This window comes from Streptomyces sp. NPDC013455, assembly GCF_040632975.1.
GTDB lineage: Bacteria > Actinomycetota > Actinomycetes > Streptomycetales > Streptomycetaceae > Streptomyces.
Genome location: NZ_JBEYCX010000001.1, coordinates 1 through 230,686, shown reverse-complemented (window position 1 = coordinate 230,686; position 230,686 = coordinate 1). Strand labels below are relative to the sequence as shown.

198 protein-coding genes, 1 tRNA gene, 2 pseudogenes and 1 riboswitch (1 of these 202 cut by a window edge) are annotated in these 230,686 nt (G+C 72.5%); of the genes and pseudogenes, 120 read left to right on the top strand and 81 right to left on the bottom strand.

The window, feature by feature from the left end:
- On the bottom strand, positions 1-779 hold the start of the coding sequence (locus ABZ576_RS01005) for an AMP-dependent synthetase/ligase (protein WP_360734244.1). The gene continues 1,018 nt to the left of window position 1, outside the view; the window shows 779 of its 1,797 coding nt (coding positions 1-779); its start codon is at positions 777-779; its stop codon lies off the left edge, out of view.
- A 337-nt stretch (positions 780-1,116) separates the two neighbouring features.
- Here ABZ576_RS01005 and ABZ576_RS01000 point away from each other — a divergent pair, with 337 nt between their 5' ends.
- From ABZ576_RS01000 to ABZ576_RS00975, 6 genes are all read left to right on the top strand, one after another.
- A complete protein-coding gene (locus ABZ576_RS01000; RefSeq protein ID WP_360735487.1) occupies positions 1,117-1,872 on the top strand; it encodes a metallophosphoesterase in 756 nt (251 codons plus the stop codon).
- 120 nt (positions 1,873-1,992) lie between these two features.
- Positions 1,993-2,436, top strand: coding sequence for an SRPBCC family protein (locus ABZ576_RS00995; RefSeq protein WP_360734241.1), 444 nt, complete (start codon positions 1,993-1,995; stop codon positions 2,434-2,436).
- A gap of 44 nt (positions 2,437-2,480) precedes the next feature.
- The gene (locus tag ABZ576_RS00990; protein WP_360734239.1) at positions 2,481-3,653 is read left to right on the top strand and encodes an ArsA-related P-loop ATPase; all 1,173 of its coding nucleotides are present in this window, start codon (positions 2,481-2,483) and stop codon (positions 3,651-3,653) included.
- Positions 3,654-3,708: 55 nt separating this feature from the next.
- Entirely contained in the window at positions 3,709-4,200 is a 492-nt protein-coding gene (locus tag ABZ576_RS00985) for a DUF5304 family protein (RefSeq protein WP_360734236.1), read from the top strand.
- A 67-nt stretch (positions 4,201-4,267) separates the two neighbouring features.
- Positions 4,268-5,221 (top strand): ROK family glucokinase, encoded by a 954-nt coding sequence (locus ABZ576_RS00980; RefSeq protein WP_360734234.1) that lies wholly within the window; start codon positions 4,268-4,270, stop codon positions 5,219-5,221.
- 202 nt (positions 5,222-5,423) lie between these two features.
- Positions 5,424-6,182, top strand: a complete 759-nt coding sequence (locus ABZ576_RS00975) for an endonuclease/exonuclease/phosphatase family protein (RefSeq protein ID WP_360734232.1) — start codon at positions 5,424-5,426, stop codon at positions 6,180-6,182.
- Positions 6,183-6,225: 43 nt separating this feature from the next.
- On the opposite strand, the gene ABZ576_RS00970 is transcribed toward ABZ576_RS00975, so the two are convergent.
- Together ABZ576_RS00970 and ABZ576_RS00965 are read right to left on the bottom strand one after the other, a co-directional pair.
- Positions 6,226-6,843, bottom strand: a complete 618-nt coding sequence (locus ABZ576_RS00970; RefSeq protein WP_360734230.1) for a hypothetical protein — start codon at positions 6,841-6,843, stop codon at positions 6,226-6,228.
- The gene (locus ABZ576_RS00965) at positions 6,836-7,618 is read right to left on the bottom strand and encodes an alpha/beta fold hydrolase (RefSeq protein WP_360734228.1); all 783 of its coding nucleotides are present in this window, start codon (positions 7,616-7,618) and stop codon (positions 6,836-6,838) included. Before ABZ576_RS00965 ends, ABZ576_RS00970 begins: the two co-directional genes overlap by 8 nt.
- Before the next feature lie 105 nt (positions 7,619-7,723).
- On the opposite strand from ABZ576_RS00965, the gene ABZ576_RS00960 reads away from it, so the two are divergent.
- From ABZ576_RS00960 to ABZ576_RS00945, 4 genes are all read left to right on the top strand, one after another.
- The gene (locus ABZ576_RS00960) at positions 7,724-8,458 is read left to right on the top strand and encodes a lysophospholipid acyltransferase family protein (protein ID WP_360734226.1); all 735 of its coding nucleotides are present in this window, start codon (positions 7,724-7,726) and stop codon (positions 8,456-8,458) included.
- A gap of 27 nt (positions 8,459-8,485) precedes the next feature.
- Positions 8,486-9,721 carry a DUF5931 domain-containing protein gene (locus ABZ576_RS00955; RefSeq protein WP_360734223.1) on the top strand — a complete coding sequence of 412 codons (1,236 nt, stop codon included), beginning with the start codon at positions 8,486-8,488 and terminating at the stop codon, positions 9,719-9,721.
- Positions 9,718-10,395, top strand: a complete 678-nt coding sequence (locus ABZ576_RS00950) for a response regulator transcription factor (protein WP_360734220.1) — start codon at positions 9,718-9,720, stop codon at positions 10,393-10,395. The genes ABZ576_RS00955 and ABZ576_RS00950 overlap by 4 nt, the downstream gene beginning before the upstream one ends.
- A 119-nt stretch (positions 10,396-10,514) precedes the next feature.
- Complete coding sequence (locus tag ABZ576_RS00945; protein ID WP_360734217.1) at positions 10,515-11,543, top strand: 6-phosphofructokinase; 1,029 nt, start codon at positions 10,515-10,517, stop codon at positions 11,541-11,543.
- 18 nt (positions 11,544-11,561) lie between these two features.
- Here ABZ576_RS00945 and ABZ576_RS00940 read toward each other — a convergent pair whose 3' ends face one another.
- Positions 11,562-13,433 carry an anthranilate synthase family protein gene (locus tag ABZ576_RS00940; RefSeq protein WP_360734215.1) on the bottom strand — a complete coding sequence of 624 codons (1,872 nt, stop codon included), beginning with the start codon at positions 13,431-13,433 and terminating at the stop codon, positions 11,562-11,564.
- Positions 13,434-13,536: 103 nt separating this feature from the next.
- Positions 13,537-13,593, bottom strand: coding sequence for a trp operon leader peptide (locus ABZ576_RS00935; protein ID WP_121791294.1), 57 nt, complete (start codon positions 13,591-13,593; stop codon positions 13,537-13,539).
- Between the two features lie 104 nt (positions 13,594-13,697).
- Here ABZ576_RS00935 and ABZ576_RS00930 point away from each other — a divergent pair, with 104 nt between their 5' ends.
- Positions 13,698-15,050: a class II 3-deoxy-7-phosphoheptulonate synthase gene (locus ABZ576_RS00930; protein ID WP_360734212.1), complete on the top strand. Its 1,353-nt coding sequence runs from the start codon at positions 13,698-13,700 to the stop codon at positions 15,048-15,050.
- A gap of 166 nt (positions 15,051-15,216) precedes the next feature.
- Positions 15,217-15,441, top strand: a complete 225-nt coding sequence (locus ABZ576_RS00925; protein ID WP_360734209.1) for a (2Fe-2S)-binding protein — start codon at positions 15,217-15,219, stop codon at positions 15,439-15,441.
- Here ABZ576_RS00925 and bfr read toward each other — a convergent pair.
- Positions 15,438-15,917, bottom strand: a complete 480-nt coding sequence (gene bfr / locus ABZ576_RS00920) for a bacterioferritin (protein ID WP_360734206.1) — start codon at positions 15,915-15,917, stop codon at positions 15,438-15,440. The two genes, ABZ576_RS00925 and bfr, sit on opposite strands and share 4 nt — an antisense overlap.
- 175 nt (positions 15,918-16,092) lie before the next feature.
- Here bfr and ABZ576_RS00915 point away from each other — a divergent pair, with 175 nt between their 5' ends.
- The gene (locus tag ABZ576_RS00915) at positions 16,093-16,725 is read left to right on the top strand and encodes a sulfite oxidase-like oxidoreductase (RefSeq protein WP_360734203.1); all 633 of its coding nucleotides are present in this window, start codon (positions 16,093-16,095) and stop codon (positions 16,723-16,725) included.
- 31 nt (positions 16,726-16,756) lie between these two features.
- Here ABZ576_RS00915 and ABZ576_RS00910 read toward each other — a convergent pair whose 3' ends face one another.
- The 5 genes from ABZ576_RS00910 to thiO form a co-directional block, all read right to left on the bottom strand.
- Positions 16,757-17,635: a deoxyribonuclease IV gene (locus ABZ576_RS00910; protein ID WP_360734200.1), complete on the bottom strand. Its 879-nt coding sequence runs from the start codon at positions 17,633-17,635 to the stop codon at positions 16,757-16,759.
- A 57-nt stretch (positions 17,636-17,692) separates the two neighbouring features.
- On the bottom strand, positions 17,693-19,666 hold the full coding sequence (gene pknB / locus ABZ576_RS00905; RefSeq protein WP_360734197.1) for a Stk1 family PASTA domain-containing Ser/Thr kinase: 1,974 nt from the start codon (positions 19,664-19,666) through the stop codon (positions 17,693-17,695).
- A 152-nt stretch (positions 19,667-19,818) separates the two neighbouring features.
- Positions 19,819-20,613: a thiazole synthase gene (locus tag ABZ576_RS00900; RefSeq protein ID WP_360734194.1), complete on the bottom strand. Its 795-nt coding sequence runs from the start codon at positions 20,611-20,613 to the stop codon at positions 19,819-19,821.
- 3 nt (positions 20,614-20,616) lie between these two features.
- A complete protein-coding gene (thiS, locus tag ABZ576_RS00895; RefSeq protein ID WP_360734191.1) occupies positions 20,617-20,829 on the bottom strand; it encodes a sulfur carrier protein ThiS in 213 nt (70 codons plus the stop codon).
- Positions 20,826-21,995, bottom strand: coding sequence for a glycine oxidase ThiO (gene thiO / locus ABZ576_RS00890; protein WP_360734189.1), 1,170 nt, complete (start codon positions 21,993-21,995; stop codon positions 20,826-20,828). The genes thiS and thiO overlap by 4 nt, the downstream gene beginning before the upstream one ends.
- Positions 21,993-22,104, bottom strand: a riboswitch (TPP riboswitch). (Overlaps the previous gene by 3 nt.)
- A gap of 53 nt (positions 22,105-22,157) precedes the next feature.
- Between thiO and ABZ576_RS00885 the strand changes: the two genes are divergently transcribed.
- The 6 genes from ABZ576_RS00885 (at position 22,158) to ABZ576_RS00860 (ending at position 26,985) form a co-directional block, all read left to right on the top strand.
- Complete coding sequence (locus ABZ576_RS00885; RefSeq protein ID WP_360734186.1) at positions 22,158-22,508, top strand: hypothetical protein; 351 nt, start codon at positions 22,158-22,160, stop codon at positions 22,506-22,508.
- A 32-nt stretch (positions 22,509-22,540) separates the two neighbouring features.
- The gene (locus ABZ576_RS00880) at positions 22,541-23,773 is read left to right on the top strand and encodes an FAD-dependent oxidoreductase (RefSeq protein WP_360734183.1); all 1,233 of its coding nucleotides are present in this window, start codon (positions 22,541-22,543) and stop codon (positions 23,771-23,773) included.
- Between the two features lie 99 nt (positions 23,774-23,872).
- Entirely contained in the window at positions 23,873-24,238 is a 366-nt protein-coding gene (locus tag ABZ576_RS00875; protein ID WP_360734180.1) for an Rv2175c family DNA-binding protein, read from the top strand.
- A 90-nt stretch (positions 24,239-24,328) separates the two neighbouring features.
- Positions 24,329-24,976, top strand: a complete 648-nt coding sequence (thiE, locus tag ABZ576_RS00870; RefSeq protein ID WP_360734178.1) for a thiamine phosphate synthase — start codon at positions 24,329-24,331, stop codon at positions 24,974-24,976.
- 90 nt (positions 24,977-25,066) lie between these two features.
- Positions 25,067-25,990 carry a methylenetetrahydrofolate reductase [NAD(P)H] gene (gene metF / locus ABZ576_RS00865; protein ID WP_360734176.1) on the top strand — a complete coding sequence of 308 codons (924 nt, stop codon included), beginning with the start codon at positions 25,067-25,069 and terminating at the stop codon, positions 25,988-25,990.
- A 56-nt stretch (positions 25,991-26,046) separates the two neighbouring features.
- Positions 26,047-26,985 (top strand): hypothetical protein, encoded by a 939-nt coding sequence (locus ABZ576_RS00860; protein WP_360734173.1) that lies wholly within the window; start codon positions 26,047-26,049, stop codon positions 26,983-26,985.
- 39 nt (positions 26,986-27,024) lie between these two features.
- Here ABZ576_RS00860 and ABZ576_RS00855 read toward each other — a convergent pair whose 3' ends face one another.
- The 4 genes from ABZ576_RS00855 to ABZ576_RS00840 all read right to left on the bottom strand — a co-directional run bounded on the left by ABZ576_RS00855 (position 27,025) and on the right by ABZ576_RS00840 (position 32,502).
- A complete protein-coding gene (locus tag ABZ576_RS00855; RefSeq protein ID WP_360734171.1) occupies positions 27,025-28,533 on the bottom strand; it encodes an NAD(P)/FAD-dependent oxidoreductase in 1,509 nt (502 codons plus the stop codon).
- A gap of 426 nt (positions 28,534-28,959) precedes the next feature.
- The gene (locus ABZ576_RS00850; RefSeq protein ID WP_360734168.1) at positions 28,960-29,589 is read right to left on the bottom strand and encodes a TetR/AcrR family transcriptional regulator; all 630 of its coding nucleotides are present in this window, start codon (positions 29,587-29,589) and stop codon (positions 28,960-28,962) included.
- 47 nt (positions 29,590-29,636) lie between these two features.
- Positions 29,637-31,721: a YhgE/Pip domain-containing protein gene (locus tag ABZ576_RS00845; RefSeq protein ID WP_360734165.1), complete on the bottom strand. Its 2,085-nt coding sequence runs from the start codon at positions 31,719-31,721 to the stop codon at positions 29,637-29,639.
- Entirely contained in the window at positions 31,693-32,502 is an 810-nt protein-coding gene (locus ABZ576_RS00840) for an ATP-binding cassette domain-containing protein (RefSeq protein WP_360734163.1), read from the bottom strand. Before ABZ576_RS00840 ends, ABZ576_RS00845 begins: the two co-directional genes overlap by 29 nt.
- 162 nt (positions 32,503-32,664) lie before the next feature.
- Between ABZ576_RS00840 and ABZ576_RS00835 the strand changes: the two genes are divergently transcribed.
- From ABZ576_RS00835 to ABZ576_RS00825, 3 genes are all read left to right on the top strand, one after another.
- The gene (locus tag ABZ576_RS00835) at positions 32,665-33,231 is read left to right on the top strand and encodes an SAV_6107 family HEPN domain-containing protein (RefSeq protein WP_360734160.1); all 567 of its coding nucleotides are present in this window, start codon (positions 32,665-32,667) and stop codon (positions 33,229-33,231) included.
- A gap of 141 nt (positions 33,232-33,372) precedes the next feature.
- The gene (locus ABZ576_RS00830; RefSeq protein ID WP_360734157.1) at positions 33,373-34,143 is read left to right on the top strand and encodes a methyltransferase; all 771 of its coding nucleotides are present in this window, start codon (positions 33,373-33,375) and stop codon (positions 34,141-34,143) included.
- A 367-nt stretch (positions 34,144-34,510) separates the two neighbouring features.
- Positions 34,511-34,894 (top strand): DUF3040 domain-containing protein, encoded by a 384-nt coding sequence (locus ABZ576_RS00825; RefSeq protein ID WP_360734155.1) that lies wholly within the window; start codon positions 34,511-34,513, stop codon positions 34,892-34,894.
- 81 nt (positions 34,895-34,975) lie between these two features.
- Here ABZ576_RS00825 and ABZ576_RS00820 read toward each other — a convergent pair whose 3' ends face one another.
- From ABZ576_RS00820 to ABZ576_RS00805, 4 genes are all read right to left on the bottom strand, one after another.
- Complete coding sequence (locus tag ABZ576_RS00820) at positions 34,976-37,360, bottom strand: DUF3488 and transglutaminase-like domain-containing protein (RefSeq protein WP_360734152.1); 2,385 nt, start codon at positions 37,358-37,360, stop codon at positions 34,976-34,978.
- The gene (locus tag ABZ576_RS00815) at positions 37,357-38,721 is read right to left on the bottom strand and encodes a DUF58 domain-containing protein (RefSeq protein WP_360734150.1); all 1,365 of its coding nucleotides are present in this window, start codon (positions 38,719-38,721) and stop codon (positions 37,357-37,359) included. The genes ABZ576_RS00820 and ABZ576_RS00815 overlap by 4 nt, the downstream gene beginning before the upstream one ends.
- Entirely contained in the window at positions 38,721-39,737 is a 1,017-nt protein-coding gene (locus ABZ576_RS00810; protein WP_360735485.1) for a MoxR family ATPase, read from the bottom strand. The genes ABZ576_RS00815 and ABZ576_RS00810 overlap by 1 nt, the downstream gene beginning before the upstream one ends.
- A 306-nt stretch (positions 39,738-40,043) precedes the next feature.
- Positions 40,044-40,289 (bottom strand): hypothetical protein, encoded by a 246-nt coding sequence (locus tag ABZ576_RS00805; protein ID WP_360734147.1) that lies wholly within the window; start codon positions 40,287-40,289, stop codon positions 40,044-40,046.
- A gap of 353 nt (positions 40,290-40,642) precedes the next feature.
- On the opposite strand from ABZ576_RS00805, the gene rsmH reads away from it, so the two are divergent.
- The 16 genes from rsmH to ABZ576_RS00725 all read left to right on the top strand — a co-directional run bounded on the left by rsmH (position 40,643) and on the right by ABZ576_RS00725 (position 58,525).
- Positions 40,643-41,599, top strand: coding sequence for a 16S rRNA (cytosine(1402)-N(4))-methyltransferase RsmH (gene rsmH, locus ABZ576_RS00800; protein WP_360734144.1), 957 nt, complete (start codon positions 40,643-40,645; stop codon positions 41,597-41,599).
- 67 nt (positions 41,600-41,666) lie between these two features.
- Positions 41,667-42,314, top strand: a complete 648-nt coding sequence (locus tag ABZ576_RS00795) for a septum formation initiator family protein (RefSeq protein ID WP_360734142.1) — start codon at positions 41,667-41,669, stop codon at positions 42,312-42,314.
- 5 nt (positions 42,315-42,319) lie between these two features.
- A complete protein-coding gene (locus ABZ576_RS00790) occupies positions 42,320-44,284 on the top strand; it encodes a penicillin-binding protein 2 (protein ID WP_360734139.1) in 1,965 nt (654 codons plus the stop codon).
- Between the two features lie 166 nt (positions 44,285-44,450).
- Positions 44,451-45,971 carry a UDP-N-acetylmuramoyl-L-alanyl-D-glutamate--2,6-diaminopimelate ligase gene (locus ABZ576_RS00785; protein ID WP_360734136.1) on the top strand — a complete coding sequence of 507 codons (1,521 nt, stop codon included), beginning with the start codon at positions 44,451-44,453 and terminating at the stop codon, positions 45,969-45,971.
- Between the two features lie 4 nt (positions 45,972-45,975).
- A complete protein-coding gene (gene murF / locus ABZ576_RS00780) occupies positions 45,976-47,391 on the top strand; it encodes a UDP-N-acetylmuramoyl-tripeptide--D-alanyl-D-alanine ligase (protein WP_360734133.1) in 1,416 nt (471 codons plus the stop codon).
- Positions 47,388-48,461, top strand: a complete 1,074-nt coding sequence (gene mraY / locus ABZ576_RS00775; RefSeq protein ID WP_201818126.1) for a phospho-N-acetylmuramoyl-pentapeptide-transferase — start codon at positions 47,388-47,390, stop codon at positions 48,459-48,461. Before murF ends, mraY begins: the two co-directional genes overlap by 4 nt.
- A complete protein-coding gene (gene murD, locus ABZ576_RS00770) occupies positions 48,443-49,879 on the top strand; it encodes a UDP-N-acetylmuramoyl-L-alanine--D-glutamate ligase (protein WP_360734131.1) in 1,437 nt (478 codons plus the stop codon). The genes mraY and murD overlap by 19 nt, the downstream gene beginning before the upstream one ends.
- A gap of 68 nt (positions 49,880-49,947) precedes the next feature.
- On the top strand, positions 49,948-51,309 hold the full coding sequence (gene ftsW, locus ABZ576_RS00765) for a putative lipid II flippase FtsW (protein ID WP_360734129.1): 1,362 nt from the start codon (positions 49,948-49,950) through the stop codon (positions 51,307-51,309).
- Between the two features lie 6 nt (positions 51,310-51,315).
- Positions 51,316-52,404, top strand: coding sequence for an undecaprenyldiphospho-muramoylpentapeptide beta-N-acetylglucosaminyltransferase (gene murG, locus ABZ576_RS00760; protein ID WP_360734127.1), 1,089 nt, complete (start codon positions 51,316-51,318; stop codon positions 52,402-52,404).
- 26 nt (positions 52,405-52,430) lie between these two features.
- The gene (locus tag ABZ576_RS00755; RefSeq protein WP_360735483.1) at positions 52,431-53,225 is read left to right on the top strand and encodes an FtsQ-type POTRA domain-containing protein; all 795 of its coding nucleotides are present in this window, start codon (positions 52,431-52,433) and stop codon (positions 53,223-53,225) included.
- A 279-nt stretch (positions 53,226-53,504) separates the two neighbouring features.
- Positions 53,505-54,713 carry a cell division protein FtsZ gene (gene ftsZ / locus ABZ576_RS00750; RefSeq protein ID WP_360734124.1) on the top strand — a complete coding sequence of 403 codons (1,209 nt, stop codon included), beginning with the start codon at positions 53,505-53,507 and terminating at the stop codon, positions 54,711-54,713.
- Positions 54,710-55,474, top strand: coding sequence for a peptidoglycan editing factor PgeF (gene pgeF, locus ABZ576_RS00745; RefSeq protein WP_360734122.1), 765 nt, complete (start codon positions 54,710-54,712; stop codon positions 55,472-55,474). The genes ftsZ and pgeF overlap by 4 nt, the downstream gene beginning before the upstream one ends.
- A 6-nt stretch (positions 55,475-55,480) precedes the next feature.
- Entirely contained in the window at positions 55,481-56,200 is a 720-nt protein-coding gene (locus ABZ576_RS00740) for a YggS family pyridoxal phosphate-dependent enzyme (protein WP_360734119.1), read from the top strand.
- A 128-nt stretch (positions 56,201-56,328) separates the two neighbouring features.
- The gene (gene sepF / locus ABZ576_RS00735) at positions 56,329-56,970 is read left to right on the top strand and encodes a cell division protein SepF (RefSeq protein WP_360734116.1); all 642 of its coding nucleotides are present in this window, start codon (positions 56,329-56,331) and stop codon (positions 56,968-56,970) included.
- A 61-nt stretch (positions 56,971-57,031) separates the two neighbouring features.
- A complete protein-coding gene (locus ABZ576_RS00730; protein ID WP_161298001.1) occupies positions 57,032-57,322 on the top strand; it encodes a YggT family protein in 291 nt (96 codons plus the stop codon).
- 54 nt (positions 57,323-57,376) lie between these two features.
- A complete protein-coding gene (locus ABZ576_RS00725) occupies positions 57,377-58,525 on the top strand; it encodes a DivIVA domain-containing protein (RefSeq protein WP_360734113.1) in 1,149 nt (382 codons plus the stop codon).
- A gap of 231 nt (positions 58,526-58,756) precedes the next feature.
- Here the strand turns inward: ABZ576_RS00725 and ileS are convergent, their stop codons facing one another.
- On the bottom strand, positions 58,757-61,900 hold the full coding sequence (ileS, locus tag ABZ576_RS00720) for an isoleucine--tRNA ligase (protein ID WP_360734110.1): 3,144 nt from the start codon (positions 61,898-61,900) through the stop codon (positions 58,757-58,759).
- Positions 61,901-62,519: 619 nt separating this feature from the next.
- On the opposite strand from ileS, the gene ABZ576_RS00715 reads away from it, so the two are divergent.
- From ABZ576_RS00715 to ABZ576_RS00695, 5 genes are all read left to right on the top strand, one after another.
- The gene (locus ABZ576_RS00715) at positions 62,520-63,617 is read left to right on the top strand and encodes a TraR/DksA family transcriptional regulator (protein ID WP_360734108.1); all 1,098 of its coding nucleotides are present in this window, start codon (positions 62,520-62,522) and stop codon (positions 63,615-63,617) included.
- A 67-nt stretch (positions 63,618-63,684) separates the two neighbouring features.
- Positions 63,685-64,284 (top strand): signal peptidase II, encoded by a 600-nt coding sequence (lspA, locus tag ABZ576_RS00710; RefSeq protein ID WP_360734105.1) that lies wholly within the window; start codon positions 63,685-63,687, stop codon positions 64,282-64,284.
- A gap of 74 nt (positions 64,285-64,358) precedes the next feature.
- Positions 64,359-65,303, top strand: a complete 945-nt coding sequence (locus ABZ576_RS00705) for an RluA family pseudouridine synthase (RefSeq protein WP_360734102.1) — start codon at positions 64,359-64,361, stop codon at positions 65,301-65,303.
- Complete coding sequence (locus ABZ576_RS00700) at positions 65,300-65,767, top strand: GNAT family N-acetyltransferase (protein ID WP_360734098.1); 468 nt, start codon at positions 65,300-65,302, stop codon at positions 65,765-65,767. Before ABZ576_RS00705 ends, ABZ576_RS00700 begins: the two co-directional genes overlap by 4 nt.
- 195 nt (positions 65,768-65,962) lie before the next feature.
- Complete coding sequence (locus ABZ576_RS00695; RefSeq protein WP_360734095.1) at positions 65,963-67,549, top strand: Na+/H+ antiporter; 1,587 nt, start codon at positions 65,963-65,965, stop codon at positions 67,547-67,549.
- 181 nt (positions 67,550-67,730) lie between these two features.
- On the opposite strand, the gene ABZ576_RS00690 is transcribed toward ABZ576_RS00695, so the two are convergent.
- On the bottom strand, positions 67,731-68,837 hold the full coding sequence (locus tag ABZ576_RS00690; protein ID WP_360734092.1) for a mechanosensitive ion channel domain-containing protein: 1,107 nt from the start codon (positions 68,835-68,837) through the stop codon (positions 67,731-67,733).
- Positions 68,838-68,944: 107 nt separating this feature from the next.
- Between ABZ576_RS00690 and ABZ576_RS00685 the strand changes: the two genes are divergently transcribed.
- The gene (locus ABZ576_RS00685) at positions 68,945-69,517 is read left to right on the top strand and encodes a dienelactone hydrolase family protein (RefSeq protein WP_360734089.1); all 573 of its coding nucleotides are present in this window, start codon (positions 68,945-68,947) and stop codon (positions 69,515-69,517) included.
- A gap of 4 nt (positions 69,518-69,521) precedes the next feature.
- Here the strand turns inward: ABZ576_RS00685 and ABZ576_RS00680 are convergent, their stop codons facing one another.
- From ABZ576_RS00680 to ABZ576_RS00665, 4 genes are all read right to left on the bottom strand, one after another.
- Complete coding sequence (locus ABZ576_RS00680) at positions 69,522-71,192, bottom strand: alkaline phosphatase D family protein (protein WP_360734086.1); 1,671 nt, start codon at positions 71,190-71,192, stop codon at positions 69,522-69,524.
- 224 nt (positions 71,193-71,416) lie between these two features.
- Positions 71,417-72,229 carry a thioredoxin domain-containing protein gene (locus ABZ576_RS00675; RefSeq protein WP_360734083.1) on the bottom strand — a complete coding sequence of 271 codons (813 nt, stop codon included), beginning with the start codon at positions 72,227-72,229 and terminating at the stop codon, positions 71,417-71,419.
- A gap of 100 nt (positions 72,230-72,329) precedes the next feature.
- Positions 72,330-73,016: a hypothetical protein gene (locus tag ABZ576_RS00670; protein WP_360734080.1), complete on the bottom strand. Its 687-nt coding sequence runs from the start codon at positions 73,014-73,016 to the stop codon at positions 72,330-72,332.
- A 68-nt stretch (positions 73,017-73,084) separates the two neighbouring features.
- Complete coding sequence (locus ABZ576_RS00665; RefSeq protein ID WP_360734077.1) at positions 73,085-74,410, bottom strand: DUF2252 domain-containing protein; 1,326 nt, start codon at positions 74,408-74,410, stop codon at positions 73,085-73,087.
- A gap of 210 nt (positions 74,411-74,620) precedes the next feature.
- Here ABZ576_RS00665 and dnaE point away from each other — a divergent pair, with 210 nt between their 5' ends.
- Positions 74,621-78,160 carry a DNA polymerase III subunit alpha gene (dnaE, locus tag ABZ576_RS00660; protein ID WP_360734074.1) on the top strand — a complete coding sequence of 1,180 codons (3,540 nt, stop codon included), beginning with the start codon at positions 74,621-74,623 and terminating at the stop codon, positions 78,158-78,160.
- 106 nt (positions 78,161-78,266) lie between these two features.
- On the opposite strand, the gene ABZ576_RS00655 is transcribed toward dnaE, so the two are convergent.
- Positions 78,267-78,434: a hypothetical protein gene (locus tag ABZ576_RS00655; RefSeq protein ID WP_360734071.1), complete on the bottom strand. Its 168-nt coding sequence runs from the start codon at positions 78,432-78,434 to the stop codon at positions 78,267-78,269.
- A gap of 225 nt (positions 78,435-78,659) precedes the next feature.
- Between ABZ576_RS00655 and ABZ576_RS00650 the strand changes: the two genes are divergently transcribed.
- The 4 genes from ABZ576_RS00650 (at position 78,660) to ABZ576_RS00635 (ending at position 82,512) form a co-directional block, all read left to right on the top strand.
- Entirely contained in the window at positions 78,660-79,883 is a 1,224-nt protein-coding gene (locus ABZ576_RS00650) for an NYN domain-containing protein (protein WP_360734068.1), read from the top strand.
- Between the two features lie 59 nt (positions 79,884-79,942).
- Positions 79,943-80,956, top strand: a complete 1,014-nt coding sequence (locus tag ABZ576_RS00645; RefSeq protein ID WP_360734065.1) for an ABC transporter ATP-binding protein — start codon at positions 79,943-79,945, stop codon at positions 80,954-80,956.
- 64 nt (positions 80,957-81,020) lie between these two features.
- Positions 81,021-81,842, top strand: coding sequence for an ABC transporter permease (locus ABZ576_RS00640; RefSeq protein ID WP_360735481.1), 822 nt, complete (start codon positions 81,021-81,023; stop codon positions 81,840-81,842).
- 34 nt (positions 81,843-81,876) lie between these two features.
- Positions 81,877-82,512, top strand: coding sequence for an AAA family ATPase (locus tag ABZ576_RS00635; RefSeq protein ID WP_360734063.1), 636 nt, complete (start codon positions 81,877-81,879; stop codon positions 82,510-82,512).
- A 405-nt stretch (positions 82,513-82,917) separates the two neighbouring features.
- Here ABZ576_RS00635 and ybaK read toward each other — a convergent pair whose 3' ends face one another.
- From ybaK to ABZ576_RS00615, 4 genes are all read right to left on the bottom strand, one after another.
- The gene (gene ybaK, locus ABZ576_RS00630; protein WP_360734060.1) at positions 82,918-83,421 is read right to left on the bottom strand and encodes a Cys-tRNA(Pro) deacylase; all 504 of its coding nucleotides are present in this window, start codon (positions 83,419-83,421) and stop codon (positions 82,918-82,920) included.
- Positions 83,422-83,439: 18 nt separating this feature from the next.
- Positions 83,440-84,180 carry an LON peptidase substrate-binding domain-containing protein gene (locus ABZ576_RS00625; RefSeq protein ID WP_360734058.1) on the bottom strand — a complete coding sequence of 247 codons (741 nt, stop codon included), beginning with the start codon at positions 84,178-84,180 and terminating at the stop codon, positions 83,440-83,442.
- Between the two features lie 11 nt (positions 84,181-84,191).
- Positions 84,192-85,244 carry a hypothetical protein gene (locus ABZ576_RS00620; RefSeq protein ID WP_360734055.1) on the bottom strand — a complete coding sequence of 351 codons (1,053 nt, stop codon included), beginning with the start codon at positions 85,242-85,244 and terminating at the stop codon, positions 84,192-84,194.
- A gap of 382 nt (positions 85,245-85,626) precedes the next feature.
- Positions 85,627-87,204 carry an oxidoreductase gene (locus ABZ576_RS00615; protein ID WP_360734052.1) on the bottom strand — a complete coding sequence of 526 codons (1,578 nt, stop codon included), beginning with the start codon at positions 87,202-87,204 and terminating at the stop codon, positions 85,627-85,629.
- Between the two features lie 199 nt (positions 87,205-87,403).
- Between ABZ576_RS00615 and hisD the strand changes: the two genes are divergently transcribed.
- Genes hisD through hisF form a run of 8 tightly spaced genes read left to right on the top strand, consistent with a single transcriptional unit; the run spans position 87,404 to position 93,135 of the window.
- Positions 87,404-88,729 (top strand): histidinol dehydrogenase, encoded by a 1,326-nt coding sequence (hisD, locus tag ABZ576_RS00610; RefSeq protein ID WP_360734050.1) that lies wholly within the window; start codon positions 87,404-87,406, stop codon positions 88,727-88,729.
- The gene (locus tag ABZ576_RS00605; protein ID WP_360734047.1) at positions 88,726-89,850 is read left to right on the top strand and encodes a histidinol-phosphate transaminase; all 1,125 of its coding nucleotides are present in this window, start codon (positions 88,726-88,728) and stop codon (positions 89,848-89,850) included. Before hisD ends, ABZ576_RS00605 begins: the two co-directional genes overlap by 4 nt.
- Positions 89,847-90,440: an imidazoleglycerol-phosphate dehydratase HisB gene (gene hisB, locus ABZ576_RS00600; RefSeq protein WP_360734044.1), complete on the top strand. Its 594-nt coding sequence runs from the start codon at positions 89,847-89,849 to the stop codon at positions 90,438-90,440. The genes ABZ576_RS00605 and hisB overlap by 4 nt, the downstream gene beginning before the upstream one ends.
- 3 nt (positions 90,441-90,443) lie before the next feature.
- Complete coding sequence (locus ABZ576_RS00595) at positions 90,444-90,608, top strand: hypothetical protein (protein WP_360734041.1); 165 nt, start codon at positions 90,444-90,446, stop codon at positions 90,606-90,608.
- Positions 90,599-91,255: an imidazole glycerol phosphate synthase subunit HisH gene (gene hisH, locus ABZ576_RS00590; protein ID WP_360734039.1), complete on the top strand. Its 657-nt coding sequence runs from the start codon at positions 90,599-90,601 to the stop codon at positions 91,253-91,255. Before ABZ576_RS00595 ends, hisH begins: the two co-directional genes overlap by 10 nt.
- A 3-nt stretch (positions 91,256-91,258) precedes the next feature.
- The gene (priA, locus tag ABZ576_RS00585) at positions 91,259-91,984 is read left to right on the top strand and encodes a bifunctional 1-(5-phosphoribosyl)-5-((5-phosphoribosylamino)methylideneamino)imidazole-4-carboxamide isomerase/phosphoribosylanthranilate isomerase PriA (protein ID WP_145875170.1); all 726 of its coding nucleotides are present in this window, start codon (positions 91,259-91,261) and stop codon (positions 91,982-91,984) included.
- Complete coding sequence (locus ABZ576_RS00580) at positions 91,981-92,373, top strand: RidA family protein (protein WP_360734036.1); 393 nt, start codon at positions 91,981-91,983, stop codon at positions 92,371-92,373. Before priA ends, ABZ576_RS00580 begins: the two co-directional genes overlap by 4 nt.
- A gap of 6 nt (positions 92,374-92,379) precedes the next feature.
- Complete coding sequence (gene hisF, locus ABZ576_RS00575; RefSeq protein WP_360734033.1) at positions 92,380-93,135, top strand: imidazole glycerol phosphate synthase subunit HisF; 756 nt, start codon at positions 92,380-92,382, stop codon at positions 93,133-93,135.
- 68 nt (positions 93,136-93,203) lie between these two features.
- Here the strand turns inward: hisF and ABZ576_RS00570 are convergent, their stop codons facing one another.
- Entirely contained in the window at positions 93,204-93,602 is a 399-nt protein-coding gene (locus ABZ576_RS00570) for a VOC family protein (RefSeq protein WP_360734030.1), read from the bottom strand.
- A 13-nt stretch (positions 93,603-93,615) separates the two neighbouring features.
- Entirely contained in the window at positions 93,616-94,251 is a 636-nt protein-coding gene (locus ABZ576_RS00565) for a TIGR03085 family metal-binding protein (protein ID WP_360734027.1), read from the bottom strand.
- A gap of 118 nt (positions 94,252-94,369) precedes the next feature.
- Between ABZ576_RS00565 and hisI the strand changes: the two genes are divergently transcribed.
- The 11 genes from hisI to lgt all read left to right on the top strand — a co-directional run bounded on the left by hisI (position 94,370) and on the right by lgt (position 103,187).
- Positions 94,370-94,771 carry a phosphoribosyl-AMP cyclohydrolase gene (gene hisI / locus ABZ576_RS00560; protein WP_360734025.1) on the top strand — a complete coding sequence of 134 codons (402 nt, stop codon included), beginning with the start codon at positions 94,370-94,372 and terminating at the stop codon, positions 94,769-94,771.
- 11 nt (positions 94,772-94,782) lie between these two features.
- On the top strand, positions 94,783-96,261 hold the full coding sequence (locus ABZ576_RS00555; RefSeq protein ID WP_360734022.1) for an anthranilate synthase component I: 1,479 nt from the start codon (positions 94,783-94,785) through the stop codon (positions 96,259-96,261).
- Between the two features lie 51 nt (positions 96,262-96,312).
- Entirely contained in the window at positions 96,313-96,951 is a 639-nt protein-coding gene (locus tag ABZ576_RS00550) for a TIGR02234 family membrane protein (protein ID WP_360734020.1), read from the top strand.
- 119 nt (positions 96,952-97,070) lie between these two features.
- On the top strand, positions 97,071-97,328 hold the full coding sequence (locus ABZ576_RS00545) for an HGxxPAAW family protein (RefSeq protein WP_360734018.1): 258 nt from the start codon (positions 97,071-97,073) through the stop codon (positions 97,326-97,328).
- A 167-nt stretch (positions 97,329-97,495) separates the two neighbouring features.
- Positions 97,496-97,927 carry a DUF2752 domain-containing protein gene (locus tag ABZ576_RS00540; protein ID WP_360734015.1) on the top strand — a complete coding sequence of 144 codons (432 nt, stop codon included), beginning with the start codon at positions 97,496-97,498 and terminating at the stop codon, positions 97,925-97,927.
- Between the two features lie 134 nt (positions 97,928-98,061).
- Positions 98,062-98,871, top strand: a complete 810-nt coding sequence (trpC, locus tag ABZ576_RS00535) for an indole-3-glycerol phosphate synthase TrpC (RefSeq protein ID WP_360734012.1) — start codon at positions 98,062-98,064, stop codon at positions 98,869-98,871.
- Between the two features lie 21 nt (positions 98,872-98,892).
- Positions 98,893-99,102 (top strand): hypothetical protein, encoded by a 210-nt coding sequence (locus ABZ576_RS00530; protein ID WP_360734009.1) that lies wholly within the window; start codon positions 98,893-98,895, stop codon positions 99,100-99,102.
- A 68-nt stretch (positions 99,103-99,170) separates the two neighbouring features.
- Entirely contained in the window at positions 99,171-100,454 is a 1,284-nt protein-coding gene (gene trpB, locus ABZ576_RS00525; RefSeq protein ID WP_360734007.1) for a tryptophan synthase subunit beta, read from the top strand.
- Positions 100,451-101,269 (top strand): tryptophan synthase subunit alpha, encoded by an 819-nt coding sequence (gene trpA, locus ABZ576_RS00520; protein ID WP_360734004.1) that lies wholly within the window; start codon positions 100,451-100,453, stop codon positions 101,267-101,269. The genes trpB and trpA overlap by 4 nt, the downstream gene beginning before the upstream one ends.
- Positions 101,270-101,366: 97 nt before the next feature.
- Positions 101,367-102,140, top strand: a complete 774-nt coding sequence (locus ABZ576_RS00515; RefSeq protein WP_360734002.1) for a thioredoxin domain-containing protein — start codon at positions 101,367-101,369, stop codon at positions 102,138-102,140.
- 81 nt (positions 102,141-102,221) lie between these two features.
- The gene (lgt, locus tag ABZ576_RS00510; protein ID WP_360734000.1) at positions 102,222-103,187 is read left to right on the top strand and encodes a prolipoprotein diacylglyceryl transferase; all 966 of its coding nucleotides are present in this window, start codon (positions 102,222-102,224) and stop codon (positions 103,185-103,187) included.
- Between the two features lie 89 nt (positions 103,188-103,276).
- On the opposite strand, the gene ABZ576_RS00505 is transcribed toward lgt, so the two are convergent.
- Genes ABZ576_RS00505 through ABZ576_RS00475 form a run of 7 tightly spaced genes read right to left on the bottom strand, consistent with a single transcriptional unit; the run spans position 103,277 to position 111,400 of the window.
- Positions 103,277-104,089 carry a CoA ester lyase gene (locus tag ABZ576_RS00505; protein ID WP_360733998.1) on the bottom strand — a complete coding sequence of 271 codons (813 nt, stop codon included), beginning with the start codon at positions 104,087-104,089 and terminating at the stop codon, positions 103,277-103,279.
- Complete coding sequence (locus tag ABZ576_RS00500; protein ID WP_360733995.1) at positions 104,086-105,291, bottom strand: CoA transferase; 1,206 nt, start codon at positions 105,289-105,291, stop codon at positions 104,086-104,088. The genes ABZ576_RS00505 and ABZ576_RS00500 overlap by 4 nt, the downstream gene beginning before the upstream one ends.
- Entirely contained in the window at positions 105,288-106,181 is an 894-nt protein-coding gene (rbsK, locus tag ABZ576_RS00495; protein WP_360733992.1) for a ribokinase, read from the bottom strand. Before rbsK ends, ABZ576_RS00500 begins: the two co-directional genes overlap by 4 nt.
- On the bottom strand, positions 106,178-107,539 hold the full coding sequence (locus tag ABZ576_RS00490; protein ID WP_360733989.1) for an ADP-ribosylglycohydrolase family protein: 1,362 nt from the start codon (positions 107,537-107,539) through the stop codon (positions 106,178-106,180). Before ABZ576_RS00490 ends, rbsK begins: the two co-directional genes overlap by 4 nt.
- A complete protein-coding gene (locus tag ABZ576_RS00485; RefSeq protein WP_360733986.1) occupies positions 107,527-108,729 on the bottom strand; it encodes an ADP-ribosylglycohydrolase family protein in 1,203 nt (400 codons plus the stop codon). The genes ABZ576_RS00490 and ABZ576_RS00485 overlap by 13 nt, the downstream gene beginning before the upstream one ends.
- 8 nt (positions 108,730-108,737) lie before the next feature.
- Positions 108,738-109,868, bottom strand: a complete 1,131-nt coding sequence (locus tag ABZ576_RS00480; RefSeq protein ID WP_360733984.1) for an ADP-ribosylglycohydrolase family protein — start codon at positions 109,866-109,868, stop codon at positions 108,738-108,740.
- Positions 109,865-111,400, bottom strand: coding sequence for an ADP-ribosylglycohydrolase family protein (locus ABZ576_RS00475; protein ID WP_360733981.1), 1,536 nt, complete (start codon positions 111,398-111,400; stop codon positions 109,865-109,867). Before ABZ576_RS00475 ends, ABZ576_RS00480 begins: the two co-directional genes overlap by 4 nt.
- Positions 111,401-111,662: 262 nt before the next feature.
- Here ABZ576_RS00475 and ABZ576_RS00470 point away from each other — a divergent pair, with 262 nt between their 5' ends.
- From ABZ576_RS00470 to ABZ576_RS00460, 3 genes are all read left to right on the top strand, one after another.
- Positions 111,663-112,394, top strand: a complete 732-nt coding sequence (locus ABZ576_RS00470; RefSeq protein ID WP_360733978.1) for a VIT1/CCC1 transporter family protein — start codon at positions 111,663-111,665, stop codon at positions 112,392-112,394.
- A 512-nt stretch (positions 112,395-112,906) separates the two neighbouring features.
- Complete coding sequence (gene gltB, locus ABZ576_RS00465; RefSeq protein ID WP_360733975.1) at positions 112,907-117,421, top strand: glutamate synthase large subunit; 4,515 nt, start codon at positions 112,907-112,909, stop codon at positions 117,419-117,421.
- Positions 117,414-118,877, top strand: coding sequence for a glutamate synthase subunit beta (locus ABZ576_RS00460; protein WP_360733973.1), 1,464 nt, complete (start codon positions 117,414-117,416; stop codon positions 118,875-118,877). The genes gltB and ABZ576_RS00460 overlap by 8 nt, the downstream gene beginning before the upstream one ends.
- 163 nt (positions 118,878-119,040) lie before the next feature.
- Here the strand turns inward: ABZ576_RS00460 and ABZ576_RS00455 are convergent, their stop codons facing one another.
- The 3 genes from ABZ576_RS00455 to ABZ576_RS00445 are packed head-to-tail and all read right to left on the bottom strand — an operon-like array spanning position 119,041 to position 124,942.
- Complete coding sequence (locus ABZ576_RS00455) at positions 119,041-119,493, bottom strand: hypothetical protein (protein WP_360733970.1); 453 nt, start codon at positions 119,491-119,493, stop codon at positions 119,041-119,043.
- Positions 119,490-119,819, bottom strand: a complete 330-nt coding sequence (locus ABZ576_RS00450) for a hypothetical protein (RefSeq protein ID WP_360733968.1) — start codon at positions 119,817-119,819, stop codon at positions 119,490-119,492. Before ABZ576_RS00450 ends, ABZ576_RS00455 begins: the two co-directional genes overlap by 4 nt.
- Positions 119,816-124,942, bottom strand: coding sequence for a caspase family protein (locus tag ABZ576_RS00445; RefSeq protein ID WP_360733965.1), 5,127 nt, complete (start codon positions 124,940-124,942; stop codon positions 119,816-119,818). The genes ABZ576_RS00450 and ABZ576_RS00445 overlap by 4 nt, the downstream gene beginning before the upstream one ends.
- Positions 124,943-125,170: 228 nt before the next feature.
- Here ABZ576_RS00445 and ABZ576_RS00440 point away from each other — a divergent pair, with 228 nt between their 5' ends.
- Positions 125,171-125,920, top strand: coding sequence for a VWA domain-containing protein (locus ABZ576_RS00440; protein WP_360733962.1), 750 nt, complete (start codon positions 125,171-125,173; stop codon positions 125,918-125,920).
- A gap of 138 nt (positions 125,921-126,058) precedes the next feature.
- On the opposite strand, the gene ABZ576_RS00435 is transcribed toward ABZ576_RS00440, so the two are convergent.
- Together ABZ576_RS00435 and ABZ576_RS00430 are read right to left on the bottom strand one after the other, a co-directional pair.
- Positions 126,059-126,940 (bottom strand): hypothetical protein, encoded by an 882-nt coding sequence (locus ABZ576_RS00435; RefSeq protein WP_360733959.1) that lies wholly within the window; start codon positions 126,938-126,940, stop codon positions 126,059-126,061.
- 74 nt (positions 126,941-127,014) lie between these two features.
- On the bottom strand, positions 127,015-128,769 hold the full coding sequence (locus ABZ576_RS00430) for a beta-galactosidase family protein (protein WP_360733957.1): 1,755 nt from the start codon (positions 128,767-128,769) through the stop codon (positions 127,015-127,017).
- Positions 128,770-128,897: 128 nt separating this feature from the next.
- Here ABZ576_RS00430 and ABZ576_RS00425 point away from each other — a divergent pair, with 128 nt between their 5' ends.
- The 6 genes from ABZ576_RS00425 (at position 128,898) to ABZ576_RS00400 (ending at position 136,959) form a co-directional block, all read left to right on the top strand.
- Positions 128,898-129,788, top strand: coding sequence for an AraC family transcriptional regulator (locus ABZ576_RS00425; protein ID WP_360733955.1), 891 nt, complete (start codon positions 128,898-128,900; stop codon positions 129,786-129,788).
- A gap of 33 nt (positions 129,789-129,821) precedes the next feature.
- A complete protein-coding gene (locus ABZ576_RS00420; RefSeq protein WP_360733952.1) occupies positions 129,822-130,172 on the top strand; it encodes a chorismate mutase in 351 nt (116 codons plus the stop codon).
- Between the two features lie 261 nt (positions 130,173-130,433).
- Complete coding sequence (pepN, locus tag ABZ576_RS00415; RefSeq protein WP_360733949.1) at positions 130,434-132,926, top strand: aminopeptidase N; 2,493 nt, start codon at positions 130,434-130,436, stop codon at positions 132,924-132,926.
- Positions 132,927-133,031: 105 nt separating this feature from the next.
- A complete protein-coding gene (locus ABZ576_RS00410; RefSeq protein ID WP_360733946.1) occupies positions 133,032-133,859 on the top strand; it encodes an NAD(P)H-binding protein in 828 nt (275 codons plus the stop codon).
- Positions 133,860-134,026: 167 nt separating this feature from the next.
- Complete coding sequence (locus ABZ576_RS00405; protein WP_360733944.1) at positions 134,027-135,496, top strand: aminotransferase class V-fold PLP-dependent enzyme; 1,470 nt, start codon at positions 134,027-134,029, stop codon at positions 135,494-135,496.
- 50 nt (positions 135,497-135,546) lie between these two features.
- Positions 135,547-136,959, top strand: coding sequence for a SidA/IucD/PvdA family monooxygenase (locus tag ABZ576_RS00400; protein ID WP_360733942.1), 1,413 nt, complete (start codon positions 135,547-135,549; stop codon positions 136,957-136,959).
- Between the two features lie 35 nt (positions 136,960-136,994).
- On the opposite strand, the gene ABZ576_RS00395 is transcribed toward ABZ576_RS00400, so the two are convergent.
- On the bottom strand, positions 136,995-138,800 hold the full coding sequence (locus ABZ576_RS00395) for a 5'-nucleotidase C-terminal domain-containing protein (protein WP_360733940.1): 1,806 nt from the start codon (positions 138,798-138,800) through the stop codon (positions 136,995-136,997).
- A gap of 218 nt (positions 138,801-139,018) precedes the next feature.
- Between ABZ576_RS00395 and pyk the strand changes: the two genes are divergently transcribed.
- Positions 139,019-140,455: a pyruvate kinase gene (gene pyk, locus ABZ576_RS00390; RefSeq protein ID WP_360733938.1), complete on the top strand. Its 1,437-nt coding sequence runs from the start codon at positions 139,019-139,021 to the stop codon at positions 140,453-140,455.
- 157 nt (positions 140,456-140,612) lie between these two features.
- Here the strand turns inward: pyk and ABZ576_RS00385 are convergent.
- Positions 140,613-140,696, bottom strand: a tRNA-Leu gene (locus ABZ576_RS00385).
- A gap of 93 nt (positions 140,697-140,789) precedes the next feature.
- On the opposite strand from ABZ576_RS00385, the gene ABZ576_RS00380 reads away from it, so the two are divergent.
- Entirely contained in the window at positions 140,790-141,449 is a 660-nt protein-coding gene (locus ABZ576_RS00380; protein ID WP_360733936.1) for a response regulator, read from the top strand.
- A 74-nt stretch (positions 141,450-141,523) separates the two neighbouring features.
- Here ABZ576_RS00380 and ABZ576_RS00375 read toward each other — a convergent pair whose 3' ends face one another.
- From ABZ576_RS00375 to ABZ576_RS00335, 9 genes are all read right to left on the bottom strand, one after another.
- Positions 141,524-142,240: an ABC transporter ATP-binding protein gene (locus ABZ576_RS00375; RefSeq protein WP_360733933.1), complete on the bottom strand. Its 717-nt coding sequence runs from the start codon at positions 142,238-142,240 to the stop codon at positions 141,524-141,526.
- Positions 142,237-143,148 (bottom strand): ABC transporter ATP-binding protein, encoded by a 912-nt coding sequence (locus ABZ576_RS00370; RefSeq protein ID WP_360733930.1) that lies wholly within the window; start codon positions 143,146-143,148, stop codon positions 142,237-142,239. Before ABZ576_RS00370 ends, ABZ576_RS00375 begins: the two co-directional genes overlap by 4 nt.
- A 5-nt stretch (positions 143,149-143,153) precedes the next feature.
- On the bottom strand, positions 143,154-144,980 hold the full coding sequence (locus ABZ576_RS00365) for a branched-chain amino acid ABC transporter permease (protein ID WP_360733927.1): 1,827 nt from the start codon (positions 144,978-144,980) through the stop codon (positions 143,154-143,156).
- A 5-nt stretch (positions 144,981-144,985) separates the two neighbouring features.
- Positions 144,986-145,915, bottom strand: coding sequence for a branched-chain amino acid ABC transporter permease (locus ABZ576_RS00360; protein ID WP_360733925.1), 930 nt, complete (start codon positions 145,913-145,915; stop codon positions 144,986-144,988).
- Positions 145,916-146,027: 112 nt separating this feature from the next.
- A complete protein-coding gene (locus ABZ576_RS00355) occupies positions 146,028-147,260 on the bottom strand; it encodes a branched-chain amino acid ABC transporter substrate-binding protein (protein ID WP_360733922.1) in 1,233 nt (410 codons plus the stop codon).
- A 274-nt stretch (positions 147,261-147,534) separates the two neighbouring features.
- Positions 147,535-148,185, bottom strand: coding sequence for a Tat pathway signal sequence domain protein (locus ABZ576_RS00350; protein ID WP_360733920.1), 651 nt, complete (start codon positions 148,183-148,185; stop codon positions 147,535-147,537).
- A complete protein-coding gene (locus ABZ576_RS00345; protein WP_360733917.1) occupies positions 148,182-148,730 on the bottom strand; it encodes a hypothetical protein in 549 nt (182 codons plus the stop codon). Before ABZ576_RS00345 ends, ABZ576_RS00350 begins: the two co-directional genes overlap by 4 nt.
- 409 nt (positions 148,731-149,139) lie before the next feature.
- Positions 149,140-149,631: a hotdog fold thioesterase gene (locus ABZ576_RS00340; protein WP_360733915.1), complete on the bottom strand. Its 492-nt coding sequence runs from the start codon at positions 149,629-149,631 to the stop codon at positions 149,140-149,142.
- A gap of 48 nt (positions 149,632-149,679) precedes the next feature.
- A complete protein-coding gene (locus ABZ576_RS00335) occupies positions 149,680-151,986 on the bottom strand; it encodes an FdhF/YdeP family oxidoreductase (RefSeq protein WP_360733912.1) in 2,307 nt (768 codons plus the stop codon).
- A gap of 260 nt (positions 151,987-152,246) precedes the next feature.
- Here ABZ576_RS00335 and polA point away from each other — a divergent pair, with 260 nt between their 5' ends.
- Entirely contained in the window at positions 152,247-154,973 is a 2,727-nt protein-coding gene (gene polA, locus ABZ576_RS00330; RefSeq protein WP_360733909.1) for a DNA polymerase I, read from the top strand.
- 751 nt (positions 154,974-155,724) lie between these two features.
- On the opposite strand, the gene ABZ576_RS00325 is transcribed toward polA, so the two are convergent.
- Positions 155,725-156,594 (bottom strand): DUF4184 family protein, encoded by an 870-nt coding sequence (locus tag ABZ576_RS00325; protein WP_360733907.1) that lies wholly within the window; start codon positions 156,592-156,594, stop codon positions 155,725-155,727.
- 318 nt (positions 156,595-156,912) lie between these two features.
- Here ABZ576_RS00325 and ABZ576_RS00320 point away from each other — a divergent pair, with 318 nt between their 5' ends.
- A complete protein-coding gene (locus ABZ576_RS00320) occupies positions 156,913-158,679 on the top strand; it encodes a lytic transglycosylase domain-containing protein (protein WP_360733904.1) in 1,767 nt (588 codons plus the stop codon).
- 165 nt (positions 158,680-158,844) lie between these two features.
- Here ABZ576_RS00320 and hrpB read toward each other — a convergent pair whose 3' ends face one another.
- Entirely contained in the window at positions 158,845-161,370 is a 2,526-nt protein-coding gene (gene hrpB / locus ABZ576_RS00315; protein ID WP_360733902.1) for an ATP-dependent helicase HrpB, read from the bottom strand.
- Positions 161,371-161,622: 252 nt separating this feature from the next.
- Positions 161,623-162,474 (bottom strand): class I SAM-dependent methyltransferase, encoded by an 852-nt coding sequence (locus tag ABZ576_RS00310; RefSeq protein ID WP_360735479.1) that lies wholly within the window; start codon positions 162,472-162,474, stop codon positions 161,623-161,625.
- A 371-nt stretch (positions 162,475-162,845) separates the two neighbouring features.
- On the opposite strand from ABZ576_RS00310, the gene rpsA reads away from it, so the two are divergent.
- The 4 genes from rpsA (at position 162,846) to ABZ576_RS00290 (ending at position 167,003) form a co-directional block, all read left to right on the top strand.
- The gene (gene rpsA / locus ABZ576_RS00305) at positions 162,846-164,339 is read left to right on the top strand and encodes a 30S ribosomal protein S1 (RefSeq protein ID WP_009322963.1); all 1,494 of its coding nucleotides are present in this window, start codon (positions 162,846-162,848) and stop codon (positions 164,337-164,339) included.
- Between the two features lie 415 nt (positions 164,340-164,754).
- Positions 164,755-165,693 (top strand): PAC2 family protein, encoded by a 939-nt coding sequence (locus tag ABZ576_RS00300; protein WP_360733899.1) that lies wholly within the window; start codon positions 164,755-164,757, stop codon positions 165,691-165,693.
- A 193-nt stretch (positions 165,694-165,886) separates the two neighbouring features.
- Entirely contained in the window at positions 165,887-166,573 is a 687-nt protein-coding gene (gene coaE / locus ABZ576_RS00295; protein WP_360733896.1) for a dephospho-CoA kinase, read from the top strand.
- Between the two features lie 49 nt (positions 166,574-166,622).
- A complete protein-coding gene (locus ABZ576_RS00290) occupies positions 166,623-167,003 on the top strand; it encodes a tetratricopeptide repeat protein (RefSeq protein ID WP_360733893.1) in 381 nt (126 codons plus the stop codon).
- A gap of 176 nt (positions 167,004-167,179) precedes the next feature.
- Here the strand turns inward: ABZ576_RS00290 and ABZ576_RS00285 are convergent, their stop codons facing one another.
- Entirely contained in the window at positions 167,180-167,485 is a 306-nt protein-coding gene (locus tag ABZ576_RS00285) for a DUF6343 family protein (protein ID WP_360733891.1), read from the bottom strand.
- Between the two features lie 217 nt (positions 167,486-167,702).
- On the opposite strand from ABZ576_RS00285, the gene ABZ576_RS00280 reads away from it, so the two are divergent.
- The 3 genes from ABZ576_RS00280 to ABZ576_RS00270 all read left to right on the top strand — a co-directional run bounded on the left by ABZ576_RS00280 (position 167,703) and on the right by ABZ576_RS00270 (position 169,175).
- Positions 167,703-168,395, top strand: coding sequence for a class I SAM-dependent methyltransferase (locus tag ABZ576_RS00280; RefSeq protein ID WP_360733890.1), 693 nt, complete (start codon positions 167,703-167,705; stop codon positions 168,393-168,395).
- An 89-nt stretch (positions 168,396-168,484) separates the two neighbouring features.
- Positions 168,485-168,940, top strand: coding sequence for a DoxX family protein (locus ABZ576_RS00275; RefSeq protein ID WP_360733889.1), 456 nt, complete (start codon positions 168,485-168,487; stop codon positions 168,938-168,940).
- A gap of 100 nt (positions 168,941-169,040) precedes the next feature.
- The gene (locus ABZ576_RS00270) at positions 169,041-169,175 is read left to right on the top strand and encodes a hypothetical protein (protein WP_360733886.1); all 135 of its coding nucleotides are present in this window, start codon (positions 169,041-169,043) and stop codon (positions 169,173-169,175) included.
- 105 nt (positions 169,176-169,280) lie between these two features.
- Here the strand turns inward: ABZ576_RS00270 and ABZ576_RS00265 are convergent, their stop codons facing one another.
- Positions 169,281-170,000, bottom strand: a complete 720-nt coding sequence (locus ABZ576_RS00265) for an RNA-binding S4 domain-containing protein (RefSeq protein ID WP_360733883.1) — start codon at positions 169,998-170,000, stop codon at positions 169,281-169,283.
- Positions 170,001-170,142: 142 nt separating this feature from the next.
- Here ABZ576_RS00265 and ABZ576_RS00260 point away from each other — a divergent pair, with 142 nt between their 5' ends.
- Positions 170,143-170,841, top strand: a complete 699-nt coding sequence (locus ABZ576_RS00260; RefSeq protein ID WP_360733881.1) for a uracil-DNA glycosylase — start codon at positions 170,143-170,145, stop codon at positions 170,839-170,841.
- A gap of 179 nt (positions 170,842-171,020) precedes the next feature.
- Here ABZ576_RS00260 and ABZ576_RS00255 read toward each other — a convergent pair whose 3' ends face one another.
- Positions 171,021-171,440: a RidA family protein gene (locus tag ABZ576_RS00255; protein ID WP_360733878.1), complete on the bottom strand. Its 420-nt coding sequence runs from the start codon at positions 171,438-171,440 to the stop codon at positions 171,021-171,023.
- A 252-nt stretch (positions 171,441-171,692) separates the two neighbouring features.
- On the opposite strand from ABZ576_RS00255, the gene ABZ576_RS00250 reads away from it, so the two are divergent.
- From ABZ576_RS00250 to ABZ576_RS00230, 5 genes are all read left to right on the top strand, one after another.
- Positions 171,693-172,460, top strand: a complete 768-nt coding sequence (locus ABZ576_RS00250) for a nucleotidyltransferase domain-containing protein (RefSeq protein ID WP_360733875.1) — start codon at positions 171,693-171,695, stop codon at positions 172,458-172,460.
- A gap of 159 nt (positions 172,461-172,619) precedes the next feature.
- Complete coding sequence (locus ABZ576_RS00245) at positions 172,620-174,509, top strand: FUSC family protein (protein ID WP_360733873.1); 1,890 nt, start codon at positions 172,620-172,622, stop codon at positions 174,507-174,509.
- A gap of 135 nt (positions 174,510-174,644) precedes the next feature.
- Positions 174,645-176,018, top strand: coding sequence for an amidohydrolase (locus tag ABZ576_RS00240; RefSeq protein WP_360733870.1), 1,374 nt, complete (start codon positions 174,645-174,647; stop codon positions 176,016-176,018).
- A 161-nt stretch (positions 176,019-176,179) separates the two neighbouring features.
- Positions 176,180-176,824: a DUF899 domain-containing protein gene (locus ABZ576_RS00235; RefSeq protein ID WP_360733867.1), complete on the top strand. Its 645-nt coding sequence runs from the start codon at positions 176,180-176,182 to the stop codon at positions 176,822-176,824.
- A 153-nt stretch (positions 176,825-176,977) separates the two neighbouring features.
- Entirely contained in the window at positions 176,978-177,154 is a 177-nt protein-coding gene (locus ABZ576_RS00230) for a hypothetical protein (RefSeq protein ID WP_360733865.1), read from the top strand.
- Positions 177,155-177,215: 61 nt separating this feature from the next.
- Here the strand turns inward: ABZ576_RS00230 and ABZ576_RS00225 are convergent, their stop codons facing one another.
- From ABZ576_RS00225 to ABZ576_RS00215, 3 genes and pseudogenes are all read right to left on the bottom strand, one after another.
- Positions 177,216-179,357, bottom strand: a complete 2,142-nt coding sequence (locus ABZ576_RS00225; protein ID WP_360733862.1) for an ABC transporter ATP-binding protein — start codon at positions 179,355-179,357, stop codon at positions 177,216-177,218.
- 448 nt (positions 179,358-179,805) lie between these two features.
- Entirely contained in the window at positions 179,806-180,204 is a 399-nt protein-coding gene (locus ABZ576_RS00220; protein ID WP_360735477.1) for a hypothetical protein, read from the bottom strand.
- A gap of 386 nt (positions 180,205-180,590) precedes the next feature.
- Positions 180,591-181,202: pseudogene (locus tag ABZ576_RS00215) on the bottom strand (ATP-binding protein); the annotation flags it as partial.
- 215 nt (positions 181,203-181,417) lie between these two features.
- On the opposite strand from ABZ576_RS00215, the gene ABZ576_RS00210 reads away from it, so the two are divergent.
- The gene (locus ABZ576_RS00210; protein WP_360733859.1) at positions 181,418-182,278 is read left to right on the top strand and encodes a helix-turn-helix transcriptional regulator; all 861 of its coding nucleotides are present in this window, start codon (positions 181,418-181,420) and stop codon (positions 182,276-182,278) included.
- The gene (locus tag ABZ576_RS00205; protein WP_030348027.1) at positions 182,279-182,533 is read left to right on the top strand and encodes a DUF397 domain-containing protein; all 255 of its coding nucleotides are present in this window, start codon (positions 182,279-182,281) and stop codon (positions 182,531-182,533) included.
- A 255-nt stretch (positions 182,534-182,788) separates the two neighbouring features.
- On the opposite strand, the gene ABZ576_RS00200 is transcribed toward ABZ576_RS00205, so the two are convergent.
- Positions 182,789-184,228: a PLP-dependent aminotransferase family protein gene (locus tag ABZ576_RS00200; protein ID WP_360733856.1), complete on the bottom strand. Its 1,440-nt coding sequence runs from the start codon at positions 184,226-184,228 to the stop codon at positions 182,789-182,791.
- A gap of 56 nt (positions 184,229-184,284) precedes the next feature.
- Between ABZ576_RS00200 and ABZ576_RS00195 the strand changes: the two genes are divergently transcribed.
- Entirely contained in the window at positions 184,285-184,806 is a 522-nt protein-coding gene (locus tag ABZ576_RS00195; RefSeq protein ID WP_360735476.1) for a carboxymuconolactone decarboxylase family protein, read from the top strand.
- Positions 184,807-184,991: 185 nt separating this feature from the next.
- On the opposite strand, the gene ABZ576_RS00190 is transcribed toward ABZ576_RS00195, so the two are convergent.
- On the bottom strand, positions 184,992-186,479 hold the full coding sequence (locus tag ABZ576_RS00190; RefSeq protein ID WP_360733853.1) for a glutamate synthase subunit beta: 1,488 nt from the start codon (positions 186,477-186,479) through the stop codon (positions 184,992-184,994).
- A 219-nt stretch (positions 186,480-186,698) separates the two neighbouring features.
- Positions 186,699-187,394, bottom strand: a complete 696-nt coding sequence (locus ABZ576_RS00185; protein ID WP_360733851.1) for a DUF2293 domain-containing protein — start codon at positions 187,392-187,394, stop codon at positions 186,699-186,701.
- 259 nt (positions 187,395-187,653) lie between these two features.
- On the opposite strand from ABZ576_RS00185, the gene ABZ576_RS00180 reads away from it, so the two are divergent.
- A complete protein-coding gene (locus tag ABZ576_RS00180) occupies positions 187,654-188,286 on the top strand; it encodes a uridine kinase (RefSeq protein WP_360733848.1) in 633 nt (210 codons plus the stop codon).
- Positions 188,287-188,393: 107 nt separating this feature from the next.
- Here ABZ576_RS00180 and ABZ576_RS00175 read toward each other — a convergent pair whose 3' ends face one another.
- The 3 genes from ABZ576_RS00175 to ABZ576_RS00165 form a co-directional block, all read right to left on the bottom strand.
- Positions 188,394-189,521 carry a magnesium and cobalt transport protein CorA gene (locus tag ABZ576_RS00175; protein WP_360733846.1) on the bottom strand — a complete coding sequence of 376 codons (1,128 nt, stop codon included), beginning with the start codon at positions 189,519-189,521 and terminating at the stop codon, positions 188,394-188,396.
- Between the two features lie 198 nt (positions 189,522-189,719).
- Positions 189,720-190,643 (bottom strand): PfkB family carbohydrate kinase, encoded by a 924-nt coding sequence (locus ABZ576_RS00170; RefSeq protein WP_360733843.1) that lies wholly within the window; start codon positions 190,641-190,643, stop codon positions 189,720-189,722.
- A complete protein-coding gene (locus ABZ576_RS00165) occupies positions 190,640-191,548 on the bottom strand; it encodes a pseudouridine-5'-phosphate glycosidase (RefSeq protein ID WP_360733840.1) in 909 nt (302 codons plus the stop codon). The genes ABZ576_RS00170 and ABZ576_RS00165 overlap by 4 nt, the downstream gene beginning before the upstream one ends.
- 99 nt (positions 191,549-191,647) lie before the next feature.
- Here ABZ576_RS00165 and ABZ576_RS00160 point away from each other — a divergent pair, with 99 nt between their 5' ends.
- Complete coding sequence (locus ABZ576_RS00160) at positions 191,648-192,076, top strand: VOC family protein (RefSeq protein ID WP_360733838.1); 429 nt, start codon at positions 191,648-191,650, stop codon at positions 192,074-192,076.
- Between the two features lie 16 nt (positions 192,077-192,092).
- On the opposite strand, the gene ABZ576_RS00155 is transcribed toward ABZ576_RS00160, so the two are convergent.
- Together ABZ576_RS00155 and ABZ576_RS00150 are read right to left on the bottom strand one after the other, a co-directional pair.
- The gene (locus tag ABZ576_RS00155) at positions 192,093-192,647 is read right to left on the bottom strand and encodes a methylated-DNA--[protein]-cysteine S-methyltransferase (protein WP_360733835.1); all 555 of its coding nucleotides are present in this window, start codon (positions 192,645-192,647) and stop codon (positions 192,093-192,095) included.
- Positions 192,578-193,561: a glycerophosphodiester phosphodiesterase family protein gene (locus ABZ576_RS00150; RefSeq protein WP_360733833.1), complete on the bottom strand. Its 984-nt coding sequence runs from the start codon at positions 193,559-193,561 to the stop codon at positions 192,578-192,580. Before ABZ576_RS00150 ends, ABZ576_RS00155 begins: the two co-directional genes overlap by 70 nt.
- Positions 193,562-193,840: 279 nt before the next feature.
- On the opposite strand from ABZ576_RS00150, the gene ABZ576_RS00145 reads away from it, so the two are divergent.
- From ABZ576_RS00145 to ABZ576_RS00120, 6 genes are all read left to right on the top strand, one after another.
- A complete protein-coding gene (locus ABZ576_RS00145) occupies positions 193,841-194,743 on the top strand; it encodes an MHYT domain-containing protein (protein WP_360733830.1) in 903 nt (300 codons plus the stop codon).
- Positions 194,744-194,841: 98 nt separating this feature from the next.
- Positions 194,842-196,989 carry an excinuclease ABC subunit UvrB gene (uvrB, locus tag ABZ576_RS00140; RefSeq protein WP_360733827.1) on the top strand — a complete coding sequence of 716 codons (2,148 nt, stop codon included), beginning with the start codon at positions 194,842-194,844 and terminating at the stop codon, positions 196,987-196,989.
- Between the two features lie 168 nt (positions 196,990-197,157).
- Positions 197,158-197,736: a TerD family protein gene (locus ABZ576_RS00135; RefSeq protein ID WP_360733824.1), complete on the top strand. Its 579-nt coding sequence runs from the start codon at positions 197,158-197,160 to the stop codon at positions 197,734-197,736.
- Between the two features lie 63 nt (positions 197,737-197,799).
- On the top strand, positions 197,800-199,746 hold the full coding sequence (locus ABZ576_RS00130) for a TerD family protein (protein WP_360733821.1): 1,947 nt from the start codon (positions 197,800-197,802) through the stop codon (positions 199,744-199,746).
- A gap of 235 nt (positions 199,747-199,981) precedes the next feature.
- The gene (locus ABZ576_RS00125; protein ID WP_360733818.1) at positions 199,982-200,971 is read left to right on the top strand and encodes a TerC/Alx family metal homeostasis membrane protein; all 990 of its coding nucleotides are present in this window, start codon (positions 199,982-199,984) and stop codon (positions 200,969-200,971) included.
- A 151-nt stretch (positions 200,972-201,122) separates the two neighbouring features.
- On the top strand, positions 201,123-202,223 hold the full coding sequence (locus ABZ576_RS00120) for an ionic transporter y4hA (RefSeq protein ID WP_360733815.1): 1,101 nt from the start codon (positions 201,123-201,125) through the stop codon (positions 202,221-202,223).
- A gap of 21 nt (positions 202,224-202,244) precedes the next feature.
- Here the strand turns inward: ABZ576_RS00120 and ABZ576_RS00115 are convergent, their stop codons facing one another.
- Entirely contained in the window at positions 202,245-203,543 is a 1,299-nt protein-coding gene (locus ABZ576_RS00115; RefSeq protein WP_360733812.1) for an MFS transporter, read from the bottom strand.
- A 178-nt stretch (positions 203,544-203,721) separates the two neighbouring features.
- Here ABZ576_RS00115 and aroQ point away from each other — a divergent pair, with 178 nt between their 5' ends.
- Complete coding sequence (gene aroQ, locus ABZ576_RS00110) at positions 203,722-204,195, top strand: type II 3-dehydroquinate dehydratase (protein ID WP_360733810.1); 474 nt, start codon at positions 203,722-203,724, stop codon at positions 204,193-204,195.
- A 79-nt stretch (positions 204,196-204,274) separates the two neighbouring features.
- On the opposite strand, the gene ABZ576_RS00105 is transcribed toward aroQ, so the two are convergent.
- The 5 genes from ABZ576_RS00105 to ABZ576_RS00085 form a co-directional block, all read right to left on the bottom strand.
- Complete coding sequence (locus tag ABZ576_RS00105) at positions 204,275-205,003, bottom strand: amino acid ABC transporter ATP-binding protein (protein WP_360735474.1); 729 nt, start codon at positions 205,001-205,003, stop codon at positions 204,275-204,277.
- Between the two features lie 53 nt (positions 205,004-205,056).
- Positions 205,057-206,004: an amino acid ABC transporter permease gene (locus ABZ576_RS00100; RefSeq protein ID WP_360733807.1), complete on the bottom strand. Its 948-nt coding sequence runs from the start codon at positions 206,002-206,004 to the stop codon at positions 205,057-205,059.
- Entirely contained in the window at positions 206,001-206,891 is an 891-nt protein-coding gene (locus ABZ576_RS00095; protein WP_360733804.1) for an ABC transporter substrate-binding protein, read from the bottom strand. Before ABZ576_RS00095 ends, ABZ576_RS00100 begins: the two co-directional genes overlap by 4 nt.
- 435 nt (positions 206,892-207,326) lie before the next feature.
- Positions 207,327-207,983 carry an MBL fold metallo-hydrolase gene (locus tag ABZ576_RS00090; RefSeq protein WP_360733802.1) on the bottom strand — a complete coding sequence of 219 codons (657 nt, stop codon included), beginning with the start codon at positions 207,981-207,983 and terminating at the stop codon, positions 207,327-207,329.
- 95 nt (positions 207,984-208,078) lie between these two features.
- Positions 208,079-208,765, bottom strand: coding sequence for a maleylpyruvate isomerase family mycothiol-dependent enzyme (locus ABZ576_RS00085; RefSeq protein WP_360733800.1), 687 nt, complete (start codon positions 208,763-208,765; stop codon positions 208,079-208,081).
- 224 nt (positions 208,766-208,989) lie between these two features.
- Here ABZ576_RS00085 and uvrA point away from each other — a divergent pair, with 224 nt between their 5' ends.
- Positions 208,990-212,046: an excinuclease ABC subunit UvrA gene (gene uvrA / locus ABZ576_RS00080; RefSeq protein WP_360733798.1), complete on the top strand. Its 3,057-nt coding sequence runs from the start codon at positions 208,990-208,992 to the stop codon at positions 212,044-212,046.
- A 196-nt stretch (positions 212,047-212,242) separates the two neighbouring features.
- Here the strand turns inward: uvrA and ABZ576_RS00075 are convergent, their stop codons facing one another.
- Both ABZ576_RS00075 and ABZ576_RS00070 read right to left on the bottom strand, forming a co-directional pair.
- Positions 212,243-213,163: a carbohydrate kinase gene (locus ABZ576_RS00075; RefSeq protein WP_360733795.1), complete on the bottom strand. Its 921-nt coding sequence runs from the start codon at positions 213,161-213,163 to the stop codon at positions 212,243-212,245.
- Complete coding sequence (locus ABZ576_RS00070; RefSeq protein ID WP_360733793.1) at positions 213,160-214,380, bottom strand: LacI family DNA-binding transcriptional regulator; 1,221 nt, start codon at positions 214,378-214,380, stop codon at positions 213,160-213,162. The genes ABZ576_RS00075 and ABZ576_RS00070 overlap by 4 nt, the downstream gene beginning before the upstream one ends.
- A gap of 424 nt (positions 214,381-214,804) precedes the next feature.
- On the opposite strand from ABZ576_RS00070, the gene ABZ576_RS00065 reads away from it, so the two are divergent.
- On the top strand, positions 214,805-215,227 hold the full coding sequence (locus tag ABZ576_RS00065; protein WP_360733791.1) for a Rieske (2Fe-2S) protein: 423 nt from the start codon (positions 214,805-214,807) through the stop codon (positions 215,225-215,227).
- Positions 215,228-215,343: 116 nt separating this feature from the next.
- Here the strand turns inward: ABZ576_RS00065 and ABZ576_RS00060 are convergent, their stop codons facing one another.
- Complete coding sequence (locus ABZ576_RS00060) at positions 215,344-216,291, bottom strand: hypothetical protein (protein WP_360733788.1); 948 nt, start codon at positions 216,289-216,291, stop codon at positions 215,344-215,346.
- Positions 216,292-216,782: 491 nt separating this feature from the next.
- Here ABZ576_RS00060 and uvrC point away from each other — a divergent pair, with 491 nt between their 5' ends.
- From uvrC to ABZ576_RS00005, 11 genes and pseudogenes are all read left to right on the top strand, one after another.
- Positions 216,783-218,879, top strand: coding sequence for an excinuclease ABC subunit UvrC (uvrC, locus tag ABZ576_RS00055; protein ID WP_360733786.1), 2,097 nt, complete (start codon positions 216,783-216,785; stop codon positions 218,877-218,879).
- Positions 218,876-219,964 (top strand): RNase adapter RapZ, encoded by a 1,089-nt coding sequence (gene rapZ / locus ABZ576_RS00050; protein ID WP_360733784.1) that lies wholly within the window; start codon positions 218,876-218,878, stop codon positions 219,962-219,964. The genes uvrC and rapZ overlap by 4 nt, the downstream gene beginning before the upstream one ends.
- Entirely contained in the window at positions 219,961-221,028 is a 1,068-nt protein-coding gene (gene yvcK / locus ABZ576_RS00045) for a uridine diphosphate-N-acetylglucosamine-binding protein YvcK (protein ID WP_360733782.1), read from the top strand. Before rapZ ends, yvcK begins: the two co-directional genes overlap by 4 nt.
- Positions 221,019-222,008, top strand: coding sequence for a DNA-binding protein WhiA (gene whiA, locus ABZ576_RS00040; protein ID WP_360733779.1), 990 nt, complete (start codon positions 221,019-221,021; stop codon positions 222,006-222,008). Before yvcK ends, whiA begins: the two co-directional genes overlap by 10 nt.
- 171 nt (positions 222,009-222,179) lie before the next feature.
- Positions 222,180-225,134, top strand: coding sequence for a M14 family zinc carboxypeptidase (locus ABZ576_RS00035; protein ID WP_360733777.1), 2,955 nt, complete (start codon positions 222,180-222,182; stop codon positions 225,132-225,134).
- 298 nt (positions 225,135-225,432) lie between these two features.
- Positions 225,433-226,440 (top strand): type I glyceraldehyde-3-phosphate dehydrogenase, encoded by a 1,008-nt coding sequence (gap, locus tag ABZ576_RS00030; protein WP_360733775.1) that lies wholly within the window; start codon positions 225,433-225,435, stop codon positions 226,438-226,440.
- Between the two features lie 144 nt (positions 226,441-226,584).
- A complete protein-coding gene (locus ABZ576_RS00025) occupies positions 226,585-227,796 on the top strand; it encodes a phosphoglycerate kinase (RefSeq protein WP_360733772.1) in 1,212 nt (403 codons plus the stop codon).
- 5 nt (positions 227,797-227,801) lie between these two features.
- Positions 227,802-228,578: a triose-phosphate isomerase gene (gene tpiA / locus ABZ576_RS00020; RefSeq protein WP_360733769.1), complete on the top strand. Its 777-nt coding sequence runs from the start codon at positions 227,802-227,804 to the stop codon at positions 228,576-228,578.
- A 107-nt stretch (positions 228,579-228,685) separates the two neighbouring features.
- Positions 228,686-228,922, top strand: coding sequence for a preprotein translocase subunit SecG (secG, locus tag ABZ576_RS00015; protein WP_360733767.1), 237 nt, complete (start codon positions 228,686-228,688; stop codon positions 228,920-228,922).
- Between the two features lie 216 nt (positions 228,923-229,138).
- Complete coding sequence (locus ABZ576_RS00010) at positions 229,139-229,474, top strand: RNA polymerase-binding protein RbpA (protein ID WP_003957010.1); 336 nt, start codon at positions 229,139-229,141, stop codon at positions 229,472-229,474.
- Between the two features lie 187 nt (positions 229,475-229,661).
- Positions 229,662-230,686, top strand: a pseudogene (locus ABZ576_RS00005) (glucose-6-phosphate isomerase); the annotation flags it as partial.

Below are 230,686 nucleotides of genomic sequence, written 5' to 3'. Positions count from 1 at the left end.
GTGAGGTGCTTGATGTCGGGGACGCAGCCGAGCTTGATCGGCGCCATCATCGGCGCGATCTGCACGAGCCGCCCGAAGACGTGCGCGAGCGGGAGGAAGAGCAGCACCGAGCACTCACCGGTGCGGAACAGCGGGCGCAGCCGCTCCACGATGTTGCCGCACTCGGCGAAGAAACTGCGGTGGGTGAGCACACAGCCCTTGGGGCGTCCGGTCGTGCCGCTCGTGTACACGATGGTCGCCGGGTCGTCGGCCTTGGCCAGCGAGCAGCGCTCCTCCACCGTCTCGTCCGAGACGTCCTGCCCGAGCCGGCCCAGTTCCGCCACGCCGCCGGCGTCGATCTGCCAGACGTGCTTCAGCGCGGGCAGCGACTCGCGCACCGACTCCACGGCCGCCGTGTGGTGGTCCAGCTCCACGACGCAGGCGGTCGCGCCCGAGTCGGACAGGATCCACTGCACCTGCTCCGGCGAGCTCGTCTCGTACACCGGCACGGTGACCGCGCCGGCGCTCCAGATCGCGAAGTCGAGCAGCGTCCACTCGTACCGCGTGCGGGACATCAGGCCCACCCGGTCGCCCGGCTGCACGCCGGCCGCGATGAGGCCCTTGGCGGCGGTGCGCACCTCGGCCAGGAACTCCCGCGCGGTCACGTCCTGCCAGGCACCGCCCACCTTGCGGGCGATGACGGCGACGTCGGGATGCTGCGCGGCGTTTCTGCGGACGATGTCGGTCAGATTGCCGTCCGCAGGGACCTCGTACAAAGCCGGAAGGCTGAACTCGCGCAAGACTGCTGCTCCTCTTAGGGCGCCGGCGCCACGACGTTGTGCGATGCGACGGTGCGGTCCAAGGCTCGGGCAGTGCTCGGGGATTCACTTGTTGAAAACCTGAGCACGACTGGACTGCCCGGACGTTACCCGCCGGTATGGCGTCTACGACAGGGGGTCCCGGTGAGATGTTCGCTGCGTCACACACGTGGGCGTTCCTTCGCGCACAGTAGTCCACGGCCGAACCGACCGGCCAGTAACCGCAGGCGGCACCGGCACTGTTCACCTACACCCCACACGCCTACGCTTGATCGCCATGGCATCCACACGCAGCGGCAGCCGGCGCACCCGCGTCCACGTGGTCAGCGACGTGCACGGCAACGCCCGCGACCTGGCCCGGGCCGGCGAGGGTGCCGACGCCCTGATCTGCCTGGGCGACCTCGTCCTCTTCCTCGACTACGCCGACCACTCCCGCGGCATCTTCCCCGACCTCTTCGGCAAGGAGAACGCCGACCGGCTCGTGGAGCTGCGCACCGCCCGCCGGTTCGCGGAGGCCCGCGAGTTCGGCGCCCGGCTGTGGGACGGGATCGGCGCCGACCGGGCCACGGCCATCGAGAAGGCGGTCCGCGGCCAGTACGCCGAGCTGTTCGCCGCCTTCCCCACCCCGACGTACGCCACGTACGGCAACGTCGACATGCCCCGGCTGTGGCCGGAGTACGCCCGGCCCGGCACCACGGTCCTCGACGGCGAGCGCGTGGAGATCGGCGGCCGGGTCTTCGGCTTCGTCGGCGGCGGCCTGCGCACCCCCATGCGCACGCCCTACGAGATCGGCGACGAGGAGTACGCGGCGAAGATCGAGGCCGTCGGCGAGGTGGACGTGCTGTGCACCCACATCCCGCCGGAGGTGCCCGAGCTGGTCTACGACACCGTGGCCCGCCGTTTCGAGCGGGGCAGCGTGGCCCTGCTGGACGCCATCCGCCGCACCCGGCCGCGCTACGCGCTCTTCGGCCACGTGCACCAGCCGCTGGCGCGCCGCATGCGGATCGGTGCCACCGAGTGCGTCAACGTGGGGCACTTCGCCGGCACCGGCACCCCCTGGGCGCTCGAATGGTGAGGCCCTGGAGACGGGGTGAAGGCGGCAGGTCGGCGGCGCGGTAGCCTTCACGCTGCACACACGTGCGCAGCCCGGCGCACGGACCTCTCAACACGGCCCGCATCTGGAGGAGCCACGGCGATGGCGGAACACACCAGTTCGAGCATCACGATCGAGGCGGCTCCGGCCGACGTCATGGCGGTGATCGCCGACTTCGCGCGCTACCCGGACTGGACCGGCGAGGTGAAGGAGGCGAAGGTCCTCGCCACCGACGAGCAGGGCCGCGCCGAGCAGGTCCGCCTCGTCATGGACGCCGGCGCCATCAAGGACGACCAGACCCTCGCCTACACCTGGACCGGCGGCCACGAGGTCTCCTGGACCCTGGTCAAGTCCCAGATGCTGCGCTCCCTGGACGGCTCCTACCTGCTGAAGCCGGCGGGTTCGGGCGCGACCGAGGTCACCTACTCCCTCACGGTCGACGTCAAGATCCCCATGCTCGGCATGATCAAGCGCAAGGCGGAGAAGGTCATCATCGACCGCGCCCTGGCCGGTCTGAAGAAGAGGGTCGAGTCCGGGCAGCAGTAGTCGCTCCGGTCCGCCTCTCGCGCACGGCGGTACCGTTCACCCTCATGCGCACCATCCTGATCACGGGCCCGGGCGGCGGCGGCCGGACCACCGTCGCCGCCGCCACCGCGCTCGCCGCCGCCCGCGACGGCCACCGCACCCTCCTGCTGAGCGCCGACCGCACGGACACCCCCGGCACGGCCCTGGGCACCGCGACAGGACCGGCCCCCATCGAGGTCACCCCGCACCTGACCGCCTGGCGGCCGGACGCGGTCGCCCGCTTCCGCGAGGACCTCACCGCCTTCCAGACGCGCGCGGCGAACGTCCTCGACCTGCTCGGCGCGGCCCGCCTGGACGCCGAGGAGGTCACCCCGCTGCCCGGTGCCGAGGAACTGTCCTTCCTGCGCGCGCTGCGCGACGCGGCCCTCTCCGAGCGGTACGACCTCCTCGTCGTCGACCTCCCGCCCCTCGCGCAGGCGCTCCCCCTGCTCGCCCTGCCCGAGGAACTGCGCCGCTACCTGCGCCGCCTGCTCCCGCCCGAGCGGCAGGCCGCCCGCGCCCTGCGCCCGGTCCTCGGCCGGCTGGCCGGCGTGCCCATGCCCGCCGACTGGCTGTACGAGACGGCGGCCCGCTGGGACCTCGAACTGGCCGCCGTGGAGGCCGTCCTCACCGACCGGAACACGGCCGTACGCCTGGTCGCCGAACCCGGCCCGGCCGGCGCCGACGCCGTCCGCACCGCGACCCTCGGCCTCGCCCTGCGCGGCCTGCGCACCGAGGCCCTGATCGCCAACCGGACGCTGCCCGAGACGGCCCCCGACAGCTGGGTCTCCTCCCTCCTCGCCCAGCAGCGCAAGACGCTCGCCGACTGGGAGGAGACCCACGAGGTCCACCGCGTGCCGCACCTCGGCCGCGACCCGCACGGCCGCGACGACCTCGACGCCCTCGCCGTGCCCGCCGTCAACCCGGCGCCCGACCCGGTCGAGTGGCCTGTCCTCGACCGCATCGCCGAGGACGGGGTGCTGGTCTGGCACCTCCCGCTGCCCGGCGCGATACGGGAGGAACTCGACCTGGTCCGGCGCGGCGACGAACTCCTGATCACGGCCGGTCCCTTCCGCCGCATCGTCCCGCTGCCCTCCGCCCTGCGCCGCTGCACCGTCGCCGGGGCGGGACTCCGGGACGGCGCACTGCGCATCCGGTTCGCCCCGGACCCGGACCTGTGGCCCGCCGCGGGACGGTGAACGGGTACGCCCGTTCGGGTAACGTCGTAAAGGCGAACCGTAGTCAGGAGCCGTCATGAGCGAAGAGCGCCCCGCACCCGACCCCGTCGAGGAGCAGCCGCCGGGGGCGACCGACGCCGACGCCTGGGCCGCGGCCTGCGCCGAGGACCTCGCCGCGGAGCAGGCCCGCCGCCGCGCCGAGCACGGTCCGCAGCCGGGCTCGGCGGCCGAGGAACTGAAGAAGCTCGTGGACACGGTGGCCGACAGACTGGCCGGCCTGCCGTCACCGCTCCTCGGCGGCCTCGCCGGACCCGCCGCCCAGCAGATGGTGCGGCAGGTCGTCCAGCAGGCGAAGGCCGCCGTCGAGCCCGTCATAGACCGCAACCCGGACGTGTTCGACCATCTGGCCGCGGCCGGCGGCGAGCTGCTCGCCGCCTACCGCTCCGCCGTCCAGGCCCAGGAGCGCCGCTGGACGTCCCGCGCGGCCGGCGCGGCGGACGACGGACCGGACGGCCGGCGCGACCCGGGCGAGGGCAGCGGTCCGGGGGAGCGCATCGACCTGGACTGAAGCCCTGCGACGGCGGGGGCTCGGGTACGGTTGGCCGTAGCGGGGCTCGACCGAAACTGAGGGATTCATGGGACTCACCATCGGCGTCGACATCGGCGGCACGAAGATCGCGGCCGGCGTGGTCGACGAGGAAGGCAACATCCTCTCGACCTTCAAGGTGCCGACCCCCACCACGCCCGAGGCCATCGTGGACGCCATCGCCTCGGCGGTGGAGGGGGCGCGCGCCGGGCACGAGATCGTCGGCGTGGGTATCGGCGCGGCCGGTTACGTCAACCGGCAGCGTTCCACGGTGTACTTCGCGCCCAACATCGACTGGCGCAACGAGCCGCTCAAGGAAAAGGTCGAGGCCCGCACCGGCCTGCCGGTCGTGGTCGAGAACGACGCCAACGCCGCCGCCTGGGGCGAGTACAGGTTCGGGGCCGGCAAGGGCCACCGCAACGTCATCTGCATCACGCTCGGCACCGGGCTCGGCGGCGGCATCATCATCGGCAACAAGCTGCGCCGCGGCCACTTCGGCGTGGCCGCGGAGTTCGGCCACATCCGGATGGTCCCGGACGGCCTGCTGTGCGGCTGCGGCTCGCAGGGCTGCTGGGAGCAGTACGCCTCCGGCCGCGCCCTGGTGCGCTACGCCAAGCAGCGCGCCAACGCCACCCCCGAGCGCGCCGAGGTGCTGCTGTCGCTGGGCGACGGCACCCCCGACGGCATCGAGGGCAAGCACATCTCCATGGCCGCCCGCCAGGGCGACCCGGTCGCCGTGGACTCCTACCGGGAGCTGGCCCGCTGGGCCGGCGCCGGCCTCGCCGACCTGGCCTCCCTGTTCGACCCGTCGGCGTTCATCGTCGGCGGCGGCCTCTCCGACGAGGGCGACCTGGTCCTCGACCCGATCCGCAAGTCGTACAAGCGCTGGCTGGTCGGCGGCAACTGGCGTCCGGTGGCCGACGTGATCGCGGCCCGGCTCGGCAACAAGGCGGGCCTGGTGGGCGCGGCGGACCTGGCGCGCGAACCCGACCCGATCATGTGACGCCCACGGCCGGGGGTCCCCCCGCGCGAGCGGAGCCGAGCGCGGGGAAGTGACGTCCGCCCCGGCTCGCGGTCCCCGCCCCCGCCCAGGGCGGCGGGGACCGGGTCGTGGCCCCGCCGGCGCGCGGCCGCGCGAGCGGACACCGCGCACCGGCGGCCGCGCGCGGCCCGCGCCCCGGGCCGGGGGCGTTACATTGATCCACATGGCGCTGCTCCCCAACTCCCGTACGGAAGCGGACGGTTCCGCGGTCATCCGGGTCCTGAGCTACAACATCCGCTCGATGCGCGACGACACCGCCGCCCTCGCCCGAGTGATCGCCGCCTGCTCCCCGGATCTCGTCCTGGTCCAGGAAGCCCCCCGCTTCTTCCGCTGGCGCAAGAAACTGGCCCGTCTCGCCGCGGCCTCCGGCCAGGTGGTCCTCACCGGCGGCGCCACCGCCGCGGGCCCCGCGATCCTGTGCGGTCTGCGCGCCACCGTCGAGCGCACCGAGGACGTCCTCCTCCCCCTCACCCCCGGCCTCCACCGGCGCGGCCTCGCCACGGCGGTGGTCCGCTTCGGCGGCGCCCGCCTCGGCGTCGTCAGCTGCCACCTCAGCCTCCAGCGGGACGAGCGCCTGGCGCAGGGCGGCATGCTCCTGGACCGCCTCGCCGGCCTCGGCGTGGAACACGCCGTCGCGGGCGGCGACCTCAACGAGCGCCCCGACGGCCCCACCTTCCGCCGCCTCGCCGAGAACCTCCAGGACTGCCGCGCGACCGCACCGTGGGGCGGCGAGTTCACCTCCACCCCCGCCGACCCCCGTCAGCGCATCGACGCCATCTTCGCCAGCCGGGGCGTCGAGGTGCTCGGCTGCGGCGTCCCCCTGGACCTGCCCGGCGTCACCCGCGCCGACCTGGCCGCGGCCACCGACCACCTGCCGGTGCTGGCCGCCCTCCGGGTCCCCGCGCCACGGCCGGCGGTGTGAACGCCGCCGGCCTCCGGCCTCGGATCCCCGCCGCCGTCCGGCGTCAGACCACCGCCCCGCGGCCCGGGTCGTCGTCCTCCCCGTCGTCCGTCCGCATGCGCGTCACCAGCGTCGCGAAGCCGCCGAGGAAGCCGCCGATGCCGCAGGTGGCCAGCCACCAGGTCATCTCCCAGCCGAGCAGCACCGCCAGCAGGAGCAGGACCGGGCCGCCGACGACTCCCAGCCAGGCGAACCTGGCGGTGGTGTCCGCGGACGGCAGCGGCGGCGGCTCCGGCGGCACGAAGTGGCCCTCGTCGTCCTCGTCGAAGTCGTCGTCGGACGGCTCGGGCGCCTTGTAGTCGCGCGGGCCGACGCCGGGCGCGAAGGAGACCGAGCCGCCCAGCGGCCGGACCGGCTGCCGGCCCGCGGGATCGTCCGCGTCGGTCCGCGGCTCGCTCGCCGCCTCCGCCGCCTCCTGAGGCTCCTCCGCCTCCCTCATCCCCTTCTCCAGAAGCGCGAGGTCCTCCACCGACTTGAACGGCCGGGCGCCGGGCGGGTCCGGCGGCTCCTCGCCGTACCCGGCGACGATGGCCTGCCAGGCGGCGTCCTCGTCGAACGGCACCCCCTGCTCGTCCGGCTCGCGGTCCCCGCGGTCCTCACGGTCGGACTCGTGCTCAGCCAACTGCGGCCGTCCCTTCCTCCTTGCCGACACCGGGTGCGAGCCGGCCGATGAAGGCGAGGCTCTCCTCGAAGACCCGGTCCGCGTCCCTGTCCAACGTCGCCACGTGGTAGCTGTGTTCCAGCACGGTCTCCGTGACGTCCGTGGACGACACCCGGCTCAGCACCCGCGCCGAGTCGGCCGCCGGGACGACGTGGTCCTGGGCACTGCGCAGCAGCAGCAACGGCTGGGTGACCTGGGGCAGCTCGCCGTCCAGCCGGCGCAGGAACACCCGCAGCGAGTGCGCGGCGTGCAGCGGCACCCGGTCGTAGCCCAGCTCGGCCGCGCCCTCCTTGGCGATGTCGCTGGCGATGCCCCTCGTCGTGCGGACGAGATGCCGGGCCACCGGAAGGGCGTACGCCGACAGGCCGTGCACCTTGTTCGCCGGGTTGACGACCACCACGCCCGCGATCCGCTCGCCGTGCCGGGCGGCGAGCCGCAGGGCCAGCGCCCCGCCCATCGACAGGCCGGCGACGAACACCCGGGAGCAGCGCTCGGTGAGCGTCCGCAGCGCGCGGTCCACCTCCGCGTACCAGTCCTGCCAGCCCGTGAGCAGCATGTCCTCCCAGCGGGTGCCGTGGCCGGGCAGCAGGGGCAGCGACACGGACAGGCCGTGGGCGGCGTGGTGCTCCGCCCAGGGGCGCAACGACTGCGGCGAGCCGGTGAAGCCGTGGCAGAGGAGGACCCCCACCTCTCCGCCGTCGTGGCGGTACGGCTCGGCTCCGGGGAGAACTGGCATGGGGTTCACCGTACGCGACCGCACTGACACCGACCAGGGTCGTCGGGCCCATTGACGGTGCTCCGGGTTAAGGTCTGTTCGACGGAAACAGGAGGCACACGGGTGTTGTACGGCACGATGAAGGTCGCCATCGGCGGGCCGCTGAAGGTTGCCTTCAGACCGTGGGTGGAGGGCCTGGAGAACATCCCGGCCGAGGGTCCCGCCATCCTGGCCAGCAATCACCTGTCCTTCTCGGACTCGTTCTTCCTGCCCGTCATGCTGGACCGCAAGGTCACCTTCATCGCCAAGGCCGAGTACTTCACCACCCCCGGCGTGAAGGGCCGCCTCACCGCGGCCTTCTTCAAGGGCGTCGGCCAGCTCCCGGTGGACCGTTCCGGGGCGCGCGGCGCCGGCGAGGCGGCGATCAGGAGCGGTATCGAGGTGCTGCGGCGCGGCGAGCTGTTCGGTATCTACCCCGAGGGCACCCGTTCGCCCGACGGACGGCTGTACCGGGGCAAGCCCGGCGGCCTCGCGCGCGTGGCGCTCGCCACCGGCGCGCCGGTCATCCCCGTCGCCATGATCGACACGGAGAAGATCCAGCCGCCCGGCAAGGTCCTGCCGAAGCTGATGCGGCCCGGCATCCGCATCGGCAAGCCCATGGACTTCAGCCGCTACCAGGGCATGGAGCACGACCGGTTCGTGCTGCGCGCCCTGACCGACGAGGTCATGTACGAGATCATGAAGCTGTCCGGCCAGGAGTACGTCGACGTCTACGCCACCGCCGCCAAGCGGCAGATCGCGGAGGCGGCGAAGGCGGCCAGGGAAGCGGAGAAGGCCGGGAAGAAGCAGGCCGAGTCCTAGCCAGGGGGATCGGGGGGACCGGGGGACATGCCCAAGCGCGAGCGCGTCGTACGGATGTCGGTCGAGCTGCCGCTGTGGCGCGCGCTCGCCGGCTACCGCGTCATGACCATGCTGTACGCGACCGGCCTGTGCGCCACCGCGTACGAGCAGTTCGTCCGGCCCTGGGTCGCCGTCGGCTACTACGCCGTCCTGGCCGTGTGGACGCTGGCCACCCTGCCGAAGGTGGCGAACGCGGCGAGCTGCACCCGCCGTTTCCTGGCCGCGGACCTGACCGTCGCCCTGGTCGGCATCCTGCTCACCCCGGTCGCCGACAGCCACGAGCGGATCGCGGGCGGCGGCCCCACCCTGCCGTCGATATGGACCGCCGGCGCGGTGCTGGCCTTCGCCATCAAGGGCGGCTGGCGCTGGGCGGCCGCCGCCTCCACGGCCGTCGCCGTGGTCAACCTGATCGAACGCGGCCACCCCGCCCGGGACACCGTGCACAACGTGGTCCTCGTCTGGGTCGCCTCCATCGCCATCGGCTACGTCGTGGAGGTGGCCCGCGCCTCCGAGCGCACCCTCGCCCGCGCGCTGGAGATCGAGGCCGCGACCCGGGAGCGGGAGCGGCTGGCCCGGGACATCCACGACAGCGTGCTCCAGGTGCTGGCGATGGTGAAGCGCCGGGGCGCGGCCCTCGGCGGCGAGGCGGCCGAGCTGGGCCGGATGGCCGGGGAGCAGGAGGTGGCCCTGCGCACGCTGGTGTCGGGCGGCCTGGTGCCGGTCTCCCGGGTCTCGGAGGACCTGGCCGACGGAGCCGTCGTACGGGCCGTCGAGGAGCCGGACGAGGACGCGGCGGACGGCCCGGTCGACCTGCGCCCCCTGCTCGCCCGCTACGCGTGCGCCCGGGTCAGCCTGGCCGAGCCCGGCGCCCCGGTGCCGCTGCCGCCGCACGCGGCCCGCGAGCTGGCCGCCGCCGTCGGGGCGGCCCTGGACAACGTGCGCCGGCACGCCGGGGACGGGGCGCGGGCGTGGATCCTGCTGGAGGACGAGCCGGAGGAGATCGTCGTCACCGTCCGGGACGACGGCCCCGGCATCCCCGAGGGCCGGCTGGCGCAGGCCGAGGGCGAGGGCCGGCTCGGGGTGGCCCTGTCGATCCGGGGCCGGCTGCGCGATCTCGGCGGCGGCGCGGAGATCGTGTCCGTCCCCGGGCAGGGCACGGAAGTCGAACTGAAGGTACCGAAGGGCGCCGTGCGGGCACGGCGGAAGAAGGCGGAGCGGCGATGACACAGCAGCAGGACCCGATCAGGGTCATGGTGGTGGACGACCACCCGATGTGGCGTGACGCGGTCGCGCGTGACCTGGCCGAGTCCGGCTTCGAGGTGGTGGCCACCGCCGGCGACGGCGAGCAGGCGGTCCGCCGTGCCAAGGCCGCCGCCCCCGACGTCCTCGTCCTCGACCTCAACCTGCCCGCCAAGCCCGGTGTCCAGGTGTGCAAGGAACTGGTCGGCCACAACCCGGCGCTGCGCGTCCTCGTGCTGTCGGCGAGCGGTGAGCACGCGGACGTGCTGGAGGCCGTGAAGTCCGGCGCGACCGGCTACCTGCTGAAGTCGGCCTCCACCGAGGAACTGCTGGACGCGGTGCGCCGCACCGCCGTCGGCGACCCGGTGTTCACCCCGGGCCTGGCCGGACTGGTGCTCGGCGAGTACCGCCGCCTGGCCTCCGAGCCGGCTCCGGCGCCCGACGCCGACGAGCCGGGCGCGCCCCGGCTGACGGACCGGGAGACGGAGGTGTTGCGGCTCGTCGCCAAGGGCCTGAGCTACAAGCAGATCGCCGAACGCCTCGTCATCTCCCACCGCACGGTCCAGAACCACGTGCAGAACACCCTCGGCAAGCTCCAGCTGCACAACAGGGTGGAGCTGGTCCGGTACGCCATCGAGCGCGGACTCGACGAGGAGTAGGACAACCGGGGCACGCATCCGGACATACCCCGGAATCACCCTTCCCGCCTCTCCCGGTGTGACCTGAATCACCATTAGCGTGACTCTGCGTCAGGCAACCGCGCCGAGAGGACATTTCCATGCGGGTAGGAGTACTGACCGGAGGCGGCGACTGCCCCGGGCTCAACGCCGTCATCCGGGGCATCGTCCGCAAGGGCGTACAGGAGTACGGCCATGACTTCGTCGGCTTCCGGGACGGCTGGCGGGGTCCGCTCGGGAACGACACGATCCGCCTCGACATCCCCACCGTGCGCGGCATCCTGCCCCGCGGCGGCACCATCCTCGGCTCCTCGCGGACCAACCCCCTGAAGGAGGAGGACGGTATCCGCCGGATCAAGGAGAACCTGGCCAAGCAGGAGATCGAGGCGCTCATCGCGATCGGTGGCGAGGACACCCTCGGTGTCGCGGCGCGCCTGTCCGACGAGTACGGGGTGCCCTGCGTCGGGGTGCCGAAGACCATCGACAACGACCTGTCGGCCACGGACTACACCTTCGGCTTCGACACCGCCGTCAACATCGCCACCGAGGCCATCGACCGCCTGCACACCACCGCCGAGTCCCACATGCGGGTCCTGGTCTGCGAGGTGATGGGCCGCCACGCCGGCTGGATCGCCCTGCACTCCGGCCTGGCCGGCGGCGCCAACGTCATCCTGATCCCCGAACAGCGCTTCGACCTCGACCAGGTGTGCGCGTGGATCACCTCCCGGTTCAAGGCGTCCTACGCACCGATCGTCGTCGTCGCCGAGGGCGCCATGCCCAAGGACGGCGACGTGGTCCTCAAGGACGAGTCGCTCGACTCCTTCGGACACGTCCGGCTGTCCGGCATCGGCGAGTGGCTGGCCAAGGAGATCGAGAAGCGCACCGGCAAGGAGGCCCGCACCACGGTCCTCGGGCACATCCAGCGCGGCGGCACCCCGAGCGCCTACGACCGCTGGCTCGCCACCCGTTTCGGCCTGCACGCCATCGACTGCGTGCACGAGGGCGACTTCGGCAAGATGGTCGCCCTGCGCGGCACCGACATCGTCCGCGTCCCGATCGCCGAGGCCACCGCCAGGCTGAAGACGGTGGACCCGAAGCTGTACGAGGAGGTCGGTGTCTTCTTCGGCTGACGGCGGCCGCCGGGCCGGCTACACGGTCGTGCGGCGCAGCCGGTCCACCAGCTCCCGCACGATCGCCGCCCCGTTCAGCGTCAGCACCGACTCCGGGTGGAACTGCACCCCGGCGAAGCCGGGCCCCCGGACCGCGTGCACCTCCCCGTTCGCCGCGCGGCTCACCTCGACGCCGCGCGCCGCCAGCTCCCGGGCGGTCCGTTCGTCGCAGCGGGCCACGAAGCTGTTGTAGAAACCGACGGTCTCCGCCCGCCCGAACAGGTCGATCGTGGTCTGCGCCCCCTGGTACGGCACCTGCTTGCGCACGATCTCCAGCCCCAGTCCGGCCGCGATCAGCTCGTGGCCCAGGCAGACCCCGAGCACGCCGTACCGGTGGTCCGCGAGCACCGTGGCGGCCAGGCCCCGCAGGATCCGCATCTTCGGGTCGGCGAGGTCGCCGGGGTCGCCCGGACCGGGTCCCAGCACCACCGGGCCCTCGTGCCCGTGCACCGCGTCCCCGAGCCCCGGCTCGTCGTACCGCCGGACGGTCACCTCCAGGCCGCCCGAGCGCAGCACGTGCGCCAGCATCGCCGTGAAGGTGTCCTCGCCGTCCACCACGAGGGCGTGGCCGGCGAGCACGTCGGAGCGCTCCTGCATCCGCAGCCAGAACGGGGCGAGCCCGGCCCGGCGCCCGTCCAGCGCCTCCCGGACCCGGGGATCGTCGGCCAGCCGGGGCCGCTCCCGCTCCGCCCGCGGCGGGGCCGGCCGCACCCCGAGGGCGGCCAGCACGCCCGCCGCCTTCGCGTGGGTCTCCGCCACCTCGCCCGCCGGGTCGGAACCGCGCACCAGCGTCGCCCCGACCGGGACGCGCAGCCGGCCGTCGGCGGCGATGTCGGCGGTGCGGATCAGGATGGGGGAGTCGAGGGTCTGCGCGCCCCCGGGGTCCCGCCCGAGCAGGGCGAGCGCACCGGCGTAGTACCCGCGCCCCACGCCGTCCCGTCCGAGCGGCTCGTACCGCTCGATCACCCGGCAGGCGTTCTGCACCGGCGAGCCGGTCACCGTCGCCGCGAACATCGTCTCCCGCAGCACCTCCCGCGCGTCCAGGGAGGACTTCCCGCGCAGCTCGTACTCGGTGTGCGCGAGGTGCGCCATCTCCTTCAGCCGCGGACCGACGACGACCCCGCCCATGTCGCCGACGGTGCACATCATCTTCAGCTCCTCGTCGACGACCATCGACAGCTCCTCGATCTCCTTGCCGTCGGCGAGGAAGGAGAGCAGGTGCTCCGGGCTCGGCCCCTCGGCCGGATAGCGGTAGGTGCCGCTGATCGGGTTCATGACCACGGTCCCGCCGCTCATCCGGACGTGCACCTCCGGACTCGCCCCCACCAGCGTCCGGTCGCCGGTGTGCACCACGAACGTCCAGTACGCGCCCCGCTCACCCGCCAGCAGCCGCCGGAACAGCGCGAGCGCGTCCGCGCGGCCGAAGCCGGGGATCTCGCCCTCGTAGGTGCGCCGGATCACGAAGTTCGCGCCCTCGCCCCGGCCGATCTCCTCGCGCAGCACCCGCCCGACGATCTCGCCGTACTCCTCGTCCCCCACGTCGAAGCCCCCGCCGGTGACCCGCACCTCGTGGGCCGGGAGCCCGGACAGCGCCTCGTCGAGCGGGATCTCGAACGACTCCTCGGGGGTCAGCACCAGCAGCGGGGTGCCGTCGTCGCGCACGTCGAAGCCCCGCTCGCGGATCTGCCGGAACGGGACGAGGGCGAGCCCCTCGTCGGGCAGGTCGGCGAGCCGGTCGCGGCGGGTCACCGGGCCGAGCAGCACCTCCACCAGCCGCTCGTCGCGGCCCGGGGTGCGGCGGTGGAGCAGGGCGAAGGGGCGGGGGTCGTGCAGCAGGTCCTTGAGATCCACGGGTCGGGCTCCTTCTCGATCTTCTGACGGAGAGGAACGGCCCGGAGAAACACCGAAGGCCGCCCCTCGGGCGGCCTTCGCGGAGTTCTGTGTGTACGCGCGATCAGCGGGCCGCCGGAGAAGCGGTCCACCACCAGTTCTGGATCGACGGCGCGAACATGGGGGAACCCTACCGCACCGGGCTGGTGTCCAGAGGGTAATCACTCCGTCTCACCCTTCGAGCCGGAGGAAAATCCCGCCCCATGACCCCGTAATGTGTACGAGGTGACCGTGAACGCTAAGACCAGCCACAGCGCTGGCAACACCTGGCGAGACCTGCCCGCGGCGCAGCAGCCCGAGTACCCCGACCCCGAGGCTCTGCGCGCAGTGATCGCGGACCTCGAGTCGTATCCGCCGCTCGTCTTCGCGGGCGAGTGCGACCAGCTGCGCGCCCGGATGGCGGCCGTCGCCAGGGGAGAGGCGTTCCTCCTCCAGGGCGGCGACTGCGCCGAGGCGTTCGACGCGGTGTCCGCCGACCACATCCGCAACAAGCTGAAGACGCTGCTCCAGATGGGTGCCGTCCTGACCTACGCGGCCTCCGTGCCCGTGGTCAAGGTCGGCCGGATCGCGGGGCAGTACTCCAAGCCCCGCTCCAAGCCGACCGAGACCCGCGACGGTGTGACGCTCCCGGTGTACCGGGGCGACTCGGTCAACGGCTTCGACTTCACCGAGGCCTCCCGCATCCCGGACCCCGAGCGGCTCAAGCGCATGTACCACGCGTCGGCGTCCACGCTGAACCTGGTGCGCGCCTTCACCACCGGCGGCTACGCGGACCTGCGCCAGGTGCACGCCTGGAACCAGGACTTCGTGAAGACCTCGCCCTCGGGCCAGCGCTACGAGCAGCTCGCCCGCGAGATCGACAACGCGCTGAACTTCATGCGGGCCTGCGGCACCGACCCGGAGGAGTTCAAGACCGTCGAGTTCTTCTCCTCGCACGAGGCGCTGCTGCTGGACTACGAGTCCGCCCTGACCCGGGTCGACTCCCGCACCGGCGAGCTGTACGACGTCTCGGCCCACATGGTGTGGATCGGTGAGCGCACCCGGCAGCTGGACCACGCGCACATCGAGTTCGCCTCGCGGATCCGCAACCCGATCGGCATCAAGCTCGGCCCGACCACGACGGCCGAGGAGGCGCTCCGGTACATCGACCGGCTCGACCCCGAGCGGGAGCCGGGCCGGCTGACCTTCATCGTCCGCATGGGCGCCGACAAGATCCGCGACCGGCTCCCGGAGCTGGTCGAGAAGGTCACGGCGTCCGGCGCGACGGTGGCCTGGGTGACCGACCCGATGCACGGCAACACCTTCGAGGCGGCCTCCGGGCACAAGACCCGCCGCTTCGACGACGTGCTGGACGAGGTCAAGGGCTTCTTCGAGGTCCACAAGGCGCTGGGCACCCACCCGGGCGGCATCCACGTGGAGCTGACCGGCGACGACGTCACCGAGTGCGTGGGCGGCGGCGACGAGATCTTCGTCGACGACCTGCACCAGCGCTACGAGACGGCCTGCGACCCGCGGCTGAACCGCAGCCAGTCGCTGGACCTGGCGTTCCTCGTGGCCGAGATGTACCGGGACCAGTGACGGTTCCGCCCGGTACACCTGGCGCACCGGCGTGAGTGGGGCGCGGATCACACCTGATCCGCGCCCCCCGCCACTTTTGCGCCCACCGAGCCATGGGTAAGGTTAGGTTTGCCTCACCGAGAACGGGATGGCAGCAAGCGAACGATCCCGTGGGGAGGTGAGCCGGGTGTACGTCTGCAGTTGCTTCGGCGTCACCGAGCAGCAGGTACGGCAGCACGCGGAGAACGGCGCCTGCACCCCGCGCCAGATCGCCTCCGCCTGCAAGGCCGGCACCGACTGCGGATCGTGCGTCCGCCGGATCCAGGCCATCCTCGGCCGGGGCGCGTGCCCCCGCCGTGAGCTCGCCGACCAGGGCCGTCCCGTCCTCGCGGAGATCCCCGAGGCCGCCTAGCCCTCGGGCTGCTCGATCACCTGGGCGATGTAGAGCGCCTCACCGAGCTTGTCCAGCAGCTCCAGCTGGGTGTCGAGGTAGTCGATGTGGTGTTCCTCGTCGGCGAGGATGTCCTCGAAGATGTTCGCGGACGTGATGTCACCCTTCTCGCGCATCACCTTGATCCCCCGCTTGAGCCGGTCGATCGCCTCCACCTCGATCTCCCGGTCGGCCTCGAACATCTCCCGGACGGTCTGTCCCACCCGGACGTGGAAGAGCCGCTGGTAGTTGGGCAGCCCCTCCAGGAACAGGATCCGGTCGGTGAGCACCTCGGCGTGCTTCATCTCGTCGAACGACTCGTGCCGCGTGTATTTCGCGAGCTTCGTCCAGCCGTTGTTCTCCTGCATCTTCGCGTGCAGGAAGTACTGGTTGATCGCGGTCAGCTCGCCGGTGAGCTGCTCGTTGAGGAAGTCGAGGACCTCGGGGTCGCCCTGCATCGCAGCGGCTCCTTCCATACGGAGGGACGGGGAGGTATGCGGCCGCATGATTGCACCGGCGGGGAAGATCGTCCAGTAAGTGCGTACTTAGTAAGTACGCACTGAGTTGATGGTAGTTGTCCGTTTCGAGTGTGGGTGGTCAAGGGCACCGCCCGAGGTCTGTCAGGATGGATACATGGGTCATCCGGTGGAGCGAGAGTCTGGGGCGGGGGCAGGATTCGAGCTTCCGCCGGGTCAGCGGCTCCAGCGCGGCTGGCCGGTCACGCACTACGGGCCGGTGCCGAAGTTCCGGCCCGAGCGCTGGGAGTTCCGCGTCTTCGGTGCCACCGCCGACGGGGACAAGCGCACCTGGAACCACGAGGAGTTCACGGCCCTGCCGTACACCACCGTGGTGGCCGATCTGCACTGCGTGACGAAGTTCAGCATGGTCGGTGCGGAGTGGGGCGGCGTCCCGGCCCGCGCCATCCTGGACCTGGCTCCGCCGGCGCCGGATGTCACCCATGTGATGGTCTGGGCGGAGTACGGCTTCAGCTCCAACCTGCGCCTCGCCGACTTCGCCTCCGACCGCGCGATCTTCGCCACCCACAAGGACGGCGAGCTGCTCACCGCCGAGCACGGCTTCCCGGTCCGCCTGATCGTCCCCCACCTGTACGCCTGGAAGGGACCCAAATGGGTCCGGGGCGTGGAGTACATGACCGCCGACCGCCGCGGCTTCTGGGAGGAGCGCGGCTACCACAACATCGGCGACCCCTGGAAGGAGCAGCGCTACTCCTACCAGGAAGAACCCGGGGACGGCCCCGAGCTCTGATCCCGGCCGCGCGGTGGCGCGGCCCAGTGGATCACGCGTCCCGCAGCTTCTTCAGCCGCTCCACGTCCGCCGCGTGCCCCTCCTTGCCGCCGGGCGTCTCGATGACCAGCGGGACGCCCGCCGTCGCCGGGTGGGTCATCAGGGCGCGGAAGGGGTCCTCGCCGATGTGGCCGGCGCCGATGTTCTCGTGCCGGTCCTTGTGCGCGCCCACCACGTCCTTGGAGTCGTTGGCGTGGATCAGCTTCAGCCGGCCCTCGCCGACCGTGTCCACCAGCAGGTCCAGGGTCTGGTGCATGCCGCTCGGCCCGGTCAGGTCGTGCCCCGCGGCGAAGACGTGGCAGGTGTCCAGGCACACTCCCAGCTTCGGGTGGGCGTCCAGCGCCTCGAAGTACGGCCCGAAGTCCCAGGTGCGGGAGCACAGCGAGGCGCCCTGCCCGGCGGTCGACTCCAGCAGCAGGAACGGGTCGTCGTCGTGGGTCAGCTCGTCCAGCAGCGGCAGCAGGTGCTCCCGTACCTGCCGCAGCGCCACCTCGCGCGCCCGCCCCCCGGTCGCGCTGCCGGTGTGCACCACCACGCCGAGCGCGCCGATCTCCCGCCCGCGCCGCAGCGAGTGCCGCAGCGACTCCACCGACCGCTCCACGGTCGCCTCGGTGTGCGAACCGAAGTTGATCAGGTACGGGGCGTGGACGTACGCCGGGATCGACTCCTCGGCGCAGGCCGCGCGGAACGCCTCGTCCTGCCGCGGGTTCCCGGCGGGCGTGGCCCAGCCGCGCGGGTTGGCGACGAAGACCTGCACGGTCTCGGCCTTCAGGTCACGGGCGTACGACAGGCCGACGGAGTGCAGGCCGCCGGCGACCGGCACATGGCCGCCGACGGGGTTGCGGGGCAGGGAGGACTGATCGGGACTCACCCGTTCAGGGTGTCACGCCCGCCCCCGGACCCGGACCGCGGTCCCCGGTGACCCCGGTCACCGGATGGTGATCGTGATCGTCGACCCCTTCGGTGCCGTCCCGCCGCCGTCCACCGACTGCTTCTCCACGGTGTCGCCGAACAGCCCGAGCAGGCCGCGGTCCTCCTCGACCTCGAAGCCGGCGTCCTCCAGCGCCCGGCGGGCGTCGTCCACGCTGTCGCCGACCACGTCCGGGACCTCGACCATCTCCGGGCCCTTGGACAGGGTGAGCGTCACCGTGTCGCCCTCGGCGGCCCGGCGGCCGTCGGCCGGACTCTGCGCGGCGACCTTGCCCGGGTCGTACTCGGAGTGGACCCGGCCGGCGGCCACCTCGACCTTCAGCCCGGCGTCCGTCAGCTCCTGCCGGGCGCCGTCCAGGTCGTCCCCGGTGACGTCCGGCACGTCGATCGGGCTGCCCTTGCTGACGACCAGCGCGATCGCCGAGCCCGCGTGCCGCTTGGTGCCCGCGTCCGGCGACGTACCGATCACCGAGCCCCTGGCGACGTCCTCGCTGAACTCGCGGGTCACCATGCCCGGCTCCAGGCCGTCCGCCTTCAGCCGCGCCCGCGCCTTCGCGAGGGGCTGCCCCTCCACGTTCGGCACGTTCACCGTCTCCGGCCCGAGCGACACGGTCAGCGTCACCGAGTCGTCCTCCCGGATCCGCGCGCCGGGCGCCGGGTCGCTGCCGATCACCGTGCCCCGCTCGACGGTGTCGCTGTACGCGCGCTCGACCCGCCCGACGTCCAGCCCGGCGGCCTCCAGCCGCTCCTTCGCCCGCGCCTCGGTCTGCGTCAGCAGCGGCGGCACCTTGGTGAACTGCCCCGAGTTGATGTACCAGATCCCGGCGCCCACGCCGAGGACCACCAGGACAGCCGCGATCAGCGCCAGCACGGCGCGCGGGGGCCGGGCCGGGCCCCGGCGGCGGGGCGCCACGGGCGGCACCGGCGGGTTCCGGAAGCGGGCGGTGCGGTCGATCCCGTCGGCGGCGCCGTCCTCGCCGGCCGCCGGCGGCCGGGACGGGAGCCCTCCCGCGTGAGCGGTGCCGGGCAGCGGGGAGGTCAGCGCGCGCGGGATCACGCTGGTGCGGTCCTCGGCGTTGTCGTGCGCCGCGGCCAGCGCCTGCGGCGGCAGCGTGTCCAGCTGCTCGTCGGTCAGCGGCCGGCGCGCCTCGCGCGCCAGCGCGAGCAGCGCCACGGCGTCGTGCGGCCGGACCGCCAGGTCCCGGGCGGTGGCCGCCGCGACCAGCTCGTCCAGCTCGTACGGCAGCCCGGGAACGAGCGCCGAGGGGGGCGGCACGTCCTCGTGCAGGTGCTTGTAGAGCACCTGGGCCGGGGACTCCCCGGAGTGCGGCTTGGTGCCCGTCAGCATCTCGTACAGGACCACACCGCAGGCGTACACGTCGACGCGCGGGTCGGTGGTGCCCCGTTCTATCTGCTCGGGCGCGAGGTAGGAGACGGTCCCGAGTACGGCCCCCGTCGTGCTGGTCACCGTGTCCACGGAGCGCACCAGCCCGAAGTCGGCCACCTTCACCCGGCCGTCGTCGCCTATCAGCACGTTCTCCGGCTTCATGTCCCGGTGCACGAACCCCGCCCGGTGCGCGGCGCCGAGCGCGGCGAGCACCGGCTCCAGGATGTCCAGCGCGGCCCGCGGCTGCACGGCACCCCGCTCCCGCAGCACGTCGCGCAGGGTGCAGCCGGCGATGTACTCCATCGCCAGGTAGACGTACGACCCGTCGGTGCCCTGGTCGAAGACCTGCACCACATTGGGGTGGTCGAGCCGGGCGACGGACTTCGCCTCACGGATGAAGCGCTCGACGAAGGCCCCGTCGGCCGCGAGCGCCGGGTGCATCACCTTCAGCGCGAGCACGCGGTCCAGGCGGGTGTCCAGGGCCCGGTAGACCGTGGCCATCCCACCGGCCGCGATCCGCGCGTCGACGCGATACCGGCCGTCGAGCACCTGCCCGACGAGGGGGTCCTGAAGGGTCGTATCCACGAGAGGGGAGTCTACGAGGGCGGACGGACACCACCACCGCGTCCACCGGCACGGGAGCACGACTGAAGCCGACCTGTGACGCGACGCACGCCCGTCCCGCGGCCGGGGCGGTCCTCCGGCCGGCGGTGACGGGCGGTCGCGTGGCCGGGCGGCTAGAACGCGGGGCGCTCGGGGTCGAGACGGGCCAGGCCCTCCGTCGGGGAGGACGCCTGCGCGAAGTGCCGCCGGGGCATGCGGCCGGCCCGGTACGCCAGCCGGCCCGCCTCCACCGCGTGCCGCATGGCGTCCGCCATCAGCACCGGCTCCTGCGCCCGGGTCACCGCCGAGGCAAGCATCACGCCCGCGCAGCCCAGCTCCATCGCCAGCGCCGCGTCGGACGCCGTACCGGCCCCCGCGTCCAGGATCACCGGCACCCGCGCCTGCTCCACGATCAGCTGGAAGTTGTGCGGGTTGCGGATGCCGAGCCCGGAGCCGATCGGCGAGCCCAGCGGCATGACCGCCGCACAGCCGACGTCCTCCAGCTTCCGCGCGAGCACGGGGTCGTCGTTCGTGTACGGCAGCACCGTGAAGCCGTCGTCGACCAGCGTCTCCGCCGCCTCCAGCAGCTCCACCGGATCCGGCAGCAGCGTCCGCTCGTCGGCGATGACCTCCAGCTTGACCAGGTCGGTGCCGAGCGCCTCCCGGGCCAGCCGGGCGGTGAGCACCGCCTCGCCCGCGGTGAAACAGCCCGCCGTGTTCGGCAGCACCCGGATGCCGAGCCTGTCCAGCACCGACAGCACCGAGCCGTGCACGGACGGGTCCACCCGGCGCATCGCGACCGTGGTCAGCTCCGTGCCGGAGGCGACCAGCGACCGCTCCAGCACCTCCAGGCTGGGCGCCCCGCCCGTGCCCATGATCAGGCGGGACGAGAAGGTCAGCCCGCCGAGGACCAGGGGATCGTCTGCCATGGCTCAGCCTCCCTGCACGGCGGTGAGTACTTCGACCCGGTCGCCCTCGGCGAGCGCGGTGGCCGCCCACTGCGCGCGCGGGACGACGGTCTCGTTGACGGCGGCGGCCACCCCGCGGGGCGCCGCGGTGAGGGTCTCCACCAGCGCGTCCAGCGCGGTGCCCGGCGCGATGTCGCGGGGTTCACCGTTGACGGAGATGGTCAGGGGAGGGTTCATGCGGGCTGCTCCAGCTTCTCCAGCCCCGTGGCGCCGAACCGCCGCGGGGTGAACGGACGCGCCTCCTCGGGCAGTTCACCGGTGACCAGGGCGTGTGCCAGCACGTCCCCGGTGACCGGCGTGAGCAGTACCCCGTTGCGGTGGTGCCCGGTGGCCAGCAGCAGCCCGGCCAGACCGGACGGGCCGAGCAGCGGCGCGTTGTCGGGGGAGCCGGGGCGCAGCCCGGCCAGGGTCTCGGTGAGCGGCAGTTCGGTGATGCCGGGCACCAGCTCGTGGGCGTCGCGCAGCAGTTCGTACACGCCCCCGGCCGTGACCGTCGTATCCCAGCCCAGCTCCTCGCTGGTGGCTCCGACCACCAGGTCGCCGTTCTCCCGGGGCACCAGGTAGACGTGGCTGCCGCGCACCACGGCCCGTACGGTCCGGCTCAGGAACGGCGCGTACCGGCGGGGGACGGTCAGCCGCAGCACCTGCCCCTTGACCGGCCGCACCGGCGGCAGCACTTCCCCCGGGACCCCCGCGAGCCGCCCGCTCAGGCTGCCGGCGGCGAGCACCACCTGCTCCGCGCGCAGCCCGGTGCCGTCCGCCGTGGTGATCCCGGCGGCCCGGTCCCCGGCCACGTCGAGCCGCTCCGCCCGGGTGCGGTGGAAGACCACGCCGGCCCGCTCGCAGGCGGCCACCAGGGCGGCCGCGAGCCGCCGCGGGTCGATCTGGTGGTCGCCGTCCACCCGCAGCCCGCCGCGCACCCCCGGCGCCAGCATCGGCTCCAGGTGCCGGCACTCCCGCCCGGACAGCCACTGGGAGTCGAGGCCCGAACGCCGCTGGAGGGCGTGCAGGTCGCGCAGACCGGCGCGGTCGTCGGCGTCCAGCGCGACGGCGAGGGTGCCGCAGCGGCGGTAGCCGAGGTCGTGGCCGGTCAGCTCGGTGAGCTCGGCCGCGAAGTCGGGATAGCGGCGGGCCGACTCCAGGTTCAGGGCGAGCAGCGTCTCCTCGCCGTAGTGCAGTTCGGTGACCGCGGCCAGCATCCCGGCCGCGACCCGCGCGGCCCCGCCCCCGGGCTCGGGGTCCACCACGGCCGTGGCGAGCCCGCGCTGCGCCGCGCGCCAGGCCGTGACCAGGCCGATGATTCCGCCCCCGATGACGAGGACGTCGGACGTACGTGACGACATGGGCGTCCAGCCCCTCCCTTCGCCGGCATGACCCGGATCAGGTTCGTACGGTCGGAGGCCGCCAGCCTCCCTCTCAGCCCGGTGCGTCCGGGCTCCCGCGAGTGCTTGTACGGTGGCCACCCTAGCCCGCCGTCCTCCTCGCCCGTAAGGGAGCCCCGTTCCATGGCCCGCTCGCTCGACGGACTGATCCTCGCCCCGGTGGCCGACCAGGCCCCGGGTCAGGTCGGTACCCGCACCCGCTTCGCCTACCACGAGGAGGACGGCGAGATCTGGGCCGAGTACGCGGGCGGCGACGTCGTGCGCGGGCATCTGATCGGCACCCGCGAGGGCGACCGGCTGGACTTCCGGTACGTGCAGCTGAAGACCGACGGGACGACCGCCTCGGGCCACTGCGTGTCCGCGGTCGTGGAGCTGCCCGACGGCCGGGTGCGGCTGGAGGAGACCTGGGAATGGGAGTCCGGGGAGGGCTCGGGCACGAGCGTGGTGGAGCAGATCACCGAGCACGCCCCCTGACTGACGGACCGTCAATTGTCTATGGTGACCGGGTGAGCGAGCAGACAGCGGAAGAGGGCACGGCACAGGGGCCGCGCGTGGTCGTCGTCGGCGCGGGCATGGCCGGGGTGCAGACCGCGGTCGCCCTGCGCGAACAGGGCTTCCGGGGCGGTGTGACCGTCATCGGCGCCGAGCCGCACCAGCCCTACGACCGGCCGCCGCTGTCGAAGGCGGTGCTGCTCGGCAAGGCCGAGAACTCCGCCTTCGACGTGGACTTCGAGTCCCTCGGCGTCGAGCTCAGACTGGGCTGCGAGGCGCTGGGCGTGCGCCCCGCCGACCACGAACTGGACACCGAGGCCGGACCGGTCCCCTACGACGTCCTGGTGCTGGCCACCGGCGCCGAACCGGTCACCCTGCCCGGCACCGAGGGTGTGCCCGGGGTGCATCTGCTGCGCACCCTGGACGACGCCGCCCGGCTGCGCCCGGTGGTCGTCCGGCAGCACGACGTCGTGGTCGTGGGCGCCGGCTGGATCGGCGCCGAGTTCGCCACGGCCGCCCGTGAGGCCGGCTGCGCGGTGACCGTCGTGGAGGCCGCCGACCGGCCGCTCGCCGGCGCCCTGCCGGCCGAGGTGGCCGCCCCGATGGCCGCCTGGTACGCCGACAGCGGCACGGACCTGCGCACCGGCGCGCGTGTGGAGCGCGTCGAGCCCGGCGCGGTGCTGCTCGCCGACGGCACCCGGCTGGCCGCGGGCGCCGTCGTGGTCGGTGTCGGCGCCCGCCCCGCCACCGCCTGGCTGGCGGGCTCGGGCATCGAGCTGGGCGCGCACGGCGACGTCCTCGCCGACGACCACCTGCGCACCTCCCTGCCGGACGTGTACGCCGTCGGCGACTGCGCCTCCTTCCCCTCGGCCCGCTACGGCGAGCGGCTCCTCGTCCACCACTGGGACAACGCCCTCCAGGGCCCGCGCACGGTCGCCGCGAACATCCTCGGCGAGACGCCCGCGGTCTACGACCCGGTGCCGTACTTCTGGTCGGAGCAGTTCGGCCGGTTCGTGCAGTACGCCGGCCACCACGCCGCGGCCGACCGCCTGGTCTGGCGCGGCGATCCGGCGGGCCCCTCCTGGACGGTGTGCTGGCTGCGCGAGGGCCGCCTGGTGGCCCTGCTGGCGGTGGGCCGCCCCCGCGACCTGGCCCAGGGCCGCCGCCTGATCGAGGCGGGCCGGCGGATGGACGTGGACGCCCTGACCGACCCGGCCCGGCCCCTGAAGGACGCCACGGCCGACTGAGGCCGCGCCGGTGCGCTCCGCCCCGACCAGGCACGACGGTGCCGCGGACGGCCGACGGCGGATCGCGGGCGAGGCCGCGGAGCGCCTAGGCTGGATTCCGTGACCGAGATTGACGCAAAGATCGATGCTCTCGTCCCCGACTGGCTCACCCTCCCCGACATCGCCGAACAGCTCGGCGTCGAGGTGACGCGTGTGCGGCAGCTGGTCAAGGACGGCCAGCTCATCGCCGTACGCCGTGGTGAGAACCGGGCACTGCACGTCCCCGCCGCCTTCATCGACGGGGACAAGGTCGTCAAGGGCCTGTCCGGGACCCTGACGCTCCTGAGGGACGACGGCTTCACGGACGAAGAGATGATCGAGTGGCTCTTCACCCCCGACCCGACCCTGCCCGGTACCCCCGCGCAGGCCCTGAGCGAGAATCGCGGCACGGAGGTGAAGCGCCGCGCCCAGGCGCTCGCCGTCTGAGCCGACCCGCGGCAGGAGGTGGCGTGCGGGCCGGACGTCCGTACGCCACCAGCCGAACCGCAGGGACACCGACCACGGGGGGACCCAGCCATGTCCGACACCGCCCGCACCGCGCTCGCCGACGCCCGTCTGTACCTGTGCACGGACGCCCGCAGGCGCCAGGGTGACCTGCCCGAGTTCCTCGACGCGGTACTGGCCGGCGGGGTCGACATCGTGCAGCTGCGCGACAAGGGCATGGAGGCCGCCGAGGAGCTGGAGTACCTGGAAGTCTTCGCCGACGCCTGCGCCCGGCACGGCAGGCTGCTCGCGGTCAACGACCGGGCGGACGTCGCCCACGCCGCCGGCGCCGGTGTGCTGCATCTGGGCCAGGGCGACCTGCCGGTCCCCGCGGCCCGCGCGATCCTCGGCGACGGGGTGCTGATCGGCCGCTCCACGCACGCCGAGGACGAGGCCGCCGCTGCCGCCGTCCAGGAGGGTGTGGACTACTTCTGCACCGGCCCCTGCTGGCCCACCCCGACCAAGCCCGGCCGCCACGCCCCCGGCCTGGACCTGGTCCGGTACACGGCCGGCCTCGGCACCGACCGCCCCTGGTTCGCCATCGGCGGCATCGACCTCGGCAATCTCGACCAGGTGCTGGACGCCGGTGCCCGCCGGGTGGTCGTGGTCCGCGCGATCACCGAGGCGCGGGACCCGGGCGCGGCGGCGGCGGAGTTCGCGAAGCGGCTGCGCCAGGGCTAGCTTGTCCAAGGGGTGGACAGGAAGTCGACAAATCGGGCAAATTTCCGACGTTTGGTTGGGGGACCGCCCACCCCTGGCTAACCTGCCCGTATGGCCCTCGGAACCGCATCGACCAGGACTGATCGCGCACGCACCGTGCGCGACATCCTCGCCACCGGCAAGACGACGTACTCGTTCGAGTTCTCTGCGCCGAAGACGCCCAAGGGCGAGCGGAACCTGTGGAGCGCGCTCCGGCGGGTCGAGGCGGTCGCTCCCGACTTCGTCTCCGTGACCTACGGTGCCGGCGGCTCCACGCGGGCGGGCACGGTCAAGGAGACCCAGCAGATCGTCGCCGACACCACGCTGACCCCGGTCGCCCACCTCACGGCGGTCGACCACTCCATCGCGGAACTGCGCAACATCATCGGCCAGTACGCGGACGCCGGCATCCGCAACATGCTGGCCGTGCGCGGCGACCCGCCCGGCGACCCGATGGGCGAGTGGGTGCCGCACCCCAGGGGCCTGACCTACGCGGCCGAACTCGTCCGGCTCATCAAGGAGTCGGGCGACTTCTGTGTGGGCGTGGCCGCGTTCCCGGAGATGCACCCGCGCTCCGCGGACTGGGACACCGACGTCGCCCACTTCGTGGACAAGTGCCGTGCGGGCGCCGACTACGCCATCACACAGATGTTCTTCCAGCCGGAGTCCTACCTGCGGCTGCGCGACCGCGTGGCGGCCGCGGGCTGCGACACCCCGGTGATCCCGGAGGTCCTGCCCGTCACCAGCGTCAAAATGCTGGAACGGCTGCCGAAGCTCAGCAACGCCCACTTCCCGGACGCCCTGAAAGAGCGGATCCTCACAGCGAAGGACGATCCGGCGGCGGTACGCTCCATCGGTATCGACTTCGCCACGGAGTTCTGCGCACGGCTGCTGGCCGAGGGAGTGCCCGGACTGCACTTCATCACGCTCAACAGCTCCACGGCGACCCTGGAAATCTACGAGAACCTGGGCCTGCACCACCCCCCGCAGGCCTAGACCGGCCGCCTCGCGATACGACACACTGCGTAGCGGTCATTGGGAGAGGGGCGTACATGGGCTGGACGGTCCTCTACATCGCGTTCGGCGTCGTCGCGCTGTGGTTGCTCGGCGAGGTACTGCTGCAGTACAAGGCACGGCTGCGCTGGCGGCTGCTCGCCTTCGGTGGCTTCCTCGGCGTCGTCCTGGGCGTGCTGATGCCGTCCGTCGTCGTGATCGGGCTGGGCGCGATCGCCTTCGCGCTCGGCCAGACCTACGTCACACTGTCGTTCCGCCGCGGCTTCGCCGCCGGCTGGGCGGTCAAGCGGCCCGGCCCCGAGGCCGCCGGCGCCCCGAGGCGCCGCCGCGGCAAGGCCGACCGGCACGGCGCGGACAGCGGGGCCCACGCCCCCGGGTCCGCGGACACCGCCGACGGCCGGGCGCACGAGAGCTACGAGAGCTCCGTACACCCGGGGAACCCCGGGGATGCCGACCACTACGACGACTACGACCGCGACGACGTCTTCACCCCGGCGCCCTCCCGCCCGGCCGGACCCACCGCCGCCGAGACCACCGCCGTCTACGAGCCGCAGCCCCTCCCCGAGGACACCGGCAACTACGGCGTCTACGGCGACACCGCCTACGCCCACACCGCCCAGCCCCGGCACACCGGCGAACAGGGCCAGGCCTACGACTACTCCGGCTACGCGCAGCAGGGCTACGGCTACGACGGCGCGGGCCAGCAGGGCTACGCCAACTACTCCGACCCGTACATCGGCAGCCAGCCCTACGGCTCCTACGACCAGGGCTACGGCCAGCAGTACCAGCAGGGGTACGGCCAGGAGCCGTACGGCGGCGGCTACGGCGAGACCCCGGCCGGCGGGGTGTGGGTGCCGCAGCAGCGCACCGACGATTCCCACGGCGGTGAACTCCCGCCGGAGCAGGCGTACCCGCACCAGGCCGGCGGCCAGCAGCCGAACCCCGGCGCCGGGTACGACGAGCAGTACCGCTTCTGAGCCCCTCCGGCTCCGGCCCGGCCGCTCCCGGGTAAACGCTCAGCGCGAGCCGCGGAACCCCGGCCCCTCCACGATGAGCCCGGCCACCAGCGCACCCGACATGCCGGCGTGCGGCAGACCGCCGCCGGGGTGGGACCAGCCACCGACGGAGAACAGACCCGGCAGGGCCGTGGTGTTGGCCGGGTGCAGCACCCCCTCGGGCGCGGCCAGCGCGGGCGGCGGGACGGCACCGCCCGTGGCGCCCGTCTCCCGCTCGGTGTGCACCGGCGTCCGGACCTCCCGCCACAGCACCCGCTCGCGCAGCCCCGGTACGGCACGCTCGGCCGCGGCGGCCATGCGGTCCGCGAAGGCGTCGGCCGCTCCCGGCGCCGCCCAGTCGTACTCCGCCGCCGACGGCACCGTCGCCGTCACCACCACGGACTCGTGCTCCCCGTCCGGACGCAGGGCGGGATCGTCCGGCCGGTCCACCACGACCTGCGGCAGGCCGGACACCACCCCGTGCCGGAGCAGGTCCGGATCGCCCTCGGGGTCGGCCGCGTGCACCACCGTGCGGTGCACGGCACCCGCCTCCCGCGCGCCGCGCAGCGCCAGGCACACCACCACCCGGCCCGGGTGACGGTCCTCGGGCCGCGCCGGCACCTCCCCGGCGCCGTACAGCTCCCTGCCCGCCACCAGGGCGCCCAGCCGCCAGGGCCCGGTGCCGACGACGAAGTCCGCCGCGGTGACCGTCCCGTCGGCCAGCTCGACCCCGGCCGCCCGGCCCTCCTCCTCCAGGACCCGGGTGACCTCGGCGCCGAAGACGAACTCGACCCGCCGCTCCAGGCAGCGCTCGTACACCGCGCGCGCCAGCTCCCGGATCCCGCCGCGCACGTACCAGGTGCCGAAGGCGTGCTCCATGTACGGCAGCACGGCCGCGCTCGCCGGGGCGGTCCCGGGATCCAGGCCGTAGGCGAGCGCGTAGCCGTCCAGCAGCCGTGCCAGCCGGGGGTCGCGCAGCTCCCAGCGGCCGATCTCGCCGAGCCGGGCCGCGCGCCGGGTCCGCAGCAGCCGCTTGCGCGGGACCGCCGGGTACGGTTCCTTGCCGGCCAGCACCTGCCAGTTGGACCACAGCGGCTCCTCCAGCAGCGGCCGGCGGGTGCGGTCCCAGGCCTCCCGGGCCCGTACCAGGAACTCGCCCCAGCTCTCGCCCGCCCCCGCGCCCAGCGCCTCGTCCAGGGCCGCGACGACCCCCGCGCGGGAGGCGTTGGGCAGGCAGACCTCGCCGCCGTCCGCGAACACGTGCCGCGCCGACGGGTCGACCTGGACCAGCTCGACGCAGTCCTCCAGCGGCTTTCTGCCGGTCTTGACGAACAGATCGCGGTAGACGGCCGGCAGCGTCAGCAGACCCGGGCCCGTGTCGAAGCGGAACCCGTCCCGCTCGAACCGGCGCACCGCTCCGCCGTACGTCTCCGTGCGCTCGTACACCACCACCCGGTGGCCCGCGACGGCCAGCCGGGCGGCGGCCGCCATCGCGCCCATCCCGGCGCCGATCACCACAATCCGTGCCATGCCCGCGACTTTATCGAGCGCCGCCGACGCCCCGGCCGCCGGGCGGGCGGCGGCGGGTCCGGGGGGTGCGCGGCCACGGCCTGGGCACGCGTGCGGACGGCTGAGTACGCGTACTCAGAGTGCCACTTGAGTACCTGCGCGGATGGGACGAGGGCCTCCGGAACGAGAGAGTGGAGCCACGGCCAGGGGGCGTGGCCCGGCACCGCCGACACGGGGCGGCGGAACGGCGCCCGTCCACCGGCCGCTCCTTCCGCCGATTCGTCGGCGGAAGCGAGACACGGGGGCCTCGGGGAGACGACCGGCCACGGGGGTCCACACGGGGGAACCCGTACGGGGGAGTACGGGGCGGAAGTACGGGGGACGGGGGAACACGGGGGAGGGGAAGGCGCCGGTCCGGCAACGGACCGGCGCCTTCCGCGTGTGTGCTCAGACCTTGCCGCTGACCCGCCCCTGGAGCAGCCGGGACAGGGCCGCGTGGACGTCGTCCAGCGAGCGCTCCGGCTGGAACGCCTTCCAGTCCAGCGCGGCCACCAGGACCATGCCGACCAGCGCGGCCGCCGTCAGCTGGATGTCGATCTCGTCGCTGAACTCGCCGGCCGCCACACCCTCGCGCAGCACCCCCTCGACCACCGCGACCGCCTCCTGCCGCACCACCATGAGCGTGGACTGCCAGGCCCGGTTGGTGCGCCACAGCTCGGCGACGTAGAGCTGGGTGAAGGCCGGGTAGCGGTCGATGAAGACCAGGCCCGCGCGGATCATCGCGTCCAGCGCGTCCACCCTGCCGCCGCCCTCGCGCGCCGTGCGCTCGGCCGCCTCCTTCAGGGAGGCGGTGAGCAGGCCGACACCGTGCCGGAGCAGCTCCTCGAAGAGAACCGACTTGCTCGCGAAGTTGTAGTAGACCGTGCCCTTCGCGACCCCGGCCCGCTCGGCGATCTCGTCCACGGTGGTCGCGGAGAAGCCCTGCTCGGCGATGAGCGTGACGGCCGCCTCGTAGAGCTTCTGCCGGGTGGCCTCGCGGCGCGTGCTGCCCCCGGACCTGGCGCTGCTGCTTTCCATGGCCCTGATTCTCACAGGTACGCGCCCGTGCGGGCGCTTCCCGGGGATCACAGGCTCAGCTCCGGGTGCAGCCGGTCCAGCGTCCACACCTGGCGGCGCCGGGCCGCGAGGGCCGTCAGCGCGAGGGCGCCGGCGGTGAACGCGGCGAGCACGGCGCACGCCTGCCACACCGGGCCGAGCCCGCCGCCGGTGATCAGCCGGCGCAGTGCCTCCACGATGTAGCTCATCGGCAGGAACGGGTGGATCGCGTTGAAGAAGCCGGGGCTCGTCTGCACGGGGTAGGTGCCGCCCGCCGACGTCAGCTGCAGCATCAGCAGCGCGAGCACCAGGATCCGGCCCGCCGCGCCGAAGCGCGCGTTCAGCCACTGCACCAGCGCCGCGAAGCAGGCCGTGACCAGGCACAGGAAGCCGACCGTGCCGGCCGCCCGGACCATCTGCAGCCCGATCGCCCAGTGCAGCACGGCCATCAGCGCGGCCACCTGGAGCACGCCCACGGCCACCACCGGCAGCCAGCCGGCCAGCGCGATCCGCCAGGCGGAGGCGCCGGCCGCCAGGGCGCGGCGGTTGAGCGGCGCGATCAGCATGTAGGCCACCATCGCGCCGACCCACAGGGACAGCGGCAGGAAGTAGGGCGCGAAGCCGGTGCCGTAGTTCGGCGCCTTGTGCAGGTCGTGGGAGGCGAGCTGGACCGGGTCGGCCATGACGCCGGTGCGCCGGTCGCGGTCCCGCTTGTCGTAGTCCGGGATCTTCCCGGCGCCGGAGTGCAGCCCGCCGGCGAGCTTCCCGGAGCCGTCGGACAGCTTGTAGAGGCCGCCGTTGAGGGTCTCGGCACCCGACTTGGCCGTACCGACGCCCTTGTCCAGCGCGACCGCGCCGGTCCGGGCGGTGCCGAGGCCGGTGTGCAGCTTCTCGGCGCCGGTGGCGACCTTGTGCGCGCCGGTGTTCAGCTTGTTGATCTTCTTGACGGCGTCCTCGACGTCCTCCGACAGGTGGGGTGCGCGCTCGGCCAGGGCCGTGGCCTGCTTGCGCAGCGCGCCCAGGTTGTCCCGCATCGTCTTCAGGTCGCCGTTCTGGTCCGCGATGAGCGTGTTGAGGTCGTCGGCGACGGTGGCCACGTCGGCGGCGGCGGTCCTGGCCCGCTTCAGCTGCGGACAGGCCGTATCGGGGACGGCCGCGGTCTCGCAGCGCGCCTTGTACACCTCGTCCAGGGCGGCGGAGGACGCGTGGGCGGTCCTGGCGGCACCCGGCGCCAGCTTCACCAGCACGTCGAGGTTGTCCTTGACCGCCTTGGCCGAGTCGGCGACCAGCCGGGCGGCGTCCCCGACGGTCTTCTCGTTGCTCGTCAGGAACGGGCCCGCGTCGGCGTGGACGGCGTTGACCTTGTCGGCGAGGGCCTGGGTGCCGTCGGCGACCTGGCGCGAGCCCTTCTCGAGGTCGGCGGAGCCCGTGTCCAGCTTCTTCAGGCCCTTGGCCAGCTTGCCGCTGCCGCCCTTGGCCTTCCTCAGCCCGTCGGCGAGGTCCTTGGAACCCTTCTCCGCCTTCCCGATGCCGCTGTTCAGCTTGTCGGCGCCCTTGGCCGCCGTGACGGTCTCGTCGTGGATGTCGGAGAACGAGACGAAGATCTTGTCCAGGAAGGACCGGGAGGCCTTCGTGGACGCGGCCGAGCGCACCTCGCTGAAGACGGTGCGGGAGATCTGGCCGACGATGTAGTTGTTCGCGTCGTTGGTGCGCACCCGCAGGGCGCCGGTCTCGGGGGAGTCGCCCGAGCTGGAGGCGATCCGGTGGCTGAAGTCGGCCGGCATGGTCAGCGACAGGTAGTAGGTGCCGTCCTCGACGCCCTCGCGGGCCTCCTCGTCGCTCACCTCGTGCCACTCGAAGGTCCGGCTGTCGCGCAGCCCGTCGACGATGTCGTCGCCCGCGGTGAGCTTCCTGCCGCCCGCCGTGGCGCCCTCGTCCTCGTTCACCAGGGCCACCGGTATGCGGTCCAGACGGCCGTAGGGGTCCCAGAAGGACCACAGGTACAGGGCGCCGTAGAGCAGGGGCAGCACGAGCAGCGCGACCAGGGCGGCGCGCGGCAGCTTCCCGCGTCCGAAGCGCCTCAGCTCAAGCGCGGCCAGCCTCGGCGAGCGCATCGGCCTCCTCCTTCCGGTCGCTCTTCCGGCCGCTCTTCCGGTCGCTCGTCCCGCCGCTCTCGTCGTCGCTCCGCCGGGTGGACACCGCCACGCAGTCCTCGGGTGCGGTGCGGCAGACCGCCAGGACCGTCGTTCCCGCGCGCGCGAGGGACCGCAGCAGCTCCCAGACGTCGGCGCGTTCGGTGTCGGAGAGCTTCACGTCGACGTCGTCGACGCCGAGCAGCCGGGGCCGGCCCATGACGGCCAGCGCCACGGACAGGCGCAGCTCCTGGATCCGCTCCAGGTCGCGCACCGCCGTCCGGGAGCCCTTGGGCAGGGATTCGAGGTCGAGTCCGGCGGCGGCCAGGGCCGCGTCGACCCGCAGCCGCGCCTCGTGGGCGCGCTGGGCCCGGGGGCGCAGCACCTCGCGCAGGGAGCCGCCGAACCTGTGCTCCAGCAGGGCCCGCTCCCGCAGGTGCTCGCCGACGGTCAGGGCCGGCTCCGGATCGGTCACGCCGGCCACGTTGGCCACCGCGCTCACCCGGCGCAGGGCCGCCATGTGCCGGGGGAGTTTGAATCCCGCGACGGTGGCGACCCCTTCGGTGGGCTTCATCCGTCCGGTGAGCGTGAGGAGCAGACTCGTGCGGCCGGAGCCGGAGGGTCCCTCCAGGGCGATCAGCGAGCCGGGTCCCGCGTCGAGGGTGACGTGCCGGAAGACCCACCCCCGGGGCCCTTCGAGTCCGAGGTCCCCGGCCTCGACGTCCGCTCCGGCCGTGCCGCCGGTGCCGTCCGTGCGGTCCACGCGCCCCCCTGCCTGGCATATTTGAACTGACTGGTCAGTGCAAAAATACGCCCGAACCGGAGGGTGAGGCAAAGGCCCAGGTCAGAACGGATTGTCAGTGCCATACCTCACGATGGGCCCATACGGCACACGTGCCGTCACCCAGACGACAGGAGGTTCGTCATGGCCCACTCGTCCGCAGCCGCCGCCCGCCGGCGCCGCGCCACCGGCCCTGCCCCCTCACTGACCGGCCCGGCGAGCGACGTGCACCCCGTGCTCCGCCGGACCACGGCCCCGCCCGCCGCCCTCGACCTGCTCGCCCAGGCCCGCGCCGGCCTGGAGGAGGCCACCGTGCTGGACACGCCGAACGAGCGTTATGCCACGGCCCACCTCGCCGCCCTGCGCACCGCCGCCGCCGTGCTCGCCGCCCGCGGCCGGCCCGAGACCTCACCGCGCCGCCGGGCCCGGATCCGCAGCGCCTGGGAGGTGCTGCCCGAGATAGCGCCCGAGCTGACCGAGTGGAGTGCGCTGTTCGCCTCCGGCGCCGCGCGCCGCGCCCGCGCGGAGGCGGGCATCCAGGGAGCGGCCCGGCAGCGGGACGCCGACGACCTGATACGGGACGTCGCCATGTTCCTCCGCATCGTCGAGCGGATGCTGGTCCTCCAGCCGGTCCTGCCCCAGCCCCGCCGGGACCCGGGCGCCGAGGACACCGCCCCGGGACGGGGAGGCGGCCTCCCGGACGCGGGCTGACGGGGACGCGCGTGGTCGTACCCGGTCGCGGGCCGAGCCGGGCGCGCGTGGTCGTGCGCGGCCGCGGTGACCAGGCACGGGGTGAAGGCAATAGGGTGGAGGTCGCCTGAAGCGTTCCGCCCTGCCGAGGAGTCAACTGCCGTGTCGGACCCGACTCGACCCCGCGCCTCCCTCCGTACCGCCGTGGTCTGGGAGGTCCTCCGGGACGCCCTCGACCGCCGGGTCAAGGCCACGGGCCGGGACTCGCTGGACGTCCTCGACACCGGAGGCGGCAGCGGCAACTTCGCCGTGCCCCTCGCCCGCCTCGGCCACCGCGTCACGGTCGTCGACCCCAGCCCCAACGCCCTGTTCGCGCTGGAGCGCCGCGCCGCCGAGGCCGGGGTCGCCGACCGGGTCAAGGGCGTCCAGGGCGACGCGCACGGCCTGTTCGACGTGGTCGAGCGCGGCGGCTACGACGCCGTCCTGTGCCACGGTGTCCTGGAGTACGTGGACGACCCGGCCGAAGGCGTGCGCAACGCGGTGGCCGCGCTGCGCTCGGAAGGCGTCCTCAGCGTGCTCGCCGCCGGTCTCGGCGGAGCCGTGCTCGCCCGCGCCCTCGCCGGCCACTTCAGCGAGGCCCGGCAGGCGCTCCAGGACCCCGAGGGCCGCTGGGGCACCGGCGACCCGATGCCCCGCCGCTTCACCGCCGACCAGCTCACCGCGCTGGTCGAGGGCGCCGGGCTGCGGGTGGGCGCGGTCCACGGCGTGCGCGTCTTCGCCGATCTCGTGCCCGGCGTCCTGGTGGACACCGAGCCGGGCGCCCTCGACGCGCTGCTGAAGCTGGAGGCCGCGGCGGCCGAGCTGCCCGCCTTCCACTCCGTCGCCACCCAGCTCCACGTGCTCGGTGAGACGAAGGGCACGGCAGAGGTCTGAGGGCACGGCGGGGCAGGGGCGCACGGAGTGCGGGCAGGGATGTCCGCGCACCGAGGGCACCCCGAGCCCCGCGTGCACCGGGCCGCTCCGGGCGCACTGCCGGGACCAGCCGCTGATCAGCGGCTCGGCAGCAGATGGAGTACGCCACAACCGGCCCGGACGAGGGGGCGGCGCCGTATGATCGAGGTACACCGCCCGGCATGACGGGTCGGCCGCCGGGGAATGGAAGCCTCAGCGAGCCGGACGCCCATGACGGACTCCGGTTGGCCAATTGGCGTAGAGGGGCGGGTTTCACGGGGGCGATTCCCTGCCTATCCTGAAGGGACCCCCCGGGTCGCCCCGGCGACTGCACGATGAGGAGGACTCCGTGCCGCTCTCGGAGCACGAGCAGCGCATGCTCGAGCAGATGGAGCGAGCGCTGTACGCCGAAGATCCCAAGTTCGCGTCAGCGCTTGAGGGAAACGGGCTGCGGACGTACACCCGGCGGCGGGTCTACCAGGCGGTTGCCGGCTTCCTCGTGGGTATCGCGCTCCTCATGGCCGGAATGGTCGCCCAGTTGATCTGGGTCAGCGTGGTGGGTTTCCTCGTCATGCTGGGCTGCGCCGTGCTCGCCGTCACCGGCTGGCGCAAGGCCCCCAAACCAGGCGAACAGCCCCCGGGCGCCGTCGGCCGCCAGGTGCGTCCCAAGCGCTCCGTGATGGACCGGATCGAGCAGCGCTGGCAGCGCCGCCGGGACGAACAAGGGCACTGACGCTTCGCGCTCCAGGCGCCGGGCACAGCGGACAGACGTGAGGGGCGGCCACCGGATGGTGGCCGCCCCTCACGCGTGTGCTCAGCTCCGCTGCCCGGACGGCCGGCGCAGTACCGGCCGGGCCGCCGCGACCCGGTTCCTCAGCGCCGCCCAGCGGGCGTACACCGCCCACAGCACCCGGACCGACGAGCGTGGCAGGAACAGCGCCCGCAGCCGCGCCCCCGTGCCCACCGCGGCCCGCAACCCCTCGATCACCCGGCGCACGTCCTCGGCCGCGCCCGCCGTCGGGCCGGGCCGGGGCGCGTACAGCACCTGCTCCACCGCGTCCGCCACCCGGTGCACCGCGGCCCCGGCCGCCGGATCGAGCCGCCCGAGCCGGACGATCCGGGCGGCGGCCTTGCGCGGGGTCAGCGCGTCGTCCGGCGCGATCCCGTGGTCCCAGGCACTGTCCGTCAGCTCCTGCCAGGCGGCCAGGGTGTGCGCGGCAGCGGCCTCCGGCGTCCGGGCGTGCCCGCCCAGCCGGCGCGCCCGCGTCCGCCCCCGCCACAGCAGCGGCGTCAGCGGAGCCGCCAGGACCAGCAGCACACCCAGTCCGGCCGGCAGCCACCACCACGGGACCGCACCGTCGCCGCCGGACCGCGGGGCCGCCGCGGCGGACGGGCTGCCGCAGGCCTCCAGCTTGCGCAGCCCGCCGGCGCAGCTCTCGCTCGGCGAGGCCGCCGCCGACGGCGCCGAGGAGGAGCCCCTGGACGGCAGCGCCTCCTGCGGCAGCGAGGTGCCGGGCGCGTCCGGCTGGGTGTACGACGGCGTGGTGCCGCGGGTGGGGGTCGGCTCGAAGCGGGTCCAGCCCACCCCCTCGAAGTACAGCTCGGGCCAGGCGTGCGCGTCCCTCTGGTTCACCGCCACCGTGCCGTCGGCCTGCGGGGTGCCAGGCGCGAAACCCACCGCGACCCGGGCCGGGATGCCGAGGGTGCGGGCCATCGCCGCCATCGCGAAGGAGAAGTGGACGCAGAAGCCCTCCTTCTTCTTCAGGAAGTTCGCTATGGCCCCCGGACCGCGGCCGACCTCGACCTTCGTGTCGTACTGGAAGCCCCCCGTGACCGAGAACCAGTCCTGGAGCTTGACGGCTTCCTCGTAGTGGCTCTCCGCCCCTTCGGTGATCTCCTCGGCGGTGCGGGCCACCACATCGGGCAGCGAGGACGGCACCCGGGTGTACGCGCGCCGCAGGGCGGCCGGCGGCTGCGGGGCGGAGGCCAGCTGCGCCGCGGTCGGCCGCACGTCCAGGCTGGTCACCTGGTAGGTCGCCCCCCGCGTGGTCTGGCCTCGGTCGCCGACGACGGTCATCGCCTCCGGCTCGTACCGCCACCGGCCGCCGATGCTCACCTCGCTCGGCGGATAGGGCATCGGCAGCCAGCCCTGGGAGTAGAAGTCCGCGGCGGCGACCGTCGTCCTCACCTTGTCGCGCTTGACGTCCGCGGCCAGGCCGGCCGGCGTCGGGAGCGCGTCCGGCACGGCCACGACGCGCCGCGTGGTGGGCTTCCAGGTGGTGCCGTCGAAGTCGTCCAGCGAGACGATCCGCAGGTACAGGTCGGAGATGTCGTTCGTGCTGGTGCGCAGCGACAGCACCTGGCGGTCGTCGTTCGTGTTCAGGTCGTCCCGCAGCGAGACCAGCAGTTCGACGGCGGAGCCCCGGCCTCCGCGGCCGGTGCCCACGCCCACGCCCGTGCCGGTGCGGTCCAGCAGCCCGCCCTGCATCGCGGGCAGGGCCAGCGGCACCAGCAGGGCCACGCCGAGCGCGACCGCGCCGATCCGGCGTCCGGTGCGGACCGGCGCCACCGCGTTGCCGTCCGGGGCGCCCGGGGTGCGGGGCGCGCCACCGAAGACCCGGCCCCACTGGGCGAGCCGCTCCCGGCCCTCGGCGAGCAGCAGCATCAGGTAGCCGGCCGCCGCCACCAGGAACCACAGCCAGTCGGCACCGCCGTCGGACAGGCCCGCGGCCACCGAGTACAGCGCGAGCAGCGGCAGCCCGGCCGGGGCCGCGCTGCGGAAGGTCACCGCCAGCGTGTCCACCAGCAGCCCGATCACCAGCGCACCGCCGATCAGCATCAGCTCGATGCCGTCGGTGAGCGGTGCCGGTATCGCGTACTGGTTGACGTCGTCGGAGCCCCGCTGGAGCAGGTCGGCGAAGTACCGGAAGGTGTCGGGGCCCGGTATCAGCCCGAAGAACGCGTGCTGCCGGGCGAACACCAGCGTGAGCAGCACCAGGGTGACCAGGGCCTGCGCCGCCACGGTCAGGGTCCGGCCCAGCGGCACCCGCCGGGCCGCCGCGCCCGCCCCGCTCTGCACGGCCACCAGCGGGAGAAGCTGGAGCAGCCAGGTCGGCTCGGCGACCAGCGGCAGCAGTGCGCAGGAGACCATCAGCGTGGCCGCCGCCGCGGACAGCGTCAGCCGTGCCCGCCCGCTCATACCCGTGCCTCCCCGCTCGACGCCGCCAGGCCGGAGCGTTCCCGGTCGGCCTGCCGCCACAGTCCGTCCAGTGCGGCGCCGCGCGGCACGCTCAGCGCCGTCCAGCCCGCCTCGCGCAGCAGCCGCAGCCGCTCCGCGTGCCGGTCGCCGCCCGGGCCGGGCACGTCGGTCGCCTCCCGCACCCAGGTGTCGGGGTCCAGCACGAAGGCGACGGCGCCGCCGCTGCGCCGGCTCATCTTGGCGACCGTCGTGGCCTGCTCCTCGTCCAGGTCGCCGAGGAAGGCGACCAGCAGGCCCTCGTTGCCGCCGCGCAGCACGTCGTAGGCCCGGGACAGCCCGGTGCCGTCGGAGTGGTCGATCACCGCGAGGGTGTCCAGCATCAGCCCGGCCGTCTCCGCCGTCTCCTGGCCGCTGCCCGCGAAGCCGTCGGCGGTCTCGCCGGGCACCGTGCTGCCGGCGTCCGTCAGCAGCCGCACCGAGAAGCCGCGCTCCAGCAGGTGCACCAGCACCGAGGCGGCACCGGAGACGGCCCACTCGAAGGCCGAGTCCGGGCCCGCGCCCTCGTAGGCGCCGCCCCGGGTGTCCAGGAGCACCGTGCACCGGGAGCGCCGGGGCTGCTCCTCGCGGCGCACCATCAGCTCGCCGTGGCGCGCGGTGGACGGCCAGTGCACCCGCCGCAGGTCGTCGCCGTAGCGGTACCCGCGCGGGATCACGTCGTCCTCGCCCGCGAGGGCAAGCGAGCGCTGCCGGCCGTCGCCGTACCCCCTGGCCTCGCCGCCGAAGCGGACCGGGGCCAGCGGCTCCACGCGCGGGATCACCGTCAGCGTGTCGTACGCCGCGAAGGAGCGGGTCAGCTCGCACATGCCGAACGGGTCCGAGAGCCGCAGCTGGAGCGGGCCCAGCGCGTACCGGCCGCGCAGGTCCGAGCGGACCCGGTAGGACACCTCGCGGCGGCCGCCCGGCTCCACCCGGTCCAGCACGAACCGGGGGCGCGGACCGAGGACGTAGGGCACCCGGTCCTGGAGCATCAGCAGACCGGTGGGCAGCCGGGAGACGTTGTCCATGCGCAGGTGCACCCGGGCCTCGCTGCCGGCCGGCACGCGCGCGGGGGTCAGGTGGCGGCTCGCCGCCACCCGGTACCGCGTCCGGTAGAGCACGGCCGCGCAGATCAGGGGCAGCACGGCGAGCAGCAGGCCGACCCGCAGCAGATCGCTCAGGCCCAGCACGAACGCGCAGACCGCGGCGGCGACGCCGGCCGCGAAGAAGGAGCGGCCACGGGTGGTCAGACCCGCCAGGGCCGTCCGGACACCGCCCCTCTCCCCGCGGTCGGCCTCCGCCGGTCCCGGCCCCCCCGGGCTCATCACAGACTCCGCGGGGGCTGCTGGGGATAGGCCGGGACCGCGCGGACCGGGCCGCCGAAGCCGGCCTGCCGGCCCGGGGCCGCGGGCACCGGGGTGTGCTGCAGGATCTCCAGCACCACCTGCTCGGCCGTACGGCGGTTGAGCTGGGCCTGGGCGGTGGGCAGCAGCCGGTGGGCGAGGACGGCGACGGCCAGCGCCTGGACGTCGTCCGGCAGCGCGTACTCCCGGCCGGCCAGGGCCGCGGACGCCTTGGCGGCGCGCAGCAGGTGCAGCGTCGCACGCGGGGAGGCGCCGAGTCTGAGGTCGGGGTGGGTGCGGGTGGCGGCGACCAGTTCGACCGCGTACCGCCGGACCGGCTCGGAGACGTGCACCTTGCGGACCGCCTCGATCAGCTTCAGTATCTCGTCCGCGTGTGCCACCGGCCGGAGGTCCTCCAGCGGGCTCACCCCGCCGTGGACGTCCAGCATCCGCAGCTCGGCCTCGACGCTCGGGTAGCCGACGGAGACGCGGGCCATGAAGCGGTCCCGCTGGGCCTCGGGCAGCGGGTACGTGCCCTCCATCTCGACCGGGTTCTGGGTGGCCACCACCATGAAGGGGCCGGGCAGTTCGTACGACTTCCCGTCGATGGTGACCTGCCGCTCCTCCATGGACTCCAGCAGTGCGGACTGGGTCTTGGGAGAGGCGCGGTTGATCTCGTCGCCGATCACGATCTGCGCGAAGATGGCGCCCGGCTTGAACTCGAACTCCCGGCGCTGCTGGTCCCAGATGGGCACCCCCGTGATGTCCGAGGGCAGCAGGTCCGGCGTGAACTGGATGCGCCGCACGGAGCAGTCGATGGACCGTGCCAGCGCCTTGGCGAGCATCGTCTTGCCCACCCCGGGGACGTCCTCGATCAGCAGATGGCCCTCGGCGAGCAGCACGGTCAGCGCGAGCCGTACGACCTCGGGCTTGCCCTCGATCACACTCTCCACCGAACCGCGCACCCGCTCCACCGTGGCGGTCAGGTCGTCCCCCACCCGCGCACTCACGGGGGTGGGGACACCCCCATGGCTCGCCCGATCGTCATAGGTCGTCACCCGGCCCTCCTCGGCCCGTACTTTCCGGGCCGCCGCTCGATACGCGACCGGCCCACCCCGAAACACGGACACCACGCGGGAAAGGTTCCGCGTGATGCCACACCCGCATTCTTGCCGCCGTTACCGATTCGTGTCACTCGCCTGTGGACAACTGCCCGCGCGATGTCGGTCTCACGACTCTTCCGACCGTTCTTCCGGCGCGCAACGGCGGTATGCGGCGCGGGGCGACCGGCGGACGCGCCCGGGTCAGGCCGGGTCGGCCTCGCGCAGCCGGCCGGTGCGCACGTCGAAGACGAAGCCGCGGACGTCGCCGGTGTGCGGCAGGAAGGGCGAGGTGCGCACCCGCCGCATGGACTGCCGCACGTCCTGGTCCACGGGGTCCGTGAACGCCTCGGCGCAGCGCCGGTTGGCCGCCACGAGGCGGTCGGTCACGGTGTCACCGGCGGTCGTGGCGCCTTCGGGTCCGGCGGGCACGGCCGCGGAAGTCGTCATGCGCAAGACGGTACGGGTCACGGACCGTGGCGGCCCGCCGGGAGAGGGGACAAAGAGCGTCATCGTGGCGTGTTGTGAGCTAACCCACTGGGTGGGCAAAGGTGGGCCGAACGGGTGGAACCGCGTGAATCGATGTTCCCTCTGTGTAGCGGTGCGCGACGCGCAGGCCGGTTGATTGACCCTGGGACGCCGTGGACTAAAGTTGCGCGAAAGCGGGAGACGAGTCTCTCCCCGCTGGTGAAACCCCCGGAGACGCCGGCACGTGCCCGGACCCGTCTCCCCGCGCGCGCGGCGCGTACGTACGGCTCGGGGGACCGACGGTGCGTACGGCCCGCCGGAACTGAGAGGCCCCCTTGAGCCAGAGTCGACACGTCCCGGTGATGCTCCAGCGGTGCCTGGACCTGCTGGCGCCCGCCCTGGAGCGGCCCGGCGCGGTGGTCGTCGACTGCACCCTGGGTCTAGGCGGGCACAGCGAGGCGCTGCTGGCCCGGTTCCCCGAGGCGCGGCTGATCGGCCTCGACCGGGACAAGGAGGCACTGCGCCTGTCCGGGGAGCGGCTGGCACCCTACGGCGAGCGCGCCACCCTCGTGCACGCCGTCTACGACGAGCTGCCCGACGTACTGCGCCGGCTCGGCCTCGCGCGCGTGCAGGGCGTGCTGTTCGACCTCGGGGTCTCCTCCATGCAGCTGGACGAGGCCGACCGCGGCTTCGCCTACGCCCAGGACGCGCCCCTGGACATGCGCATGGACCAGACGACCGGCATCAGCGCCGCCGAGGTCCTCAACACCTACCCGGCGGGCGAACTCGTCCGCATCCTGCGCGCCTACGGCGAGGAGAAGCAGGCCAAGCGGATCGTCGGCGCGATCGTCCGGGAGCGGGAGAAGGAGCCGTTCGCCAACAGCGCGCGGCTCGTGGAGCTCATCCGCGACGCGCTGCCGCAGGCCGCCAAGCGGACCGGCGGCAACCCGGCCAAGCGCACCTTCCAGGCGCTGCGCATCGAGGTCAACGGCGAACTGTCCGTCCTCGAGCGGGCGATCCCGGCCGCCGTGAAGGCCCTCGACGTCGGCGGGCGGATCGCCGTGCTGTCGTACCACTCGCTCGAAGACCGGCTCGTGAAGCAGGTGTTCGCGGCCGGGGCGACCTCCACCGCGCCGCCCGGGCTGCCCGTCGTGCCCGAGCAGTACCAGCCGCGGCTCAAGCTGCTCACCCGCGGTGCCGAACTTCCCACCGAGGAAGAGATCGCCGAGAACCGCCGGGCCGCACCGGCCAGGCTGCGCGGCGCCGAGCGCATCAGGGAGGACGTCGAGTGAGCCAGACGGGCCGGAAGGCTTCCGCCGCACGCCGGGGGAGCGGTTTCCGCTGCGCACCGGGGGAGCAGTGAGCAGGAAACCCGAGCTGAAGGGGAGGGCCGCCCGGCTCGCCCGGCTCCTCCCGGCCGGCCGCGCCCGGGCGGCCCGCACCCCGTTCGTCCTCCTCGTCGTCGTCCTGCTCGGCGGCGGACTCATCGGGCTGCTGGTGCTGAACAGTGCGCTCAGCGAGGGCTCGTTCCGGCTCGCCGACCTGCAGAAGCGGACGAAAAACCTCACCGACCAGGAGCAGGCCCTCCAGCGGGACATCGACGCCTACTCGGCCCCCGACGCCCTCCAGCGCCGCGCCCGGCAGCTCGGCATGGTCCCCGGCGGGGACCCGGCCTTCCTCGGCCCCGACGGCAGCGTCAAGGGCGTCCCCAGCGCCGCCCCCGAGTCCGCGGTCCTCTCCGGTCCGGCCGCCCCCGGGTCCGCGGTCCTCTCCGATTCGGCCGCCCCCGAGCAGCCGACGGACCCGGCCGCCCCCGAGCAGCCGATGGACCCGGCCGCCGCCCAGCCGACGGACCCGGCGGCCGCCCCCCAGCCGACGGACCCGGCAGCTCCGGCCGCCCCGGCCGCCGGTGCGGTGCCCCCCGCCGCCCCGGCCCCGCCGCCGGGAGCCGCCCCGGCCCCGGCAGCCACCCTCCAGCCCGCCTCCACCCCGACCCCCGGCAGGTGACGGAAGTGACCGACAGGGAACCGCCGCGCCGACGTGTGCCCGGGCCGGCCAGGCCCCCGCGGCCGCGCGCCGCCGTCCGGCGGCAGCCCGGGCCCGGCGCCCGGCCGGTCCGCCGCTCCGGCGGGGCCCGGCCCATGCCCCCGCGCCCGCTCCGGCTCGGCAGCCCCCGGCCCCGGCTGCGCCTGGTCGGCCTCGCCCTGACCCTGGTGCTGCTCACCTTCGTCGTACGGCTGCTCCAGGTGCAGGCCGTCGACGCCAGCGCCTACGCGGCGCGGGCCGAGCAGAACCGCTACGTGGTGCACACCCTGGCCGCCGAGCGCGGTGAGATCACCGACCGCAACGGCGTCGCGCTCGCCGTCAGCGAGGACGCGTACGACATCACGGCCGACCCGACCATGTTCGCCCCCAAGCAGCTGAAGATCGGCGACGGCCCGGAGCAGGCCGCCGCGCTGCTCGCGCCGATCCTCGGCCAGGACCGGGCCGCGCTCGTCCGGAAGCTGCGGCCCGAGAACGAGAACTCCCGCTACACCCGGCTCGCCGCCCGGCAGACCCCACAGGTCTGGAAGCAGATCAAGGACCTGAAGGCCGCGCTCACCAAGAAGGCCGAGACCGACCACACCACCGTCAACGTGCTGGCCGGCGTCTTCGCGGACCCCAGCAGCCAGCGCGTGTACCCCAACGGCGACCTCGCCGCCGGGATACTGGGCTGGGTCAACGCCGACGGCCAGGGCGGCGGCGGCATCGAGCAGAAGCTGAACAAGCAGCTGTCCGGGAAGTCCGGCAAGGTCCGGTACGCCCAGTCCGGCGGGCGCGAGGTGCCCACGGCCGGATCCACCGAGACGCCCGCCGTACCCGGCGCCGACGTCGAGCTGACCATCGACCGCGACATCCAGTGGGCCGCGCAGAACGCGATCAGCGAACAGGTGCGCAAGTCCAAGGCCGACCGCGGCTACGTCATCGTCCAGGACACCGCCACCGGCCAGATCCTGGCCATGGCCAACTCGCCCGGCTTCGACCCGAACGACCTGTCGAAGGCCGACGGCGAGGCCATGGGCAACGCGGCCGTCCAGGACGCCTACGAGCCGGGCTCCACCGCGAAGGTGATGTCCATGGCCGCCGTGCTGGAGCGGAAGGTGGCCACCCCGCTCACCCATGTCGTCGTGCCCAACCGGCTGCACCGCGGCGACCGGCTCTTCCAGGACGACATCGACCACGCCACCTGGTACCTGACGCTCAACGGCGTGCTCGCCAAGTCCAGCAACATCGGCACCATCCTGGCCACCGGCGAACTCGGCAAGAGCCAGCCGGAGGCCAACAAGGTCCTCTACGACTACCTGCGCAAGTTCGGCATCGGCGGCTACACCGGCCTCGACTTCCCCGGCGAGACCCCCGGCATCCTCGCCCCGCCGAAGAAGTGGTCCACCTCGCAGCAGTACACGATCCCTTTCGGCCAGGGCTTCTCCATCAACGCCATGCAGGCCGCCTCCGTGTACTCCACCATCGCCAACGGGGGCGTCCGGGTCGAGCCGAGCCTGGTCCGCGGCACCAAGGGCGCCGACGGCCGCTTCACCCCGGCGCCGAAGCCCCGGCAGACCCGGGTCGTCAGCGAGGAGACCGCCAGGAGCCTCGCCCGGATGCTGGAGTCCGTGGTGGACGACGAACAGGGCACCGGCGTCAAGGCCCGCATCCCGGGGTACCGGGTGGCGGGAAAGACCGGCACCGCCAACCGCGTGGATCCGGCCACCGGCCGGTACCGCGGCTACACCTCCTCGTTCGCCGGGTTCGCCCCCGCGGACAAACCCCGCGTCACCGTCTACTGCGCCATCCAGAACGCCACCGCGGGCAGCTACTTCGGCGGCCAGATCTGCGGTCCCATCTACAAGCAGGTGATGGAGTTCGCTCTGAAGACCCTGCAGATCCCGCCGACCGGCGCAGGCCCCGCCAGCCTGCCCGTCGAGTACAAACCCTGATCGGCACCACGGAAACACCAGGAACGAGCTCGTGACAACGATCACCCCGAACCCCGGGAACCACGGGGCCGAGAACCCCTCACTTCGCTCCGGAGCGGGTGCGCCCGGTACGCTCACCGCCGTGCCACACGCTGATCAGTCCCAAACCACCCAGAAGGGCGCTTCCGTGACATATCCGGGACCGCCGCGACCGGTTCAGGTCTCCGCCACACCCCTCGCGGAACTGGCCGATCAGCTGGGTGCCACCGCTCCGGGCGGCTCCGCCGAGGTCACGGGGATCACCCACGACTCGCGCGCCGTCCGCCCCGGCGACCTGTACGCCGCCCTGCCGGGCGCCCGCCTGCACGGCGCCGACTTCGTCACCCAGGCCGCGGGCCTGGGCGCCGTCGCCGTGCTCACCGACCCGAGCGGCGCCGAGCGCGCCGCGGCCACCGGCCTGCCCGTGCTGGTCGTGGACGACCCGCGCGCGCGGATGGGCGAACTGGCGGCGACGATCTACGGCCGGCCGGGCCGGGACCTGCTCCAGATCGGCATCACCGGCACCTCCGGCAAGACCACCACCGCCTACCTGGTGGAAGGCGGCCTGAAGACCGCCCGCGCCACCGGGCTCATCGGCACCGTCGAGATGCGCATCGGCGACGAACGCATCAAGTCGGAGCGCACCACCCCCGAAGCCACCGACCTCCAGGCGCTCTTCGCCGTCATGCGGGAGCGCGGTGTCGAGGCGGTCGCCATGGAGGTCTCCAGCCACGCCCTGGTCCTCGGCCGGGTCGACGGCTGCGTCTTCGACATCGCCGTCTTCACCAACCTCAGCCCGGAACACATGGAGTTCCACTCCGGCATGGAGGACTACTTCCGGGCCAAGGCGCAGCTGTTCACGCCGGAGCGCAGCAGGCTCGGCGTGGTCAACGCCGACGACGAGTACGGGCGCCGGCTCGCGCGGGAGGCGACCGTGCCGGTCGTCACCTTCTCCGCCGAGGGCCACCCCGACGCCGACTGGCGCGCCGAGGACGTCCAGGTCGGCCCGCTGGACTCGACGTTCACCGTCCTCGGCCCGAACGGCGAGCGCGTGCACGCCAAGTCGCCGCTGCCGGGCCCGTTCAACGTGGCGAACACCCTCGCCGCCGTCGTCGCCCTCGCCGTGGCCGGTCTCGACCCGCAGACCGCCGCCGACGGCATCGCCGCCGTACCGGGCGTGCCCGGCCGCCTGGAGCGCGTCGACGCCGGGCAGCCCTACCTCGCGGTCGTCGACTACGCCCACAAGACCGACGCGGTCGAGTCGGTGCTGAAGGCCCTGCGCAAGGTCACCAAGGGCCGGCTGCACGTCGTCCTCGGCTGCGGCGGCGACCGCGACCAGACCAAGCGCGCCCCGATGGGCGCCGCCGCGGCCCGGCTCGCCGACACGGCCGTACTCACCTCCGACAACCCCCGCTCCGAGGACCCGCTCGCGATCCTCGCGACCATGCTCCAGGGCGCGGCCTCCGTGCCCGCGCACGAGCGCGGCGAGGTGCTCCTCTTCGAGGACCGCGCCGCCGCAGTCGCCGCCGCCGTGGGCCGCGCCCAGGCCGGCGACACCGTGCTGGTCGCGGGCAAGGGCCACGAGCAGGGCCAGGACATCGCCGGCGTGGTCCGTCCCTTCGACGACCGCCAGGTGCTTCGCGAAGCTATCCAGAAGACCCAGGGATGAACTTGTGATCGCCCTCTCCCTCGCCGAGATCGCAGAAGTCGTCGGCGGGCAGACGCACGACATACCGGATCCGTCCGTGCAGGTCACGGGGCCGGTCGTCCGGGACTCCCGTGAGGTGGTGCCGGGCAGCCTGTTCGCCGCCTTCGTCGGCGAGCGCGTGGACGGCCACGACTACGCGCCGCAGGTCGTCGCGGCCGGAGCGGTCGCCGTCCTGGCGTCCCGGCCGGTCGGCGTGCCCGCGATCGTCGTGGACGACGTGCAGGCCGCCCTCGGTGCCCTCGCCCGGCACGTCGTACGCCGGCTCGGCGCGACCCTCGTCGCCCTGACCGGCTCCGCGGGCAAGACCAGCACCAAGGACCTCATCGCCCAGGTGCTGCGGCGCAAGGCGCCGACCGTGTTCACGCCCGGCTCGCTCAACAACGAGATCGGGCTGCCGCTGACCGCCCTGTCCGCCACCGAGGAGACGCGGTTCCTCGTGCTGGAGATGGGCGCCCGCGGCATCGGGCACATCCGCTACCTCACCGGCCTCACCCCGCCGAGGATCGGCCTGGTGCTCAACGTCGGCACCGCCCACATCGGCGAGTTCGGCGGCCGCGAGCAGATCGCCCAGGCGAAGGGCGAACTGGTCGAGGCGCTCCCCGCGGCGAGCGACGGCGGTGCCGCGATCCTCAACGCCGACGACCCGTTGGTCCGGGCCATGGCCTCCCGTACCAAGGCGAAGGTGGTCCTTTTCGGAGAGTCGGCCGAAGCGGACGTACGCGCCGAGAACGTACGACTCACGGACAGCGGACAGCCCTCCTTCAGGCTTCACACACCCTCCGGTGCAAGCGATGTGACGATGCGCCTGTACGGTGAGCACCACGTGTCGAACGCGCTCGCCGCGGCCGCCGTCGCCCATGAGCTGGGCATGTCCGCGGAAGAGATCGCCACCGCGCTCTCCGAGGCGGGCTCCCTCTCCCGCTGGCGCATGGAGGTCACCGAGCGCCCGGACGGCGTGACCATCGTCAACGACGCCTACAACGCCAACCCCGAGTCCATGCGGGCCGCCCTCAGGGCGCTCGCGGCCATGGGCAAGGGGCGGCGCACGTGGGCGGTGCTCGGCAAGATGGCCGAGCTGGGGGACGAGGCGCTCGCCGAGCACGACGCCGTCGGACGGCTCGCCGTCCGGCTCAACGTCAGCAAGCTCGTCGCCGTCGGGGGGATTGAGGCCTCCTGGCTGCAACTGGGCGCATATAACGAGGGTTCGTGGGGTGAGGAGTCGGTGCACGTGTCCGACGCACAGGCGGCGATCGACCTGTTGCGCAGCGAGTTGCGCCCGGGGGACGTCGTCCTCGTGAAGGCGTCCCGTTCGGTGGGGCTCGAGAGCGTTGCCCAGGCGCTCGCCGAGGCCGGTGCCGGGCGTGGGGTTGATGCCCGATGATGAAGCAGATCCTGTTCTCGGGCGTCATCGGTCTCTTCCTGACGCTGATCGGCACTCCGCTGCTGATCAAGCTTCTCGCCCGCAAGGGCTACGGCCAGTACATCCGTGACGACGGCCCGCGCGAGCACGCCAGCAAGCGCGGTACGCCGACCATGGGCGGTATCGCCTTCATCCTGGCGACGATCGCCGCGTACTTCCTGTCCAAGGTGATCACCGGCCAGACGCCGACCTACTCCGGTGTGCTGGTCCTCGGCCTGATGTTCGGCATGGGCCTGGTCGGCTTCCTCGACGACTACATCAAGATCGTCAAGCGGCGCTCGCTGGGTCTGCGGGCCAAGGCCAAGATGGCCGGCCAGCTGATCGTCGGCATCGCCTTCGCGGTGCTCTCGCTCCAGTTCTCCGACGCGCGCGGCAACACCCCCGCGTCCACGAAGCTGTCGTTCATCACCGACTTCGGCTGGTCGATCGGCCCGGTGCTGTTCGTCGTCTGGGCGCTGTTCATGATCCTCGCGATGTCGAACGGCGTGAACCTGACCGACGGTCTGGACGGCCTCGCCACCGGTGCCTCGGTGCTCGTCTTCGGCGCCTACACTTTCATCGGCGTCTGGCAGTTCCAGGAGTCCTGCGCCAACGCGCAGACCCTCACCAACCCGGGCGCCTGCTACGAGGTGCGCGACCCGCTCGACCTCGCCGTGGTCGCCTCCGCGCTGATGGGTGCCTGCCTGGGCTTCCTGTGGTGGAACACCTCGCCGGCGAAGATCTTCATGGGCGACACCGGTTCGCTCGCGCTCGGCGGTGTCCTCACCGGTCTGGCCATCCTCTCCCGCACGGAGCTGCTGGTGGCCATCATGGGCGGCCTGTTCGTCCTCATCACCATGTCGGTCGTCATCCAGGTCGGCTCCTTCCGGCTCACCGGCAAGCGGGTCTTCCGGATGGCGCCGCTCCAGCACCACTTCGAACTCAAGGGCTGGTCCGAAGTCCTGGTGGTGGTCCGCTTCTGGATCATCCAGGGCATCTGCGTGATCGTCGGACTGGGCCTCTTCTACGCGGGATGGGCAGCGGACAAGTGACCTCCACCTCGGAGCTCTTCGACTTCCAGGGCAAGCACGTCACCGTCGCCGGGCTCGGCGTCTCCGGCGTCCCGGCGGCCAAGGTGCTGCACGCGCGCGGGGCGGTCGTCACGGTCGTCAACGACGGCGACGACGCACGCGCGCGTGAGCAGGCCGCGGAGCTGGAGGCGCTCGGCGTCACCGTGCGCCTCGGCGACGGGGCCACCCTGCCGGAGGGCACCGAGCTGATCGTCACCGCGCCCGGCTGGAAGCCGGACAAGCCGCTGTTCCTGGCGGCGCGGGAGGCGGGCGTGCCGGTCTGGGGCGACGTCGAACTGGCCTGGCGCCTGCGCGGGCCCGGCGCGGCGCCCTGGCTGGCCGTGACCGGCACCAACGGCAAGACCACCACGGTCCGGATGCTCGCCTCGATCCTGACGGCCGCGGGCCTGCGTACGGCGGCCGTCGGCAACATCGGCGTCTCCCTGCTCGACGCGGTCCTCGGCGAGGAGCGCTACGACGTGCTCGCCGTGGAGCTGTCCAGCTACCAGCTGCACTGGGCGCCCTCGCTGCGCGCCCACTCGGGTGCCGTCCTCAACCTGGCGCCCGACCACCTGGACTGGCACGGCTCCATGGAGGCGTACGCCCGCGACAAGGGCCGTATCTACGAGGGCAATCAGGTCGCCTGCGTCTACAACGTCGCGGACAAGGCCACCGAGGACCTCGTGCGCGAGGCCGACGTCGAGGAGGGCTGCCGGGCCGTCGGCTTCACGCTCGGCACCCCCGGCCCCTCCCAACTCGGGGTCGTCGAGGGCATCCTGGTCGACCGCGCCTTCGTGGAGAACCGGCGGGAGAACGCCCAGGAGCTGGCCGAGGTCACGGACGTCAACCCGCCCGCCCCGCACAACATCGCCAACGCCCTCGCGGCCGCGGCCCTCGCGCGCGCCTTCGGGGTGCCCGCCAGGGCCGTACGGGACGGGCTGCGGGCCTTCCGCCCGGACGCCCACCGCATCGCGCACGTGGCCGACATCGACGGGGTCGCCTACGTGGACGACTCCAAGGCGACCAACACCCATGCCACGGAAGCCTCGTTGGCGGCATATGAGTCGATCGTATGGATCGCGGGCGGTCTGGCGAAGGGCGCGACCTTCGACGAGCTGGTCGCCAAGTCGGCACCGCGCCTGCGCGGTGTGGTCCTGATCGGCGCCGATCGTGCCCTGATCCGCGACGCCCTCGCGCGACACGCCCCGGAAGTACCCGTGGTCGACCTCGACCGGACCGACACTGGGGCGATGCTCCAGGCGGTGACGGAGGCCAAGCGGCTGGCTCGGCGCGGTGACACGGTGCTGCTGGCCCCGGCCTGTGCCTCCATGGACATGTTCACCAACTACAACCAGCGCGGTGACGCGTTCGCGGCGGCGGTCCGCGAACTCGGAGCCTGACCCCGGCCGCCCGCCGGGCGGATCTTGGGAGGGACGCGTGGGACGGTCGACGTTCAGTGGAGGCGCCGATGCCCAGTAGCCGTACCGGCCGGCCGCCCGTGCAGCGGGCGTCCCGCCGTCCCGTCGTCCCCCGCCCCGCGCGCGAGAACCCCGTGCAGCGGCTCGGCACGCGCCTGCGCAGGGCATGGGACCGCCCGCTGACGGCCTATTACCTGATCTTCGGCGGCAGCGTCCTGATCACCGTGCTGGGCCTGGTGATGGTCTACTCGGCCTCCCAGATCACCGCGCTCCAGCTGTCGCTGCCCGGGTCGTACTTCTTCCGCAAGCAGTTCCTCGCGGCCCTCATCGGCGGCGCACTGCTGTTCGTCGCCTCCCGCATGCCGGTGAAGCTGCACCGCGCGCTGGCCTACCCGATCCTGGCCGCTGCCGTCTTCCTGATGGCGCTGGTGCAGGTGCCCGGGATAGGAGTGGCGGTCAACGGCAACCAGAACTGGATCTCCCTCGGCGGCTCCTTCCAGATCCAGCCCAGCGAGTTCGGCAAGCTCGCCCTGGTGCTGTGGGGCGCGGACCTGATCGCCCGGAAACAGGAGAGGAAGCTGCTGACCCAGTGGAAGCACATGCTGGTGCCGCTGGTCCCGGTCGCCTTCCTGCTGCTCGGACTGATCATGCTCGGCGGCGACATGGGCACCGCGATCATCCTCACGGCGATCCTTTTCGGCCTGCTCTGGCTCGCGGGCGCGCCCACCCGGCTGTTCGTGGGCGTGCTGTCGGTCGCCGCCCTGATCGGTGTGGTCCTGATCAAGACCAGCCCCAACCGGATGGCCCGTCTGGCCTGCATCGGCGCCACCGAGCCCAGGACCGGGGTCGCCGACTGCTGGCAGGCCGTGCACGGCATCTACGCCCTCGCCTCCGGCGGACTGTTCGGTTCCGGGCTCGGCGCGAGTGTGGAAAAATGGGGGCAACTCCCCGAAGCCCACACCGACTTCATCTTCGCCGTCACCGGTGAGGAACTGGGCCTCGCGGGGACGCTGTCGGTGCTCGCCCTGTTCGCGGCTCTAGGCTATGCGGGTATCCGCGTGGCCGGACGCACGGAGGACCCCTTCGTGAGGTATGCCGCGGGAGGCGTGACGACCTGGATCACCGCCCAGGCGGTGATCAACATCGGTGCGGTGCTCGGCCTGCTGCCGATCGCCGGCGTCCCCCTCCCGCTGTTCTCCTACGGAGGGTCCGCCCTGCTGCCGACCATGTTCGCCATCGGGCTGCTGATCGCTTTCGCGCGCGACGAGCCCGCTGCGCGGGCGGCGCTTGCGACGCGGCAACCTCGCTTTGGTAGAAAGCGGGCGGGAGGCTCCGGTGCCGAGCGGGGGCCTCGGAGATGGAACACGATGCGACGGCGTGCCTCGGTGGCGCGTTCGTCCGGAGAGCGGTGAATTTCGGTGCATGTCGTACTCGCCGGTGGGGGGACCGCCGGCCACATCGAGCCCGCGCTCGCCCTCGCGGACGCCCTGCGCAGGCAGGACCCGACCGTGGGGATCACGGCACTGGGCACGGAGCGCGGCCTGGAGACCCGGCTCGTTCCGGAGCGCGGCTACGAGCTCGCGCTGATCCCGGCGGTGCCGCTGCCCCGCAAGCCCACGCCCGAGCTGATCACCGTGCCGGGCCGGCTGCGCGGCACGATCAAGGCCGCCGAGCAGATCCTGGAGCGCACCAAGGCGGACTGCGTGGTCGGCTTCGGCGGCTACGTCGCCCTGCCCGGCTACCTGGCCGCCAAGCGCCTCGGCGTGCCCATCGTCATCCACGAGGCCAACGCGCGCCCGGGTCTGGCCAACAAGATCGGCTCCCGGTACGCCGCCCAGGTCGCCGTCTCCACGCCGGACAGCAAGCTGCGCAACTCCCGCTACATCGGCATCCCGCTGCGCCGCTCCATCGCCACGCTGGACCGCGCGGCCGTCCGCCCGGAGGCCCGCGCCCGCTTCGGTCTCGACCCGAACCTGCCCACGCTGCTCGTCTCCGGCGGCTCGCAGGGCGCCCGGCGGCTGAACGAGGTGACCCAGGCGGTCGCTCCCTGGCTGCAGCAGGCCGGCATCCAGATCCTGCACGCGGTCGGCCCGAAGAACGAATTGCCGCAGGTGCACCAGATGCCGGGGATGCCCCCCTACATCCCGGTAAGTTACCTGGACCGGATGGACCTCGCGTACGCCGCGGCCGACATGATGCTCTGCCGCGCGGGCGCGATGACCGTCGCCGAACTCTCCGCCGTCGGGCTCCCGGCCGCCTACGTCCCGCTGCCCATCGGCAACGGCGAACAGCGGCTGAACGCCCAGCCGGTGGTCAAGGCCGGCGGCGGGCTCCTCGTCGACGACGCGGAACTCACCCCCGAGTGGGTGCAGCAGCACGTGCTGCCCGTCCTCGCCGACCCGCACCGGCTGTACGAGATGTCCCGCGCGGCAAGCGAGTTCGGCCGCCGGGACGCCGACGACCTGCTCGTCGGCATGGTGTACGAGGCGATCGCCTCGCGCCGTTAGGACCGTATGACGAAAGGGCAGTGAGGGTGGCCGGACCGACTACCGCCGAGCGCGGTGAACGCCAGCAGGAGTCGTCCGGACCGCCCTCCGCCCGCCGGATCGGCAGGGCACGGCTTCGTACGATCGTCGTCCTGGCCGTGGCCGCCGCGCTGCTGGGGGGCGGTGGGACGTGGGTGCTGTACGGCTCGCAGTGGCTGCGCGTCCGGCACGTCTCGGTCTCGGGCACGCTCGTGCTGACCCCCGAGGAGGTCCGCGAGGCCGCGGCCGTGCCCGTCGGCGAGCCGATGATTTCCGTCGACGCGGAGGGCATCGAAGCCCGACTTCGCCGGAAATTGCCCCGAATTGACACCGTAGATGTGGTTCGTTCCTGGCCGCAGGGAATCGGTCTGAAAGTGATCGAGCGCACTCCGGTTCTGCTTGTCCGAAAGGGCGGGAAGTTCGTCGAAGTCGATGACGACGGTGTCCGTTTCGCTACGGTTTCGCAGGCACCGAAAGGTGTTCCGCTGCTGGAATTGTCCGCCTCCCGGACGGGTCCGGGTGCCGCGAGCTTCCGACGGTTCGGCACCGGCCGGCTGGTGCGCGAGGCCGTCCGGGTCGCCGGTGACCTGCCCGGCACCGTGGCGGGGGCCACCCGGACCGTCCAAGTCCGCTCCTACGACGCCATCTCGCTGGAGTTGGGCGACGGCCGTACGGTGGCATGGGGAAGCGGCGAGAACGGCCGCGCCAAGGCACGGGCCCTCACGGCTCTCATGAAAGCAGCTCCCGGCGCGCGGCACTTCGACGTCAGCGTTCCCACCGCCCCTGCGTCATCGGGGAGTTGACGCACATCAGCGCAGGCCAGCACCCTGGTTGGGCACTGCTACGGCTGATCACATAGGGTGAAAAGAAAAACGGGAGGTTCGGCGTGTTCGTTGAACGGGCGCCACTTGTCGACTTAGTGTCCTGTTCAGAAGACTCCAGGGAACAGACACACTGGTAACCCTAAACTTCAGGGTTAGGGTTCGGGTCGGCGCTACGGACCGTCCCATTCGGCATCCGTCGTCCCGGCGCGGGGCACCGCACGGCGGCGACAACGTAATTCGAGGCGAGAGGCCTTCGACGTGGCAGCACCGCAGAACTACCTCGCAGTCATCAAGGTCATCGGTGTCGGCGGCGGTGGTGTCAATGCCATCAACCGGATGATCGAGGTCGGTCTCAAGGGCGTCGAGTTCATCGCCATCAACACCGACGCACAGGCGCTGTTGATGAGCGACGCCGACGTCAAGCTCGACGTCGGCCGCGAACTCACCCGCGGACTCGGCGCCGGAGCCAACCCGGCCGTCGGCCGCAAGGCCGCCGAGGACCACCGCGAGGAGATCGAGGAGGTCCTCAAGGGGGCCGACATGGTCTTCGTGACGGCCGGTGAAGGCGGCGGCACCGGCACCGGCGGGGCCCCCGTCGTGGCCAACATCGCGCGCTCGCTGGGCGCCCTGACCATCGGCGTGGTCACGCGCCCGTTCACCTTCGAGGGACGGCGGCGCGCGAACCAGGCCGAGGACGGCATCGCCGAGCTGCGCGAAGAGGTCGACACCCTCATCGTCATCCCGAACGACCGGCTGCTGTCCATCTCGGACCGCCAGGTCTCGGTCCTGGACGCCTTCAAGTCCGCCGACCAGGTCCTGCTCTCCGGCGTTCAGGGCATCACCGACCTCATCACCACCCCCGGCCTGATCAACCTGGACTTCGCCGACGTCAAGTCGGTCATGTCCGAGGCCGGTTCGGCCCTCATGGGCATCGGCTCGGCCCGCGGCGACGACCGCGCGGTGGCCGCGGCCGAGATGGCTATCTCCTCGCCGCTGCTGGAGGCGTCCATCGACGGCGCCCGGGGCGTGCTGCTCTCCATCTCCGGTGGCTCCGACCTCGGCCTGTTCGAGATCAACGAGGCCGCCCAGCTGGTCAGCGAGGCCGCCCACCCCGAGGCCAACATCATCTTCGGCGCGGTCATCGACGACGCCCTCGGCGACGAGGTCCGGGTCACCGTGATCGCGGCCGGCTTCGACGGCGGCCAGCCGCCGGCCCGCCGGGACAACGTCATCGGTGCGGCCTCCGGCTCGGCCCCCGCCCGCCGGGAGGAGCCCGCTCCGGCCCGGCCGAGCGAGCCCAGCCGTCCGTCCTTCGGCTCGCTGGGCAGCGTCAAGCCGAAGGAGGAGCCGGAGCCGGCACCCGAGCCGGTCGCCGACATCCCGGTCGCCCCGCCGGTGACGCCGTCGCCGCGGACCTACTCGGACAGCGCGGCCGAGGAGCTGGACGTTCCGGACTTCCTCAAGTGATAGGACAGCGCGAGAGCGTGAGCGGCGCGCACTTCGCCTTCACCGACCGGTGGGGCGGGGTGAGCGCCGCTCCGTATGAGGAGCTGAACCTCGGCGGCCGCGTCGGCGACACGCCCGAGGCGGTGCGGGGCAACCGGGAGCTGGCGGCCAAGTCGCTGGGCCTGGACCCGGGCCGGGTCGTCTGGATGAACCAGGTGCACGGGGCCGAGGTCGCCGTGGTGGACGAGCCGTGGGGCGCGGAAGCCGCCCCGCGGGAGGGAAGCCGCAAGGAGGGGAATCCGGTGCCGGAGGTCGACGCGATCGTCACCGCCCGCCGCGGACTCGCCCTCGCGGTCCTCACCGCCGACTGCGTGCCGGTCCTGCTGGCCGACCCGGTCGCCGGGGTCGCCGCCGCGGCCCACGCGGGCCGGCCCGGCATGGTCAAGGGCGTGGTCCCCGCCGCCGTACGGGCGATGGTGGACCTCGGCGCCGTACCGGAGCGGATCGTCGCCCGGACCGGACCGGCCGTGTGCGGCCGGTGCTACGAGGTGCCGGAGCCGATGCGTGCCGAAGTGGCGGCCGTCGAGCCGGCGGCGCACGCCGAGACGAGCTGGGGCACACCGGCGGTCGACGTCGGCGCCGGCGTGCACGCGCAGCTGGACCGGCTCGGGGTGTGCGACCGGGCGCAGTCGCCGGTGTGCACGCTGGAGTCGGGCGATCACTTCTCGTACCGCCGCGACCGCACCACCGGGCGGCTCGCAGGCTATGTGTGGCTGGACTGATGGGGCATGACGGACCGTAAGACCGAACTCGCCGCGAACCTGGCGAAGGTGGAGGAGCGCATCACCGCCGCGTGCGTGGCGGCCGGGCGCGCGCGGGAGGAGGTGACCCTGATCGTGGTCACCAAGACCTACCCGGCGAGCGACGTGCGGATCCTGTCCGGACTCGGGGTGCGCCATGTCGCCGAGAACCGCGACCAGGACGCCGCCCCGAAGGCCGCCGACTGTGCGGATCTGTCCCTGACGTGGCACTTCGTCGGTCAGTTGCAGACCAACAAGGTGCGCTCCGTGGTCGGTTACGCCGATGTCGTGCAGTCCGTCGACCGCTCCCGGCTCGTCACCGCCCTGTCGAAGGAGGCGGTGCGCGCCGGGCGCGAGGTGGGCTGCCTGATCCAGGTCGCACTGGACGCGGGGGCGGGCGACCGGGGTGAGCGGGGCGGCGTGGCCCCGGCCGGAATCGAAGAGTTGGCCGGTCTTGTCGCCGACGCGCCCGGGCTGCGGCTCGACGGACTGATGACCGTCGCCCCGCTCACCGGGGAGTACGCGGGGCGCGAACAGGCGGCGTTCGAGCGCCTCATGGATTTGTCGACTGACCTGCGCCGAGCTCATCCGGCTGCAACCATGGTGTCGGCAGGGATGAGTGCGGACCTGGAACAGGCCGTGGCCGCCGGGGCGACACATGTGCGCGTCGGCAGCGCGGTACTCGGAGTCCGCCCCAGGCTCGGGTAACGTCGCCAGGAAGTCGGACCACAGCAGAAAATATGGTCAATGCGCGCCAAGGCGGGCGCAAGGACCACGTGGATCGCGGGCACTTGGCAGTCGTCAGTCGATCCACCACAGAGCGGAGGACTCAGAGCATGGCCGGCGCGATGCGCAAGATGGCGGTCTACCTCGGCCTCGTGGAGGACGATGGGTACGACGGCCGCGGATTCGACCCCGACGACGACTTCGAGCCCGAACTGGACCCGGAGCCCGAGCGGGACCACCGACGGCACGAACCGTCACACCAGTCGCACAGCGCACATCAGTCCCAAAGGGACGAAGAGGTGCGAATCGTGCAGCCGCCCGCGCCGCGCGAGCCGGTGGCCCGTTCGGCTTCGCTCGTCGCGGAATCCGGGCGTCCGGCGCGCATCGCGCCCGTGGCATCCATCACACAAGAACGTCAGTCCCTGGAGAAGAACGCACCGGTGATCATGCCCAAGGTCGTGTCCGAACGAGAGCCGTACCGGATCACCACACTTCACCCGCGGACCTACAACGAGGCCCGTACCATCGGGGAACACTTCCGTGAGGGCACCCCGGTGATCATGAATCTGACTGAGATGGATGACACAGACGCGAAGCGACTTGTCGACTTTGCGGCCGGTTTGGTGTTTGGTCTTCACGGCAGCATCGAGCGGGTGACGCAGAAGGTGTTCCTGTTGTCTCCTGCTAACGTCGATGTCACGGCGGAGGACAAGGCCCGCATCGCAGAGGGCGGGTTCTTCAACCAGAGCTGAGACGCACGACCGGATCGAAGCACGGAAGAGCACGGAAACAGGGGAGAGGGAACCACAGACCATGAGCGTGTTCGCGCAGGTGATCTACATCGCGCTGATGGTGTTCCTCGTCGTGCTCATCTTCCGGCTGGTCATGGACTACGTCTTCCAGTTCGCCCGCTCGTGGCAACCCGGCAAGGCGATGGTGGTCGTACTGGAGGCCACCTACACTGTCACCGATCCACCGCTGAAGCTTCTGCGGCGGTTCATCCCGCCGCTGCGTCTCGGGGGCGTGGCGCTCGACCTGTCCTTCTTCGTACTGATGATCATCGTCTACATTCTCATCTCCATCGCGCAGAACTTCGTGAGATGAGCATGGTGACGACCCGGTCTTGCCGACTGCCGATGACTACGTTGAGGTGAAGAGATGCCGTTGACCCCCGAGGACGTGCGGAACAAGCAGTTCACGACCGTCCGCCTCCGAGAAGGCTATGACGAGGACGAGGTCGATGCCTTCCTCGACGAGGTCGAAGCCGAACTGACCCGTCTGCTGCGTGAGAACGAGGACCTGCGCGCCAAGCTGGCCGCCGCGACGCGAGCCGCCGCGCAGAACCAGCAGAACGCGCGCAAGCCCCCGGAGCAGGACCAGCAGCACCAGCAGCAGCACCAGCAGCACCAGCAGCAGGGCATGCGAGGTCCCGGCGCCCCGGTGCCCGCCGGGATATCGGGCCCGCCGCAGCAGCAGATGGGCGGCCCCATGGGTGGCCCGCCCCAGCTGCCGAGCGGTGCCCCGCAGCTGCCCGCCGGCCCCGGCGGTCAGGGCGGCCCGCAGGGTCCCGGCCCGATGGGCCAGGGTCCGATGGGTCAGGGCCCGATGGGCGGCCAGCCGCCCATGCAGCAGCAGATGGGCGGCCCCATGGGCGGTCCCATGGGTGGCCCCATGGGCGGTCCGATGGGCGGCCCCGGTCAGGGCCCCGGTGGCGACAGCGCCGCCCGTGTCCTCTCGCTGGCCCAGCAGACCGCCGACCAGGCGATCGCCGAGGCCCGTTCCGAGGCCAACAAGATCGTCGGCGAGGCCCGCAGCCGTGCCGAGGGTCTGGAGCGTGACGCCCGTGCCAAGGCCGACGCCCTGGAGCGGGACGCGCAGGAGAAGCACCGCGTCGCCATGGGCTCCCTGGAGTCCGCCCGCGCCACGCTGGAGCGCAAGGTCGAGGACCTGCGCGGCTTCGAGCGCGAGTACCGCACGCGTCTGAAGTCGTACCTCGAGTCCCAGCTGCGCCAGCTGGAGACCCAGGCCGACGACTCCCTGGCTCCGCCGCGCACCCCGGCCACCGCGTCGCTGCCGCCGTCCCCGGCGCCCTCCATGGCACCGGCCGGCGCGACCGCCCCGTCCTACGGCGGCAACCAGCCGATGGGCGGCTCGCCCGCTCCGTCCGCCCCGTCGTACGGCGGCCAGCAGCAGATGACCCCCGCGATGACCCAGCCCATGGCTCCGGTCCGTCCGCAGGGTCCGTCCCCGATGGGCCAGGCCCCCTCGCCGATGCGTGGGTTCCTGATCGACGAGGACGACAACTGAGCACCGGGCACTAGGACGACAACGGCGTCGGCAAGCGCTCCCTAGGGCGGGCCCCCTGGACTTCGGTCCTGGGGGCCCGCCCTTTTTACGCGGGTTGAGCAAGGGCAGCACAGCCCAGGGGCGTCGGGGAGCCCGCGGGACCGGGCCGGCCGGGCCCGTGCGGAAGGGCGCCCGTGCGGAAGGGCCCGGCCTCCTCACCGGAGACCGGGCCCTTCTCATGGCAGCCGGCGGTTACGCCTTGCGCAGGCGGAACGTGAGCGAGAGTCCCTCGTCGGTGAAGGGCTCGCCGTAGGTGTCGTCGGCCTCGCCCTGGGCGAAGTCGGTGGCGAGGACCTCGTCGGCGATGAGTCCGGTGTGCTCGCCGAGGGCGGCGACGACGGCCGGGTCGGTGGAGGTCCAGCGCAGCGCGATGCGGTCGGCGACGTCCAGGCCGCTGTTCTTGCGGGCCTCCTGGATGAGCCGGATGGCGTCGCGGGCCAGGCCGGCGCGGCGCAGTTCCTCGGTGATCTCCAGGTCCAGGGCGACGGTGGCGCCGGATTCGGAGGCCACCGACCAGCCCTCGCGCGGGGTCTCGGTGATGATCACTTCGTCCGGGGCGAGGGTGATCGTCTCGCCGTCGACCTCCACGGACGCCGTGCCCTCGCGCAGGGCGAGGGAGAGGGCGGCGGCGTCCGCGCCGGCGATGGCCTTCGCCACGTCCTGGACGCGCTTGCCGAACCGCTTGCCCAGGGCCCGGAAGTTGGCCTTGGCGGTGGTGTCGACCAGGCTGCCGCCGACCTCCGAGAGGGAGGCCAGCGACGAGACGTTCAGCTCCTCGGTGATCTGCGTGTGCAGCTCGGCATCGAGGGTCTCGAAGCCCGCGACCGCCACCAGGGCACGCGACAGCGGCTGGCGGGTCTTGACGCCCGACTCCGCGCGCGTGGCGCGGCCCAGCTCGACCAGCCGGCGGACCAGGACCATCTGCTTCGACAGCTCCGGGTCGATCGCCGGCAGGTCCGCCTCCGGCCAGGCGGCCAGGTGCACCGACTCCGGGGCGCCGGGGGTGACCGGGACGATCAGGTCCTGCCAGACCCGCTCGGTGATGAACGGGGTGAGCGGGGCCATCAGCTTGGTGACCGTCTCGACGACCTCGTGCAGGGTGCGCAGCGCCGCCTTGTCGCCCTGCCAGAAGCGGCGGCGCGAGCGGCGCACGTACCAGTTGGACAGGTCGTCGACGAACGCCGAGAGCAGCTTGCCGGCGCGCTGGGTGTCGTAGGCCTCCAGGGACTGGGTGACCTGGTCGACCAGGGCGTGCAGCTCCGACAGCAGCCAGCGGTCCAGGACCGGGCGGTCGGCCGGGGCCGGGTCGGCCGCGGAGGGGGCCCAGCCGGACGTGCGGGCGTACAGGGCCTGGAAGGCGACGGTGTTCCAGTACGTCAGGAGCGTCTTGCGGACGACCTCCTGGATGGTGCCGTGGCCGACCCGGCGGGCCGCCCAGGGGGAGCCGCCGGCCGCCATGAACCAGCGCACCGCGTCCGCGCCGTGCTGGTCCATCAGCGGGATCGGCTGCAGGATGTTGCCCAGGTGCTTGGACATCTTGCGGCCGTCCTCGGCCAGGATGTGACCCAGGCAGACGACGTTCTCGTACGAGGACTTGTCGAAGACGAGCGTGCCGACCGCCATCAGCGTGTAGAACCAGCCGCGGGTCTGGTCGATCGCCTCGGAGATGAACTGCGCCGGGTAGCGGCTCTCGAACAGTTCCTTGTTCTTGTACGGGTAGCCCCACTGCGCGAACGGCATCGAGCCGGAGTCGTACCAGGCGTCGATGACCTCCGGCACCCGCGTGGCCGTCTCGCCGCAGCCCTCCTGCGGGCAGGCGAAGGTGACCTCGTCGATGTAGGGGCGGTGCGGGTCCAGGGCCGACTGGTCGGTGCCGGTCAGCTCGGACAGCTCCGCGCGCGAGCCGACGCAGGTGAGGTGGTCGTCCGCGCAGCGCCAGATCGGCAGCGGGGTGCCCCAGTAGCGGTTGCGGGACAGCGCCCAGTCGATGTTGTTGTTCAGCCAGTCGCCGAAGCGGCCGTGCTTGACGGTTTCCGGGAACCAGTTGGTCTTCTCGTTCTCCTGGATCAGCCGGTCCTTCACGGCCGTCGTGCGGATGTACCAGGAAGGCTGCGCGTAGTAGAGCAGCGCCGTGTGACAGCGCCAGCAGTGCGGGTAGCTGTGCTCGTACGGCAGGTGCTTGAAGAGGAGGCCGCGCTGCTGCAGGTCCGCGGTGAGCTTTTCGTCCGCCTTCTTGAAGAAGACGCCCCCGACCAGCGGGACGTCCTCCTGGAAGGTGCCGTCCGGGCGGACCGGGTTGACCACCGGCAGACCGTAGGAGCGGCAGACCTTGAGGTCGTCCTCACCGAAGGCGGGGGACTGGTGGACCAGACCGGTGCCGTCCTCGGTGGTGACGTAGTCGGCGTTCACCACGTAGTGCGCCGGCTCCGGGAACTCGATCAGCTCGAACGGACGCCGGTACGTCCAGCGCTCCATCTCGGCGCCGGTGAAGGTCTCGCCCGTGGCCTCCCAGCCCTCGCCGAGCGCCTTGGCGAGCAGCGGCTCGGCGACGACGATCTTCTCCTCGCCGTCGGTGGCGACGACGTAGGTGACCTCGGGGTGCGCGGCGACCGCCGTGTTGGACACCAGGGTCCACGGGGTCGTCGTCCACACCAGGAGCGCGGCCTGTCCGGCGAGCGGGCCGGAGGTGAGGGGGAAGCGGACGTACACGGACGGGTCGACCACCGTCTCGTAGCCCTGCGCCAGCTCGTGGTCGGACAGGCCGGTGCCGCAGCGCGGGCACCAGGGGGCGACACGGTGGTCCTGGACCAGCAGGCCCTTGCCGAAGATCTCCTTCAGCGACCACCAGACGGACTCCACGTACTCGGGGTCCATGGTCCGGTAGGCGTCGTCGAGGTCGACCCAGTAGCCCATGCGGGTCGTCAGCTCGGCGAAGGCGTCGGTGTGCCGGGTCACGGACTCGCGGCACTTGGCGTTGAACTCGGCGATGCCGTACGCCTCGATGTCCTGCTTGCCGGAGAAGCCCAGCTCCTTCTCGACGGCCAGCTCGACGGGGAGGCCGTGGCAGTCCCAGCCGGCCTTGCGGGCCACGTGGTAGCCGCGCATGGTGCGGAAGCGGGGGAAGACGTCCTTGAAGACGCGCGCCTCGATGTGGTGGGCGCCGGGCATGCCGTTGGCGGTGGGCGGGCCCTCGTAGAACACCCACTCCGGCCGGCCCTCGGACTGCTCCAGGCTCTTGGCGAAGATCTTCTGCTCGCGCCAGAAGTCGAGCACGGCGTGCTCAAGAGCGGGCAGGTCGACCTGTGCGGGCACCTGGCGGTACGTCGGCGCTGTCATCTGCGAGCATCCTCCAACGGACTTGCTGCCTTCCGTCGGAGGGACGAGAGCCTTCGTTCCTGTCTACGCCGTGTGCGGCGCGCTCCCGCGGTACCACCCTCCTTGGCTCCCCGCCGCGCCGTACGCGCCGGTGAGCCCCCTCATTGGGGTCGCGAAGCCGGTTCTACTCGCCGTGGCTCCTGCACGGCTTTCTTCCGGCGGCTCCGGGGTGATCTTCACGTCGCGCTCGCCCCCGGGCTCCCACCGTCCCCGGGTCGCTCTGGGCTGCGTACGCCGCTACTCGTCCCCATCCACGCTTTTCGCTCCGCCCAGTGTACGGCGCCGCGCGGACAGCGGCGGACCGGTTTTCGGCGCGGCGGGGCGGACCGGTTCTGCGTGGCGGGGGCGGACCGGTTTCGCGCGGCGGGGGCGCTCGCCGCGCGACCGGGGCGGATGACCCGAATGGCGAGGGGGCGCGCGCCCGGGTGCGTGGCCGCCCGGCCCGGCGGATTACCCGGCGGGGAGCGGGGCACAACGGATGCAGGCCCGTGGCTCGGGGGGTGCGGGCGGGCGAATCGGGCGGTGCGCCCCGTTGCCGCGGGACTCAAGTCGATTTATCGTCCCAGCACGATTCGCGAACATGATCACAATATGTGAAGGGGTCGCGGCCATGGTGGCGAAGAAGACCGCCGTACAGCAGCCGGCGACCGGGAAGACCGGTGCGCGGCCTGCCGCCAAGAAGGCGGCCCCGGGCAAGACGGCCGCCAGGAAGACGGCCGCCGGAAAGACGGTCGTCGGCAAGACGGCTGTGAACAACACGGCCGAAGGGAAGGCGGCCGAAGGGAAGGCGGCCGACGGCAAGCAGGCGGTCGGGAAGCCGGTCGCCGGCAGGACGGCGGTCAAGACATCGGCGACCGGGAAGACGGCCGTCAAGGGGGCGGCCAAGGAGACCGCCGCGAAGAAGGCGGTCGCTGAGAAGAGCGCCGCGAAAAAGAGCGCCGCGAAGAAGGCGGTCACGAAGAAGGCGGCTGCCCGGACGGCGGTCACGGAGAAGACGGCCGCCAGGAAGGCGGTCGCGAAGGAGACGGCTGCCGGGAAGACGGTCACGAAGGAGACGGCCGCGAAGGAGAAGGCCGTCGGCGAGAAGACCGCCACCGTGAAGGCCGCTGCCGGGAAGGCCGCGGTGAGGGAGGCGGCCGACAAGAGTACGGCCAAGAAAGCGGGCGCGGCGCGGGCCGCCAAGCAGACGGGAGCCACGACGGTGGTTGCGAAGAAGACTCCTGGCACGGCCGCGGCGGCCCAGACCGCCGTTCCCAAGGCGCGGGTCGCCGCGGTGGAGCCCGGCGAGCTGGCGGTGCGCCCCGGCGAGGACCCCTGGACCCCGGCGGAGGTCGCCGAGGCCCGTGCGGAGCTCCAGTCCGAGACGGAGCGGCTCCAGGAGGAGATCAGCTCGTCCGAGGCGTCCCTCGTCGGCCTGATGCGCGACTCCGGGGACGGCGCCGGCGACGACCAGGCCGACACCGGCACCAAGAACATCACGCGCGAGCACGAACTGGCGCTGGCCGCCAACGCGCGCGAGATGCTGATCCAGACCGAGCGCGCCCTGGAGCGGCTGGACGCCGGCACCTACGGCCTGTGCGAGAACTGCGGCAAGCCCATCGGAAAGGCCCGTATGCAGGCGTTCCCGCGGGCCACGCTGTGCGTGGAGTGCAAGCAGAAGCAGGAACGCCGCTCCTGAGCGTGAGGGGGCCTCGGGGCGTGCCGTAGTCTCGTCCCCAGTCAGGCACCTAAATCGAGGGACTCACGTGGCAGAGGCGGAGCGGATCATCGGTACGCCGGACACCCCGGACGACGGCGGCGAGCGGCCGGCGGCGGCCGACGCGGGGGAGCGCCAGGCCCCGGCGCCGCGGCGGACCGGCCGAGGGCGCCGGATCGCCGTGCTCTTCGCGGTGGCCGCGTTCGCGTACGCCGTCGACCTGATCAGCAAGATGCTGGTGGTCTCCCGGCTGGAGGGCCACGCGCCGATCCAGGTCGTCGGGGACCTGCTGGAGCTGCACGCCATCCGCAACCCCGGCGCCGCCTTCGGCTTCGGCGCGGCCTTCACGATCATCTTCACGCTGATCGCCGCGGCCGTGATCGTGGTCATCATCCGCCTGGCCCGCAAGCTCCACAGCTTCCCGTGGGCGGTCGCGCTCGGCCTGCTGCTCGGCGGCGCGCTCGGCAACCTCACCGACCGGATCTTCCGGTCGCCGGGCGTCTTCGAGGGCGAGGTGGTGGACTTCATCGCGCCCAAGGGCTTCGCGGTCTTCAACCTCGCCGACTCGGCGATCGTGTGCGGCGGCATCCTGATCGTGCTGCTGTCCTTCCGCGGCCTGGACCCGGACGGCACCGTCCACAAGGACTGAGGCGGGGCGTCTCCCGGTGGGAGTCGTCCACAGGCCCGTGCGGGGCCGTCCGGCCCGTCCGGCATACTCGACGGGTGAGCACGATTCCCGAGATCCGTACCCTGCCCGTGCCCGACGGCCTGGAGGGCGAGCGCGTCGACGCCGCCATCTCCCGCATGTTCGGCTTCTCCCGCACCAAGGCGGCGGAGCTGGCCGCGGCCGGCAAGGTCCAGGTCGACGGCGCGGTGGTCGGCAAGTCCGAGCGGGTGCGCGGCGGCGCCTGGCTCGAGGTCGAGATGCCGCAGGCGCCCGCGCCGGTCCAGGTGGTCGCCGAGCCGGTCGAGGGCATGGAGATCGTGCACGACGACGACGACGTGGTCGTGATCGTCAAGCCGGTCGGCGTGGCCGCGCACCCGTCGCCGGGCTGGTCCGGCCCGACCGTCATCGGCGGTCTCGCCGCCGCCGGGTACCGGATCTCCACCTCCGGCGCCGCCGAGCGCCAGGGCATCGTGCACCGCCTGGACGTCGGCACCTCCGGCCTGATGGTGGTCGCCAAGTCCGAGTACGCGTACACGTCGCTCAAGCGCCAGTTCAAGGAGCGCACGGTCGACAAGCGCTACCACACCCTGGTCCAGGGTCACCCGGACCCGACCAGCGGCACCATCGACGCCCCGATCGGCCGCCACCCGAACCACGACTACAAGTGGGCGGTCACGGCCGAGGGCAAGCCGTCCGTGACCCACTACGACCTCATCGAGGCGTTCCGTGCCGCCTCCCTGCTGGACGTGAAGCTGGAGACGGGCCGTACGCACCAGATCCGCGTCCACATGGCCGCCCACCGCCATCCGTGCGTCGGCGACCTCACCTACGGCGCCGACCCGACCCTCGCCAAGCGGCTGCGCCTGACCCGCCAGTGGCTGCACGCCGTGCGCCTCGGTTTCGAGCACCCCGGTGACGGCGGCTGGGTGGAGTTCGCCAGCGACTACCCCGAGGACCTCCAGCAGGCCCTCGACCAGGTCCGGGAGGAGACGTACGCGTGAGCCTGCCGTACACCGTCCGCGTCGCCGAGGACCCCGCCGACCGCGAAGCGTGCTTCGCGGTCCGCAAGGAGGTCTTCGTGGGTGAACAGGGCGTCGCCGAGGACATCGAGTACGACGCCTACGACGCCGTGGCCGTGCATGTCCTCGCCGTCCGCGAGGACGGGGTGCCGCTCGGCACCGGACGGCTGCTGCACGGCGCGGCGGCGGCCGGCAAGACCGGCGGGGACCCGGTGGTGGGCTCGCTGGGCCGGCTCGCCGTCACCCGTGAGGCACGCGGAATCGGCGTCGGCGCGGCCCTGGTGCGCGCCATCGAGGAGGCGGCACGGGCGCGTGGTCTGTCGGCGGTGGACCTGCACGCGCAGACCCACGCCCTGGGCTTCTACGAGCGCCTCGGCTACACGGCCTACGGCCCCGAGTTCCCGGACGCCGGCATACCGCACCGGGCGATGCGCCGCTCCCTGTAGCCGACGGGTCCACGCCGGCCCCGCACCGGCGTGCCGGTGGCCGGCCACGTCGTGCCGGGGCCGTCCCGCAGGCCCCGCGGCCGGCGGTTCGCTGTCGGACCGGTGCGGTCGGCGGTACCTCGGGACGGCCGGAGCGTGGGCGTCGTGGCAGGCTGGAGACCTGCCCTGTGATCGTCGAGCCCCGGAGTGCCGTCCGTGGATCAGTTGGCTCTGTTGTTCCTCCTGCTGCTCGGGGCCTTGGTGAGCGTCCCGGTGGGAGACCGGTTCGGGGTGCCGGCACCGGTGCTCATGACCCTGTTCGGCGGGGCCCTGGCCGTGGCCGAGTTCGTGCCGAACGTGGACATCCCACCGGATCTGATCCTGCCCGCGCTGCTGCCGCCGCTGCTCTACGCCGCCGTACGCCGGACCTCCTGGCGGCAGTTCGCGGCCAACGTGCGCCCGATCTTCCTGCTGGCCGTGGCCCTGGTGTTCGTGACGACGGTCTGTGTGGCGCTCGTCGCCCACGCGATCGTGCCCGGGCTGCCGATCGCCGCCGCCATCGCGCTCGGCGCCCTGATCGCGCCGCCCGATCCGGTCGCCGCGACCAGCGTCGCCGGCCGGCTCGGACTGCCGCGCCGCCTGGTGTCGATACTGGAGGGCGAGGGGCTCTTCAACGACGTCACGGCCATCGTGCTGTACCACGTGGCGATCGGCGCCGCCGTGAGCGGCACCTTCTCGGCCTGGCGGGCCGGGGTGGACCTGGTGCTGTCCGCCGTCGTAGCGGTGGTCGTGGGCCTGGTGCTGGGCTGGGGCGCGAACAGGCTGATGGACCTGCTGGGCGACCCGACCCTGCAGATCGGCATGACCCTGCTGGTGCCGTACGCCTCCTACGTCCTCGCCGAGCAGCTGCAGGGCTCCGGGGTGCTCGCCGTGCTCACCACGGCCCTCTTCCTCGCCGAGTACGCCACCGACGCCGACGACGTGATGACCCGGCTGGCCGGGCACACCTTCTGGGACATCATCGACACCCTCGTCACGGGTGTCGCCTTCGGGCTGATCGGTCTGGAGCTGCACAACGCGATCCGCACGGCCCAGGGCCGCTGGGGCGAGATGCTCGGCTGGGCCGCCGCCGTGGTGGGCGTGGTGGTCGTCGTACGGCTGCTGTGGCTGCTGCCGGCGACCTGGCTGACCAAGCGGCTGCACGCCGGCCGGGACTACGACGAGGACATCCCGGTGAGCTGGCGGGAGACCGTCGTGATGTGGTGGTCCGGGATGCGCGGGGTCGCCTCGGTGGCGCTGGCGCTGGCCGTGCCGCTCAGGACGGAGGACGGGTCCGCGTTCCCCGACCGGGACGAGATGATCTTCATCGCGTTCGGTGTGATCATCGCCACACTGGTGGTGCAGGGGCTCACGCTGCCCTGGCTGGTGCGGCGGCTGGGCGTGCGGTCGGACTCCGAGCGGGAGAAGGAGTTCGAGAAGGAGCTGGCGGTGCGGGCGGCGAAGGCGGCCAAGCGCAGGCTGCGGGAGATCGAGCAGGTGGAGGACCTGCCCGAGGACCTGTCGGAGCAGATGCTGCGGCGCGCCTTCGACATCGGCATCCGGATCAGCCCGGACATGGGGGAGGACGAGCGGCGGGAGGCGCAGCACCAGCGGGCCAAGCGGCTCAAGCGGGTGCGGCGCATCCAGAACGAGATGCTGAGCGCCGCCCGGCACGAGGTGCTGGCGGCGCGGAGCGAGCCCGGAGCGGACCCGGAGATCGTGGACCGGGTGCTGCGCCACCTCGACGTGCGCAGCCTGCGGTGAGCGGCCGGCCCCGGCGCGCCCGGGAGGCGGTCACGGGCCGCGCCGGGCTGCGGCGCCGCCCCCACCACGCCGAGTCCCACCACGCCGAGTCCCACCGCGCCGAGTCCCACCGCGCCGAGTCCCACCGCGCCGGGCCCGACCGCGCCGGGCGCGGTCGGGCCGTGGTGGGCGGGCCGTCCGGTCAGCCGCGGCCGGCCCGCGGGAATTCGTAGGCCCGGCGCAGGGCCGCGCCGTCCTGGGAGGGGATGTGGTGCGGCGGGAGCACCGCGTCCGCGGTGTTCACCCGGGGCAGCGCGGAGGGGTGCTCCGCGCAGAGCCAGGCGATCATCTGCTCGCGGACCGCGACCCGCACGGTCCAGATGTCGTCGGCGTCCTTCGCCGTCACCAGCGCGCGCACCTGGATGGTGTTCGGCGTGGTGTCCGTCACCTGCAGGGAGCAGGCGCGGCCGTCCCAGGCCGGGCACTCGCGCAGGATGTCCCGCAGCTTCTCGCGCATCGCCTCGACGGGCGCGCTGTGATCGAGGTGCCAGTAGACGATCCCGGTCATCTGCGGGGTGCCCCGGGACCAGTTCTCGAAGGGCTTGGAGGTGAAGTACGACACCGGCATGGTGATCCGGCGCTCGTCCCAGGTGCGTACCGTCAGGAAGGTCAGGGTGATCTCCTCCACGGTGCCCCACTCGCCGTCCACGACCACCGTGTCGCCGATCCGGACCATGTCCCCGAAGGCGATCTGCAGCCCGGCGAACATGTTCGACAGAGTGGACTGGGCCGCGACACCGGCGACGATGCCGAGGACCCCGGCGGAGGCCAGCAGGGAGGCTCCGGCCGCGCGCATCGCCGGGAAGGTCAGCAGCATGGCGGCCACGGCCACCACCCCGACGATCGCCGCCACCACCCGCATGATCAGCGTCACCTGGGTGCGCACCCGCCGGACCCGGGCGGGGTCGTGGTGGGCGCGCGCGTAGCGGCTGTACGACGTCTCGACCACGGCGGCCGCGATCCGGATCACCAGCCAGGCCGCCGCCCCGATCAGCACCAGGGTCAGCGTCCGCCCGATGCCGGTCCGGTGTTCCTCCAGCAGCTCGGCCTCGTCGTAGGAGCCTCTGAGCAGGGCCGCGCACAGCACCATCTGGTAGGGGACGCGGCCACGGCGCAGCAGGTCCCACAGCGGTGTCTCGCTGTGGCGCTGGTCGGCCTTGCGCAGCAGCACGTCCGTGGCCCAGCCGATGAGAACGGTCAGGACCACGGCGGCGCCGATGACGGTCACGGGGCGGAGTACGGTCTCCATGCCTCCGAACCTAACCGGCTTCGCCGGACCATGAACATGTGACTTCCGCACGCCCGTGGGTACGGGCGCGGTGCGGCTCGGGTGGTCCCGGCTGGCACCATGGCCTCATGAACATCATGCTTTTCCACTCGACCTACGGGCTCAGGCCCGCGGTCCGCGAGGCCGCGGACCGGCTGCGCGCGGCGGGCCACGAGGTGTGGACGCCGGACCTCTTCGACGGGCGCACGTTCGACACGGTCGAGGAGGGCATGGAGTTCAAGGAGCGGATCGGCAAGGAGGAGCTGCTGAAGCGCGCGGTGCTGGCGGCGGCGCCGTACTCGGACCGGGGGCTGGTGTACGCCGGGTTCTCCCTCGGCGCCTCCGTCGCGCAGACCCTGGCCCTCGGCGACGACAAGGCGCGCGGGCTGCTGCTCCTGCACGGCACGTCGGACATCGCGCCGACGGCGCAGGTGGACGAGCTGCCGGTGCAGCTGCACGTGGCCGAGCCGGACCCGTTCGAGACGGACGACTGGCTGAGCGCCTGGTACCTGAGGATGGGCCGGGTGGGCGCCGACGTGGAGGTCTACCGGTACGCCGGGGCGGGTCACCTCTACACCGACCCCGGGCTGCCGGACTACGACGCCGAGGCGGCCGAGGCCACCTGGCGGGTGGCGCTCGGCTTCCTCGACGGCCTGCGCTGAACGGCTACACCGGGTCGTAGGTCCGCTCGACCTTCTGCGTGCCGCTGCGGGTGCGGTAGGAACGGGCCCACGTGGAGGTGGCGTTCGCGTCGGTGCGGTCGGACAGGACGTAGTAGTCCATCTGCGCGCGGTCGGCGGTGATGTCCAGCACGCCGTAGCCGTGCCGGTCGGTGTCCACCCAGTGGACGTGCCGGTTGGCGGCCTTGATGACCGGCGAGGCGACCGCGGAGACCGTGCCCTCGGGCACCTTCACGATGTCGTCCAGGTTGTCGGAGGTCACCGAGGTCACCACGAACTCGGTGGCCGCCGACGCCGACAGCGGGTAGGTGCCCGCGTCCACCGGCACGTCGTTGGCCCACGCCATGTGGATGTCACCGGTCAGGAAGACGGTGTTGCCGATGCCGTTGGAGCGCAGGTGGGCCAGGAGCTCGCGGCGGTCGTCGGTGTAACCGTCCCACTGGTCGGTGTTGGCGGCGATGCCCTCCTGCGGCAGGCCGAGCAGCTTGGCGAGCGGCTTGAACAGGTCGGCGGAGAGCGAGCCGAAGGAGAACGGCGAGATCATCACCGAGTTGCCGACCAGCCGCCACCTGGTGTCGGACGCCTTCAGGCCGGCCTTCAGCCAGTCGAGCTGGACGCGGCCGGTGAGGGTGCGGTCCGGGTCGTCCACCGAGCCGCTCGCCGTGGCCGCCTGCTGGGAGCGGAAGGAGCGCAGGTCCAGCAGGGACAGGTCGGCGAGCTTGCCGAAGCGCAGGCGCCGGTAGGTGGTGCCGGCGACGGCCGGGCGGACCGGCATCCACTCGAAGTAGGCCTGCTTGGCGGCGGCCTGACGGGTCGCCCAGGCGCCCTCGGCACCCTCGGTGTGGTTGACCGCGCCGCCCGACCAGGCGTTGTCGGCGAACTCGTGGTCGTCCCAGATGGCGACGACGGGCGCCTTCAGGTGCAGGGCCTGGAGGTCGGGGTCGGTCTTGTACTTCGCGTGCCGGATCCGGTAGTCGGCGAGGGTGAGGATCTCGTTGGCCGGCGCGTGCGGGCGGACGGCCTTGCCCCGGGTGCCGTACTCGCCGGACGCGTACTCGTAGATGTAGTCGCCGAGATGCAGCCAGGCGTCCAGGTCGTTGCGCGCCGCGAGGTGGCGGTAGGCCGAGAAGTAGCCGGCCTCCCAGTTGGCGCAGGACACCACGCCGAAGCGCAGTGAGGACACCTCCGCGTCCGCCGCCGGCGCGGTGCGGGTGCGCGCCACCGGGGAGTCGGTGCCGCCGGCGGAGAAGCGGAACCAGTAGTCGGTGGCCGGCCGGAGGCCGCGGACGTCGGCCTTCACGGTGTGGTCGGAGGCGGCCGTCGCGGTGGTGGAGCCCCTGGCGACGATGTCCGTCAGCGCCTTGTCGCGGGCGACGACCCAGCTGACCTCGGTGTCCGGGCCGGCCCCGGAGCCGGGTATCGCCTCCGGGACGGGGGTCACCCGGGTCCACAGCAGCACGCCGTCGGGCAGCGGGTCACCGGAGGCGACCCCGTGCAGGAAGGCGGGGGCGTCCGTGGCGGCGCGGGCCGGCAGGGCGGCGGCCAGCGGGCCGGCCAGGACAGCGGTCGCCGCAGCGGCCTTGACGACCGTACGGCGGCGGGGCGAAAGCGAGTCGAGGCCGCGGACGGCCTCGGACGATCTGTTTCGACTGGTCACGGACGATCAGGTTACTGATCGGTACACGCCAAGCGGGCGAACTCGCAAAAGTTCGCCCGCTGTTCGGCGAAAAGTCGGCTGAGCCCCGAAAGGGCAGGTCGGTCCTGGTAAGTCGGCCCGGCCCCGAGGGCCGGACCGACCTCCGAGGGCCTGCTCAGCCGTGCGGGCCCAGCCGTGCGGACTCAGCCGTGCGGACTCAGCCGTGCGGGCCCAGCCGGGCCGGCTCAGCCCTTCAGGGCCGCCTCCAGCGCGGTCTTGTACTCGGCGACCGTCATCGGCGCGTTCTTGCCGTCGGAGCCCGTCAGGGTCTTGCCGCCCATCTTCAGGGTCGGGGTGCCCTCGATGCCGTCCTTGTCGAAGACCTTGGACTCCTCCAGCGCCCACCGGTCGTAGGTGCCGTTCTTCACGGCCTTCCGGAAGGCCGCGTTGCCCTTCAGGGCCGGGACCGTGTCGGCGATCTCGATCAGGTAGGCGTCGTCCTTGAACTTGTCGGTGGTCTCCTCGGGGTGCCACTTCTTCGTGTACATCGCGGCCTTGTACTCGAGGAACGCCTCGGGGCTGACGTCGAGCGCGGCGCCCAGGGCGCTCAGGGCGTTCTTGGAGCCCTCGCCGGTCAGGTTCCTGTCGAGGAAGGTGGCGCCGACGTACTGCATCTTGAACTTGCCGGCGTCCAGGTCCTTCTTCACCGTCGGGCCGACCACCTGCTCGAACGTCGCGCAGACCGGGCAGCGCGGGTCCTCGTACATGACCAGGGTCTTCTCGGCGCTGCTCTTGCCGAGGACGATCGTGGTGCCGTTCTTGCCCGTGGTGTTGGCCGGCTTGACGAGCTTGTCGTCCTTCGCGGCTTCCCAGTAGGCGGGCTTGTTGTTCTGGACGACGGCGTAGCCGATGCCGCCGGCCGCGGCCAGGACGCCCACCACCGAGGCGGCCACGATGAGCTGGCGCTTGGCCTTGTCGCGCTTGGCCTGCCGCTCGCGCTCCTGGCGCAGCCGCTCCCGGGCCGCCGTCTTCGCCGCCTGGCTGTTCCGCTTGCTCATATTGGTGATCTCCATGTGGGACGCGCACACGTCGTACGCGGGATACGTGTGGGGGACTGATCGTGCTCGGGTGCCGTCGCCGCGGACGAGCGGTCGTCGCTCAGCCGAGGGCGGCGGCGGGGGAGCACGGCGGTCCACGCCGTCCCAGGGAGTGCGCGAGGAGCCGGTCGCGGGCGGCGGCGCGGCGCGGCACCGGGCGGGGCAGCCGGCGGACCCGGGCCGGGCCCGCGGTGACCGCGGCCACCGCCAGCAGCAGCGGCCGGAAGGTGGCCGCGGCGACCGCGCGCAGCAGCTGGGCCAGCGCCCGCTCGCCCCGGCGCAGCCAGGCGGCGGCGAGCAGCCCCACACCGATGTGCGCGGCGAGCAGCAGCCAGGCGGCGGCCGGGCCGGCGTCGGAGAACAGCGCCCCGGCGTGGCCGGTGCCACCGGTGACCCGGGTCAGCGGCGTGCCCACCCGGCCCTCGCACAGCACGTCCAGGCCCACCGCGCGCAGCGGACCGGCGACCGGGCCGCCCGCCCGGCCGTAACAGGCGTGCTGGCCGGTGGTGAACACCGTGTCGGCGGCCAGCTCCAGCGGGATCAGCAGGGCCGCGATCCGGCCGAGGCCACGCTCGCGGCCCGCCAGCGCGTACGCGGTGACGAACACCCCGGCGGCGACCGCGCCCACGGTCGCCAGCGGCAGCGGAGCACGGGACAGCAGCACGTGCGACGCGGTGCTGAGCGTCACGACGAAGGCCGTGAACAGCGCCGCGCGCACGGCTCTGAGCTGGGTCCCGGATATGTCCATGGCGAGAGAAGAGTGTGTCACGTCCGCGGGTAAGAGACCCCTAAAGAGTGCCTGTGAATCCGCGGCGGCTACAGCCCCGGAATCCGGCCGTTGCGGAACAGGTCGACGAAGATCTGGTGGTCGGCACGCGCGCGTGCGCCGTAGGCGTGCGCGAAGTCCACCAGCAGGGGCGCGAAGTTCTCCTCGTCGGCCGCGAGGGCCGCGTCGATGGCCCGCTCGGTGGAGAACGGCACCAGGGACTCGCCGGAGGTGTCGTCCGCCGCCGCGTGCATCGCGGCCGTGGCCCGGCCGAGGTCGGCGACGACGGCCGCGATCTCCTCCGGGTCGTCGATGTCCTCCCAGTCCAGGTCCACGGCGTACGGCGAGACCTCGGCGACCAGCTGGCCGGCGCCGTCCAGCTCGGTCCAGCCGAGCCACGGGTCGGCGTGCGCCTGGAGGGCCCGCTGGGAGATCACCGTGCGGTGGCCCTCGTGCCGGAAGTACTCCGCGATGGCCGGATCCGTGATGTGCCGGGAGACGGCCGGCGTCTGGGCCTGCTTGATGTAGATCACGACATCGTTCTCCAGGGCGTCGCTGTGGCCCTCCAGGAGGATGTTGTACGACGGCAGGCCCGCCGAGCCGATGCCGATGCCCCGGCGGCCCACGACGTCCTTCACCCGGTAGGAGTCGGGGCGGGCCAGGGAGGAGTCCGGCAGCGTCTCCAGGTAGCCGTCGAAGGCCGCCAGGACCTTGTACCGGGTGGCCGCGTCCAGCTCGATGGAGCCGCCGCCCGGGGCGAAGCGGCGCTCGAAGTCGCGGATCTCGGTCATCGACTCCAGCAGCCCGAAACGGGTCAGCGAGCGGGCGTCACGCAGCGCGTCCAGCAGCGGACCCTGCGCGCTGTCCAGCGTGAACGGCGGCACCTCGTCCCGCTTGGCGCCCGTGGCCAGGGCCCGGATGCGCTCGCGGTAGGCGGCGGCGTAGACCGTCACCAGCTCGGTGATCTGCGCGTCGCTGAGCGCCTTCGCGTACCCGATGAGCGCGACGGAGGCGGAGAAGCGCTTCAGGTCCCAGGTGAAGGGGCCCACGTAGGCCTCGTCGAAGTCGTTGACGTTGAAGACCAGCCGGCCGTTCGAGTCCATGTACGTGCCGAAGTTCTCCGCGTGCAGGTCGCCGTGGATCCACACGCGCGAGGTGCGCTCGTCCAGGTACGGCCCGCCGCGCTTCTCGGCGTCGAGGTCGTGGTAGAAGAGGCACGCCGTGCCCCGGTAGAACGCGAACGCCGAGGCCGCCATCTTCCGGAATTTCACCCGGAACGCGGCCGGGTCGGCGGCCAGGAGCCGGCCGAAGGCGGTGTCGAAGACGGCGAGGATCTCCTCGCCGCGCTGCTCCTCGTCGAGCTGGGGGACCGACATCGCGGGGTGCCTCCTGGTGCATTGCCTGTACGACAGCGTTTCTGCCGTTTCCAACGCACGAAGGTACGCCGGAGTGCCCACCCGTCACCCGACCACCACCCGCGTCGAGGCGGTGTCCGCCTCGGGTGTCGGTCGTGAGGCATAGACTTCGACGCTGACCCCAGAACCGTCCGCCACCCGTCGCCGAGTGTTTCCGTTGGAGGCCAAACCGTGTCGAAGCCGCCCTTCACGCACCTGCACGTCCACACCCAGTACTCGCTGCTGGACGGTGCCGCGCGGCTCAAGGACATGTTCAACGCGTGCAACGAGATGGGCATGACGCACATCGCCATGTCCGACCACGGCAACCTGCACGGGGCCTACGATTTCTTCCATTCCGCGAAGAAAGCCGGAATCACCCCGATCATCGGGATCGAGGCGTACGTCGCCCCCGAGTCCCGGCGCAACAAGCGCAAGATCCTCTGGGGCCAGCCGCACCAGAAGCGGGACGACATCTCCGGTTCGGGCGGTTATACGCACAAGACGATGTGGGCGGTGAACCGGACCGGCCTGCACAACCTCTTCCGCCTCTCCTCCGACGCCTACGCCGAGGGCTGGCTGCAGAAGTGGCCCCGGATGGACAAGGAGACCATCGCCCAGTGGTCCGAGGGCATCGTCGCCTCCACCGGCTGCCCCTCCGGCGAGGTGCAGACCCGGCTGCGCCTCGGCCACTTCGACGAGGCCCTCAAGGCCGCCGCCGACTACCAGGACATCTTCGGCAAGGACCGGTACTTCCTGGAGCTGATGGACCACGGCATCGAGATCGAGCGCCGGGTCCGTGACGGCCTGCTGGAGATCGGCAGGAAGCTCGGCATCCCCCCGCTGGTCACCAACGACTCGCACTACACGTACGCGCACGAGGCGGGCGCCCACGACGCCCTGCTGTGCATCCAGACCGGCAAGAACCTCTCCGACCCGGACCGCTTCAAGTTCGACGGCACCGGCTACTACCTGAAGTCCACGGACGAGATGTACGCCATCGACTCCTCGGACGCCTGGCAGGAGGGCTGCGCCAACACGCTGCTCGTCGCCGAGATGGTCGACACCACGGGCATGTTCGAGAAGCGCGACCTCATGCCCAAGTTCGACATCCCCGAGGGCTACACCGAGGTCACCTGGTTCAAGGAGGAGGTCCGCCGCGGCATGGAGCGCCGCTACCCGGACGGCATCCCCGAGGACCGCCAGAAGCAGGCCGACTACGAGATGGACACCATCATCTCGATGGGCTTCCCCGGCTACTTCCTCGTCGTCGCCGACTTCATCATGTGGGCCAAGAAGCAGGGCATCGCGGTCGGCCCCGGCCGTGGCTCCGCGGCCGGCTCGATCGTCGCCTACGCCATGGGCATCACCGACCTCGACCCCATCCCGCACGGCCTGATCTTCGAGCGGTTCCTCAACCCCGAGCGCATCTCGATGCCCGATGTCGACATCGACTTCGACGAGCGCCGGCGCGTGGAGGTGATCCGGTACGTCACCGAGAAGTACGGCGCCGACAAGGTCGCCATGATCGGCACCTACGGCACCATCAAGGCCAAGAACGCGATCAAGGACTCCGCGCGCGTGCTGGGCTACCCGTACGCGATGGGCGACCGCATCACCAAGGCCATGCCCGCCGACGTCCTCGGCAAGGGCATCCCGCTGTCCGGCATCACCGACCCCAGCCACCCGCGCTACAGCGAGGCCGGCGAGGTCCGCGGGATGTACGAGAACGAACCGGACGTGAAGAAGGTCATCGACACCGCGCGCGGCGTGGAGGGCCTGGTCCGGCAGATGGGTGTGCACGCGGCCGGCGTGATCATGTCCAGCGAGACCATCACCGAGCACGTCCCGGTGTGGGTCAGGCACACCGACGGCGTGACGATCACCCAGTGGGACTACCCGAGCTGTGAGTCGCTCGGCCTGCTGAAGATGGACTTCCTGGGCCTGCGCAACCTCACGATCATGGACGACGCCGTCAAGATGGTGAAGGCCAACAAGGGGATCGACATCGATCTCCTGGGCCTGCCGCTCGACGACCCCACGACCTTCGAGCTGCTCCAGCGGGGCGACACCCTCGGCGTCTTCCAGTTCGACGGCGGCCCCATGCGCTCGCTGCTGCGCCTGATGAAGCCGGACAACTTCGAAGACATCTCCGCCGTGTCGGCCCTGTACCGCCCGGGCCCGATGGGCATGAACTCCCACACGAACTACGCGCTGCGCAAGAACGGGCAGCAGGAGATCACGCCGATCCACCCCGAGCTGGAGGCGCCGCTCAAGGAGGTACTGGACGTCACCTACGGCCTGATCGTCTACCAGGAGCAGGTGCAGAAGGCCGCCCAGATCATCGCCGGCTACTCGCTCGGCGAGGCCGACATCCTCCGCCGCGTGATGGGCAAGAAGAAGCCGGAGGAGCTGGAGAAGAACTTCGTCATCTTCCAGGCCGGCGCCCGCAAGAACGGCTACAGCGACGAGGCGATCCAGGCGCTGTGGGACGTGCTGGTCCCCTTCGCCGGCTACGCGTTCAACAAGGCGCACTCGGCCGCGTACGGCCTGGTGTCCTACTGGACGGCCTACCTGAAGGCGAACCACCCCGCCGAGTACATGGCCGCCCTGCTGACCTCCGTCAAGGACGACAAGGACAAGTCGGCGGTCTACCTCAACGAGTGCCGCCGCATGGGCATCCGGGTGCTCCCGCCGAACGTGAACGAGTCGGAGTCGAACTTCGCCGCCCAGGGCGACGACGTGATCCTCTTCGGCCTCTCCGCCGTCCGCAACGTCGGCACCAACGTGGTCGAGTCGATCATCAAGTGCCGCAAGGCCAAGGGGAAGTACACCTCCTTCCCCGACTACCTCGACAAGGTCGAGGCGGTGGTCTGCAACAAGCGCACCACGGAATCGCTGATCAAGGCCGGCGCCTTCGACTCGATGGGCCACACCCGCAAGGGCCTCATGGCGCAGTACGAGCCGATGATCGACAACGTGGTCGCGGTCAAGCGCAAGGAGGCCGAGGGACAGTTCGACCTCTTCGGCGGCATGGGCGAGGAGACCAGCAGCGAGCCCGGCTTCGGACTCGACGTGCAGTTCACCGACGACGAGTGGGACAAGACCTACCTGCTCGCCCAGGAGCGGGAGATGCTCGGTCTGTACGTCTCCGACCACCCGCTCTTCGGCCTGGAGCACGTACTGTCCGACAAGGCCGACGCGGGCATCGCCCAGCTCACCGGCGGTGAGCACGCCGACGGCGCGGTCGTCACGATCGGCGGCATCATCTCCGGCCTGCAGCGCAAGATGACCAAGCAGGGCAACGCCTGGGCGATCGCCACCGTGGAGGACCTGGCGGGCTCCATCGAGTGCATGTTCTTCCCGGCCACCTACCAGCTGGTGTCGACCCAACTGGTCGAGGACGCCGTGGTGTTCGTCAAGGGCCGGCTCGACAAGCGGGAGGACGTGCCCCGGCTGGTCGCCATGGAACTGATGGTCCCGGACCTGTCCAACGCGGGCACCAACGCGCCCGTGGTGCTCACCATCCCGGCCGTGAAGGTCACCCCGCCGATGGTCAGCCGTCTCGGCGAGATCCTCAGCCACCACAAGGGCGACAGCGAGGTGCGGATCAGGCTCCAGGGCCCGCGCAAGACCACCGTCCTGCGCCTGGACCGGCACCGGGTCAAGCCCGACCCCGCGCTCTTCGGCGACCTGAAGGTGCTCCTCGGCCCCTCCTGCCTGGCCGGCTGAGCCCCGCCGCCCGCGCCCGCGCGAAGGGCGCACCCATGACGCCCGCGCGAAGGGGCGCACCCGTGACGGGTGCGCCCCTTCCATGTGCCCGGGCTTCAACTGCCCTTTAGTTGTGGCCGAAGCTCTTCTGCTTCTTGCGAGCGGCATCCGCGGGGCCGCCCTGGATGTGCGACACCGGCGACTCGTGCTCTTCCGCCGGAGGACGCTGCGCGTGCTCGTTCTGCTGCGCGCGGTTCTGCGGGCCGGCCTGCTTGCGGTTCTTGTTCTTGGCCATGGTGATCTGCCTCCTGTGGGGGATCTAGGGGCCAGGGCCGGGACCAGATTCACATAGGCTGACATCAGGCGCATGTCGGATAATTACCGTGTGTGACAGGGTTGGTGGGCGCGCCGCACCCGCAAACGCCACGCCGAAGATCGAGTTCGGGCCGTTAACCCCCGCGCAGTCGGGCAGACTCGAAGGAAGTCCGAAGCAAAACCTTCCGGGAAGAGGGTGAGTCGCGTGGACCGCTGCATCGTCCTGGTGGACGCCGGGTATCTGCTGGGAGCCGCCGCCAGCCTCCTCGCCGGCGAGCCCTCGCGGTCCCGGATCACCGTCGATCACACCGCACTGATCCAGGCCCTGCGGGAACGCGCGGAATCCGACACGGAGCGCCCTCTGCTGCGCATCTACTGGTTCGACGGCGCCCCCGACCGGGTCCCCCAGCCGGAACACCGCCGGTTGCGCGTCATGCCCCGGGTCACGGTCCGCCTCGGCGCCCTCACCCGCAGTGACGGACGCTGGGCCCAGAAGGGCGTCGACGCCGCCATGCACGCCGAGCTGACCGAGCTGGCCCGCAACCGTGCCTGCTCCGACGTCGTCCTCGTCACCGGCGACGGCGATCTGCTGCCCGGCATGATGGCCGCCAAGGAGCACGGCGTCGCCGTCCACCTGTGGGCCGTCCAGGCCGCGGACGGCGACTACAACCAGTCCGAGGACCTGGTCGCCGAGGCCGACGAGCGGCGCGTGCTGGACCGGGCCTGGATCACCCAGGCCGTCCGCGCCAAGGAGCTGACCGGCGTCTGCGCCCCGCCGCCCGCGCCCCGCCCGGAGATCGCCGCGATCCTCTCCGCGCCGCTGCCCGAGTCCGCGCTCGCCGCGGCGGCCGAGCGGACCGCCGAGCAGCCCGCGCACCGGCCCGCCGCCGCGGCGGCGGAGAACGGCACCCCGGAGCGGGCCCCCGCCGCCAAGGGCGTGCCGACCCCGAAGGACCTGGCCGCACTGCGCGCACCCGGCAGCCAGCCCGCGCAGCACCCGGCGACCGCGACCCTGCGCTGGTCCTCCGACAAGGGCTGGGTCGACCGGCCCGGCGTCGTCGCCGAGCCGCCCGAGGCCGCCTCCATGCCGACGCTGGCCCAGCTCACCACCGCCGAGCAGCGGTGGGCCGACCGGGAGGAGGACATCACCACGGTCGGCGGCGACCCCTACGAGGTGGGTCAGGTCTTCGCCCGCCGCTGGATGTCCCGGCTCGGCGACCAGAGCCACCTCCAGCGGCTGTCGCAGATGTACCCGCGCATCCCGCACCGGATCGACGGGGAGCTGCTGAGATACGCGGCGCGGTTCGGACTGCTCGCGCACAAGGACGACCAGATCGACGAGCACGACCGTTACGCCATCCGGGCGGGCTTCTGGCGGGAGTTCGACGTGCCGGCCGCCGCCGAGCAGCACGCGCCCGCGGCCGACTGAACCCCCGTAACCGCCCCCGAAGGCGAGCAAACGCCGCGGACCCCGTAGTCTCGTCCCTTGTGAGTACGCGCGCGGGACAGGCACTTCGGTACGACGAGGTCGTACGCGTGCGCGGGCTCGGCAAGACGTATCCGGCCGTGAAGGGCCGGCGGGGCACTCCGGGCACCCCCGAGGTGCGGGCCACCGACGGGGTGGAGCTGGACGTGCGGCGCGGGGAGGTCTTCGGACTGCTCGGGCCGAACGGCGCCGGCAAGTCCACGCTCGTACGGCAGCTCACCGGGCTGCTGCGGCCGGACACCGGCAGCGTCGAGATACTCGGCCACGACATCGTGCGGCACCCCGAGCGGGCCGCCCGGATCCTCGCCTACCTCGGCCAGGAGTCCACCGCCCTGGACGAGCTGACCGTCTCCCTCGCCGCCGAGACCACCGGCCGCCTGCGCGGCCTGGAGGTCCGGCGGGCGCGGGCCGAGCGGGACGCCGTGCTGGAGGAGCTCGGGCTCACTCCCATCGCCGGGCGGGTGCTGAAGAAGCTGTCCGGCGGGCAGCGGCGGCTCGCCTGTTTCGCCGCCGCCCTCGTCGGCCGGCGGCCGCTGCTCGTACTGGACGAGCCGACCACCGGCATGGACCCGGTGGCCCGGCGCGCGGTCTGGGCGGCCGTGGACCGGCGGCGGGCCGAGCACGGTACGACCGTGCTGCTGGTCACCCACAACGTCATCGAGGCCGAGACGGTGCTGGACCGGGTCGCCGTGCTCGACCAGGGCCGGGTCATCGCCTGTGACACCCCCGCCGGCCTCAAGGCGCGGGTCGCCGGAGAGGTGCGGGTCGAGCTGGTGTGGCGGGACCGGGCGCCGCTGGAGGTGCCCGAGGTCGCCGTGTTGAGCGAGCGGGCCGTGGAGTCCGGCCGGCGCTGGACGCTCCGGCTCGCTCCCGAGGAGGCCCGCGCCGTCGTCGCCACGGTGACCGGCGGGGCCGCGTTCGCCGCCCTGGACGACTTCACGCTCGCCACGCCCAGCCTGGAGGACGTCTACCTGGCGCTGGGCGGGGCGGCCCGGCAGGGGCTGGTGCGGGCATGAGCGCGCGGGCCGCGGAGTGCGTATGGGTGTGCGCGAGAGCCGTACGGAAGAGGAGCAGCTCGTCGTGAGTGTCGTACCCGCCGAGGTCCTGCCGGGCGGTGCCCGGGCCGTACCGGAGCCGGCGTCCCGCGCGGCCGAGCTCGGGCCGCCCGCGCGGCTGTGGCCGTCGCTGGCGGCCGTCTACCGGGCGCAGCTGTCCCGGGCCCGGGTGGCCCGGATCCCGCTGCTGTTCGTGGCGACCTTCCAGTCCGTCGGCATCACCGTGATGATGCGCGGTGTCGTCGACAGCGGCGGTGAGGCCCAGTCCGTGGTGGCCGGGTCGTCCGTGCTGGTCGTCGCGTACGTCGCGCTGAACCTGCTGTCGCAGTACTTCGGGCAGCTGCGGGCCAGCGGCGGACTCGACCACTACGCCACGCTGCCGGTGCCGCCGGCGGCCGTGGTGCTGGGCGCGGCGGCGGCGTACGCCTCCTTCACCGTGCCGGGGACCTTGGTGACCGCCGTCTTCGGCTGCGTGCTGTTCGGGCTGCCGCTGGCCAACCTGTGGATCCTGCTGGCCGTCGTGCCGCTCGCCGGGGCCGCGCTGGCCGGGCTCGGAGCCGCCTGCGGGCTGCTCGCGCCCCGCCCCGAGCTGGCCACGCTGCTCGGACAGCTCGGCATGTCGGCGGCGCTGCTGCTGGGCGTGCTGCCGGCCGACCGGATGCCGGGCGTCGTCCGGCTGGCCCGTGATCTCCTGCCGTCGACGTACGGCGTGGAGGCCTACGCGCGGACCTTCGGGGCCCACCCCGACTGGGCCGTCGTCCTCGCCGACCTGGGGGTGTGCGCGGGTGTCGGAGTCGTCTCGCTGGCCGTGGCGACCTGGGCGTACCGCAGGGCCGCCGTCCGGTGACGCGGCGCACGGCACGGCCTGGCACGATGTCAGGGTGACCGCACCGCTGACTCCACCGCCGCACGACGACTCCGCGCACCAGGTCCGGCAGGCGCCGCCGCCTGCCGGGGCACCCGTCGGGGATGGATACGAACAGGACGGCCCCGGCATGAGGACGGAACTGCGGGAGGCCGCCGTGGTCACGGTGGCGGTGGCGCTCGGCGGGGTGCTGCTGGGGCTGCTGTGGTGGTGGCTGGCGCCGCGTGTGCCGCTCGTCGGTGACGAGATCGACAAGAGCTGGGTCGTCTACCTCAAGGACACCGAGGGGGAGCAGGCGGTCGGGGTGGACGGTACGTTCATCCTGCTGGGGCTCGCCTTCGGGCTGGTCAGCGCGGTCGTGGTGTTCCTGCTGCGACGGCGTGGCGGTGTGCCGCTCGTGGTGGCGCTGGGGCTGGGCGGGCTGCTCGGGTCCGTGCTGGCCTGGCGGCTGGGGGTCTGGCTGGGACCCGAGTCGGACGTGCTCGCGCACGCGCGGGCGGCGGGCAAGGGTGTGACCTTCTCGGCGCCGCTGAAGCTGTCCGCCAAGGGGGCGCTGCTGGCGTGGCCGCTGGCGGGGCTGCTGGTGCACCTGGGGCTCACGGCGCTGTTCGGTCCCCGGGATCCCGAGCCGCCGTATGCGGAGGGGCGGTAGGGGTCGGCGGGGTGCGCTGGCGGGTGCGCTGGCGGGTTCGCCGGTGTGGTTCGGCTGCCGGGGTCGCAGTGCCGTAGCCGGGGCTCCGCCCCGGACCCCGCCTCGCCCACCCGCCACCCGACTCGGTCGGCGGGAAGGGCACCGTGCCGGGTTCGGCCGGTGTGGTCCGGCTGCCGGGGCCGCAGTGCCGTAGCCGGGGCTCCGCCCCGGACCCCGCCTCGCCCACCCGCCACCCGACTCGGTCGGCGGGAAGGGTGCCCCAGGCTCGGTGGGTGGGGAGAGTGCCCCCCGTCTCGGGGGGTGGGGAGAGTCCCCCCGTCTCGGGGGGTGGGGAGAGTGCCCCCCGTCTCGGTCCGTCTCGGTCGACGGGACGGTGCTCGGTCGGCTCGGTCGGTGAGGTGGGGGTCAGGTTCGGGCGATCGGGGCCAGGGTCGCGTCCGTCAGTTCGGTGAGGGTGGTGGGGGACAGTTCCACTTCCAGGCCCCGGCGGCCCGCCGACACGCAGATCGTCCCGTGCCGCGCCGCCGACTCGTCGAGGACCGTCGGGAGCCGCTTGCGCTGGCCCAGGGGGGAGATCCCGCCGCGGACGTAGCCCGTGGTGCGTTCGGCGAGGGCCGGGTCGGCCATGGCGGCCCGCTTGCCGCCGACCGCCGCCGCCAGGGCCTTCAGGTCCAGCGAGCCGGCCACCGGGACCACGCCGACCACCAGCGAGCCGTCCACGTCGGCCACCAGGGTCTTGAAGACGCGGTCGGGGGAGACACCCATCGCCTCGGCCGCCTCCTCGCCGTACGACGGGTGGGAGGGGTCGTGGTCGTAGGCGTGGACGGTGAAGTCCACGCCGGCCGCCGTCAGGGCCACCGTGGCCGGCGTGCCCCCGGACTGCTGCTGCTTCTTCGACTTCTTCGCCATCGGATGCGCGGCTCTTCCTCAGTTCAGGCTGGTCGGCGTCCGCGTCAGCTCGGACGCGGGCAACGACGGCAGGCTACGGATGATGGCCGTCTCCCCGCGAAGGAGTTTCAGCTCGTCGCGCAGGCGCGAGGCGGTGTCCGGGGCCTGCAGCAGCCGCTGCTTGGTCGGCGTGTCGTGCACCATCGCCGCCGCCACCAGGTACGACACCACGCTCGGGTCGTCCGGCAGGTCCGCCCCCGAGGACAGGGAGCGCTCCCGGGCGCCCGCCAGGCGCTTCTGGTACTGCCGGAAGGAGCGCAGCACGCCCTCGGCCAGCGCGCCGGCCTCGTCGCCGGGCTCCTCCGGCAGCTCCTCCAGCTCGGCCGTCAGGAACGGCCCCGAGGCGTCCACGGACAGCAGCCGCACCCGGGTCGTACCGGTCGCCAGCACCTCGAACGTGCCGTCGGACCGCTCCCGGACGGTCGCCGCGTCCGCCACACAGCCCACGGCGTGGAAGGACTTCAGTGGATCGGGGCCGAAGCCCGCGGCCGGGCCGCGTTCCGGCCGGGCCGTCGGATCCGGCATGCCCGGGGCGCTCGGCGCCACCTCGTGGCCGTCGCGGATGGCGACGACGGCGAACCGGCGCGGCTCGTCCTCGGGGGTCTTGAGCAGCTCGCGCATCATGGCGCGATAACGCTCCTCGAAGACGTTCAACGGCAGCACGAGCCCCGGGAACAACACCGAGTTCAGCGGAAAGAGCGGGAGACGGGCGGTGGTCACGGCGCCCCAGCCTAGTGGTCGGCGGAGCAGACGTGTCCGCCGTGCCCGCCGAGGGGGTTCCCGGGCGGCGGCAGCAGCCCGGCCGGGGAGGGCAGCGGGCCCGCCGTCTCCAGGTGTTCGCGCAGCCGCAGGAAGTGGCCGAGCGGGTCCTCGGAGAACCGGTCCCACGGGAAGGAGGTGGCGTACGGGCCGATCAGCCGCAGCTGCGCCCGGGCGTCCGCCCAGCGGTCCAGCCGTAGCAGGACGTACAGCAGTTTGTTGCGGACCTCGGCGGGCCACGGGTCGGCCGCCGGGAAGCGGGCCGAGAGCACGATGGCGCGGTCGGCCGCCGCGTCCAGCCGGGCCCGGGGCACCTGGGGGCCGCAGCCGTCGGTGAGGTAGCCGAGGGCCGCCCGGGCGGGCAGGGCCTGGACGAGCGAGACCGCCGGGGCGTCCTGCGCGGCCCGGTCGGCGAAGTCGAAGCACTCGCGGTGCGAGCCGTGCCAGAAGGTGGCCAGGTAGCGCAGCGCGGCCACGTGGCAGCCGTAGTGGTGCGGGGCGCGCCGGACCGCCGCCTCCCACAGCTCCTCGAAGTACCGGTGCCCGGCCCGGGAGCCCCGGGCGTGGTCCAGCGCGATCCGCCAGGGCACCGGGTCGCGGTCGTCGGCGCGGGCGGCCGCCGTGATGAGCGGGCTCACCTCGCGCAGCAGCTCGGCGCGGGCCGGTGAGGGCCAGACGCGGTCCACCGCCAGCTGGGCGCCGAGGAGCAGCGCGTCGGGGTCCTCGGGGGCGGCCGCGCGCCATTCCTCGAACCACTCGGGACGCGACCGGGCGAAGGCGGCCAGGCGTCTGACGTACCGGTCGCGGATCTCCCACTCGGCCGCGGCCCGCGTGCCGGCCAGCAGCTCGGCCGCGCCGGCGTACTCGCCCCGGCCGGCCGCGACCAGCGCGGGGGACAGCCGGTGGTCGGGCGCGTCGAGCACGGTCTCGTCGCCGGCCGGCGGTCGGCCGGCCGGGGACGCGGAGCGTTTGGCCATCCGGGTGGGGCGGATGAACGAGGGCAGCAGAGCCATGGTGTCGACCATTGAAAGACCGCTGGTCGGGGCCGCGCCAGAGGGCCGGGGCAAGTTGCGTAAGGTTGTACGGCGGAAGGTCAAGGAACGGTAAAGGGTGACCCGCGCGTGTGACGGAACCGTGTGCTCCGTGAGTGCTCCGCGGGTGGGCCGCGCGGCAGCCGTGTCCGCCGCCCCTCCAGCCACGGCGGCCCCCGCGGTGTCAGTACGGCCGGCCCGTCCACGGAGCCCCCGGCGGCGTCCACCGTCAGCCCGGCCACAATCCGGCAGCGGCGGCAGCGGCGGCAGCGGCGGCAGCGGCCGGCAGCGGTACCCGCAGTCGCCCCCGCCGCGACGCCCGGCAGCGGTGTCCGCCGTCCGTCGCGGGTCCGCCGGCCCCGAACCGCCCGCTTCGTCAGTTCCGCCGCAGCAGCCGCGTCGCCCCCGCCGCCACCGTCGTCGCCAGGATCCAGCCCAGCAGGATCATCACCGCCGCCAGCCACTGCCAGCCGCCGCGCAGCTGCCACTGGCCGGCCTGGCCGAGGTCGATCACCGGCAGCAGCAGGTCCAGGGTGAACAGCGCCGGGCTCCAGACCGGATGGCCGCCGGGGTTGACCGGCGGGTGGTCCGCGTGCGCGAACGTGAGCGTGCCCGCCGCCCACAGCACCGTCATCCACACCGCCGCCCGGCCCGGCCGGTAGCCGTAGGCGACCGCCAGGTCCTGGACGTACCCCCAGAACTTGCCGGTCAGCGGCAGTGTCTCGCGCCGCCGGCGCTGCTTGGCGAGCAGCACCTCGCGGGCGTCCTCGTCCTCGCCGGCGGCCTTCAGCACCGCGGCCAGCCGCTCGTACGGCTCCGGGGCGTACTCGGCGGTGGCCGCCGCCACCCACTCCAGGCGCTCGGTCAGCGGGAACGGGCCCTTCGGGACCAGGCTCTCGTAGGCGAACCCGCCCATGTGCAGATTGCCCGGCTCCGGCCAGCTGCTCGCGCGGTCCACCAGGTTCACGATCCGCGCCCCGGACAGGACCACCTTGCCGCGCTGCGGCCTGTCCCCGAGGAAGCGCAGTTCCGGTGTCTGCACCCGGCGCAGCGACAGCTCCTGGTCGTCGGCGAGGACGAACCGGGCCCGCTCCAGGTCGACGGCGTCCCCGAACCGCCCGTCGTCCAGCCGTACGCCGCCCCGGCACTCGAAGCGCTGGATGCGCGTGCCGCGCGCGGGTGTGGTGCCGCTCAGCAGCGGACTGCCGACGCCGGCCGGGGTCAGGTACAGCGTGCGCTCGACCGTCATCTGGGGCGCGTTCAGGGCGAACCGGGAGTACGGATTGGCGAGTTTCGCGCCGCGCAGGCTGAGCGAGACACCGATCTGGGCACCGCGCAGGCTCACCTCGCCGTGCGACTCCAGCATCTCCGCCTGGAGGTCCTGGCCGACGGTCATGCCGTCCGCCGCGATCGACCGCCCGCTGCGGTCGCGGTGCGCGATCGCCTGGTTGAGCAGCAGGTCGGTGCCGATGTGCGCGTCCGTCAGCCGGACGCCGCTGCGGAACCGGCAGCGCGGCAGGTGCAGGTCGCCCTCGGTGTGCACCCGGGCCGCCTCCAGGCGGGGCACCGCGCAGTCCACCAGCCGTACGGTCGTGAACCGGGCCTCCGGCAGCCGCACCTCCTCGTCGAAGCGGCAGCCCCGCAGCTCGACATAGGGCGTCACCTGGCCGCCCGCCAGGTCCAGCGAGTCGCTGATCCGCACGCCGACCAGCTTCAGCGCGGACACCCGGCCGGCGAGCGCCGGCGGGCCGTCCAGCAGCAGCCAGGCGACGATGCGGGCCCGCACGGTCCGCTCCGGACCCCAGGGATGCCCGCCGTGCGGATCGTCCACGACGAAGTCGCCGCTGCTCAGGTCGTACACACTGCCGTTGCGGAAGGCCTGCCACATACCCGCCTCGGCCGCGGTCAGGTCGTCCGGCAGGTCCCCGGCGTGGATCCGGGTGCCCTCGGTCACCGCTCTCCTCTCCCGGTTCAGTGGGTTTCACCGGTTTTCGTACAGCCGTTCATGCCCGCTGCGTGACCCCTGGAACACCAAGCGTGAAGGAGATCTTCCGGGTTCCGGCCAGCCTATGTACCAGCCATTGACCCACGTTCTGTATCAGCCATTGATACGCGCGGACGGCCCGCTGCACCGGTCTGAGAGAATTGGGACTGTGATTTCCCGAATCGATCTGCGCGGCGACGCCCTCCCCGAGGGCCCCGCCCTGCGCGACCTGCTGCCCCGAGCCGACTTCGACGTTCAGGCCGCCCTGGAGAAGGTGCGTCCGATCTGCGAAGCCGTGCATCATCGTGGCGACGCGGCGCTGATCGACTTCGCCGAGAAGTTCGACGGAGTACGGCTGGAATCCGTCCGTGTGCCGGCCCGGGCGCTCACCGACGCGCTCGCCGGTCTCGACCCCGCCGTGCGCGCCGCGCTGGAGGAGTCCATCCGCCGCGCCCGCCTGGTCCACCGCGCCCAGCGCCGTACGACGCACACCACGCAGGTCGTGCCCGGCGGCTCGGTGACCGAGAAGTGGGTGCCGGTCGAGCGCGTCGGCCTGTACGCGCCCGGCGGGCGGTCCGTCTACCCGTCGTCCGTGGTCATGAACGTGGTCCCGGCCCAGGAGGCGGGCGTCGAGTCGATCGCGCTGGCCTCGCCGGCCCAGGCCGACTTCGGCGGCCTGCCGCACCCGACGATCCTCGCCGCCTGCGCCCTGCTCGGCGTGGACGAGGTGTACGCGGCCGGCGGTGCCACCGCCGTCGCGATGTTCGCGTACGGCACCGAGTCCTGCCCGCCCGCCAACATGGTCACCGGCCCCGGCAACATCTGGGTCGCCGCGGCCAAGCGCTACTTCACCGGCAGGATCGGCATCGACGCCGAGGCGGGTCCGACCGAGATCGCGATCCTCGCGGACGCCGGCGCCGACCCGGTGCACGTCGCGTCCGACCTGATCAGCCAGGCCGAGCACGACCCGCTGGCGGCGGCGGTCCTGGTCACCGACTCCGTCGAGCTGGCCGACGCGGTGGAGAAGGAGCTGGAGCCGCAGGTCGCGGCCACCCGGCACGTCGACGACCGGATCGTGCCCGCCCTGACGGGCAAGCAGTCCGCGATCGTCCTCGTGGACGGTGTGGAGGAGGGCCTCAGGGTGGTCGACGCCTACGGCGCCGAGCACCTGGAGATCCAGACCGCCGACGCGGCCGCGGTGGCCGACCGGGTGAAGAACGCCGGCGCGGTCTTCATCGGTCCCTGGGCCCCCGTCTCCCTCGGCGACTACGCGGCCGGCTCCAACCACGTGCTGCCCACCGGCGGCTGCGCCTGCCACTCCTCGGGCCTGTCCGTCCAGTCCTTCCTGCGCGGCATCCACATCGTGGACTACACGAAGGACGCGCTCGCCGAGGTCGCCCACCACGTGGTGACGCTGGCGGAGGCGGAGGACCTGCCCGCGCACGGCGCGGCGATCAAGGCGAGGTTCGGCTGGAAGGTACCCGAGAGCAAGTGACCGGCAACCCCTCAGTGTCCCGCTGGGACGAACTCCCCATCCGTGACGAGCTGCGCGGCAAGTCCCCCTACGGCGCCCCCCAGCTCGACGTACCCGTACGGCTGAACACCAACGAGAACCCCTACCCGCTGCCCGAGCCGCTGGTCGAGCGGATCGCGGAGCGGGTGCGGGAGGCCGCCCGCGACCTGAACCGCTACCCCGACCGGGACGCGGTCCAGCTCCGCACCGAACTGGCCGCCTACCTGACCAGGACCGGCGGGTACCCGCTCGGCACCGAGAACGTGTGGGCCGCCAACGGCTCCAACGAGGTCATCCAGCAGCTGCTCCAGACCTTCGGCGGACCGGGCCGTACGGCGATGGGCTTCGAGCCGTCGTACTCGATGCACGCGCTGATCGCGCGCGGCACCGGCACCGGCTGGATCTCCGGCCCGCGCGGCGAGGACTTCTCGATCGACGTCGCCGCCGCCGAGCGGGCCGTCGCCGAACACGAGCCGGACGTCGTTTTCATCACCACCCCCAACAACCCCACCGGCAACGCGGTCCCGGCGGAGACGGTCCTCGCGCTGTACGAGGCGGCCCAGGCGGCCAAGCCGTCGATGGTGATCGTGGACGAGGCCTACGTCGAGTTCAGCCACGGCGACTCGCTCCTGCCGCTGCTGGCGGGACGCCCGCACCTGGTCGTCTCCCGCACGATGTCCAAGGCGTTCGGTGCGGCGGGCCTGCGCCTGGGCTACCTCGCCGCCGACCCCGCCGTCGTGGACGCCGTCCAGCTGGTCCGGCTGCCGTACCACCTGTCGGCGATCACCCAGGCGACCGCCCTGGCCGCCCTGGAGCACACCGACACGCTGCTGGGGTACGTCGAGCAGCTGAAGTCCGAGCGCGACCGGCTGGTCGCCGAGCTGCGCGCGATCGGCTACGAGGTCACCGAGTCCGACGCCAACTTCGTCCAGTTCGGACGGTTCGAGAACACCCACGACACCTGGCGGAAGATCCTCGACCGGGGCGTCCTGGTCCGGGACAACGGCGTACCGGGATGGCTGCGGGTGTCCGCCGGCACCCCGGAGGAGAACGACGCGTTCCTCGACGCGGTCCGTGAAGTGAAGAAGGAGCTTGAGCGATGAGCCGCATGGGACGCGTGGAGCGCACCACCAAGGAGACCTCGGTGCTGGTCGAGATAGACCTCGACGGTACCGGGCGGACCGACATCGCCACCGGCGTCGGCTTCTACGACCACATGCTCGACCAGCTCGGCCGGCACGGTCTGTTCGACCTGACCGTGAAGACCGACGGCGACCTGCACATCGACTCCCACCACACCATCGAGGACACCGCCCTCGCGCTGGGCGCCGCCTTCCGGCAGGCGCTCGGCGACAAGGTGGGCATCTACCGCTTCGGCAACTGCACGGTCCCGCTGGACGAGTCCCTCGCCCAGGTCACCGTCGACCTCTCCGGCCGCCCCTACCTCGTGCACACCGAGCCCGAGAACATGGCGCCGATGATCGGCGAGTACGACACGACGATGACCCGGCACATCCTGGAGTCCTTCGTCGCCCAGGCGCAGATCGCGCTGCACGTGCACGTGCCGTACGGGCGCAACGCGCACCACATCGTGGAGTGCCAGTTCAAGGCGCTGGCCCGGGCGCTGCGGTACGCCTCCGAGCGCGACCCGCGCGCGGCCGGCATCCTCCCGTCGACGAAGGGCGCGCTGTAACCCATGAACGGTCTGTCGACCCTGCTGATCGTCGTCGGTCTCTTCCTGGTCGGCGGCATCATCTCCTTCGTCAAGCAGAAGATGCCCACGAGCCTGATCGTGCTGCTCTCGTTCGGCGCCGCCCTGTGCCTGGTGGCGGGCGTCATGCGGCTGGAGGTGTGGAGTTGAGCACCGCGTCCACGAACAAGAAGGTCGTCGTCTTCGACTACGGCTTCGGCAACGTCCGCTCCGCCGAACGCGCCCTCGCGCGCGTGGGCGCCGACGTCGAGATAACGCGCGACTTCGACAAGGCGATGAACGCCGACGGCCTGCTCGTCCCGGGCGTCGGGGCCTTCGCCGCCTGCATGGAGGGCCTGCGCGCCGCCCGGGGCGACTGGGTGGTGGACCGCCGGCTGTCCGGCGGGCGCCCGGTGATGGGCATCTGCGTCGGCATGCAGATCCTCTTCGCGCGCGGCATCGAGCACGGCGTGGAGGCCGAGGGCCTGGACGAGTGGCCCGGCAGCGTCGAGCCGCTCCGGGCCGACATCGTGCCGCACATGGGCTGGAACACCGTCGACGCCCCGGCCGGCTCGCAGCTGTTCGCGGGCCTGGACGCCGACGCCCGCTTCTACTTCGTGCACTCCTACGCCGTCCGCGAGTGGACCCTCCAGACCCACAACCCGGTGATCGAGGCCCCCAAGGTCACCTGGTCGACGCACGGCGAGCCGTTCGTGGCCGCCGTGGAGAACGGCGCCCTGTGGGCCACCCAGTTCCACCCCGAGAAGTCCGGCGACGCCGGCGCCCAGCTCCTCACCAACTGGATCGGAACCCTGTAGACCATGGCCAAGCTCGAACTCCTCCCCGCCGTCGACGTCCGCGACGGCCAGGCCGTCCGCCTCGTGCACGGCGAGTCCGGGACCGAGACCTCCTACGGCTCCCCGCTGGAGGCCGCCCTCGCCTGGCAGCGCTCCGGCGCCGAGTGGCTGCACCTGGTCGACCTGGACGCGGCCTTCGGCACGGGCGACAACCGTGAGCTGATCGCCGAGGTCGCGCGGGCGATGGACATCAAGGTGGAGCTGTCCGGCGGCATCCGCGACGACGACACCCTCGCCGCCGCCCTCGCCACCGGCTGCACCCGCGTGAACCTCGGCACCGCCGCCCTGGAGACCCCCGAGTGGGTCGCCAAGGTCATCGCCGAGCACGGCGACAAGATCGCGGTCGGCCTGGACGTGCGCGGCACGACCCTGCGCGGCCGCGGCTGGACCCGTGACGGCGGCGACCTCTACGAGACGCTGGAGCGCCTCGACAAGGAGGGCTGCGCCCGCTACGTCGTCACCGACATCGCCAAGGACGGCACCCTCCAGGGCCCGAACCTGGAGCTGCTGCGCAACGTCTGCGCGGTGACGGACCGCCCGGTCGTGGCCTCCGGCGGCGTGTCGTCGCTGGACGACCTGCGCGCCATCGCCGAGCTGGTACCCCTCGGTGTCGAGGGCTCCATCGTCGGGAAGGCCCTGTACGCGAAGGCGTTCACCCTGGAAGAGGCCTTGGAGGCTGTGTCGTCATGAGCGAAGCCGTACGGCGCGTACAGAGCGGAAGTCCCTGGGAAGACAGTTTCGGCTCCGCACGCGCCGTCGCGGCGGGTGACCGCGTGCTGGTGGGCGGCACGACGTCCTTCAAGGGCACCGTGCTGTACGGGGAAGGCGACCCGTACGAGCAGGCGAAGGTGGCGTTCACCAGCGCGGTCGAGGCGATCGGCGCGTTCGGGCTCGGCATCGGGTCCGTGATCCGCACGCGGATGTTCCTCACCCATGTGCGGGACGTGGACGCGGTGGGCCGGGCGCACAAGGAGTTCTTCGACTCCGTGCGCCCTGTCTCGACGCTGCTGGTCGTGGAGGGATTCGTCGATCCGCGGATCCTGGTCGAAGTGGAACTAGAAGCATTCAGAGGAGCCTGAGCAGTCATGACCCTGGCGGTCCGAGTCATCCCCTGCCTGGACGTGGACAACGGCCGGGTCGTCAAGGGCGTCAACTTCCAGAACCTGCGCGACGCGGGCGACCCCGTCGAGATGGCCAAGGTGTACGACGCCGAAGGCGCCGACGAGCTGACGTTCCTGGACATCACCGCGTCCTCCGGCAACCGGGAGACGACGTACGACGTGGTGCGCCGCACCGCGGAGCAGGTGTTCATCCCGCTGACGGTCGGCGGCGGCGTCCGCACGGCCGAGGACGTGGACAAGCTGCTGCGGGCGGGCGCCGACAAGGTGGGCGTCAACACGGCGGCCATCGCGCGCCCCGAGCTGATCCGTGAGATCGCCGAGCGTTTCGGCCGCCAGGTCCTGGTCCTGTCGGTCGATGCCCGCCGCACCCCGGAGGGCACCTTCGAGGTCACCACCCACGGCGGCCGGCGCGGCACCGGCATCGACGCGGTGGAGTGGGCGCACCGGGCGGCCGAGCTGGGCGCGGGCGAGATCCTGCTGAACTCCATGGACGCCGACGGCACGAAGGACGGCTACGACCTGGAGATGATCGCCGCGGTCCGCAAGCACGTGACCGTCCCGGTGATCGCGTCCGGCGGCGCCGGCAAGCTGGCCGACTTCCCGCCGGCCGTCGCGGCGGGGGCGGACGCGGTGCTGGCCGCGTCGGTGTTCCACTTCGGCGACCTGCGGATCGGCGAGGTCAAGCAGACACTGCGCGAGGCGGGACACCCGGTCAGGTAGCGGGGCCCCGCCGGGTGGCACCGGCCCCGCGCGGCGGACCCCGCCGGACGGGACCGGCCCGCCGGGCCTCACTCCTTCGGCTGCACCAGCTGCACCAGGTTGCCCACCGTGTCCTCGAACACGGCCGCCAGCACCGGGCCCTGCTCCTGCGGGGGGTGTGTGAACCGCACACCCCGGCCGGTCAGCCGCTCGTACGCTCCCGGCAGGTCGTCGACGGAGAACACGATGCACGGCAGCCCGGCCTCGTACAGCGCCCGGCGGTACGGCTCCGCGATCGGGCCCTCACCGGGCTCAAGCAGCAGCTCCAGGTCCGGCTGGGCCCCCTGCGGCGCCCCGACCGTGACGAAGAGCGTGCCGTCGCCGAGATCCATGTGCGTGCGGGTCTCGAAGCCGAGGACGTCGGTGTAGAAGGCGTGGGCCCGGGCCACGTCGTCGACGTACACGCTGGTCATCGCAACCTTGATCACGGCGGGTGTCCTCTCAGATGCCCAGCTGTTTGCTCTCGTGCAGTTGCTCGATCGCGTCCGCGTCCCCGTCCAGCTGTACCTTGGCCGCGTTCTGCCGACCGTACGCGAACATCAGCAGTTCCGACGGCTCGCCGGTCACCGTGACCACCGGGGTGCCCCGGTGCGCCACCACCGTCTGGCCGTCGGGGCGGCGCAGCACCAGACCCGTCGGCACACCCCTACCCATCAGCCGCGCGGCGCGCTCCAGCCGCGACCACAGCGCGTCCTGGAAGACCGGGTCCAGCTCGCGCGGGCTCCAGTCCCGCTGGGCGCGGCGGACGTCCTCCGTGTGGACGTAGAACTCGACGATGTTGGCCGCCTCGTCCACCTGCTTGAGCTGGAAGGGCGAGAAGCGCGGCGGGCCGGTACGGATCAGCTGGATCAGCTCCTCGTACGGCTTGGCGGTGTACTCGGCCATCACCTTCTCCAGGCGCGGCACGAGCTGTTTGATCAGTGTGCCCCCCGCCGCGTCCGGGCGGCGTTCGCGCACGACCACGTGCGCGGCCAGGTCCCGGGTCCGCCAGCCGGTGCAGAGCGTCTCCGCGTCCGGACCGGCGGTCTCCAAGAGGTCGGCGAGCAGCAGCCGTTCACGCTTGGCAAAGGTCGACATGCGGTCAGCCTACGACCACGTCGACGGCCCGGCCCAGCGGGCACCGGCCGTCCGGCTCCCTCGTCCGCCCCGTGGACGCGGACCGTCACCACCGGTCGCGCGCGGCACAATGGCACCCATGACCAGTACGACCGGTGCCCCCCGGCCCAGCAGCCTCGACCCGGAGATCGCCGCGCGGCTCAAGCGCAGCGCCGACGGCCTCCTGCCCGCCATCGCCCAGCAGTACGACACCGGCGAGGTGCTCATGCTCGGCTGGATGGACGACGAGGCGCTGCACCGGACGCTGACCACCGGCCGCTGCACCTACTGGTCGCGCAGCCGCCGGGAGTACTGGGTCAAGGGCGACACCTCCGGCCACCTCCAGTGGGTGAAGTCGGTCGCGCTGGACTGCGACGCCGACACGCTGCTCGTCAAGGTCGACCAGGTGGGCGCCGCCTGCCACACCGGCGCCCGCACCTGCTTCGACGCCGACGTCCTGCTGAAGGACGCCGGTTCCGGTCCCGCCCCGTCCGGTCAGTAAGGTCAGCGGTCATGGACCTAGAGACCTTCCGCAAGCTGGCCGCGGACCGCCGTGTCATCCCGGTCACGCGCAAGCTGCTCGCCGACGGCGACACCCCGGTCGCGCTCTACCGCAAGCTCGCCGCCGAGCGCCCGGGCACCTTCCTGCTGGAGTCCGCGGAGAACGGGCGGTCCTGGTCCCGGTATTCCTTCGTCGGGGTCCGCAGCGACGCCACCCTGACCGCGCGGGACGGACAGGCCCACTGGCTCGGCACCCCGCCGGTCGGCGTCCCCACGGACGGCGACCCCCTCGCGGCCCTGCGCACCACCCTCCAGGTCCTGCACACGCCGAACCAGGAGGGTCTGCCGCCCTTCACCGGCGGCATGGTCGGCTACCTGGGCTACGACATCGTCCGCCGCCTGGAGAAGATCGGCCCCGGCGAGCGGGACGACCTCCGGCTGCCCGAGCTGACCATGCTCCTCACCAGCGACCTCGCGGTGATGGACCACTGGGAGGGCTCCGTCCTGCTGATCGCCAACGCGATCAACCACAACGACCTGGACACGGGCGTCGACGAGGCCTACGCGGACGCCGTGGCCCGCCTGGACGCCATGGAGGCGGACCTCTCCCGACCCGTGGTCCAGCCCCCGGCACACCTCCCGCCCTCCGAGCTGCCCGAGTACACCGCCCGGTGGGGCGGCCCCGACTTCCAGCGGGCCGTCGAGGACGTCAAGGAGCGCATCCGCGCGGGCGAGGCGTTCCAGGTGGTGCCCTCCCAGCGCTTCGAGACCCCGTGCACGGCGAGCGCCCTGGACGTCTACCGGGTGCTGCGGGCCACCAACCCGTCGCCGTACATGTACCTGTTCCGCTTCGACGGCTTCGACGTCGTCGGCTCCTCCCCGGAAGCGCTGGTCAAGGTCGAGGACGGGCGCGCGATGGTGCACCCGATCGCCGGCACCCGGCACCGCGGGGCCACCCCGCAGGAGGACCAGGCCCTCGCCGAGGAGCTGCTCGCCGACCCCAAGGAGCGCGCCGAGCACCTGATGCTGGTCGACCTCGGCCGCAACGACCTCGGCCGGGTCTGCGAGCCCGGCTCGGTCGAGGTGGTCGACTTCATGTCCGTCGAGCGCTACTCGCACGTGATGCACATCGTCTCCACCGTCACCGGGAAGGTGGCCGCCGGCCGCACGGCGTTCGACGTGCTCACCGCCTGCTTCCCGGCGGGCACCCTCTCCGGCGCGCCCAAGCCCCGGGCCATGCAGATCATCGACGAACTGGAGCCCTCCCGGCGCGGCCTGTACGGCGGCTGCGTGGGCTACCTGGACTTCGCCGGCGACTCCGACACCGCGATCGCCATCCGTACGGCGCTGCTCCGCGACGGCACGGCCTACGTCCAGGCCGGAGCCGGTGTCGTCGCCGACTCCGATCCGGTCGCCGAGGACCAGGAGTGCCGCAACAAGGCGGCGGCGGTGCTGCGGGCGGTGCACACGGCGAACCGCCTGGAGCGGTAGGACGCTCCTCACGACACCCCGGGTGCCGGTTCGCCCGGGGTTCAGGCGATAGTGGAGTACGTGACTGCCGTACCTCACCCCCGTTCCGAAGCCGCCGCGCCCGCCCGGTCCGGCCGGCGGAGCCTCGCCGTGGCCCTCCTGTGCGGCGCGCTCGGCGCGGCCGTGTCGCTGCTCGCCACCCGGCAGCGCTGGGCGGAGGGCACCGCCACGGTGGCCGGCGGCGCGTTCCCGCTGACCGCCAGGGGCAGCGATGTCACGGGCGTCCCCGCGGCCCTCGCCATAGTGGGCCTCGCCGCGCTCGTCGCCGTCTTCGCCGTCCGCCGGGCCGGCCGCCTCGCCGTCTCGGCGCTGCTCGCGCTCTCCGGTGCCGGCATCGTCGCCGCGGCCCTGGTGAGCGCCACCGACGGCTCCGCGCTGGACGAGAAGGCCGCCCAGGCGAGCGGCGACACCTCCGCCACGGTCCACGCGCTCACCCACACCGGCTGGCCCTACGTGGCGGCCGCCGGCGGCCTGCTGCTCCTGCTCGCCGGCCTGCTCGCGCTGCGCTACGGCCGTCAGTGGCCCGCCATGTCCGGCCGCTACGAGCGCGGCACCGCCCGCCCGCGCCGCACGGCCCGGCCCGCCGACCCGGAGCGTCCCGAGGAGCTCTGGAAGGCCCTGGACCGCGGCGAGGACCCGACCGGCGCCTGAACCGCCCCCGGTGTGGTGAAACAGACGCCACCCCCGCGCCGGGCACGCGTACGCGTACGGGACAATGGACGGCGAGCGTCCGGCTCGTACGACACACAGACAGCAACGAGGAGCAAGTCATGGCGGGCAGCAGCCACGGTCACACCCCGGCCGCCTGGACCGGTGTCATCATCGCCTTCATCGGTTTCTGCGTCGCGGGTGCCTTCATGGTGATGGCCCAGCCCGTCGGCTTCTGGGCCGGCATGGCCCTCACCCTCCTCGGTGGTGTGGTCGGCGCCGTCATGCGCGCCATGGGCCTCGGCCAGCCGAAGCAGGCCCGGTCCCTGCCGCACACCGCTCCCGCGGCCACGCGCGAGCCGGTGACCGCGGAGGGCTGAGCCCCGGGTTTCCCGCGAGGGGCGGCCCGCACCGTTCGTGGTGCGGGCCGCCCCTCGCGTCGCGTCGCGGCAGGCGCCGCCGCGGACCGCACCCCGCGTCGCGGCACGGCGCGGCCGGCCGCGGCCGTGAGCGGGCGGGCCGGCGGACGGCGGTGCAGAATGCCCGCGTGAACGCCTACAGCCGTCCGGTCGAGCAGGCCGTCCCCGTCCACCGGCGGCTCGCCGTACCCGTGGGGCTCCTCGCGGCCGTCGCCGGAGCCTTCGGTTACGTCGGTGCCGTCGACCCGAACGAGCCCGGCCACTACCCCGGCTGCCCCCTGTACCAGCTCACCGGCCTGTACTGCCCCGGCTGCGGCGGACTGCGCAGCGCGCACGCCTTCGTCCACGGCGACCTCCTCACCGCCCTGCGCGACAACGCGCCGGCCGTGGCCGCCTACCTGGGCTTCGCCGTGCTGTGGACCGTCTGGGTGGTCCGCGCGGGGCGCGGCCGGCCGCTGCGGATCGCGCTCGGTCCGGCCGGACTGTGGACCGCAGGCGTGCTGCTGCTGGTGTTCACCGTCGTCCGGAACCTGCCGTTCGGTGGCTGGCTCCACCCTTGATCGAATAGCGAATGTCCAGGTAGTGGGACCGGCGTCCGCCGGATGCGAAGCCTCGGGGCTGCTGCGGATACCATCGCAGTGACCACAGGTTCACGGAACCTGAAGGAACAACCGTCTGAAAGGGGGCCGCTCGCGTGAGTGTGCTCGACGAGATCATCGACGGAGTCCGTGCCGACCTCGCGGAGCGGCAGGCACGCGTCAGCCTCGACGAGCTCAAGGAGCGTGCGGCCAAGGCCCCCGCCGCCAAGGACGGGGTGGCCGCGCTCAAGGGCGACGGCGTCAAGGTGATCTGCGAGGTCAAGCGCTCCAGCCCCTCCAAGGGCGCGCTGGCCGCGATCGCCGATCCGGCCGGACTGGCCGCGGACTACGAGGCGGGCGGCGCGGCCGTCATCTCCGTCCTCACCGAACAGCGCCGCTTCGGCGGCTCGCTGGCCGACCTGGAGGCGGTCCGCGCGCGGGTCGACATCCCGGTCCTGCGCAAGGACTTCATCGTCACGTCGTACCAGCTGTGGGAGGCCCGGGCGTACGGCGCCGACCTCGCGCTGCTGATCGTGGCCGCCCTGGACCAGTCGGCCCTGGAGTCGCTGATCGAGCGGGCGGTCTCCATCGGCCTGACCCCCCTGGTCGAGGTGCACGACGAGGACGAGGTCGAGCGTGCGGTGGACGCGGGCGCCAAGATCATCGGTGTCAACGCGCGCAACCTGAAGACCCTGGAGGTCGACCGCGGCACGTTCGAGCGGGTCGCCCCGGAGATCCCGGGCCACATCGTCAAGGTCGCCGAGTCCGGCGTCCGCGGCCCGCACGACCTGATCGCCTACGCCAACGCCGGCGCCGACGCGGTGCTGGTCGGCGAGTCCCTGGTCACCGGCCGCGACCCGAAGGCGGCGGTCGCCGACCTGGTCGCCGCGGGCGAACACCCGGCACTGCGCCACGGGCGGGGCTGAACACCGGTAGGCTGACCGACGATGACCACCCACACCCTGCCGACCCGGGACCCGTACGCCCGCCTCGCGCGCGGCTGCCGGCCCCGAGGCTGCCGTGCCCCGGCCCGCCGGGTCCACGGCCGCAGGGTGCGGTATGTCATCGGTGACGAACCGGGACAGGTCAACGGACGCCGATGGCAGCGCGCCCCGAAGGGGCGCGGGGAACTGCGCGACCAGCCACACACGGCCTGAGGTCGAACGACAAGCTCCGCCCCCACGGCGATCAGTGTTTCTTCACCGCACTCACCGTGAGGTTTGGCATGCCAAGCGAGTTCTTCATCCCTGACCCGGAGGGCCAGGTCCCCACTGCCGAGGGCTACTTCGGCGCGTTCGGCGGCACGTTCATCCCGGAGGCCCTCGTGGCCGCCGTGGACGAGGTCGCCGTCGAGTACGACAAGGCCAAGCAGGACCCCGAGTTCGCCCGGGAACTCGACGACCTGCTGGTGAACTACACCGGCCGTCCCAGCGCCCTCACCGAGGTGCCGCGCTTCGCCGAACACGCCGGTGGCTGCCGCGTGTTCCTCAAGCGCGAGGACCTCAACCACACCGGCTCACACAAGATCAACAACGTGCTCGGCCAGGCCCTGCTCACCAAGCGCATGGGCAAGACCCGCGTCATCGCCGAGACCGGCGCCGGCCAGCACGGCGTCGCCACCGCCACCGCCTGCGCGCTGTTCGGCCTCGACTGCACCATCTACATGGGCGAGGTCGACACCGAGCGCCAGGCCCTCAACGTCGCCCGGATGCGCATGCTCGGCGCCGAGGTCGTCGCCGTGAAGTCCGGCAGCCGCACCCTCAAGGACGCCATCAACGAGGCGTTCCGGGACTGGGTCGCCAACGTCGACCACACGCACTACCTGTTCGGCACCGTCGCCGGCCCGCACCCCTTCCCGGCCATGGTCCGCGACTTCCACCGGGTCATCGGCGTCGAGGCCCGCCGGCAGCTGCTGGAGCGCGCCGGCCGGCTTCCCGACGCGGCCGTCGCCTGCGTCGGCGGCGGCTCCAACGCCATCGGCCTCTTCCACGCCTTCATCCCCGACGAGGGGGTCCGCCTGATCGGCTGCGAGCCCGCGGGACACGGCGTCGAGACCGGCGAGCACGCGGCCACCCTCACCGCCGGCGAGCCCGGCATCCTGCACGGCTCCCGGTCGTACGTCCTGCAGGACGACGAGGGCCAGATCACCGAGCCGTACTCGATCTCGGCCGGCCTGGACTACCCGGGTGTCGGACCGGAGCACTCCTACCTGCGCGACTCCGGCCGCGGTGAGTACCGCGCGGTCACCGACGACGCGGCCATGCAGGCCCTGCGCCTGCTGTCGCGCACCGAGGGCATCATCCCGGCCATCGAGAGCGCGCACGCGCTGGCCGGCGCCCTGGAGGTCGGCCGGGAACTGGGCCGCGACGGCCTGGTCGTCGTCAACCTGTCCGGCCGGGGCGACAAGGACATGGACACGGCCGCCCGCTACTTCGGCCTGTACGACACCGACGCCGAGGTGGCGGCCACCCAGGCCGACACCGCCGAGATCGAGGGGGACGCCAAGTGAGCGGGAAGGTCCAGCTGCTGAACGACACCCTCGCCGCCGCCAGGGCCGAGGGCCGCTCCGCGCTCATCGCCTACCTCCCGGCCGGCTTCCCGACCGTGGACGGCGGCATCGAGGCGATCAAGGCCGTCTTCGACGGCGGTGCCGACATCGTCGAGGTCGGACTGCCGCACAGCGACCCGGTGCTCGACGGCCCGGTCATCCAGACCGCCGACGACATCGCGCTGCGCGGCGGGGTGAGGATCGCCGACGTCATGCGGACGGTCCGGGAGGCGCACCAGGCCACCGGGAAACCGGTGCTCGTCATGACGTACTGGAACCCCATCGACCGCTACGGCGTGGAGCGCTTCACCGCCGAGCTGGCCGAGGCGGGCGGCGCGGGCTGCATCCTGCCCGACCTGCCGGTGCAGGAGTCGGCCCTGTGGCGGGAGCACGCCGCGAAGCACGGCCTCGGTACCGTCTTCGTCGTCGCCCCCAGCAGCAAGGACGAGAGGCTCGCCGAGATCACCGCGGCGGGCAGCGGATTCGTCTACGCCGCCTCGCTCATGGGTGTCACCGGCACCCGCGAGTCGGTCGGCGAGCAGGCCCAGGACCTGGTCCGGCGCACCCGCGCCACCGGCACCGAGCTGCCCGTCTGCGTCGGTCTCGGCGTCTCCAACCAGGCCCAGGCCGCCGAGGTCGCCGGCTTCGCCGACGGGGTCATCGTCGGTTCGGCGTTCGTCAAGCGGATGCTGGACGCCCCGGACCACGCCGCCGGCCTCGCGGCCGTCCGCGAGCTGGCCGGGGAGCTGGCGAAGGGCGTGCGCGGGCAGGCGTAACCGCCTGTGATGTCCTGTATCAGGCGATTCGGTCACTCGAACGGGTGGACCTCGGGCCGGGGAGGCGCGCTGCGCCTCCCCGGTTCGTTCTGGGGGTGTGAGCGAGAAGAACCGTGACGGAAAGCGCACCGCCCGGGAGCGGCTGGCGGTCGAGCGCGAGAAGCAGAAGGCCGCGGAGAAGCGACGGCGGGCGCTGATCGTGGGCGCGAGCGTCGTCTGCGTCCTGGGCCTCGCGGCGGTGATCGGCGTGGTCGCCGCGAACGCCGGCAAGGACAAGGGCGACAAGGCCGGCCCGGTCGTGGCCCCCTCGGGCGCGCAGGGCAAGGACAGCCTCGCGATCCCGGTCGGCAAGGACGGCGCCAAGTCGACGCTCACCGTCTGGGAGGACTTCCGCTGCCCGGCCTGCCAGTCCTTCGAGCTGGCGTACCGGCCGACCCTCCACGAACTGGCCGACGCCGGCAAGCTCAAGATCGAGTACCACCTGGTCCGGCTGATCGACGGCAACCTCGGCGGCAGCGGCTCGCTGCGCTCCGCCAACGCCGCCGCCTGTGCCCAGGACGCCGGGAAGTTCCGCGACTACCACGACGTGCTGTACGCGAACCAGCCCAAGGAGACCGACGACGCCTTCGGCGACGACGCCAAGCTGATCGCGCTGGCCGGCAAGGTGCGGGGCCTGGACACCCCGGCCTTCCGCAAGTGCGTCGAGAACGGCACCCACAACAACTGGGTGGACAAGTCCAACCAGGCGTTCCGGGCCGGCGGTTTCAACGGCACGCCCACCGTGCTGTTCGGCGGCAAGAACATCTACCAGGACCAGACGATGACCCCGGCCAAGCTCAAGGAGATGGTGGAGGCGGCCGACCGCGGGTGAGCGTTTCCCACACCCCGTTATGGACCCGTAGCCGGGCTGCCTGCCGTCCCCGCGGCCCGGCACGGTAGCGTCGGACTTGCCATGAACCTTGCCTACATCCCCAGCCCGTCGCACGGGGTGCTGTACCTCGGCCCCATCCCGCTGCGCGGCTACGCCTTCTGCATCATCATCGGCGTCTTCGTTGCCGTCTGGCTCGGCAACAAGCGCTGGATCGCCCGCGGCGGGCAGTCCGGCACCGTCGCCGACATCGCCGTCTGGGCCGTGCCCTTCGGCCTGGTCGGCGGCCGGCTCTACCACGTGATCACGGACTACGAGCTGTACTTCAGCGAGGGCCGTGACTGGGTGGACGCCTTCAAGGTGTGGGAGGGCGGCCTGGGCATCTGGGGCGCGATCGCGCTCGGCGGGCTCGGCGCGTGGATCGGCGCGCGGCGCCGGGGCGTGCCGATGCCCGCGTACGCCGACGCCGTCGCCCCCGGTATCGCCTTCGCGCAGGCCATCGGCCGCTGGGGCAACTGGTTCAACCAGGAGCTGTACGGCCGCGAGACCGACCTGCCCTGGGCGCTGCACATCACCTCCTCCGAGGGCGGCCGGGTGCCGGGCCACTACCACCCGACCTTCCTCTACGAGTCCCTGTGGTGCATCGGCGTGGCCCTGCTGGTCATCTGGGCGGACCGCCGCTTCAGGCTGGGCCACGGCCGGGCGTTCGCCCTGTACGTCGCCGCCTACTGCGTGGGCCGCGGCTGGATCGAGTACCTGCGGGTGGACGACGCCCACCACATCCTGGGTCTCCGCCTCAACGTCTGGACCGCGGCCGTCGTGTTCCTGCTGGCGGTGCTGTACATCGTGGTGTCGGCGCGGAAGCGGCCGGGACGGGAGGAACTCGTCGAGCCGGGTGCGCCGGGTGCGCCGGGCGTCTCGGGCGGTGCGGCCGGCGAGGTCTCCGACGGTACGGCCGGGGACGAGGAGGCCGCCGCCGCGGGCGAGGAGAAGGCCGGGGTCTCCGACCGGGCCCCCAAGGACGAGGCGGAGTCGGCCAAGAAGAGCTGACCGCCGCCGGTCAGGCGATGGACGAGGGCGCCCGGAGGACTCCGGGCGCCCTCGCCGTCCCCGGGGGCGCGGCGGCGACCGCCGGCCTCCTAGGTCCGGCCCGCCAGCGACAGGGTGCGCCGGGCCATCGCCACCACCGCCGCGTCGATGAAACGGCCGTCGGGCAGGGCCTGGGCGCCTTCGTTCGCCGACGCCGCCTTGATGATCGTCTCGGCGTGTTCGAGCTCCGCGTCCGTGGGCAGATAGGCCCGCTCGATCACCGGCAGCTGCCGGGGATGGATCGCGGCGCGGCCCAGGAACCCGAGGGCGCGGCCGTGGGCGCAGGAGGCGGACAGGCCGTCCAGGTCACGGATGTCCGGGTAGACCGTCTGCGGCGGCGGGGCGAGGCCCGCCGCGCGGGCGGCGAGGACCACCCGGGAACGCGGCCAGTCCAGGCCCGCCTCGGCCCGTACCCCGAGGTCGGCCCGGAGGTCCGCCTCGCCCAGGGCGATGCCCCGCAGCGCCGGGTGGGCGGTGGCGATGCCGTAGGCGTGCTCGACCGCGAGAGCGGACTCCAGGAGCGCGTACAGGGGGACCGGGGTGACCACGGCGACCTGCCGCACCTGCTCCGGCGCCGACACCTTCGGCAGCCGCAGCCCGGACAGGCCCGGGAGGCCGGCCACGGCGGCGAGGTCGGCGGCGGACCAGGGGCTGTCCAGCGCGTTGACGCGGACGTGCACCGGTACCGGCTGGGGCTCGGTGAGGAGTTCCGCGGTGGCCGCGCGGGCGTGCTCCTTGCGGTCCTGGGCGACCGCGTCCTCCAGGTCGATCACCACGACGTCGGCGCCCGCGGCCAGGGCCTTGGCCACCACGTGCGGGCGGTCGCCGGGGACGTAGAGCCAGGTGAGCGGGGTGCGGGTCACAGGGCGCCCTCCGCGTGCAGGGCCGCGAGCTCGGCCGGGGTCAGGCCCAGCTCCGTGAGCACGGCCTCGGTGTCGGCGCCGTGCGGGCGGCCGGCCCAGCGGATCTCGCCGGGGGTGGCGGACAGCCGGAAGAGCACGTTCTGCATGCGCAGCGGTCCCAGCTCCGGGTCGTCGACGGTGGTGACCGTGTCCAGGGCCTGGTACTGGGGATCGGTCATGACGTCCCGCACGTCCTGGACCGGAGCGGCCGCGGCCTCCGCCTTCTCGAAGGCGGCCAGCACCTCGGTGCGGGTGCGGGCGGCGATCCACGAGCCGACCGCCTCGTCCAGGACGTCGGCGTGCGCGGCCCGGCCCGCGCCGGTGGCGAACCACGGCTCCCCGGCCAGTTCCGGGCGGCCGACCAGCCGCAGCACCCGTTCGGCGACCGACTGCGCAGAGGTGGAGACGGCGACCCAGGAGCCGTCGGCGGTGCGGTAGGTGTTGCGCGGGGCGTTGTTCGCGGACCGGTTCCCGGTGCGTTCCTGCACGTAGCCGAGCTGGTCGTACCAGGTCGGGTGCGGGCCGAGGACCGACAGGATCGGCTCGATGATCGCCATGTCCACGACCTGCCCGGTGCCGGTGTGCCGGCGGGCGGCCAGCGCCGTCAGTACGGCGTACGCGGTGGCCAGGCCCGCGACCGAGTCGGCGAGGCCGAACGGCGGCAGCGTCGGCGGTGCGTCCGGCTCGCCGGTGACCGCCGCGAAGCCGCTCATCGCCTCGGCCAGGGTGCCGAACCCGGGCCGGTGCGCGTACGGGCCGGTCTGGCCGAAGGCGGTGACCCGGGCGAGGACCAGCCGGGGGTTGGCCGCCGACAGCTCCGGCCAGCCGAGCGACCACTTCTCCAGGGTGCCGGGCCGGAAGTTCTCGATCACCACGTCGGCGGTGCCGGCGAGCCGCAGCAGGGTGGCGCGGCCGCCGGGAGTGGACAGGTCGAGGGTGACGGTGCGCTTGTTGCGGCCGAGCACCTTCCACCACAGGCCGACGCCGTCCCGGGCCGGGCCGTGGCCCCGGGAGGGGTCGGGCCGCCGGGGGTGCTCCACCTTGATCACCTCGGCGCCGAAGTCACCGAGCAGCGTGGCGGCCATCGGCCCGGCGAAGAGGGTCGCCAGGTCCAGCACGCGCAGGCCGGCCAGGGCCGGGGGCGTCCGTGTCGTCGTACTCATGCGCTGTACTGGGCCTCGATCTCCGGGCGGTACGGCATGGACGCCGACGCCCCGGCCCGCTGGACGGAGAGCGCCGCGGCGGCGGCCGCCCAGGACAGGGCCTCCCGCACCGGCTTCTCCTCGGCGAGGGCCACGGCGAGCGCGCCGACGAAGGTGTCGCCCGCGCCCGTCGAGTCCACGGCGGTCACGCGGGGTGCGGGGACCACGAGCGGTCCGGCACCGCGGGTCAGGTACAGGCAGCCCGTCGCACCCAGGGTGACGGCGACCTCCGGCACCAGATCGAGCAGGGCGGCCGCCGCCTCCCGCGGGTCGGTGCGGCCGGTCAGCGTGACCGCCTCGTACTCGTTGGGCACCAGCAGGTCGGTGGCGGCGAGGAGTTCCGGCGGCAGCGGCTGGGCCGGGGACGGGGTCAGCACCGTACGGACGCCGTGCCGGCGGGCCGCTTCCGCGCCCGCGACGACGGCCGCCAGCGGGATCTCCAGCTGGAGCAGCAGCGCGTCGGCGGTGGCGATCACCCCCTCGTCGCCCGGGGAGAGGTGGTCGACGGTGCCGTTCGCGCCGGGGATCACGACGATCGCGTTGCCGCCCTCCTCGTCCACCACGATGTGCGCGGTGCCGGAGGGACCCTCCACCGTGCGCAGGAAGTCGGTGTCCACGCCCGAGTGTTCGAGGGTGTCGCGCAGCCGCAGGCCGAAGGCGTCGTTGCCGACCGCGCCGATCATCGAGACGGTGGCGCCGGCGCGGGCCGCGGCGATCGCCTGGTTGGCGCCCTTGCCGCCGGGGATCGTACGGAACTCCCGCCCGGTCACGGTCTCCCCGCGCTGCGGGGCCTTGGCGACATAGGTGACGAGGTCCATGTTCGTGCTGCCGAGGACGGCGATGTGGGTCATGAGCGCGTGGCCTCCCGGTGGGTGAGGTGGGCGAGGGTGTCGAAGCCGGTGCCGTTGAAGTCGGCCACGGTGGTGGCGAGCCGGTTCTTCAGCGGGTTGCGCCAGCGCTCGGGGAGCGCGGCCGGGGTGCCGGCGAGGAGTCCGGCGATGCTGCCGGCGGTGGCCCCGTTGGAGTCGGTGTCCCAGCCACCCGAGACGGCACGGCAGACGGAGCCGCTGAAGTCGCCGTCGGCGTGGGTGAGGGCGGCGGCGATCAGGGCGGTGTTGGGCAGGGCGTGCACCCAGTGGTGGGCGGGGCCGTGGACCGCGTGCAGCTCGTCCACGACGTCGTCGAAGTCGCGGGTGTGCGCGGCCAGTCGGACGGCGTGGTCGAGCGCCGCGGCCAGCCGGGAGCGGGCCGGGACCACCGCGCGGCCGGTGCGCAGGCAGGCGTGGACGTCCTGCGTGCCGGTGGCGGCCGCGGCGATCGTGGCGGCCGCGAACATCGCCGCGTAGACGCCGTTGGCGGTGTGGGTGAGGACCGCGTCGCGGTGCGCCTGCGCGGCCGCGGCGGCCGGGTCGCCGGGGTTGGTCCAGCCGTGCACGTCGGCGCGGATCAGCGCGCCGATCCACTCGCGGAACGGGTTGCGGTGGCGGGCCGTGTGCGGGGGTTCGATGCCGCACAGGAGGTTGCGGTGGGCGACGCGCTCGGCGGTGAAGGTGCGGCCGGGCGGCAGTTCGTCCAGCCAGAGCCGTGCCACGTCGTCGGTGCCGAAGTGCTTCCCGTGGCGCTGGAGCAGCAGGAGGTTGAGGAGCGGGTAGTTGAGATCGTCGTCCTCGGGCATGCCGTCGATGTTCTCGGCGAGGGAGGTGGCCGCCGAGCGGCGGTTCCAGGGATGCGCCTCCAGCAGCTCCGGCGGGACGCCCCGCGCGGTGAAGTAGCCGGTCAGCGGCCAGTCGCCGGCGGCCCGGGCCAGCGCGCGGATGCCGTCGAGCGGCAGTTTCTCGACGGGCTTGCCGAGCAGGCAGCCGATGGCCCGGCCCAGCCAGGCGGCCTCCAGGGCGCGCGGGTGGGGTGCCGTGCCGGACCGCGCGGCGGGCCAGTCGGGGCAGGCCGCTTCGATCGCGGCCAGGTCCGTCGGCTCGTCGTCGGCCAGCGTGCTGGGCAGGTCGGCGAGTTCGTCCAGCAGGTCCTCGGCGAGCAGGCGCAGGTAGCGGGAGGGGCGGTGCGCGGACGCGCCCGCCCGCTCCGGGGCGTCCGGGCCGCCCGCCGCCCGCCAGCGCGCCTCCACCGCCGACGGCTCCCGCCCGTCCAGCCTGGCCTGGCGCAGCTCGTGGCCCAGCAGGTCCTCCGGCTGGACCCAGGTCAGTCGGAGCACGGCCGGCCTCCGAGCGCGAGGAACGCCTCCTCGTGGGCGCGCCGGCGGCGGACGTCCCGGTCGAAGACTTCGGCCGCGACCCCGGTGAGCGTGCGGGCGGGCTCCCACAGGTCCAGTCGGCTGGCGTCCGCGACCGTCTTCGCCCACTCCTCGGGGACCGGCGAGCCGAGCGCGCCCGCGAGGGCGCCGGCCATCGTCGCGATCGAGTCGCAGTCCCGGCCGTAGTTGACCGAACCGAGCACGGCGTGCCGGTAGTCGCCGCCGGAGACGACCAGCATGCCGAGCGCGATGGGCAGTTCCTCGATCGAGTGCAGCCGGGAGGGGCGCCGGGCGGCGAGGGAGGGGGCGCGGTAGTCCGGGCCGACGGTGTCGTAGGGGGCCACCGCCGCGCGCAGCGGGGCGAGCGCCGACTCGAAGTCCCGGAACCCGGCGGCGACTTCGCACACCGTCTCGATCGCCGCGCGGGTGCCGTCCTTCGCCAGGGACAGGCAGACCGCCACGACCGAGTCCGGGGTCGCACCGGGTGCGGTGGCGGCGGCGACGGCGGCCGCGAACACACCGGCCGCCTCACGGCCGTACGACGACTGGTGCGCGCCGGCGACGTCCAGCGCCTCGGCGTAGGCGGCGGCCGGGTGGGCCGCGTTGACCAGGCCGACCGGGGCCATGTACATCGCGGCACCGCAGTTGACGATGTTGCCGACGCCGGCCTCCCGGGGGTCGGCGTGGCCGTAGGCCAGCCGGGCCACCAGCCACTTCTCGGCGAGGAAGAGGCGGTGCAGGGGCAGGGCCTCGGCCTCCAGTTCCGGGATCCAGCGCGGGGTGGTCATCAGGTCCGGGACGAGGTGCTCGGCGATCGCGTACGCGTCCAGGTGGTCGCGGACGCGGTCGTAGACCCGCACCAGGGCGTGGGTCATCAAGGTGTCGTCGGTGACGTGGCCGTCGCCCTTGTGGTACGGGGCGATGGGGCGGGCGGTGCGCCAGGCGTCACCGTGCCAGGGGCCGACGACACCGCGCACCCGGCCGCCGTGGCGCTCGGCGATCCGGTCGGGGGAGTAGCCCTCGACCGGACCGCCGAGGGCGTCACCGACAGCGGCGCCGACGAGGGCGCCGGTGATCCGCTCCGCGAGACCGTGGGGAGCCGGCCGGCTGCTTTCTTCTTGTTCGGGTCCTTTGGACTCCTTGGGCGTCATGCCCCGAATCATCCTCCTGGACGGGCCGGTTGTGCGGCTTCCAGGAGTCCGGCGAGTTCCACCAGGTCGGTGCCGGTGAGACGGGGCAGGGTGCAGCCGGGCAGGATGCGGCAGGCGTCCCGCCAGGCCTGCGGGACGGCCCCGCCGCCACCGAGTGCGCCGGTGAGCGCGCCCGCGAGGGCGGGGGCGGAGTCGGCGACCCGGGACAGGCAGGCGGCGGCCGGTACGGCCTCGGCGATCCGGCCCCGGGCGGCGGTGGCGAGCGCGAGGGCGACCGGGACGGTCTCGGCGGCGGCGACGCCGTAGCTGTAGACGTGGTCGACGATCTGGTGCTCCAGGAGCGGTACGAGGGCGAAGGCGCAGTCGCCGCCCTCGGTCAGGGCGAGGGCGTGGCGGGTGTTGCGGCCGATCTCCGTGTCCGCCGGGAGTTCGGCGAGCGCGGCGGTCACGCAGGTGTCCGTGTCCGCACCGGCGAGGGCGAGCGAGAGGGCCGCCGCCATGGCCCGCGCGCCGTGCACGCCGTCGCCGTCCTGGGTGTAGCGGGCGTCGAACTCCGCGAGGTCGGCGGCCTCTTGCGGGTCGCCGGGGTGGGCCACGGCGAGGACGCAGGCGCGCACGCAGGCCGCGTCGTCGAAGTAGTGCGGGTTGTCGTGGCCGGTGGCGGGCGGGCGCAGACCGGTGGCGAGGTTGCCGAGGCCGGTACGGACGGAGATGCGGGCGCGCAGGGGGAGCACGGCGGACTCGATCTCCGGGGCGCGCTCCGCTGCGGCGGCGACCTCGCAGGCCACGGCGGTCCAGGTGAGGTCGATGGCGGCGCGCATGCGGCGGGCTCGGCTGAGGTCGCCGAGGGCGTCGTCGTCGCCGGCCCGCAGGACCGCCTCCGCGGCGAACACCGCCCATTCGGCGTCGTCGGAGGGACCGAGGCGCAGGGGTTCGGGGGGCTGGTTGAGGGCGATGGGCACCGGGAGCGTGGTGGTGGCGTTCTGCTCGGCGAAGGTGTCCAGTTCCCGGGTGAGGCGGCGGGTCCACTCGGGCATCCGGGCGGCGCGGTGGCGCGCGGCGGGCCAGCCGGCGGCGTCCCCCGCGGCGAGGCCGAGGAGGAGCCCCTCGATACGGCGCGGCGGCCGCACCCCGCTCATGACCGCCCCTCACCGTCCGGACCCCCGGCGCTCCCCGCCCCGACCAGCGGACCCGGCCCGGCGGGCGGGGCGCCGGCCGGTGGGGATGGGAGGGGTTCGGCGGAGGGGGTGCCGGCCGGTGGGGGTGGGAGGGGTTCGGCGGAGGGGGTGCCGGCCGGTGGGGGTGGGAGGGGTTCGGCAGGTGGGGCGGTGGCGGGCAGGGGTGCGAGGGGTGCGGCGGGTGGGGCGGTGGCGGGCAGGGAGGTGCAGGGTTCGGCGGAGGGGGTGCCGGCGGGCAGGGAGGTGCAGGGTTCGGCGGAGGGGGTGCCGGCGGGCAGGGGCGGGAGGGGTGCCGCGACGCTCACGGTGCCATCGCCGGCCTCGCATCCCTCACCGGCCCCGTAAGTCGCAGCGGCCTCGAATCCATCACCGGCCTCGTATACCTCGGCGACCTCGAATACCTCAGCGGCGTTGTGGATTTCACCGGCCTCGTACACCTCACCGATCTCGTACACCTCACCGGCCTCGCCACCCCTACTTCCGCCCCCGCCCTCGCGCGCCGCGCCGACCAGCAGATCCGCCACCTCCAGGACGTGGTGCCCGGCCATGGAGGGCAGGCAGCGGCCTCGGACGGGGCCGATCGCCGCCGCCCAGGCCGGGGGGATGGCCGAGACGCCCTGGGTGGCGCCGGCGAGCGCGCCGGCCACCGCCGCCGTGGTGTCCGCGTCGCGGCCCATGTTGACGGCGGTGAGCACCGCCTCCCGGAAGTCGCCGTCGGCCGCCGCGTACGCGCCGAAGGCGAGGGCGACCGCCTCGGGGGCCAGGTCCGTCCACGGGTAGCCGCCGATGACGACCGCGGAGCGGACCGCGCGTTCGCCGCGGTGGGCCACGGCCACCGCGCGCCGCAGGGAGCGGGCCGTCCAGGAGTCGTCCGGGACGACCGCGAGGGCCGCGGCGATCACCACCGGCACCGGAGCACCGGTCATGGCCGCGGCCACCCCGGCCGCGACGGCCTGACCGCCGTAGATTCCCTCGCCCTCGTGGCTCACCGAACCGTCGACGGCCACCAGACGGGCCGCCTCCGTCGGGCGTCCGGCCGCGAAGACGCCGAAGGGCGCCGCCCGCATGGCGAGGCCGTCGCTCCAGGCGTGGCGGTGCTGGGCGGAGATGGGGGCGGCCAGGCCCCGGCGGAGGTTCTCCAGGGTGCCGCGCTCGCTGAAGCCCGCGCCGCGGAAGGGGCCCTCGGCCCGGTCGGCGATCCACTCGTGCCAGGCCGCCTCCACGTCCGCCGGGGTGAGTGCCGAGCCGTGCCGGGCCAGCAGCAGCCCGGAGAAGATCGCGTACTCGGTGTCGTCCGTGCCGCACGGCTGCTCGGCGACGTACCCGGTGATCCGCCCCCAGCGGGCCCGGATCTCGGACGGCCGGAGGTTCTCCGCGGGTGCTCCCAGCGCGTCCCCGACGGCCAGGCCGAGCAGCGCACCGCGGGCCCGCGCACGGAGTCCGGCGGCGCCCCCCGGGGCCGGGACCGGGGGAGTGCAGGCGATCGATGCCATGGGCGGCCTCCTTCGGCGGGGTCGCTCGGGACCCTTTCCCGATGTGTCCCACGAGAGCCGTCCGGGCGAGCCTGGGGCGGGCCGGTGTCACCCGCTCGGCATGTGAGGGGGCCATCGCACATATGAGCGTTTGCGAAGGAAAGCGCAGGTAAGCCTAGCCTTTCCTTGCTGGCACATGGGGAATCATCGGCGTAAATTCGGTGTTGTCGAAAAGTGGAACTCGTCCAAACTTAGCTTTGGCTAAGCTTCCCTGGGGGCTCGCATGGCCATCATCGAAACCGAGGCCGCGCTGCACGTGGCGCACCGGGACAACCACACCCACCGCGACGTGAACGGCGGATGGCTGCGGCCCGCCGTCTTCGGCGCCATGGACGGTCTCGTCTCCAACCTGGCCCTGATGACGGGCGTGGCCGGCGGGTCCGTCGGTCAGCACACCCTCGTCATCACCGGTCTCGCGGGGCTGGCCGCCGGCGCCTTCTCCATGGCGGCCGGCGAGTACACCTCCGTCGCCTCCCAGCGGGAACTGGTCGAGGCCGAACTCGACATCGAGCGCCGTGAGCTGCGCAGACACCCGCAGGACGAGGAGGACGAGCTGGCCGCCCTGTACGCGGCCCGCGGGGTCGAGCCCGGACTGGCCCGGCAGGTCGCCCGGCAGCTGTCCAAGGATCCCGAGCAGGCCCTGGAGATCCACGCCCGGGAGGAGCTCGGCATAGACCCCGGCGACCTGCCCTCGCCGCTCGTGGCCGCCGTGTCGTCCTTCGGCTCCTTCGCCCTCGGCGCCCTGCTGCCCGTCCTGCCGTACCTGCTCGGCGCGAGCGCGCTCTGGCCCGCCGTCCTGCTCGCCCTGGCCGGGCTCTTCGGGTGCGGTGCCGTCGTGGCCAAGGTGACCGCGCGCACCTGGTGGTTCAGCGGTCTGCGGCAGCTCGCCCTCGGTGGCGCGGCGGCCGGTGTGACGTACGCCCTGGGCAGTCTGTTCGGAACGGCCGTAGGATAGGCCGACTGCTACTTATGCGCGGGACCGCATAAGTAGCCGTTACTTGCGGGTTTCGAGTGCTTGACCACCGGGCATGAGCCGTAAGCGCTGTGGGCAATGACGCCTGCCGCACCCCCACGGGGTGGGTGATGACGCTCTCCCCGGCCCCCTTCCGGGCCGCCGGACGCCGATCCGACCGATCTTGTCCGTCACGGTCCCCCCTACGCCGGCCGTCATCGCGCGGCACCTCCCCGGCCGTCACCGCACGGCACTCGCCGCTCTCGCGCGGCACACCCGCCGCGACCGCGGCGTCCGCATGTTGGAACGGTGTATCCGGTTCCCGAGAACCGCTCCATCATGTAACCTGCACGAAATTTTGATCTCACGCAGAGGGCCAACGTCGTCCCTCGGCACCTGCCACATGCCACATGACGACGACGGGAGAGCCGATGCGTACGCCGCGCCAGCCGTCCCAGCATTCCGCGAATGGCCAGAACTGGTCGTTCATGGATGCTCGCCCTGCTGCGCAGGGTATGTACGACCCCCGCAACGAACACGACGCGTGCGGCGTCGGTTTCGTCGCCACCCTCACCGGCGAGGCGTCCCACACCCTGGTTGAGCAGGCGCTCACCGTGCTGCGCAACCTGGAGCACCGCGGTGCCACCGGCTCCGAGCCGGACTCGGGTGACGGCGCGGGCATCCTCTCCCAGGTGCCGGATGCCTTCCTCCGCGAAGTGGCGGGATTCGACCTTCCCGCGGCGGGTGCCTACGCGGTAGGCATCGCCTTCCTGCCGGAGGAGGGCACCGAGGATGCCGTCTCGCATATCGAGACGATCGCCGACGAGGAGGGTGTCACCGTCCTCGGCTGGCGTGAGGTGCCGGTCGCCCCGGAGCTGCTGGGTGCCACCGCCCGCTCCACCATGCCGGTCTTCCGGCAGATCTTCGTCGCCGACGGCGCCAGCGAGGGCATCGCGCTCGACCGCAAGGCGTTCGTACTGCGCAAGCGCGCCGAGCGCGAGGCCGGGGTCTACTTCCCCTCGCTCTCCGCCCGGACGATCGTCTACAAGGGCATGCTGACCACCGGCCAGCTGGAGCCCTTCTTCCCGGACCTGTCCGACCGCCGCTTCGCCTCCGCGATCGCGCTCGTGCACTCCCGGTTCTCCACGAACACCTTCCCGTCGTGGCCGCTCGCGCACCCGTACCGCTTCGTCGCGCACAACGGTGAGATCAACACCGTCAAGGGCAACCGCAACTGGATGGTCGCCCGCGAGTCGCAGCTGGTCTCCGACCTGTTCGGCTCCTCCGGGAAGGGACTGGAGCGGATCTTCCCGGTCTGTACGCCGGACGCCTCCGACTCCGCCTCCTTCGACGAGGTCCTGGAACTGCTGCACCTGGGCGGCCGTTCGCTGCCGCACTCCGTGCTGATGATGATCCCGGAGGCGTGGGAGAACCACGAATCCATGGACCCGGCCCGGCGCGCCTTCTACCAGTTCCACTCCACGATGATGGAGCCCTGGGACGGCCCCGCCTGCGTCACCTTCACCGACGGCACCCAGGTCGGCGCCGTGCTCGACCGCAACGGCCTGCGCCCCGGCCGCTACTGGGTCACCGACGACGGCCTCGTCGTCCTCGGCTCCGAGGTCGGCGTCCTCGACATCGACCCGGCCAAGGTCGTCCGCAAGGGCCGCCTGCAGCCCGGCCGCATGTTCCTCGTCGACACCGTCGAGCACCGCATCATCGAGGACGACGAGATCAAGGCGCAGCTCGCGGCCGAGGCTCCCTACGCCGAGTGGCTGGAGGCCGGCGAGATCGAGCTGGGCGACCTGCCCGAGCGCGAGCACATCGTGCACACCCACGCCTCGGTCACCCGCCGCCAGCAGACCTTCGGGTACACCGAGGAGGAGCTGCGCGTCATCCTCGCCCCGATGGCCCGCACCGGCGCCGAGCCGATCGGCTCCATGGGCACGGACTCGCCGATCGCGGCCCTGTCCGAGCGCCCGCGCCTGCTCTTCGACTACTTCACCCAGCTGTTCGCCCAGGTCACCAACCCGCCGCTGGACGCGATCCGCGAGGAACTGGTCACCTCCCTGCGCAGCTCGCTCGGCCCGCAGGGCAACCTGCTCGACCCGACCGCCGCCTCCTGCCGGTCCGTTGCGCTGCCCTTCCCGGTCATCGACAACGACGAGCTGGCCAAGCTCATCCACATCAACGCCGACGGCGACATGCCCGGCTTCAAGGCCGCGACCCTCTCCGGCCTGTACCGGGTCTCCGGCGGCGGCGACGCCCTCGCCGCGCGCATCGAGGAGATCTGCGCCGAGGCCGACGCGGCCATCGACAACGGCGCCCGCCTGATCGTCCTGTCGGACCGCCACTCCGACGCCGAGCACGCGCCGATCCCGTCGCTGCTGCTCACCGCGGCCGTCCACCACCACCTCATCCGCACCAAGCAGCGCACCCACGTGGGCCTGCTGGTCGAGGCCGGTGACGTCCGCGAGGTCCACCACGTCGCCCTGCTCATCGGCTACGGCGCCGCCGCCGTCAACCCGTACCTGGCGATGGAGTCGGTGGAGGACCTGCTGCGCGCGGGCACCTTCATCGACGGCATCGAGCCCGAGAAGGCCATCAAGAACCTGATCTACGCCCTCGGCAAGGGCGTGCTGAAGGTCATGTCCAAGATGGGCATCTCCACCGTCGCCTCCTACCGCGGCGCCCAGGTCTTCGAGGCCGTCGGCCTGGACGAGGGCTTCGTGGAGAAGTACTTCAACGGCACCGCCACCAAGATCGGCGGCGTCGGCATCGACGTCATCGCACAGGAGGTCGCCGCCCGCCACGCCAAGGCCTACCCGGCCTCCGGCATCGCTCCCGCGCACCGTGCGCTGGAGATCGGCGGCGAGTACCAGTGGCGCCGCGAGGGCGAGCCGCACCTGTTCGACCCGGAGACGGTCTTCCGCCTCCAGCACTCCACGCGCACCGGCCGGTACGACGTCTTCAAGAAGTACACGTCCCGCGTGAACGAGCAGTCCGAGCGCCTGATGACGCTGCGCGGCCTGTTCGGCTTCAAGTCCGGCCGGGGGCCGATCCCCCTGGACGAGGTCGAGCCGGCCAGCGAGATCGTCAAGCGGTTCTCGACGGGCGCGATGTCGTACGGCTCCATCTCCAAGGAGGCGCACGAAACCCTCGCCATCGCCATGAACCAGCTGGGCGGCAAGTCCAACACCGGTGAGGGCGGCGAGGACCCCGAGCGCCTGTACGACCCGGCGCGCCGCTCGGCGATCAAGCAGGTCGCCTCCGGCCGCTTCGGCGTCACCTCCGAGTACCTGGTCAACGCGGACGACATCCAGATCAAGATGGCCCAGGGCGCCAAGCCCGGCGAGGGCGGCCAGCTGCCCGGCCACAAGGTCTACCCGTGGGTCGCCAAGACCCGGCACTCCACCCCGGGCGTCGGCCTGATCTCCCCGCCGCCGCACCACGACATCTACTCCATCGAGGACCTGGCCCAGCTGATCCACGACCTGAAGAACGCGAACCCGCAGGCGCGGATTCACGTCAAGCTGGTCTCCGAGGTCGGCGTCGGCACGGTCGCCGCGGGTGTCTCCAAGGCGCACGCGGACGTGGTCCTGATCTCCGGTCACGACGGTGGCACGGGTGCCTCCCCGCTGACCTCGCTGAAGCACGCGGGCGGCCCCTGGGAGCTCGGCCTCGCCGAGACCCAGCAGACCCTGCTGCTCAACGGCCTGCGCGACCGCATCGTCGTGCAGACCGACGGTCAGCTGAAGACCGGCCGCGACGTGGTCATCGCCGCGCTGCTGGGCGCCGAGGAGTTCGGTTTCGCCACCGCTCCGCTCGTCGTCTCCGGCTGCGTCATGATGCGCGTCTGCCACCTGGACACCTGCCCGGTCGGCATCGCCACCCAGAACCCGACCCTGCGCGACCGCTTCGCCGGCAAGGCGGAGTACGTGGTGAACTTCTTCCAGTTCATCGCCGAGGAGGTCCGCGAGCTGCTGGCCGAGCTGGGCTTCCGCTCCATCGAGGAGGCCGTCGGCCACGCCGAGGTGCTGGACGTCGAGCGCGCGGTGAACCACTGGAAGGCGCAGGGCCTGAACCTGGAGCCGCTGTTCCACGTGCCGGACCTGCCCGAGGGCGCGGTGCGCCACCGGATCGTCGAGCAGGACCACGGCCTGGAGAAGGCCCTGGACAACGAGCTGATCAAGCTCGCCGCCGACGCCCTCGCCGCGAACGACGCGACCGAGGCCCAGCCGGTGCGCGCCCAGGTCGCCATCCGCAACATCAACCGCACGGTCGGCACCATGCTCGGCCACGAGGTGACGAAGAAGTTCGGTGGCGCGGGCCTGCCCGACGACACCATCGACATCACCTTCACCGGCTCCGCCGGCCAGTCCTTCGGCGCGTTCCTGCCGCGCGGTGTCACGCTGCGCCTGGAGGGCGACGCCAACGACTACGTCGGCAAGGGCCTCTCCGGCGGCCGGATCGTCGTCCGCCCGGACCGGGCCGCCGACCACCTCGCCGAGTACTCGACCATCGCGGGCAACACCATCGCCTACGGCGCCACCGGCGGCGAACTGTTCCTGCGCGGCCGCACCGGTGAGCGGTTCTGCGTCCGCAACTCCGGCGCGCTGGTCGTCTCCGAGGGCGTGGGCGACCACGGCTGCGAGTACATGACCGGCGGTCACGCGGTCGTCCTCGGCCCGACCGGCCGCAACTTCGCGGCGGGCATGTCCGGCGGCATCGCCTACGTGATCGACCTCGACCGCGACAACGTCAACGCCGGCAACGCCGGCTCGGTCGAGGCGCTGGACGAGGCGGACAGGCAGTGGCTGCACGACGTGGTGCGCCGCCACGCCGAGGAGACCGGCTCGACGGTCGCCGGGAAGCTGCTCGCCGACTGGGACGCGGCCGTGGAGCGGTTCAGCAAGATCATCCCCAGCACGTACAAGGCAGTGCTCGCCGCCAAGGACGCCGCCGAGCGAGCCGGTCTCACCGAGACCGAGATCACCGAGAAGATGATGGAGGCGGCGATCAATGGCTGACCCGAAGGGCTTCCTGAACCACGGCCGTGAGGTCGCCAAGACCCGCCCCGTCACCGAGCGGGTCAAGGACTGGAACGAGGTCTACGTCCCCGGCTCGCTGCTGCCGATCATCAGCAAGCAGGCCAGCCGGTGCATGGACTGCGGCATCCCGTTCTGCCACAACGGCTGTCCGCTGGGGAACCTGATCCCCGAGTGGAACGACTACGCCTACCGCGAGGACTGGACGGCCGCCCAGGAGCGGCTGCACGCGACCAACAACTTCCCGGAGTTCACCGGTCGCCTCTGCCCGGCCCCCTGCGAGTCGGCGTGCGTGCTGGGCATCAACCAGCCGCCGGTCACCATCAAGAACGTCGAGGTCTCGATCATCGACAAGGCGTGGGAGACCGGGGACGTCGCCCCGCAGATCCCCGAGCGCCTGTCCGGCAAGACGGTCGCGGTCATCGGCTCGGGCCCGGCGGGTCTCGCCGCCGCCCAGCAGCTGACCCGGGCCGGCCACACGGTCGCCGTCTACGAGCGCGCGGACCGCATCGGAGGTCTCCTCCGGTACGGCATCCCCGAGTTCAAGATGGAGAAGCGGCACATCAACCGCCGTATCGAGCAGATGCGCGCGGAGGGCACCCGCTTCCGCACCGGTGTCGAGGTCGGCCGGGACATCAACGCCCGCGACCTGAAGAAGCGGTACGACGCGATCGTGATCGCCGCCGGTGCCACGACCGCGCGCGACCTGCCGGTGCCGGGCCGCGAGCTCAAGGGCGTCTACCAGGCGATGGAGTACCTGCCGCTGGCCAACAAGGTGCAGGAGGGCGACTTCGTGGCGCCCCCGATCTCGGCCGAGGGCAAGCACGTCGTCGTGATCGGCGGCGGTGACACCGGCGCGGACTGCGTGGGCACCGCCCACCGCCAGGGCGCGGCCTCCGTCACCCAGCTGGAGATCATGCCCCGCCCGAACGACGAGCGGCACCCGACGAACCAGCCCTGGCCGACCTTCCCGATGCTCTACAAGGTCACCTCGGCCCACGAGGAGGGCGGCGAGCGGGTCTACTCCGTCTCCACCACCCACTTCGAGGGCGACGAGGACGGCAACGTCCAGTGGCTGCACCTCACCGAGGTGGAGTTCGTGGAGGGCAGGCTGACCCCGAAGCCGGGCACCGAGCGCAAGATCCCGGCCCAGCTGGTCACCCTCGCCATGGGCTTCACCGGCACCGACCGGGAGAACGGCCTGGTGGAGCAGTTTGGTCTGGACCTCGACGAGCGGGGTAACATCGCCCGCGACGCCGACTTCCAGACCAACGTGCCGGGTGTGTTCGTCGCCGGCGACGCCGGCCGCGGCCAGTCCCTGATCGTCTGGGCGATCGCGGAGGGCCGCTCGGCCGCCCGCGGAGTCGACCGCTTCCTGACCGGAGCCAGCGACCTGCCGGCCCCGATCCGCCCGACGGACCGCGCCCTGGCGGTCTGACGCGCACACAAGGGACCCCGGGTCCCCCATAGACGTCCCGTACAACGGCGTACGGAACACTGACGGCGCCTGCCCGCCTGTCCCCGACCGGACGACTGGGCAGGCGTCGTCGCATGTCTCCGGCGCGCCGCGGCCCACCCGGCCGTCCCATGGGCGCGGACGCTCATCTGCCGGGGCAAATCCACGTAAGGACGACGGCCGCGGCGATGGCGAGGACACCGGTGATCGCGAGCAGGCGTGCGGCTTCCACGAGCTTCCACACCCGGCGGGTGCGCTGCTTCTCCCACCGCAGCAGCCTGCCCGCTTCCAGCAGGATCTCCTCCCCGGGCCGCCCGTGGACGGCGGACACGCTCAGCCACGAGGCCACGACGAGGGACAGGAAGCCGGTGCCGAGCAGCGCGGTCACGCTCCACCGGACCGTGTCGCCCAGCTTGGTCACGTCCTCCTGCCCCTTCAGCACGAAGACGGCCGCCAGGAGCCCGGTGAGGGAGGCGAGGAAGTTCCGGTACCCCTCGGCCTGCCGTACGGCCTCCTGCAACTGCCGCTGCGGGGCGGACAGCTCCGCGACCCTGCGGTCGGCGTCGCGGAGCTGCTGCGGCGTGGGCGTCCAGTTCACGGGTTACCTCCAGCGGGTGGCGGGGCGACGGTCAGCAGGGCACCGCAACCCCGGGGCTCGCTCGCGGGGCGGTTCATGTGCAGGGTCCGGCAGGTGCACACCGTGTAGTAGGGCTCGGCCCCCGGTTCCGCACGCCGGCCGAGGAAGCCGCCCTTGGCGACGGGTGGCTGGCCGGATATCCAGGTCCTCGTCATGGCACAGCCGCACACGGGGCAGGTGCCCGATGCCTGGTACGTGGTCTCGTCACCGTTCACCCGGACGTTCCACCGGAATGTGAGGACGGCCGTGTGGACGGCGTCGGGGTCGTAGGCGATGGGGGCGGTCAACCGGGTGTTCCTTCCAGTGCAGGCAGGTTCAGGGAGAAGAGGGTCGCGTACCGGACCAGTCGCTCGCGCACTTCGGACGCGGGCAGATCCGTCTCCTCGGCGCACAGGGCGATGTGGTCCAGGGACACGGCACCGGTGAGCGCGGGAGCGCGCCCTGTCAGCTGCTCGGTGAGGATGATGAGGTCCTGCCAGTCGGGAACGCGGTCGGCGGCCCCGGCCCCGGGGCGGGGAACGGTGACGTCCAGACCGAGGCAGGCCAGGGGCGCGTAGCGGTCGTACGTCTTGCCGAGGGACCAGCCGAAGCGGCCCGCGGTGCGGACCAGTTCGAGAGGTCCGAGGAGACCGGGGCCGAGGAGGCCGGCGTCGAAGGCGGCGAGGTCGAACAGGGTCGGGGTGAACTCGCGGAGGACGGACGTTCCCGGGTCGGTGAGGTCGCACGGCGGCCGGGCAGCGCCGAGCGGAGTGAACGCGGCCAGGCGCTCGATGGATGCCGCGAGAGGACGGCGGCTGTGCCGCGCGTGCTCCAGCAGCGGCAGGATGGTGAGCTCCGCGCGGAACCCGTCCCGGTGCGTGAGTGCCCAGTAGTCCTCCAGCGTCGGGGACAGCGCCGTGACCTCGGGAGCGCATGCGGGTATGTGGACCGGCAGGAACTGCTCCGCCTGCGACAGCCGTGCCAGGGTCTCGCCGATGGTGCATTTGTCGTCGGCGCTGAGCCGGAGCAGTTCCTGCGGGGTCAGCCCGGTCTCGTCCAGCCGCGGGGGTGGCGAAAACGAGGACATCTGCAGCAGAGGATGGCCCGCGCTCAGCTGGCGGAGGGTCGGTGGGATGAGGCCCTCGAAGCCTGGGGAGAGGAGCCCGGCCGCGTCCAGGTACCGGAGAGCCTCCTCGGCGGCGCCCGGGTCCACCGTGGCCTGGTGCCGCTGGGAGCGAGGCTTCGGCGCCCGGGTCACCACTCTGATGAACTCCCAGGGCCCGATCCCCTCGCGCTGCCTGGTGGGCACTCTGCGCAGGACGGTGGCCGCCAAGGGGGGTGGCAGCCGGTCGGCGACCGCGGCGGGCGGCTCCTGCGCCCGAATGCCGGTCACCTGGGCCAGTCCGTTGATCTGCGCGGCCACCGCGGCCGGGACGACACCCAGGTCGGCGGAGAGGAGCAGGACATCGGCCGTCGACATGTCGGCGTGCCGCCAGTTCCGCAGAGCGTTCGGGCTGGTGGCGGAGAACAGGACCTGTTCGGCGGCACTGAGCGGGCCGTGTTCGAGCACGGCCGGCGAGGGCTCCTGCCGCAGGGAGAATCCGAGCGGTGCGAAGTGCCGGACGCGTGCGGCGAGGTCTCCGATGGAGACTCGTCGGTCGGCTCGGGTGAGGAGATCGATCAAACGCAGCTCGCCGCGGTGGAAGCGGGCCGCGGTGCCGGGCTCCCGCACCAGCAGTGCCGCGTCGAGCCGGCTGGGTGTCTCGGCGGCCAGTTCGGGGTCCAGTTCGGGAACGTCGGGCAACTCCGGCTGCCACGCGCGGAGCTCTTCCAGCAGAACGGCGGCGTCGCCGAGACTGAGGCGATGTTCCGCGGCGATCAGCAGCAGCGGGGCGTGGAGTGCCGGCCTGGTGGGGGAGGCGTCACCGAACAGCCGGGTCTCCCGGTAGGCGTTCAGCAGTTCCATCACCGGCGCGGACGGCCGTACGCCGCGGAGCTTGCGGATGTCCGCAGTGCCGGGGACCCCGAACCCGACGATCGCGTAGCGCCGCAGGGCCTTCAGGGGCTCGCTCACCGGCACGTGCGTCAGGCAGGCGGCTCGCACCACCGTCTCCCATCCGCGTGGATCGAGGTCCTGCCTGAAGAGCATCGCGTCCATGCTGCGGGGCCGCGGGTAACCGTCGGGACAGAAGCGGTGTGCGTGCTCCTGCAGGCCCAGCCGGGTCTGTCGCCACATGTTGAGCAGCAGGCCCTCGTGTTCCCTGAAGGTGCGCCATTGGGTCCGGGAGTTGTCGCCGCTCTTGTCGGTGGGCAGGCACCCCACCTCGCTCAGGGGAAGCGAACGGGGCAGGCTCCTGCGTGACGAGTTCGGCGCGTCGATGACGGCCAGCGTCTCCGGCGGCAACGCGTCGAGCACCTCGACGGCCACCCGGGGCGAGGTGTCGACAAGTTCCCACAGCCAGTCGAGGGCGACGTGCGTCCACCGTGCGGCGGCCCTCGGGATCGCGTCCAGGACTTCGGCGGTCACCGCGTCACGGTCGTGGGAGATCAGGGTGTTGCGGTCCACGCTGGGCTCGGGACGGTGCCGCTCGCGGAGGTTGACGATCCGCCCTGGGACGGACTCGGCATCCTTGATCACCACACCGTCCAGCAGCCATCGGCCCTTTCCCTGTACCAGCCAGATGTCCGAGGATCCCTGAACGGCCTCGTACTTCCAGGGCTTCGGCGTGGGCGCGTTCAGTTCACCGGGCTCCCAGCGAGCTTGCCGTGCGGCACCGCCCGCGCCCTCCCTGGGCAGTTCCTCGGCCTCCACCTCGAAGTCGGCCACCCACAGGAACGACTCGAGCGTGTCCACCAGCGACGGTGGCTGGGTCTCCTCCTCCCCGAGGTAGAGCCGCACCCGAGTGCCCCCGTCCAGGGCCACCGCCGGGTCGTCGCCGATCCGCAGGAGGCCCGACCCGGACTGGATGTCCGCCCGCAGCGGCTCCACCTGCACGGCCCGTCCGTAGTGGTCCACCGGACTCGTCCAGACCACGACCTCCTCGGCCAGCATGAAATAGCTGAACACCCCAATGCCGAACCGGGAGTTGAGCGGCATCTCGCTCAGCCCCGCCCGACGCCAGTTGCGGCGTTCCTGGACGAACTCGGGATCCTGCTCGTACCGCTTGCCGGCCCTGGCGAACATGGAGGTCAGCTTGGCCCTGCTCATCCCGGAGCCGTTGTCCGTGCACTCGATGTACAGCCTGCCGTCGGCGTCCCAACCCTGGGTGAACCGGATCCTCGGCTGCCACTCGGGCCCCTGGCGCCCCTGGGTCGCGCCGTACTGCCGGCGCATGCTCCGGTACCGGCACGCGTCGAGGGCGTTCTGGTACAGCTCGCGCACCGCGAGCATCCGGTCGCCGTACAGCTGGGTGCCCATCAGCAGCGGACGAATCTCGTCCTCGGCCAGCCGGAACCGCTCCAGCGGCTGTTTGTACCGTTCGTCCAGTGGGACGAGCTGTTCGCTCGTGACACGTTCGGGAAACCCGCGCAGCAAGGCCGGCGGGGAGGTCCGCTGCTTCTGCCACTCCAGATGGAGCAGGCCGACGGTGCCGTTCGCACGCGCGGCGAGTTCCTCCACGGCCACGTGCAGCGCCGGATGCGGGCAGGGGAACCGCGCGGCGAGCTCGTAAGGGCCGGTGTCCTGCTCGGCAAGGGGGATGACGTCGTAGCCGAAGTCGGCCGACACCGCCGCCACCACCTCTGCGGGGTCCAGCGGCTCGTGAGCACCCAGGTGGTCGACGAGGACGCTCGACATGCGGCGGGGGTCGGCGGCGAGGAGACCGGCGGTCCACAGCAGACGGGCGAGGTCCTGCGCGCGCCAGTGGTTGCCGCGCACCGGCGGGTAGCAGTTCCACTCGTCGCCACCGCGCACGTCGTTGATGCGCGGACTGGAACTGGGATGGACCGCCAGATGACCGAGGACCTGTCTCAGCTGGCCGTCGATGGCGAGCCGGGTCGTGTCCGTGACGGTGCAGGGCTCCGAGGACGCATCGAGCAGCGCGTTCACGAGGAGGCCGATGATCGTGTCCACACCGGGGTAGTCGCCGGTCCGTTCCCACAACAGGTCCCACTCGGTGATGAAGCGGTGGCGCAGCCAGTGGTCGGCGGCAGCCGTCTGCTCCACGAGGCCGCGTCGCCGCAGGGTCGCGGCCGTCCGCCGGACCTGGGAGTGCGCCCGGCACACATCGTGGGCGGCGTCCCGGACCAGGCGGTCGTGGCCGTCGAGGTTCTCGTGGTCGGCGCCCTTGGCGTCCATGCCGCCGGGCAGCGTCAGGCGCAGTTCCTCCAGCGCGATGGCGACCACACCCTCGTGTACGACGGGTGCGGCGAGCAGGGCCGCGGTCTCGGCGGGCGACAGCAGGTCACGCCCCTCGAGCCGGGCCCGTTCCACCAGCGCCTCCAGCTGCCCCACCACGCGGACCGGGTAGGTGGGGTCGGCCCAGGGGTCGGCGCGGTGCGCCCCCTCGGTGGAGAGCGAGTCCACGATGTGTTCCACGAGTGCGCCGAGCCGCTTCCTGACCCGCTCGTGCGCCACATCGCCGCCCGAGGTGTACCGCCACAACGACGACTGGTCGATCATGGTCGTCCATCGGTACGCCTCTTGCGCACCGTCGCACAGCACCGGCCCCGGCACGTCCTCCTTTCGGCCGTGCGGCACGTACCGGTCGATGGTGGGAGGCCGGATACCGGCATCCGACGCGGCGCGGCGCACCGCCGACCGGGTGTACCCGACGAGGTCGGCGAAGGTGGTCGGCTGAGTCGTCGGGGTGAGCGCCTTGGCGAGCGCGCGGCCGAACCAGCTGCCTTCCTGCGGGTCCGCGTAGGAGCGTTCGCCCTGCCCGCAGCTGTACAGCCAGTACACGTCCTCGGCGGCCGTGAGCACCGTCCTGCGGCCGTCCTGCGAGGTGGCCGTCGGCTCCTCGGTGCGGCAGGTGTCCAGGCACACCACGGCCGTCACTCCGGCCGGCAGTCCGAGGAGGAGCCCTTCGGGATCGGCGGGTATCAGGGTGCGGTCGAGCAGGGACCGGCTGCCGTCGGGGGCGGCCCGGCCCGGCTGAGCGTCGGCGGGCAGCAGATGGTCACGGCCGTTCAGCGTCACGCCGTGGCAGGAGAGGTACAGGAACGCGATGTCGCCGGGCAGGCACTGGTCGAAGAACTCCTGGAGGGCGCCCAGCAGCTCGGAGAGCCCGGGATCGCTCAACTGGCGTACCTCGTAACGGGACTGCCTGAGTGCCCGGCCCACGAGGTCCACGTCCTCGGAGGCGCAGGCCAGCTCCGGGAAGCGCGCGGCGAGGTCTTCGTCCCTGCCCAGGGCCGGAGTCCGCCCCACACCGACGACGAGTGCCCGCCTGGAGCCCCCCGCTCGAGTTTCCGGCTGCTCCGCGTCCACCCGTCCCCCTCACACAACCCGCCTGTCCTGCGAAGGGAGTCATCATCGCAGAGGGTGAACAGGCCCGGAGGCGTTCTCCGGGCAGTGCCAGGGCAGTCGTCAGGGCATCAGTGCGGGCGGGCGTGCGGGCGTGCGAGCGGGCGGGCCGAGACCGTGAGCACGAGGGGCCGCTCCGCCAAGGCCGTGATCACGTACGCTCGGGCGCCTGGACAGCCGGAGGGGGAGATCATGGCCGGGATCGGTCTGCGCAAGGTGGAGGAGGCCGCGCCGGCGCTCCTCGATGCCTACCGGTCGGCGGGGGTGTCGCTGCGCAAGCACGGCATGGACGGGCTGCGGGCCGCCGTGTACCTGGTGGTCGACTACTCGGGCTCGATGAAGCCGTACTACCAGGACGGCAGCGTGCAGGCGCTCGCCGACCGGGTGCTGGGCCTGTCGGCGCACCTGGACGACGACGGGCGGGTGCCCGTGGTGTTCTTCTCCACGGACGTCGACGCCGTCACCGACATCGCCCTGGCCGGCCACGCGGGCCGGATCGGGCGGATCGCCGCCGGGCTCGGGCACATGGGCAAGACCAGTTACCACCTGGCGATGGACGCCGTCATCGACCACTACCTGGACAGCGGCGCCACCGCCCCCGCCCTGGTGGTCTTCCAGACCGACGGCGGGCCCATCAACAAGCTCGCCGCCGAGCGCTACCTGTGCAAGGCCGCAAGGCTCCCGCTGTTCTGGCAGTTCGTCGGCTTCGGCGACCCCAGCAGCCGGCAGTTCGACTTCCTGCGCAAGCTGGACGACCTGGCGGTGCCGGGCAAGCGGATCGTGGACAACGCCGGCTTCTTCCACGCCGGCCGGGACCCGCTGCGGGTCTCCGACGCCGAGCTGTACGACCGGCTCGTCGGCGAGTTCCCGAGGTGGCTGGCGGCCGCACGCGCGGCGGGCGTCTGGCCGCCGGACCGGTACACGCCCCAGGCCACCGCCTAGCGGAGGGACCGGCCCGGCCGGCCCCTGCCACCCGACCTCATCCCCGCCGACCCGGGCCACCGCCTAGCGGAGGGACCGGCCCGGCCGGCCCCCTGCCGCGCGCCCCCGCCCCCGCCGGCCGGGCGCCCGCCCCGCCCCCTACGTGTCGCACTCCAGCACCGTCCGGCACAATCCGCACCGCGCCCGGACGCGTCCCCGCACCGGCACCCTGATCCGCTGGTGGCAGGTGGGGCAGGGGAAGGAGACCCGGAGGTGCCCGGTGGGGTCGGGGGCGAAGGAGTAGGGGGCCGAGGGCGGGGTGCCCGAGGCGTGCCGGCGGTCGTGGGCGTAGCGGCGGCGGCCCGCCCAGCCGGCCCCGGTCAGCGGCGGCTGCTGCCCGTCGTGGCGGGCCCGCGCCATGCCCTTGGCGTAGGCGGTGCAGGCCTGCGGGCTGGTGAACCACACGGAGGGGTCCTCCCCGAACAGCAGGGCCCGCTTGGCCAGGACGTACCCGAACTCCTCCGGGGTGAGGTAGCCGAGCTTCTGCGAGGAGACCCCGTCCTCCCGGTAGGCGTCCAGCAGCAGCCAGCCCGCGCCGAGGTAGGTCGTCACCGTGTCCGTGAGGATCTCGTTCTGCGCCGTGGTGGGGAACGACAGGTCCAGGCGGTGCAGATAGACGTGCGCCACCTCGTGGGCGAGCGCCGCGCCGATGTCCGCGCGGTGAGTGCGGAAGCGGTCGTTCAGCTCCACGAAGTACTCGGGGCCAGCCGCCAGTTCGACGTTGGCGGCGTGGGTCATCTCCCGGAAGCCGACGATCATCCGCGCGTCCGGCAGCCGGAAGTGCCGCACCATCTCCCGGGCCACGCGCTGCGCGCCCAGGTACAGGTCGTCGGTGTCGCAGAACGCCACGTCGGCGGGGGCCACGCTGGCCGAGAACATCTGGACGGTGTCGCGGGACAGGCGCCGGTACAGCGCGGTGACGGCGGCCCGCACCGTCTCCAGGTGCGGGTAGCCGTGCTCGACCGGTCCGCCGTTCGCCACTCGGCACCCCCAAAGACGCCGGAATCCCTCTCCACTGTAGGCGGGACCCCGGCGGGCGCGGGCGATGCGGCCGGTCACACGGGCAGCAGGCGGGGCGCCCGCGGGCCCGGGTCCGTCTCCTGGAGCTCCAGCAGCCACACCTCGTTCCCGCCCTCCCGCAGCACCGGCCCGGGTACGTACAGCGTCCGCTGGGGGCCCGCCGACCAGTAGCGGCCGAGGCAGAAGCCGTTGATCCAGGCGAAGCCGCGCGTCCAGCCGGGCAGCTCCAGCCGGGCGTCCCCGGCGCCGCGGACGGTGACCGTGCCCCGGTACAGCCCCGGCGCGCCCTCCCGCGGCAGCGCGCCGAAGGGCACCCCGGCCACGCCGCCGGCGAACGCGTCCAGGTCGAGCCCGCGCGCGCGTACCCCGTGCAGGTACTGCCGCTCGTGCAGGACGCCCCCGGTGACACCCTTCGCCTCGCCGAGGCGCGGACCGTAGTTCACCCGGCCCAGGGACTCCACCCACAGCTCCACGCGCGCGGGGCCCGCGACCGGCTCCCGGAGCCGCGACTCCTCCTCGGTGAGCACCCCGGCCCGCTCGCCGTCGACGTACACCACCGCCAGGTCCCGCAGCCCCCGCACGGTCAGCGGGTACGGCCGGCGCGGACCGGGCACGTCCACCGTGTAGCGCACCAGGCCCCGGGTGATGCCCAGCTCCTCGAAGGCGGGCGGCACCGGCGACACCGTCTCCGCGCCGCCCAGGGTCTCCAGCACGCCCGCCGGCGGCGCCCAGTCCGTGAGCACGGCCTCGGCCGGGGCGGCCAGCGCGGCGGGCCGCGGCGGCAGGCCGGGCAGCGGGCCGGGGTGGTACGCGGACAGCACCTCGCGGAAGCGCCGGAACTTCTCCGTGGGCCTGCCGTACTCGTCGACGGGCGCGTCGTAGTCGTACGAGGTCACATCCGGCTCCAGCGGGCCCTCGTGCAGCTCGCCGCCCCGGTTGGCGCCCGCCCAGCCGCCGAAGCTCGTGCCGCCGTGCGCCATGTAGAGGTTCACCGACGCCCCGCACTCCAGGACCTCCCGCAGCGCCCGCGCGGCCTCGGCCGGATCCCGTACGGCGTGCTCGCCCGCCCAGTGGTCGAACCAGCCGCACCAGAACTCCATGCACATCAGCGGGCCCTCCGGGCGGTGGCGGCGCAGCGCGGCGAACGCCTCGCGCGCCCGGGAGCCGAAGTTCACCGTGGCGAGCACCCCGGGCAGCGAGCCCCCGGTCAGCATGTGGTCCTCGGGACCGTCCGAGGTGACCAGCACGGCGGTGACCCCTTCGGCGCGCAGCAGGCCGGCCAGCTCCTCCAGGTAACCGGTGTCACTGCCGTGGCTGCCGTACTCGTTCTCCACCTGGACCATGATCACCGGGCCGCCGCGGTCCAGCTGGCGCGGGACGACCTCGGGCAGCAGCCGGTGGAACCAGTCCCGGACGCGGGACAGGTAGCGCTCGTCACGCGTACGCGCGCGCGGGCCCGCCTCCGCCGTCAGCCAGGCCGGCAGCCCGCCGTTCTCCCACTCGGCGCAGATGTACGGCCCCGGTCGCACGATCGCCCACAGGCCCGCCTCGCGGACCGCGTCCAGGAACCGGCCGACCGCCGCCACGTCCCTGAACGCCCCCGGGGCGGGCTCGTGCAGATTCCACGGGACGTACGTCTCCACGCAGTTGAGACCCATCGCCCGCAGCATCGCCAGCCGGTGCCCCCAGTGCGCCTCGTGCACCCGGAAGTAGTGCAGCGCCCCGGACAGCACCCGCACCGGGCGCCCGTCCAGCAGGAACCCGGCCTCCCCCACCGCAAACCCGCTCATGCGCCTTCCCCCCACGCGACCTCGCCCATGCGCCCCAGCCTCACCCCCTTCCGGTGACCGGCGCCATGGACGAAGATCGGCGCTGCTTGGACAAAAACGCGCCGCACGGCACGCCGGGAGGAGCGCCGATGTACCAGACCTGGATGCGGTTCTTCAGCCCCGGCCCCGCCCACCACCGCCTCGGCCTGGTCTGCCTCGGCGTCGGCCTCCAGCACGGCGCGCTGCCCACGGTCGGCCCGCGCACCCTCGACCACCACGTGGCCGTGGTGATCAGCTCGGGCCGCGGCTGGTTCCGGGGCGCCGACGGCCGCCGTACGGCCGTCACCGCGCCCGCGCTGCTCTGGCTCACCCCCGGCGTGCCCCACCACTACGCGCCCGAGGCGGACACCGGCTGGGACGAGGGCTTCGTCGACTTCGCCGGGCCCGCCACGGCGGCCTACCGCGAGCTCGGCTACATCGAGCCCGACCGGCCGGTCGTCCCGCTCTCCGACGCCGCCGCCCCCCGCGCGGTCATCGCCCGCGTCGCCCGCGCCGCCCGCCGCGGCAACCCGCTGCTGGAGGTGGAGACCGGCGCCGCCGTCCACGAACTCCTCGTCTCCCTGCGCCGGGCCCGCGCCGACCTCGCCCCCGACGGCGACCAGGTGCTCACGGCCCTGGCCCGGGACGCCTGCACACCGCTGAGCGTCGCCGACCACGCCGCCCGGCACGGCATGACCACCGCCGAGCTGCGCGGCGCGGTCCGCCGGGCGGCCGGGTGCAGCCCCAAGGACTACCTGCTCGGCATCCGTCTCGGCCGGGCCAAGGAGCTCCTCGCCGGCACGGACCTGCCCGTCGCGGCCGTCGCCCGCCGCGTCGGCTACGACGACCCCGCCTACTTCTCCCGGCTGTTCACCCGCCGGGTGGGCCTCGCCCCCGTCCGGTTCCGCGCGCAGCAGGGCCGCGGCGTCCCCGGCGGCTGGAGCGACCGCGTTCCGGACCCCGGCGATCCGCCGATGATCCAGTCCCCGGACACCGCGTAGGCCCGGCCGGGGGAGCGCATAGGGTGGGCCCCCATGACCACCAGCAACACCGGCACCGGTGCCGTGGACCCCGAGGTCCGCCAGGAACTGGAGCGGCTGCGCGAGAGCATCGACAACATCGACGCGGCCGTCGTCCACATGCTCGCCGAGCGTTTCAAGGCCACCCAGCAGGTGGGCCGGCTCAAGGCGCTGCACCAGCTGCCGCCCGCCGACCCCGCCCGCGAGGCCCGGCAGATCGAACGGCTGCGGCGCCTCGCCGAGAACGCCAGGCTCGATCCGGCGTTCGCCGAGAAGTTCCTCAACTTCATCATCGCCGAGGTGATCCGGCACCACGAGCGGATCGCCGAGGACGCCCAGAACGGGCAGCCGGCGGACCAGGACTGACCACCGCTCGGCGAGCAGGGAACGACCGCGGCTCGGCGAGCAGGGCACGACCGCCGCTCCGGGGCGGGGCGTGACGGGGACGCGGGGGCAGGGGGGTGACCGGCGCCCGGCAGGGGGCGTCCGGCGTACGCGGGCAGGGGGTGTCCGGCGCGGCCGGCAAGGGGCTGACCAGGCAACCGGCGCGGGGCGTGCGCGGGAGACATATGCCGCGTACCGATCCACCCCTGTGCGCTGTCGGTCCCATCAGGCAGCATGTCCTGCATGTCCGTACTCACGCGCGACGAAGCGCAGCTCCGAGCACAGTTCCTCGACGTCCACCGATACACGGTCGAACTGGACCTCACGACCGGAGACGAGACCTTCGGCTCCCGTACCGAGATCCGCTTCACCGCCCGGTCCGACGGGGACACGTTCGTCGAGCTGAAGCCCGCCGAGCTGCGCGGCGTCACGCTCGACGGGGAGCCGCTCGACCCCGAGTCGCTGAGCGAGGACCGGCTGCCGCTGAAGAACCTCGCCGCCGGCGAGCACGAGCTGCGCGTGGACGCGGTCATGCGCTACTCCCGCACCGGCGAGGGCATGCACCGCTTCACCGACCCCAGCGACGGCGAGACGTACGTGTACTCGCAGCTGTTCATGGACGACGTCCAGCGGGTCTTCGCCGCCTTCGACCAGCCCGACCTGAAGTCCGTCTTCGAGGTCCGGGTGAAGGCGCCCGCGGGCTGGACCGTCCTCGCCAACGGCGTCACCGAGCACCGCGGAGACGGCGTCTGGCAGGCCGCGCCCACCCCGCCGATCTCCACCTACCTGGTCGCCGTCGCCGCCGGCCCCTGGCACTCGGTGCGCACCGAGCACCGCGGGCTGCCCTTCGGCATCCACTGCCGCCGCTCGCTCGCGCCCCACCTCGACGCCGACGCCGAGGAGATCCTCGACGTCACACGCGCGTGCTTCGACCGCTACCACGAGAAGTTCGAGGAGCCGTACCCCTTCGACTCCTACGATCAGGCGTTCGTCCCGGAGTTCAACTCCGGCGCCATGGAGAACCCGGGCCTGGTCACCTTCCGCGACGACTTCGTCTACCGCTCCGCCGTCACCGAGACCGAGCGGCAGACCCGGGCCATGGTCATCGCCCACGAGATGGCCCACATGTGGTTCGGCGACCTCGTCACCCTCAAGTGGTGGGACGACATCTGGCTGAACGAGTCCTTCGCCGAGTACATGGGCTACCAGACCACCGCCGAGGCCACCCGCTTCACCGACCCCTGGACCGAGTTCGGCGTCACCCGCAAGTCCTGGGGCTACGACGCCGACCAGCGCCCCACCACCCACCCGGTCGCCCCCGAGAACGTCGACGACACGGCCTCCGCCCTGCTCAACTTCGACGGCATCTCCTACGCCAAGGGCGCCTCCGCGCTGCGCCAGCTGGCCGCGTGGCTCGGCGAGAAGGACTTCCTCGCCGGCATCAACACCCACTTCAGGCGGCACAGGTTCGGCAACGCCACCCTCGCCGACTTCATCGACTCCCTCGCCTCCGCCACCGACCGCGACGTGCACGCCTGGGCCGACAGCTGGCTGCGCACCACCGGCGTCGACACGCTCACCCCGGTGATCACCGCCGCCGAGGGCACCTGCACGCTGACCGCCGACCGCGCGGGCAGCCGCCCGCACCGCCTCAGCGCCGGCCTGTACGACCACGACGTCGCCGACGAGGGCCGGCTGCTGCTGCGCGAGCGCATCGACCTCGACGTCCCGCAGACCGCCCCGCAGCCCATCGGCAGGCGTCCCGCGCTCGTCCTCCTCAACGACGGCGACCTCACCTACGCCAAGATCCGCTTCGACGCCCCCTCCTTCGGGACCCTCCGCACCGGCCTGTCCGGCCTGCCCGACCCGCTCACCCGCGCGATCGTCTGGAACGCCCTCCGGGACGCCGTCCGCGACGGCGAACTCCCGCCCGCCGCCTACCTGGAGACGGCCCGCGCCCACCTGCCCCGCGAGACCGACCTGGCCGTCGCCCAGGGCGTCCTCGCCTTCGCCGTCGGCCAGCTCACCGAGCAGTACCTGGCGCCGGAGGACCGCCCGGCCGCCCTGGCCACCCTCACCTCGCTCTGCCGCGACCTGCTGCGCCGCACCGAGGACGGCGACCACCCCGGCCTGCGGCTGATCGCCGTACGGCACCTGATCAGCGTGGCGGCCCACCCGGAGACCATCGCCGCCTGGCTCGCCGACGGCACGGTCCCCGGCGGACCGGAACTCGACCCCGAGCTGCGCTGGCGCATCCTCGCCCGGCTCGCCGTGCTCGGCGCCACCGACGAGACCGCCATCGCCGCCGAACTGGACCGCGACCCGAGCGCCACCGGCCAGGAGGGCGCCGCCCGCTGCCGGGCCGCGCTGCCCGACCCGGAGGCCAAGCGCGCCGCGTGGGAAGCGATGTTCACCGGCGACGACCTGTCCAACTACCTCTTCACGGCCACCGCACAGGGCTTCTGGCAGCCCGAACAGGCCGAGCTGGTACGCCCGTACGTAGCGCGCTTCTACCCGGACGCGGTCGCCCTCGCCGCCCGCCGCGGTCCCGCGATGGCCGTCGCCGCCGGCCGCTGGTGCTTCCCCGCCCACGCCGTCGACGCCGAGAACCTGCGGCTCGGCGAGGCCTGCCTGCGCGACGCCGAGCTCACCCCGGCCCTGCGGCGCACCCTCGCCGACCGGCTGGACGACCTGTCCCGCGCGCTGCGGGTGCGCGGCGAACGGGAGGCGGAGTAGGTCCGAAGACGTACGACGCGGCTGGTCCCTGCCGACGATGCGGCCACCCGGCCGCCCTTCCTAGGCTCGGTGTCCCAGATCGACCGAGCCCGTGGAGGCAGCACCGTGATCGTAGTGACCGGAGCGACCGGCAACGTCGGCCGTGCCCTCGTCGACCGTCTCCTCGCCGCGGGCCGGCCCGTCCGGGCGCTGACCCGCGACCCGAGGCGGGCCGCACTGCCCGAGGCGGCCGAGGTGGTGCGGTTCCGGCCGGACGACCCCGGCGCCCTGTTCGCCGGGGCGACGCACCTCTTCCTGTACGCGCTGCCCGACGCGGCGCCGCTGCTCGCCGCGGCCCGCGAGCACGGCGTGCGGCACGTCGTGCTGCTCTCCAGCGGCATCGTCCGGGAAGGCGCCGACGAGACCCACCCCATCCACGTCATGCACGCCACCGCCGAGCGGCAGATCCGTGACAGCGGGCTCGCCTGGACCTTCCTGCGCCCCAACGCGTTCGCCACCAACGCGCTCCAGTGGGCGCCGCAGATCCGGCGGGGCGACACCGTGCGGGGGGTCTTCGCCGACGGGCTCTCCGCACCGATTCACGAGGACGACATCGCGGCCGTCGCCGAGCGCGTCCTGCTCGACGGCGGGCACGAGGGGGCGGTGCACCGGCTGACCGGACCCGGCGCGACCAGCAACGCCGACCAGGTCGCGACGATCGGGGAAGTGCTCGGCAGGAAGCTGGCGTTCGTGGAGATCGACCCCGCCGAAGCGGGCCCGGAGCTGTTCCCGCACGTGCCGCCGCCCATGCTCGGACGGCTGCTGGAAAGCTTCGCGGAAACCGTCGGCGTGCCCCCGGAGATCACCGGCACGGTGGAGGAGCTCACCGGCACCCCGGCCCGCACCTTCGCCCGATGGGCCGAGGACCACGCCGGCGACTTCCGCACCCCCTAGCCCTCCACCACCTCCCCCCGCCGGTACGGCAGTACACACTTTCGGGTTCCGTTCGCCGATCCTCGGGGACACAGGGCTCTCTTCCGGTACAAGCTGGAACTCCGCCCCCAGCCGGACGCCCCGGGCCCCGCGCGCCCACCGGACGGTCCCTGCCCGGAGGAGAGCCCATGAGCCTGCCGCCCCTCGCCTCCGGGCCCGCCGGTCCCGACGCCCTGCGGCCCCTGCTCACCACCGTGCTCGACGCGCTGGAAGCCGGGGGCCGCGAGCGCGGCGGACCGCTGCCCGCCGGCGGACCGGGGGCCGTCGCCGGACGGATCGCGGACGCCCTCGGGGACGTCCTCCCGGACACCGGCGACCCGGACGCGCTGCGCACGCTCGTGCACGCCCTCGCCGCGGGCGCCGCCGACCCCGCCGACCCGCTGTGCGCGGCCCACCTGCACTGCCCGCCGCTCGCCGTGGCCACCGCCGCCGACCTCGCCGCGAGCGCCCTCAACCCCTCCCTGGACTCCTGGGAGCAGGCACCGGCCGCCTCCGCCCTGGAAGCCGCGGTCACCCGCACCCTCGCCCGCACGGCCGGCCTCGCCGACGCCCTCGTGACCACCGGCGGCACCGAGTCCAACCAACTCGCCCTGCTCCTCGCCCGCGAAGCGCACGGCGCCGGCCTGCGCCTGGTCTGCGGCACCGGCGCCCACCACTCGCTGCCGCGCGCCGCCTGGCTGCTCGGCCTGCCCGAGCCGGTTCTCGTCCCGTCACCCAACGGCACCCTCGACCCGGCCGCCCTAGACGAGGCCCTCACGACGCTGCCCGGCCCGCTCCTGGTCGCCGCCACCGCCGGCACCACCGACGCCGGACTCATCGACCCGCTGCCCGAGATCGCCGGCCTGTGCACCGCGCACGGCGCCCGGCTGCACGTCGACGCCGCCTACGGCGGCGGCCTCCTCTTCAGCGACCGGTACCGCGACCGACTCGCCGGCCTCGAAGCCGCCCACACCGTCACCCTCGACCTGCACAAGCTCGGCTGGCAGCCGGTCGCCGCCGGTCTCCTCGCCGTCGCCCGCCCGCACGAACTCGCCGCGCTCCACCAGCGCGCCGACTATTTGAACGCCGACGACGACATCGGGGCCGGCCTGCCCGACCTGCTCGGCCGCTCCCTGCGCACCACCCGCCGCCCCGACATCCTGAAGATCGCCGTCACGCTGAAGACGCTGGGCCGCGGCGGGCTCGGCGCCCTGGTCGACCAGGTCTGCGCGCGGGCCCGGGAGTTCGCCGCACTGGTCCGCGAGCACCCCGGCTTCGAGCTGTACGACCGCCCCGCCATCAGCACCGTCCTGTTCCGGCCGGCCGCCGCCGACGACGCCGTGGCCGCCGTACGCCGGCGACTGCTGCACGAGGGCCGGGCCGTCCTCGGCCGCGCCCGGGCCGACGGCCGGCTCTGGCTCAAGGTCACCGTCCTCAACCCGCACACGCGACCGGACGACCTGGCCCACCTGCTCAAACTCGCGGAGACCGCAGAGACCGCAGAGACCGCAGAGACCGCAGAGACCGCAGAGACCGCGGAGACCGCGGAGACCGCAGAGACCGCCGAGACAGAGATCGCAGAGAGCGCAGAGACCGCTGAAAGCGCCGGAACCGCCTGAACCGCCCTGAACACCGAGAACGCCGTAATCGCCGAAGGAAGCGCCCCCCAATGAACCACCCCGCACACCAAGACCCCGCCTCCCCACGCGACCTGGTCGGCATCGGCATCGGCCCCAGCAACCTCTCCCTCGCCGCGCTCGCCCACCCGCTCACCGCACTCGACGCCGTCTTCTACGAGCAGCGCCCCGGTTTCGACTGGCACCCCGGACTGCTCATCGAGGGCGCCACCGTCCAGGTGCCCTTCCTCGCCGACCTGGTGACCCTCGCCGACCCGACCAGCCCCTGGAGCTTCCTCAACTACCTCAGGACCTGCGAGCGGCTCTTCCCCTTCTACTTCGCCGAGCGCTTCCACATCCAGCGCGCCGAGTACGACGCCTACTGCCGCTGGGTGGCCCGGCAACTGCCCCGGCTGCGCTTCCGCCACCAGGTCGACGCCGTCCGCTGGAACCCCGAACGGGACCTGTTCGAGGTCGACTTCACCCAGCTCGACGCCGCCGGTGAGGCCGAGGCGCTCGGCCGCACGTACACGCGCAACGTCGTCCTCGGCATCGGCACCGGCCCCTACGTACCCGATCCGCTGAGGCCCCTGGCCGAGGCGCCCGGCGTGCCCGTCGTCCACGCCGCCGACTACCTGGACCACCGCGACACCGTCCTCGCCGCCGGACACGTCACCGTCGTCGGCTCGGGCCAGTCCGGCGCCGAAGTCTTCCTCGACCTGCTCCGGCACCGCCCGGCCGGCCGGGAGAAACTGCACTGGATCGGCCGCACCGAGGCGTTCGCGCCGATGGAGTACTCCAAGCTGGGCCTGGAACACTTCACACCCGACTACACGCGCTACTTCCACGCCCTCGCCGAACCCGTCCGCGACCGGCTGGTCGCCGCCCAGTGGCAGCTGCACAAGGGCATCGACGCCGGTACCCTCGCCGCCATCCACGACGAGCTGTACCGGCGCACCCTGCACGGCGGCTGGCCGGACGCCGTCCTCACCCCGGGCGTGCGCGTCCGCACCGCCGGCCGGATCGCCACCACCAGGATCGAGCTGCACCTGGAACACCTGCAGCAGGACAGCCGCTCCCGGCTCACCACCGACGCCGTGGTCCTCGCCACCGGCTACCGCCAGCGCCCCCTCGGCCGCATCCTCGCCGGCCTCGACCCCTACCTCCGCCGCGACGGCAGCGAACGCCCGCGCGTCGACGAGGAGTACCGGCTGGTACTGGACCCCTCGGTCACCGGCTCGGTCTACGTCCAGAACGCCGAGCTGCACACCCACGGCGTCGGCGCCCCCGACCTGGGACTGTCCGCCTGGCGCAGCGCGACCATCCTCAACTCGCTCACCGGGAAAGAGGCGTACCCGCTCCCGTCCCGCACGGCCTTCACCTCCTTCGGACTGGAGGACCCGGCGGCCAGGATGCCGCAGGCCAGACACCCGAAGCGGCTCATTCCGCTCACCGAAGGAAGGTGAGAGACCAGGGCCGTACCCAGGGGGTGTCCCACCCCCTAGAACACCGGCACGCCCTCGCGCACCAGCCTCCAGGCCACCGACGCGAAGTCCTTCGGATCCAGGACGCCCTTCGCGGTCACCCACTCGGCGATCCGGGTACGGATCTCCGTCGACTCCGACCACAGCTCCTTGGCGGTGGCCACGTGCGGGAAGGCGCCGCCGCCGTTGGCACGGTAGTTGTTCACCGCGAGCACGAACTGCCGGGCGTCGTCCAGCGGAGCCCCGTCGAAGGCGAGGTTCTTGATCCGCGACCCGGCCGGCTGGGCGATGTCGATGTCGTACGTCAGGCCCGAGACGTAGTCGTAGTTGTAGTCCGGGCGGTTGCCGGCGTTGGTCAGCTTGTCGACGTCGACCGGCGCGCCCGCGGCCGTCTGGACGAAGTACTCCGCCGAGTACTCCAGGTAGGCGCGGATCTGGGCGCCGGTCATCAGCTTCGCGACCAGCGTGTTGTCGTAGACGTACAGGCTGGACAGGTCCCGGATGGTGACGTCGCCGGCCGGGATCTCGGAGGTCCGGGAGAACGGCGAGGCCTGGGCGATCACCGGCAGCGCGGCGTACTCGGTGCCCGCCAGAGCGGCCTTGACCACGTCCTCCTGCACCTTGGTGATCAGGTCGATGATCGGGGCGTCCCGGTAGCGGGCGTCGACGGTCGTCAGGGTCTCGGTCGCACGGCCGACGACCTGGTTGACGTACGCGACGACCTTCTTGTGCTCGTCGCCGAGCAGCCGCGTGATCTCCGGGTCGTCGGCGACGGAGTTGGAGTTGCGCAGCGAGGCGGAGACCGACTCCACCTCCCACTTCCCCTTGCGGAACACCAGCTCGATGTCGAAGAGGGTGAGCCGCTCGGCGTAGCACAGCGGCTCGGAGAGCACGACGGTCCTGCCGGTCTGCTCGTTGACGACCTTCAGCTCCGGGATCTCCACGTGGGCGTGGCCGACCAGGATCGCGTCGATCCCGGGCACCTGCCGGGCGACGTTGGCCGCCGCGTTCTCCACGTAGGGCACCTGGTCGCCGTACGACGAGGTGCCCGAGGAGCCGGAGTGCGCCGACACGACGACCACGTCCGCGCCCATCGACCGCAGCTTCGGCACCCACTTGGCGGCCTGCTCCTCCAGGCCGGGGAACGCCAGCTTGCCCTGGACGTACGCCTTGTCCCAGATGGCGATGCCCGGGTTGGTCAGGCCGAGGACGGCCACCTTGACCGGCTTGGCGCCCGGCACACGGAACGTCTTCATGAAGTACGGCGGGAAGGCGGGCTTCAGCGTCCTGGCGTCCACGGCGTTGGCGCCGAGCAGCGGGAAGTCGAGCTGGTCCTCGAACCTGCGCAGCGTCTCGATGCCGTAGTTGAACTCGTGGTTGCCGAGGGCCGCCGCGTCGTAGCCGATCGCGTTCATCGCCTGCGCCATCGGGTGCACCGGACCGCCCTTGGCGGTGATCGGGTCGACCTTGGCGTAGTAGTAGGTCAGCGGGGTGCCCTGGATGGTGTCACCGGCGTCCAGCAGCAGGGTGTTGCACCGGCCCTTCTCCTTGCGCACCTGCTTGACCAGGGTGGAGATACGGGCGAGGCCCATCGCGTTGCCCGCCTTGTCGGCGTACTCCGCGTCCTTGAAGTAGTCCCAGTTGAAGACGTGGCCGTGCAGGTCGGTGGTGCCCATGACGGTCAGCGAGTACCGCTTCTCGCGGCGCCCGGGCCCGCCGGCCTCCGCCGCCTGGGCCGCCGGGGCCGCCGCCGCACCGGCGACCGCCACTCCCGCCCCGGTGGCTGCGGACTTCTTCAGGAACTTCCGGCGGTTCAACGGCATCTTCGGGTCTCCTTGGCGCATGGTTCAACAACGCGCGTAGATTCTGACCTGAGCATGACCTACGGCAACAGGGCCGGGAGGTTGCGATCTGGTGACCATCGCTCATCGGAGCGGACGGCCGCACAATTCAACACTTGTCAATAAGCCTTTGCCCAAAGTCTGTTGAGTGGTCATACGATGCCAATTCTCTACCGGCCGGTAGGGCCTAGGCTCGAGTCATGCGCCGAGCAAGGATCGTCTGCACTCTGGGGCCCGCCACCGACTCGTACGACCAGATCAAGGCATTGGTCGAGGCCGGAATGGACGTCGCCCGGTTCAACCTGAGCCACGGCACGCACACCGAGCACGAGGAGCGTTACCGGCGCGTGCGCAAGGCGGCCGACGAAACCGGCCGCAGCGTCGGAATCCTCGCCGACCTTCAGGGCCCGAAGATCCGGCTCGGCCGTTTCCGTGAAGGACCGGTACTCCTTGAACGCGGCGACCCCTTCACCATCACCGTGGAGGAAGGCGTCGAAGGCGACCGCCACCAGTGCGGCACCACCTACGCCGGCCTCGCCACCGACGTCACCCCGGGCGAGCGCATCCTCGTGGACGACGGCAAGGTCTGTCTGGAGGTCACCGACGTCGACGGCCCCCGCGTGCACACCCGGGTCCGGGAGGGCGGTCTCGTCTCCGACCACAAGGGCCTGAACCTCCCCGGCGTCGCCGTCTCCGTCCCCGCCCTGTCGAAGAAGGACGAGGACGACCTGCGCTGGGCGCTGCGCACCGGCTTCGACGTGATCGCCCTCTCCTTCGTCCGCAGCGGCGACGACGCCGCCGACGTGCACCGGATCATGGCCGACGAGGGCCGCCGCCTCCCCGTGATCGCCAAGATCGAGAAGCCCCAGGCGGTGGAGAACCTCGACGGCATCGTGGCCGCCTTCGACGGCCTCATGGTCGCGCGCGGCGACCTCGGCGTGGAGATGCCGCTGGAGCAGGTGCCCATCGTCCAGAAGCGCGCCGTCAAGCTCGCCAGGCGCAACGCCAAGCCGGTGATCGTCGCCACCCAGATGCTGGACTCGATGATCGTCAACTCCCGGCCGACCCGGGCCGAGGCCTCCGACGTCGCCAACGCGGTCCTGGACGGCACCGACGCGGTGATGCTGTCGGGCGAGACCAGCGTCGGCGCCTACCCGGTCGAGACCGTGCGCACCATGGCGAAGATCGTCGCGGCGGCCGAAGAGGACATGCTGGCGGCCGGCCTGCCGCCGCTGACCGAGCGGAACAAGCCGCGCACCCAGGGCGGCGCCGTCGCCCGGGCCGCCGCCGAGATGGGCGACTTCCTCGGCGCCAGGTTCCTGGTCGCCTTCACCCAGTCAGGGGACACCGCCCGCCGGCTCTCCCGCTACCGCTCGCCGATCCCGCTGCTCGCCTTCACCCCGGAGCCGGCCACCCGCTCCCAGCTCAGCCTCACCTGGGGCACCGAGACGTTCCTCGGCCCGCACGTGGACTCCACGGACGCCATGGTCGAACAGGTGGACGAGCTGCTGCTGCGGTACGGCCGCTGCGCCAAGGGCGACGTCGTGGTCATCACGGCGGGCTCCCCGCCCGGCGTCTCCGGCTCGACCAACATGGTCAGGGTCCACCACATCGGGGAGGACGACAGCCCGGAGTGACGGGGGGCCGCTCAGCGCTTGGGGCCGGCGTGGGCGTCCATCAGGGCCAGGGTGGTCCACTCGACGCCCACCAGGCCGAGGGCGTCGGTGGTCACCGAACCCGGCCGTATGCAGCAAAAAGCGGAGGATCACGCAAACGTGATCTTCCGCTTCCGAGTGCCGGGTGCGGGACTCGAACCCGCACGTCCTTTCGGACAGATGTGTTTGAGACATCAGCGTCTGCCTGTTCCGCCAACCCGGCGAGGCACTTCCGGGAGTGTACCGGTTCACCGCCCGTCCCCGCAGCTAGGTACTCTGCTGGGAGCAGAGCCCTGCCCTGGACCAAGGAGCCTCAGTGACCGCCCCCGAGTCGCCCCAGCCCGCAGACGTGTCCGACGACGACAAGTCGCACGTGCCTCCGCTGACGACCCGTGTCGTCATCGCCGAGGACGAGGCCCTGATCCGGCTGGACCTGAAAGAGATGCTGGAGGAAGAGGGGTATACCGTCGTCGGCGAGGCCGGGGACGGTGAGCAGGCCGTCGAGCTGGCCCGCGAGCACAAGCCGGACCTGGTCATCCTCGACGTGAAGATGCCCAAGCTGGACGGCATCTCCGCGGCCGAGAAGATCGCCGAGGAGTCCATCGCCCCGGTCCTGATGCTCACCGCCTTCTCGCAGCGCGACCTCGTCGAGCGTGCCCGGGACGCCGGTGCCATGGCGTACCTGGTGAAGCCGTTCAGCAAGAGCGACGTCGTCCCGGCGATCGAGATGGCCGTCTCCCGGTTCACCGAGCTGAAGCAGCTGGAGAAGGAGGTCGCCGACCTCACCCTGCGGCTGGAGACCCGCAAGCTGGTCGACCGCGCGAAGTCCGTCCTGCAGACCGAGTACGGCCTGACCGAGCCGGCCGCCTTCCGCTGGATCCAGAAGACCTCCATGGACCGCCGCATGTCGATGCAGCAGGTCGCCGAGGCGGTCATCGCGGACAACGAGGAGAAGAAGGCCGCGAAGGAGCGCTGAGCTCTCGCCCCCACGCTGCGACGAGGCCCGCGCCCCCGGAGAAGAGGGGCGCGGGCCTCGTCGTGCGGAAACGGTCAGTCCTCGCCGAGGTAGGCCTTGCGGACCGACTCGTCGTGCAGCAGGTCCTGGCCCGTGCCGGACAGGACGATGTTGCCGACCTCCATCACGTGACCCTGGTCGGCGAGGGAGAGCGCCGCCTGGGCGTTCTGCTCGACCAGCAGGATCGTGGTGCCCTGCGCCTTCAGCTCGGCGATCGTCGCCATGATCTTCTGCATCATGATCGGCGACAGGCCCATCGACGGCTCGTCCAGCATCAGCAGCTTGGGCTGGGACATCAGTGCCCTGCCCATCGCCAGCATCTGCTGCTCACCGCCGGAGAGGGTGCCCGCGGCCTGCTTCCGGCGCTCCCCGAGGATCGGGAAGAGGTCGTAGGCGCGCTGGATGTCCTTCTCGATGCCCGGCTTGTCGTTGCGCAGGAACGCGCCGAGGCGCAGGTTGTCCTCGATGCTCATGCGCGGGAAGATGTGCCGCCCCTCGGGGGAGTGGGCGAGGCCCAGGGAGACCACCTGGTGGGCCGGGACCTTCTTCAGCGACCTGCCGTTGAACCTGATCTGTCCGCCGACCGGCTTCAGCAGGCCGGACAGTGTGCGCAGCGTGGTGGTCTTGCCCGCGCCGTTGGTCCCGATGAGGGTGACGACCTGGCCGGCCTCGACCTTGAAGGAGATGCCCTTGACGGCCTCGATCTTGCCGTAGGCGACCTTCAGGTCCTCGACTTCGAGCAGTGCGGTCATCGGTCGTTCTCCTTGCCGGGCGCGGCGTCCGTCGTGGTCTCGGCGTGTGCCTCGGCGGCTTCCACCTCGGCCACCTCCTCGGCGCCGGGCGCGTTCTCGAAAGGCTCACCGAGGTAGGCCGCGACGACGCGCTCGTCGCCCTGGACGGTGGCGCTGTCGCCCTCGATCAGCTTCTCGCCCTGCACCAGTACGGCCACGCGGTCGCACAGGTTGAAGATGAAGCGCATGTCGTGCTCGATGACGAGGACGGCGATGCCCATGTCCCTGATCGCGAAGACCAGTTCCTCGGTGGTCCGGGTCTCCTGCGGGTTCATGCCGGCCGTCGGCTCGTCGAGCAGCAGCAGGCCGGGCTCGCTGGCCAGGGCGCGCGCGATCTCCAGCTTGCGCTGTTCGCCGTAGGGCAGGTTGCGGGCGAGGTGCTCGGCCTTGTGTTCCAGGCCCACGAAGGCGAGCAGTTCCATGGCGCGGTCCCGGGAGGCCTTCTCCGCCTTGTGGAAGCCGGGGCCGCGCAGTACGGCGGACCAGAAGCCTTCCTTGGTGCGGGTGTGGCGGCCGACGAGCACGTTCTCCAGGACGGTCATGTTGGCGAAGAGCCGGATGTTCTGGAAGGTGCGTGCGATGCCGGCCGCGGTGACCTTGAAGGATTTGGGCGGCAGGATGTCGCCCTTGTAGCGGACTTCGCCCTCGGTGGGGACGTAGAGGCCGGTCAGGCAGTTGAAGAAGGTCGTCTTGCCGGCGCCGTTGGGGCCGATCAGGCCGACGATCTCGCCGGCGTTGACGGTGAGGTCGACGCCGCGGACGGCGGTGAGGCCGCCGAAGCGCATGGTCACGCCGCGGGCGTCGAGGACGGTCTCGCCGGGCACGGTGGCGCCGGGGGCGGTGTCCTTCGTGGTGGTGTCGGTCGTCATGGTGGTCAGGCCCCCGCCTTCGTCAGGAGGGTGGGTGCTTCCGCCTCTTCGTGGAACTCGAGCTGGCGGCGGCGGTTCGGGATGAGGCCCTCGGGACGGAACCGCATCAGCAGGATGAGCGCGAGACCGAAGGCGAAGAGCTGGTAGTTGCCCAGGAACTGGAGCTTGTTGGGGATCAGGAAGAGCAGGGCCGCACCGATCAGCGGGCCGCTGATGGTGCCCATGCCGCCGAGGACGACGGCGGCGAGCAGGAAGGCCGAGTTGGGCGGGATGGGGCCGGCGAACAGGTACTGCTCGGGCGTCACCGTGTAGGTCACGTGGGCCTGGACGGTGCCCGCGAGGCCGGCGAGCGAGGCGCCGACGGCGAAGGCGATCAGCTTGACGCGGAAGCCGTTGATGCCCATGGCGAGCGCGGCCGTCTCGTCCTCGCGGATGGCCACCCAGGCGCGTCCGATGCGGGAGTTGCCGCTGCGCCGGAAGACCAGCACCACGACCGCGGTGATGATCAGCATCAGGAAGAAGTAGTTGGCGAAGCGGCCGATGGTGAAGCCGCCCATGTCGTGCTGGGCGCCGAAGTCGAAGCCGAGGACGTCGAGGTTGGGGATGGAGGAGACACCGTTGGAGCCGTTGGTGAGGTCGGGTCCGGAGGTGCCGTCGAGGTTGTTCGCGGTGATGCGGAAGATCTCGCCGAAGCCGAGGGTGACGATGGCGAGGTAGTCGCCGCGCAGCCGCAGTGTCGGGGCGCCGATCAGTACGCCGAAGACGAGCGAGGCGGCGGCGCCGACGAGGACCGCGGCCCAGAACGGGAAGTGGACGTCGAAGGGCGAGCTGGGGGAGCCGGAGACCAGGGCCGCCGCGTAGGCGCCGACGCCGAGGAAGGCGACGTAACCGAGGTCGAGGAGGCCGGCGAGGCCGACGACGATGTTCAGGCCGAGGGCGACCGTGGCGAAGATCAGGATGTAGACGCCGAGGGTCGCGTACTGGTCGTTGGTCTGGGTGAAGGGGAACAGCGCCGCCGCGACGAAGGCGCCGCAGATGGTGATGTTCGTGTGCCGGGAGGCGATCTGTGAGGCGTGGGCGATCAGTCCGGCCTTGTTCAGGGCGGCGAAGCTGAAGCCCGCGGTGATCAGGAAGCCGATGAACAGCTCGTCGTACTCGGTGCCGATGCCGTAGGTGAAGACGAGCAGGCCCAGGCCGAGCATCGCGACGATGACCAGGATCTCGGCGTAGGAGGGCAGCGTGGCAACGGGCCGCGGGGAACCGGCGGTGAAGACCGCTTTGGTGGTCTCCCATGTGTGCGCGGCACCGTGCTTGAACTTCTCCCAGCCGGTGTCGTCCGGGTCGATCGGGTCGGGCTCGGGCCGCTGGAAGGGCAGGGAGAGCGCGCCGGCGAGGGCGGCGAGGCTGCTGACGGCGACGAGGAAGCCGCCGGGTTCGAGGTTGACGAGTCCGCCGAGGTCGCTGCTGATCGCGAGGACCGTGTACCAGCTGGTGGCGAAGGCGGCCAGGGTGGCGAACTTCAGGGCCGCGTCGGGACCGGCGGGCACCAGCCAGCCCAGTCCGCGGATGCCGTAGCCGGCGAGCGCGAAGAGGGTGGCGAGGGCGGCGCCGACGAGGACGAGGACCTGGAGGCCGCCGGGGTAGCCGTAGACGGTGAGGTCGCCGGGGAACGCGGCGGTCCAGGTCCAGGCGAGGAACGTGGAGACGGCGGTCAGGACGCTGGCGCCGAGGGCGAGGCCGCGGGCGGCCTTCTCGGGCAGGGGCAGCAGACCGGCCGGGGCGTCGGCCTTGCGGGCGCTGGGAGTCTCGGGTGCGGTGGTCTGTGTGGTCATCGGTCTCACGCCCTGTCCGCGACGCGCTCGCCGAGCAGACCCTGCGGCCTGAACAGCAGTACGAGGATGAGGAGTACGAAGGCCCAGACGTCGGCCCAGGACTGGCTGCCGAACTGGTCCATGCCCGGGATGTCGGCGATGTAAGCGGTGGCCAGGGTTTCGGCCACGCCGAGGACCACACCGCCGATCATGGCGCCGTAGATGTTGCCGATGCCGCCGAGGACGGCCGCGGTGAAGGCCTTCAGGCCGAGGATGAAGCCCATACGGAAGTTGATCTCGCCGTACTTGAGGCCGTAGGCGACGGCTCCGACCGCGGCGAACGCGGCGCCGAGGGCGAACGCGATGACGATGATGCGGTCGGTGTTGACGCCCATGAGCTTGGCGGTGTCCGGGTCCTGCGCGGTGGCCTGCATGCCGCGGCCGGTGCGGGTCTTCATCACGAAGTAGGCGAGGACCGCCATGCTGAGCGGGGCCGCGACGACGAGGAAGATGTCACCGGTCTGGATGGTGACGCTGCCGATCTCGAAGGGGCCGCCTTCGATCTGCGGGAAGGTGCGCGCGGACTTCGCCTCCGGGTACCAGGCCCACACGGCCTGCTGGAGGGCGAGGGAGAGGCCGATGGCGGTGATCAGGGGTGCGAGACGCGGGGCGTTGCGCAGGGGCCGGTAGGCGAACCGTTCCGCCCCGACCGCGATGGCGACCGCGACGATGACGGCGCCTATGATCATCAGTGGCAGCGCGATCCACATGGTGGTGCCGCCGGGCAGCCAGAGCCAGACGGTGAGGGCGCCGAATGCTCCCGTCATGAAGATCTCGCCGTGGGCGAAGTTGATGAGCTGGACGATGCCGTAGACCATTGTGTAGCCAATGGCGATCAGCCCGTACATGGATCCTAGTAGCAGGCCGTTGACCAGCTGCTGCGGCAGTTCGTTCACCGCATGTCCTCCGAGACGTTCGGAAAGTGCGAGGGATGTGGCCGGATGCGAGTCCGCGCGGGGCGCCAGTGGAACAGCGCCCCGCGCGGCTCGTGGAGAGGTGCGGGCGTGATCAGCCCGTGTAGGTACCGGACTTGACGGGCACCCAGGCACCGTTCTTCACGGCGTAGACGGTGAGCTGCTTGTTGCTGGCGTCGCCGTACTCGTCGAAGGAGACCTTGCCGGTCACACCGTCGAAGGACACGCCCTGCATGGCCTCGGTGACCTTCGCGCGGGCGTCGGAGGGCAGCTTGCCGCCGTTGTCGTCGACGACCTTCTTGACGGCCTCGATGACCGCCCAGGCGGAGTCGTAGGCGTAGCCGCCGTAGGCGGAGTACTCCTCCTTGTAGCCCGCGGCCTTGTAGTCGGCGACGAACTGCTTGGCGGAGGGCAGGTCCTCGACCGGGGCGCCGACGGAGGTGGCCAGGTCGCCGGTGGCCTCGGAGCCCGCCAGCTTCATGAACGTGTCGTCCTTGATGCCGTCACCGCCGACCAGCGGGATCTTGGCGCCGCCGGCCTTGATCTGCTTGCTGAGCGGGCCGGCCTGCGGGTACTCGCCGCCGTAGTAGACGATCTCGGCGCCGGAGTTCTTGACCTTGGTGGCGACCGCGGAGAAGTCCTTGGCGTCCGGGTTGATGTGCTCGGTGCCGACCACCTTGCCGCCGAGCTTCTTGAACTCCTCGGTGAAGGTGGCGGCCAGGCCGGAGCCGTAGGTCTTCTTGTCGTCGATGACGAAGACCTTCTTCTTCTTGGCGTCGTTGAAGACGTACTGGGCGGCGAACGGGCCCTGGATGGCGTCCGTGGTCGCGGTGCGGAAGTAGGCCTTGTAGGGGCGGACCTTCTTGTTCTGCCAGTCGGGGCCCTGGGTGAGGGCGGGGCCGGTGTTGGCGGGGGAGACCTGGACCAGCTTGGCGTCGTCGAAGACCTTCTGCATCGACTCGGCGACGGAGGAGTTCAGCGGGCCGACGACGCCGAGGACGCCGTCCTCGGAGACGAACTTCGAGGCGTTCTGCTGGCCGGCCGACGGCTGGGCCTGGTCGTCCAGGGCCTCCACCTTGAACGTGACGCCCTTGACGAAGTTGTTCTTGTTGGCGTTGCGCGCGGCGAGGTCGGCCGAGTTCTTGATGCCGAGGCCCATGGCGGACAGGTCGCCGGTCAGGGGTGCGTCGACACCGATCACGACGGTGGTGCCGCCGTTGTCCGAGTCCGACCCCTTGTCGCCGCTGTCGCGCGAGCCGCAGGCGGTGAGTGTGAGCGCTCCCGCCGCCAGCGCGGCGGTGATGGCGATAAGCGAACGTTGACGCACGATCAGTCCTTTCCCCAGGCACAACCGCTTCCCCGTGGAAGCGGTCGAGTCGCGCGCCGCGCTGAATGGGTATTCCGAAGGCGCGGTGACTGGCCGTGACTCTAAGCGTGTGTGGGGAACGTGGAGGAGTGTCTGACGAAGGCTGTGACTCTCTTGTTATGACACGACGTAATGCAGAGCGGTACTGCGTGGGGGAGAAGGAGGAATTCAGGTGGATTCGCTCCGTCCGCATTCTGAGAAAGTGCTGGACCCGGCCATGATCATCCCAGGCGTCTCAGCCGTTTTGGTGATTACCAAAACTGTTGCTACAGGCTACTTCCAGGGCGCGGGAGAGGTCCCGCGCGTAGCGCGGGCCCAGGATGAAGCTCTGGGTCTGCATTGCACGCTTATTACGCAGGGTTACGTCCAGGAAAGGGAGACCGGCGTTCCTGGGGGCTTTCCCGCATTCCGTCACGTGCATCGTTATCGTGATCTTGCGGTCCGAACCGGCCCTCGTCCGCAGCGGAGTGCGCGGCCGCGTCGTCAGCGTGAGGCCCGCGTACGGCTGCGTCACCCGGGTCACCGTGACCGGCGGTCCCGATGTCACCCTCACCAGGACCGCGAAGCTGAAGCTGCGTGGCGGGGCGTCCGCCGGAGTGGGCCGGACGTCCAGGTAGGTCACGTCCACCACCTGGGCGGGGTACGGCGGTTGGGCGGGCGGTGGGGTCGCGTGCGGGGGCGCGTTCTCCGGCCGGGTGGCGTACAACGCGCCGGCGCCTCCCAGCAGGACGGTCGCGGCGGCCAGGGAGAGGGCGGTCCGCCGGTGACGGCGGTACCAGGCGGCCGGAGCCGAACGGCTCGGACGCCCCGGACCCGGCCCGGCCGGACGCCCAGTGTCCCACGCGCGGGTGCCCTCGCCGGGCTCCACCGGGCCGATCCCGCTCACGACCAGGGCCGTTCGCCCGGGGTCCCGTCGCGGTACCGTTCGGCGCACGCGCGGCGCGCCTGACGGTCGATCAACTTCCGTGCGGCAGCTTCGCCTTGGCGCCGTTCGGCGACCCGTGCCGCGGTCACGACAGCCCTGAGGATCTCGTACTGCCCGCCGGACAGGCCCATCGACTGGTAGTCACCGTAGGTGTCGCCGTCGAGCACCTCGCGCGACCAGGAGACGACGAGCCGGGTGCAGAGCTCGGCGGGGGAGGGCCGGGAGGGCGAGGCGGCGGGGGGCACGGCGGGGGAGGCGGGCGGGGGTGAGGCGAGGCCCGGGGCGGAGTGCGTCGCGCGCGTGGACCGCGTGGACTGCGTGACTGGAGTGGGCGCCGTTGCCGGTGCGGTCGGCGTGGTGTGCGCGGACCGTGCCGAGGGGGCGGGGTGTGCCCCGTCCGCCGAGCCGCCGGGTCCGTCGCAGCCCGTGACGGTCACCGTCGCCGGCAGCGCCAGCCCGAGCATCAGGAAGCTCGCCCCACGGCGGGGGCCTCGTCGCCGTCCCATGTGCCGAAGCTAAGGGGAGGGACGGGGAGGGGCAACGCTCCGGCACGGACGGGGGCGGCCGCCGGGTGCCCCTCGGCGTGCGGGCCGGCGGGTAACGCTGCGGCGTGGACGGGGGTGGCCGCCGGGTGCCCCTCGGCGTGCGGGTCGGCGGGTAACGCTGCGGCGTGGACGGGGGTGGCCGCCGGGTGTCCCACGGCGTGAGGGTCGGCGGGTAACGCTGCGGCGTGGACGGAGGTGGCCGCCGGGTGCCCCTCGGCGTGCGGGTCGGCGGGGATCGGCGGGCCGGGGGCCTCTCGGCGGGCCCACGGGCGTCGCGACCGGGCGTGGCGGGCCCGCGAGGCGCACCGGACCGGTGGTCGGGTGGCGGGTGCCCCGGCGGGCGGGGCCGCCGTAGCCGGGGGCGGGGCGGTCAGTTCGCCGTCGGGTCCGAGGTCGCCCCGTCGGCCGGTCGCACCTCGCGCAGCATGCAGGTCAGCCGGGCGGTGCAGACCCGCCGGCCCTCCTCGTCACTGATCACGATCTCGTAGGTCGCCGTCGACCGGCCGCGGTGCACCGGCGTGGCCACGCCCGTCACCAGGCCCGAGCGGACTCCCCGGTGGTGCGTGCAGTTCAGGTCCACGCCGACCGCGATCTTCGAGCTGCCGCCGTGCAGCATGGAGCCGACCGAGCCGAGGGTCTCGGCGAGCACCGCCGAGGCGCCGCCGTGCAGCAGGCCGTACGGCTGGGTGTTGCCCTCCACCGGCATGGTCCCGACGACCTTGTCCGGGGAGGCCTCCAGGATCTGCACACCCATCCGCGTCCCCAGGTGTCCGGCCGAGAACAGGGCGGGCAGGTCCACGCCGAGCGCCGCGTACTCGTCGATGACCTCCTGCGGGAACTTCACTTGCTGCTGCTCACCCATGGCCCGGCTCCGTTCTGCGTCCACGTGATCCATTGACTGAGCAAACGCTCAGTCGGTCGCCGATTGTTCCAGACGCGATTCGGAACGGGGTTCGAGGCGTACGACGACGGACTTGCTGGCCGGGGTGTTGCTGGTGTCGGCGGTGGCGTCCAGCGGCACCAGCACGTTCGTCTCGGGGTAGTACGCCGCCGCGCACCCCCGGGCCGTCGGGTACGGCACGACCCGGAAGCCGGGCGCCCGCCGTTCCACCCCGTCCCGCCACTCGCTCACCAGGTCGACGTACGACCCCTCGGCGACCCCGAGCGCCCGCGCGTCCTCCGGGTGCACCAGCACCACCCGGCGCCCGCCCGTGATGCCCCGGTAGCGGTCGTCCAGCCCGTAGATCGTGGTGTTGTACTGGTCGTGCGAGCGCAGGGTCTGCAGCAGCAGGCGGCCCTCCGGCAGCTCCGGGTACTCCACCGGTGCCGCCGTGAAGTTCGCCTTGCCCGTGGCCGTCGGGAAGCGGCGCTCGTCACGCGGGGCGTGCGGCAGCGCGAAGCCGCCGGCGGAACCGGTCACGCGCGCGTTGAAGTCCTCGAAGCCGGGGATCACGCGCGCGATGCGGTCGCGGATCGTCGCGTAGTCCTTCTCGAACTCCTCCCACGGCACGACGCTGCGCCCGCCGAGCACCCGGCGCGCCAGCCCGCAGACGATGGCCGGCTCGGAGCGGAGGTGGGCACTCGCGGGCTTCAGGCGCCCGCGCGAGGCGTGCACCATGCCCATGGAGTCCTCGACCGTCACGAACTGCTCGCCGCCGGCCTGGACATCGCGCTCGGTCCGGCCCAGGGTGGGCAGGATCAAGGCCCGCGCGCCGGTGACCACGTGCGAGCGGTTCAGCTTGGTCGACACGTGCACGGTCAGCCGGGCCCGCCGCATCGCGGCCTCGGTGACCTCGGTGTCGGGCGAGGCGGAGACGAAGTTGCCGCCCATGGCGAAGAAGACCTTCGCCTCGCCGTCGCGCAGCGCGCGGATGGCCCGTACGACGTCGAAGCCGTGCTCGCGCGGCGGGGCGAACCCGAACTCCTTCTCCAGGGCGTCGAGGAAGGCCGGTGCGGGCCGCTCGAAGATGCCCATGGTGCGGTCGCCCTGGACGTTGCTGTGCCCGCGCACCGGGCACACCCCCGCGCCCGGGCGGCCGATGTTGCCGCGCAGCAGCAGGAAGTTGACCACCTCGCGGATGGTCGGCACCGAGTGCTTGTGCTGCGTGAGGCCCATGGCCCAGCAGACGATGGTCCGCCGGGAGGCGAGAACCATGCGCAGCGCCTGCTCGATCTCCGCGCGCGTGAGGCCCGTAGCGGTGAGTGTGCCGTCCCAGTCGGCCTCGCGCGCCGCCTCGGCGAACTCCTCGAAGCCGTGGGTGTGTTCGCGGACGAACTCCTCGTCCACCGCGCCTTCCGTTTCCAGGATCAGCTTGTTGAGGAGCCGGAAGAGGGCCTGGTCGCCGCCGATGCGGATCTGGAGGAACAGATCGGTGAGCGCGGCGCCCTTGATCAGACCCTGCGGGGTCTGCGGGTTCTTGAAGCGCTCCAGGCCCGCCTCGGGCAGCGGATTGACGCTGATGATCTTCGCGCCGTTCGCCTTGGCCTTCTCCAGCGCCGAGAGCATGCGCGGGTGGTTCGTGCCCGGGTTCTGGCCCGCCACGATGATCAGGTCGGCCTGGTGGAGGTCCTCCAGCAGGACGCTGCCCTTGCCGATGCCGATGGTCTCGCCGAGCGCCGACCCGGACGACTCGTGACACATGTTCGAGCAGTCCGGCAGGTTGTTCGTGCCGAGCTCGCGCGCGAAGAGCTGGTAGAGGAACGCCGCCTCGTTGCTGGTGCGGCCCGAGGTGTAGAAGACGGCCTCGTCCGCGGAGCCGAGGGCGGCGATCTCCTCGGCGACGATGTCGAAGGCCCGCTCCCAGGAGACCGGCTCGTAGTGCGTGCCTCCCTCGGCGAGGTACATCGGGTGGGTGAGCCGGCCCTGCTGGCCCAGCCAGTACCCGCTGCGGCCGGACAGGTCCGCGACCGAGTGGGCGGCGAAGAACTCGGGCGTGACCCGGCGCAGGGTGGCCTCCTCGGCGACCGCCTTGGCGCCGTTCTCGCAGAACTCCGCCGCGTGCCGGTGCTCCGGCTCCGGCCAGGCGCAGCCCGGGCAGTCGAAGCCCTCCTTCTGGTTCACCCGCAGCAGCGTCAGCGCGGTGCGCCGCACACCCATCTGCTGCTGGGCGATGCGCAGCGTGTGCCCGATGGCCGGCAGTCCCGCCGCCGCGTGCTTCGGCTCCGTGACCTGCGGCGCGTCCTGAACCGGATCACCCTTGGGCGGCTTCGTCGCCATCGCACGGTCCCCTTCGACTGCGTGTGAGAAGTACGCAGTCGATCCTCCCACGCCCCACCGACACGGACACCGCCCCCCTTCCCGCCGCCGCCCCTTTCCCGCCGTGGTCCACCGCCGACGCCGGCGTCCGCCTCCGAGCCGCCGCCCCCCGTCCACGCGCACCCCTCCACAGCCGGCCGCCACCGGTCACTGTGTCGTGGTTCACACCCGCCGGAGGCGTGCGGACCGGACTGTCGGTGGGGCGTGGCAGGATCGGGTGCGTGGCAGAGACAGCACCGAAGCAGACCGACAAGACCCCCGGCGGCACCCGTCCCCGGCTGATGCTCATGGACGGGCACTCGCTGGCCTACCGCGCGTTCTTCGCGCTGCCCGCGGAGAACTTCACGACCGCGACCGGCCAGCCGACGAACGCGATCTACGGCTTCGCGTCGATGCTGGCCAACACGCTGCGTGACGAGGCGCCCACGCACTTCGCGGTGGCCTTCGACGTCTCCCGCAAGACGTGGCGTTCCGAGCGGTTCACCGAGTACAAGGCGAACCGTTCCAAGACGCCGGACGAGTTCCGTGGCCAGGTGGAGCTGATCGGCGAGCTGCTCGACGCGATGCACGCACCGCGCTTCGCTGTCGAGGGCTTCGAGGCGGACGACGTCATCGCCACGCTGGCCACCCAGGCCGAGGCCGAGGGCTTCGAGGTCCTGATCGTCACCGGCGACCGCGACTCCTTCCAGCTGGTCACCGAGAACACCACGGTGCTCTACCCGACCAAGGGCGTCTCGGAGCTGACCCGGTTCACCCCGGAGAAGGTCTTCGAGAAGTACGGCTTGACGCCCGCCCAGTACCCCGACTTCGCGGCCCTGCGCGGCGACCCCTCGGACAACCTCCCCGGCATCCCCGGCGTCGGCGAGAAGACCGCCGCGAAGTGGATCAACCAGTTCGGCTCCTTCGCCGAGCTGGTCGAGCGGGTCGAGGAGGTCAAGGGCAAGGCCGGGCAGAACCTCCGCGACCACCTGGAGGCGGTCAAGCTCAACCGCGTCCTCACCGAGCTGGAGCGCCGGGTCGAGCTGCCGAAGTCGGTCACCGACCTGGAGCGGGCCCCGTACGACCGCAAGGCCGTCGCGATGGTCCTGGACACCCTGGAGATCCGCAACCCGTCCCTGCGCGAGCGTCTCTTCGCGGTCGACCCGGGCACGGAGGAGGCCGAGGCCGCCCCCGTCACCGCCGACGGCGTGGAGATCGACGGCCGGATCCTGCACACCGGCGAGCTGGCTCCCTGGCTCGCCGAGCACGGCGCCGCGACCCTGGGCGTCGCCACGGTCGGCACCTGGGCGCTGGGCACCGGCTCGGTCGCCGAGGTCGCCCTCGCCGCGGCCGGCGGAGCGGCGGTCTGGTTCGACCCGTCGGAGCTGGACGAGGCCGACGAGAACGCGTTCGCGGCCTGGCTGGCCGACGCCGACCGCCCCAAGGTGCTGCACGACGCCAAGGGCGCCATGCGCGTCCTCGCCGAGCACGGCTGGAGCGTCCAGGGCGTCACCATGGACACCGCGCTCGCCGCCTACCTGGTCAAGCCGGGCCGTCGCTCCTTCGACCTGGACGCGCTGTCCCTGGAGTACCTGCACCGCGAGCTGGCCCCGGCCGCCGTGGCCGACGGCCAGCTGGCCTTCGGCGCGGACGAGGGCGCCGAGGCCGAGGCCCTGATGATCCAGGCCCGCGCGGTCCTCGACCTCGGTACCGCGTTCGAGGCGCGCCTGGCGGAGGTGGGCGCCGCCGACCTGCTGCGGGACATGGAGCTGCCCACGTCCGCGCTGCTCGCCCGCATGGAGCGGCACGGCATCGCGGCCGACCGCGCGCACCTCGAAGCGATGGAGCAGATGTTCGCGGGAGCCGTGCAGCAGGCCGTGAAGGAGGCGCACGCGGCGGCCGGCCACGAGTTCAACCTGGGCTCGCCCAAGCAGCTCCAGGAGGTCCTCTTCGGCGAGCTCGCCCTGCCGAAGACGAAGAAGACCAAGACCGGCTACACCACCGACGCCGACGCCCTGGCCTGGCTCGCCACCCAGACCGACAACGAGCTGCCGGTGATCATGCTCCGGCACCGCGAGCAGGCCAAGCTGCGGGTCACCGTCGAGGGCCTGATCAAGACCATCGCGGGCGACGGCCGTATCCACACCACCTTCAACCAGACGGTGGCCGCGACCGGACGCCTGTCCTCCACGGACCCCAACCTCCAGAACATCCCGGTCCGCACGGACGAGGGCCGGGCGATCCGCCGCGGCTTCGTGGTCGGCGAGGGGTTCGAGTCCCTGATGACCGCGGACTACAGCCAGATCGAGCTGCGCGTGATGGCCCACCTCTCCGAGGACGAGGGCCTGATCCGTGCCTTCACCTCGGGCGAGGACCTGCACACCACGGCCGCCTCCCAGGTGTTCGGTGTCGAGCCCGGCGCGGTGGACGCGGAGATGCGGCGCAAGATCAAGGCGATGTCGTACGGCCTGGCCTACGGCCTGTCCGCGTTCGGCCTCTCCCAGCAGCTCAACATCGAGGCGGCCGAGGCCCGATCCCTGATGGACGCCTACTTCGAGCGCTTCGGCGGGGTCCGGGACTATCTGCGCCGCGCGGTCGACGAGGCGCGGGCGACGGGGTACACGGCCACGCTGTTCGGACGCCGCCGCTACCTCCCCGACCTCAACAGCGACAACCGCCAGCGCCGCGAGGCGGCCGAGCGGATGGCCCTCAACGCGCCCATCCAGGGCACGGCGGCGGACATCGTGAAGATCGCCATGCTCAAGGTGGACGGCGCGCTGCGGGACGCGGACCTCAAGTCCCGCATGCTCCTCCAGGTCCACGACGAAATCGTCCTGGAGATCGCCCCCGGCGAGCGTGCGGCCGCGGAGGAGATCGTCCGCCGCGAGATGGCGGGCGCCGTACAGCTGAGGGCTCCGCTGGACGTCTCGGTGGGCGTCGGCCCCGACTGGGAATCGGCGGCCCACTAGCCCGCCCGGCAGGCGAAGGGGGCACCCGCCCGACCAGGGCCACGCCTCCTTCGCCCCCCTTCGCCCTCCTTTTCCCCGGCCGACGGCCGGATGCCCACCCACCCGCCACGACGATGCGCCGGTCCGGCCTGCTGCGCCTCCCACAAGCGCCGGCCCGGCCTGTGGCGCCTCCCCCCCCCCCACCCCGCGAGACGGCCCCCGCCGACTGCGCGGCCCGGGGGCCGAGAAGCCGGTGGTGCCTCCCGCGAAGCGGCCCCCGCCGGCCGCACGGCCCGGGGGTGAGAAGCCTGCGGCGCCTCCCACGGAACAACCCCCGCCGGCAGCCCACCCCGGGGGGCGAGAAGCCGGCGCCGTCCCGGAGGGCCCGTCACTCTCGTGGCCCCCGTCAGAACGCCCGCCACCCCCCGCAGCCGCAACACTGCGGGCATGGGTATACGCATGCTTCACCGCCGGACGCCCCAGGCAACCGCCGGAGCCTGGGCGGACACCGCCTCGGCGCAGGCCATGCCCGCCGCGCCGGTACCGGCCCTCGCGGCCGACGCAAGCACCGCCCGCATCCCCGCCGACCCGGCCGCCGCCGTCCGCAGGGTCACCGGACATCTCCGGCGAAGACTCGCCCGCCACCCGGTTCCCACCCCCGACTGGCGCCAGTGGGCCGACGTGGCCCGCAGCTACCTCACGCTCGCCCTCACCGCGATCCCGCGCCCGAGCCCGCGCCGCCGTCCCACCCTCACGGTCTTCGTCGCCCCCCTCACCGAGCGACCGGCCGCCCGAGGCTCTCACCGACGGCCTCACCAGGACCCCCGGGCTCCCCGGGACCAGCGGCCGGACGCCACGCCCTGACCCCGACGGCGTACAGCAGCAGCCCCGGGACCAGCCCGGCACCGGCGCCGAAGCAGACGGTGGGCACCAGCTCCCACGGCCGCGCGGCCGCACCCGGGTCCCCCCACCACTGCGCCGTCCGCTGCGCCGCCCCGGCCAGCGCGCAGCCACCGATCACCGCGAGCGCCCCCCACCGGTCCCGCACGGACAGCACCGGCACACCCGCCGGTGCCGTGTCCGGCGCCCGCCGCAGCGCGCGCACCACGAACACCGCGATGGCCACGGCGCCCGCAGCGGACGTGCCGTACTGGAGCCAGGTGAACAGCGGCACGCCCCCGGGCCGGTACCGGCCGATGGCCGGAATCAGCCGGGTACCCCACCGGTCGTGGTGCGTGAAGGCGTCCCACACCACATGGGTGAGCGCGCCGAGGACCGCCGAGCCGTACCACCACGCCACCGTCACCGCGCGCACGCGCGCGCGGGGCGCACCGCAGCGCAGCAGCGCGGCCGGCCGGCCCTGCCGCCCCCGCGGCAGCAGCGCGAGCAGCGGCTCCCGGACCAGCAGCCACAGCCCCGTGAGCGCCCAGGCGATGAGCGCATCGACCGTGGCCACCCCGGCCGGGGCGTGCGTGACCGTCCCGAACTCCATGCCGCCCGGCAGGACACCGGCCGCGTAATAGGGCAGGTCGGGGGCGAAGGACCCCGCGACGAGCACCGCGGGCACCAGCCGGCCCCGGCCGCCGCCGTCCCGGCGGATCGCGGGCAGCACGGCTGCGGCATGGCTGAGAGTGAACGGCAACGAAGCCCCCCGGAACGGTCGACGGCCCGACTCCGGCACCGGTGATCGGGTCCGCCCAGTATGCGGGGGCCCCGCCCGGGGACGTTCACGGCAACGACAGTTGGCCAACCGGTGAAATGCGGGGGCGAACGGGTCCCCGTTCACGGCAAGTTGTCGTAGGGTCACCTCCGTCGCCGTGCCGGGTGCGCGGTCGAACGCACATCGCACAGATGGAAAGGCGGAACAGGGGCAACCAGAGCACCGGGTCAACCGTCACACCAGAGCGAGGCAGACAGACGGAGACGGACGCCTTGGGCGTCCACGGGAGGGGTTCACTCTATGGCGGCGCATTTCGGCAGGCGGCTCCGCAAGGGAGCGGCGACCACCGCCGTGGCCGCGGCAGCGGTCGCGGCGCTCTCCGCGTCCCAGGCCCCGGGAGCGACCGGCGACGAGCACGACAGACCGACGACGGCCGGTGCCACCACCCCCGCACCCGACGCGTCCGCGGGCAACGCCACCGGCGACTCGCCCTACTACACGGACCTGCCGCCGCTGAACAGCCCCGACCCGAGCCCCTCGTCGAGCGGCGGCACCTCCGTCTCCCGGGGCGGCGCCGAGGCCGGCATCCCGGCGACGGTCCTCGACGCCTACAAGAAGGCCGAAGCCGAACTCCGCGCCGCCAAGCCCGGCTGCAACCTGCCCTGGCAGCTGCTCGCCGCCATCGGCAACGTCGAGTCGGGGCAGGCCCGCGGCGGGCAGGTCGACGCGAACGGCACCACACTGCACCGGATCCTGGGCCCGCAGCTCGACGGCAACGGCTTCGCGCTCATCGCGGACACCGACGACGGCGCCTACGACGGCAACAGCACCTACGACCAGGCCGTCGGCCCCATGCAGTTCATCCCGTCCACCTGGGCCTGGGCCGGCCGCGACGGCAACACGGACGGCAAGAAGGACCCCAACAACGTCTACGACGCCGCGCTCGCCGCCGGCCACTACCTGTGCCGCTACGGCTGGGACCTCTCCGACGAGGCCGACCTGCACAGGGCCGTCCTCAGCTACAACAACTCGCAGGACTACCTCAACCTGGTCCTGAAGTGGATGGAGTACTACCGCAAGGGCGGCCACTCCGTCCCCGACGGCACCGGCAGCGTGCCCGGACACCGCAGCGACGACGGCTCCCACCGCACCACGTACCCCAGGCCCTCCGACCCGCCCCGCACCAAGCCGGTCCCGAAGCCCGACAAGCCCGGTCACGGCAACGGCGGCGGCGACAACGGCGGGAGTGGCAACGGCGGGAACGAGACGCCCGCCCCGAAGCCGCCGAAGCCGCCCGTCCCGCCGACCCCCCCGACCCCGCCGGCCCCGCCCTCCACGACCGACCTGGTCGACCACCTGGAGGGCATGGGCACCGGCAAGCTCACCGCCATGGCCGGCGACGCCTTCACCGAGCCGATCGGCGTCCGCGCCGAGAGCAAGGTCGGCAAGTCCCTCGCCAAGGTCAGGATCCGCTTCACCATCACCGGTGACACGGACGCCGCCTTCGCCGGCGGTGAGACCGTGGCCACGGTCGCCACCGACGCCAAGGGTGTCGCCCTCGCCCCGGCACTCCGGGCCGGCGAGAAGACCGGCGACTTCAAGGTCACCGCGGCCGTAGTGGGCCGCAGCGTCAAGGGCGTCGACTTCACCGCCACGGTCACCGCCCGCGCCGCCGACACCCTGGCCCGCACCGGCGACACCCCGCTGACCTGCACCCCGGGCGGCGAGTTCGCCGACCAGGTCAAGGTGAAGGCGACCTACAAGGGGGCCGCGGCGGACAAGGTCGCCGCCACCGCCACCCTGATCAAGTCCGCGGACGACGCCACGGAGAACGACAAGGGCCCCTTCTTCAAGGGCGCCGACGGCAAGGCCCTGCGCACCCTCACCGGCCTCCGGACGGACGCCGACGGCCTGCTCACACTGCCGAAGCTGTACGCGGACGACGCCACCGGCACCTTCCTGCTCCGCATCACCACCACGGGCGGCGCGACGCTCACCGTGGAGCTGACGGTCGAACCGGCCGCCACCACGCAGACCCCGGCCCCGAGCCCGTCCGCCTCCTCCTGAGGCCCCGCACCACGAACGAGGGCGCCCTCTCCGCTCCGGCGGAAGGGGCGCCCTCGTCGGTGCGCGCACCGCTGTCCTGCTCCCACGCGCCCGTTGCCGCGGTGCCGCACCTGACGGGCCGTCAGGACCTGGTCGCGTTCCCGGCTCAGGCGCGGACCGAGCCGGTCAGCGCCTGAGCCGGGCGTTGGTGTGCCGGGTGGGCTCGGCGGTCGCCGGGTCCTCGGGCCACGGATGCTTCGGGTACCGCCCGCGCAGCTCCGCCCGCACGCCCTGGTACCCGTCCTTCCAGAAGGACGCGAGGTCGGCCGTGACGGCGGCGGGCCGTCCGGCGGGGGAGAGCAGGTGCACGAGCAGCGGCACGCCCGCCACGGCCGGCGTCTCCCGCAGCCCGAACATCTCCTGCAGCTTCACCGCGAGTACCGGCCGCTCCGGATCCTCGTAGTCGATCCGGATCCTGGACCCACTGGGCACCGTGATCCGCTCGGGCGCCAGCTCGTCCAGCCGGCCGGCCTCCCCGCTCGCCCAGGGCAGCAGCCGCGCGAGCGCCTGCCCGGCGTCGATCCGCGCGAGATCGGACCGCCGCCGGGCCCTGCCCAGCTCCGGCTCCAGCCACTCGTCCACGCGCGCGTGGAGCGCCGCGTCCGACACGTCCGGCCACGGCCGGCCGAGGCGCGCGTGCAGGAACGCGAGCCGCCGGCGCAGCGCCTCCGCCTCCGGCGACCACCGCAGCAGCCCCAGCCCCTCCTGACGGAGCCCGTCGAGCAGGGCGGCGCGCACGAGGGCGGGATCGGCGTCCTTCAGCGGCCGTACGGCCAGCTCGATCGCCCCCAGCCGCACGACGTGCCGGGCCACGACCTCCCCGCCGGCCCAGTGCACCTCGTCGCGCTCGGTGAGCAGCGCCCCGGCCGCGGCGAGCGCCACCTCCTCCGGCACGGCGGCCCCGAGCCGCACGCGCGCGTGCCCCTTGCCCGGCGGCCGGTCCGCCACGGCCACGACGATCCAGTCGGCGCCCCGCAGCGCCGACCCCTCCGCCGGCTCGGCCCGCGTCCCGGAGGCCATCAGGTACGAACCGCCGTCCAGCCGCGCCACACGCTCGGGAAAGGCCAGCGCGGCGACGAGCCCGGCGAGCCCGTCGTCACCGCCGCCCGGCCCGGCCCCCGCGGTCGCACCGGTCCGGCGGTCACCGACGGGCGGGCCGGAGGACTCCGCCGCGACGGCCCGCAGCCGCCGCACCTCCGCGGCCCACCGCCCCGCGTAGGCGTCACCACCGCCGCGCGCCCGTCGCAGGGCGTCCGCCAGATCGTCCCCGTGATCACGCGGCACCTCCTCGGAGAGCAGGGCCACGACCGGGGCGCCCGCACCGGACGTGTCCAGCAACGCCCGCCCGAGCCGGGGGTGCACCCCGAGCCGGGCCAGCCGCACGCCGACCCGCGTGGCCCGCCCGGCGGCGTCCACCGCCCCGATCGCCGTCAGGGTGGAGCGCGCCGCGGCCATCGCCCCGGCCGGCGGCGCGTCCAGCAGCGCCAGCCCGGCGGCGTCGGGATCGCCCCAGCAGGCCGCCTGAAGGGCGAACGCGGTCAGGTCGGCCACCTTTATCTCCGGCGCCGGGAAGGCCGGCAGACGGCCGTCCTCGGCCTCCGCCCAGCACCGGTAGACGGCGCCCGGAGCCTCACGCCCGGCCCGGCCCGCCCGCTGCCGCCCGGCGGCCCGCGACGCCCGTACCGTCGTCAGCCCGCTCAGCCCCCGCGCGTGATCCACCCGCGGCTCCCGGGCCAGCCCCGAGTCGACCACCACCCGCACCCCCGGCACGGTCAGCGACGACTCCGCCACGGACGTCGCCAGCACCACCCGGCGCCGCTCCCCGCCCGCCAGCACCGCGTCCTGCACCGCGGCCGGTGCCCGCCCGTGCACCTGGAGCACGTCGACGCCGCCTGCGTCCCCCAGCAGGCCCGCCACCCGCGCGATCTCGCCCACGCCGGGCAGGAAGCACAGGACGTCCCCCTCCCGCTCGGCCAGCGCCCGCCGCACCACCGACGCCACGTGCGCAAGCAGCGCCGGATCCACCCGCATCCCGTGCGGCGGCCGTACCGGACGGGCCGGAGGAGCCCACACCACGTCCACCGGATGGGTCACGCCCGTCGCCTCGACCACCGGGGCCCCGCCGAGCAGCCTCGCCCACCCCTCGGCGTCCGTGGTCGCCGACGCGGCCACCAGCCGCAGCTCCGGCCGCAGCGCCTGCCGGACGTCCCACAGGAACGCGGCCGCCGTGTCGGCGTCCAGGTGCCGCTCGTGGCACTCGTCCGGGACCACGACGTCCACCCCGGCCAGCTCCTGGTCGCGCTGGAGGCGTTGCAGCAGCACGCCGGTCGTCACGACCTCCACGCGCGTGTGCGGCCCCACGGCCCGCTCGCCGCGCACCGTGAAGCCGACGCTCCCGCCGGGCTTCTCGCCCAGCAGCCACGCCATGCGCCGGGCCGCCGCCCGCGCCGCGATCCGCCGCGGCTCGGCCACCACCACCCGCCGCGCGGCACCGTCCCCGACCAGCCCGGCGAGCACGAGCGGCACCAGCGTCGTCTTGCCGGTGCCGGGCGGCGCCACCAGGACGGCGGTGCCGGCACTCTCCAGGGCGTCGGTCAGGGCGGGCAGCGCGGAGCGCACCGGCAGTGCGTCCAGAGCGTCGTAACGGATCACGCCCCCAGTGTCGTACGACGGCGAGAACGGCCCCCACACGCGTGCCCGCCGGCCGGACCTCGCCTCGCCCTCACGCGCGCGTGAGGTCCGGCCGGACGGCGCGCCTCAGCTCTTGCGCGTACGCGCGCGTGACGGCCGGCCGGACCGCGCCTCCGGCCTTGCTTACGCGTACGCGCGCGTGCCCGCCGGCCGGCCTCGGCCCCTCTCCCGGGGGCGGCCGGCAACGCCCTTCCGGGCTCGCCCGGGGCCCTCTCAGTCCCCGTCCGGGGACGCCCCCGTCCCGCTCCGCTCGCAGACGAAGATCGCCGTGCCCGGGATCAGGTTGCCGCGCAGAGGCGACCAGCCGCCCCACTCGGAGGTGTTCCAGGCCGGCCACTCCGGCTCCACCAGGTCCACCAGCCGGAATCCGGCGGCCACGATGTCCCGGACCCGGTCGCCGAGCGTCCGGTGGTGCTCCACGTAGACCGCGTGGCCCCGCTCGTCCTGCTCGACGTAGGGCGTGCGGTCGAAGTACGACGCGGAGACCGACAGCCCCTCGGGACCCGGCTCGTCCGGGAACGCCCAGCGGATCGGATGGGTCACCGAGAACACGAACCGCCCGCCCGGCCGCAGCACCCGGCGCACCTCGCGCAGCACCAGCCGCGGGTCGGCCACGAAGGGCAGCGCCCCGTAGGCGGAGCACGCCAGGTCGAAGGAGCCGTCCGCGAAGGGCAGCGCGCCGGCGTCCGCGCAGATCAGCGGAAACGATCCGCCGATCCGCAGCGCGTGCTGCAGCTGGCGGTGCGAGATGTCCAGGGCCACCGGGTGCGCGCCCTGGGCGGCCAGCCAGCGCGCGCACTGCGCCGCGCCCGCGCCGATCTCCAGGACCTCCTTGCCCTTCAGCTCCGCCGGCGAGCCGAGCAGGCCCGCCTCCGCCTCGTCCAGGCCCTCCGGCCCCCACACGAAACGGTCGTCGCCCAGGAAGGTGCCGTGCTCGGTCTGGTACTCGTCCGCGTTGCGGTCCCACCAGCCGCGGTTGGCCCGCGAGCTCTCCGTGACATCCGCCTCACGCCGGGTGGCTTCCGGCTCGGGCCCCTCGTGCTCGTACGTTTCCGGCTCTTGGATGATCGGCTCCCTCGTCGTACTCTTCCGTCCAACCCGCCCGGGGGCTCACGGAAGGAATCCCCGGGTCCGTACGGCCTGTCGGGACGTTTTTCCGGCCGGGTATGCGGCGATCCGCCCCGGCTGTGCGCCTTCGCGCATTGACCCCGTCCGGCTGCCCCCGTATGCTACAAGTTGCGCTGCGGGCCTGCGCACCTCAGACGTAGCAGGCTGCGCTCGCATCTGTTGTATGTCCCCTCGGTTGTCGAGGCGCCATCGGGCACCCGGTGCTCAATGTGGCGCTTCCTTGGCTGTCCGGCTTCATCAGAGCGAAACGGGCTCCCGGCGTAAGCAGTACCTACGACTTCAATGTCCGTACCGGAGCCCTTTCCCACATGACGAGCAGCACCGAGACCACCGCCACCACCCCGCAGGTAGCGGTCAACGACATCGGTAACGAGGAAGCATTCCTCGCCGCGATCGACGAGACGATCAAGTACTTCAACGACGGCGACATCGTCGACGGCGTCATCGTGAAGGTCGACCGGGACGAGGTCCTGCTCGACATCGGTTACAAGACCGAAGGTGTCATCCCGAGCCGCGAGCTCTCGATCAAGCACGACGTCGACCCGAACGAGGTCGTCGCCGTCGGCGACGAGATCGAGGCCCTGGTCCTCCAGAAGGAGGACAAGGAAGGCCGCCTGATCCTCTCGAAGAAGCGCGCCCAGTACGAGCGTGCCTGGGGCACCATCGAGAAGATCAAGGAAGAGGACGGCATCGTCACCGGTACCGTCATCGAGGTCGTCAAGGGTGGTCTCATCCTCGACATCGGCCTCCGTGGCTTCCTGCCGGCCTCCCTGGTCGAGATGCGCCGCGTTCGCGACCTTCAGCCGTACGTCGGCAAGGAGCTCGAGGCCAAGATCATCGAGCTGGACAAGAACCGCAACAACGTGGTCCTGTCCCGCCGTGCCTGGCTCGAGCAGACCCAGTCCGAGGTCCGCCAGACGTTCCTCACGACCCTCCAGAAGGGTCAGGTCCGTTCCGGTGTGGTCTCCTCGATCGTCAACTTCGGTGCCTTCGTGGACCTGGGTGGCGTCGACGGTCTGGTCCACGTCTCGGAGCTGTCCTGGAAGCACATCGACCACCCGTCCGAGGTCGTCGAGGTCGGCCAGGAGGTCACCGTCGAGGTTCTCGACGTGGACATGGACCGCGAGCGCGTCTCCCTGTCGCTGAAGGCGACCCAGGAAGACCCGTGGCAGCAGTTCGCCCGCACCCACCAGATCGGTCAGGTCGTGCCCGGCAAGGTCACGAAGCTGGTTCCGTTCGGTGCGTTCGTCCGCGTGGACGAGGGCATCGAGGGTCTGGTCCACATCTCCGAGCTGGCCGAGCGCCACGTGGAGATCCCGGAGCAGGTCGTCCAGGTCAACGACGAGATCTTCGTCAAGGTCATCGACATCGACCTCGAGCGTCGTCGCATCAGCCTCTCGCTGAAGCAGGCCAACGAGTCCTTCGGTGCCGACCCGGCCTCGGTCGAGTTCGACCCGACCCTGTACGGCATGGCCGCGTCCTACGACGACCAGGGCAACTACATCTACCCCGAGGGCTTCGACCCCGAGACCAACGACTGGCTCGAGGGCTACGAGAAGCAGCGCGAGGAGTGGGAGCGCCAGTACGCCGAGGCGCAGTCCCGCTTCGAGCAGCACCAGCAGCAGGTCATCAAGTCCCGCGAGGCCGACGCCGCTGCCGCGGCCGAGGGCGGCGAGGCTGCGGCTCCGGCCGCTTCCGGTGGCGGCTCGTACTCCTCCGAGGGTGCGGACACCTCCGGTGCCCTGGCCTCGGACGAGGCGCTGGCCGCGCTGCGCGAGAAGCTGGCCGGCGGCCAGAGCTGATCGCAGCCGCTGAGGCTCAGTAGGCAGACAGCCCCGAGGGGCCGCACCTTTCGAGGTGCGGCCCCTCGGGCGTTCGCGGGGACGGTGCGGGGTGCCCGGGGGCGGTGGCCGGGCGTTCGGACGGCGGGCCGTTCAGGGGGTCACCGTCATGTTGGCCAGACCCTGCCCACCCTCGCCCATCCCCCTGCCGCCGTTGCCGGTGTCGTAGATACCGTCCAGTACGAGGCGCCGTATCCCCGGCGTTTTCATTCATGAACGGGGAACGGTTCCGTGCACGTCGATGGCCGTGAAGGTACGGACCAGGTGACGGTCCGTCAAAGTGTCCGGCATGAGATCGCAGATCAGCCGCGTGTCGCGGGAATTCCCCCGTTTCAGGGGGCGTTGTCGGAGAGGAACACGAGGAGGAGCGGTCACAGTGCTTGATCCGCAGGGTTTGTACGCATGGGAGCCGAAGGGCCTCGCCGTGGTCGACATGGCGCTCGCCCAGGAGTCGGCCGGCCTTGTCATGCTCTACCACTTCGACGGATACATCGACGCGGGGGAGACCGGCGACCAGATCGTCGACCGGCTGCTCGACTCGCTGCCCCACCAGGTCGTGGCCCGGTTCGACCACGACCGGCTCGTGGACTACCGGGCCCGCCGGCCCCTGCTGACCTTCAAGCGGGACCGCTGGTCCGGCTACGAGGTCCCGGCGATCGAGATGCACCTCGTACAGGACACCACCGGCGCCCCGTTCCTGCTGCTGTCCGGCCCGGAGCCGGACGTGGAGTGGGAGCGGTTCGCGGCGGCGGTCCGGCAGATGGTGGAGCGCCTCGGCGTACGCCTGTCCGTGAACTTCCACGGCATCCCCATGGGCGTCCCGCACACCCGCCCGGTGGGTCTGACCCCGCACGGCAACCGCGCCGACCTCATCCCCGGCCACCGCAGCCCCTTCGACGAGGCGCAGGTGCCCGGCAGCGCCGAGTCGCTGATCGAGTACCGCCTCATGGAGGCCGGCCACGACGTCCTGGGCGTCGCCGCGCACGTCCCGCACTACATCGCCCGCTCCGCGTATCCGGACGCCGCCCTGACCGTCCTGGAGGCCATCACGGCCGCCACCGGCCTCGTCCTGCCCGGTGTCGCGCACGCACTGCGCACGGACGCGCACCGCACGCAGACCGAGATCGACCGGCAGATCCAGGAGGGCGACGAGGAACTGACCGTGCTCGTGCAGGGCCTGGAGCACCAGTACGACGCCGCGGCGGGCGCCGAAACGCGCGGCAACATGCTCGCCGAGCCCGTGGAGATCCCGTCGGCCGACGAGATCGGGCGGGAGTTCGAGCGCTTCCTGGCGGAGCGCGAGGGCGACAACTAGGGCGGGTCACCGGGGACCGGAGCGGAGGCGCCGGGGACCAGGAGCCTGGAGAGTGCTGTCGGGCTGTCGGGCTGTCGGGCTTGGGACTGTGCGGCGACCGCTGTCCGAGGCGGGTCTGCCGGCGGGGTGGGGGCTGTCGGCGGGCCGGGGGCTGTCGGCGGGCTCGCCGGTACCAGGGCCTAAGCTTCCGCTCATGCTGACAGTGGGCCTGACCGGCGGGATCGGCGCCGGCAAGAGCGAGGTGTCGCGGCTGCTCGTGGAGCACGGGGCCGTGCTGATCGACGCGGACCGCATCGCGCGCGAGGTCGTGGCACCCGGCACCCCCGGTCTCGCGGCCGTGGTGGACGCCTTCGGACCGGACATCCTCGCCGCCGACGGCAGCCTGGACCGCCCCCGGCTCGGCTCGATCGTCTTCGCCGACCCCGACAAGCTCGCCGTCCTCAACTCGATCGTGCACCCCCTGGTGGGCGCGCGCTCGCGCGAGCTGGAGAGCGCCGCGGCCGAGGACGCCGTGGTCGTCCACGACGTACCGCTGCTCACCGAGAACGGCCTGGCGCCGCTCTACGACCTCGTGGTCGTCGTCGACGCGAGCCCCGCGACCCAGCTCGACCGGCTGGTACGGCTGCGGGGGATGACCGAGGAGGACGCCCGCGCGCGGATGGCCGCGCAGGCGACGCGCGAGGAGCGCCGGAAGATCGCGGACATCGTGATCGACAACGACGTACCCCTGGACACGCTGAGGCAGCGCGTCGCGGAGGTGTGGGAGGACCTCGCCCGCCGGGCCAGGCAGGCACCGGGTCCGGGTCAGGGGAACGGCCCGGGGAAAGCCGGTCAGGACGGCCCCGGGAAAACCCCGGGGAACGGCCCGGGCGCGGAATAGCGGCCGAGCGTGGGGCGTTGAAGTCCTGGAGCAAGGGAAGGACTCTGCCGTGCCCGAGACCAGCGGTTCCACCGGACGTACTCCGGAAACGCATGTCATCGACTTCCGTGCAGCCGAGCAGCTGCTCAACGCACGGGACCCACGGGGCGCGGTGAAGCTGCTCGACGGAGTCATCGCCGCCCACCCCGAGAACACCGCAGCCCGGCTGCTCCGCGCGCGTGCCTTCTTCGCCGCGGCGCAACTGCGCCCCGCCGAACTCGAATTCACCATCGTGCTGGAGCGCGAACCGGACAACGCGTTCGCGCACTTCGCGCTGGCCCGCACGTATGAACGCCAGGGCCGCCCCGACCAGGCCAAGCGTCACTTCCGACTGGCGGCCGCACTCGACCCGAACCCGGAGTACCTGAAGGCGGCACGCTTCGACGGGTGACGGGTGACGGGTGACGGGTGACGGGTGACGGGTGACGGGTGACGGGTGACGGGTGACGGGTGACGGGTGACGGGTGACGGCTTGTGGCTGCCAGCTTGCGGCTGCGGGCGCGGGAGGCGGGGCGGGGCTACGCACCGTAGCGGACAGGGGCGCGAGGGACAGGGGCGGGCGAGAGGTCAGGGATGGCCGCGTCCGGGTGGCCCCGGCCGCCCGGGGTACGGCGGTCCGTCGTCCGGCGGCCGGTAGGGCGGTACGCTCCGGCCGGGCTGGTAGTGCGGGCCCTGCCGGATGTGCCGGAGGATCACGGCCATGTCCACGGTGACCAGCAGCCACAGCACCCCGCAGGCCGCAGCCCACCCCGGGCGTCCGGCCAGCGCGAACGCCACCGTCCCGAAGGCCGCCCAGAGCAGCCCCCACACACTCAGCCAGAACCGCGTCCGCAGAGCGCTGCGCGCGGTCGCCGGTTCGTTGCCTGTACGCATCGCAACACCACTCCTCCCAGCAACGTACCCTTCGAGGCCGAGGGGCACCAACGCCTGATGAAAGCGGCGCCGTGGAGCGGGCGGTCGGGGATCACTTGCGGGCGGGCGGCCACTGGTACACCAGGCACGGATGGTTCCCGTTCCGGGCTGAATAGCTCGAACGAGTGAACTGGGTGAGGGTGGGAACGGGTGTGCGGGAGCGGGCCGTTGTGCGGGCATGAGGATCGAGATGCGCGAAGGGTACGAGGGCACGGGACCGGGCGCGATCACCCCGGACGGCTGCGCGGTCGAGTTGTACTCGCGCCTGCCGGTGGGTGACGAGCCGGACGTCATCGCCGCGGCGGTACCGGCCGGGGCGCACATCCTGGAGCTGGGCAGCGGGGTCGGCCGGGTGACCCACCCGCTGCTGGAGCGCGGCTTCCGGGTCACGGCGGTGGACGAGTCCGCCGAGATGCTGGCCCGTGTCCGCGGGGCGCGCACGATATGCAGCGCCATCGAGGACCTGGACCTGGACGAGAAGTTCGACGTGGTGATGCTCGCGTCGTTCCTCGTGCACGCCGGTGACGAGGAGGTGCGCAGGGGCCTGCTGCGGACCTGCGTCCGGCATGTGGCGGAGGGCGGCTGTGTGCTCATCCAGCGCGAGGGCGCGGACTACCACACCAACGTGCCCAGGGAGCGGACCGATCCGAGTGGTTTCACCGTACGCATCTCCTCGCTGGAGCCGGCCGGGGACGGGGCGGACACGGTGCACGCGGAGTACGTGTTCCCGGACGCGGTCTGGACGCAGACGTTTCTGTCCAGACCCCTGACGAAGGAGCAGTTCGAGTCGGTGCTGGCGGAAGCGGGACTGGAGGTGGACACCTATCTCACGCCGGACGGGATATGGGTGCGGGCAGTGCCCATGACCTGACCGAAGTCGGCTCGGACAGCGATGAGTTTCCCGTCACCGGCCGGTCTGCCCCGGTGAAAGCAGCCGGGACCGCTTCACCAGGAGACCCCATGTCCGAGACCACCGCCGCCCCCGTCACCTCCACGACGTCCACGGCCTCCACCGGCACGCTCACCGGCCGGGCGCGTGGAGCGCGGATCGCCCTGCGGGTCGTGCAGACGCTGCTCGCCCTGTTCTTCGGCATCGCGAGCGCCCTGCCCAAACTCATCGCGCACCCGTCGGCCGTCGAGTCCTTCGACCGGATCGGCTGGGGCAGCGCGGCCATGTACACCATCGGGGTGCTCGAACTCGCCGGTGCGGTGGCGCTGTTGATACCCGTGCTCCAGTCCGTGGCGGCACTAGCCCTCGGTGCACTCATGGTGGGGGCGTTCACCGTCCAGCTCACCGCGTTCGACGGCCAGAACGCGGCGACCCCACTCATTTTGATGGCACCACTCGCCCTGATCGCCTGGACCCGCCGCGCACACAACGCAGACCTGCTGCGGCTGCTGCCGAGCCGACGGTGACCCCGCGGCCGGCGCCGGCTGCCACCGTCACCGCCAACCGTCGCTTCAGTCGGCCCGCACACGGGCCCGGCTGACGGCGGTGGCAGGCGGTGGTGGGGGCATGCCTCTCGGGAGCGGGAGCCAGGAGCTGAAACGCTGGGGGCTGAAAAGCTGGGGGCTGAAACGCTGGGAGCTGGAGCTGGAGCTGGAGCTGGAGCTGGGAGCGGAGCTGGCAGCTGAGAGCTGGGAGTCGTGAGCTGGAAAGCCTCTGCCCCTACCCCGTCAGCTCACCGCCCGCGGGCCCGGCCGCCGCGGCCGCTCGATCCGCCGGTGCCGGCAGGGCCGCCGGAGGCCCGCCGAGTCACCCCAGGGTGCCGCGTCCTCCACGCCGGCCGGACTTGCTCGTGCCGCCCCGGCCGCCGGTGCCGCCCCGGCCGCCGGTGCCGCCCCGGCCACCAGTCCCGGCGCGGCCGCCGGAACCGCCCGGGCCGGTCAAGCCGCTGGAGCCGCCCAAGCCGCCCGGGACGGCGCCCGGGCCTGCGAGGCTGCGGAGGCGTTCGATCTCGCGGCGGTCGCGCTTGGTCGGGCGGCCGGTGCCACGGTCGCGGAGGCCGGCGGGGGCGACGGCCTCGCGGGGCGGAGGCGGAGGGGAGTTGTCGATGTAGCACTGGACGGCCACGGGCGCGCCGACGCGCTTGCGGATGAGGCGCTTGACGATCACGACCCGTTCCCGGCCCTCGTGCCGGAGCCGGACCTCGTCACCGATGCGCACGGAGTAGGCGGGCTTCACCCGATCGCCGTTCACATGCACGTGTCCGCCCCGGCAGGCGGCGGCTCCCAGGGAGCGGGTCTTGATCAGGCGGACGGCCCAGATCCAGCTGTCGATGCGGACGGTCTCGCCGTTGGCGGGCCCGGCGGCCTCGGCGGCGGCCACCGCGGCGGCGATCCTGGGATCCAGCGGCTGCTCGGAAGGGGCGGCCTGGTGCGGCCGGTCGGAAGGGGCGGCGCTCGTTCCGCCCGGTCCGCCGGTCACGTCGCCGGTCTCACGGTCCACGTTCTCGTCCGCATCCTCGGAAGCCATGCCCCGACCTTAACCCCAGGGGCCCGTCGAGCCGGACGCCTTTTCCGGCACCCCACACGGCACGGCCGCGCGCCTCCACGACCCCGCACACCCGGCCACACCCAGCGCATTCAGCCGGGCGTCAGGGGCATACGGTGACGGTATGGACGACAGCAGCGGTCTCGCCCGGCTCGACCGGCGCGTCGCCGACTGCCGGGCCTGCCCCCGGCTGGTCGACTGGCGCGAGGAGGTGGCCCGTACCAAGCGGGCGGCGTTCGCCGACTGGTCGTACTGGGGGCGGCCGGTGCCCGGTTTCGGCCCGGCCGATGCCCGGTTGCTGATCATCGGGCTGGCCCCGGCCGCGCACGGTGGGAACCGCACCGGGCGCATGTTCACCGGCGACCGCTCGGGAGACGTGCTCTACCAGGCGCTGTACGACGTGGGGCTCGCCTCGCAGCCCACGTCGGTCAGTGCCGGTGACGGTCTGGAGCTGTACGGGGTGCGCGTCACCGCGCCCGTGCACTGCGCTCCGCCCGCCAACAAGCCGACCCCGGGTGAACGCGACACCTGTCGTCCCTGGCTGGTCCAGGAGCTGAGGCTGCTCCGGCCGACCCTGCGGGCCGCGGTCGTGCTCGGCGCCTTCGGCTGGCAGGCCGCGCTGCCCGCGTTCGCGGAGGCCGGCTGGACCGTGCCCCGCCCCCGACCGGCCTTCGCGCACGGCACCCGGGTCGCACTCGACGACCTGGACCTCTTCGGCTGCTTCCACGTGAGCCAGCGCAACACCTTCACGGGCCGGCTCACCGCCGAAATGCTGCGCGAGGTGCTGCGCACGGCGGCGGAGGCGGCCGGGCTGGCGCCGTAGCGGGCGGGCTGGCGCCGTAGCGGGCGGCGCGAGCGCCCGGCCGGCACGGGCCGCGGGCTCCGCTCAGCCGGCGGGCTCGGCACCGGCGTCGGCCGCCTCGGCGCCTCCCTCCCCGCGCGTTCTTCCTGGCTCCCTCCCCGCGCGTTCTTCCTGGGCTCCCTCCCGCCCAGGCGTCAGCGTCACCGGTCGCCGTCTCCCCGCTCCGGCACCACGGCCGTCGCCGTGATCTCCACCAGCTGTCCGGTGTACCCGAGACAGGCGACGCCGAGCAGTGTGGACGAGTGCGGCCCCCGGCTCAGGCCGGACGCCTCGACCACCTTCCACACCTCGGACAGCGTCGCGGGCTCGCTGCCGACCACGTACACCTCGGTCGTGAGCACGTGTTCCACGTCACTGCCGGCCGCGCGCAGTTGTTCGCACAGGTTGGCGATCACCTGCTCGGCCTGGCGTACGGGGTCCCCGGGGCCCACCAGCTCGCCGTCGGCGTTGAGTGGCACCGCTCCGGCGAGGAACGCCAGCTTCGTGCCGGCTTCCACGACGGAGGCGTGGGAGTAGGTGGGCGGAGGGAAAAGGGCGGGAGCGATGACGCGCCGGATCACGGGAACGTTCCTCCAAGGGGCGGCGGACGACCTCCCGATGATCGGCCTCCGCCCCCCTGATCGCATGCGAATTACGCGGCGGGGGTACGTGCGGACGACGCGCCCTCGAGAGGCGTCGATCACGGGAGTACGTGCGGACGACGCGCCCTCGAGAGGCGTCGATCACGGGAGTGCGTGCGGACGGCGCGTCGCGAGTCGTCGTCCGCGCGAAATCGCGAGTGGACCCCGTCGGGCGTGCGCCAGGCTGAGCGCATGCCCCTGTCTCCCGACGCGGACTTCCTCGCCGCCACCGCCGACCGTCTGGCCGCCCTCCCCGCCGTCCGGGCCGTGGCCCTCGGCGGCTCCCGCGCCGAAGGCACCCACCGCCCGGACAGCGACTGGGACCTGGCCGTCTACTACCGCGGCCCCTTCGACCCGGACGACCTGCGCGCCCTCGGCTGGCCGGGCGAGGTCTCGGACATCGGCGGCTGGGGCGGCGGGGTGTTCAACGGCGGCGCCTGGCTGACCGTCGACGGCCGCCGGGTCGACGTGCACTACCGGGACCTGGACGTCGTGGAACACGAACTCGCCGAGGCGGAGCAAGGCCGTTTCCGAGTGGAACCACTGCTGTTCCACCTGGCCGGGATCCCCAGCTACCTGGTCGTCGCCGAGCTGGCGCTCAATCGGGTCCTGCGCGGCGAACTCCCGCGCCCGGCCGGATACCCGCCGGAACTGCGCCGCACGGCCGCCGCCCGCTGGTCCGGCACCGCCCGGGCCACCCTCTCCTACGCCAAGGCCCACCACGCCCCCCGCGGCCGCCTCACGGAGACCGCCGGCGCCCTCGCCACAGCCGCCACCCACTGCGCCCACGCCGTCCTCGCGGCCCGCGGCGCATGGGTGACCAACGAGAAGCGCCTGCTGGAGCGGGCCGGGCTGCGCGGCATCGACGCGGTGGTGGGCGCGCTGCGGGCCGACCCCGGCGCCCTCACCGACGCCGTGGCCGAGGCCGAGGGGATCATCGACCGGGCATTGCACTCGTAGAGGCGTTGCGCATTGCGTTCATAAAGAACCCCGCCCGCCGGGCAGCTTTCACCTCCCCGAAACGTGAGCGTGCGCCATGCCCGGGGAACGCGATCTACCGTAGGGACAGTCGTCCCCAGCCCACCGGCCACCGTCGTCCGAAGGCGCACCCGCCCTCGTATGAACAGGAGCCCTGTGACCCGGTTCGCCGTGCCCGTCTGGCTTGCCCACGCCTTCCGCGCCCAGCGCGGCCCCGTGCCCTGGAGCGCGGTGTGCCGGGGAGCGCTCGCCGCCGGCCCGTTGCTGCTCCTCGGCGTGCTCGCCGGGCGCACGGCCGGCGGGGTGCTCGCCGCGATCGGGGCGATGCTCGCCGGTATCAACGACCGGCCCGGCAGCCGGCGGGCGTCCGTGCACCGGCTGGGCGTGCCCGCGCTGGCCGGGACGCTCGGGCTGCTCGTGGGGACGTACGCCGGACAGGGGCTGGCCGCCGTACCGCTGACCCTGGCGCTCACCGCGCTGGGGCTGGTCGCCGGTGGCGTCAGTGCCGTCGGGCCCGTCGCCTCCGCGGCCGGCACCCAGCTGCTCGTCACCGCCGCCATCGGCGCCGGAATGCCGGCGGCCGAGAGCGGCTGGCAACGGGCCCTGGCCTTCCTGGCCGGCGCCGGCTGGCTGCTGGTGCTGCGGCTCGCCCTGCCCACCCCCGGTTCGCTCGCCGGGGACTTCCGGTTCGACGGCGAGCGGGCGGCGGTCGCCGACGTGTACGAGGCGATCGCGGCGCTGGTCGAGGCCGTGGGCGGCCCGCGGGCCGGCGCCCGGCGGGCCGCGCTGACCGCCGCGCTCGACCACGCCCAGGACGCCCTGGCCGGGCCCCGGCTCCGCCCGCACGCCGGTTCCGCCGCCGAGCGCCGGCTGCACGCCCGGTTCGCCGCCGCCCTGCCCCTCGCCGAGGCCGCCACCGCCCTGTACTGGGCCGGTGAGCCGGTGCCGGCGCGGGCGGCCGAGGGCCCCCGGCGGCTGGCCGCGGCCGTCCGCGGCGACACCGGAACCGGCCCGCTGCCCGCGCCCCGCCTCCCGCGGGGCCGGCCGCGTTCGCGTGAGGGGAACCCCACGGCCCCCGCGCTGCGCGCCCTGGACGACGCCCTGCTGCGCGCCGCCGTGTCCTTCGACCGGGGCGAGGGCGCCGAGCGCGGGCTGCTCGGCCGCCGCCGGGACGTCCGGCAGGCGCTGCGGGCCGCGCTCGGCGCCGGCGGACGCGAGTACGGGCTGCGCGTCGCCCTCTGTTTCGGAGCCAGCGTCGCCATCGCCCAGGCCCTGCACCACACCCGCTGGTACGGGCAGCACACGCACTGGTACTGGCTGCCCGTCACCGCCGTCTTCCTCGTCAAGCCCGACCTCGGTCCGCTCGTCTCACGGGTGCTGTGCCGGGCCGCCGGGACCGTGCTCGGCGCCCTGCTCTTCGCCGGCTTCGCCGCGCTGCTGCCCCGTCCGGCGGGGCTGATCGCGCTGGTGGCGGTGTGCGGCGCCCTCATACCGGTCGCCATCCGGCACTTCGCCGCGCTCACCGCCGTCGTCACCGTCCTCGTCCTCGCCCTGGTCATGGCCGGCGGGGAACCGCAGGCCTCGGCCGGCCGGATCGGCGAGACCCTGCTGGCCTGCGCGCTCGTGCTGGTCGTGGGGCATCTGCCGATGCCGGGGGAGCGGGGCGGCGGGGTACGGGACCGGCTCGCGACGGCCGGCGGCGCCGCGCACGTCTATCTGCTGCACGTCCTCGGCGAGTCCGGCGACCGCGCCGAGCGCTGGGCGCTGCGCCGGGAGGCGTACCGCACCCTCGCCGAGGCCCGTACCGCGATCGCGCTCGCCGCCGCCGAGCTGCCCCCGCTCGCCCGGCACACCGAGGGCACGGACGCCGTCGCCGAGGCACTGGAACGGCTCGTCGACACCACCACGGCCTGCGCGGTGCACCTCGACGACACCGGCCGGCTCACCCCCCGGCACCTGCGCCGGCTGCGGGAGGCGCTGGGGGAGCTGGAGCGGCGCGGCGTGCGGGTACCGCTGCCGGCCGCCGCGTAGCCGCGTAGCCGCGCGGCCGGCGGCGGGTGTACGGCCCTGCCGCTGCCGCCCGGCCGCGTACGGCCGTGCCGTGGGCCGTGACCGGATGCGCGGTTCGGCTCACCTCCCGACGGGGCCGGGCCGTACGTTGGGCACATGAGTGCCGCCGGGCCCACGAGCGCCGCCCCTGCCGCCGATCTCGTCGTCACCGGCTGCACGGTGCTCGTGCACGACGAGCGGGAACGCGTCGGATTCCGCGAGGACGCCGCCATCGTCGTCCGCGACCGGGTGATCGAGGCGGTCACCACGGCCGCCGCCGCGCGGCACGTACCGGCCCCGGTGCGGATCGAGGCGCGCGGCCAGGTCGCGCTGCCCGGGCTGATCAACTGCCACACGCACGCACCGATGGTGGCCCTGCGGGGCCTCGCCGAGGACCTGCCGGTCGAGGAGTGGTTCAACGACGTCGTCTGGCCCGTCGAGACCAACCTCACCGAACGGGACGTGGCGCTGGGGGCGCGGCTCGCCTGCGCCGAGATGATCCGGGGCGGGGTGACCTGCTTCGCGGACCACTACTTCCACATGGACACGGTCGCCGCCGTCGTCGCCGAGTGCGGCCTGCGCGCCCACCTCGGCGCCGCCTACTTCTCCAGCCAGGGACGCCGGGGCCGGGAGGCGTCGGCGGAGTTCGCACTGCGGCGGCGCGGCGCCGCCGACGGCCGCATCACCACCGCCCTGGCACCGCACGCCCCCTACACCGTCGACGACGCCGACCTCACCGCCACCGCGGAACTCGCCCGCGAGCACGGCCTGCCGGTCCACATCCACGCCGCCGAGAACCGCGGCCAGACCGACACCAGCCTCGCCCGGCACGGCCGCACCCCCATCGAGGTCCTGGACCGCACCGGGCTGCTGGACACCGACCTGCTCATCGCCCACGGCACCGGCATCCTGGAACGGGACCTGCCGCTGCTGGAACGCACCGGCGGCCGTACGGCCGTGGCCACCGCGCCCCGCGGCTACCTCAAGTTCGCCTGGCCGACGACCACTCCGGTACGGGCCCTGCGCGCGGCCGGCGTCCCCGTCGGCCTCGCCACCGACGGCGCCGCCTCCAACAACTCGCTCGACGTGTGGGAGGCGATGGCACTGACGTCCCTGATCCAGAAGTCGACCGAGGGCGACCCGCGGTGGCTGACCTCCCGCCAGGCCCTGCACCACGCCACGCTGCAGAGCGCCCGCGCGGTGGGCCTCGGGGACCGCGTGGGCTCCCTCGCGCCCGGCCGGCGCGCCGACATCATCCTGGTCGACCTCACCGGCCCGCACACCCAGCCGGTCCACGACCTCGCCGCCACCCTGGTGCACAGCGCCCGCGCCGCCGACGTCCGCACCACCATCGTCGACGGCCGCGTCCTGATGAGGGACCGCGAACTCCTCACCCTCGACGTGCGCGAGACCGTACGGGAACTGACGGCCCGGCTGCCCACGCTGACCGCACGCGGCCACGGCCGACGCGTACAGGAGTACGACACGTGAGCGACGGTGGCCGGCCCGTGTGAGGTACGCCGCGCGGCCCGGGCGGTCGGCCGAAAAGCGTGCCTGTCCGAGACCGCGCGAAGAATTCTCCGTATCCGGCGATGAGTTCCGCGCACACCGGCGGTCACCACCGTCGAACCGGCCGTCGGACAGGAGGGCACATGTCGCTTCCGGAGATCGTCTCGCGCGAGCAGTGGCGCGCCGCCCGCGAGGAGTTGCTGCACAAGGAGGAGGCGGTCAGACGGGCGCGTGAGGTCCTGGACGCCGAGCGGCGGCGGCTGCCCATGGTCGAGGTGGACCCGGATTACGTCTTCGAGGGCGGCGACGGCAAGGCCACACTCCTCGACCTCTTCGAGGGACGGGCCCAGCTCGTCGTCCACCACTTCAGGTTCGCGCCGGAGTGGGGGACCGGCTGCGCGTGCTGTTCCGCCTTCCTGGACCAGGTCGGTCATCTCGCGCACTTACGTGCCCGCAACACCTCCTTCACGGCCGTGTCCCGTGCGCCGTTCACCCGGATCCTGCCGTTCAAGGCGCGGATGGGCTGGGCGGTGCCGTGGTACTCCTCCTGCCACAGCGACTTCAACCGCGACCTCGGGGCCACCGTCGAGTCGGGCGGGGACCTCGTGGAGCGTCCCGGCGTCAGCTGCTTCCTGCGCGACCACGACCGGGTCTTCCACACCTATTCGGTGTACGACGACGGGCTCGACGGACTGGGCACCACCACCGCGCTGCTCGACCTCACCGCGCTCGGCCGCAGCCCCGCCGGCAGCGACCGGCTCCGCCTTCACGACGAGTACGACCACTGACACGGAGGGTCCGGTTCGTGTCACAAGGTGAACGGACCCTCACCGTCCGCGCCGGATCCGTGTCGGCAATGTCTCAGTCACGTCACCGAGCGAGGCGTTTCCCCTCTCCGAAGCGTTAACTCCTACACGAACGACGCTTCCTGGAGGTGCGAGATGGTGAACGGGCGAACGGTGCTCGAGCGCTTTTCCGCCGGTGGTCCGCGGGGATCCTGGCCCGCTGAGGAGTTCGCGCACGCGCGGCGTCTGGAGGGCATGCCCGCCGAGGTCGTCATGGACCTCGCGACGGACATGTTCCTGGTGATCGTCCGCGGGGCCGAAACCGCCGACTGAGCCGACACGGGCCCGCGCCCCGGCTCCCGCTCAGGCCGGTCCCGGCGGCCTCGGCTCCCGCTCAGGCCGGCTTCGGTGCGGGTTCCGGGTGTCTCGCCGATGGCCTCTGCGGTGCCGGGACCTCCGCCGTGAACTGTTGCGCCTGCAGCGTGTACAGCTCGGCGTAGACACCGCCCCTGGCCAGCAGCTCCTGGGGGGTGCCGGACTCCACCAGGCGCCCGTGTTCCAGCACGTGGACCAGGTCGGCGTGCCGGACCGAGGCCAGCCGGTGGGTGATCAGGACGACCGTCTGCCCGCTGTCCGCCAGGGCCCGGATCTTCTCGAACACCTCCAGCTCGGCCCGCGCGTCCAGCGCCGCCGTCGGCTCGTCCACGATCAGGATGCGCCCGCGCCGGTAGGCGGCCCGCGCGATGCCGAGCCGCTGCCACTGGCCGCCGGACAGCTCGTGCCCGCCGCTGAAGTTCCGGGCCAGCAGGGTGTCCAGGCCCCGCGGCAGATCCGCCACCACGTCCTCGGCGCCCGCCTCCGCGATCGACGCGGCCAGGCGCTCCTCGGTCATGGGCGCGGCGGAGCGCCCGACGGCCACGTTCACCCGGGCGGTGAACGGCCAGCGCTTGAAGTCCTGGGCCACCATGGCGATGCGCTCGGCCAGCAGCCGCCGGTCGGCACGCGCGGCGTCCACGCCGTCCCACAGGATCCGGCCCCGGTCCGGCGTGTACAGCCCCGCGAGCAGCTTCACCAGCGTCGTCTTGCCCGAGCCGTTCTCCCCGACGAGTGCGATGATCCGGCCGAGGGGGAGGGTGAGGGTGACGTCGTCCAGGGCGGGGCGCGCGGTGCCGCCGACGGGGACGTGACCCTGGGTGCCGGCCGGGCGCGCGTCGCCCGCCTGCGCCTGTGCGTCACCCGGACGAGCGCCACCCGCATACGCGTCACAGGCATCACTCGTCTGCGTGTCAGCCGTGTGCGTGTCATCTGGATACGTGTCACCTGGTTGCGCGTCACGCGGGTAGCTGAAGGTGACGTTCTCGAAGCGGATCTCCTTCGGGTCCTCCGGCAGCGCTACACCGCCCGTCGGGATGGCCCGCTCGGCCGCCGCGGCGTACATGCGCTGGAGATCCCCCACGAACAGGGCCTCCTCGTGCAGCTGGTTGATCTCCAGCACCAGCGTGTCCAGGCTCGCCGCACCCGTACGGATCGCGATGACCGCCGTACCGGCCACCGACAGGGCCATCGCCCCGGCCAGCAGCAGCGCACCCAGCGTCGCGTACGTGGCGAGGGTGGCCAGCCCCGTCAAGGCGGCCGCGATCAGGCCGGTCCGGGCGGCCAGCCGGGCCAGCCGGGCCTGTTCGGCCTCCGCGGTCTCGGACATGGCGCGGAAGTGGCGCAGCAGGAACGGGCCCACACCGTGCACCCGGATCTCGGGCGCGGCGGCCGGCTCGGTGAGCAGCGAGCTGATCAGCTGGCCGGCCCGGGCGTGCTGCACCCAGGTGTGGAAGGACTCGTAACGGCGCCGGGCGATGGTCAACGCGCTCCAGGCACTGGGCAGGGTCATGGTGACCAGCAGCGGGAGCAGCGCCGGATGCAGCACGGTGAGCACGCCCGCCGCGGCGACCAGCGAGATCATCGCGTTGATCACCCGGGTGCTGTAACTGATCATGTGCCGTGCGGACCGGGCACCGTACTGTGCCGTGTCCAGCAGCTTGTGGAAGGCGTGATCCTCGATCGCGGCGAGTTCCACGTTGGCCGCGCGCTCCAGATACAGCTCGGTCGCCACCCGCTCCACCTTGGGCTCCAGCCGTCCGGTGGCGTAGGTGGAGGCCGCCCGCAGCAGTGCGGAGACCAGCATGACGGAGGCCATCACGACGAGGGCGGGGGCGGCCGAGTGCAGCCGCTGCGCGATGTCCGGCCCGGTGATGAGCTTGCCGAGCGCGTTGTTCACGGCCAGCAGGCTGATCGCCTGCGCCACGCCCCGGCCCAGCTCGGCGGCCAGCACCACCCGCGCGGCGCCCGCGTCGGCCTGCCGGGCCAGCCGGAAACTGGACGCCAGCATGCCGGGCAGCCGGGCCATCATCGCCCGGAAGCTCAGTGTCAGGAAGGCGTCCGCGTGCTGGTTCCAGCCCATGTCGTACCGCAGTGGCCCGCCGAACAGCAGCCGCTCCGACGCCGACACCACGGGCTCGACAGCCTCCCGTCTCTTCCTCACCGTGACCTCCCGAACCCTGGCGGAACGGCCACTATCGCGGCCGTGGCGGCGCCTCGGCAGGGCGCGAGGGGATGCATGGGAGGGCGCGGGGGGAGCGCGGGCCGCCGGGGGAGGGGTGTGGTGCGTTCGGCGGGGGTGAGGGATCGGGCCTCCGGGGCGTGCGGCTCCGTCCGCTCTTCCGGAGGACGCGGCGATCCCGGGGGACGGCGTTCCGGGGTGGGCGGCTGCTTTCCGGAGGGGAAGTCGCACCCCTGCACGCGCGGTTCCACGAGGGGGCCGCACGCCCGTGTGCGTCGGGGGGAGGGGGGAGCCACACGCCCGAGAGGGGGCTGCACTCCCGAGAGGGGGCTGCACTCCCGAGAGGGGGCTGCACTCCCGAGAGGGGGGCTGCACTCTCCGGGAGGGAGGCTGCACTCCCCGGGAGGGGAGCCGCACGCCCGAACGCACGCTACGCCGAGACGGCCCGCGACCAGTCCGGAGTCGTCCCCGTCACCCGGCACAGCGCCAGGTACAGCGGGATCGGCGGGGTGTACGGAACCGTGTCCTGCGGGTGGTGGACCAGCCGGACGGGTCCGGTGACCAGGGCGCCGACGGCGTAGTGGGCCGGGGACGGCCAGGGCAGGGCGTAGTCCGAGTCCGACGGAACGATCCACCACCAGTGGGAGCCGTCGGTGTACACACATCCCACCCGCGGCAGCAGGGGGACGACGAGCGGACCCAGGTGGTCCGGTACGGCCACGGCGTCACAGCCGAGCGGAGCCGTCATGCCGTCCGGTACCGGCAGCCGGCGGACCGCTTCCGGGGCCTGCCTGCGCCGCTGGAGACGCACCAGGGTGTCCAGGCCCATGGCGAGCACAGGGCCGGCACCGGTGCCGGCCGACCGGTCGCCCCCGTCGGCGCCGGTCACGGCCGCTCCTCGTGAAGGTCCTGCTCCGCAGCCGGGTGCCGGTACCGGCCCGGGTGCGCGGCATGCCCGAGCCGGCCCGCGGAACCCTGTCCGTGCCGGTCGGCGAAGTCGCCCCGGTGCGCGTCCCGGTGCACGTCCTGGTGTGCCCCCAGGTGTTCGTACCGGTCCTCGTCACCCCGCACGTCCGCGGCCCCGTACCAGAGCCACGCCGCGGCCCCGCCCTCGCGCGGTTCCGGCTCCCGCCGCCGCGGCTCCGCCTCCCGCCGCCACGGTTCCGCCTCCCGCCGCCGCTGCTCCGGTGTCCGCCCGGTTGCCCCGGCCGGCCGGTCCCCGTCGGAGTCGTCCGGACGGCCCGGCTTGGGGCGGGCGCCCCAGCCCAGGTCGTTGCACGGCTCCGCGGGGTCCGGATCGACGTCGGACCGGCGGGGCAGCTCGGCCCACACCAGCAGCCCCGGTCCGTGCTCCTGGGCACCCCAGGCCCGGCACAGCGCGTCGACGAGGAACAACCCCCTCCCGTGCTCCTCATCGGGTCGCTGCGGAGACGGGTGAGGTTCGCCAGGAGCACAGCCCTCGTCGTGCACGGCGATGCGCACCGTGTCGTCGCGGTCGTGCAGCTCGCACACGACCCGGCTGCTCGCCGTGTGCACGATCGCGTTGGTGACCAGCTCGGATATGACCAGGGCCGCGTTGTCGCAGGTGTCCGCGCAGACCGACCAACCCGACAGCCGGGCACGCGCCAGGCGCCTCGCCTGCGCGGCGGAAGACGGATGCGCGGCCAGCTCGAAGCGGAACCGGCGCTCGGCAGCACCCCCGTGAGGAGCTGTCGCCTCTCCCGCTCTCGAACGCGTTCGAGCGGGGAAACCCCCATCGGCGCCGAAGCCGGGACGGTCTGCGGCGGCGTCTGTTCCTAAGGGCGGGGACGGAATCACGCCTGCCACTATCTCCCTGCCGCGGACACTTGGCAAGAGTCACTCTGAAAATTGCAGAGTGCTGTGTGACTCGGTGAGAGGCCGTGGCACACTGCTCGCAACAGCACCATGCGCGGCGCCAATTGGAGTCGTCGAAGTCCGCCCCGGCCTTCGAATGAACCTTCGAATGGCGCCGCAGGGCTGTCAGGAAACTTTCGGTGGAGGCTTTCGGTGGAGGTGGGAGCGTGAGTGAGCCGCGGTCCGCGCCGACGGTGGGCCAGGTGGTCCTCGGCCGGCGCCTGCTGGACCTGCGGGAACGCGCCGGACTGAAGCGCGAGGAGGCCGCCCGCGTCCTGCACGTGGCCCCAGCCACCGTCCGTCGCATGGAAATGGCCGAGGTCGCCCTCAAAATCCCGTACGTCCAGCTGCTCCTGAAGGCCTACGGCGTACCCGACGACGAGGCCGAGGTCTTCGTCCAGCTGGCCGAGGAGGCGAACAGGCCGGGCTGGTGGCAGCGGTTCCACGACATCCTGCCGGGCTGGTTCTCGATGTACGTCAGCCTGGAGGGCGCGGCCAGCCTCATCCGTTCCTACGAGCCGCACTTCGTCCCGGGCCTGCTCCAGACCGAGGACTACGCGCGCGGAGTGCTGAAGTCCGGCGCCATCGGCCAGACGAGCCCGGACGACATCGAGCGGCACGTCGCGCTGCGCATGCAGCGCCAGGAACTGCTCTCCCGGCCCGACGCCCCCCGCTTCTGGGCGGTGATGGACGAGACCGCCCTGCGCCGCCCGGTCGGCGGCCCGGAGGTGATGCGTGCGCAGATCGACAGGTTGCTCGAGGCCACGAAGCTGCCCCATGTGACGCTGCAGGTCGCCCCCTTCGCCAACGGGCCGCACCCCGGCACGTACGGGCCCTTCGTGCTGTTCCGATTTGCCATGTCAGAACTGCCGGACATGGTCTACAGCGAGTACCTGACCGGCGCCGTCTACCTGGACGCGCGCACCGAGGTGGCGACCCACCTGGAGGTCATGGACCGCATGGCGGCGCAGGCCGCTACGGCACAACGCACGAAGGAGATCCTCCGGGATCTCCGCAAGGAGCTGTGAATGGATCGCATCAAGCCGCGCGGGCGCGTCTACAACGGGATGCCCGCGCGGGAGTTGGGCAGCGAGGGGTGGCACAAGCCCTGGAGCGGCGGCAACGGCGGCAACTGCCTGGAGGCGATGAAGCTGGCCGACGGCCGGATCGCCGTGCGCCAGTCGACCGACCCGGACGGGCCCGCGCTGATCTACACCATGGACGAGATGACCGCGTTCATCGAAGGTGCCAAGGCGGGGGAGGCCGACTTCCTGCTGTCCTGAACCCGCCGGGGTCTGCCACGGCTTTGTGTGTCTTGCTCAACTTGTTCGCAGTAACGATGACTTGACTCTTGAACGTGTCCGACGCCTACGAAGTTCCGCATGACCGTACAGACCCCGACGGCCGCCGGGCCATGGTGAGCCGGGCCCGGGTATGCCGGGCAGGGTGAGCCGGGCCCGGGTGAGCCGGGCAGGGTGGGCCGGGCAGGGTGGGCCCGTGCGGCCACCTCCCCCACCTCGGCCGGCCTGTCCCGGGCCTCAGGCCGGCGGCAGCACCCCGCACAAAGCCTCCAGCGCCGCCCCGTAGGCATGCTCGCCCGGGGCTGCGTACCCCACCACCAGGCCGTCGCCCGCCCCGGCCGGACTCCGCGGGTGCCGGAACGCCGCGAGTCCGTCGACGGCGACTCCCCGCAGTGCGGCGGCCCTCACCGTCGACCGCTCCGTGCCGGGCGGCAGCCGCAGCACCGCGTGGAGCCCGGCCGCGATGCCCGTCACCTCGACGTGCGGCGCCTGCGCGGCGAGTGCCGCGACGAGCCGGTCCCGTCGGCGCCGGTACCGCTGCCGCATGCGCCGCACATGACGGTCGTAGGACCCACAGGCGACGAAGTCCGCGAGAGCGAGCTGGTCGGGCACGCTCGCCCACCCCTCCCGCTCGCCCTTCGCCGCCAGCACCGGTTCCACGTACCGCCGCGGCAGGACCATCCAGCCCAGCCGCAGCGCCGGTGACAGGCTCTTGCTGACCGACCCGATGTGAATCACCCGCTCGGGATCCAGACCTTGCAGCGCGCCGACGGGACGGCGGTCGTACCGGAACTCGCCGTCGTAATCGTCCTCCAGCACGACCGCCCCGCGCGCGCGTGCCCAGTCGATCACGCTGGCCCGGCGCTCCGGGTGCAGCGGGCCGCCGGTCGGGAACTGGTGCGCGGGCGTCAGCAGCACGGCCCGTTCCCCGCCCAGCGCGTCCACCAGTGCCCCGTGCTCGTCCAGCGGAAGCGGTACGGTGCGCACGCCGGCGGCCGTGAGCAGCTCCCGGTGGAAGCCCAGCCCGTACGCCTCCACACCGAGCGGACCGCGCAGCACCCCGCCCGCCGCCGGGCCGCCCCCCGTACCGCGGCCGAAGAGGAGTCGCAGGGCGTGCGCGAAACCCGAGCAGATGACGATCCGGTCCGGCTCGGTACGCACCCCGCGTGCGCGTGCCAGGTACTCCGTCAGGGTCTCCCGCAGCTCCCGGCGCCCGGCGGGGTCGCCCGGCCCGAACGCCTCGCTCGGCGCCGCGTGCAGCGCCCGGCGGTACGAGGCCGACCAGGCCGCGCGTGGAAAGGCCGACGGGTCCGGTGCGCCCTGCCGCAGGTCGTGCCGCGGCCCGTGCGCCCGCACAGGTGCCTGCGCGGGCGTCCGTTCGGCCCGCCGCAGCGGCTCGGCACGCTGCGCGACCCGGGTCCCCGACCCTTGCCGCGCGGTCAGCCAGCCCTCGGCGACCAGCTCCGCGTAGGCGTCGGCCACCGTGTTGCGAGCCACCCCCAGGTCCGCGGCGAGCGACCGGTACGGCGGCAGCCGGGTACCCGGCGCCAGCCGCCCGCCGCGCACGGCCTCCCGCAGCGCCCGGGTCAGCGCGGCCCGCCGTCCGCCCGGACCGGACAGCTCCAGATGCAGATCGGCACCGATCCGCTCGGCGGAATTGACCCACGATTCCGTCATGAAAATGCACCCTACAACCGGTCTTTCGGGTCCGTAGCGTGATCCACATGACGAACATGACGACGCACCCGAACACCGCCCCGCTCCACGACGTCACCGCCGGCATCACCGCCGCCGGGACCGCCCGCACCCGCCTGGACTTCGCCAAGGCCGCGCCGAAGGTCTTCCGCTCGCTCATCGGCTTCGACGCCGCCGCCCGCGAGGGCCTCGACCCGGTCCTCGTCGAACTGATCCAGATACGCGCCTCCCATCTCAACCACTGCGCCTACTGCCTGCACATGCACACCAACGACGCCCGCAAGGCCGGCGAGAGCGAGGACCGGCTGCACATGGTCTCCGTCTGGCGCGAGGCCCGCCACTTCTTCACCCCGAGGGAACAGGCCGCTCTCGCGCTGACGGAGGCGGTGACCCTCGTCGCCGACGGCGCAGTCCCCGACTCCGTCTACGCCGAGGCCGCCGCCCACTTCGAGGACGGGGAACTGGCCCACGTCCTCGCCCTGATCCTCACGATCAACACGTGGAACCGCGTGGCCCTGGCGACGGGCAAGGTGGCGGGCACGGACGAGCGCACCGGCTGACACCTTCGCCGCTTCCGCCGACGCCGCCCCGGACGCCGCCGATCCCGCTGGCGTGACGGCTCACGGGCGCGTCGACCCATCGACCCCATAGACCCCATCGGCCCGCCGAACGCGCCCCCGCCCGGACACCGCCGACGTCGGGGAGCCCGGCACCCCCGCGCGCAGCCGCCCTCGCGGACCGCGTCTCAGGCCACCATCGGCCGGTCCGTCGGGGCGATCGGGGCCGGGAGCCGGGAACTGCCCGTGAGGTACCGGTCGACGGCCGCCGCGACCGCCCGGCCCTCCGCGATCGCCCACACGATGAGCGACTGCCCGCGCGCCGCGTCCCCGGCGGCGAACACCCCCGGGACGTTGGTCGCGAAACCGTCGTCCCGGGCTATCGTGCCGCGCGGCTGGAGCGCCAGCCCCAACTGCTCCATCAGCCCGTCCTCCTGGTCGGGGCCGGAGAACCCGAGGGCGAGCAGCACCAGGTCGGCGGGTATCGCCCGCCCGGTGCCCGGCACCGGATTGCGCCGCTCGTCGACCTCCACCAGATGCAGTGACCGCACCCACCCCCTCTCGTCCCCGGTGAAACGCAGCGTGGACGCCGCGAACAGCCGCGCGTCCGCGTCCGCCGCCGGCGCCGTACGCAGGTCCCGCGCCTCCTCGTGCGCGGCCGACAACCGGTAGATCTTCGGGTACGTCGGCCACGGCTCGGTGTCCTCGTCCCGTGCGGTGCCCGGCTGTGCGTAGATGTCCAGCTGGGTCACGGACGCGGCGCCCTCGCGCACCGCGGTGCCCAGACAGTCCGCCCCGGTGTCTCCGCCACCGACGATCACGACGTGCTTCCCGGCGGCCGACAGCGGCGAAACCTCCAGATCCCCCTCACACACCCGATTGGCCAGCGGCAGGTACTCCATCGCCTGGTGTATCCCGTTCAACGTCCGGCCCGGCACCGGAAGTTCCCGCCACGCCGTCGCGCCCGTCGCGATCACCACCGCGTCGTACCGGCTGCGCAGTTCCGCCGCCGGGACGTCCCTCCCGACCACCGTCGACGTACGGAACCTCGTCCCCTCGGCCCGCATCTGCTCGATCCGCCGCTCCAGATGCCGCTTCTCCATCTTGAACTCGGGGATGCCGTAGCGCATCAGCCCGCCGATCCGGTCGTCCTTCTCGTACACCGCGACCGTGTGCCCGGCCCGGGTCAGCTGCTGTGCCGCGGCCAGCCCGGTCGGTCCGGAGCCGATGACCGCGACCGTCCTCCCGGTCAGCCGCTCCGGGGGCCGGGCGGGGGTGAAGCCCTCCTCCCACGCCTTGTCGGCGATCGCGCACTCGACGTTCTTGATGGTGACGGCCGGCTGGTTGATCGCCAGCACGCAGCCCGCCTCGCACGGCGCCGGACACAGCCGTCCGGTGAACTCCGGGAAGTTGTTGGTGGCGTGCAACCGGTCGCTCGCGGCCCGCCAGTCCTCCCGCGACACCAGGTCGTTCCACTCGGGAATGAGGTTGCCCAGCGGGCAGGCCTGGTGGCAGAAGGGGATACCGCAGTCCATACAGCGGTCGGCCTGCTTGCTGATGATGGGCAGCAGCGCTCCCGGGACGTACACCTCGTCCCAGTCCCGCACCCGCTCCTCGACGGGCCGCCGCGGCCACTCCTGGCGCGGCGTGGTCATGAACCCCTTGGGATCGGCCATGGGCGTCTTCCTCGCGTACGGGCGCCTAAGGCACCGGGTGTACGACAGGCCGTTCGTCATCGGGCGGCACTCTTCCGGCCACGATACGTCCGCTGCGGCGGCCGCGCAGGTGGTGGACAGCGCTTTCTGCGGGGGCCTCCCAGCTCACGACCAGCCGGAGCCCCGCCGCCGCCCAGCGCGCCGTGACCGCCCGCGCCCGGCTCCCCTGCGCCCCCTCGCTCACACCGCGTCCTCCCCGGCCTCCTGCCAGGCCCGCAGCACGCTCTCCACGGCCGGCGCTATGCGGCGCCGTGCCTCGTACCGCGGTACCCCGCTCATCAGCAGCTCGTCGTACGGCGTGTCCACGTGCCGTACGCCCGCCACGACCGCCGAGATCACCGCCCCCTCGGACAACGCGCGCCCGGCCGCGCTGCGCCCGACCCGCCCGCTGCCCCGCACCGACGCGTGCGCCGCGATCGCCCGCGCCCGCTCGGTCGGGCACCGGGGGAACAGCCGGAGGATCTCGGCCGCGAATGCCGCCGCGAACCGCTCGTCCTCCGCCGCCCTGCGCCGCGCGTCCCGGGCCCGCCGCCGACGCCGCGCCTCCGCGTCCGCCAGACACCGGGCCTCGGCCCGCGCCAGCGCGGCCTCCTCCACCAGCACGCCCTGACGCTCGTACCGGCTCTTGCGCCGGTTGAACCGCACCACGATCACCGACAGCGTGCTCTCCTCCCGCGCCCTGCGGGTCAGTGCCGTGTCGCCGCGCGGCAGGAGCACCAGGTGGCCGAGGTCGGCACAGTCCAGGCACCGCGGTGCTCCGTCCTCCAGCACGAGGAGCGACAGCGGGCCACGCCGGCAGCCGGCGCAGCGCTTCTGCCTCAGCGGCTGGATGACGACAAGCCGGCCGGGGGAGTGGGGAGTTGCGGGAAGCGCCATACGCGGTACTTTCCCCGCCGGCGCCCGCGCCTCCCACGCCGCCTGCGCCCTGCCCCGGTTCACCGCTCCGCCTCTGCCGCCGGGTCTGTCTCCGGCCTGGACGGAAGCCCGTCTCCGGCGGCTTGGACGGAAGCCCGTCTTCCGTCGGCCGTGACGGAAGCCCGTCTCCGTCGCCCTGGTCGCGGCCCGCCACCCGGCCGGATCCCACACACCGGCCCGGTCTCGCCGCCTGCCCGGCCCGCCCGGCATCATGGGCCCTGTGCGACTCGAAGCGATCACCTGGGACCGGCTCGCCGAGCAGCTTGCCGACCGGCTGGCCGGGGCGGCACCGGCGGACGGCGGTGCCTGGCCGCGCGTCGGTTTCGACGGGGCCCCCGCAGTCCGCCCCGGAGACCTCGCCGAGCGTGTCGGGCAAGCGCTGCGGCTACGCGGCCGGCCCTCGCTCGTGATCGGCACCGAGGGCTTCCTGCGCCCGGCGTCGCTGCGCCTGGAACACGGGCGGCGCGACGCGGAGTCGTACTACAGCGGATGGTTCGACACCGGCGCCCTCTGGCGTGAGGTCTTCGGCCCGCTCGAACCCGGAGGCAGCGGGCGGGTCCTGCCCGACCTCTGGGACCCGGCCACAGACCGGGCCACCCGCAGCCCGTACGTCCAGCTCCCGCCCCACGGGATCCTGTTGCTCCACGGCCCCCTCCTGCTGCGTCACTGGTTCCCCTTCGACCTGACCGTTCACCTCCTTCTCTCCCCGGGCGCCCTGCGCCGCCGTACGCCCGAGAGCGACCACTGGACGCTTCCGGCCTTCGAACGCTACGAGGCCGAGACCGACCCGGCCGTGACGGCGGACGTCCTGGTCCGCGCCGACGATCCGCGTCATCCCGCCTGGAGCGGCTGATCCGCACACCCTCCCGGAGACCCGCCCGGAAGACCCGAAGACCCCACGACCCCAAGTCCCGAGAACCCGGAAAGCCCGGAAGGCCGGCGGGGCCGCGACCGGGGACGTCAGAGCCAGCCGTTGCGCCTGAAGCCCCGGTACAGCGCCACACACGCCGCCGCCATGACGGTCATGATCAGCGGATATCCGAACCGCCAGCGCAGCTCCGGCATGTGCTCGAAGTTCATGCCGTACACCCCGCACACCATCGTCGGAACGGCGATCACCGCGGCCCACGCCGTGATCTTCCGCATGTCCTCGTTCTGAGCGACCGTCACCTGCGCGAGATGCGCCTGGAGGATGGAGTTGAGCAGTTCGTCGAAGGCGGCGATCTGCTCCTTGGCCCGGATCAGGTGGTCGAGCACATCCCGGAAGTAGGTCTGTATCTCCGGGTCGACGACCCGTATCGGCCGGGTGGCCAGCTCTTCCACCGGGCGGCCCAGCGGCACCACCGCCCGCTTGAGCTCCAGGAGTTCACGCTTCATCTGGTAGATGCGGCCCGGGTCCAGACGCGCGCCGTTCTCCGAGAACACCTCCGTCTCGACCTGGTCGATATCGGCCTGCACCGCGTCCGTCACGCTCAGGTAGTCGTCGACCACCAGGTCGGCGATCGCGTGCAGCACCGCCGCCGGCCCCTTGGCGAGCTGGTGCGGATCCGCCTCCAGCTCCTCGCGCAGCGGGCCCAGCGAACCGTGCCGGCCGTGCCGCACCGTGATCACGAAGTCCTCGCCGAGGAACACCATGATCTCCCCGGTGTCCACGACCTCGCTGTTCGCCGTCAGTTGCTCGTGCTCCACATAGCAGACGGTTTTGAACACCGCGAAGAGCGTGTCGCCGTAGCGCTCCAGCTTCGGCCGCTGGTGGGCCTCGACCGCGTCCTCCACCGCCAGCGGATGCAGGTCGAACAACTCGGCGATGCCCGCGAACTCTTGGCTCGTCGGCTCGTGCAGCCCCAGCCAGACGAAGCCGTCACCGCTCTTGCGGACCATCCGTACGGAGTCCACCAGATCGGCGGACTCCGGCACCCGCGCCCCGTCCCGGTACGTCACGCAGTTCACCACGGAGGAGCCCAGCGGCGACCTGGCGGGATGGCTCAGGTCGACGCGCGGCCGGCGCCGGGCCAGCCGTGCCACCTTGCGCAGGCCGCCGACACCGCCCAGCCCCCTGACCTTCCGCAGATTCCCTGCCATGGACATCCGGATCTCCTTGCGTGGACCCCCGCGCGCAACGCTTCCGCGCCTTGCCCCGCAAGTCTGCCAGTCTCCCGCGACGTACGGGCAAGCCTGTGGGAGCTGGGAGTTCCGCTTGGTTCCCCCCTGTGGACGAAGGGCCGGACGGACCGGACGGAACGGGTGACCGGCATGAGCGGCGCACGGCATGGTCCGAGGTCGCGGCTAAGTCCCGGTCCCCGCGTGCGGTGGCCTGCCGCCCACCCGGCAGACCGCCTCCCCGCCCGCCTCGCAGCCCCGCGCCACCGCCTCCCGCAAGCCGGCACCCCCGAGCAGGGCCGCGAGGAACGCGCCGGTGAAGGCGTCACCCGCACCCGTGGTGTCCCGCGGCGTCGCCGTCACCGCCGGGACCCTGTCCCATACGGTGCCGGAACGCGCCAGCAGCGCCCCGTCCGCACCCGCCTTGGCCACCACCAGCGGGACGAGCCGGCTCAACTCGGCCGCCGCTTCCGCCGGATCGGACAGCCCGGTCAGCAGGCACGCCTCGTCCCGGCTGGGCAACAGCACGTCCAGGCCCTCCGCGAACGCCAGGAAACGGTCCACCCCCAGGCGCGTCAGGAAGCCGGCCGAGGCGGGATCGAGACTGACCGGCACACCACGCGCGCGTGCCGCCGCGAGCGCCGTCTCGGCGAGCGCCCTGCTCGGCTCCGTGAACAGCAGATAACCCGACAGATGCAGCCGGCCCACACCGTCGAGCAGCGCGTCCGACCAGTCGGCCGGACCGAGCCGCAGCGACGCCCCGCTGTCCGTCAGGAACGTCCGCTCGGCCGCCGCGCCCGTGTCGACGAGGCAGATCACCGTCCCGGTCGCCGCCTCCGCATCCACCACCAGCCGCGGCCGCACCCCGGCCGCGACCAGCTCCCGCTCGTGCCACGCGGCCGCGTCCGCACCCACCCGCCCCAGCATCCGCACGTCGGCGCACCCCGCGTACGCGGCCCAGCAGGCCACGTTGGCGCCCGCACCGCCGGGCAGCGCCCGGATCGCCGCGGCCGTGTCGGTGCCGCCCGCGAGCGGCCCCCGGTGCCGGGCCACCACGTCCGTGACCACGTCTCCGACGACCAGCAGCGCTCCGTTCCGGCTCCCGGTCACCCCCTCGTCCACGCCGTGGCGATCCGTGCCGCCAGCCGCACATTGCCGCGCACCGCCGCCAGATTGGCGCTCAGCGAGGCACCGTCCGTGTGCCGGACCAGGTGGTCCAGCAGGAACGGGGTCACCGCCTGGCCGGTGACACCCTGTTCCGCGCAGGCCCGCAGCGCGTCGGCGAGCACGCGCGCGTGCACCTCGGGGTCGAGCTGTTCGGCTTCCGGGACGGGGTGGGCGACGATCAGCGCCGACGCCGGTGCGTCCAGCGCGTCCTGGGCGCGCATGACGGCGGCCACCTCGTCCGGGCTGTCCAGCCTCCAGTCGACCGGATGTCCCGAGTCGGACAGGTAGAACCCGGGGAACCGGTCCGTGCCGTACCCGGCGACGGCCACACCCAGTGTCTCCAGGCGCTGCAGCGTCGCCGGCACGTCCAGGATCGACTTCACCCCCGCGCACACCACTGTGATCCTGGTCCGCGCGAGCAGCCCCAGGTCCGCCGACTCGTCCTGGGTCACCGTCCACTCCCGGTGCACACCGCCCAGCCCCCCGGTGGCGAACACCCGGACCCCGGCCAGCGCGGCCAACTGCGCCGTCGCCGAGACCGTGGTCGCCCCGCTCGCCCCCGCCGCCACGGCCAGCGGCAGGTCACGGTGGCCCAGCTTGCGGATGCCGTCCTCGTTCGCGACCCGTTCCAGCTGCTGCTTGTCCAGGCCGACCCGGGGCCGCCCGTCGAGCACGGCGATGGTCGCCGGCACGGCCCCCTCCCGCCGTACCGCCTCCTCCAGCTCCAGCGCCACCTGCAGATTGCGGGGGCGGGGCAGGCCGTGCGCGATGATCGTGGACTCCAGCGCCACCACCGGCCGCCGCGCCTCGATCGCCTCCCGGACTTCTTCCGACACCACCAGCACCACGTGCCCGCCTCCTGTCCGTCGGTCCTTCCTCATCTCTGGCGGCCGCCGGCCAGCGATAAACGCTTGCGGCCTGTGGGGCGGACCACCAGCCTGGGCCGCATGACGAACAACACCACGCGTCTCGACCACATCGTCCTGTGGGTGGCGGACCCGCTCGCCGCAGCCGGCTTCTACGAGACGGTCGTCGGCCTGGAGCCGGTCAAGGTCGCGGAGTTCGCCGAGGGAAAGGTGTCCTTCCCGTCCGTACGCGTCAACGAGGACACCATCCTGGACCTCGCGCCGCACACCATGGCCGAGCGCATGAGGATGCTGCCCGGCTCGGCCGGCAGCGCGGGCCACCCCGTCAACCACGTCTGCCTGTCCCTGCCGGCCGGCGCCTTCGACGCCCTGCGCACCCGCCTCCAGGAAAACGGCGTCCCCGTCTCGCCCATCGACCACGGTTCGTCGGGCGCCCGCGGCAACGCCACCCGCAGCTTCTACTTCCGCGACCCCGACGGCAACGTCTTCGAGGCCCGACACTACGACTAGCCGTGTCGGCGAGCGGTCAGAACAGCGGCTCGGGCAGCACCCCCTCCAGGGCGAGCAGCTTCCGCTTGGTCTCCAGCCCGCCCCCGAAACCGCCGATGCCACCGTCACTCTCCAGCACCCGGTGGCACGGCACCACCACCGGCAGCGGGTTGGCGCCCATCGCCGCACCGACCGCCTGCGCCCCGCCGGGCTGCCCGACCCGCCCCGCCAGATCGCCGTACCCCACCACGGTGCCGTAGGGCACACCGGACGCCAGCTCGCGCAGTACCTGCCGGTTGAACCCGGAGATCAGCGACCAGTCCAGCGGCAGGTCGAAGTCGTGCCGCTCGCCCGCGAAGTACGCCCGCAGCTGACGTATCGCCTCCGTCAGCAGCGGCGAGTCCGGATCCTCCACGGGCTCGCCGCCCAGCCGGGCGGCGAGCCGCTCCAGCGCCCGGTCGCGCACCGCGTCCGACGCGTGGAAGACGACGTTGACCAGGCCCTCGCGGGTCGCCGCCAGCATCAGCGGGCCGATGTCCGTCCCGACGACGGCCCACGCGACCCGCTGCTCACTCCGCTCATGGCTGTCCATGGGCCCACGGTACGGCCGGCCACTGACAACGCCCGCCCGGCTCGGTCCCCCTCCAGCGCCGCCCGCACCACGTCGGGCTTGTTGGTGATGATCCCGTCGACGCCGTGACCGGCGACGCCACGGGCGGCGGCCGCGTCGTCCACCGTCCAGGCGAACACCCCGAGCGGCCGGCCGTGCGGCCCGGCGAAGGCGTGCACGGCCGCGACGTACCCGCGGGAGAGCGACTTGTACGACGGATTGACCAGATCGGTGAAGCGCGCGAACCGGTGCAGCTGCGCCACGGCGGGCGAACCGAGGTAGGCGGTGGTGACCGCGGGCTTCAGCTCGTGGACCGCCCGCACACTGTCGGCGCTGAAACTCTGCACGATCAGCCGGCCCCGGTGCCCTCGGTCCAGCCAGCCCTCGTTGCCCAGGACCTTCACGGTCTCCTGCTCGATGCCCGGGTACAGCTCCGGGTTCTTGATCTCCAGGAGCAGCTTCTGGTGGTTGCGCTCCACCCGGCGCATGTACTGCCGCAGCGTCGGCACGCGCGCACCCGCGTACGCGGGTGAGAACCAGCTGCCCGCGTCCAGCCGGGCGATCTCCGCCGCGGTGAAGTCCTTCACCTTCCACGGCGCCCGGCCGGGGAAGAGGTCCTCGACGTTCGTGGTGCGCCGCAGACTGTCGTCGTGCAGGACGACCAGCTCGCCGTCCCTGGTGCGCTGGACGTCGTTCTCGACCCAGGAGAAGCCCAGCTCGGCGGCCTTGTCGACGGCGGTCAGCGTGTTCTCGGGGGCGTAGGCGGAGGCGCCCCGGTGGGCGATCACCGTGGGCACGCGGTCCTCGCGCGCCCGGGCGTCGGAGGCGGGACTCAGAAGGACGACCGCCGTCACCGAGCCCGCGGCGACCATGGCGGCGACTACGCGCGCGTACATCCGTGCTCCTCGCGTCGTGACGGATACCGACGGCACCAGACTGACAGCAGAGGGTCAACGGCACCTGGGCGCACGTTGGCCACAGATTGAACGGGGAACCCCAACTCCGCTCACCACTGCCGCACAACTGGGGCAAGGCCGTGTTTCTTTGCCGGAAAATCGTTCGACCATTCCGGTGGGGGTCATACTCTCTGCGGAACCCTGACCGCCCGGGCGGTCCTGGGAGCGGGGGCACATACAGGTATTCCGGGACGCAAGAAGGCGGAAGGGCAGCCGCGGATGCAAGGCACGGTCGACGGATTCAGCTACGGGGCTGTCACCCCGCTGGTGGCCTATCTGATGGCCTGCCTCGGCGGTGCCCTCGGCCTGCGCTGCACCACGCGGTCCCTGCTGGTCACGCGGTCCTGGCGGCCGGCCTGGCTGGCCCTGGGCTCGGCCGCGATCGGCTCCGGCATCTGGACCATGCACTTCGTCGCCATGATGGGCTTCACCATCAAGGAGGCGCCGATCCACTACGACAAGCCGATCACCTATGCGAGCCTCGGTCTCGCGATCGTCATGGTCGGCATCGGGATCTTCATCGTCGGTCACCGCGGCGCCACCGGCACGCCCCTCTTCACCGGCGGCACGATCACCGGTCTGGGCGTCGCCTCGATGCACTACCTCGGCATGGCGGGCGTCCGCTTCCACGGAAGATTCACGTACAACACGTTCACCGTCGCCGCCTCCGTCGTCATAGCGGTCGTCGCCGCCACCGCCGCGCTCTGGGCCGCCGGACAGGTGCGGGGCTTCCTGTGGAGCGTGGGCGCGAGCCTCGTGATGGGGCTCGCCGTCAGCGGCATGCACTACACCGGCATGGCCGCCCTCGGTGTCCACCTCGACGGCGCCTCCGCGACCGCCGCCGGCGCCCCCGCGGCGTCCGTGCTCGCGCCGATGCTGATCGGCCCGCTGGCCTTCCTGCTCCTCGCGGGCGTCGTCGTGATCTTCGATCCGCTGATGGTCATGGGACGGCCCGACGGGAGGCCCGTCGAGCACAAGCCGGGCGTCCCGGCCGCCGCTCTCGCCTCCCACCCGGACCGCCGCACCGCCCACCACGAGGACCGCCGTACCGCGCCCCGCGAGGACCGCCGGCCGGCCCACCGGTCCGTGAGCCACGGCTCCCGCACCCCGCAGAACCGCTGACCGGGCCCGCCGGCCCGGCGGCCCGCCGCACGGCCCCCGCACCCCGCAGAACCGCCGATCGGGACCGGTTGTCAGTGGGGGGTCGTACGGTGGATGACATGCGGCCCGTTTCCCACATCGAACGCACGGTGGCGCCCTTCGAGGTCGTCAGCCCCTACCAGCCCAGCGGCGACCAGCCGACGGCCATCGCCGACCTGGCCAAGCGCATCCAGGCCGGCGAGAAGGACGTCGTCCTCCTGGGCGCGACCGGCACCGGCAAGTCCGCCACCACGGCGTGGATGATCGAGCAGCTCCAGCGCCCCACCCTCGTGATGGCGCCGAACAAGACGCTGGCCGCCCAGCTGGCGAACGAGTTCCGCGAGCTGCTGCCGAACAACGCGGTCGAGTACTTCGTCTCGTACTACGACTACTACCAGCCCGAGGCGTACGTCCCGCAGTCGGACACCTACATCGAGAAGGACTCCTCGATCAACGAGGAGGTCGAGCGCCTGCGCCACTCGGCCACCAACTCGCTGCTCACCCGCCGTGACGTCGTCGTGGTCGCCTCGGTGTCCTGCATCTACGGCCTGGGCACCCCCCAGGAGTACGTGGACCGGATGGTCCCCCTCAGGGTCGGCGACGAGATCGACCGGGACGAGCTGCTGCGCCGTTTCGTCGACATCCAGTACACGCGCAACGACATGGCCTTCAGCCGCGGCACCTTCCGCGTCCGCGGCGACACCATCGAGATCTTCCCGGTCTACGAGGAGCTGGCCGTCCGCATCGAGATGTTCGGCGACGAGATCGAGGCGCTCTCCACGCTGCACCCGATCACCGGCGAAATCATCAGCGACGACCAGCAGCTCTACGTCTTCCCCGCCTCCCACTACGTCGCCGGCCCCGAGCGCATGGAGCGGGCCGTCAACGACATCGAGAAGGAGCTGGGGGAGCGCCTGGCCGAGCTGGAGAAGCAGGGCAAGCTCCTGGAGGCGCAGCGCCTGCGGATGCGCACCACGTACGACCTCGAGATGCTCCGCCAGATCGGCACCTGCTCCGGCGTGGAGAACTACTCGATGCACTTCGACGGCCGCTCGCCCGGCTCCGCGCCCAACACCCTGCTGGACTACTTCCCGGACGACTTCCTGCTCGTCATCGACGAGTCGCACGTCACGGTCCCGCAGATCGGCGCGATGTACGAGGGCGACGCCTCGCGCAAGCGCACCCTCGTCGACCACGGCTTCCGCCTGCCCTCCGCCCTGGACAACCGCCCCCTGAAGTGGGAGGAGTTCCAGGAGCGGATCGGGCAGACCGTGTACCTGTCCGCCACTCCGGGCACCTACGAGCTGTCGCGCTCCGACGGTGTCGTCGAGCAGATCATCCGCCCGACCGGCCTGATCGACCCGGAGGTCGTGGTCAAGCCCACCGAGGGCCAGATCGACGACCTGGTGCACGAGATCCGCAAGCGCACCGAGAAGGACGAGCGGGTCCTCGTCACCACGCTGACGAAGAAGATGGCCGAGGACCTCACCGACTACTTCCTGGAGCTCGGCATCCAGGTGCGCTACCTGCACAGTGACGTCGACACCCTGCGCCGCATCGAACTGCTGCGCGAACTGCGTTCCGGTGAGTACGACGTCCTGGTCGGCATCAACCTGCTCCGCGAGGGTCTCGACCTGCCCGAGGTGTCCCTGGTGGCGATCCTGGACGCCGACAAGGAGGGTTTCCTCCGCTCGGGCACGTCGTTGATCCAGACCATCGGCCGCGCGGCGCGCAACGTGTCCGGCCAGGTCCACATGTACGCCGACAAGATCACTCCGGCGATGGAGAAGGCCATCGAGGAGACCAACCGCCGCAGGGAGAAGCAGGTCGCCTACAACAAGGCGAACGGCATCGACCCGCAGCCGCTGCGCAAGAAGATCAACGACATCGTCGCGCAGATCGCCCGCGAGGAGGTCGACACCGAGCAGCTCCTGGGCTCCGGTTACCGCAAGACGAAGGACGGCAAGGGTGCCAAGGCTCCCGTCCCGTCGCTCGGCGACAAGGCGGCCAAGGCGGCCAAGGGGACGAAGGCCGGGAAGGCGGCCCAGGGCAAGGCGGTGCCCACCGATCGTCCGGCGGCCGAACTGGCCGGGCAGATCGAGGAGATGACCGAGCGCATGCGCGCCGCCGCCGCGGAGCTCCAGTTCGAGGTCGCGGCCCGGCTGCGCGATGAGGTCGCCGAGATGAAGAAGGAGCTGCGCCAGATGCGCGAGGCCGGCCTCTCCTGACCGCTGTCCACCGGTCGGACCTCGACGTATGCGCCAAGTGTTGCAACACCGACACAAAGCGTGGGCCGGGGTTCGGCACGGTCAGTGGCCGTGCGTAGGGTTCGTGTCAACCGCGGTGTGCCAGCAGCACGGCGCGGCAACAGGGGACCGTCGAAAGGGGATTGAGCCGTGTCCGTCAACTTGAGCAAGGGTCAGGCGATCAGCCTGGAGAAGAAGGACGGCGGCTCCCTCACAGCGGTCCGCATGGGGCTTGGCTGGCAGGCGGCGAAGCGGCGCGGGCTGTTCGGTTCCCGCACCCGCGAGATCGACCTGGATGCCTCGGCCGTTCTCTTCGCCGAGAAGCAGCCCGTGGACGTCGTCTTCTTCCGGCATCTGGTGAGCGACGACGGCTCCGTGCGCCACACCGGTGACAACCTCGTCGGCGGTGTCGGTCAGGGCGGGGACGACGAGGCGATCCTCGTGGACTTGCAGCGGGTCCCCGTGCACATCGACCAGATCGTGTTCACCGTGAACTCCTTCACCGGCCAGACGTTCCAAGAGGTGCAGAACGCGTTCTGCCGGCTCGTGGACGAGACCAACGGTCAGGAGCTGGCGCGCTACACCCTGGCGGGCGGTGGCGAGTACACCGCGCAGATCATGGCCAAGGTGCACCGCGCCGGTTCCGGCTGGACGATGACCGCCATCGGCAGCCCGGCCGACGGCCGCACCTTCCAGGACCTGATGCCGGCGATCCTGCCGCACCTGTAGAACCGGGCCGCCCGCTCGCCGGTGCGGCAGGCACGACAGCACGACCCAGGGGGGCGACGGGTGATGGCGGCTGAGCTGGTACGGGGGCAGAACCACCCGCTGTCCGAGGCCCGGCTGGAGATCCGGGTCTCGGCCGGGGTTCCGGTTCTGGCCGGAGCCGCACTCGGCGACGAGAACGGCAGGGTGCCCGGCCCCCGGTGGGTGGCCCACCCCGGCGCTCCCGCGCTGCCCGGCGTCCAGGTGTCCGGGCAGGCCGTGGCCGAGCACCGCCTCACTGTCGACCTGGACGCCCTGCCCGGGTCCGTGCACCGTGTCGACGTGTTCCTGGCCCTGCCCACCCGCACCGCGGGCCCGCTCCGCTTCGGCGCCGTCCCGGCCCCGCACACGACGGTGACGAGCCACGACGGCACCGAACTCGTCTGCTACACCCTCACCGGCCTGGACTCCGAGGCCGCCGTGCTCGCCCTGGAGCTGTACCGCAGGCAGGGTGCCTGGAAAGTACGCGCGATGGGCCAGGGCTACGCGGGCGGTCTCGCCGCCCTCCTCGCCGACCAGGGCCTGGGCGAGGCCGACGCCCTCGCGACGGCGATCGAGGAGGCGCTGATTTCCGTCCCGCCGGACGCACTGCCGGCACCGGACCGCGAGGGTGACTCCCGGTCCGCCTCCGCTCCGGCTCCTTCGGCACCTCCCACTCGAACAGCCTCAGCTGCCGCCCCGACGGCGCCGACACGGCCGTACGGCCAGCGGAGCGCCGGCGCCGGTGACCGCCCGGCGGACGAGGGCGGCCCGGTCGGCTACACCCACCCGCACCGGCCCCACGGCACTCCGCCCGCGCCACCGTCCGCGGCCGCCTCCTCCTGCGCCGACGACGACCGGCCCGCTCGGCCCGTCGCCGGGGACGCGGCGGGCTGGTCGATGGAGGAACGGCTGTACAACCAAGTCTGGGGGATGTTCGAGGATCTGGCCCGCACCACGGCCGCCTACCGCAGTGCCGTCGACTTCGCCGACTCCCGCCTGGAGAAGGAACTGGACCAGGTCCTCGCCGACCCCCGCGAGCGGCTCGGCGCGGCGGGCGACGCCGCGCGGGAGGCGGCGCACGCCCGCCGGAGCCGGCTGACCGATCAGGCGCGCGCTGTCCTCGACCGCGACCTCGGCCAGCTCACCGCCGAGGCCGAGGTGGTCGAGCCGGCGCTGCCGCCCGCCTATGCCGGCTGGGACAACCCTGTCTGGCACGCCTACCGCGTTCCCGCCGAGCCGCCGATGGCGGTGCGACTCGGCGATCTGCACCTCCCGGAGAGCGTGCCACTGCGCATCCCGCTCCTGGTCAGGCTGCCGCTGGAGCGGGGCGTGTGGGTCGACAGCGGCCCGGTGGCAGCGGCCGACGACCAGCCGCCGGACTCCGCCGTGGTGAGAGACCTGGCCATGGAGACGGCGGTGGCCCTCGCGGCGCGCCTGCTCGCCGTACACCCGCCCGGGACGTTCACCGTGCAGGTCGTCGACCCGGCCGGCGCCGCGACGCGGGCGCTGCTGCCGCTGATCCGGGCGGGGCTCCTCGCAGCGCCGCCCGCTACCGGGGCGGCGGGAGTCACGCGGGTGCTGGAGGCGCTCGCCCGGCGGGTCGGCCTGGTGCGGATGGCGGCGGACGGAGGAGTGGCCGAGCCGCTGCCGGCCGGCACCGACCCGGCCGCACAGCTCCTGATCGTCAACGACTTCCCGCACGGCTTCGACGACCGGTCGGTGACCCGGCTCCGCCATCTAGCCGAGGAGGGCCCGGATGCCGGTGTGCACCTCCTGCTCGTCGCCGACCGCCGGGACGCGGCCGCCTACGGTCCCTTGCTCGATCCGCTGTGGCGTTCGCTGCTGCGACTCACACCGCTGCCCGACGACCATGTCGCCGATCCGTGGGTCGGCCACGCCTGGACGTACGAACCGGCACGCGTGCCGGCCGGCAGCCAGGTCCTGCGGGAGGTGCTGGCCCAGGTGGCCGAAGCCCGCACCAAGCAACAGTAAAGCTGCTCTGAACAGGCAATTTGGAGCTTCCTTTACTTTGCTCTTTACCTTTCCTTGGTGATTGGGGTACTGTCTTCGTACGGAGGGGAGTACTCCCTGACTGCGGCGCACCCGTCAGTACGGACCGTTTCACGGTCCCGGGGCGTCGGCCCATCGCGGGTGGAAGAGACCTCCGGCAGCGACAACGCTGATGTGTTTGCCGTTATCCCATGCCGGAGGTGCAGTGGAAGTCTCCATGACCCTGTGGGTCCTGACCATCGTGGGCCTGGCCGCCCTGATCGCGGTCGATTTCTTCATCGGCCGCAAGCCGCATGAGGTCTCCATCAAGGAAGCGGGCATCTGGACGGCCGTCTGGATCGCCCTGGCCGGCCTCTTCGGCCTCGGTCTGCTCGTCTTCGGCGGCGGACAGCAGGCCGGCGAGTTCTTCGCGGGCTTCATCACCGAGAAGTCGCTGAGCGTCGACAATCTCTTCGTCTTCGTCCTGATCATGGCGAAGTTCGCCGTGCCCACCCAGTACCAGCAGCGTGTGCTGCTCGTCGGCGTCCTCATAGCCCTGGTCCTGCGGGCCGTCTTCATCGCCGCCGGGGCCGCGATCATCGCCAGCTTCTCCTGGGTGTTCTACCTCTTCGGCGCCTTCCTGATCTGGACCGCCTGGAAGCTCATCCAGGAGGCCCGCGCGGATGAGGAGGACGAGGAGTACGAGGAGAACAAGCTGCTGAAGGCCGCCGAGCGCAAGTTCGGCGTGGCCGACCGGTACCACGGCACCAGGCTGTGGATCCAGCAGAACGGCAAGCGCGTCATGACGCCGATGCTGGTCGTGATGCTCGCCATCGGCACCACGGACGTGCTGTTCGCCCTGGACTCGATCCCCGCGATCTTCGGCCTGACCCAGGACCCGTACATCGTCTTCACCGCCAACGCCTTCGCCCTGATGGGTCTGCGCCAGCTCTACTTCCTCATCGGCGGACTGCTCAGGAAGCTGGTCCACCTCTCGTACGGGCTGTCGATCATCCTCGGCTTCATCGGCGTGAAGCTGGTGCTGCACGCCCTGCACGAGTCGGGTGTCCACGTGCCCGAGATCAGCATCCCCGTCTCGCTCGGCGTGATCTGCGCGGTCCTCGCCGTCACCACGGTCACCAGCCTGCTGGCGTCCAAGAAGCAGGCGGCCGCCGAGGCGGCGCAGGCCCAAGACGACAGTGCTCCGAAGGCCGGCGTCGACGCCTGACCGCCGACGCACGGCCACGGGCACCCCGGGAGCGGGGGCGGAGCACATCACCGCCCCCGCTCCCGCTGCGTCGCCGGACGCGAATCCGGTGCCTCCGGATATCCGAAAGGAACGGAATGCGAAGCCCGTACGCCTCTGCGACCATCTCGGCATGATCACTCGGCTCCGGTCGCTCACCCACCGATGGACCATGCTCGTGCCGGCGCTCGCGGTCGTCCTGCTGGTCCTCACCTGGGGCCGCGACCTGCCCGGGGTGGTCGTCGGCCTGGTGACCCTGGTTCTCGCCGGTGCCGTCCTGGCGGCGGTGCACCATGCCGAGGTCGTCGCCCACCGAGTCGGCGAGCCCTTCGGATCCCTGGTGCTCGCCATCGCCGTGACGATCATCGAGGTGGCCCTGATCGTCACCCTCATGGCCGACGGCGGCGACAAGGGTTCCACCCTGGCCAGGGACACCGTCTTCGCCGCCGTGATGATCACCTGCAACGGCATCGTCGGGCTGTGCCTGCTCGTCGCGTCCCTGCGGCACCGTACGGCGGTCTTCAATCCCGAGGGCAGCGGCGCCGCGCTGGCGACCGTGGCGACGCTGGCCACGCTGAGCATGGTGCTGCCGACCTTCACCACCAGCAAGCCCGGACCGGAGTTCTCCACCGTCCAGCTGACGTTCGCCGCGCTGTCCTCCCTCATCCTCTACGGACTGTTCGTGGCCACCCAGACCGTGCGCCACCGCGACTACTTCCTGCCCGTCACCCGGCAGGGCGAGACGATCACCGCCGTCGACCACGCGCAGCCGCCGTCCGCGCGGACCGCCTGGATCAGCCTCGGCCTGCTCGGGCTGGCCCTGATCGGGGTGGTGGGACTGGCCAAGGGCGTCTCGCCCACCATCGAGTCGGGGGTGGCCGCCGCGGGCCTGCCGCACGCGGTCGTCGGTGTGATCATCGCCCTGCTCGTCCTGCTGCCCGAGACGATCGCCGCACTGCGCTCCGCCCGCCGGGACAGGGTGCAGACCAGCCTCAACCTCGCACTCGGCTCCGCCATGGCCAGCATCGGCCTGACCATCCCGGCCGTGGCACTCGCCTCCGTCTGGCTGTCCGGGCCGCTCGTCCTCGGCCTCGGCCCGACCCACATGCTGCTGCTCGCGCTGACCGTGGTGGTCAGTTCGCTGACCGTGGTGCCGGGCCGGGCCACACCCCTCCAGGGAGGTGTCCACCTGGTGGTGTTCGCCGCCTACCTGGAACTGGCGATCAACCCTTAGTGCGGCCGAGCCGCCCCGCGGTCAGCCCGTGACCGGCGCCGGCACGGGCACCGGCCGCGTCTCCGGCAGCAAAGCGAAACACACCAGGCTGACCAGCCCGATGCCCGCCAGATACGCGCCCACGCCCCACGGGACGTGCCCGCTCCGTTCCGCGAGCGCCGTGGCCGCGACCGGGGTGAGCGCCCCGCCGAGGACACCGCCGAGGTTGTAGCCCACGGCGGCGCCCGTGCAGCGCACCCGCGGCTCGTAGAGCTCCGGCAGGTAGGCGGCGATCACCGAGGACATGGCGACGAAGGAGAGCAGGGCGCCCAGGACGGCCAGGAACATCAGCAGCGGCTCACCGGTCGACAGGAGCGCGACCATGGGAAGCATCCACAGGACGCAAGCGGCGCATCCCGTCAGACACATCGGCCGGCGCCCGTACCGGTCGCCGAGCGACGCCACGACGGGCGTGAGCGCGCCCATCACCACGACGGCGCCCATGATGCACATCAGCATGACCGTACGGCTCACACCGAGCCGTTCCGTCGCGTACGCCAGCGACCACGTCGTCACCGCGTAGAAGACCGCGTAGCCCATGGCCAGTGCCCCGGCCGTCAGCAGCACCAGCCGCCCGTGGTGCCGTACCACCTCCAGGAACGGCACGCGCGCGTGGTCGTCGATCTCCAGGAAACGGGGGCTCTCCGCGAGCGACGAGCGCAGCCACATACCGGCCAGTGCCAGCACGCCGGCCGCCCAGAACGGAACCCGCCAGCCCCAGCGCGCGAACTCCGCGTCGGACAGTGTCACCGACAGCACGAGCGTCAGCCCGTTCGCCAGCACGAAACCGACCGCCGGTCCCACCTGAGGAAAGCTCGACCACAGGGCGCGCCGTCCGGCGGGCGCGTGCTCGGCGGTCAGCAGCACCGCCCCGCCCCACTCCCCGCCGAGCCCCAGCCCCTGGACGAAACGCAGCACGAGCAGCAGCACGGGCGCGGCCACACCGATGGTCCCGTAGGACGGCACACAGCCGACCGCGACCGTCGAGGCGCCGGTGAGCAGCAGCGAAACGACGAGCACCGGCCGGCGCCCGCGCCGGTCGCCGAGGTGCCCGAACAGCACGGAGCCCAGCGGGCGGGCGATGAACCCCACCCCGAACGTCCCGAACGCCGCCAGTGTCCCCGCGAGCGGGGAGAACGTCGGGAAGAACAGCGGCCCCAGGATGAGAGCCGCCGCGGTCCCGTAGACGAAGAAGTCGTAGAACTCGATCGCCGTTCCGATGAGGGAGGCGGCGGCGAGCCGCGGCAGGGACGGAGTGCTCACGGCGCGTACTCGGTGCATACCGCGTCAACTACCCCCAGTGATCACGGGTTACGGGGGCGTGCGGAGGTGATCAGGGGGCCAGAGCGCACGCCGTGGCGACCGGCGCGCAGGGGCCGCCGCCCGCCTCGGCCGGCGTGATAGACCGGGGGCGAGCAGCGGTCGTCGACGCACCGCTCCGAGACGGACCGGAGGAACCGTGCCCCGCACCCTGACCAACGCCCCGATCATGATCCTCAACGGGCCCAACCTCAACCTGCTCGGCCGGCGCCAGCCCGAGATCTACGGCACGGACACGCTCGCCGACGTGGAGGCGCTGTGCGCCGAGGCGGCGGCCGCGCACGGCGGCACGGTGGACTTCCGGCAGTCCAACCACGAGGGCGTCCTGGTCGACTGGATCCACGAGGCACGGCTGAGCCACTGCGGCATCGTCATCAACCCCGGTGCCTACTCGCACACGTCGGTCGCCATCCTGGACGCGCTCAACACCTGCGACGGCATGCCCGTCGTCGAGGTGCACATCTCCAACATCCACCAGCGCGAATCGTTCAGGCACCACTCCTACGTCTCGCTGCGCGCCGACGGTGTGATCGCCGGCTGCGGAGTGCAGGGCTATGTGTTCGGCGTGGAGCGGGTCGCGGCGCTGGCCGGGAAGGCACAGGCCGACGCGTGACCGTGGGCGGACGAGGGGTGTCCTGCCGACCGGGCAGGGCCGGCGAGCCTGATCCGGCCTCTGACCGACGCGCCACCCCTCAGAGCCGGCCCGTCTCCACGATCCGCCGCAGGAAGCGCCGGGTGCGCTCCTGCCGTGGCTCGCCGAACACCTGCTCGGCGGCGCCCCGCTCCAGCACGACACCACCGTCCAGGAAGCACACCTGATCGGCGACGTCCCGTGCGAAGCCCATCTCGTGTGTGGCGAGCACCATGGTCATGCCGTCGTCCTTCAGACCGCGCACCACCTCCAGCACCTCGCCGACCAGTTCCGGGTCGAGCGCGGCCGTGATCTCGTCCAGCAGCAACAGCCGCGGCCGCACCGCGAGGGCCCGTACGATCGCCACCCGCTGCTGCTGGCCGCCGCTGAGCCGGTCGGGATAGGCACCGGCCTTCCCGGCGAGCCCGAGGCGCTCCAGCAGTTCCCTGGCGCGCTCCTCGGCCTCCGCGCGGGGGACCCCGTGCACGCGGCGCGGGGCGAGCGTGATGTTGTCGAGCACGGTCATGTGCGGGAAGAGGTTGTACGCCTGGAAGACCACGCCGATCCGGCGCCGGACCGCGTCCTGGTCGGCGCACGGGTCGGTGATCTCCTCACCGTCCAGCCAGATCGCGCCGTCGTCGATCTCCTCCAGGAGATTGGCGCAGCGCAGCAGTGTGGACTTGCCCGATCCGGAGGCGCCGATCAGCGCGGTCACCGTGTGCGGGGCCACCTCCAGCGAGACGTCGCGCAGGACGACCGCGTCGCCGAAGGTCTTGCGGACGGATTCCATCCGCAGGACGGGCGCGTCGCTCGCAGGCGTGGTCACAAGATGCCTCCGGGTGCTCACAGGGGCCCTCCCTGGGCCCGCTGCCGGTCCATCCGTGCCGTCACCCAGTCGGTGAACCGGGTCATCGGGATGGTCAGCGCCACGAACACCAGCCCCGCGACGATGTACGGCGTGTAGTTCATGCTGCGGCCCACGATGATGTCGGCCGCTCGTACGGCGTCCACGGCGCCCCCGATGGACACCAGGCCGGTGTCCTTCTGGAGCGACACCAGGTCGTTGAGGAGCGGGGGCACCTGGCGGCGCACCGCCTGCGGCAGGACGACGTGGCGCAGGGTCTGCCGGTGGGTGAGTCCCAGGGACCGTGCCGCCGCGCGCTGCGAGGGGTGGACGGACTCGATGCCGGCCCGGAACACCTCCGCCACGTACGCCGAGTACGTCAGCGTCAGCGCGGTACCGCCGAGCAGCACCGGATCGACCGTCACACCCTGGAGCCGCAGCGCCGGTACGCCGAAGACCACGATCATCAGGTTGATGATCAGCGGCAGGCCGCGGAAGAAGTCGGTGTACGCCGCCGCCAGCACCCTCAGGGGGAAGAAGACCGGGCCGCGCAGGGTGCGCGCGACGGCGATCAGCATGCCGAGGACCAGGACGGCGGCGCCGCAGACCAGCAGCAGGCGGACGTTGAGCCACAGCCCTTCGAGGACTTTCGGGAACGCCTCGCGCGCGTAGTGCGCGCTGAAGAAGGTCTCCTTGGTGCGCGGCCAGCCCGGCGCGTTGACGACGACCAGGCAGAGCACGGCGGCCGTGACGAGGGTGGACACGGCCGCGAGGGCGGTGGCGCGGCGGGCACGCGCGCGCCGGTGGCGCTCGCGTGCCAGCCGCCGCTCGGAGGGGAGGTAGCCGTCCCCGGAGCCGTCTCCGGAGCCGCCCTCGGCACCGGCGGCGGTCATGCCGCCCTTGCCGTCCGCCTCCTCCGGAGCCGGGTCGTCCTTGGTGACCGTCACGTGAGCACCGGGGCGTCCACGGCGTCCGAGAGCCACCGCTTCTCGATCGCGGCCAGCGTGCCGTCCTCGCGCAGGGCGTCGACGGCGCCGGTCACGCACGAGGTGAGGGCGCTTCCCTTGTCGAGGACGAGCCCGAACTGCTCGGCGGCGCCACCCCGGTGCTCGAACTGGCCGACGACCTCGGCGTTGGTCACCTCGGCGGCCGTGATGTAGAACGCGGTCGGCAGGTCGGTCACGACGGCGTCGACCTGACCGTTCTTCAGCGCCGACTTGGCCTGGTCGTTCCTGCCGTAGACGGCGGCGGCCCGCTCCGGCTTCACCACGTCGTTGATGTAGTCGAGGCTGGTGGTGCCCACTTGGGCACCGAGCTTGAGGTTCTTCAGGTCGGAGATGCTCGTCGCCTCGGCCGCCTTGCCGCCCTTCAGCGCGATGACGGCCTGCCGCACGTCGTAGTAACCGGACGAGAAGTCCACGGCCTTCTTGCGCTCCGCGCTGATCGACACCTGGTTGATGTCGAAGTCGAAGGTCTTCGCCCCGGGCGCGAAGGCCTTGTTGAAGGGCACGCTCTGCCATACGACCGCGTCCCTGTCGTACCCCAGCCGCTTCGCCACGGCGTACGCGACCGCCGACTCGAAGCCCTTGCCGTTGGCGGGCCTGCCGTCCTTGAACCAGGGCTCGTACGCCGGTTCGTCCGTCGCGATGGTCAGCTTCCCGGACGTCTTGGTGGCCAGCGTGCCCTTGGCGCAGCTCCCGGCCTTGCCGGGCGGTGCGGCCGAGGTCTTGTCCCCGGGGTCCTCGGGCTGCGGAGCGCAGCCGACGGCGGTGGCGAGCAGGGCTACGGTGGCGGCGGCCACCGCGCGGCGCAGGGCGCGAGGGGCGGGATCCATGGCGGGAGAGTGGCAGTGAACCCGGCGTTTGTCCACGTCACATGGGTAGTTGTCCGCATGGTGGGAACGGGTGTTGCGGGCGTGTGAAACGCCGGTGCGCGGGGGCCACGCGCGCGTGCCCGGGCCGCCGGCCGAGGGCGGGGTTGGAGACCGGCGGCCCCTACCGCTCAGGAGCCGTCATCCTGCGCGGGGCCCTACCAGTTGACTGCGGGCGGCCGCTCTCCGGGAGTGCGCACGGGGGTTCGGCGCGCGCGAAAGGTTCACACGGGGCGCGCGCGGGAGTTGCGCACGCCCCGCATGCGTGCGAGGCGCGCGCCCGGCGTGCGTTCGAGCCCTGCGCCCGGCGTATGTGCGAGGCCTGCGCCCGGCGTGTGGCGAGGCCTGCGCCCGGCGTGCGTGTGCGGCGCGTGCGCGGGGGGCGGCACCGGCGCGCGCTCACCACCCGCGCGCGTGCCACTCCGGCAGGTGAGGGCGCTCCGCGCCGAGCGTCGTGTCGTTGCCGTGCCCGGGGTAGACCCACGTCTCGTCCGGCAGTACGTCGAAGAGCTTGGTCTCCACGTCGTGGATCAGGCTGGCGAACGCCTTCGGGTCCTTGCGCGTGTTGCCGACGCCCCCCGGGAAGAGGCAGTCGCCGGTGAAGACGTGCGGGTGGCCGTGCGGGTCGTCGTAGACCAGCGCGATCGAACCGGGCGTGTGCCCGACCAGATGGCGCGCGGTGAGTTCCACCCGGCCCACCCTGATGACGTCGCCGTCGTCGACGAGGACGTCGGTGGGCACGGGGATGCCGGCGGCGTCGTCGCGGCCCGCGTACGTACGCGCGCCCGTGGCCGAGACGACCTCGGCGAGGGCCTGCCAGTGGTCACCGTGCTGGTGCGTGGTGACGACGGACGCGATGCCGTCGTCACCGATCATGGCGAGGAGCGTCCCCGCCTCGTTGGCGGCGTCGATCAGGAGCTGCTCGTCGGTGGCCCGGCAGCGCAGCAGGTAGGCGTTGTTGTCCATCGGCCCGACCGCGATCTTGGTGATCATCAGGTCCGACAGCTCGTGCACGTCCGCCGGTCCGCCGACCTTGACCTCTCCGGAGTACGTCATGGTGATCAGCCTATAGCGGGCGGCCCACCGCGGCGGGCTGCACGGGCGAGTGACCGTGGACGGCCGCGAGGCCGGGCGGGTGCGCGGTCGTACCCCTACAGCGGCGGCAGTTTCGGCAGCGTACCGCCCCGCACCTCGAGGGCCGACCCGTCGCGGCGCCCGGCGAGCCAGCCCACCAGGTCGGCCGGTGCTCCGGTGACCGTCACCTCGGGCTCGTCCGCCGCGCGCCCGGTGTTCCACACGCGCGTGCCGTCCGTGACACGGGTCGCCGGGACGTCCGGGCGACCGGAGAACCGCTCCGTGAGGAAGTCGGTCTCGCGGACCAGGAACTCCGCCGGGAGGTCCTCCAGCTCGTACCCGATCCCGAGATCGACGTGGTGCACGTCCACCTCGACCCAGCGGCGGAACGGCACCCGGGACGCGGAGTCGGTGACCCCGTTGCGCAGCTCCACCGTGCGGGACCAGTCCGCAGGGATCTCCCCGAACGCCAGGAAGCGCGCCGTGGCCTCCCGGATGTCGGCGATCTGGGCCTGCACGGGGCGCGGGGCGTCGCGCTCGATGTCGCCGTCCCGCGCCTCGCCGCTCTCGTACATGGGACGGCCCTGGAGGACGTTCAGGAGCGCGTCCGCGTTCCGGGCGATGTGGGCGAGGAGGTGTCCGCGCGTCCAGCCCGGAAGCCGTGACGGCTCGGCGAGCGATGCGTTGTCCAAACCGGCGACCGCGCCGAGCAGCCGTTCGGTCGCTTCGCGTACACAGACCAGGTCATGAGCGTGATCAATCATGGTCCTGACCCTAGCCCGGCCACACCTTCGGGTGAAGGTGATGGACCTCGCCCGCAAATCGAATGTCCGTGCTATATCGTCGAGGGTGGCGTCGGGCATGCTGGAGGGCCGGGGGTTGTTATGCAACCGGGAAATCCGACCGGCGTTGTCAGTGGCTCCCCCTAGTCTGAAGAAGCACAGGGGCCCCGCCCCTGTCACTTCTCTCAAGAAAGGTGCGGACCGGCGTGGCCGACCGTCTCATCGTCCGTGGCGCGCGCGAGCACAATCTGAAGAACGTCTCGCTCGACCTGCCTCGTGACTCGCTCATCGTCTTCACGGGCCTGTCCGGGTCGGGCAAGTCCTCCCTGGCCTTCGACACCATCTTCGCGGAGGGCCAGCGCCGCTACGTGGAGTCGCTCTCCTCGTACGCACGGCAGTTCCTCGGCCAGATGGACAAGCCCGACGTCGACTTCATCGAGGGTCTGTCCCCGGCGGTCTCCATCGACCAGAAGTCGACCTCGCGCAACCCGCGCTCGACGGTCGGCACGATCACCGAGGTCTACGACTACCTGCGGCTGCTCTTCGCGCGCATCGGCAAGCCGCACTGCCCCGAATGCCGCCGGCCGATCTCGCGGCAGTCGCCGCAGGCGATCGTGGACCGGGTCCTGGAGCTGCCGGAGGGCAGCCGCTTCCAGGTGCTGTCCCCGCTGGTGCGCGAGCGCAAGGGGGAGTTCGTCGACCTCTTCGCCGACCTGCAGACCAAGGGCTACTCGCGCGCGCGTGTCGACGGCCAGACCGTCCAGCTGTCCGACCCGCCGACCTTGAAGAAGCAGGAGAAGCACACCATCGAGGTGGTCGTGGACCGCCTCACGGTGAAGGACTCCGCCAAGCGCCGCCTCACCGACTCCGTGGAGACCGCCCTCGGCCTGTCCGGCGGCATGGTCGTGCTCGACTTCGTGGACCTGCCCGAGGACGACCCCGAGCGCGAGCGCATGTACTCGGAGCACCTGTACTGCCCCTACGACGACCTGTCCTTCGAGGAGCTGGAGCCGCGCTCCTTCTCCTTCAACTCGCCCTTCGGCGCCTGCCCCGAGTGCACCGGCATCGGCACGCGCATGGAGGTCGACCCCGAGCTGATCGTCCCGGACGAGGAGAAGTCCCTGGACGAGGGCGCCATCCACCCCTGGTCGCACGGGCACACCAAGGACTACTTCGGCCGGCTGATCGGGGCCCTCGCGGACGCCCTCGGCTTCCGCACGGACATCCCCTTCGCGGGCCTGCCGCAGCGCGCGAAGAAGGCCCTGCTGCACGGCCACCGGACCCAGATCGAGGTCCGCTACCGCAACCGGTACGGACGGGAGCGGGTGTACACCACGCCCTTCGAGGGCGCGGTGCCGTTCGTGAAGCGCCGGCACAGCGAGGCCGAGAGCGACGCCAGCCGTGAGCGCTTCGAGGGCTACATGCGCGAGGTGCCCTGCCCCTCCTGCGAGGGCACGCGCCTGAAGCCGATCGTGCTCGCGGTCACGATCATGGAGAAGTCGATCGCCGAGGTCTCCTCGATGTCGATCAGCGACTGCGCCGAGTTCCTGGGCCGGCTGACGCTGAACGCCCGGGACAAGAAGATCGCCGAGCGGGTCCTGAAGGAGGTCAACGAACGGCTGCGCTTCCTGGTCGACGTCGGCCTGGACTACCTCTCGCTGAACCGCGCGGCCGGCACGCTCTCCGGCGGCGAGGCCCAGCGCATCCGCCTGGCCACCCAGATCGGCTCCGGCCTCGTCGGCGTCCTGTACGTCCTGGACGAGCCGTCCATCGGTCTGCACCAGCGGGACAACCACCGGCTGATCGAGACCCTGGTCCGGCTGCGTGACATGGGCAACACGCTCATCGTCGTGGAGCACGACGAGGACACCATCAAGGTCGCCGACTGGATCGTGGACATCGGCCCCGGCGCCGGTGAACACGGCGGCAAGGTCGTGCACAGCGGCTCCGTGAAGGAACTGCTGGAGAACGCCGAGTCGCAGACCGGTGCGTACCTCTCGGGCCGCAAGGCGATCCCGGTCCCGGACGTCCGGCGTCCGCGTGACCCGTCCCGGCGGCTCACCGTGCACGGCGCCCGCGAGAACAACCTCCAGGACATCGACGTGTCCTTCCCGCTGGGCGTGTTCACCGCCGTCACCGGTGTCTCCGGCTCCGGCAAGTCGACCCTGGTCAACGACATCCTGTACACGCATCTGGCCCGCGAGCTGAACGGCGCCCGGACCGTCCCCGGACGGCACACGCGCGTGGACGGCGACGACCTGGTCGACAAGGTCGTGCACGTGGACCAGTCGCCGATCGGCCGCACCCCGCGGTCCAACCCGGCGACCTACACCGGTGTCTTCGACCACATCCGCAAGCTGTTCGCCGAGACGACCGAGGCGAAGGTCCGGGGCTACATGCCCGGCCGCTTCTCCTTCAACGTCAAGGGTGGCCGCTGCGAGAACTGCGCGGGCGACGGCACGATCAAGATCGAGATGAACTTCCTCCCGGACGTCTACGTCCCGTGCGAGGTCTGCCACGGCGCCCGGTACAACCGGGAGACCCTGGAGGTCCACTACAAGGGCAAGTCCATCGCCGAGGTGCTGAACATGCCCATCGAGGAAGCCATGCACTTCTTCGAGGCGGTCCCGGCGATCTCCCGTCACCTGAAGACGCTGCACGACGTCGGTCTCGGCTACGTCCGCCTCGGTCAGTCCGCCACCACCCTCTCCGGAGGCGAGGCGCAGCGCGTCAAGCTCGCCAGCGAGCTCCAGAAGCGGTCCACCGGACGCACGGTCTACGTCCTGGACGAGCCGACCACCGGTCTGCACTTCGAGGACATCAGCAAGCTGCTGAAGGTCCTCGGCGGGCTGGTCGACAAGGGCAACACGGTCATCGTCATCGAGCACAACCTCGACGTGATCAAGACCGCCGACTGGATCGTGGACATGGGGCCGGAGGGTGGCGCCGGCGGTGGCCTGGTGGTCGCCGAAGGCACGCCCGAGGAGGTCGCCGGGGTTCCGGCCAGCCACACGGGCAAGTTCCTCAGGGAGATCCTCGGCGCCGACCGCATCAGCGACGCCGAGCCGGTGACGGCACGGCGGGGCGGCGCGGTCCGGAAGACGGCGGCGGCCAAGGCCACGGCGAAGAAGACGGCGGCGGCCAAGGCCACGGCGAAGAAGACGGTGACGGCCAAGGCCAACAACACCGCGACCAAGAAGGCCGCCACTGCCGCGAAGAAGGCGACGCCCGCGAAGAAGACGACGCGGACCCGCACGACCTGATCGTGAGCGGCACGAGGTCCGGCAGCGCGTCTGGACGTCTTGTCTGACCACCCGTCAAAGAAACGGCGCCCCGCGGGAACTCCCCGCGGGGCGCCGTTCGTTCCACCATCAGCCGGCCCGATCCGGCGGTCCGACGGCTTCCCGCCCACCGCCGGCCCGGACGCACCTTGTCAACAGCACAGGGAAGACAGACCCCTCACAGCGCGGCGGTCCCGCCCAGCTCCGCCGCGTAGGGCGGCTCGGCCCCCGCCCGTGAGCAGGTGATCGCCGCCGCCCGTGCAGCGAAGCGCAACAGCCGTGTCCAGCCCTCCGTCCCGAGGGCGGTGAGCGCTCGCGCAGACAGCGCGTCCTGGACGGCCAGGCCGTGGAGCAAGGCGGCGTTGACCGTGTCACCGGCGCCGATGGTGTCCACGACGTCGACCTTCTCACCCGGCACGGAATGCTCCCCGCCGTCACGGGTGAACACGGTCAGGCCGTCGCCGCCCCGCGTGACCACCACGGCCGCCGGTCCCGCGGCCAGCCACTCGCGCGGGGTGCCGCCGAGCCATGCCGCGTCCTCCGCGGACAGCTTCAGCAATGTCACCGAGGGCAGCCAGCTCTCGAAACGTGCCCGGTAGGCGTCCGCGTCCGGGATCAGCCCCGCCCGGACGTTGGGATCGAGCGCGGTGAACAGCCCTTGTCCGGCAGCGGCCCGCATCAGCTCCTCATAGGCGCTCGCCCCCGGTTCCAGCACGAGCGAGCAGGTGCCGAAGGACACCGCGCGCGTACCGGCGGGAAGCGCGGCCGGGGCGGTGAACAGGCGGTCGGCGGTGCCGTCGACATAGAAGGAGTAGGCGGCGGAGCCGGTGGCGTCGATCGTCGCCACGGCGAGGGTCGTCGGCTCGGGCCCGCGCTGCACGGCGGACACGTCCACCCCGGCCCGGCGCAGTCCGTCCAGCAGCGCCTCGCCGAAGGCGTCGTCCGACGTCCGCGAGCAGAAGGCGGTGCGGGAGCCGAGCCGGCCGAGGGCCACGGCGGTGTTGTACGGGCCGCCGCCGAGCGCCGGCTTGAGGTCCGCCAGGGCACCGGTGCCCTGCGGTACCAGGTCGATCAGTGCCTCACCGGCGACGACGATCACGACGGGGTTCCCTTCTCGGACAGCGTGCGAGTGGCAGTGCCCTCGGCCGCCCGCGCACGGTCGGGCTCCTCCGGACATCCGCAGGACGTGCGGTGGACGAACGCGCACGGCAACCGGACCGTCCGGGACGGCCGGTCCGGTTCGGCCAGGCGGTCCAGGAGCAACCGGACGGCTTGCGCGCCCAGCTCCCGGCTGGGCTGGGCGATGGCGGTCAGCCGGGGCGAAAAGAGGTCGGCCCAGGCGAAGTCGTCGAAGCAGCACAGGGCGATGTCGTCCGGCACGGACCGGCCGAGCCGGCGCAGCGCGCGCAGGGCGCCGATGGTCATCGCGTTGTTGGCGGTGACCAGTGCGGTGGGCGGCTCCGGCAGGCCGAGCAGACCGGCCGTGGCCCGCTCGGCACCGGCGGACTCGGAGTTGCCGGAGACCAGCAGACGTGCGTCGTAGGCCAGACCGGCGGAGGAGAGGCCCGCCCGGTAGCCGGAGATGCGCTCCCCGGTGGTGCTCAGCCCGGGCAGGCCCGCGATCAGGCCGATCCGGCGGTGGCCGCGCTCGGCGAGGTGGGTGACGAGCCGGGCCGTCGGCGCGGCGCCGTCGGCACAGACCTGGTCGAACCACGGCGTGCTCGGCGGCGGGGCGGCCTCCGGCACCGGGTCCGGCGACACGTCCGACCGCGCACCCGCCTCGATCAGCCGGTCCCCCTGGGCCGGCCGGTCCACCTCAGTGAGCCGGTCTGCCTCGATCAGCGGGTCCCCCTGAGCCGGCCGGTCCGCCTCGATCAGCCGGTCCAGGAAGACCGTCGGTACCGTGTGCCGGCGCAGGTACCCGACGAGACCGCGCGGGTCTGCCGACGGCGCGACGATCATGCCGTCCACCCGGCGCTCATGGAGGAGCCGAGCGACCTTGCGCTCGTGCCGGGGATCGTCGTGCGGATCGGCGATGAGCAGGCTGTAGCCGGCTTCCAGGGCGGCGGCCTCGACGCCTTGCAGGATCTCGGTGAAGTACGGATTGCTGATGGCCGACACCGCCAGGCCCAGCGAACGGGTGCGCGAGGTCACCAGGGAGCGGGCCAGGGTGTTGTGGGTGTAGCCCAGGGCCTCGATGGCGTCGAGTACGGCCTGGCGGGTGTGGGGCAGCACCGGGCGTGTGCCGTTGAGGACGTGGGAGACGGTCGCCACCGAGACCCCGGCGCTCCGGGCGACATCCGCCATGGTCGCCATCCGCGCTCCCTCCTGGGCGACATGCCCGGGCCCGGCCGCCCGGGCGACGGGCCTGCGCGACGGTGTCCCGTGGCGGACCACGGCACGCGGTCGTCCGATCCGGCCTCCGGACCGCTGCTTCCGGACGGGACCGTATCCCATCGCCAGGCGTCGCGTAAACGTTTACGTCAGCACCGGCGCTCCCACAACCGCGGCAACTCTCCGTGTCCGCCACCCGTGCCCGCCGCGCGCCCGCCCACCCTGCCGCACCCCCTTCCCGCCGCGCCCCGCCCCCCGCCGCACTTCCTTCCCGCCGCGCGCCCGCCCACCCCGCCGCACCCCCTTCCTGCCGCGCGCCCGCCCACCCCCGCCGCACCCCCTTCCCGAACGGTCTCCCTGCCCCGGTATGGTCGCCCTGCACATCCCTTGAGCAGTGGAGTCCCCTATGCCCGCCCGCTCCTCCGCGAGTCGCCGTACCGTTCTTCGAGGGGCCGCCGCGGCCCCGGTGGCCGGGCTCGGCCTGACCGCGTGCGGGGCCCCGAAGGGGAGGCCGGCCGCGGTCCCGACCGCGCCGGTCGACCTCGGCGCGGAGAGCGAGGTCGCGCGCGGCGGGGCCACGCTGTACCGGGATCACAACGTGGTGGTCAGCCGCGGTGAGGACGGCACGCTGAAGGCGTACAGCACGGTCTGCACGCACGCGGGGTGTCCCATCAACAAGCTCCAGGGGACGACCCTGGTCTGCCCCTGCCACGGCAGCGAGTTCGACGCCGTGACGGGTGAGGTGGTTCAGGCGCCGGCGACCGAGCCGCTGACCGAGCTGAGGGTGAAGGCGGCGAACGGCAGGATCGTCGCCGGCCCGGCGGCCTGACGGAGCGCCGCGGGCCCGCGCGATGCGCAGCCGCGGCCGAGGGGCTCAGGCCTGCGCGGCTCGCAGCCGGGGGTTCGCGCCGCAGGCGGCCCGGCCGGCAGGTGGCGGAGGCCGGCTCACTCCCAGTCCCAGGCGATCCCCACGATGCCCGGCCGGATCCGGGGCTCGACCACATGCGCGCTGTGGTGCGGGCCGGTGACGGGCCGTTCCTGCCGGCCGCTGCGCGGGGCCGCCGCCGAGTGCTGGGCGAAGCGGTGGCAGCGCACCGGCAGGGCGGCCGTGTCGAAGCGCACCTGGAGCGCGTACTGGCCGCCGGGGGAGTCGAACCGCTGGAGGTACTCGCGGGACGTCCCGGCCGTACCGTCCTCGATGCCGTACCGGAAGAGGAAGGTGTCCCCGGAGCGCAGCCGGGTGCCGAAGAGCAGCTCGGCGACCAGCACGCCGGTGTCCCGGTCCCAGCGGAGGCGGCCGGCGCGGCAGTTCTCCAGGGCGTGCACGGTGACGCGGCGGGGATCACAGCCCGGGTCACCGTGATGGACGGCGACGAAGCGGTCGACGCCGTCGCGATGGGCCCGCACGATGTGGTGGGCCTCGCGGCTCGCCAGCTCGCGCCGTGCGCCGATCCGGACGCACTCGTGATGGCCCAGGGTGTGCAGTCCGCCGTCGAAGGACCAGCCGAGGTCGGCGGTGAGCCGGCGGAGGACGTCCGAGGCCTCGACCAGGGACCGGTACGAGCGGCCCGCCGGGTGACCGCTCACCGTGCGCCCGTCGGACTCGGCGAGCAGCCGGATCAGTGACTCGTCCGGCAAGTGGAGGATCTCCTCCAGAGCCCGTACGGCGCGCAGCGACTCCGGGCGCTGCGGGCGGCGGGCGCCCTGTTGCCAGTAGCTCAGACTGGTGACGCCGACCTTGACCCCGTGGCGTGACAGATGGTGCTGCACGCGCTGGAGCGGCAGTCCGCGAGCGGCGATCGCGGCACGCAGCGCCACGTGGAAGGGGCCGCCCCGCAGGGCCGTGTCCAGCTCCGCGGTGGGGGCGTCCGCGTGCTCTGTGGCATGCCGCATGCCGAGGGGCCTTTCTGTGAGGTGTCGCTACGGCTGGTCAGACCGCCTGCGCGGGTGTGCGGGGGCCGCCCCCGTGAGCGCGGCGGACGCCCGTCGCCGGGCATGCGGTGCACGCACGTGTCCGCCGCGCGGCCCCGAGTTCCCCCGCATTGAAGCGTGTTGACCAGAACCCGACAACACCTCGGACCCGGCCGTCCCGGACGACTGGCCGGACCTTGCCGTTGCGTGCGGGCGGACACGGCCGGAACGGGGCTGCCGCGGGCCGCGCCCACGGCCCCGCCGCAGGGACGGCGGCAGACGGCACGGCGCCGGCACGGCGGGGCCGACACGGCCTCTCGCGCCTGCGCCCGGGGCGAGGCCGGCGAGGTCTGCGCCGGGGGCCGTGGAATCCGTCCCGCAGCGGACCGCGCACCCGGGTCCTGCACCGTACGGGTGTGGGCGTTGTCCACAGGCCCGGCGTGGTGTCGGTGCTCGCCAGTAGGGTGTGAGACATGGCCGACCCCTCCAGCTACCGCCCCAGGCCGGGAGACATCCCGGACTGTCCGGGGGTGTACAGGTTCCGTGACGAGCACCGCCGGGTGATCTACGTCGGAAAGGCGAAAAGCCTGCGCCAGCGCCTGGCGAACTACTTCCAGGACCTGGCGAACCTGCACCCGCGCACCCGGACGATGGTGACCACTGCCGCGTCCGTCGAGTGGACCGTGGTGTCCACGGAGGTCGAGGCGCTCCAGCTGGAGTACTCCTGGATCAAGGAGTACGACCCCCGGTTCAACGTCAAGTACCGCGACGACAAGAGCTACCCCTACCTCGCGGTCACGATGAACGAGCAGTTCCCGCGCGTGCAGGTGATGCGCGGTCACAAGAAGAAGGGCGTCCGGTACTTCGGGCCGTACGCGCACGCGTGGGCCATCCGGGACACCGTCGACCTGCTGCTGCGGGTGTTCCCGGTGCGCACCTGCTCGGCCGGGGTCTTCAAGAACGCCGCGCGCACCGGCCGGCCCTGTCTGCTCGGGTACATCGGCAAGTGCTCCGCGCCCTGTGTCGGCCGGATCACGCCCGAGGAGCACGGGGAGCTGGCCGAGGAGTTCTGCGACTTCATGGCCGGCCGCACGGGCACCTACCTCCGCCGTCTGGAGACGCGGATGATGGAGGCGGCCGAGGAGATGGAGTACGAGCGGGCGGCCCGCCTGCGCGACGACATCGGGGCCCTGAAGAAGGCCATGGAGAAGAACGCGGTCGTGCTCGCCGACGCGACCGACGCCGACCTCATCGCCGTCGCGGAGGACGAGCTGGAGGCGGCCGTGCAGATCTTCCACGTGCGCGGCGGCCGGGTCCGCGGCCAGCGTGGCTGGGTGACCGACAAGGTCGAGGAGGTCACCACCGGCGCCCTGGTCGAGCACGCCCTCCAGCAGCTGTACGGCGAGGAGACCGGGGACGCGGTCCCCAAGGAGGTGCTGGTCCCGGCGCTGCCCGAGCCGGTCGAACCGGTCCAGGAGTGGCTGACCGGGCGCCGCGGGGCGAACGTGTCGCTGCGCGTCCCGCAGCGCGGCGACAAGAAGGCGCTCATGGAGACCGTGCAGCGCAACGCCCAGCAGGCCCTCGCGCTGCACAAGACCAAGCGCGCCTCCGATCTGACCACGCGCTCGCGTGCGCTGGAGGAGATCGCCGAGGCCCTCGACCTGGACAGCGCCCCGCTGCGGATCGAGTGCTACGACATCTCGCACCTCCAGGGCGATGACGTGGTGGCCTCCATGGTCGTCTTCGAGGACGGCCTCCAGCGCAAGAGCGAGTACCGCCGCTTCCAGATCAAGGGATTCGCCGGCCAGGACGACGTGCGCTCCATGCACGAGGTGATCACCCGCCGCTTCAGGCGCTACCTCGCCGAGAAGGAGCGGACGGGGGAGTGGACCGACGGCTCCGCCGGCGGGGACGCGCTGTCCGACGGTGACGGCGCGCTCACCGGTACGGAGACGGTCACCGACGCCCTCAAGGACGACGACGGCCGCCCGCGGAAGTTCGCGTACCCGCCGCAGCTGGTCGTGGTCGACGGCGGCCGGCCGCAGGTCGCGGCGGCCCGGCGCGCCCTGGACGAGCTGGGCATCGACGACATCGCCGTCTGCGGCCTCGCCAAGCGCCTGGAGGAGGTCTGGGTGCCCGGCGAGGACGACCCGGTGGTCCTGCCCCGTACCAGCGAGGGTCTGTACCTGCTCCAGCGCGTCCGCGACGAGGCCCACCGGTTCGCGATCACCTACCAGCGCACCAAGCGGGCCAAGCGCTTCCGCGCGGGCCCGCTGGACGAGGTCCCCGGCCTCGGCGAGACGCGCAGGCAGGCGCTCATCAAGCACTTCGGTTCGGTGAAGAAGCTGCGGTCCGCCACGATCGAGCAGATCCAGGAAGTGCCCGGGATAGGCCGGAAGACGGCCGAGACCATCGCCGTGGCCCTCGCCCGGGCGGTCCCGGCCGCACCCGCCGTGAACACGGCGACCGGAGAGATCATTGAGGACGAGGAACCCGGTACGACGGCGGGGTCCTCGGGGGAGCCCGTGACCGCGGGCGCCTTGGACGAACGACGGGGGCAGGAGACATGACCGAGCACGAGGCACAGCCCACAGCACGGCGAGATCAGACGCACAGCGGCGCGGGCGACGATGCCCTCCGGCCGGACGCCGGCCGGAACACGGGCCAGACCCCGGGCCAGGACACGGGCCAGACCCCGGGCCAGGACACAGGCCAGGACACAGGCCACGACACAGGCCACGACAACGGAGCACAGGTGAGTACGGGCAGCGAGACGGCCGGGGCCCCCGAGGTGGCCATCCCCGAGCTGGTGATCATCTCCGGCATGTCCGGAGCCGGCCGGTCCACGGCCGCCAAGTGTCTGGAGGACCTCGGCTGGTTCGTCGTGGACAACCTCCCGCCCGCCCTCATTCCCACCATGGTGGAGCTGGGCGCCCGCTCGCAGGGCAACGTGGCGCGGATCGCGGTCGTCGTGGACGTGCGCGGCCGGCGCTTCTTCGACAATCTGCGCGAGTCCCTGGCGGACCTGGAGGCGAAGAACGTCACCCGGCGGATCGTCTTCCTGGAGTCCTCCGACGAGGCCCTGGTCCGCCGCTTCGAGTCGGTGCGCCGCCCGCACCCGCTGCAGGGCGACGGCCGCATCGTCGACGGCATCGCCGCCGAGCGGGAGCTGCTGCGCGAGCTGCGCGGCGACGCCGACCTGGTGATCGACACCTCCAGCCTCAACGTGCACGAGCTGCGCGCCAAGATGGACGCCCAGTTCGCCGGCGAGGAGGAGCCCGAGCTGCGGGCCACCGTGATGTCCTTCGGCTTCAAGTACGGCCTCCCGGTCGACGCCGACCTGGTCGCGGACATGCGGTTCCTGCCCAACCCGCACTGGGTCCCGGAGCTGCGCCCCTACACCGGCCTCAACGAGGAGGTCTCCGCCTACGTCTTCAACCAGCCCGGCGCCAAGGACTTCCTCGACCGGTACGCCGAGCTGCTGCGGCTCATCGCGGCCGGGTACCGGCGCGAGGGCAAGCGGTATGTGACCATCGCCATCGGCTGTACCGGCGGCAAGCACCGCTCGGTCGCCGTGTCGGAGAAGCTCGCCGCGCGCCTCGCGGCCGAGGGCGTGGAGACGGTGGTCGTGCACCGGGACATGGGACGGGAATGACGGAACGTACACCGCGGCTGGGCAGGCTGCGCCGGATGGTGCCCGACGCGCGCGCCGGCCGCACCGCCGAGGTCCGCGGCGGCCGGCCCCGCCGGCGCGGCGCCCAGCCCAAGGTGGTTGCGCTCGGCGGTGGCATGGGCCTGTCCGCGTCGCTCGCCGCGCTGCGTCGGATCACCGGCGACCTCACCGCCGTCGTCACCGTGGCCGACGACGGCGGTTCCAGCGGCCGGCTCCGCGACGAGCTGGGCGTGCTGCCGCCGGGCGACCTGCGCAAGGCGCTGGCCGCTCTGTGCGGGGACGACGACTGGGGCCAGACCTGGGCCCGCGTCATCCAGCACCGTTTCCAGTCCCAGGGCGATCTGCACGACCACGCGGTCGGCAACCTGCTGATCGTCGCCCTGTGGGAGCAGCTCGGTGACCACGTCCAGGCCCTGGACCTGGTCGGCAAGCTGCTCGGCGCGCACGGGCGCGTGCTGCCCATGTCCGCCGTGCCGCTGGCGCTGGAGGCCCTGGTCAGGGGGCACGATCCGGAGCGCCCGGACGACGTGGACACGGTGCGCGGGCAGGCGACCGTCGCCCTGACGCCCGGCGAGGTGCAGTCGGTGCATCTCGTGCCCCACGACCCGCCCGCCGTCCCCGAGGCCGTCGCGGCGGTCCTGGACGCGGACTGGGTGGTGCTCGGCCCCGGTTCCTGGTTCTCCTCGGTGATCCCGCACCTGCTCGTCCCCGAGCTGCTGGACGCCCTCACCGAGACCAAGGCGCGCCGGGTGCTCTCCTTGAACCTGGCGCCCCAGCCCGGAGAAACCGAAGGCTTCTCCCCGCAGCGTCATTTGGAGGTTTTGGGGCGACACGCCCCTAAACTCGCCCTGGACGTGGTGCTGGCCGACGAGGCCGCCGTGCCCGACCGCGACTCGCTCACCGAGGCCGCCAAGCGGCTGGGAGCCGCGGTCGAGCTGGCGCCGGTGGCCCGGCCCGACGGTTCTCCCCGGCACGACCCGGAGCTGTTGGCCGCCGCGTACGACCGTATTTTTCGGATGCATGGAAGGATCGGCCCATGGCGATGACGGCAGCGGTGAAGGACGAGATCTCCCGGCTCCCCGTCACCCGTACCTGCTGCAGGAAGGCGGAGGTCTCCGCCATCCTGCGGTTCGCCGGCGGCCTCCACCTGGTGAGCGGGCGCATCGTGATCGAGGCGGAGCTGGACACCGCGATGGCGGCGCGCCGGCTCAAGCGGGACATCTTGGAGATCTTCGGCCACAGTTCCGAGCTGATCGTGATGGCGCCCGGCGGGCTGCGCCGCGGCTCGCGCTACGTCGTCCGGGTCGTCGCGGGCGGTGACCAGCTGGCCCGGCAGACGGGTCTGGTGGACGGCCGGGGCCGGCCGATCCGCGGCCTGCCCCCGCAGGTGGTCTCGGGGGCCACCTGCGACGCGGAGGCGGCCTGGCGCGGGGCGTTCCTGGCGCACGGCTCGCTGACCGAGCCCGGCCGCTCCTCCTCCCTGGAGGTGACCTGCCCGGGCCCGGAGGCGGCGCTCGCGCTGGTCGGTGCCGCCCGCAGACTGTCGATCGCCGCGAAGGCCCGCGAGGTGCGCGGGGTGGACCGGGTGGTCGTCCGGGACGGCGACGCGATCGGCGCGCTGCTGACCCGGCTCGGGGCGCACGAGTCCGTGCTGGCCTGGGAGGAGCGCCGGATGCGCCGCGAGGTGCGGGCCACGGCCAACCGGCTCGCCAACTTCGACGACGCCAACCTGCGCCGCTCGGCCCGCGCGGCCGTGGCCGCCGGGGCCCGCGTGCAGCGCGCCCTGGAGATCCTGGGGGAGGAGGTCCCCGAGCACCTGGCCGCGGCCGGGCGGCTGCGCATGGAGCACAAGCAGGCGTCCCTGGAGGAGCTGGGCGCGCTCGCCGACCCGCCGCTGACCAAGGACGCGGTCGCCGGCCGGATCCGCCGTCTGCTGGCCATGGCCGACAAGCGCGCCGCGGACCTGGGCATCCCGGGTACGGAGGCGAACCTCACCGAGGAGCTGGCGGAGAATCTGGCCGGCTGACCCGCCCGTCGACACGCCGGTGCCGAGAGCCGTCCGGGCCCGTCGGCACCGGCCTGTCACCCCCGTACCAGGAGCGTTCGCGTGTCCGTGAAGCGCTCTTGACTCGATCAAGACATGACATGAGCCTGGCAACCTGTTCGCCGCTGTGGCGGACCACCGCTAGGGGGGTTCATGAGACACAGAGCGAGATCGATCCTCGCTGTCGGCGCGCTTCTGATCGGCGGAGCGAGCCTCACGCCCACAGCCCAGGCACAGAGCGGGAGTTCCCCGAAGTCCGACCCGGACGAGGTCAAGGTCTTCCGCGCCGACGTCACCCCGAAGCAGATTCCCCTGCTGCTCAAGGCCGGTCAGGACGGCCACGAGCTCGGTGAGCAGGTGACCGGGGGCGGCAGGACCGAGGTGGAGGTCTACCTCACCGACAAGCAGGCCGCCCACCTGCGCGAACAGGGCGTCGACCTCCGGGAGCACAGCCTGTCGGCCAAGGCCGTGGCCCGGGCCGAGGACGCGGCGCAGGGCGTGTTCCGCCCGTACAGCGGAAGCGGCGGGCTCAAGGAGGAGATCCTCCGGACCGCCCAGGCCAACCCCGGCCTCACCAAGGTCGAGTCCATCGGCAGGACCGTCACGGGCCAGGACATCCTCGCGCTCAAACTGACCAGGAACGCGAAGAAGTCGAAGGACGGCTCGAAGCCGTCCGTGCTCTACATGTCCAACCAGCACGCCCGCGAGTGGATCACCCCGGAGATGACCCGGCGTCTGATGCACCACTACCTGGACCACTACCAGACCGACAAGCGCATCCGCCGCATCGTCGACACGACGGAACTGTGGTTCGTCCTCTCGGCCAACCCGGACGGCTACGACCACACCTTCCGCGGCTCCGACAACCGCCTGTGGCGCAAGAACCTGCGGGACGTCAACGGCGACGGCGTCATCGGCACGGGCGACGGCGTCGACCTCAACCGCAACTTCCCCTACAAGTGGGGCTACGACGACGAGGGTTCGTCCCCCAACCCCACCAGCCAGACCTACCGCGGCGCGAGCCCCGCGTCCGAGCCCGAGACCCGCGCCCTGGACGCGTTCGAGAAGCGCGTCGGCTTCACGTACGGCATCAACTACCACTCGGCGGCCGAACTCATCCTCTACGGCGTCGGCTGGCAGGTGGCCACCCCGACGCCCGACGACGTCCTCTACAAGGCGCTCGCCGGCACCCCCGACAACCCCGCCGTCCCCGGCTACCACCCGCAGGTCTCCTCGGAGCTGTACACCACCAACGGCGAGGCGGACGGACACGCGTCGAACGTCAACGGGATGGCGATGTTCACCCCCGAGATGTCGACCTGCCAGACCGCGTCGGACCTCGACCCGGACGACGCCTGGAAGCGCCAGGACTGCCGGTCGGTCTTCAACTTCCCCGACGACGAGAAGCTGATCCGGCAGGAGTTCACCAAGAACATCCCGTTCGCGCTCGCGGTCGCCGAGACCGCCGCGCACCCCGACCGGCCGGTCTCCCCGGTCGGCCTGGACGCCGCCGACTTCACCCCGGCCGCGTTCTCCACGTCGTACTCCCGCGGCGCGGACCAGGAGGTCTCGGTCGTCGTCCGCAAGGCCGTGCGGGACAAGGAGCTCAAGTACCGCGTCAACGGCGGCCGTACGCTCGACCAGGCGCTGAAGCCCTGGCAGGGCGGAGAAACCTTCGGTGGCGAGGACGACCTCTACTTCGACGAGTACCGGGCCAGGGTGCAGGACGGCGAGCCGGGCGACGAGGTCGAGGTGTGGTTCACCGGCGAGACCCGGGCCGGCAAGAAGGTCTCCAGCTCCCACTTCACCTACACCGTGGCCGAGCGGCCGAAGGCGGACACCCTCGTGGTCGCCGAGGAGGAGGCGGCCGCCACGCAGGCGCGGACCTACGTGGACGCCCTCAGGGCGGCCGGGCACCGCGCCCTCGTGTGGGACGTGGCCACCCAGGGCGCGCCGGACGCGCTCGGCGTGCTGCGGCACTTCCGGACGGTCGTGCACTACTCGGCGCAGAACGGGCCAGCCCACGCCACCCAGCTCCAGCTGCGCTCCTACCTCAACGAGGGCGGCAGGCTGATCGAGGCCGGTGAGCTGGCCGGCGGCAGCGTCGACCTCGGCGGGGGCGCCCTGTCCGACGACTTCAGCCAGTACTACCTGGGCGCCTGGAGCCGTACGTCGACCAAGGGCGCCACCGGGTTCACCGGCTCCGGCGCGCTGGCCGGCTTCACCGGCGCCCTCGGCGACGCGCCCGGCAACCCGCTGGACCGGGCCGGTACCTACGGCGTCACCTCCGACGAACTGCCGGTCGCCACGCATCCGCAGTTCAGGAGCGAGGGCGCGGGAACGTTCGACGGGACCGTCAACCCGTACGGGCCGTACACCGGCTCCGGCATGGCCGCCGCCGTGCACACCGACGACGGCTACAAGCGCCTGACCCGCACCATCGACCTCACCGGTGTCACCGCCGCCGACAAGCCGGCCCTCAGCACCCGCCTGCTGTGGGACACCGAGCCCGGCTACGACCACGCGGTGGTCGAGGCGCACACCGTGGGCGCCGACGACTGGACCACCCTGCCGGAGACCGGCGGGGCCACGACGACGGCGGTGCCGGAGGACTGCGGGGCCGGGTTCCTGATCGGCGAGCACCCCTGGCTGAACCACTACCTGACGCTCGCCGGCAACGCCTGCACCGCGACCGGCGGCAGCGGTGCCTGGAACAGCCTCACCGGCAGCTCCGGCGGCTGGCGGCAGGTCGGCTTCGACCTGAGCGCCTACGCCGGCAGGTCCGTCGAGGTGTCCCTCGGCTACATCACCGACCCGGGCAGCGGCGGGCACGGCGTCCTCGCCGACGAAGCCGCGCTGACGACCGGCGGCACGGTGAAGGAGAGCGAGGGGTTCGAGTCGTCCCTCGGTGCCTGGAAGGCGGCCGGACCGCCCGCGGGCAGCCCGGCCGTCCTGAAGGACTGGACCCGCACCGGAACCCTGTTCCAGACCCATGGAGCGGTCACCACGGACGACACCGTACTGCTCGGTTTCGGCCTGGAGCACCTGCCGTCGGCGGCCGACCGGGCCGCCCTGCTGAGGAAGGCGTTCACCTCGCTCGACAGGTGAGCGCGGCCCCCTCTCAACGGTGCGCGGACGGGGTACTCATCAAGTGAGCCGACCCGCTCACGAACGAGTGAAAATGGCGTCAACACCGCCCGGCATTCCGTAACAAATGCGGATGAATCCACTGTCGATCCGAGGCGGTCCGTACCCCTACTGGCCGGTACGGACCGCCTGCCCGTGTATGCGGCATCTCGATGTCACCGAGAGGGCCTCGGAGAGGTAGGGTCGGGGGTGGTCGGGGACATCCCAAACAGAGCTCGCCGGCACCGCATGGCCGGCGTACCAACGAGGAGATCGGTTCGTGACGATCCGCGTAGGCATCAACGGCTTCGGCCGCATCGGGCGTAACTACTTCCGCGCGCTTCTGGAGCAGGGTGCGGACATCGAGGTCGTGGCTGTCAACGACCTGGGTGACACCGCGACCACCGCCCACCTGCTCAAGTACGACACGATCCTGGGCCGTCTCAAGCAGGAGGTCTCCCACACCGCCGACACCATCACCGTCGACGGTCACACCATCAAGGTGCTCTCCGAGCGCAACCCCGCGGACATCCCGTGGGGCGAGCTGGGCGTCGACATCGTCATCGAGTCCACCGGCATCTTCACCAAGAAGGAAGACGCCGCGAAGCACCTGGCGGGCGGCGCCAAGAAGGTCCTCATCTCGGCTCCGGCCAAGGACGAGGACGTCACCATCGTGATGGGCGTCAACCAGGACACGTACGACCCGGCGAACCACCACGTCATCTCCAACGCCTCCTGCACCACCAACTGTGTGGCGCCGCTGGCGAAGGTCCTCGACGAGAACTTCGGCATCGTCAAGGGCCTGATGACCACGGTGCACGCGTACACGAACGACCAGCGCATCCTTGACTTCCCGCACAAGGACCTGCGCCGCGCCCGTGCCGCCGCCGAGAACATCATCCCGACCACGACCGGTGCCGCGAAGGCCACCGCCCTGGTCCTGCCGCAGCTCAAGGGCAAGCTGGACGGCATGGCCATGCGCGTCCCGGTCCCGACCGGCTCCGTCACCGACCTGGTCGTGGAGCTCGGCCGCGAGGCCACCAAGGAAGAGATCAACGCCGCCTTCCAGAAGGCCGCCGAGGGCGAGCTGAAGGGCTACCTCGAGTACACCGAGGACCCGATCGTCTCCTCCGACATCGTCAACTCCCCGGCCTCCTGCACCTTCGACTCCTCCCTGACCATGGTCCAGGAGGGCAAGAACGTGAAGGTCATCGGCTGGTACGACAACGAGTGGGGCTACTCCAACCGCCTCGTCGACCTCACGGTCTTCGTCGGCAACCAGCTCTGATCGCCGCGGATCGCGGCAGCAGGACCACGAAGTGAGAGCAGGGCTCGGCCAGCGCACCGGCGCGCTGGCCGGGCCCTGTCTCGCGTACGGACCACGCCCTCATACGATCAGGGGCATCACGAGCTCTTCCCAGGAGTCCACTCAATGAAGACGATCGACGAACTTCTCGCCGACGGCGTGAGCGGCAAGCGGGTCTTCGTCCGCGCCGACCTCAATGTGCCGCTGTCCGACGGGACGATCACCGACGACGGCCGGATCCGCGCCGTCCTGCCCACCGTCAAGGCCCTCGCCGACGCGGGCGCCAAGGTGGTCGTCGCCTCGCACCTGGGCCGCCCCAAGGGCGCCCCGGACCCCGCCTTCTCCCTCGCTCCGGCCGCCTCCCGCCTGGGTGAACTCCTCGGCTCCGCGGTGGCCTTCGCGACCGACACCGTCGGGCGGTCCGCCCAGGACACGGTCGCGGGCCTCGCCGACGGCCAGGTCGCCGTCCTGGAGAACCTGCGCTTCAACGCCGGCGAGACCGCCAAGGACGACGCCGAACGCGCCGCCTTCGCCGACCAGCTCGCCGCCCTCGCCGACGTCTACGTCGGCGACGGCTTCGGCGCCGTGCACCGCAAGCACGCGTCCGTCTACGACCTGGCGAAGAAGCTGCCGCACTACGCCGGCCACCTCATCGCCACCGAGGTCGGTGTCCTGGAGAAGCTCACCGAGAAGGTCGAGCGTCCCTACGTCGTCGCGCTCGGCGGCGCCAAGGTCTCCGACAAGCTCGCCGTCATCGACCAGCTGCTCGGCAAGGCCGACCGCCTGCTCATCGGCGGCGGCATGGCCTACACCTTCCTCAAGGCCAAGGGCTACGAGGTCGGCATCTCCCTCCTCCAGGAGGACCAGATCCCGGCCGTCACCGAGTACATGGAGCGCGCCGAGAAGCAGGGCGTCGAGCTCCTGCTCCCCGTCGACGTCCTGGTCTCCCGGACCTTCCCGGACCTGAAGACCAAGGCACCCACCGAGCACACCGTGGTCGACGCGGACAAGATCCCCGCCGACCAGGAGGGCCTGGACATCGGCCCGAAGACCCGGGAGCTCTACGCCTCGAAGCTCGCCGACGCCGCCACCGTCTTCTGGAACGGTCCCATGGGCGTCTTCGAGCACCCCGACTACGCCGAGGGCACCAAGGCGGTCGCCCAGGCCCTCGTCGACTCGAACGGCTTCACCGTCGTCGGTGGCGGTGACTCCGCCGCGGCCGTGCGCACGCTCGGCTTCGACGAGAACGCATTCGGCCACATCTCTACCGGTGGCGGCGCCTCCCTCGAATACCTCGAGGGCAAGACGCTCCCCGGACTCGCCGCACTGGAGGACTGACCTCAATGAGCACGCGCACGCCGCTGATGGCGGGCAACTGGAAGATGAACCTCAACCACCTCGAGGCCATCGCGCACGTCCAGAAGCTCGCCTTCGCCCTGGCCGACAAGGACTACGAGGCCGTCGAGGTCGCCGTCCTGCCGCCCTTCACCGACCTGCGCTCCGTACAGACCCTGGTCGACGGCGACAAGCTCAAGATCAAGTACGGCGCCCAGGACATCTCGCAGCACGACTCCGGCGCCTACACCGGTGAGATCTCGGGCCCGATGCTGGCCAAGCTGAAGTGCAGCTACGTGGTCATCGGCCACTCCGAGCGCCGTCAGTACCACGCCGAGACCGACGAGCTGGTCAACGCCAAGGTCAAGGCCGCCTACAAGCACGGCCTCACCCCGATCCTGTGCGTCGGCGAGGAGCTGGACGTCCGCGAGGCGGGCAACCACGTCTCCCACACCCTCGCCCAGGTCGAGGGCGGTCTCCAGGACCTCCCGGCCGAGCAGGCCGAGACCATCGTGATCGCCTACGAGCCGGTGTGGGCCATCGGCACCGGCAAGGTCTGCGGAGCCGAGGACGCCCAGGAGGTCTGCGCCGCCATCCGCGCCAAGATCGCCGAGCTGTACACGCCGGAGGTGGCCGGCAAGGTCCGCATCCAGTACGGCGGCTCGGTGAAGTCGGGCAACGTCGCCGAGATCATGGCCCAGGCCGACATCGACGGCGCCCTGGTCGGCGGTGCCTCGCTGGACGCCGACGAGTTCGTCAAGATCGTGCGTTTCCGCGATCAGTGAGCCCGATGGTGAGTAGGCGGTAGCGGCGATACGTCGTACCCTTGCGGGGGCACAGCCGAGCGCTGTGCCCCCGTCGTCCATCCGAATCCGAGGAAGTTGGTCCAGCCGTGGTTTTGGGGTTCTCGATCGCCCTGATCGTCTTCAGCCTGCTGCTGATGCTGCTGGTGCTGATGCACAAGGGAAAGGGCGGCGGCCTCTCCGACATGTTCGGTGGTGGCATGCAGTCCTCCGTCGGCGGCTCCTCGGTCGCCGAGCGCAACCTGGACCGGATCACCATCGTGGTCGGTGTGATGTGGTTCGCGTGCATCATCGTCCTCGGCATCGTGATGAAGACGAACAGCTGACCCGAAATCGGCTGGTACGCAACACACATTCCGCACGTAAAGCCCCATGTTCGGTACGCGCTCCTGAGCGCGGCCTATCATGGGGCTTGCGTCTGGGTGTGAGGGCCGGTAACTCCAATCACTGGACGCGCGTTGGGCCTTACGTAGACTGAGGCGCTCGCGGCGAAGCGAAACGCCGACTCGCTTCGCGGCACCATCACGCAGGGAGTTACGACCGTGGCAAGTGGCAACGCGATCCGAGGAAGCCGGGTCGGGGCGGGGCCGATGGGCGAGGCCGAGCGCGGCGAGTCCGCGCCGCGTCTGCGCATCTCCTTCTGGTGCTCCAACGGGCACGAGACGCAGCCCAGCTTCGCCAGCGACGCGCAGGTTCCCGACACCTGGGACTGCCCGCGCTGCGGCTTCCCGGCCGGCCAGGACCGGGACAACCCGCCGGACCCGCCGCGCACCGAGCCGTACAAGACGCACCTCGCGTACGTACGGGAGCGGCGCAGCGACGCGGACGGCGAGGCGATCCTCGCCGAGGCGCTCGCCAAACTGCGGGGCGAGATCTAGGACTTCTCACCGGCCGGGTGCCCACGGGTGCCTGGCCGGAGCCGTTTCGCACCGCGTACCGGCAGGCCGGCCGGACGCATGTGCCGTCGCCCGTGAGGACAGCGTCGTCATCGCCTGTCCCGCCCCCTGATCAATTAGGTTGGGACCGGCAGCGGGACAGGCGCACGAAAGAAGGCTGAAGTCGGACATGAACGCAGACGGCCGCACCAGGCTCAACCAGACGCCCGAGTGGACCGCTCTCGCCAAGCACCGCGAGGAGCTGGGCGGGACCGGGCTGAGGGACCTGTTCGCCGCCGACCCCGGTCGCGGCGGCGCGTACACGCTCCAGGTCGGTGACCTGTACATCGACTACAGCAAGCACCTGATCACGGACGAGACGCTGCGGCTGCTGCGCGAGCTGGCCGCGGCGACGGACGTCTTCGGCCTGCGGGACGCCATGTTCCGCGGTGAGAGGATCAACCTCACCGAGGACCGGGCGGTGCTGCACACCGCGCTGCGCGCTCCGCGGGACGCGGTGATCGAGGTCGACGGCGACAACGTCGTACCGAAGGTGCACGCGGTGCTGGACAAGATGGCCGGCTTCGCCGACCGGGTCCGCTCCGGCGAGTGGACCGGCCACACCGGCAAGCGCATCAGGAACGTGGTCAACATCGGCATCGGCGGCTCCGACCTCGGCCCCGCGATGGCCTACGAGGTGCTGCGCAGCTTCACCGACCGGGACCTCACCGTCCGCTTCGTCTCCAACGTGGACGGCGCCGACCTGCACGAGGCGACCCGGGACCTGGACCCGGCGGAGACGCTGTTCATCATCGCCTCCAAGACCTTCACCACCATCGAGACCATCACCAACGCCACCTCCGCGCGCACATGGCTGCTGAACGGGCTCGGTCAGGGCGCCTCCGGCTCCGGCGAGGCCGCGGGCGGGGGGGAGGCGGTGGCCAGGCACTTCGTGGCGCTGTCCACGAACACCGGGAAGGTCAGGGAGTTCGGCATCGACCCGGACAACATGTTCGAGTTCTGGGACTGGGTCGGCGGCCGGTACTCGTACGACTCCGCGATCGGCCTGTCCCTGATGATCGCCATCGGACCCGACCGGTTCCGGGAGATGCTCGACGGCTTCCGGCTGGTCGACGACCACTTCCGCACCGCGCCCGCCGAGGCCAACGCCCCGCTGCTGCTGGGCCTGCTGGGCATCTGGTACGACAACTTCCA

What these genes read in the sequence shown, in the direction of transcription:
- ABZ576_RS00340 (WP_360733915.1), bottom strand. Translation starts at nt 149,631, where the DNA reads ATGGGTGAGCAGCAGCAAGTGAAGTTCCCGCAGGAGGTCATCGACGAG.
- ABZ576_RS00345 (WP_360733917.1), bottom strand. Translation starts at nt 148,730, where the DNA reads ATGGGACGGCGACGAGGCCCCCGCCGTGGGGCGAGCTTCCTGATGCTC.
- ABZ576_RS00370 (WP_360733930.1), bottom strand. Translation starts at nt 143,148, where the DNA reads ATGACGACCGACACCACCACGAAGGACACCGCCCCCGGCGCCACCGTG.
- ABZ576_RS00620 (WP_360734055.1), bottom strand. Translation starts at nt 85,244, where the DNA reads ATGGTCGACACCATGGCTCTGCTGCCCTCGTTCATCCGCCCCACCCGG.
- ABZ576_RS00405 (WP_360733944.1), top strand. Translation starts at nt 134,027, where the DNA reads ATGAGCCTGCCGCCCCTCGCCTCCGGGCCCGCCGGTCCCGACGCCCTG.
- ABZ576_RS00400 (WP_360733942.1), top strand. Translation starts at nt 135,547, where the DNA reads ATGAACCACCCCGCACACCAAGACCCCGCCTCCCCACGCGACCTGGTC.
- ABZ576_RS00500 (WP_360733995.1), bottom strand. Translation starts at nt 105,291, where the DNA reads ATGAGTACGACGACACGGACGCCCCCGGCCCTGGCCGGCCTGCGCGTG.
- rbsK (WP_360733992.1), bottom strand. Translation starts at nt 106,181, where the DNA reads ATGACCCACATCGCCGTCCTCGGCAGCACGAACATGGACCTCGTCACC.
- ABZ576_RS00860 (WP_360734173.1), top strand. Translation starts at nt 26,047, where the DNA reads ATGGGCTGGACGGTCCTCTACATCGCGTTCGGCGTCGTCGCGCTGTGG.
- ABZ576_RS00105 (WP_360735474.1), bottom strand. Translation starts at nt 205,003, where the DNA reads ATGGAATCCGTCCGCAAGACCTTCGGCGACGCGGTCGTCCTGCGCGAC.
- lgt (WP_360734000.1), top strand. Translation starts at nt 102,222, where the DNA reads ATGAACCTTGCCTACATCCCCAGCCCGTCGCACGGGGTGCTGTACCTC.
- ybaK (WP_360734060.1), bottom strand. Translation starts at nt 83,421, where the DNA reads ATGGCGAAGAAGTCGAAGAAGCAGCAGCAGTCCGGGGGCACGCCGGCC.
- yvcK (WP_360733782.1), top strand. Translation starts at nt 219,961, where the DNA reads ATGACGGAACGTACACCGCGGCTGGGCAGGCTGCGCCGGATGGTGCCC.
- ABZ576_RS00395 (WP_360733940.1), bottom strand. Translation starts at nt 138,800, where the DNA reads ATGCCGTTGAACCGCCGGAAGTTCCTGAAGAAGTCCGCAGCCACCGGG.
- ABZ576_RS00545 (WP_360734018.1), top strand. Translation starts at nt 97,071, where the DNA reads ATGGCGGGCAGCAGCCACGGTCACACCCCGGCCGCCTGGACCGGTGTC.
- ABZ576_RS00220 (WP_360735477.1), bottom strand. Translation starts at nt 180,204, where the DNA reads ATGGGCCTGGACACCCTGGTGCGTCTCCAGCGGCGCAGGCAGGCCCCG.
- ABZ576_RS00155 (WP_360733835.1), bottom strand. Translation starts at nt 192,647, where the DNA reads ATGGACAGCCATGAGCGGAGTGAGCAGCGGGTCGCGTGGGCCGTCGTC.
- ABZ576_RS00555 (WP_360734022.1), top strand. Translation starts at nt 94,783, where the DNA reads ATGGACCTAGAGACCTTCCGCAAGCTGGCCGCGGACCGCCGTGTCATC.
- trpB (WP_360734007.1), top strand. Translation starts at nt 99,171, where the DNA reads ATGCCAAGCGAGTTCTTCATCCCTGACCCGGAGGGCCAGGTCCCCACT.
- ABZ576_RS00425 (WP_360733955.1), top strand. Translation starts at nt 128,898, where the DNA reads ATGTACCAGACCTGGATGCGGTTCTTCAGCCCCGGCCCCGCCCACCAC.
- ABZ576_RS00805 (WP_360734147.1), bottom strand. Translation starts at nt 40,289, where the DNA reads ATGACGACTTCCGCGGCCGTGCCCGCCGGACCCGAAGGCGCCACGACC.
- ABZ576_RS00060 (WP_360733788.1), bottom strand. Translation starts at nt 216,291, where the DNA reads ATGCGGCATGCCACAGAGCACGCGGACGCCCCCACCGCGGAGCTGGAC.
- pyk (WP_360733938.1), top strand. Translation starts at nt 139,019, where the DNA reads ATGCGCCGAGCAAGGATCGTCTGCACTCTGGGGCCCGCCACCGACTCG.
- ABZ576_RS00115 (WP_360733812.1), bottom strand. Translation starts at nt 203,543, where the DNA reads ATGCACCGAGTACGCGCCGTGAGCACTCCGTCCCTGCCGCGGCTCGCC.
- uvrC (WP_360733786.1), top strand. Translation starts at nt 216,783, where the DNA reads ATGGCCGACCCCTCCAGCTACCGCCCCAGGCCGGGAGACATCCCGGAC.
- ABZ576_RS00725 (WP_360734113.1), top strand. Translation starts at nt 57,377, where the DNA reads ATGCCGTTGACCCCCGAGGACGTGCGGAACAAGCAGTTCACGACCGTC.
- ABZ576_RS00655 (WP_360734071.1), bottom strand. Translation starts at nt 78,434, where the DNA reads ATGGCCAAGAACAAGAACCGCAAGCAGGCCGGCCCGCAGAACCGCGCG.
- ABZ576_RS00595 (WP_360734041.1), top strand. Translation starts at nt 90,444, where the DNA reads ATGAACGGTCTGTCGACCCTGCTGATCGTCGTCGGTCTCTTCCTGGTC.
- ABZ576_RS00420 (WP_360733952.1), top strand. Translation starts at nt 129,822, where the DNA reads ATGACCACCAGCAACACCGGCACCGGTGCCGTGGACCCCGAGGTCCGC.
- ABZ576_RS00245 (WP_360733873.1), top strand. Translation starts at nt 172,620, where the DNA reads ATGAACAGGAGCCCTGTGACCCGGTTCGCCGTGCCCGTCTGGCTTGCC.
- hisF (WP_360734033.1), top strand. Translation starts at nt 92,380, where the DNA reads ATGACCCTGGCGGTCCGAGTCATCCCCTGCCTGGACGTGGACAACGGC.
- ABZ576_RS00090 (WP_360733802.1), bottom strand. Translation starts at nt 207,983, where the DNA reads ATGACGTACTCCGGAGAGGTCAAGGTCGGCGGACCGGCGGACGTGCAC.
- ABZ576_RS00440 (WP_360733962.1), top strand. Translation starts at nt 125,171, where the DNA reads ATGGCCGGGATCGGTCTGCGCAAGGTGGAGGAGGCCGCGCCGGCGCTC.
- uvrB (WP_360733827.1), top strand. Translation starts at nt 194,842, where the DNA reads ATGCGGCCCGTTTCCCACATCGAACGCACGGTGGCGCCCTTCGAGGTC.
- ABZ576_RS00285 (WP_360733891.1), bottom strand. Translation starts at nt 167,485, where the DNA reads ATGCGTACAGGCAACGAACCGGCGACCGCGCGCAGCGCTCTGCGGACG.
- tpiA (WP_360733769.1), top strand. Translation starts at nt 227,802, where the DNA reads ATGAGCACGCGCACGCCGCTGATGGCGGGCAACTGGAAGATGAACCTC.
- thiO (WP_360734189.1), bottom strand. Translation starts at nt 21,995, where the DNA reads ATGTCGTCACGTACGTCCGACGTCCTCGTCATCGGGGGCGGAATCATC.
- ABZ576_RS00580 (WP_360734036.1), top strand. Translation starts at nt 91,981, where the DNA reads ATGAGCGAAGCCGTACGGCGCGTACAGAGCGGAAGTCCCTGGGAAGAC.
- ABZ576_RS00130 (WP_360733821.1), top strand. Translation starts at nt 197,800, where the DNA reads ATGGCGGCTGAGCTGGTACGGGGGCAGAACCACCCGCTGTCCGAGGCC.
- ABZ576_RS00150 (WP_360733833.1), bottom strand. Translation starts at nt 193,561, where the DNA reads ATGTACGCGCGCGTAGTCGCCGCCATGGTCGCCGCGGGCTCGGTGACG.
- ABZ576_RS00885 (WP_360734186.1), top strand. Translation starts at nt 22,158, where the DNA reads ATGGCCCGCTCGCTCGACGGACTGATCCTCGCCCCGGTGGCCGACCAG.
- ABZ576_RS00980 (WP_360734234.1), top strand. Translation starts at nt 4,268, where the DNA reads ATGGGACTCACCATCGGCGTCGACATCGGCGGCACGAAGATCGCGGCC.
- ABZ576_RS00335 (WP_360733912.1), bottom strand. Translation starts at nt 151,986, where the DNA reads ATGGCGACGAAGCCGCCCAAGGGTGATCCGGTTCAGGACGCGCCGCAG.
- ABZ576_RS00125 (WP_360733818.1), top strand. Translation starts at nt 199,982, where the DNA reads ATGACCCTGTGGGTCCTGACCATCGTGGGCCTGGCCGCCCTGATCGCG.
- murD (WP_360734131.1), top strand. Translation starts at nt 48,443, where the DNA reads ATGGGCAGCGGACAAGTGACCTCCACCTCGGAGCTCTTCGACTTCCAG.
- ABZ576_RS00955 (WP_360734223.1), top strand. Translation starts at nt 8,486, where the DNA reads ATGCCCAAGCGCGAGCGCGTCGTACGGATGTCGGTCGAGCTGCCGCTG.
- ABZ576_RS00120 (WP_360733815.1), top strand. Translation starts at nt 201,123, where the DNA reads ATGATCACTCGGCTCCGGTCGCTCACCCACCGATGGACCATGCTCGTG.
- ABZ576_RS00270 (WP_360733886.1), top strand. Translation starts at nt 169,041, where the DNA reads ATGCCTCTCGGGAGCGGGAGCCAGGAGCTGAAACGCTGGGGGCTGAAA.
- ABZ576_RS00835 (WP_360734160.1), top strand. Translation starts at nt 32,665, where the DNA reads ATGGCCCACTCGTCCGCAGCCGCCGCCCGCCGGCGCCGCGCCACCGGC.
- ABZ576_RS00280 (WP_360733890.1), top strand. Translation starts at nt 167,703, where the DNA reads ATGAGGATCGAGATGCGCGAAGGGTACGAGGGCACGGGACCGGGCGCG.
- ABZ576_RS00965 (WP_360734228.1), bottom strand. Translation starts at nt 7,618, where the DNA reads ATGCCAGTTCTCCCCGGAGCCGAGCCGTACCGCCACGACGGCGGAGAG.
- ABZ576_RS00430 (WP_360733957.1), bottom strand. Translation starts at nt 128,769, where the DNA reads ATGAGCGGGTTTGCGGTGGGGGAGGCCGGGTTCCTGCTGGACGGGCGC.
- ABZ576_RS00190 (WP_360733853.1), bottom strand. Translation starts at nt 186,479, where the DNA reads ATGGCCGATCCCAAGGGGTTCATGACCACGCCGCGCCAGGAGTGGCCG.
- ABZ576_RS00475 (WP_360733981.1), bottom strand. Translation starts at nt 111,400, where the DNA reads ATGGCATCGATCGCCTGCACTCCCCCGGTCCCGGCCCCGGGGGGCGCC.
- thiE (WP_360734178.1), top strand. Translation starts at nt 24,329, where the DNA reads ATGTCCGACACCGCCCGCACCGCGCTCGCCGACGCCCGTCTGTACCTG.
- ABZ576_RS00260 (WP_360733881.1), top strand. Translation starts at nt 170,143, where the DNA reads ATGGACGACAGCAGCGGTCTCGCCCGGCTCGACCGGCGCGTCGCCGAC.
- ABZ576_RS00175 (WP_360733846.1), bottom strand. Translation starts at nt 189,521, where the DNA reads ATGTCCATGGCAGGGAATCTGCGGAAGGTCAGGGGGCTGGGCGGTGTC.
- ABZ576_RS00065 (WP_360733791.1), top strand. Translation starts at nt 214,805, where the DNA reads ATGCCCGCCCGCTCCTCCGCGAGTCGCCGTACCGTTCTTCGAGGGGCC.
- ABZ576_RS00375 (WP_360733933.1), bottom strand. Translation starts at nt 142,240, where the DNA reads ATGACCGCACTGCTCGAAGTCGAGGACCTGAAGGTCGCCTACGGCAAG.
- ABZ576_RS00025 (WP_360733772.1), top strand. Translation starts at nt 226,585, where the DNA reads ATGAAGACGATCGACGAACTTCTCGCCGACGGCGTGAGCGGCAAGCGG.
- ABZ576_RS00485 (WP_360733986.1), bottom strand. Translation starts at nt 108,729, where the DNA reads ATGACGCCCAAGGAGTCCAAAGGACCCGAACAAGAAGAAAGCAGCCGG.
- ABZ576_RS00185 (WP_360733851.1), bottom strand. Translation starts at nt 187,394, where the DNA reads ATGGCGCTTCCCGCAACTCCCCACTCCCCCGGCCGGCTTGTCGTCATC.
- bfr (WP_360734206.1), bottom strand. Translation starts at nt 15,917, where the DNA reads ATGCAGGGCGACCCCGAGGTCCTCGACTTCCTCAACGAGCAGCTCACC.
- ABZ576_RS00850 (WP_360734168.1), bottom strand. Translation starts at nt 29,589, where the DNA reads ATGGAAAGCAGCAGCGCCAGGTCCGGGGGCAGCACGCGCCGCGAGGCC.
- ABZ576_RS00820 (WP_360734152.1), bottom strand. Translation starts at nt 37,360, where the DNA reads ATGAGCGGGCGGGCACGGCTGACGCTGTCCGCGGCGGCGGCCACGCTG.
- ABZ576_RS00320 (WP_360733904.1), top strand. Translation starts at nt 156,913, where the DNA reads ATGGCGGCGCATTTCGGCAGGCGGCTCCGCAAGGGAGCGGCGACCACC.
- ABZ576_RS00855 (WP_360734171.1), bottom strand. Translation starts at nt 28,533, where the DNA reads ATGGCACGGATTGTGGTGATCGGCGCCGGGATGGGCGCGATGGCGGCC.
- ABZ576_RS00985 (WP_360734236.1), top strand. Translation starts at nt 3,709, where the DNA reads ATGAGCGAAGAGCGCCCCGCACCCGACCCCGTCGAGGAGCAGCCGCCG.
- ABZ576_RS00565 (WP_360734027.1), bottom strand. Translation starts at nt 94,251, where the DNA reads ATGTCGACCTTTGCCAAGCGTGAACGGCTGCTGCTCGCCGACCTCTTG.
- ABZ576_RS00480 (WP_360733984.1), bottom strand. Translation starts at nt 109,868, where the DNA reads ATGAGCGGGGTGCGGCCGCCGCGCCGTATCGAGGGGCTCCTCCTCGGC.
- ABZ576_RS00995 (WP_360734241.1), top strand. Translation starts at nt 1,993, where the DNA reads ATGGCGGAACACACCAGTTCGAGCATCACGATCGAGGCGGCTCCGGCC.
- ftsW (WP_360734129.1), top strand. Translation starts at nt 49,948, where the DNA reads ATGCCCAGTAGCCGTACCGGCCGGCCGCCCGTGCAGCGGGCGTCCCGC.
- ABZ576_RS00715 (WP_360734108.1), top strand. Translation starts at nt 62,520, where the DNA reads ATGATCACAATATGTGAAGGGGTCGCGGCCATGGTGGCGAAGAAGACC.
- ABZ576_RS00685 (WP_360734089.1), top strand. Translation starts at nt 68,945, where the DNA reads ATGAACATCATGCTTTTCCACTCGACCTACGGGCTCAGGCCCGCGGTC.
- ABZ576_RS00160 (WP_360733838.1), top strand. Translation starts at nt 191,648, where the DNA reads ATGACGAACAACACCACGCGTCTCGACCACATCGTCCTGTGGGTGGCG.
- ABZ576_RS00240 (WP_360733870.1), top strand. Translation starts at nt 174,645, where the DNA reads ATGAGTGCCGCCGGGCCCACGAGCGCCGCCCCTGCCGCCGATCTCGTC.
- ABZ576_RS00205 (WP_030348027.1), top strand. Translation starts at nt 182,279, where the DNA reads ATGGATCGCATCAAGCCGCGCGGGCGCGTCTACAACGGGATGCCCGCG.
- ABZ576_RS00670 (WP_360734080.1), bottom strand. Translation starts at nt 73,016, where the DNA reads ATGGACATATCCGGGACCCAGCTCAGAGCCGTGCGCGCGGCGCTGTTC.
- hisB (WP_360734044.1), top strand. Translation starts at nt 89,847, where the DNA reads ATGAGCCGCATGGGACGCGTGGAGCGCACCACCAAGGAGACCTCGGTG.
- ABZ576_RS00265 (WP_360733883.1), bottom strand. Translation starts at nt 170,000, where the DNA reads ATGGCTTCCGAGGATGCGGACGAGAACGTGGACCGTGAGACCGGCGAC.
- ABZ576_RS00460 (WP_360733973.1), top strand. Translation starts at nt 117,414, where the DNA reads ATGGCTGACCCGAAGGGCTTCCTGAACCACGGCCGTGAGGTCGCCAAG.
- ABZ576_RS00990 (WP_360734239.1), top strand. Translation starts at nt 2,481, where the DNA reads ATGCGCACCATCCTGATCACGGGCCCGGGCGGCGGCGGCCGGACCACC.
- ABZ576_RS00845 (WP_360734165.1), bottom strand. Translation starts at nt 31,721, where the DNA reads ATGCGCTCGCCGAGGCTGGCCGCGCTTGAGCTGAGGCGCTTCGGACGC.
- ABZ576_RS00975 (WP_360734232.1), top strand. Translation starts at nt 5,424, where the DNA reads ATGGCGCTGCTCCCCAACTCCCGTACGGAAGCGGACGGTTCCGCGGTC.
- hisI (WP_360734025.1), top strand. Translation starts at nt 94,370, where the DNA reads ATGACCAGTACGACCGGTGCCCCCCGGCCCAGCAGCCTCGACCCGGAG.
- ABZ576_RS00365 (WP_360733927.1), bottom strand. Translation starts at nt 144,980, where the DNA reads ATGACCACACAGACCACCGCACCCGAGACTCCCAGCGCCCGCAAGGCC.
- ABZ576_RS00085 (WP_360733800.1), bottom strand. Translation starts at nt 208,765, where the DNA reads ATGATTGATCACGCTCATGACCTGGTCTGTGTACGCGAAGCGACCGAA.
- ABZ576_RS00230 (WP_360733865.1), top strand. Translation starts at nt 176,978, where the DNA reads ATGGTGAACGGGCGAACGGTGCTCGAGCGCTTTTCCGCCGGTGGTCCG.
- ABZ576_RS00470 (WP_360733978.1), top strand. Translation starts at nt 111,663, where the DNA reads ATGGCCATCATCGAAACCGAGGCCGCGCTGCACGTGGCGCACCGGGAC.
- ABZ576_RS00235 (WP_360733867.1), top strand. Translation starts at nt 176,180, where the DNA reads ATGTCGCTTCCGGAGATCGTCTCGCGCGAGCAGTGGCGCGCCGCCCGC.
- coaE (WP_360733896.1), top strand. Translation starts at nt 165,887, where the DNA reads ATGCTGACAGTGGGCCTGACCGGCGGGATCGGCGCCGGCAAGAGCGAG.
- ABZ576_RS00095 (WP_360733804.1), bottom strand. Translation starts at nt 206,891, where the DNA reads ATGGATCCCGCCCCTCGCGCCCTGCGCCGCGCGGTGGCCGCCGCCACC.
- ABZ576_RS00815 (WP_360734150.1), bottom strand. Translation starts at nt 38,721, where the DNA reads ATGAGCCCGGGGGGGCCGGGACCGGCGGAGGCCGACCGCGGGGAGAGG.
- whiA (WP_360733779.1), top strand. Translation starts at nt 221,019, where the DNA reads ATGGCGATGACGGCAGCGGTGAAGGACGAGATCTCCCGGCTCCCCGTC.
- rapZ (WP_360733784.1), top strand. Translation starts at nt 218,876, where the DNA reads ATGACCGAGCACGAGGCACAGCCCACAGCACGGCGAGATCAGACGCAC.
- ABZ576_RS00195 (WP_360735476.1), top strand. Translation starts at nt 184,285, where the DNA reads ATGACGACGCACCCGAACACCGCCCCGCTCCACGACGTCACCGCCGGC.
- pepN (WP_360733949.1), top strand. Translation starts at nt 130,434, where the DNA reads ATGTCCGTACTCACGCGCGACGAAGCGCAGCTCCGAGCACAGTTCCTC.
- ABZ576_RS00675 (WP_360734083.1), bottom strand. Translation starts at nt 72,229, where the DNA reads ATGAGCAAGCGGAACAGCCAGGCGGCGAAGACGGCGGCCCGGGAGCGG.
- gltB (WP_360733975.1), top strand. Translation starts at nt 112,907, where the DNA reads ATGTACGACCCCCGCAACGAACACGACGCGTGCGGCGTCGGTTTCGTC.
- ABZ576_RS00145 (WP_360733830.1), top strand. Translation starts at nt 193,841, where the DNA reads ATGCAAGGCACGGTCGACGGATTCAGCTACGGGGCTGTCACCCCGCTG.
- ABZ576_RS00690 (WP_360734092.1), bottom strand. Translation starts at nt 68,837, where the DNA reads ATGGAGACCGTACTCCGCCCCGTGACCGTCATCGGCGCCGCCGTGGTC.
- ABZ576_RS00070 (WP_360733793.1), bottom strand. Translation starts at nt 214,380, where the DNA reads ATGGCGACCATGGCGGATGTCGCCCGGAGCGCCGGGGTCTCGGTGGCG.
- ABZ576_RS00250 (WP_360733875.1), top strand. Translation starts at nt 171,693, where the DNA reads ATGCCCCTGTCTCCCGACGCGGACTTCCTCGCCGCCACCGCCGACCGT.
- ABZ576_RS00900 (WP_360734194.1), bottom strand. Translation starts at nt 20,613, where the DNA reads ATGGCAGACGATCCCCTGGTCCTCGGCGGGCTGACCTTCTCGTCCCGC.
- ABZ576_RS00740 (WP_360734119.1), top strand. Translation starts at nt 55,481, where the DNA reads ATGACGGACCGTAAGACCGAACTCGCCGCGAACCTGGCGAAGGTGGAG.
- ABZ576_RS00530 (WP_360734009.1), top strand. Translation starts at nt 98,893, where the DNA reads ATGACCACCCACACCCTGCCGACCCGGGACCCGTACGCCCGCCTCGCG.
- ileS (WP_360734110.1), bottom strand. Translation starts at nt 61,900, where the DNA reads ATGACAGCGCCGACGTACCGCCAGGTGCCCGCACAGGTCGACCTGCCC.
- metF (WP_360734176.1), top strand. Translation starts at nt 25,067, where the DNA reads ATGGCCCTCGGAACCGCATCGACCAGGACTGATCGCGCACGCACCGTG.
- ABZ576_RS00275 (WP_360733889.1), top strand. Translation starts at nt 168,485, where the DNA reads ATGTCCGAGACCACCGCCGCCCCCGTCACCTCCACGACGTCCACGGCC.
- priA (WP_145875170.1), top strand. Translation starts at nt 91,259, where the DNA reads ATGGCCAAGCTCGAACTCCTCCCCGCCGTCGACGTCCGCGACGGCCAG.
- mraY (WP_201818126.1), top strand. Translation starts at nt 47,388, where the DNA reads ATGATGAAGCAGATCCTGTTCTCGGGCGTCATCGGTCTCTTCCTGACG.
- ABZ576_RS00915 (WP_360734203.1), top strand. Translation starts at nt 16,093, where the DNA reads ATGGGTCATCCGGTGGAGCGAGAGTCTGGGGCGGGGGCAGGATTCGAG.
- ABZ576_RS00950 (WP_360734220.1), top strand. Translation starts at nt 9,718, where the DNA reads ATGACACAGCAGCAGGACCCGATCAGGGTCATGGTGGTGGACGACCAC.
- ABZ576_RS00730 (WP_161298001.1), top strand. Translation starts at nt 57,032, where the DNA reads ATGAGCGTGTTCGCGCAGGTGATCTACATCGCGCTGATGGTGTTCCTC.
- ABZ576_RS00945 (WP_360734217.1), top strand. Translation starts at nt 10,515, where the DNA reads ATGCGGGTAGGAGTACTGACCGGAGGCGGCGACTGCCCCGGGCTCAAC.
- ABZ576_RS00035 (WP_360733777.1), top strand. Translation starts at nt 222,180, where the DNA reads ATGAGACACAGAGCGAGATCGATCCTCGCTGTCGGCGCGCTTCTGATC.
- ABZ576_RS00665 (WP_360734077.1), bottom strand. Translation starts at nt 74,410, where the DNA reads ATGTCGGTCCCCCAGCTCGACGAGGAGCAGCGCGGCGAGGAGATCCTC.
- thiS (WP_360734191.1), bottom strand. Translation starts at nt 20,829, where the DNA reads ATGAACCCTCCCCTGACCATCTCCGTCAACGGTGAACCCCGCGACATC.
- rpsA (WP_009322963.1), top strand. Translation starts at nt 162,846, where the DNA reads ATGACGAGCAGCACCGAGACCACCGCCACCACCCCGCAGGTAGCGGTC.
- ABZ576_RS00200 (WP_360733856.1), bottom strand. Translation starts at nt 184,228, where the DNA reads ATGACGGAATCGTGGGTCAATTCCGCCGAGCGGATCGGTGCCGATCTG.
- sepF (WP_360734116.1), top strand. Translation starts at nt 56,329, where the DNA reads ATGGCCGGCGCGATGCGCAAGATGGCGGTCTACCTCGGCCTCGTGGAG.